Origin of the sequence: Methylobacillus gramineus (genome assembly GCF_020532675.1) — a bacterium.
Classification (GTDB): domain Bacteria; phylum Pseudomonadota; class Gammaproteobacteria; order Burkholderiales; family Methylophilaceae; genus Methylobacillus; species Methylobacillus gramineus.
The window spans coordinates 403,700-634,385 of record NZ_JAJAVE010000001.1 but is presented as its reverse complement, the minus strand read 5'-3'; the positions used below and the strand labels follow the sequence as shown (position 1 = coordinate 634,385).

The 230,686-nt window shown below is 49.6% G+C and carries 197 protein-coding genes, 5 tRNA genes, 1 other RNA gene and 1 riboswitch (2 of these 204 cut by a window edge); of the genes, 88 read left to right on the top strand and 115 right to left on the bottom strand.

Annotated features, from left to right (window positions below; translation table 11 throughout):
* From LG201_RS02975 to LG201_RS02955, 5 genes are all read left to right on the top strand, one after another.
* Nucleotides 1–214, top strand: partial view of a heme/hemin ABC transporter substrate-binding protein gene (locus LG201_RS02975; protein ID WP_226770688.1) — the end only. Its footprint begins 626 nt before the window's first position; 214 of the gene's 840 nt are visible here — the last part of the coding sequence; the start codon falls outside the window, past its left edge; the stop codon is at nucleotides 212–214.
* Nucleotides 211–1,311, top strand: coding sequence for a FecCD family ABC transporter permease (locus LG201_RS02970; protein WP_226770687.1), 1,101 nt, complete (start codon nucleotides 211–213; stop codon nucleotides 1,309–1,311). The genes LG201_RS02975 and LG201_RS02970 overlap by 4 nt, the downstream gene beginning before the upstream one ends.
* A gap of 6 nt (nucleotides 1,312–1,317) precedes the next feature.
* Nucleotides 1,318–2,109: a heme ABC transporter ATP-binding protein gene (locus LG201_RS02965; protein WP_449811357.1), complete on the top strand. Its 792-nt coding sequence runs from the start codon at nucleotides 1,318–1,320 to the stop codon at nucleotides 2,107–2,109.
* 16 nt (nucleotides 2,110–2,125) lie between these two features.
* Nucleotides 2,126–2,491, top strand: a complete 366-nt coding sequence (locus LG201_RS02960) for a VOC family protein (protein WP_226770685.1) — start codon at nucleotides 2,126–2,128, stop codon at nucleotides 2,489–2,491.
* A gap of 107 nt (nucleotides 2,492–2,598) precedes the next feature.
* Entirely contained in the window at nucleotides 2,599–2,994 is a 396-nt protein-coding gene (locus tag LG201_RS02955; protein ID WP_226770684.1) for a cupin domain-containing protein, read from the top strand.
* Nucleotides 2,995–3,005: 11 nt separating this feature from the next.
* Here LG201_RS02955 and pgeF read toward each other — a convergent pair whose 3' ends face one another.
* Together pgeF and rluD are read right to left on the bottom strand one after the other, a co-directional pair.
* Nucleotides 3,006–3,740 carry a peptidoglycan editing factor PgeF gene (pgeF, locus tag LG201_RS02950; protein WP_226770683.1) on the bottom strand — a complete coding sequence of 245 codons (735 nt, stop codon included), beginning with the start codon at nucleotides 3,738–3,740 and terminating at the stop codon, nucleotides 3,006–3,008.
* Nucleotides 3,730–4,788: a 23S rRNA pseudouridine(1911/1915/1917) synthase RluD gene (rluD, locus tag LG201_RS02945; protein WP_226770682.1), complete on the bottom strand. Its 1,059-nt coding sequence runs from the start codon at nucleotides 4,786–4,788 to the stop codon at nucleotides 3,730–3,732. Before rluD ends, pgeF begins: the two co-directional genes overlap by 11 nt.
* 100 nt (nucleotides 4,789–4,888) lie before the next feature.
* Here rluD and LG201_RS02940 point away from each other — a divergent pair, with 100 nt between their 5' ends.
* The gene (locus tag LG201_RS02940) at nucleotides 4,889–5,692 is read left to right on the top strand and encodes an outer membrane protein assembly factor BamD (protein ID WP_226770681.1); all 804 of its coding nucleotides are present in this window, start codon (nucleotides 4,889–4,891) and stop codon (nucleotides 5,690–5,692) included.
* A gap of 82 nt (nucleotides 5,693–5,774) precedes the next feature.
* Here the strand turns inward: LG201_RS02940 and der are convergent, their stop codons facing one another.
* The 13 genes from der to rnr form a co-directional block, all read right to left on the bottom strand.
* Nucleotides 5,775–7,277 (bottom strand): ribosome biogenesis GTPase Der, encoded by a 1,503-nt coding sequence (gene der / locus LG201_RS02935; protein ID WP_226770680.1) that lies wholly within the window; start codon nucleotides 7,275–7,277, stop codon nucleotides 5,775–5,777.
* Between the two features lie 4 nt (nucleotides 7,278–7,281).
* Nucleotides 7,282–8,448, bottom strand: coding sequence for an outer membrane protein assembly factor BamB (gene bamB / locus LG201_RS02930; RefSeq protein ID WP_226770679.1), 1,167 nt, complete (start codon nucleotides 8,446–8,448; stop codon nucleotides 7,282–7,284).
* Between the two features lies 1 nt (nucleotide 8,449).
* Complete coding sequence (locus LG201_RS02925; RefSeq protein ID WP_226770678.1) at nucleotides 8,450–9,076, bottom strand: YfgM family protein; 627 nt, start codon at nucleotides 9,074–9,076, stop codon at nucleotides 8,450–8,452.
* A gap of 15 nt (nucleotides 9,077–9,091) precedes the next feature.
* Complete coding sequence (locus LG201_RS02920) at nucleotides 9,092–9,907, bottom strand: ATP-binding cassette domain-containing protein (RefSeq protein ID WP_226770677.1); 816 nt, start codon at nucleotides 9,905–9,907, stop codon at nucleotides 9,092–9,094.
* Entirely contained in the window at nucleotides 9,904–10,740 is an 837-nt protein-coding gene (locus tag LG201_RS02915) for an ATP-binding cassette domain-containing protein (protein WP_226770676.1), read from the bottom strand. The genes LG201_RS02920 and LG201_RS02915 overlap by 4 nt, the downstream gene beginning before the upstream one ends.
* Entirely contained in the window at nucleotides 10,737–11,996 is a 1,260-nt protein-coding gene (gene hisS, locus LG201_RS02910) for a histidine--tRNA ligase (protein WP_226770675.1), read from the bottom strand. Before hisS ends, LG201_RS02915 begins: the two co-directional genes overlap by 4 nt.
* 27 nt (nucleotides 11,997–12,023) lie before the next feature.
* Entirely contained in the window at nucleotides 12,024–13,313 is a 1,290-nt protein-coding gene (gene ispG / locus LG201_RS02905; RefSeq protein ID WP_226770674.1) for a flavodoxin-dependent (E)-4-hydroxy-3-methylbut-2-enyl-diphosphate synthase, read from the bottom strand.
* Nucleotides 13,314–13,316: 3 nt separating this feature from the next.
* Complete coding sequence (locus LG201_RS02900) at nucleotides 13,317–14,240, bottom strand: helix-turn-helix domain-containing protein (protein ID WP_226770673.1); 924 nt, start codon at nucleotides 14,238–14,240, stop codon at nucleotides 13,317–13,319.
* A 2-nt stretch (nucleotides 14,241–14,242) separates the two neighbouring features.
* Nucleotides 14,243–14,986 carry a type IV pilus biogenesis/stability protein PilW gene (gene pilW / locus LG201_RS02895; protein WP_226770672.1) on the bottom strand — a complete coding sequence of 248 codons (744 nt, stop codon included), beginning with the start codon at nucleotides 14,984–14,986 and terminating at the stop codon, nucleotides 14,243–14,245.
* A complete protein-coding gene (gene rlmN, locus LG201_RS02890) occupies nucleotides 14,983–16,071 on the bottom strand; it encodes a 23S rRNA (adenine(2503)-C(2))-methyltransferase RlmN (protein WP_226770671.1) in 1,089 nt (362 codons plus the stop codon). The genes pilW and rlmN overlap by 4 nt, the downstream gene beginning before the upstream one ends.
* 12 nt (nucleotides 16,072–16,083) lie before the next feature.
* Entirely contained in the window at nucleotides 16,084–16,509 is a 426-nt protein-coding gene (gene ndk / locus LG201_RS02885; protein ID WP_226770670.1) for a nucleoside-diphosphate kinase, read from the bottom strand.
* A 264-nt stretch (nucleotides 16,510–16,773) separates the two neighbouring features.
* Nucleotides 16,774–17,529 (bottom strand): 23S rRNA (guanosine(2251)-2'-O)-methyltransferase RlmB, encoded by a 756-nt coding sequence (rlmB, locus tag LG201_RS02880; protein WP_226770669.1) that lies wholly within the window; start codon nucleotides 17,527–17,529, stop codon nucleotides 16,774–16,776.
* Nucleotides 17,530–17,533: 4 nt separating this feature from the next.
* Nucleotides 17,534–20,140 (bottom strand): ribonuclease R, encoded by a 2,607-nt coding sequence (gene rnr / locus LG201_RS02875; protein ID WP_264193257.1) that lies wholly within the window; start codon nucleotides 20,138–20,140, stop codon nucleotides 17,534–17,536.
* A gap of 43 nt (nucleotides 20,141–20,183) precedes the next feature.
* Here rnr and LG201_RS02870 point away from each other — a divergent pair.
* Both LG201_RS02870 and gdhA read left to right on the top strand, forming a co-directional pair.
* Nucleotides 20,184–20,270, top strand: a tRNA-Leu gene (locus LG201_RS02870).
* 404 nt (nucleotides 20,271–20,674) lie between these two features.
* Nucleotides 20,675–22,018 carry an NADP-specific glutamate dehydrogenase gene (gene gdhA, locus LG201_RS02865; protein ID WP_226770667.1) on the top strand — a complete coding sequence of 448 codons (1,344 nt, stop codon included), beginning with the start codon at nucleotides 20,675–20,677 and terminating at the stop codon, nucleotides 22,016–22,018.
* 71 nt (nucleotides 22,019–22,089) lie between these two features.
* Here gdhA and LG201_RS02860 read toward each other — a convergent pair whose 3' ends face one another.
* From LG201_RS02860 to LG201_RS02845, 4 genes are all read right to left on the bottom strand, one after another.
* Entirely contained in the window at nucleotides 22,090–23,793 is a 1,704-nt protein-coding gene (locus tag LG201_RS02860) for a ShlB/FhaC/HecB family hemolysin secretion/activation protein (protein ID WP_226770666.1), read from the bottom strand.
* A 95-nt stretch (nucleotides 23,794–23,888) separates the two neighbouring features.
* On the bottom strand, nucleotides 23,889–25,736 hold the full coding sequence (locus LG201_RS02855; protein ID WP_226770665.1) for a hypothetical protein: 1,848 nt from the start codon (nucleotides 25,734–25,736) through the stop codon (nucleotides 23,889–23,891).
* Nucleotides 25,737–26,109: 373 nt separating this feature from the next.
* On the bottom strand, nucleotides 26,110–28,050 hold the full coding sequence (locus LG201_RS02850; protein ID WP_226770664.1) for a PAS domain-containing protein: 1,941 nt from the start codon (nucleotides 28,048–28,050) through the stop codon (nucleotides 26,110–26,112).
* A complete protein-coding gene (locus LG201_RS02845; RefSeq protein WP_226770663.1) occupies nucleotides 28,025–28,663 on the bottom strand; it encodes a response regulator in 639 nt (212 codons plus the stop codon). The genes LG201_RS02850 and LG201_RS02845 overlap by 26 nt, the downstream gene beginning before the upstream one ends.
* A gap of 183 nt (nucleotides 28,664–28,846) precedes the next feature.
* Between LG201_RS02845 and LG201_RS02840 the strand changes: the two genes are divergently transcribed.
* A complete protein-coding gene (locus tag LG201_RS02840; RefSeq protein ID WP_226770662.1) occupies nucleotides 28,847–29,227 on the top strand; it encodes a response regulator transcription factor in 381 nt (126 codons plus the stop codon).
* 22 nt (nucleotides 29,228–29,249) lie between these two features.
* Here the strand turns inward: LG201_RS02840 and LG201_RS02835 are convergent, their stop codons facing one another.
* The 28 genes from LG201_RS02835 to LG201_RS02700 form a co-directional block, all read right to left on the bottom strand.
* On the bottom strand, nucleotides 29,250–29,807 hold the full coding sequence (locus tag LG201_RS02835; protein ID WP_226770661.1) for a hypoxanthine-guanine phosphoribosyltransferase: 558 nt from the start codon (nucleotides 29,805–29,807) through the stop codon (nucleotides 29,250–29,252).
* A 10-nt stretch (nucleotides 29,808–29,817) separates the two neighbouring features.
* Entirely contained in the window at nucleotides 29,818–30,690 is an 873-nt protein-coding gene (gene galU / locus LG201_RS02830) for a UTP--glucose-1-phosphate uridylyltransferase GalU (protein ID WP_226770660.1), read from the bottom strand.
* A gap of 21 nt (nucleotides 30,691–30,711) precedes the next feature.
* Nucleotides 30,712–32,526 (bottom strand): polysaccharide biosynthesis protein, encoded by a 1,815-nt coding sequence (locus LG201_RS02825; RefSeq protein ID WP_226771910.1) that lies wholly within the window; start codon nucleotides 32,524–32,526, stop codon nucleotides 30,712–30,714.
* 267 nt (nucleotides 32,527–32,793) lie between these two features.
* Nucleotides 32,794–33,345, bottom strand: coding sequence for a sugar transferase (locus LG201_RS02820; protein ID WP_226770659.1), 552 nt, complete (start codon nucleotides 33,343–33,345; stop codon nucleotides 32,794–32,796).
* Nucleotides 33,346–33,353: 8 nt separating this feature from the next.
* Nucleotides 33,354–34,292 carry a UDP-glucose 4-epimerase family protein gene (locus LG201_RS02815; RefSeq protein ID WP_226770658.1) on the bottom strand — a complete coding sequence of 313 codons (939 nt, stop codon included), beginning with the start codon at nucleotides 34,290–34,292 and terminating at the stop codon, nucleotides 33,354–33,356.
* A 4-nt stretch (nucleotides 34,293–34,296) separates the two neighbouring features.
* On the bottom strand, nucleotides 34,297–35,223 hold the full coding sequence (locus LG201_RS02810; protein ID WP_226770657.1) for a glycosyltransferase: 927 nt from the start codon (nucleotides 35,221–35,223) through the stop codon (nucleotides 34,297–34,299).
* The gene (locus LG201_RS02805; RefSeq protein WP_226770656.1) at nucleotides 35,220–36,089 is read right to left on the bottom strand and encodes a glycosyltransferase family 4 protein; all 870 of its coding nucleotides are present in this window, start codon (nucleotides 36,087–36,089) and stop codon (nucleotides 35,220–35,222) included. Before LG201_RS02805 ends, LG201_RS02810 begins: the two co-directional genes overlap by 4 nt.
* A 225-nt stretch (nucleotides 36,090–36,314) precedes the next feature.
* Nucleotides 36,315–37,067 carry a glycosyltransferase gene (locus LG201_RS02800; protein ID WP_226770655.1) on the bottom strand — a complete coding sequence of 251 codons (753 nt, stop codon included), beginning with the start codon at nucleotides 37,065–37,067 and terminating at the stop codon, nucleotides 36,315–36,317.
* Complete coding sequence (locus LG201_RS02795) at nucleotides 37,060–37,902, bottom strand: glycosyl transferase (protein WP_226770654.1); 843 nt, start codon at nucleotides 37,900–37,902, stop codon at nucleotides 37,060–37,062. The genes LG201_RS02800 and LG201_RS02795 overlap by 8 nt, the downstream gene beginning before the upstream one ends.
* A 109-nt stretch (nucleotides 37,903–38,011) precedes the next feature.
* Nucleotides 38,012–39,103 (bottom strand): DegT/DnrJ/EryC1/StrS family aminotransferase, encoded by a 1,092-nt coding sequence (locus LG201_RS02790; RefSeq protein WP_226770653.1) that lies wholly within the window; start codon nucleotides 39,101–39,103, stop codon nucleotides 38,012–38,014.
* Nucleotides 39,104–39,108: 5 nt separating this feature from the next.
* Nucleotides 39,109–40,107, bottom strand: coding sequence for an NAD-dependent epimerase/dehydratase family protein (locus LG201_RS02785; RefSeq protein WP_226770652.1), 999 nt, complete (start codon nucleotides 40,105–40,107; stop codon nucleotides 39,109–39,111).
* Between the two features lie 99 nt (nucleotides 40,108–40,206).
* Nucleotides 40,207–41,016 carry a methyltransferase, TIGR04325 family gene (locus tag LG201_RS02780; protein ID WP_226770651.1) on the bottom strand — a complete coding sequence of 270 codons (810 nt, stop codon included), beginning with the start codon at nucleotides 41,014–41,016 and terminating at the stop codon, nucleotides 40,207–40,209.
* A gap of 2 nt (nucleotides 41,017–41,018) precedes the next feature.
* Nucleotides 41,019–41,924: a glycosyltransferase family 2 protein gene (locus tag LG201_RS02775; RefSeq protein WP_226770650.1), complete on the bottom strand. Its 906-nt coding sequence runs from the start codon at nucleotides 41,922–41,924 to the stop codon at nucleotides 41,019–41,021.
* A gap of 6 nt (nucleotides 41,925–41,930) precedes the next feature.
* Nucleotides 41,931–42,629 (bottom strand): FkbM family methyltransferase, encoded by a 699-nt coding sequence (locus tag LG201_RS02770; protein ID WP_226770649.1) that lies wholly within the window; start codon nucleotides 42,627–42,629, stop codon nucleotides 41,931–41,933.
* A 4-nt stretch (nucleotides 42,630–42,633) separates the two neighbouring features.
* Entirely contained in the window at nucleotides 42,634–44,343 is a 1,710-nt protein-coding gene (locus tag LG201_RS02765; protein ID WP_226770648.1) for an ATP-binding cassette domain-containing protein, read from the bottom strand.
* A 61-nt stretch (nucleotides 44,344–44,404) separates the two neighbouring features.
* Complete coding sequence (locus LG201_RS02760; RefSeq protein ID WP_226770647.1) at nucleotides 44,405–46,084, bottom strand: hypothetical protein; 1,680 nt, start codon at nucleotides 46,082–46,084, stop codon at nucleotides 44,405–44,407.
* Nucleotides 46,081–47,178 carry an acyltransferase family protein gene (locus tag LG201_RS02755; RefSeq protein WP_226770646.1) on the bottom strand — a complete coding sequence of 366 codons (1,098 nt, stop codon included), beginning with the start codon at nucleotides 47,176–47,178 and terminating at the stop codon, nucleotides 46,081–46,083. The genes LG201_RS02760 and LG201_RS02755 overlap by 4 nt, the downstream gene beginning before the upstream one ends.
* Nucleotides 47,179–48,342 carry a polysaccharide pyruvyl transferase family protein gene (locus LG201_RS02750; protein WP_226770645.1) on the bottom strand — a complete coding sequence of 388 codons (1,164 nt, stop codon included), beginning with the start codon at nucleotides 48,340–48,342 and terminating at the stop codon, nucleotides 47,179–47,181.
* A 2-nt stretch (nucleotides 48,343–48,344) separates the two neighbouring features.
* A complete protein-coding gene (locus tag LG201_RS02745; RefSeq protein ID WP_226770644.1) occupies nucleotides 48,345–49,571 on the bottom strand; it encodes an N-acetyl sugar amidotransferase in 1,227 nt (408 codons plus the stop codon).
* Nucleotides 49,572–50,210: an imidazole glycerol phosphate synthase subunit HisH gene (gene hisH / locus LG201_RS02740; RefSeq protein ID WP_226770643.1), complete on the bottom strand. Its 639-nt coding sequence runs from the start codon at nucleotides 50,208–50,210 to the stop codon at nucleotides 49,572–49,574.
* Nucleotides 50,211–50,948 (bottom strand): imidazole glycerol phosphate synthase subunit HisF, encoded by a 738-nt coding sequence (gene hisF, locus LG201_RS02735; protein ID WP_226770642.1) that lies wholly within the window; start codon nucleotides 50,946–50,948, stop codon nucleotides 50,211–50,213.
* The gene (neuC, locus tag LG201_RS02730; RefSeq protein WP_226770641.1) at nucleotides 50,945–52,075 is read right to left on the bottom strand and encodes a UDP-N-acetylglucosamine 2-epimerase; all 1,131 of its coding nucleotides are present in this window, start codon (nucleotides 52,073–52,075) and stop codon (nucleotides 50,945–50,947) included. Before neuC ends, hisF begins: the two co-directional genes overlap by 4 nt.
* Nucleotides 52,072–53,112, bottom strand: coding sequence for an N-acetylneuraminate synthase family protein (locus tag LG201_RS02725; RefSeq protein WP_226770640.1), 1,041 nt, complete (start codon nucleotides 53,110–53,112; stop codon nucleotides 52,072–52,074). The genes neuC and LG201_RS02725 overlap by 4 nt, the downstream gene beginning before the upstream one ends.
* Nucleotides 53,099–53,803 carry an acylneuraminate cytidylyltransferase family protein gene (locus LG201_RS02720; RefSeq protein ID WP_226770639.1) on the bottom strand — a complete coding sequence of 235 codons (705 nt, stop codon included), beginning with the start codon at nucleotides 53,801–53,803 and terminating at the stop codon, nucleotides 53,099–53,101. Before LG201_RS02720 ends, LG201_RS02725 begins: the two co-directional genes overlap by 14 nt.
* Before the next feature lie 92 nt (nucleotides 53,804–53,895).
* Entirely contained in the window at nucleotides 53,896–54,876 is a 981-nt protein-coding gene (locus LG201_RS02715; protein WP_226770638.1) for a GDP-L-fucose synthase family protein, read from the bottom strand.
* Between the two features lie 12 nt (nucleotides 54,877–54,888).
* The gene (gmd, locus tag LG201_RS02710) at nucleotides 54,889–55,974 is read right to left on the bottom strand and encodes a GDP-mannose 4,6-dehydratase (protein ID WP_226770637.1); all 1,086 of its coding nucleotides are present in this window, start codon (nucleotides 55,972–55,974) and stop codon (nucleotides 54,889–54,891) included.
* Complete coding sequence (locus LG201_RS02705; RefSeq protein WP_226770636.1) at nucleotides 55,975–57,384, bottom strand: mannose-1-phosphate guanylyltransferase/mannose-6-phosphate isomerase; 1,410 nt, start codon at nucleotides 57,382–57,384, stop codon at nucleotides 55,975–55,977.
* A complete protein-coding gene (locus tag LG201_RS02700) occupies nucleotides 57,381–57,722 on the bottom strand; it encodes a MarR family EPS-associated transcriptional regulator (protein ID WP_226770635.1) in 342 nt (113 codons plus the stop codon). The genes LG201_RS02705 and LG201_RS02700 overlap by 4 nt, the downstream gene beginning before the upstream one ends.
* Nucleotides 57,723–57,851: 129 nt before the next feature.
* On the opposite strand from LG201_RS02700, the gene LG201_RS02695 reads away from it, so the two are divergent.
* Nucleotides 57,852–58,550, top strand: a complete 699-nt coding sequence (locus LG201_RS02695; protein ID WP_226770634.1) for an SDR family oxidoreductase — start codon at nucleotides 57,852–57,854, stop codon at nucleotides 58,548–58,550.
* A gap of 167 nt (nucleotides 58,551–58,717) precedes the next feature.
* On the opposite strand, the gene LG201_RS02690 is transcribed toward LG201_RS02695, so the two are convergent.
* From LG201_RS02690 to typA, 8 genes are all read right to left on the bottom strand, one after another.
* Nucleotides 58,718–59,113 (bottom strand): RNA-binding S4 domain-containing protein, encoded by a 396-nt coding sequence (locus LG201_RS02690; protein WP_226770633.1) that lies wholly within the window; start codon nucleotides 59,111–59,113, stop codon nucleotides 58,718–58,720.
* Nucleotides 59,110–61,260 carry a Lon protease family protein gene (locus LG201_RS02685; protein WP_226770632.1) on the bottom strand — a complete coding sequence of 717 codons (2,151 nt, stop codon included), beginning with the start codon at nucleotides 61,258–61,260 and terminating at the stop codon, nucleotides 59,110–59,112. Before LG201_RS02685 ends, LG201_RS02690 begins: the two co-directional genes overlap by 4 nt.
* A 66-nt stretch (nucleotides 61,261–61,326) precedes the next feature.
* The gene (moaE, locus tag LG201_RS02680; protein WP_226770631.1) at nucleotides 61,327–61,779 is read right to left on the bottom strand and encodes a molybdopterin synthase catalytic subunit MoaE; all 453 of its coding nucleotides are present in this window, start codon (nucleotides 61,777–61,779) and stop codon (nucleotides 61,327–61,329) included.
* 1 nt (nucleotide 61,780) lies between these two features.
* On the bottom strand, nucleotides 61,781–62,032 hold the full coding sequence (gene moaD, locus LG201_RS02675; RefSeq protein WP_226770630.1) for a molybdopterin converting factor subunit 1: 252 nt from the start codon (nucleotides 62,030–62,032) through the stop codon (nucleotides 61,781–61,783).
* The gene (locus LG201_RS02670; protein WP_226770629.1) at nucleotides 62,029–62,211 is read right to left on the bottom strand and encodes a hypothetical protein; all 183 of its coding nucleotides are present in this window, start codon (nucleotides 62,209–62,211) and stop codon (nucleotides 62,029–62,031) included. Before LG201_RS02670 ends, moaD begins: the two co-directional genes overlap by 4 nt.
* Nucleotides 62,208–63,536, bottom strand: coding sequence for a DNA recombination protein RmuC (locus tag LG201_RS02665; protein WP_226770628.1), 1,329 nt, complete (start codon nucleotides 63,534–63,536; stop codon nucleotides 62,208–62,210). Before LG201_RS02665 ends, LG201_RS02670 begins: the two co-directional genes overlap by 4 nt.
* 133 nt (nucleotides 63,537–63,669) lie before the next feature.
* Complete coding sequence (locus LG201_RS02660; protein WP_226770627.1) at nucleotides 63,670–65,391, bottom strand: tetratricopeptide repeat protein; 1,722 nt, start codon at nucleotides 65,389–65,391, stop codon at nucleotides 63,670–63,672.
* A gap of 278 nt (nucleotides 65,392–65,669) precedes the next feature.
* Nucleotides 65,670–67,475 carry a translational GTPase TypA gene (typA, locus tag LG201_RS02655; RefSeq protein WP_226770626.1) on the bottom strand — a complete coding sequence of 602 codons (1,806 nt, stop codon included), beginning with the start codon at nucleotides 67,473–67,475 and terminating at the stop codon, nucleotides 65,670–65,672.
* 352 nt (nucleotides 67,476–67,827) lie between these two features.
* Between typA and LG201_RS02650 the strand changes: the two genes are divergently transcribed.
* On the top strand, nucleotides 67,828–69,243 hold the full coding sequence (locus tag LG201_RS02650; protein ID WP_226770625.1) for a DEAD/DEAH box helicase: 1,416 nt from the start codon (nucleotides 67,828–67,830) through the stop codon (nucleotides 69,241–69,243).
* Between the two features lie 30 nt (nucleotides 69,244–69,273).
* Nucleotides 69,274–70,653, top strand: coding sequence for a DEAD/DEAH box helicase (locus tag LG201_RS02645; protein ID WP_226770624.1), 1,380 nt, complete (start codon nucleotides 69,274–69,276; stop codon nucleotides 70,651–70,653).
* Nucleotides 70,654–70,755: 102 nt separating this feature from the next.
* Here the strand turns inward: LG201_RS02645 and LG201_RS02640 are convergent, their stop codons facing one another.
* The 6 genes from LG201_RS02640 to LG201_RS02615 form a co-directional block, all read right to left on the bottom strand.
* Nucleotides 70,756–71,169 carry a group II truncated hemoglobin gene (locus LG201_RS02640; protein WP_226770623.1) on the bottom strand — a complete coding sequence of 138 codons (414 nt, stop codon included), beginning with the start codon at nucleotides 71,167–71,169 and terminating at the stop codon, nucleotides 70,756–70,758.
* A gap of 13 nt (nucleotides 71,170–71,182) precedes the next feature.
* On the bottom strand, nucleotides 71,183–72,379 hold the full coding sequence (gene purT, locus LG201_RS02635) for a formate-dependent phosphoribosylglycinamide formyltransferase (protein ID WP_226770622.1): 1,197 nt from the start codon (nucleotides 72,377–72,379) through the stop codon (nucleotides 71,183–71,185).
* 285 nt (nucleotides 72,380–72,664) lie between these two features.
* The gene (locus LG201_RS02630) at nucleotides 72,665–74,086 is read right to left on the bottom strand and encodes a sigma-54-dependent transcriptional regulator (protein WP_226770621.1); all 1,422 of its coding nucleotides are present in this window, start codon (nucleotides 74,084–74,086) and stop codon (nucleotides 72,665–72,667) included.
* A gap of 24 nt (nucleotides 74,087–74,110) precedes the next feature.
* Nucleotides 74,111–76,528: a TonB-dependent receptor gene (locus tag LG201_RS02625; protein ID WP_226770620.1), complete on the bottom strand. Its 2,418-nt coding sequence runs from the start codon at nucleotides 76,526–76,528 to the stop codon at nucleotides 74,111–74,113.
* 214 nt (nucleotides 76,529–76,742) lie between these two features.
* Nucleotides 76,743–79,250 carry an ABC transporter permease gene (locus tag LG201_RS02620; protein WP_226770619.1) on the bottom strand — a complete coding sequence of 836 codons (2,508 nt, stop codon included), beginning with the start codon at nucleotides 79,248–79,250 and terminating at the stop codon, nucleotides 76,743–76,745.
* Nucleotides 79,247–79,933 carry an ABC transporter ATP-binding protein gene (locus LG201_RS02615; RefSeq protein WP_226770618.1) on the bottom strand — a complete coding sequence of 229 codons (687 nt, stop codon included), beginning with the start codon at nucleotides 79,931–79,933 and terminating at the stop codon, nucleotides 79,247–79,249. Before LG201_RS02615 ends, LG201_RS02620 begins: the two co-directional genes overlap by 4 nt.
* 2 nt (nucleotides 79,934–79,935) lie before the next feature.
* Here LG201_RS02615 and LG201_RS02610 point away from each other — a divergent pair, with 2 nt between their 5' ends.
* Nucleotides 79,936–80,562 (top strand): arylesterase, encoded by a 627-nt coding sequence (locus LG201_RS02610; protein WP_319006034.1) that lies wholly within the window; start codon nucleotides 79,936–79,938, stop codon nucleotides 80,560–80,562.
* 10 nt (nucleotides 80,563–80,572) lie between these two features.
* Here the strand turns inward: LG201_RS02610 and tilS are convergent, their stop codons facing one another.
* The 8 genes from tilS to LG201_RS02570 all read right to left on the bottom strand — a co-directional run bounded on the left by tilS (nucleotide 80,573) and on the right by LG201_RS02570 (nucleotide 94,426).
* Nucleotides 80,573–81,886 (bottom strand): tRNA lysidine(34) synthetase TilS, encoded by a 1,314-nt coding sequence (tilS, locus tag LG201_RS02605; RefSeq protein WP_226770617.1) that lies wholly within the window; start codon nucleotides 81,884–81,886, stop codon nucleotides 80,573–80,575.
* Nucleotides 81,887–81,954: 68 nt separating this feature from the next.
* Nucleotides 81,955–82,944, bottom strand: a complete 990-nt coding sequence (locus tag LG201_RS02600; protein WP_226770616.1) for an acetyl-CoA carboxylase carboxyltransferase subunit alpha — start codon at nucleotides 82,942–82,944, stop codon at nucleotides 81,955–81,957.
* Nucleotides 82,945–82,949: 5 nt separating this feature from the next.
* Nucleotides 82,950–86,399 carry a DNA polymerase III subunit alpha gene (gene dnaE, locus LG201_RS02595; RefSeq protein ID WP_226770615.1) on the bottom strand — a complete coding sequence of 1,150 codons (3,450 nt, stop codon included), beginning with the start codon at nucleotides 86,397–86,399 and terminating at the stop codon, nucleotides 82,950–82,952.
* A gap of 97 nt (nucleotides 86,400–86,496) precedes the next feature.
* Nucleotides 86,497–91,425 carry a hybrid sensor histidine kinase/response regulator gene (locus LG201_RS02590; protein ID WP_226770614.1) on the bottom strand — a complete coding sequence of 1,643 codons (4,929 nt, stop codon included), beginning with the start codon at nucleotides 91,423–91,425 and terminating at the stop codon, nucleotides 86,497–86,499.
* An 11-nt stretch (nucleotides 91,426–91,436) separates the two neighbouring features.
* A complete protein-coding gene (locus LG201_RS02585) occupies nucleotides 91,437–93,071 on the bottom strand; it encodes a methyl-accepting chemotaxis protein (RefSeq protein WP_226770613.1) in 1,635 nt (544 codons plus the stop codon).
* Between the two features lie 38 nt (nucleotides 93,072–93,109).
* Entirely contained in the window at nucleotides 93,110–93,634 is a 525-nt protein-coding gene (locus LG201_RS02580; protein ID WP_226770612.1) for a chemotaxis protein CheW, read from the bottom strand.
* 1 nt (nucleotide 93,635) lies between these two features.
* Entirely contained in the window at nucleotides 93,636–94,001 is a 366-nt protein-coding gene (locus LG201_RS02575) for a response regulator (RefSeq protein WP_264193255.1), read from the bottom strand.
* Nucleotides 94,002–94,006: 5 nt separating this feature from the next.
* A complete protein-coding gene (locus LG201_RS02570; RefSeq protein ID WP_226770611.1) occupies nucleotides 94,007–94,426 on the bottom strand; it encodes a response regulator in 420 nt (139 codons plus the stop codon).
* 253 nt (nucleotides 94,427–94,679) lie between these two features.
* Between LG201_RS02570 and LG201_RS02565 the strand changes: the two genes are divergently transcribed.
* The 3 genes from LG201_RS02565 (at nucleotide 94,680) to LG201_RS02555 (ending at nucleotide 97,254) form a co-directional block, all read left to right on the top strand.
* Entirely contained in the window at nucleotides 94,680–95,834 is a 1,155-nt protein-coding gene (locus LG201_RS02565; protein WP_226770610.1) for an FIST signal transduction protein, read from the top strand.
* A gap of 62 nt (nucleotides 95,835–95,896) precedes the next feature.
* A complete protein-coding gene (gene tpx / locus LG201_RS02560) occupies nucleotides 95,897–96,397 on the top strand; it encodes a thiol peroxidase (RefSeq protein WP_226770609.1) in 501 nt (166 codons plus the stop codon).
* Nucleotides 96,398–96,492: 95 nt separating this feature from the next.
* A complete protein-coding gene (locus LG201_RS02555) occupies nucleotides 96,493–97,254 on the top strand; it encodes a phytanoyl-CoA dioxygenase family protein (protein WP_226770608.1) in 762 nt (253 codons plus the stop codon).
* A gap of 113 nt (nucleotides 97,255–97,367) precedes the next feature.
* Here the strand turns inward: LG201_RS02555 and LG201_RS02550 are convergent, their stop codons facing one another.
* Genes LG201_RS02550 through LG201_RS02535 form a run of 4 tightly spaced genes read right to left on the bottom strand, consistent with a single transcriptional unit; the run spans nucleotide 97,368 to nucleotide 101,596 of the window.
* Nucleotides 97,368–97,742, bottom strand: a complete 375-nt coding sequence (locus tag LG201_RS02550; protein ID WP_226770607.1) for a nucleotide pyrophosphohydrolase — start codon at nucleotides 97,740–97,742, stop codon at nucleotides 97,368–97,370.
* Complete coding sequence (locus LG201_RS02545) at nucleotides 97,735–98,892, bottom strand: THUMP domain-containing class I SAM-dependent RNA methyltransferase (RefSeq protein ID WP_226770606.1); 1,158 nt, start codon at nucleotides 98,890–98,892, stop codon at nucleotides 97,735–97,737. The genes LG201_RS02550 and LG201_RS02545 overlap by 8 nt, the downstream gene beginning before the upstream one ends.
* A 26-nt stretch (nucleotides 98,893–98,918) precedes the next feature.
* Nucleotides 98,919–99,722 (bottom strand): polyamine aminopropyltransferase, encoded by an 804-nt coding sequence (locus tag LG201_RS02540; RefSeq protein WP_226770605.1) that lies wholly within the window; start codon nucleotides 99,720–99,722, stop codon nucleotides 98,919–98,921.
* Nucleotides 99,722–101,596 (bottom strand): ribonuclease catalytic domain-containing protein, encoded by a 1,875-nt coding sequence (locus LG201_RS02535; protein WP_226770604.1) that lies wholly within the window; start codon nucleotides 101,594–101,596, stop codon nucleotides 99,722–99,724. The genes LG201_RS02540 and LG201_RS02535 overlap by 1 nt, the downstream gene beginning before the upstream one ends.
* 62 nt (nucleotides 101,597–101,658) lie before the next feature.
* Here LG201_RS02535 and LG201_RS02530 point away from each other — a divergent pair, with 62 nt between their 5' ends.
* The 4 genes from LG201_RS02530 to LG201_RS02515 all read left to right on the top strand — a co-directional run bounded on the left by LG201_RS02530 (nucleotide 101,659) and on the right by LG201_RS02515 (nucleotide 105,187).
* Nucleotides 101,659–102,078: a Fur family transcriptional regulator gene (locus LG201_RS02530; RefSeq protein WP_319006033.1), complete on the top strand. Its 420-nt coding sequence runs from the start codon at nucleotides 101,659–101,661 to the stop codon at nucleotides 102,076–102,078.
* A gap of 185 nt (nucleotides 102,079–102,263) precedes the next feature.
* Nucleotides 102,264–102,689: an RNA polymerase-binding protein DksA gene (gene dksA, locus LG201_RS02525; protein ID WP_226770602.1), complete on the top strand. Its 426-nt coding sequence runs from the start codon at nucleotides 102,264–102,266 to the stop codon at nucleotides 102,687–102,689.
* Between the two features lie 36 nt (nucleotides 102,690–102,725).
* The gene (gene zigA, locus LG201_RS02520; protein WP_226770601.1) at nucleotides 102,726–103,961 is read left to right on the top strand and encodes a zinc metallochaperone GTPase ZigA; all 1,236 of its coding nucleotides are present in this window, start codon (nucleotides 102,726–102,728) and stop codon (nucleotides 103,959–103,961) included.
* Between the two features lie 203 nt (nucleotides 103,962–104,164).
* Entirely contained in the window at nucleotides 104,165–105,187 is a 1,023-nt protein-coding gene (locus LG201_RS02515) for a CobW family GTP-binding protein (protein ID WP_226770600.1), read from the top strand.
* On the opposite strand, the gene LG201_RS02510 is transcribed toward LG201_RS02515, so the two are convergent.
* Entirely contained in the window at nucleotides 105,184–106,176 is a 993-nt protein-coding gene (locus tag LG201_RS02510; RefSeq protein WP_226770599.1) for a CobW family GTP-binding protein, read from the bottom strand. The genes LG201_RS02515 and LG201_RS02510 overlap by 4 nt on opposite strands.
* 179 nt (nucleotides 106,177–106,355) lie before the next feature.
* Here LG201_RS02510 and LG201_RS02505 point away from each other — a divergent pair, with 179 nt between their 5' ends.
* From LG201_RS02505 to LG201_RS02495, 3 genes are all read left to right on the top strand, one after another.
* Complete coding sequence (locus tag LG201_RS02505; RefSeq protein ID WP_226770598.1) at nucleotides 106,356–106,532, top strand: PLD nuclease N-terminal domain-containing protein; 177 nt, start codon at nucleotides 106,356–106,358, stop codon at nucleotides 106,530–106,532.
* Between the two features lie 99 nt (nucleotides 106,533–106,631).
* A complete protein-coding gene (locus tag LG201_RS02500) occupies nucleotides 106,632–106,928 on the top strand; it encodes a DUF1840 domain-containing protein (protein ID WP_226770597.1) in 297 nt (98 codons plus the stop codon).
* Nucleotides 106,929–106,971: 43 nt separating this feature from the next.
* Nucleotides 106,972–108,030: an AI-2E family transporter gene (locus tag LG201_RS02495; protein WP_226770596.1), complete on the top strand. Its 1,059-nt coding sequence runs from the start codon at nucleotides 106,972–106,974 to the stop codon at nucleotides 108,028–108,030.
* Nucleotides 108,031–108,059: 29 nt separating this feature from the next.
* On the opposite strand, the gene LG201_RS02490 is transcribed toward LG201_RS02495, so the two are convergent.
* The 8 genes from LG201_RS02490 to nrdA form a co-directional block, all read right to left on the bottom strand.
* Complete coding sequence (locus LG201_RS02490) at nucleotides 108,060–108,416, bottom strand: DUF3325 domain-containing protein (protein WP_226770595.1); 357 nt, start codon at nucleotides 108,414–108,416, stop codon at nucleotides 108,060–108,062.
* Nucleotides 108,417–108,465: 49 nt separating this feature from the next.
* Nucleotides 108,466–110,022, bottom strand: a complete 1,557-nt coding sequence (locus tag LG201_RS02485) for a PepSY-associated TM helix domain-containing protein (RefSeq protein WP_226770594.1) — start codon at nucleotides 110,020–110,022, stop codon at nucleotides 108,466–108,468.
* Nucleotides 110,019–110,291 carry a hypothetical protein gene (locus LG201_RS02480; RefSeq protein WP_226770593.1) on the bottom strand — a complete coding sequence of 91 codons (273 nt, stop codon included), beginning with the start codon at nucleotides 110,289–110,291 and terminating at the stop codon, nucleotides 110,019–110,021. Before LG201_RS02480 ends, LG201_RS02485 begins: the two co-directional genes overlap by 4 nt.
* Entirely contained in the window at nucleotides 110,288–111,214 is a 927-nt protein-coding gene (locus tag LG201_RS02475; protein WP_226770592.1) for an alpha/beta hydrolase, read from the bottom strand. The genes LG201_RS02480 and LG201_RS02475 overlap by 4 nt, the downstream gene beginning before the upstream one ends.
* Nucleotides 111,215–111,300: 86 nt before the next feature.
* Nucleotides 111,301–113,562, bottom strand: coding sequence for a TonB-dependent siderophore receptor (locus LG201_RS02470; RefSeq protein ID WP_226770591.1), 2,262 nt, complete (start codon nucleotides 113,560–113,562; stop codon nucleotides 111,301–111,303).
* A 126-nt stretch (nucleotides 113,563–113,688) separates the two neighbouring features.
* Nucleotides 113,689–114,105, bottom strand: coding sequence for a class I ribonucleotide reductase maintenance protein YfaE (gene yfaE, locus LG201_RS02465; protein ID WP_226770590.1), 417 nt, complete (start codon nucleotides 114,103–114,105; stop codon nucleotides 113,689–113,691).
* Entirely contained in the window at nucleotides 114,102–115,235 is a 1,134-nt protein-coding gene (gene nrdB / locus LG201_RS02460) for a class Ia ribonucleoside-diphosphate reductase subunit beta (protein ID WP_226770589.1), read from the bottom strand. The genes yfaE and nrdB overlap by 4 nt, the downstream gene beginning before the upstream one ends.
* 113 nt (nucleotides 115,236–115,348) lie before the next feature.
* Nucleotides 115,349–117,628, bottom strand: a complete 2,280-nt coding sequence (gene nrdA / locus LG201_RS02455; RefSeq protein ID WP_226770588.1) for a class 1a ribonucleoside-diphosphate reductase subunit alpha — start codon at nucleotides 117,626–117,628, stop codon at nucleotides 115,349–115,351.
* 178 nt (nucleotides 117,629–117,806) lie between these two features.
* A riboswitch (cobalamin riboswitch) is annotated at nucleotides 117,807–118,029 on the bottom strand.
* A gap of 175 nt (nucleotides 118,030–118,204) precedes the next feature.
* On the opposite strand from nrdA, the gene LG201_RS02450 reads away from it, so the two are divergent.
* Nucleotides 118,205–118,543: a thioredoxin family protein gene (locus LG201_RS02450; RefSeq protein WP_226770587.1), complete on the top strand. Its 339-nt coding sequence runs from the start codon at nucleotides 118,205–118,207 to the stop codon at nucleotides 118,541–118,543.
* A gap of 141 nt (nucleotides 118,544–118,684) precedes the next feature.
* Here the strand turns inward: LG201_RS02450 and metE are convergent, their stop codons facing one another.
* Nucleotides 118,685–120,952, bottom strand: coding sequence for a 5-methyltetrahydropteroyltriglutamate--homocysteine S-methyltransferase (metE, locus tag LG201_RS02445; RefSeq protein ID WP_226770586.1), 2,268 nt, complete (start codon nucleotides 120,950–120,952; stop codon nucleotides 118,685–118,687).
* Between the two features lie 122 nt (nucleotides 120,953–121,074).
* On the opposite strand from metE, the gene LG201_RS02440 reads away from it, so the two are divergent.
* Nucleotides 121,075–121,986 carry a LysR family transcriptional regulator gene (locus tag LG201_RS02440; RefSeq protein WP_226770585.1) on the top strand — a complete coding sequence of 304 codons (912 nt, stop codon included), beginning with the start codon at nucleotides 121,075–121,077 and terminating at the stop codon, nucleotides 121,984–121,986.
* Here LG201_RS02440 and LG201_RS02435 read toward each other — a convergent pair.
* Nucleotides 121,983–122,879, bottom strand: a complete 897-nt coding sequence (locus LG201_RS02435; protein ID WP_226770584.1) for a LysR family transcriptional regulator — start codon at nucleotides 122,877–122,879, stop codon at nucleotides 121,983–121,985. The genes LG201_RS02440 and LG201_RS02435 overlap by 4 nt on opposite strands.
* Before the next feature lie 98 nt (nucleotides 122,880–122,977).
* Between LG201_RS02435 and LG201_RS02430 the strand changes: the two genes are divergently transcribed.
* Together LG201_RS02430 and LG201_RS02425 are read left to right on the top strand one after the other, a co-directional pair.
* A complete protein-coding gene (locus LG201_RS02430) occupies nucleotides 122,978–123,865 on the top strand; it encodes an MBL fold metallo-hydrolase (protein ID WP_226770583.1) in 888 nt (295 codons plus the stop codon).
* 5 nt (nucleotides 123,866–123,870) lie between these two features.
* Nucleotides 123,871–124,563 (top strand): DsbA family protein, encoded by a 693-nt coding sequence (locus LG201_RS02425; protein ID WP_226770582.1) that lies wholly within the window; start codon nucleotides 123,871–123,873, stop codon nucleotides 124,561–124,563.
* A gap of 59 nt (nucleotides 124,564–124,622) precedes the next feature.
* Here the strand turns inward: LG201_RS02425 and LG201_RS02420 are convergent, their stop codons facing one another.
* From LG201_RS02420 to hrpA, 4 genes are all read right to left on the bottom strand, one after another.
* Nucleotides 124,623–125,636, bottom strand: coding sequence for a Gfo/Idh/MocA family protein (locus tag LG201_RS02420; RefSeq protein WP_226770581.1), 1,014 nt, complete (start codon nucleotides 125,634–125,636; stop codon nucleotides 124,623–124,625).
* A gap of 61 nt (nucleotides 125,637–125,697) precedes the next feature.
* The gene (locus tag LG201_RS02415; protein WP_226770580.1) at nucleotides 125,698–126,948 is read right to left on the bottom strand and encodes a lytic murein transglycosylase; all 1,251 of its coding nucleotides are present in this window, start codon (nucleotides 126,946–126,948) and stop codon (nucleotides 125,698–125,700) included.
* A gap of 348 nt (nucleotides 126,949–127,296) precedes the next feature.
* Nucleotides 127,297–129,564: an autotransporter family protein gene (locus LG201_RS02410; RefSeq protein ID WP_226770579.1), complete on the bottom strand. Its 2,268-nt coding sequence runs from the start codon at nucleotides 129,562–129,564 to the stop codon at nucleotides 127,297–127,299.
* A 126-nt stretch (nucleotides 129,565–129,690) separates the two neighbouring features.
* Nucleotides 129,691–133,824 (bottom strand): ATP-dependent RNA helicase HrpA, encoded by a 4,134-nt coding sequence (gene hrpA, locus LG201_RS02405; RefSeq protein WP_404809709.1) that lies wholly within the window; start codon nucleotides 133,822–133,824, stop codon nucleotides 129,691–129,693.
* A 182-nt stretch (nucleotides 133,825–134,006) separates the two neighbouring features.
* On the opposite strand from hrpA, the gene LG201_RS02400 reads away from it, so the two are divergent.
* Entirely contained in the window at nucleotides 134,007–135,140 is a 1,134-nt protein-coding gene (locus LG201_RS02400) for a PEP-CTERM sorting domain-containing protein (RefSeq protein ID WP_226770578.1), read from the top strand.
* A 355-nt stretch (nucleotides 135,141–135,495) separates the two neighbouring features.
* On the opposite strand, the gene LG201_RS02395 is transcribed toward LG201_RS02400, so the two are convergent.
* Both LG201_RS02395 and LG201_RS02390 read right to left on the bottom strand, forming a co-directional pair.
* Entirely contained in the window at nucleotides 135,496–136,092 is a 597-nt protein-coding gene (locus LG201_RS02395; protein ID WP_226770577.1) for a DUF5610 domain-containing protein, read from the bottom strand.
* 123 nt (nucleotides 136,093–136,215) lie between these two features.
* Nucleotides 136,216–136,566, bottom strand: coding sequence for a winged helix-turn-helix transcriptional regulator (locus tag LG201_RS02390; protein WP_226770576.1), 351 nt, complete (start codon nucleotides 136,564–136,566; stop codon nucleotides 136,216–136,218).
* Nucleotides 136,567–136,697: 131 nt separating this feature from the next.
* Here LG201_RS02390 and LG201_RS02385 point away from each other — a divergent pair, with 131 nt between their 5' ends.
* The 4 genes from LG201_RS02385 to LG201_RS02370 all read left to right on the top strand — a co-directional run bounded on the left by LG201_RS02385 (nucleotide 136,698) and on the right by LG201_RS02370 (nucleotide 139,697).
* The gene (locus tag LG201_RS02385; RefSeq protein ID WP_226770575.1) at nucleotides 136,698–137,717 is read left to right on the top strand and encodes a zinc-binding alcohol dehydrogenase family protein; all 1,020 of its coding nucleotides are present in this window, start codon (nucleotides 136,698–136,700) and stop codon (nucleotides 137,715–137,717) included.
* 53 nt (nucleotides 137,718–137,770) lie between these two features.
* On the top strand, nucleotides 137,771–138,184 hold the full coding sequence (locus LG201_RS02380) for a DUF2946 family protein (protein WP_226770574.1): 414 nt from the start codon (nucleotides 137,771–137,773) through the stop codon (nucleotides 138,182–138,184).
* A 52-nt stretch (nucleotides 138,185–138,236) separates the two neighbouring features.
* Nucleotides 138,237–138,686: a copper chaperone PCu(A)C gene (locus LG201_RS02375; protein WP_226770573.1), complete on the top strand. Its 450-nt coding sequence runs from the start codon at nucleotides 138,237–138,239 to the stop codon at nucleotides 138,684–138,686.
* Nucleotides 138,687–138,758: 72 nt separating this feature from the next.
* The gene (locus tag LG201_RS02370; protein WP_226770572.1) at nucleotides 138,759–139,697 is read left to right on the top strand and encodes a YihY/virulence factor BrkB family protein; all 939 of its coding nucleotides are present in this window, start codon (nucleotides 138,759–138,761) and stop codon (nucleotides 139,695–139,697) included.
* Nucleotides 139,698–139,710: 13 nt separating this feature from the next.
* Here the strand turns inward: LG201_RS02370 and LG201_RS02365 are convergent, their stop codons facing one another.
* Nucleotides 139,711–140,532: a class I SAM-dependent methyltransferase gene (locus tag LG201_RS02365; protein ID WP_226770571.1), complete on the bottom strand. Its 822-nt coding sequence runs from the start codon at nucleotides 140,530–140,532 to the stop codon at nucleotides 139,711–139,713.
* A gap of 141 nt (nucleotides 140,533–140,673) precedes the next feature.
* Between LG201_RS02365 and LG201_RS02360 the strand changes: the two genes are divergently transcribed.
* On the top strand, nucleotides 140,674–140,892 hold the full coding sequence (locus tag LG201_RS02360; RefSeq protein ID WP_226770570.1) for a hypothetical protein: 219 nt from the start codon (nucleotides 140,674–140,676) through the stop codon (nucleotides 140,890–140,892).
* A 45-nt stretch (nucleotides 140,893–140,937) separates the two neighbouring features.
* Here the strand turns inward: LG201_RS02360 and LG201_RS02355 are convergent, their stop codons facing one another.
* From LG201_RS02355 to LG201_RS02345, 3 genes are all read right to left on the bottom strand, one after another.
* A complete protein-coding gene (locus LG201_RS02355; RefSeq protein ID WP_226770569.1) occupies nucleotides 140,938–141,666 on the bottom strand; it encodes a hypothetical protein in 729 nt (242 codons plus the stop codon).
* Between the two features lie 101 nt (nucleotides 141,667–141,767).
* Nucleotides 141,768–143,285 carry an alkaline phosphatase gene (locus LG201_RS02350; RefSeq protein WP_226770568.1) on the bottom strand — a complete coding sequence of 506 codons (1,518 nt, stop codon included), beginning with the start codon at nucleotides 143,283–143,285 and terminating at the stop codon, nucleotides 141,768–141,770.
* Nucleotides 143,286–143,302: 17 nt separating this feature from the next.
* A complete protein-coding gene (locus tag LG201_RS02345; RefSeq protein WP_226770567.1) occupies nucleotides 143,303–144,073 on the bottom strand; it encodes a PEP-CTERM sorting domain-containing protein in 771 nt (256 codons plus the stop codon).
* Between the two features lie 273 nt (nucleotides 144,074–144,346).
* On the opposite strand from LG201_RS02345, the gene ylqF reads away from it, so the two are divergent.
* The 17 genes from ylqF (at nucleotide 144,347) to LG201_RS02255 (ending at nucleotide 163,192) form a co-directional block, all read left to right on the top strand.
* Nucleotides 144,347–145,267, top strand: coding sequence for a ribosome biogenesis GTPase YlqF (ylqF, locus tag LG201_RS02340; protein ID WP_226770566.1), 921 nt, complete (start codon nucleotides 144,347–144,349; stop codon nucleotides 145,265–145,267).
* A 202-nt stretch (nucleotides 145,268–145,469) separates the two neighbouring features.
* Complete coding sequence (locus tag LG201_RS02335; RefSeq protein WP_226770565.1) at nucleotides 145,470–146,195, top strand: PEP-CTERM sorting domain-containing protein; 726 nt, start codon at nucleotides 145,470–145,472, stop codon at nucleotides 146,193–146,195.
* Nucleotides 146,196–146,374: 179 nt separating this feature from the next.
* The gene (locus LG201_RS02330; protein WP_226770564.1) at nucleotides 146,375–148,369 is read left to right on the top strand and encodes a UvrD-helicase domain-containing protein; all 1,995 of its coding nucleotides are present in this window, start codon (nucleotides 146,375–146,377) and stop codon (nucleotides 148,367–148,369) included.
* Nucleotides 148,370–148,498: 129 nt separating this feature from the next.
* The gene (locus tag LG201_RS02325; protein WP_226770563.1) at nucleotides 148,499–149,101 is read left to right on the top strand and encodes a PEP-CTERM sorting domain-containing protein; all 603 of its coding nucleotides are present in this window, start codon (nucleotides 148,499–148,501) and stop codon (nucleotides 149,099–149,101) included.
* Between the two features lie 228 nt (nucleotides 149,102–149,329).
* Nucleotides 149,330–150,481: an MFS transporter gene (locus tag LG201_RS02320; protein ID WP_226770562.1), complete on the top strand. Its 1,152-nt coding sequence runs from the start codon at nucleotides 149,330–149,332 to the stop codon at nucleotides 150,479–150,481.
* 50 nt (nucleotides 150,482–150,531) lie between these two features.
* Nucleotides 150,532–152,577: an AsmA family protein gene (locus LG201_RS02315; protein WP_226770561.1), complete on the top strand. Its 2,046-nt coding sequence runs from the start codon at nucleotides 150,532–150,534 to the stop codon at nucleotides 152,575–152,577.
* 142 nt (nucleotides 152,578–152,719) lie between these two features.
* Entirely contained in the window at nucleotides 152,720–154,657 is a 1,938-nt protein-coding gene (locus tag LG201_RS02305) for an ATP-binding cassette domain-containing protein (RefSeq protein ID WP_404809707.1), read from the top strand.
* 67 nt (nucleotides 154,658–154,724) lie between these two features.
* The gene (locus LG201_RS02300) at nucleotides 154,725–155,936 is read left to right on the top strand and encodes a GGDEF domain-containing protein (RefSeq protein WP_226770560.1); all 1,212 of its coding nucleotides are present in this window, start codon (nucleotides 154,725–154,727) and stop codon (nucleotides 155,934–155,936) included.
* Nucleotides 155,937–156,014: 78 nt separating this feature from the next.
* Nucleotides 156,015–156,584, top strand: a complete 570-nt coding sequence (ahpC, locus tag LG201_RS02295) for an alkyl hydroperoxide reductase subunit C (protein ID WP_226770559.1) — start codon at nucleotides 156,015–156,017, stop codon at nucleotides 156,582–156,584.
* 80 nt (nucleotides 156,585–156,664) lie between these two features.
* On the top strand, nucleotides 156,665–158,221 hold the full coding sequence (gene ahpF / locus LG201_RS02290) for an alkyl hydroperoxide reductase subunit F (protein WP_226770558.1): 1,557 nt from the start codon (nucleotides 156,665–156,667) through the stop codon (nucleotides 158,219–158,221).
* An 86-nt stretch (nucleotides 158,222–158,307) separates the two neighbouring features.
* A tRNA-Arg gene (locus LG201_RS02285) sits at nucleotides 158,308–158,382 on the top strand.
* 169 nt (nucleotides 158,383–158,551) lie between these two features.
* On the top strand, nucleotides 158,552–158,815 hold the full coding sequence (locus LG201_RS02280) for a hypothetical protein (RefSeq protein ID WP_226770557.1): 264 nt from the start codon (nucleotides 158,552–158,554) through the stop codon (nucleotides 158,813–158,815).
* A gap of 240 nt (nucleotides 158,816–159,055) precedes the next feature.
* A complete protein-coding gene (locus LG201_RS02275; protein WP_226770556.1) occupies nucleotides 159,056–159,622 on the top strand; it encodes a DUF262 domain-containing protein in 567 nt (188 codons plus the stop codon).
* A 306-nt stretch (nucleotides 159,623–159,928) separates the two neighbouring features.
* On the top strand, nucleotides 159,929–160,369 hold the full coding sequence (locus LG201_RS02270; RefSeq protein ID WP_226770555.1) for a hypothetical protein: 441 nt from the start codon (nucleotides 159,929–159,931) through the stop codon (nucleotides 160,367–160,369).
* 163 nt (nucleotides 160,370–160,532) lie between these two features.
* The gene (locus LG201_RS02265) at nucleotides 160,533–161,060 is read left to right on the top strand and encodes a cupin domain-containing protein (RefSeq protein ID WP_226770554.1); all 528 of its coding nucleotides are present in this window, start codon (nucleotides 160,533–160,535) and stop codon (nucleotides 161,058–161,060) included.
* A gap of 259 nt (nucleotides 161,061–161,319) precedes the next feature.
* On the top strand, nucleotides 161,320–162,213 hold the full coding sequence (locus tag LG201_RS02260; protein WP_226770553.1) for a DUF4394 domain-containing protein: 894 nt from the start codon (nucleotides 161,320–161,322) through the stop codon (nucleotides 162,211–162,213).
* Between the two features lie 487 nt (nucleotides 162,214–162,700).
* The gene (locus LG201_RS02255; RefSeq protein WP_226770552.1) at nucleotides 162,701–163,192 is read left to right on the top strand and encodes a hypothetical protein; all 492 of its coding nucleotides are present in this window, start codon (nucleotides 162,701–162,703) and stop codon (nucleotides 163,190–163,192) included.
* Between the two features lie 2 nt (nucleotides 163,193–163,194).
* Here LG201_RS02255 and LG201_RS02250 read toward each other — a convergent pair whose 3' ends face one another.
* From LG201_RS02250 to LG201_RS02240, 3 genes are all read right to left on the bottom strand, one after another.
* Complete coding sequence (locus LG201_RS02250) at nucleotides 163,195–163,608, bottom strand: surface-adhesin E family protein (protein ID WP_226770551.1); 414 nt, start codon at nucleotides 163,606–163,608, stop codon at nucleotides 163,195–163,197.
* 122 nt (nucleotides 163,609–163,730) lie between these two features.
* A tRNA-Asp gene (locus LG201_RS02245) sits at nucleotides 163,731–163,807 on the bottom strand.
* A 51-nt stretch (nucleotides 163,808–163,858) separates the two neighbouring features.
* A tRNA-Val gene (locus tag LG201_RS02240) sits at nucleotides 163,859–163,934 on the bottom strand.
* Nucleotides 163,935–164,142: 208 nt separating this feature from the next.
* Here LG201_RS02240 and LG201_RS02235 point away from each other — a divergent pair.
* Nucleotides 164,143–164,673, top strand: coding sequence for a peroxiredoxin (locus LG201_RS02235; RefSeq protein WP_226770550.1), 531 nt, complete (start codon nucleotides 164,143–164,145; stop codon nucleotides 164,671–164,673).
* Nucleotides 164,674–164,740: 67 nt separating this feature from the next.
* On the opposite strand, the gene LG201_RS02230 is transcribed toward LG201_RS02235, so the two are convergent.
* The gene (locus LG201_RS02230; RefSeq protein ID WP_319006032.1) at nucleotides 164,741–165,109 is read right to left on the bottom strand and encodes a thioredoxin family protein; all 369 of its coding nucleotides are present in this window, start codon (nucleotides 165,107–165,109) and stop codon (nucleotides 164,741–164,743) included.
* Between the two features lie 434 nt (nucleotides 165,110–165,543).
* Here LG201_RS02230 and LG201_RS02225 point away from each other — a divergent pair, with 434 nt between their 5' ends.
* From LG201_RS02225 to LG201_RS02160, 14 genes are all read left to right on the top strand, one after another.
* Nucleotides 165,544–167,733, top strand: coding sequence for an HDOD domain-containing protein (locus LG201_RS02225; RefSeq protein WP_226770549.1), 2,190 nt, complete (start codon nucleotides 165,544–165,546; stop codon nucleotides 167,731–167,733).
* A gap of 12 nt (nucleotides 167,734–167,745) precedes the next feature.
* Complete coding sequence (locus tag LG201_RS02220; protein WP_226770548.1) at nucleotides 167,746–169,956, top strand: EAL domain-containing response regulator; 2,211 nt, start codon at nucleotides 167,746–167,748, stop codon at nucleotides 169,954–169,956.
* Nucleotides 169,957–170,137: 181 nt separating this feature from the next.
* Nucleotides 170,138–170,500: a transfer-messenger RNA gene (gene ssrA, locus LG201_RS02215) on the top strand.
* Between the two features lie 165 nt (nucleotides 170,501–170,665).
* On the top strand, nucleotides 170,666–171,883 hold the full coding sequence (locus tag LG201_RS02210; RefSeq protein WP_226770547.1) for a tyrosine-type recombinase/integrase: 1,218 nt from the start codon (nucleotides 170,666–170,668) through the stop codon (nucleotides 171,881–171,883).
* Nucleotides 171,884–171,997: 114 nt separating this feature from the next.
* Nucleotides 171,998–172,378, top strand: a complete 381-nt coding sequence (locus LG201_RS02205) for a hypothetical protein (RefSeq protein ID WP_226770546.1) — start codon at nucleotides 171,998–172,000, stop codon at nucleotides 172,376–172,378.
* A gap of 2 nt (nucleotides 172,379–172,380) precedes the next feature.
* Nucleotides 172,381–172,812 (top strand): S24/S26 family peptidase, encoded by a 432-nt coding sequence (locus LG201_RS02200; protein ID WP_226770545.1) that lies wholly within the window; start codon nucleotides 172,381–172,383, stop codon nucleotides 172,810–172,812.
* Nucleotides 172,813–173,012: 200 nt separating this feature from the next.
* Nucleotides 173,013–173,228, top strand: coding sequence for a helix-turn-helix transcriptional regulator (locus LG201_RS02195; RefSeq protein ID WP_226770544.1), 216 nt, complete (start codon nucleotides 173,013–173,015; stop codon nucleotides 173,226–173,228).
* Nucleotides 173,229–173,230: 2 nt separating this feature from the next.
* Nucleotides 173,231–173,455, top strand: a complete 225-nt coding sequence (locus tag LG201_RS02190) for a hypothetical protein (protein ID WP_226770543.1) — start codon at nucleotides 173,231–173,233, stop codon at nucleotides 173,453–173,455.
* A gap of 2 nt (nucleotides 173,456–173,457) precedes the next feature.
* Nucleotides 173,458–173,748, top strand: coding sequence for a helix-turn-helix domain-containing protein (locus LG201_RS02185; RefSeq protein ID WP_226770542.1), 291 nt, complete (start codon nucleotides 173,458–173,460; stop codon nucleotides 173,746–173,748).
* Complete coding sequence (locus tag LG201_RS02180) at nucleotides 173,745–174,368, top strand: Rha family transcriptional regulator (RefSeq protein WP_226770541.1); 624 nt, start codon at nucleotides 173,745–173,747, stop codon at nucleotides 174,366–174,368. The genes LG201_RS02185 and LG201_RS02180 overlap by 4 nt, the downstream gene beginning before the upstream one ends.
* 26 nt (nucleotides 174,369–174,394) lie before the next feature.
* Nucleotides 174,395–175,159 carry a plasmid recombination protein gene (locus LG201_RS02175; protein WP_226770540.1) on the top strand — a complete coding sequence of 255 codons (765 nt, stop codon included), beginning with the start codon at nucleotides 174,395–174,397 and terminating at the stop codon, nucleotides 175,157–175,159.
* Nucleotides 175,160–175,407: 248 nt separating this feature from the next.
* Entirely contained in the window at nucleotides 175,408–176,055 is a 648-nt protein-coding gene (locus tag LG201_RS02170; RefSeq protein ID WP_226770539.1) for a hypothetical protein, read from the top strand.
* 1,016 nt (nucleotides 176,056–177,071) lie between these two features.
* Complete coding sequence (locus LG201_RS02165; RefSeq protein ID WP_226770538.1) at nucleotides 177,072–177,602, top strand: ImmA/IrrE family metallo-endopeptidase; 531 nt, start codon at nucleotides 177,072–177,074, stop codon at nucleotides 177,600–177,602.
* A 38-nt stretch (nucleotides 177,603–177,640) separates the two neighbouring features.
* Complete coding sequence (locus LG201_RS02160) at nucleotides 177,641–178,717, top strand: hypothetical protein (RefSeq protein ID WP_226770537.1); 1,077 nt, start codon at nucleotides 177,641–177,643, stop codon at nucleotides 178,715–178,717.
* Nucleotides 178,718–179,568: 851 nt separating this feature from the next.
* Here the strand turns inward: LG201_RS02160 and LG201_RS02155 are convergent.
* From LG201_RS02155 to LG201_RS02145, 3 genes are all read right to left on the bottom strand, one after another.
* A complete protein-coding gene (locus tag LG201_RS02155) occupies nucleotides 179,569–180,462 on the bottom strand; it encodes an autotransporter outer membrane beta-barrel domain-containing protein (RefSeq protein WP_226771904.1) in 894 nt (297 codons plus the stop codon).
* Complete coding sequence (locus tag LG201_RS02150; protein WP_226770536.1) at nucleotides 180,450–181,601, bottom strand: hypothetical protein; 1,152 nt, start codon at nucleotides 181,599–181,601, stop codon at nucleotides 180,450–180,452. The genes LG201_RS02155 and LG201_RS02150 overlap by 13 nt, the downstream gene beginning before the upstream one ends.
* A 397-nt stretch (nucleotides 181,602–181,998) precedes the next feature.
* On the bottom strand, nucleotides 181,999–182,505 hold the full coding sequence (locus LG201_RS02145) for an FxDxF family PEP-CTERM protein (RefSeq protein WP_226770535.1): 507 nt from the start codon (nucleotides 182,503–182,505) through the stop codon (nucleotides 181,999–182,001).
* Between the two features lie 1,110 nt (nucleotides 182,506–183,615).
* Here LG201_RS02145 and LG201_RS14415 point away from each other — a divergent pair.
* A complete protein-coding gene (locus LG201_RS14415) occupies nucleotides 183,616–185,223 on the top strand; it encodes an EAL domain-containing protein (protein ID WP_226770534.1) in 1,608 nt (535 codons plus the stop codon).
* Between the two features lie 128 nt (nucleotides 185,224–185,351).
* Complete coding sequence (locus LG201_RS02135) at nucleotides 185,352–185,831, top strand: nuclear transport factor 2 family protein (protein WP_226770533.1); 480 nt, start codon at nucleotides 185,352–185,354, stop codon at nucleotides 185,829–185,831.
* An 89-nt stretch (nucleotides 185,832–185,920) separates the two neighbouring features.
* On the opposite strand, the gene smpB is transcribed toward LG201_RS02135, so the two are convergent.
* Nucleotides 185,921–186,379: an SsrA-binding protein SmpB gene (gene smpB, locus LG201_RS02130; protein WP_226770532.1), complete on the bottom strand. Its 459-nt coding sequence runs from the start codon at nucleotides 186,377–186,379 to the stop codon at nucleotides 185,921–185,923.
* Between the two features lie 130 nt (nucleotides 186,380–186,509).
* On the opposite strand from smpB, the gene LG201_RS02125 reads away from it, so the two are divergent.
* Complete coding sequence (locus LG201_RS02125; RefSeq protein ID WP_226770531.1) at nucleotides 186,510–186,950, top strand: type II toxin-antitoxin system RatA family toxin; 441 nt, start codon at nucleotides 186,510–186,512, stop codon at nucleotides 186,948–186,950.
* On the top strand, nucleotides 186,947–187,264 hold the full coding sequence (locus tag LG201_RS02120) for an RnfH family protein (protein WP_226770530.1): 318 nt from the start codon (nucleotides 186,947–186,949) through the stop codon (nucleotides 187,262–187,264). Before LG201_RS02125 ends, LG201_RS02120 begins: the two co-directional genes overlap by 4 nt.
* A gap of 14 nt (nucleotides 187,265–187,278) precedes the next feature.
* Here the strand turns inward: LG201_RS02120 and LG201_RS02115 are convergent, their stop codons facing one another.
* Nucleotides 187,279–187,746: a DUF4124 domain-containing protein gene (locus LG201_RS02115; RefSeq protein ID WP_226770529.1), complete on the bottom strand. Its 468-nt coding sequence runs from the start codon at nucleotides 187,744–187,746 to the stop codon at nucleotides 187,279–187,281.
* Between the two features lie 165 nt (nucleotides 187,747–187,911).
* On the opposite strand from LG201_RS02115, the gene guaB reads away from it, so the two are divergent.
* The 10 genes from guaB to LG201_RS02060 all read left to right on the top strand — a co-directional run bounded on the left by guaB (nucleotide 187,912) and on the right by LG201_RS02060 (nucleotide 200,051).
* Nucleotides 187,912–189,372, top strand: a complete 1,461-nt coding sequence (gene guaB, locus LG201_RS02110) for an IMP dehydrogenase (RefSeq protein WP_226770528.1) — start codon at nucleotides 187,912–187,914, stop codon at nucleotides 189,370–189,372.
* Nucleotides 189,373–189,389: 17 nt separating this feature from the next.
* A complete protein-coding gene (locus tag LG201_RS02105; protein ID WP_226770527.1) occupies nucleotides 189,390–190,115 on the top strand; it encodes an SIMPL domain-containing protein in 726 nt (241 codons plus the stop codon).
* A 59-nt stretch (nucleotides 190,116–190,174) separates the two neighbouring features.
* A complete protein-coding gene (guaA, locus tag LG201_RS02100) occupies nucleotides 190,175–191,737 on the top strand; it encodes a glutamine-hydrolyzing GMP synthase (RefSeq protein WP_226770526.1) in 1,563 nt (520 codons plus the stop codon).
* A gap of 51 nt (nucleotides 191,738–191,788) precedes the next feature.
* On the top strand, nucleotides 191,789–192,814 hold the full coding sequence (gene trpS / locus LG201_RS02095) for a tryptophan--tRNA ligase (RefSeq protein WP_226770525.1): 1,026 nt from the start codon (nucleotides 191,789–191,791) through the stop codon (nucleotides 192,812–192,814).
* Nucleotides 192,815–192,991: 177 nt separating this feature from the next.
* Complete coding sequence (locus LG201_RS02090; protein WP_226770524.1) at nucleotides 192,992–193,495, top strand: sigma-70 family RNA polymerase sigma factor; 504 nt, start codon at nucleotides 192,992–192,994, stop codon at nucleotides 193,493–193,495.
* 6 nt (nucleotides 193,496–193,501) lie between these two features.
* Nucleotides 193,502–194,461, top strand: coding sequence for a FecR domain-containing protein (locus LG201_RS02085; protein ID WP_226770523.1), 960 nt, complete (start codon nucleotides 193,502–193,504; stop codon nucleotides 194,459–194,461).
* 107 nt (nucleotides 194,462–194,568) lie between these two features.
* On the top strand, nucleotides 194,569–196,995 hold the full coding sequence (locus tag LG201_RS02080) for a TonB-dependent receptor (RefSeq protein WP_226770522.1): 2,427 nt from the start codon (nucleotides 194,569–194,571) through the stop codon (nucleotides 196,993–196,995).
* 294 nt (nucleotides 196,996–197,289) lie between these two features.
* Nucleotides 197,290–197,787: a GreA/GreB family elongation factor gene (locus LG201_RS02075; protein ID WP_226770521.1), complete on the top strand. Its 498-nt coding sequence runs from the start codon at nucleotides 197,290–197,292 to the stop codon at nucleotides 197,785–197,787.
* 14 nt (nucleotides 197,788–197,801) lie between these two features.
* Entirely contained in the window at nucleotides 197,802–198,407 is a 606-nt protein-coding gene (locus LG201_RS02065; RefSeq protein ID WP_264193253.1) for a nitroreductase family protein, read from the top strand.
* A gap of 48 nt (nucleotides 198,408–198,455) precedes the next feature.
* On the top strand, nucleotides 198,456–200,051 hold the full coding sequence (locus tag LG201_RS02060) for an ABC-F family ATPase (protein ID WP_226770520.1): 1,596 nt from the start codon (nucleotides 198,456–198,458) through the stop codon (nucleotides 200,049–200,051).
* Between the two features lie 68 nt (nucleotides 200,052–200,119).
* On the opposite strand, the gene LG201_RS02055 is transcribed toward LG201_RS02060, so the two are convergent.
* The 3 genes from LG201_RS02055 to yegD form a co-directional block, all read right to left on the bottom strand.
* Entirely contained in the window at nucleotides 200,120–201,211 is a 1,092-nt protein-coding gene (locus tag LG201_RS02055; protein WP_226770519.1) for a response regulator, read from the bottom strand.
* Nucleotides 201,212–201,229: 18 nt separating this feature from the next.
* Nucleotides 201,230–205,627: a PAS domain-containing hybrid sensor histidine kinase/response regulator gene (locus tag LG201_RS02050; protein WP_226770518.1), complete on the bottom strand. Its 4,398-nt coding sequence runs from the start codon at nucleotides 205,625–205,627 to the stop codon at nucleotides 201,230–201,232.
* 243 nt (nucleotides 205,628–205,870) lie between these two features.
* Entirely contained in the window at nucleotides 205,871–207,130 is a 1,260-nt protein-coding gene (gene yegD, locus LG201_RS02045) for a molecular chaperone (RefSeq protein ID WP_226770517.1), read from the bottom strand.
* A 190-nt stretch (nucleotides 207,131–207,320) separates the two neighbouring features.
* On the opposite strand from yegD, the gene LG201_RS02040 reads away from it, so the two are divergent.
* The gene (locus tag LG201_RS02040; protein ID WP_226770516.1) at nucleotides 207,321–208,217 is read left to right on the top strand and encodes a DMT family transporter; all 897 of its coding nucleotides are present in this window, start codon (nucleotides 207,321–207,323) and stop codon (nucleotides 208,215–208,217) included.
* Nucleotides 208,218–208,239: 22 nt separating this feature from the next.
* Here LG201_RS02040 and LG201_RS02035 read toward each other — a convergent pair.
* Nucleotides 208,240–208,330: transfer RNA gene (locus LG201_RS02035), tRNA-Ser, on the bottom strand.
* Nucleotides 208,331–208,455: 125 nt separating this feature from the next.
* Between LG201_RS02035 and mltF the strand changes: the two genes are divergently transcribed.
* Nucleotides 208,456–209,874 (top strand): membrane-bound lytic murein transglycosylase MltF, encoded by a 1,419-nt coding sequence (gene mltF, locus LG201_RS02030; protein WP_226770515.1) that lies wholly within the window; start codon nucleotides 208,456–208,458, stop codon nucleotides 209,872–209,874.
* 81 nt (nucleotides 209,875–209,955) lie between these two features.
* Nucleotides 209,956–211,713, top strand: a complete 1,758-nt coding sequence (locus LG201_RS02025) for a cation:proton antiporter (protein WP_226770514.1) — start codon at nucleotides 209,956–209,958, stop codon at nucleotides 211,711–211,713.
* 69 nt (nucleotides 211,714–211,782) lie between these two features.
* Here LG201_RS02025 and serS read toward each other — a convergent pair whose 3' ends face one another.
* The 8 genes from serS to LG201_RS01985 all read right to left on the bottom strand — a co-directional run bounded on the left by serS (nucleotide 211,783) and on the right by LG201_RS01985 (nucleotide 224,606).
* Nucleotides 211,783–213,075, bottom strand: a complete 1,293-nt coding sequence (gene serS / locus LG201_RS02020) for a serine--tRNA ligase (protein ID WP_226770513.1) — start codon at nucleotides 213,073–213,075, stop codon at nucleotides 211,783–211,785.
* A 273-nt stretch (nucleotides 213,076–213,348) separates the two neighbouring features.
* Entirely contained in the window at nucleotides 213,349–215,505 is a 2,157-nt protein-coding gene (locus LG201_RS02015; RefSeq protein ID WP_226770512.1) for an ATP-binding protein, read from the bottom strand.
* Nucleotides 215,506–215,571: 66 nt separating this feature from the next.
* On the bottom strand, nucleotides 215,572–218,289 hold the full coding sequence (locus LG201_RS02010) for a DEAD/DEAH box helicase (RefSeq protein ID WP_226770511.1): 2,718 nt from the start codon (nucleotides 218,287–218,289) through the stop codon (nucleotides 215,572–215,574).
* 11 nt (nucleotides 218,290–218,300) lie between these two features.
* Complete coding sequence (locus LG201_RS02005; RefSeq protein ID WP_226770510.1) at nucleotides 218,301–219,905, bottom strand: site-specific DNA-methyltransferase; 1,605 nt, start codon at nucleotides 219,903–219,905, stop codon at nucleotides 218,301–218,303.
* A gap of 61 nt (nucleotides 219,906–219,966) precedes the next feature.
* A complete protein-coding gene (locus LG201_RS02000; RefSeq protein WP_226770509.1) occupies nucleotides 219,967–221,277 on the bottom strand; it encodes a replication-associated recombination protein A in 1,311 nt (436 codons plus the stop codon).
* Nucleotides 221,278–221,327: 50 nt separating this feature from the next.
* Nucleotides 221,328–221,936: an outer membrane lipoprotein chaperone LolA gene (lolA, locus tag LG201_RS01995; RefSeq protein WP_226770508.1), complete on the bottom strand. Its 609-nt coding sequence runs from the start codon at nucleotides 221,934–221,936 to the stop codon at nucleotides 221,328–221,330.
* Nucleotides 221,937–221,961: 25 nt separating this feature from the next.
* A complete protein-coding gene (locus LG201_RS01990) occupies nucleotides 221,962–224,256 on the bottom strand; it encodes a DNA translocase FtsK (RefSeq protein ID WP_226770507.1) in 2,295 nt (764 codons plus the stop codon).
* Nucleotides 224,257–224,405: 149 nt separating this feature from the next.
* Complete coding sequence (locus tag LG201_RS01985) at nucleotides 224,406–224,606, bottom strand: hypothetical protein (protein ID WP_226770506.1); 201 nt, start codon at nucleotides 224,604–224,606, stop codon at nucleotides 224,406–224,408.
* A gap of 378 nt (nucleotides 224,607–224,984) precedes the next feature.
* Between LG201_RS01985 and LG201_RS01980 the strand changes: the two genes are divergently transcribed.
* The 6 genes from LG201_RS01980 to LG201_RS01955 all read left to right on the top strand — a co-directional run.
* Entirely contained in the window at nucleotides 224,985–225,455 is a 471-nt protein-coding gene (locus LG201_RS01980) for a Dps family protein (RefSeq protein WP_226770505.1), read from the top strand.
* A gap of 46 nt (nucleotides 225,456–225,501) precedes the next feature.
* Nucleotides 225,502–226,452, top strand: a complete 951-nt coding sequence (gene trxB, locus LG201_RS01975; RefSeq protein WP_226770504.1) for a thioredoxin-disulfide reductase — start codon at nucleotides 225,502–225,504, stop codon at nucleotides 226,450–226,452.
* 58 nt (nucleotides 226,453–226,510) lie between these two features.
* Complete coding sequence (locus LG201_RS01970) at nucleotides 226,511–227,050, top strand: Smr/MutS family protein (protein WP_226770503.1); 540 nt, start codon at nucleotides 226,511–226,513, stop codon at nucleotides 227,048–227,050.
* Between the two features lie 70 nt (nucleotides 227,051–227,120).
* Nucleotides 227,121–228,440: a TolC family protein gene (locus LG201_RS01965; protein ID WP_226770502.1), complete on the top strand. Its 1,320-nt coding sequence runs from the start codon at nucleotides 227,121–227,123 to the stop codon at nucleotides 228,438–228,440.
* Nucleotides 228,441–228,473: 33 nt separating this feature from the next.
* The gene (locus LG201_RS01960; protein ID WP_226770501.1) at nucleotides 228,474–229,580 is read left to right on the top strand and encodes an efflux RND transporter periplasmic adaptor subunit; all 1,107 of its coding nucleotides are present in this window, start codon (nucleotides 228,474–228,476) and stop codon (nucleotides 229,578–229,580) included.
* Nucleotides 229,581–229,591: 11 nt separating this feature from the next.
* A protein-coding gene (locus LG201_RS01955; protein ID WP_226770500.1) for an efflux RND transporter permease subunit crosses the window boundary here: on the top strand, nucleotides 229,592–230,686 show its beginning. 1,995 nt of this gene lie beyond the right edge of the window; the window shows 1,095 of its 3,090 coding nt (coding positions 1–1,095); the start codon lies at nucleotides 229,592–229,594; its stop codon lies off the right edge, out of view.

The window sequence follows — 230,686 nt, the reverse complement described above, 5'->3', positions numbered from 1 at the left end:
AGTGGCAGCAGCACCTGATGTGATTGTCACCACCAAGGAAGGCCTGGAAGCCAGCGGTGGCTTGCAAAATTTCCTCAAAACGCCAGGCATCAGCATGACCCCTGCAGGAAAATCTGGACGCATCATCAGCATGGATACGCAGTATCTACTGGGTTTCAATCCCCGACTGCCTGAAGCAGTGACGGAGTTGGCCCAGGCCATACGCAAGCCATGAGTAGTGTCAGCACCATCCCACTGCCCTTGAAGGCAAGACGCAGCATTCACGCCAGAAGCAAAATACTGCTGCTCCTGGGATTAGTACTCCTACTCATCATTGTGCTGGCTGCAGGTACAGGGGCAGTGCATATTCCTCCCCTGCAGGTGATCAAACTATTAGCAACCCCTCCATTTTCAGCGGGCTGGCAGGATATTCCTCAGGAATATAGACAGCAAGCCATGGTGTTATGGAATATCCGCTTGCCCAGACTGGGATTAGGTGTGCTGACAGGAGTGACGTTGGCAGTATCAGGCGCGGCCATGCAGGCATTGCTGCGCAACCCCCTTGCCGAACCAAGCCTGGTGGGCGTTTCCGGAGGGGCCGCTTTATTTGCTTCTCTTGCCATCGTATTAGGTGGAAGCTGGATGCTAGCGCTGCAAGAAAGCATAGGTGAATTCGCCCTGCCAATTTTTGCCTTTATCGGCAGCCTGCTGGTGACTATATTAATTTTCATCATATCCACCCGCCAGGGCCGCACCTCGATTGCCTTGATGCTGCTGGCGGGTATTGCGATAGGCTCGCTCTGCGGCGCATTGATCGGTCTGATGACCTTCATGGCATCAGACCTGCAAATGCGTTCCCTCAACTTCTGGTCACTAGGTAGCCTCGGTGCAGCCACCTGGCCCATGGTGGGCATGGTCGCCTGTCTGGGCGGCCTTGCAGTGATTGTTCTGTTGAAGCAGGCCAGTGCGCTGAACACCTTAGCATTGGGGGAGGTGCAGGCTAGCCTACTGGGAGTTTCAGTACGCAAGCTGAACCAGATTTGCATTGCCTGTATTGCACTTGCGGTTGGCGCTGTCGTGTCAGTGACTGGCATTATCGGTTTTATCGGTTTGGTAGCGCCGCATCTGGTGAGGCTTGCAGTGGGGCCAGATCAGCGAGTTGTGATGCCAGCTTGCGGCTTGGTCGGGGCTATCCTCGTATTATTATCTGACTTGCTGGCCCGCACGATTGCAGTGCCAACTGAAATTCCGGTCGGTATCATTACTGCCCTGCTTGGCGTCCCCTTCTTCCTGGCACTGCTTTTCCGCATGCGGCGCAAGATAGGGTTATAGGAACTCATCATGCTAGAAGTTATCAATACTGGGTTGGACATAAGCGGGAAAACCCTGCTCACCGATATCAGCTTCACGATTAGCCCAGGCGAGTTTGTTGCCATCTGTGGCCCCAATGGTGCAGGCAAAAGCTCACTGGTGCGCCTGCTATGCGGGGAATTATCTCCCACGCGAGGCCAGGTGCGCTGGGACGGTAAGGCACTCAGTGATTGGAACTTGCTACAGCTTGCTCGTCAGCGAGCCTTGATGCAGCAACGCGGCGAAGTCGGCTTTGACTATACTGCGCTAGAAATCATATTACTGGGCCGTCATCCTCACCATCAAGGTGCTGCCCGCGAAGTGGACAGCCTGATTGCAGAGGCAGCCCTGCTGGAAGTGGATGCGACACACTTGGCTCACCAAATATACTCCACCCTGTCTGGAGGGGAACAAGCACGGGTACAAATGGCACGCGTACTGGCTCAAATTTGGGAAACGACAATAAACCCCAGGCTACTGTTGCTTGATGAACCCACCGCCGCATTGGATCCCCGTCAACAACACCGTATTCTTGGCATCGCAAGAAAATGGGCTAACAAGGGCGATGTCGCCGTGGTCGCAATCGTGCATGACCTCAACCTTGCCGCACAATATGCTGACCGTATTGCACTGCTACGAGATGGCAAGCTGCAAGCGATGGACCGTGTGGAAGCGGTCATGACCCCAGCAGCGGTAGAAGCCTGTTTTGATCTACCCTGTGTGCTGCTCAAACATCCCGATGGCGGCACTCCGATGATAGCCGCCAGACGCAATCATTAAATTTTGAAGGTAACGCATGGCCAATTTAAACGCGGTAGAAATCAAGACATTTATCCCTGCTAAGGATTTTGCCATTTCACAGCAGTTCTATCTGGACATTGGTTTTGAGAAACGTTCAGAAGGCGGTGGCGTGGCTTACTTCTGTTTTCAGCACTGCGCCTTCTTGCTGCAGGATTTTTATGTCCAGCCCTATGCTGACAACTTCATGATGCACCTGTTGGTGGAGGATGTATCTGCCTGGTATGACGCCGTTCAACAATCGGGCATCGCCGAAAAATATGGCAGCAAGATATCAGAGCTGGTAGATCAGCCCTGGCGCATGCGCGACTTCGTGTTTTCAGACCCAAGCGGTGTATTGTGGCGTATAGGCCAGAATATCTGAATCACCTGATGGCTTGATCCTTGCTTTTCTCCTTGATGTATTCCCATGATTGCATGGCATCAACGTAAGGAGTAGGCATGATGAGAACTATATGGTCATTTTGGTGCATGGCTGCACTTTTTATGTGCAATAGCGTGATCGCAGCTGAAATTCAAACTGAGTTAAAAGTTGAGCCAGTATTAAGAAGTTTTAACGCCTGGGATGGCAGATCTTATGCCAAGTATCCGGGCGGAAAACCCGAGTTAAGCGTGATGCGCTTTGTCATTCCTGCCAACACAGCCCTCCCCTGGCACAGCAACCCCGTACCCAATGTGGCCTATATTCTGTCTGGCGAAATTACTGTAGAAAAACAGACCACAGGAGAAACCATGCACCTGAAGCAAGGCCAAGCCCTGCCAGAAATGGTGCATAGTGTGCATCGTGGATATACAGGAAACAGCCCTGCCGAGCTGATTGTGTTCTATGCAGGCGGTGAAGGTATTCCGTTAGTAGAGCAACAATAAAATTGTAGTTTTTATTCCAGCCAGATCAGGCTGGCCATACGGCCAGTCGCCTGATCACGGCGAAATGAGAAAAAACGCTCCGGCTCGCTATAGGTGCACAGACCTCCCCCATAGACGCTAGTCACGCCTACATTGGCAAGACGTTGCCGCCCCAGCCTAAAGATATCAGCCAGCCACTTGCCTTCCAACCTAGGCCTGAAGGCGTCCACTGCCGCCGCGTCTTTGGCAATAAACGCTAGCCTGACTTCATCGCCCACCTCAAACGCCTGCGGGCCAATAGCTGGGCCAAGCCAGGCCAACAGCTCTGCGCCGGGCGTGATCATGGCAGCTACCGTTTCTTCTATCACGCCATCCAGCAAGCTGCGCCAACCAGCATGTACAGCCGCCACCATAGTGCCTGCCTTATCGCAAAGTAGTACAGGCAAGCAATCTGCCGTCATCACGGCACACACAGTATTTCTGCTATTAGCAAAAGTAGCATCAGCATCAGGGACACAACTGGCAGTAGCCGCATCAACTACGTGTATGCCATGCACTTGATTAAGCCATACAGGCTCTGTTGGCACGTAGCGATTGAGCAACTGGCGATTGTTGGCTACGTCCAGCGGGTTATCCCCGACATGCATACCAAGATTCAGGCTGCGGTAGGGAGCCTTGCTGACTCCACCTGCACGCGAGGTCTGGATTGCCCTGACATTGGCAGGAGCAGGCCAATCTGGAATGATCAATCCATGCTCATTCAACATCCTCGTCCTCTTCCAGCCACTCTTCGCCCTCGTCCTCCTCCTCACTCTCGTCATACTCATAGACAAAGACTGGCTCAGCTTCTTCTTGTGGCAGATTTTCCTGGCGCATGGCTTCCAGCAGCATTTTCATATCAGCTGCAAGCTCAACCTGCCACTCCATGGCCTCACCTGTTGCTGGATGGATCAAACCAAGCCGAATGGCATGCAGGGCCTGGCGCTTGAAATTCAGTAGCACATCGCGCAGATTTGCAGACATTTGACGTAAAGGCAGGATGCCACGAATGCCGTACACCGGATCACCCACAATAGGCGCTTTCAGATACTGCATATGCACGCGGATCTGGTGTGTACGCCCAGTTTCCAGCATACATCGCATATAGGTATGCACGCTAAATCGATCCAGCACTTCATATTGGGTCACAGCAGGCTTGCCCATGCGATTGATCGCCATTTTGGTCCGAGCATGGGAATGGCGACCTATGGGCTGGTCAATCCTGCCATTACGCCATACTTGTCCCCAGACAATGGTGCGATACTCACGCTTGACTGTGCGCGCCTGCAACTGACGTACCAAATGAGTCTGCGCAGCGAGGGTCTTGGCAACGACCAATAAGCCGCTGGTATCCTTGTCCAGCCGATGCACGATACCCGCCCGCGGTATATCCTGCAGCTGAGGCGCGTGATAGAGCAAAGCATTAAGTAGCGTGCCTTCCCAGTTCCCTGCAGCTGGATGGACCACCAAGCCAGCAGGCTTGTTGAGCACCAGAATATGCTCATCCTCATATACCACATCAATGGCAATATTCTCGGCTTTGAAAGCCTTGGTCTCTGGTGCAGCCTGAGGAATAATCTCAATCCTCTCCCCACCCCAGACCTTTAACTTTGCCGTAGGCGTTTCATTGGCAATCGTCACCAGGCCATCCTTGATCCAGCCTTGTATACGAGAACGTGAATGCTCGGGCATCAGCTTTTGCAAAGCCTGATCCAGGCGCAGGCCGCCGAGCTCTTGAGTAATTGTGAGAGTAATAGGAGTAGTGGTCTGGCTCATCGGTTATAATCAAAAAATGTCGCTTTGGAACTCCTGGGCGAACAGTTGTCATGAAGCATCAAAAATGAAATCCACAAACCTTACACATGGACTTTGGTAAATGAAGCATAGTTTAGCGTTAATTGCAGTACTCTGGCTCACAGGTTGCGCCATTTTCGGCGCCCCTACAGAACTGGATGAAACCAAGGGTTGGCCAGTACAGCGGATTTACGCCGCGGCTGAAGAAAACATGAACACCCGCGATTACGAGAAAGCCATCAAGTATTTCCAAATTCTTGAGTCACGCTACCCGCACGGGCGTTATGCCACCCAATCCCAGCTTGAAGTGATTTATGCGCACTACAAGAAGAATGATCCTGCATCCACCATGGCTGCAGCAGACCGCTTCATCAAGCTGCATCCCAACCATCCCAATGTCGATTACGCTTACTACATGAAGGGCCTAGCCACCTTCAATGAACGCGGCATCGTAGAGAAACTGACCAAACAGCAGATCAGTGACCGCGATCCAAAATCGTTGCGTGAATCCTTCCTATCTCTCAAGGAACTGGTCAACCGCTACCCCAATAGCCGTTACCTCAAGGATGCCACCTTGCGTATGTCCTACTTGGTCAATGCCCTGGCAGATCATGAATTACATGTCGCGCGCTATTACATGAAACGCCAAGCTTACGTCGCTGCAGCCAATCGCTGCAAATATGTACTGGAATTCTACCCAGACAGCCCACACATCGAAGAAGCCCTGGTGATCCTGATCAGTGCATATGATCTGATGAGTATGAATGACCTACGCGACGACACACGACGTGTTCTTGCCCAAAATTACCCTAATAGCCCCATGCTTGGCAAGAATGTGCCTACAGATGAAAGAGTGTGGTGGAAGTTCTGGGAAAGTCTGTATTAAGAACTGGAGAGCGGCCAAGCCGCTCTTAATCTTTTGATGATGACTGCGCATACAAGCAGGCACAATAAGCCGGTATCCGGGATTACTTCTTTGGTGCCGGCTTTCTGTTTTTGGCCGGCAGATTACGCGCACTCGCCACCACGCCCGACTTTTTCTTTCCCTTGCCGGTTTCTTCGTTCTTGCGTGCATTCAATACTGCGCGCTCAGCAGTCTTGCGGCGCCGCATACTGACAATGCCCTCGCCTTGCTTACGTGCGTCAGGCTCGGCGAACGGATTAGCACCCTGATTAAACTGCACGCGTAACGGTGTGCCCGTAAGCTGGAATACTTTGCGGAATACACCTTCCAGGAAACGCTTGTAGCTGTCTTTGATTCCTTGCACATGATTACCATGAATCACCACGATAGGGGGATTGCTGCCGCCCTGGTGTGCATAACGCAGCTTGGGCCGTATTCCCTTGGTGATAGGCGGTTGATGCTGCATGGTGGCATCTTCCAGTACACGGGTAAGTTGTGGTGTAGAGAGCTTGGCCATCGCGGCCTTGTAAGCATCATCAACCGAGCCAAACAATTCGCCCAGGCCTTTTTTACGCAAAGCTGAAATATAATGGAACTGAGCAAAATCAAGGAATTGTAATTTTCGATCAATCTCGCGCTTGACCCACTCGCGTTTATCTTCTTCCAAACCATCCCATTTATTGACAGCCACAACCAAGGCCCGGCCACACTCAAGAATGTAGGCAGAAACGTGGGCATCCTGTTCAGTAATGCCTTCCTGGGCATCAACCACCAGAATGGCAACATTCGCCTCTTCAATCGCCTGCATGGTCTTGATCACGGAAAATTTCTCAACCGCTTCAAACACCTTGCCGCGCTTGCGCACACCGGCGGTATCAATAATGGTGTAATTCTTGCCGTTACGTTCCAAATCCAGGTAGATAGAATCGCGGGTAGTACCTGGCTCATCAAACGCAATCACACGCTCTTCACCAAGCAAGGCATTCACCAGTGTAGATTTCCCTACATTGGGACGACCAACAATGGCTACCTTGGGGATCCTGCCGTGAGCCTCAGTCTCTTCTTCATCAGGCTCAGGAAAATCCTCAAGCGCCAGCTCGACCAGGTCACGCACCCCTTCACCATGGGCTGATGAAATGGACAGTGGATCACCGAGGCCTAACTCATGGAATTCAGCACTGACAATTGCCCGCTGCATGCCTTCAGTTTTATTGACTGCCAGCAACACTGGTCTCTGGCTCTTGCGCAAACGGTCTGCAATTACCTTGTCCTGTGGGGCCAATCCATTGCGACCATCCACCATGAAAATGATGACATCAGCCTCATCAATCGCGAGCAAGGTCTGACGTGCCATTTCCTTCAAAATGCCGCTATCCACCAATGGTTCGAAACCACCAGTATCGACTACCAGATAAGGTTTGCTGCCGACCACGCCGCGGCCATAATGGCGATCGCGTGTCAGGCCGGGCAAGTCCGCGACCAAGGCATCACGTGTCTTGGTCAGGCGGTTGAATAATGTGGATTTCCCGACATTGGGTCGGCCCACGAGTACGATGGTTGGCAGCATGAAATTACTTTATAGATACGGCAAATAAGCCGCCCTTACGAGTTTGAACCAAGAAACCATTGGTTCCCAACGCAACGGGTTGTGCCATGATTGGGCTTTCCTCCGTACGGATGCGACCAACAAATGAGCCATCATCACGTTCCATGAAATGGATATAACCTTCAACGTCACCTACTGCAACCACACCACCCATTGGCAGTGGTGCACTCAACAGGCGATTCTTCAGATCTGCCTGACGCCAGAATGTACGGCCACTAGAATAGTCGAGCGCAAACACGGCACCTGTCGCATGTGAGACATAGACACGTGCATCTTCAGCCCCAATACCTGTATAACTTGAAATATCACGATTCCAGCTCACGCGGCCAGTAGTGCGCTCCACTGCCGCGACACGCCCTTGATAGGCGGCAGCGTATACCAGTGATCCATCCACCACCGGCAGGCTGGTGATATCGGCAATACGTTCAATTTCGGTAGTCCCTTTGGGCTGTGCAACGGATGCCTCCCAAACAATCTTGCCATCATCGGCACGCAAGGCAACCAATTTACCACCAGCAAAGCCTGCATAGACCGCACCATCGCTAATAACGACACCAGCACTGCTGCGCAGGCTCAGCGTCGGTGTTGCACGCTCATAGACCCATTTACGTGCGCCATCCTTGGCATTCAGGCCAAAAATCCGGCTATCGCCACAACGCACAACCACCACCCCATTGTCCACCTGGGGAGCGCTCAGCACTTCGCTACTCACCTTGGACTTCCACAATAACTTACCTGCCTGATCATAAGCCAGGACATAGCCTTTAGGCGTCCCCACCAATACCAGGTTGTTGCCCAAGCCAACACCACCAGAGAGCTTTTCACCGACATTAATACGCCAAACCTGTTTGCCTTTCATGGCATCCACTTTGGTAATCTCGCCCGTTCCGCTGGCTGCGTAAACAAAGCCCTCTTCGGTAGCTGGTGTGAAGTCAGCATCGCCAGCTTCCCCAACACGCGCAGACCAAACAATCTTGGGTTGCAGCGTTGCCTTGAAATCAACCAACTCCGCAGGCGGATCAGTAGCATCACGCCCAAACATGCGCTCTGAAATATCGGTTTTTAAATCAGTAAGTGAGGTACATCCACCGACAAGAAATGCGGAAGCGACCAACAATGAGATTAAACGCAACTTAGCTCCCCAGCGCTTCAAGCTTGTGTTCTGTGTACTTGTAGTAATCACCGCTCATATCCAGCTTTGCCAATGCATCCTTGTAAGCAGTCTTGGCATCATCTGGCTTGCCTTGAGCGACCAGCACATCACCCTTGAGATCAGCAAACAGGCCGTCAAAGCCTTCATCATGTTTTTCACCCAAGGTTTTCAAGGCCTCATCGTAAGCTTTTTCCTCAAACTGGATAGCGGCCAATTGCAGCAAGGCAACCGCACGCACGGCATCTTCCTTGGCATTTTTCGCTGCCCAATCGAGCTGTGCCTTGGCACTTGCCAAATCTTTTTCCTGATAATTGACTTTGGCCACCGCCACCGCAGCGCGACCAGCATAAGGAGTAGAGGAGTATTTATCCATCAACTCTGATGAAAGCGCTTTAATCGTCTTCACATCTTTGATGTCAGTACGTGCCATGGTCTGATATTGCGCAGAGGCAGCAGCAGACTGTTGGTGCTGGTAGTATTGCCAGCCTTCATAGCCGCCAAAACCAACCACAGCAATACCAGCGAGCGCGACGACCACATTGCCATTGCGTTTCCACCAGGTTTTGAATGCGTCTAACTGTTCCTGCTCTTCCAAATCGTATGCCATGCCATTTCCTAAAAATTACGCCGCAAGAGACTTGCGGCCCGGTATAGAATTCAATAAGTTACGTGTATAGTCTTGATTCGGCGCTGCATATACCTCAGCAACCTTCCCCTGCTCGACTATCCTGCCTTTATGCATCACCGCAATATCATCTGCTATATGCCTCACCACCCTTAAATCATGACTGATGAAGATATAACTAAGCGCCATTTCCTGCTGCAGACTTTTCAGCAATAATAAAATCTGCGCCTGTATCGATACATCCAGTGCAGACACTGGTTCATCGCATACTACCACCTTGGGTTCGAGCACTAATGCCCTTGCAATCCCGATCCGCTGTCGCTGACCACCAGAAAATTCGTGAGGATACTTATTCAGGTCACCGGCACTCAGGCCGACGCGTTCCAGTATCCTACTCACTTTTTCCAGCTGTTCCCTGGGATTGCCAATTTCATGAATCAGCAATCCTTCCCCTACAATATCGCGCACTTTCATACGGGGATTAAGGGAGGCAAAGGGATCCTGGAATATCATCTGCAAATGCCGACGTTCCTGGCGCAAAGCATGGCCTGAAAGACTGGCCAGATTATTGCCTTGGAACATGACCTCGCCACTATCCAAGGGCTGCAATTGTAACAGACAACGCGCCAAAGTGGATTTACCGCTACCGGACTCGCCAACCACTGCGAGCGTGGACCCAGCGCGTAGTGCAATGCTTACATCATCCAGTGCTTTGACTTTATTGGTGCCAAAACCAAACCGGCCGCTACGCTGGCTATAGGTTTTATTGAGTCCACGCGCAAGTAATATATGCTTATCAGGTGCCATGCTCATGCTGCTACTCCTGTTTTCAGCCAGGCATAATCAATCGGCTTTAAGGGCTTAAGACCTTCGGCATCAGGTACACAATCTAGGAGCGCTTTGGTATAAGGATGCTGGGGATGACTTAGCACCTGGTTCACAGGGCCGGATTCCACCACCTCGCCCCGAAACATCACCACTACGTTATCCGCAATATCTGCCACCACGCCAAAATCATGCGTAATGAACAACATGCCCATCTGCATGCGGCTCTTGAGCTCATCCAATAATTTGAGAATTTGCGCCTGAACCGTCACGTCCAATGCAGTGGTCGGCTCGTCAGCGATCAGCATGGCGGGCTCACAGGCAATGCTCATGGCTATCATGACGCGCTGACGCTGGCCACCGGATAACTCATCGGGATAACTATTCGCCCGCTCAGGCGGTATGCCGACTTGCTGCAGCAGGCTGGCCACCTTCGCCTTGAGCACAGCCCCCTTTAAGCCAAGGTGTTCAGTGAGGCTCTCGCCTATCTGATATCCCACCGTCAGCACCGGGTTAAGTGAGGTCATGGGCTCCTGGAAGATCATGCCAATCTGCTTGCCGCGTATCTTGCGTAGCTGCTGGTTATTCCAGCCAGCAATATCCTTGCCTTGAAAGATGATACTTCCGCTCTGTCGTTGCAACTGATCTGAGAGCAGGCCCATGACCGCCAACGCGGTCAGGCTTTTACCGCTACCGGACTCGCCAACAATACAAGTGGTTTTACCCGACTCCAGCGCAAACGAAACATGCTTGACCAGCAACTGCTCAGGCGCAGATACGGGAGCGATGGTTAAATTCTCGATGCGCAATAATTCGGTCATATTTGTAGGGTCTGGATGGCCTCGGAAAGAGACATTCTGCGTTGCTCGCCACTTTCACGCAATGGTTTGAGGGAAACCTCGTCAGCCGCGACCTCATCCTCCCCCAGGATCAACGCATAAGCTGCGCCACTTTGATCCGCTTTTTTCATTTGCGACTTAAAGCTACCGCCACCGGCATGCAGACTGACAGCCAGCCCCGCATGACGCAATGCCTCGGCAATACGCAGCGCTTGTGCCTGCGCAGCTTCACCAACATTGAGCAGATACACATCAGGCGCATGGGTCGCTGTGATGCCACACTCCTGCATCAACAGGAACACGCGCTCCAGGCCGATGCCAAAGCCACAGGCCACGGTTTCCTTTCCACCCAGCCGCTGCACAAGCGTGTCATAACGCCCACCGCCAGCAATGGTGCCCTGGCTGCCAAGCTTATTGGTTACCCATTCGAACACGGTGCGATTGTAATAATCCAGCCCACGCACCAAACGTGTATTGAGCTTCCAGGAAACGCCGACATCATCGAGCAGGCGACAAAGACCATCATAATGCGCACGGCTCTCCACCCCAAGAATATCAACCAGCTTGGGGGCTGATTCTATTACAGCCTGCATGCGTGGGTTCTTGCTATCCAGGATACGCAAAGGATTGGCATGTAGGCGGCGCTTGGCATCCTCATCCAGCACATCGGCATGCTGCTCAAAATAAGCAATCAATACCTGGCGATATTCAGCCCGCTCGTGAGCATCCCCTATGCTGTTGATTTGCAGCTCGACCTCATCTGCCACGCCCAACTCTTTCCACAGCCGTGACAGCATCGCAATCTGCTCTGCATCAACATCCGGCCCTGCATACCCAAAGGCTTCAGCGCCTATCTGGTGAAACTGGCGCTGGCGCCCCTTCTGCACGTTTTCATGACGGAACATTGGACCCATGTACCACAAGCGCTGCGGTCCATTGTAGGTCAGGCTATGCTCGATCACCGCACGCACGCAACCGGCTGTACCTTCAGGACGCAACGTCAGGCGATCACCGTTCAGCTTGTCTTCCCAGGAATACATTTCCTTTTCAACAATATCGGTATGCTCTCCCACACCACGAATAAACAAATCCGTAGGTTCAACAATAGGCAGACGGATATTGCGATACCCATACTGGGCCAACACGCGCCTAGCGGTATCTTCCAGCTTTTGCCACAGTGCAGTGTGCTCAGGCAGGATGTCGTAAAAACCCTTGATACTTTGAAACTTGTCAGACATAGATTTGGCTTGAATACTCTTGTTTAATCAGATCGCTTTAAGCGGGATGGTTTTCTGGATTTTGGGTGGATCAGACTGGCGCAGGCGACCGCCTTCAGCATAATTGAGACGCACATAGTCCTCGACAATCACCTTGAAGTCTTCGGCAATGTCTTCACCCTTGAGTGTCACTGTCTTCTCGCCGTCGACAAACACTGGCGCAACCGGGACTTCACCAGTCCCTGGCAAACTAATGCCAATATTCGCCAGTTTGGATTCCCCCGGACCATTGACCACGCAACCCATGACCGCCACGCTCATATTTTCCACACCGGGATACTGGTTACGCCACACTGGCATCTGGTCACGCAGATAATGCTGAATCTTCTGCGCCAGTTCCTGGAAAAACGTGGAAGTGGTGCGTCCACAACCGGGGCAGGCAGTGACGAGTGGTGTGAAAGAGCGGATACCCATTGTCTGCAGGATCTCCTGTGCCACGATCACTTCTTTAGTGCGTGATTCACCTGGTTCGGGAGTAAGTGATACACGTATGGTATCGCCTATGCCCTCCTGCATCAGCACGGATAACGCGGCCGTAGAGGCCACAATCCCTTTGGAACCCATGCCAGCCTCGGTCAATCCCAAATGCAATGGATAATCACAACGACCACCCAAATCGCGATAGACCTTGATCAAATCCTGTACCGAGCTGACCTTGCAGGAAATAATGATGCGCTCGCTGGGCAGGCCTATATCCTCGGCTTCTGCGGCATTCTCCAGTGCTGACTGAATCAGCATTTCACGCATCAGTGCTTCTGAAGTCAAAGGAGCAGCACGCTTGGAGTTTTCATCCATCATGCGTGCCATCTTGGCTTGATCCAGACTGCCCCAGTTGACACCGATACGTACCGGTTTGTTGTAATCAATCGCAGCGCGAATCATCGCAGAAAACTGCTCATCCCGTTTACTGCCTTTTCCTACATTACCGGGATTAATACGATACTTGGCAAGCGCTTCTGCACAATCCGGATACTGCGCCAGCAAGCGATGTCCATTAAAGTGAAAATCACCAACCAACGGCGCATTGCAGCCCATGTCATCCAGCTGGCGGCGAATATTGGCCACCTGTGCGGCTGACTCTGGAGAATTAACGGTAATGCGCACCACCTCAGACCCGGCACGCCACAATTCATACACCTGTTTGACTGTGGCTGCGGCATCCGCCGTGTCTGTATTGGTCATGGACTGCACCACAACCGGCGCACTGCTGCCAACAGGAACATGTCCGATCATGACCGTCTTGGTCTGACGGCGGCTAAGATTCGTTTGATAATCCAAAGACTACTCCAGCGTCAGGCGCGCTACATTGACTTTTGTGTAAGCAGCCAGATCAATACGGCTACTGTTATATTCCAGCGCGGTACCGCCAGCATTGCCTACAATAATCCGGAAAGGTGGGCGACCATCGATCACCTCTTCACTATTCGCCGCCAGGGTTTTATTGAGTATCTGCTTGCCACTGGCATCTGCAACACTCACCCAGGAAGCTTCATGCAAGACGAATTTTAACCTGGCATTTCCTGTAGCTGGAGTTGCAGCGACTGGAACAGGATTTGTAATGGCTGCAGCTGGCGCCACTTCAACGGCGGCAGGCGGAATACTCTCGGCAGGAACTACTGCCTGGCTGGCCTCTGCTGGCATTTCAGCCAGCTGTGCCGTTGTTGCTGGAGCCACTGACGTAGCAGGCAAAACAGGCTCTGGGGTAAGCGCCTGCTCTGGTGATGGCTCAGAACTTGATGACGCAAGCACAGGAGCGTGATCGGCACTGCTGCTATGTTTGGGAAAATAATCGACATAGATAATCCAGGCACACAACAACAGCACCAGGAGCCCACCAAACCAGACATAGGCCTTCCATGTGCTATGGGCGGCCCCGGCAATCACGATATTGACAGAAGGGATACTAATCGCCTGATGATCCTGCACAGGAACATACTGGCTATACACATGCAACAGTGGCGTGGCATCAATACCAACCAGGCGCGCATAATTACGAATAAATCCCCGCGTGATCACAGCCTCGGGCATAACAGCGAAATCATCGCTTTCCAATGCCTGGATCTGCCGCAGGCTGAACCGCAGTCGATTCGACACATCGTCCATGCTCAAGCCCAGACGTTCCCGCCCGGCAATCAGTTCAGGACCAATTCTTGTTATGTAGCTCACCGTTTCTACCGGCTGCAGATCAGGATGCTGCTCACTCATTATTACTGTCCTGACAATAATAGTTTCGTTTGTTCGGAGTTTGGATACTTGCGCCTCAATTGCAAAGCGTAACTTGCTTCCGCATCGCGGTTACCCAATTGTCGCTCAAGCTGAATCCCCAGCCAAAGCATTTCCGGAGTAGGTGAATTACTTTCCAGGCCTGCGCGGAGGTAATTCCGCGCCATGTCGTATTGCCCTCGCCCATACGCAATCACAGCAAGCTGATAGCCTGCCTGAAACAACTGGGGCTGAATCTGCAATGCATGCTGTAAATAGAGCTCTGCATTCTTGGTGTCACGTTTGCGTAGCAGACAAGTCCCGGCATTCATATACGCCACTCCCGGGGTGACATAGAGAGGATTCTTGACTGCTTCGGAAAACTGGATGATGGATTCATCGATACGATTACGCGAACAGAGAAAACTCCCGTAATTATTCCGCGTCTCTGAGCTATTCGGCTCAAGCTGCAGGGCTTTCTTGAAAGCCGTATCGGCTTTCACATCTTCCCGCAATGTGCCGTAGACAAGTCCCAGGCCATTTTGCGCGGGAGCATAAGTGGGATCAATCCGCGCAGCATCCTGAAACTCTTCCAGGGCGACGGCAATCTGGTTCTGGGCATAGTACCCGGCACCCAGTTCAGTATGTACACGGGCACGTTCGCGTGCAGCTTCTGTACTTTGGTTGGGTTCGTTGGCAGCACATGCAGTCATCACCAACCCGGCAAGCATCACCAGGATAACCTTCACGCAATCGCCTCTACTTTGATACGGCGCAGTGAGCGCTTGGTCTTGTCAAGCACCTTGCCAGCCAACTGACCACAAGCAGCATCGATATCTTCACCACGTGTTTTGCGCGTGGTAACGATATAGCCAGCCTGCATCAGGATATCGCGGAAACGACGAATATTGTCCGGCTTGGAAGTATCGTATCCACTGTTGGGGAAGGGATTGAAAGGAATGAGGTTGAACTTGCAAGGCACATCGCGCACCACATCCAGCAGCTGCCTGGCGTGCTCCAGCGTATCGTTTACACCGTCCAGCATTACATACTCGAAGGTAACAAAATCACGGGGTGCCTTTTCCAGATAACGCTGGCAGGCAGCCATCAACTGAGCTAATGGATACTTACGGTTGATCGGTACAATTTCATCGCGCAATTGATCATTGGGCGCATGAAGCGACACGGCAAGTGCCACCGGGCACTCATCACGCAGCCTATCCATCGCTGGCACCATGCCTGAAGTAGACAAGGTGACCCGCCTGCGGCTCAAGCCATAGGCTGAATCATCCAGCATAATGTTCATGGCAGCGACTACATTGTCAAAATTGGCCAGTGGCTCTCCCATGCCCATCATGACCACATTGCTGATAATACGCTCCCCCTTGGGATCACGGCCCAGTGCCTTATTTGCCACCCACAACTGCCCAATAATTTCGGACACACTGAGGTTACGGTTAAAACCCTGACGACCCGTCGAGCAGAATGTGCAATCGAGAGCACACCCTACCTGCGAAGATACACACAGCGTACCGCGCTCATTCTCAGGAATGAATACGCTTTCCACGCCATTGCCTGCGCCTACATCAATCAACCACTTGCGCGTTCCATCTTCTGAAATTTGCTCCAGATGGACTGATGGAGGCACAATCACTGCTTCCTTGGCGAGCTTTTCACGCAACGCCTTTGCAATGTCGGTCATCTGCTCAAACTCATTGACGCCAAAGTGATGCATCCATCGCATCAACTGCTTGGCACGAAAAGGCTTCTCGCCAATACCTTGAAAGTATTCAGCGAGTGCTGCCTGATTGAGATTGAGTAGATTGACCGTCATGCGTTTTAAACCTTAGCGGCTGTAAACATTGGACTGCGCAAAGAAGTAGGCAATCTCAATCGCAGCATTTTCAGCAGAATCACTGCCATGTACTGCATTAGCATCAATGCTGTCAGCAAAGTCAGCACGGATCGTGCCAGCATCAGCCTTTTTAGGGTCAGTAGCGCCCATCAGGTCACGATGCGTCAGCACTGCATTTTCGCCTTCAAGCACTTGCACAACCACTGGGCCAGAAATCATGAACTTGACCAGGTCAGCAAAGAAAGGACGCTCTTTGTGCACAGCATAAAAGTCCTCAGCATCAGCCTGAGACAGTTGTACTTGCTTGGAAGCGATAATCTTGAGGCCTGCATCTTCAAAACGAGTGTAGATCTTGCCGATCACGTTCTTAGCAACTGCATCTGGTTTGATAATGGAAAGGGTACGTTCAACAGCCATGATTACTCCAAAGAATGAATAGATAAAATTACTACGGAAAGACCGATAAAATACCATTTTAGCGGCTTAAAATAAAGCTGACTCGCAATTTAAGACCAATCACTACCATCTGTTACGACGCGCAAACCGCGTATGCAAAATTAAGCCATGATGATGACAGCCCCATGATCAAAGCATAAAACCACCAAGTCACTAGCTCTGGCAGCCTAAAACAAACCCTCGCCAGGCGAGGGTTTGTTCTATGGGCATATTAAACCCGGGCACTCAGCCCGGCAGCAAGCTGCGCTGCCTTCTGGCTTCATACAGGCAAATACCGCTTGCCACCGAGACATTCAGGCTTTCTACTGAGCCAAACATGGGAATATTGATTAATGCGTCACAGGTTTCCTCAGTCAGACGGCGCAAGCCCGACCCTTCAGCGCCCAGCACCAGCGCCAAAGGCCCAGACAAATCAGTGTGCAACAAGTCCGATGGCGCCTCTGCAGCAGTTCCCACGACAAACACACCAGCCTCTTGCAACTCGCGCAAGGTACGCGCTAGGTTGGTCACTGCAATAAACGGCACAGTTTCAGCCGCACCGCACGCCACCTTACGTACGGTGGCATTGAGGCCAGCAGCCCTATCTTTGGGCGCTATTACGGCATGTACGCCCATCGCATCCGCCACCCGCAGGCAGGCACCAAGATTATGGGGATCTTCAACCCCATCGAGCACCAGGAAAAAAGGCGGCTCCTTGAGGTCCGACTCCAGGATGTCATGGATATCCTTGTAAGGAATGGGTGTATCCACCACACGGGCAATCACTCCCTGATGACGGCCATTGATGCCAGCCATGCCATCAAGACGGGCACGTTCGACTTGCATGGTACGCACGCCAGCACTGTCTGCCATATTGAGCAGATCTTTCATGCGCGCATCGACACGATCGCGGTCTATCAATATTTCCTGGATGCTGGTGCCATGCTGGCGCAAACGGCTTAATACGGCATGAAAGCCAAATAAAATACGGGATTCACTCATTCAATCAACTAGCCTTTTTTACTCTTGTGGTTACTTTGGTATTGGTCTTGCCGCTAGATCTGGCAGGACGACTTGCTGGCTTTTTCCCTGGCGCCCGGGCTGCGGATCTTCTTGCCCTAGGCTTGATCGCTGACGTGGTTTCAGCAGCAAGCTGATCGCCCGCTAACTTTTCAGGGGCAGCTTTCTCTGCGGTTGGCTTTTTGATCACTGACCGCTTAGCCACTGCAGGCGCTTCAGCAACAACATGCTTAGCAGCGACAGGTTGAGCAAGCGCTCTTTTGCTGCCAGTTGCTTTGGCTGGGCTAGCTTTCGCATTGGCTGCGCGGCTCCCGCCCCTTGCGGGCCTGCTCGACGTCAGTGCTGGTTCAGAGGACTCTACCGAGCCATCCTCTTTATCTTTGGGCACCAGCATAAAGTCTATTTTACTGGTCTCCAGATCCACACGGCTCACTTTGACGCGCAGTCTATCACCTAAACGATAGCGTACTCCGGTTCGCTCACCCAGCATTTCATGCCGCGCCTTGTCATAGTTGAAATAATCATTACCCAGCTCGGTCACATGTAACAGGCCTTCAACGTAGACATTATCCAGCGCGATAAACAACCCAAAACTGGTGACGCCCGCGACGGTACCATCAAATACTTCACCTATCTTGTCCTGCATGTAATAACACTTCAACCAGGCTTCCACATCCCGTGTCGCATCATCTGCGCGGCGTTCAGTCATGGAACAATGTTTACCCAGCTCCAGCCAGTCCCCAGCCTTATAGCGATCACCAGTCAGTACGGCCTTGATGGCACGATGGATTAAGAGGTCAGGATAACGACGGATAGGCGAGGTAAAGTGAGTGTAGGACTCGTAAGCGAGGCCAAAATGGCCGATATTATCCGGGCTATAGACTGCCTGCTGCATAGATCGTAACAACACGGTCTGCAGCAAATGTTCATCCGGACGTCCCTTGATAAGGGCAAGCAGCTTGCCGTAATCCTTGGCATGCGGCGTATCGCCACCACTCACGCCAAAACCAAACTCACCCATAAAGGTACGCAAGGCTTCTAGCTTTTCTGGGGTAGGGCCATCGTGGATACGATACAAGGCAGGATGTTCATTGGTTTTAAGGAAATCAGAAGCACAGACATTGGCTGCCAGCATGCATTCTTCAATCAAACGATGTGCTTCATTACGTGAAGTCGCCTCAATCCGATCTATCTTGCCATTTTCGTTAAACACCATCAGCGTTTCACTACTCTCAAACTCAATCGCTCCACGCTGCTCACGTGCGGTCAGCATGATTTTGTAAAGCGAATACAGATGCTGAACATGCGGCACCAACCAGGCATATTCCCTGGCATTTTCGCCTGAGGGATTCGCGATCATGTCGAAGACTTTGGTATACGTCATTCGCGCCTTGGAGCGCATGACTGAAGGATAAAACTTATATTGCTTGACCTGGCCTGTATTGCTAATCTGCATATCGCAAATCATGCACAATCGCTCAACATCAGGATTCAGGGAACAGAGTCCATTAGATAACGCTTCTGGCAACATAGGGATAACGCGACGCGGAAAATAGACAGAATTTCCCCTGTCATAAGCGTCCTTATCCAAAGCGTCGCCGGGTTGCACATAAAAACTCACATCCGCAATCGCCACCACCAGACGCCAGCCTTTGCCCTGCGGCTCACAGAACACCGCATCATCAAAGTCACGTGCCGTTTCACCATCAATGGTCACCAGCGGCAATTCACGTAAGTCGATACGCCCTTTCCAGTCTTCCTCCTGCACCAGCTTGGGATATTTCTTCGCCTGTTTGACAGCGGCGGCAGAAAACTCATAGGGTAATTGATGCTTGCGCAGTGCAATCTCAATTTCCATCCCCGAGTCAGCGTAATTGCCAAGAATCTCAATCACCTTGCCCACAGGCTTGGCATGGGGAGATGGCTGCTCCGTCAGCTCTACGGTGACTACCTGGCCATCCTTTGCCCCCATGTCCAGGTGATAAGGAATCAGAATATCCTGATTCACACGCTTATCCTCTGCAGCCACAATCGTGACCCCATGGCTACTGATCACACGCCCAACCAGGGTTTTGGTCGACCGTTCCAGGACCTCAACAATCTTGCCTTCAGGCCGACCACGCCTATCCTGACCTGCGGGCCGCACCATGACACGATCCCCGTGCATGACCTGCGACATTTCGCGAGGAGAAAGAAACAAATCATCCCCATCACCATCTGGAATAAAAAAGCCAAAACCATCTGGATGGCCTTGCACCTTACCGGCAAGCAAGTTTATTTTTTCAGCGATGCACAACGCACCTTTACGATTCTGGATAATCTGCCCATCGCGCTCCATGGCGGACAAACGGCGCGAGAAAATTTCCTGCTCGGATTTCTTGATACCTACAAGCTTATAAAGCTGGTCAACATTGACCGGAACACCCTGCTCCGCCATCACTGAAAGAATCAGCTCACGACTAGGCAAGGGGTTGGCATAATTCTCTGCTTCGCGATTTGCAAAAGGGTCTGCTGCCCTTGCCCCTCTTGGCTTCTTCACTAGAGCGTCTTTTTTCACACTGGTTTTTTTAATCTGTTTTTTTTTCGTTGACAAAGTATAACTTTCCTATAAAATGCGCGGCTCATCGTTATTCGATGCCCAGATGGCGGAATTGGTAGACGCGCTAGGTTCAGGTCCTAGTGGTGGTAACACTGTGGAGGTTCGAGTCCTCTTCTGGGCACCAAATGATTCATCAAAAACCGCATTAATGCTTAACACTAAGCTGATGCGGTTTTTTGTTATTGGCTTACTTAACTGCAAAAACTGCTGTTTCTGAACATTCATGTGTTCATTGTCCCATTAATCCTGATGCAGGTCTAAAGTTTCATTCATCAGCTCTCCGCGCCATTCAGTTCATCACGCTTTTAAATTCACAGTCGTTGATCCTTTGAAATAAAAACAAACTGTCGACGTATGTTTATTGGTCGATTGTTATTGCTGTTCCTTTTTCAATTTTCTAGCTATCCCAAACCAAAAAGAATGCACCAAATTGGAACTTATGCATTTATTTTGGTGCACTTTTTCCACCGATAAGCGAAAATGCACTGTTTAAGAGCATTTTTTCAAAGATCAAATGGAGAATGGTAAATGAGGTATCAATCGGCACATGAGTTTCTTGCCGTCGTGGAAAAACAAAATCCTGGGCAACCCGAATTTCTGCAGGCAGTGACAGAGGTTATTGAAAGTCTCTGGCCATGGATCAGCAAGAATCCACGCTATGCTGAGCATGGTGTATTGGATAGGCTTGTTGAACCGGAACGCGCTATCCTGTTTCGTGTGTCATGGGTAGATGATCAGGGCGAGGTTCAGGTCAATCGCGGTTATCGCATTCAACATAACGCGGCTATTGGTCCTTACAAAGGCGGCCTGCGTTTTCACCCATCAGTCAATCTTTCCATTCTCAAGTTCCTGGCATTTGAACAAACATTCAAGAACGCGCTCACCACCCTGCCTATGGGCGGCGGTAAGGGCGGATCTGACTTTGATCCCAAAGGTAAAAGCAATGGCGAGATCATGCGTTTTTGCCAGGCTTTTGTCAGTGAGCTGTTCCGCCATATAGGCTCTGACACCGATGTTCCCGCTGGCGATATTGGCGTAGGTGCTAGGGAAATTGGTTTTATGACAGGCATGATCAAGAAGCTGACCAATCGCTCTGACTGTGTACTTACAGGTAAAGGACTCAGCTATGGCGGCTCATTGATTCGCCCAGAAGCCACAGGCTATGGCACCGTCTATTTTGCTGAGGAAATGCTGCGCCATACTGGCCGCACCCTGGCTGGTCAGCGGGTTTCTGTATCAGGCTCTGGCAATGTGGCACAATTTGCCATTGAAAAAGCCATGGCACTGGGTGCAAAAGTCATCACCGCCTCAGATTCCAGTGGTACTGTTATTGATGAAGAAGGCTTTACTCCGGAAAAACTGGCGATTCTGATGCAGGTGAAAAACCAGGAATACGGACGTGTCAGTGACTATGCAACCCGCATAGGAGTACGTTTTGAAGCGGGTGTTAAACCATGGCATGTCAAAGTGGATGTAGCTTTGCCATGTGCGACACAAAACGAGCTGGATAAAGCAGATGCTGAAACCTTGATTGCCAATGGGGTGATCTGCGTTGCCGAAGGTGCCAACATGCCCTGCACAGCTGAAGCAATGAAGCTATTTGACAAGCATCGTACCCTTTACGCCCCAGGCAAAGCTACCAATGCAGGTGGCGTAGCCACCTCCGGGCTGGAAATGAGTCAGAATGCCATGCGCCTTTCCTGGACACGCGAAGAAGTGGATGCACGCCTGTTCGACATCATGAAAGGCATACACAACGCCTGTACCCAATACGGTCAACGTGAAGATGGCACTGTTAACTATGTGGATGGTGCCAATATTGCAGGCTTCGTAAAAGTAGCGGATGCCATGCTGGCACAGGGCGTGATTTAACTAAGAGCCTTGGATATATAAAAAAGAGCACCCTCGGGTGCTCTTTTTTTGTCTAGGGCCGGAGAGATTAGCTAGAACGGGAAACCAAAGTTAAAACCAAACGCAATATCCTTGAAAGCATTACTACGCCCGCCTCCTGCAATGGCCTTGGAAAGCGAGAAGTCCAGGCTGGTGCGGTCCGGCTGGTCACTCAGCAGACGTATTCCTATGGATGCCGAGCTCAGGCGATCACGCTGGTTGGTAGCGGTATTATCATGGGATCTCGCGGTTTCCACCAAGGCATAAGGCTGCAATCCCGCCACCTGGTAGAACGGAAGCTTATAACTAAATGGATACAGACGATTGAGCTCCAGGGTAATGCCCCAACCTGAATCTCCGACCAACTGGCCTGGACGATAGGCTCGCCCGTGTTGATAGCCGCCAAATAATACTTTCTCAGTGATGGGCAGTGCATCAGGTGAGTATTGAGCCGTTGCCGATAAGCTGGTACCCCAGCGATCCGGGAAGTAATTACGCTGAATATAATTAAACACATATTTAGTGAATTTAAGGTCTATCGGATTGCGTAAGTCTTCATCGCTAAAATTACGCGTAATTTCTCTTGAGGCTCCTAGCGAATCCAGGCCTTTACTTAAGGTTAACTGCAGGCGCCTGGCCTGGGTGGCGGAGCTGTCACTATAGGCCAAGCCAGCCGACAGCGTCCGGACGTCCGAGGTCACCGTGGCTGAATTACCAGTAGCCTTGCTGGTAATCTGGTCTTCAAATTTATTGGCTGTAAGCGCGACCGTGCCTATCAGGCTTTTATCGCGTTTTAGCATAAAAGGGTAAGACAAGGAGGTACTGAGCCTAAGTGAGGTGACTTCCCGCTGCAAGCCATCGGCAAGTTCAGCCGTGGGGCGTCCATCATAACTGGATGCCTCTACCCGCAATATCATTCCTTCTTTGCCGACAGGCTGGGCATAAGTAGCGGCATAGTATTTCTCGTTTTCCTCTGACAATAAGGTAGAAACTGTAATCTCTTCCGCCAGACGCGTATTGCCACTTCCCTTCACAGTAAAAATACCCCGGGTAAATGGCTGTACGGTTTCCAGTCGGCCGATGGCATCAAACGCCTTGCGATCTACCTTGAGCAGTAACTCACTCCCTCCATCCATTTGCTGCGGCAAAGGCAAGGAAGCCTGGACTCTCAACCCGGGCAACAACCCCAGCATAGTGGTATAGCGCTCCATGGCGTCGCGCGTAAGGGGTTTTTCGGTGAGCAACGGTGCCACTATCTCGCGAATTTTTTCCTCGGCAGCGCCAGGGTTGCCCTCGACTTTCACCGAATTGACATGCCCCTCTATCACCACGACCTTAATGATGTTTTCATTGAAATTCTGCGCAGGAATATAACAAAACGATAATGGCAAACCCCGCTGTTGGTAGAACTCAGTCACCTTTCTGGATAACTCTATGATTTGGGCAATGGTGACCTTCTTGTTGGCATAAGGTGAAAAAAAGGCACTTACCTCCTCAAACGGTAACGCCTTCACTCCATAGATGCCGAAACTCTGGGGTTGTACCTCAGTATCCAGCACTTTCTGGACTTCCGGTGAAACCGTGATTTGCGTCTCTACATTGACTTCCGTTTGCGGCCTGATCTTAGGCATTTCTGCCTTGGGTAGTGTGTCAACCGGATTCTCTACCGCCAGGCTAGCGGTATTGCTTAACAAGGTGCTGACTGCCAACATCCAGGACAGACCACGCTCAAACTTATTGTTATTGTTGTTTTTCATGCGAGACAAAGCTCCAATTGATACGAAAAATCCCGGTGCAATCTATGCCACCGGGATTTTTATTTCAGGCGAGATTCACTTACTCAACTACACTGTTAACGTATACCCAGTAGGCCAGTGAGAGGAGCGAGCAAATTAGCATTATTATTCGCAGTATTTGTTGCGGAGACAGTACCACCTGCTGAAGCACTTGCCGAAACGCTACCTCCTGTCACAGTAGAAATCACATTAATCACTGGGGCAAGCAACCCTCCTCCAGTAACACCACTAGTACCGCCCAGCACATTACCGAGAGGTGCAATCAATCCACCTCCCGTAACCCCACCTAGCACATTGCCAGTGGGCAATGTTCCTCCACCGCCTGCCAGATTAGTTAATGGGGCCAATAATCCACCCGTAACAAGGCCTCCACCTAGCAAATTGGTCACTGGAGTCAGCAAACCACCCGTATTTCCACTAGCTAATACATTGGTCACAGGGGTCAGCACATTCCCCAAACCACCAAGATTGCCTGCAGACAGATTCAATACGGGGGCAAGAGCGCCGCCATTGCCATTGACCGCAACATCACTGGTCAATGGCAATACACCAGCCTGGCCTACTAATGGATCCAAAGTGGTTTGATTGCCTTGAGCACTAGTCAAAGGCAGCACACCACCTTCACCAATCACGGGATCAAGCAAGGCCACAGAGCCATTGCGTGCCTCACCACTAGTTAATGGCAACAGACCATTTTTCCCGACCAATGGGTCCGCTAGTGTCTGGTTACCAGATGCTGTGGTCAATGGTACCAATCCATTAGAACCTATTACGGGATCCAGTATGGTATTGGCACCAGCCAACACCCCTGTCACTGGCGCCAGAACACCTGTGCCTGTCACTCCCCCCAGGACGCCTTGGGCAAGGCCAGCTACCCCATCAACCGCCTGTTTACCAGTAGAGGCCACCTGCTCAACCAATCCACTGCCAATACCGGGCAATGCATTGCCACCACCCAATAAATCGGTCACAGGAGCCAATGCGCCCCCGGCTCCAGGCACAGCACCTGATAATGTAGTACCCACCTGGGCAACCACATTGCCAACCGTTGATGCAACAGGTGTCACAACCCCATCCAGCGTGCTGCCCACTGTGCCAGTTACCCCAGCAACAGGAGCAAGTGCATTCCCCGCTGTATCAAGCACAGGGTTCAGCACCCCACCGACAGTATTGACGACAGGTGCCAATGTATTGCTGACAGACACCAGTGCCCCACCAACAGGCGACAATGCGCCAGCAACTGGCTGTAATACAGGCTCAAGTACACCTGCAGCCGTATTAATGACTGGCGCTAAAGGCCCAGCCACAGGTTCAATCACCGCGCTGACGCCATTCAATACAGGAGTTACGATATTCCCTGTCGCAGTGGTAAGAGGCAGGCCCGCGTTTTCAACGCCATTGGCCACAGGGCCAAGCGCAGTTGCCAGTGGTGCCACTACGCCAGACAAGGAATTTGCAGTGGGTCCCAGCGCCGTAGCAAGCGGAGAAACCACTTCACCCAAAGCTCCTGTGACAGGTAACAATGTATTGGTCACAGGTGCCAAGCCCGCTGTTAAGGGTGCCAATGTCGCCACAGCAGGTGTCAGCAAGGGTGATAGCACAGAGAATACAGGTTCCAGTACAGGGTCAATCGCAACACCCAAAGGATCAATGACAGGCTGGAGTGCGGTAGTAACAGGCTGAAGAACCCCGTTAGTCAGATTATTCACAGTGTTAATCGTGTCGTTCAACGAGCTATTGCTCGTTTCACTTAATGCGCTGGTAGTAGTCGTTGTGCTATCGCTAGACGATGTTGGTCGCACATTACTGTTGCCGCCACCATCACACCCTATCAGTGCAATAGAAGAGCACAACACAGCCAGCTTGATTGCATGATGTACATGGACATTAGATTTAGTGGACATTTTAATTCCCCTCAAGGTTAAAGAACCATGTTGTTGATGGTTCCCGATCATTAACTCCAGACGAATCGCAGCGCCGGTTGTTGTACAGATTGATGCCCACCATATGCCGTGCTCGCTTGTTGTCGTGAGGCATTAACACACCTTACAACTATCATTTTTATCACTTTTATCAAAAGTGTCAATTATTTTGCGAAAAATAACCGTAAGATTGAAGATCTTGAGAATGATAGAAAAACGCTTTAAGGGCGTACTTAAAGGTCTAGAGAAGTGTTAAGGCAGAGTTAAAACAGGTGAGAATAAAACAACAGATAAGCAGATTTACTACGATGGGAACTTTAGAGAGGCTTAAATTATGAGTTTTTGAAGCTGCAAGTTAAATTTTATCTACTACAGCCTCTAGTTTTTTCATCCACAAAGTTACTTGCGTGCCCACGCCATAAATAGATGAGACGTCGATCCAACCATCATGAATTTCCATGATTTCTTTCACCAGGCACAAGCCCAAGCCCGTACCGGGAACATTACCTGAAGTATCTGCTCGATAAAATCGTTCGAACAAACGGCTTAAATGCTCCTGGCTCATGCCGATCCCATGATCCTGAACACTGATGCCCAGATATACTTTCTTGTGCTTCTGTTTCTCAAGGATTTCAAGCTTGATCATGCTGCCAGGTTGAGAATACTTATGCGCATTGGATAATACATTCATCAGTGCCTGAATGATTTTGTCGAAATCAACCGCCACCATTAATGTCTGCTCATTGAGCAGATAGTCAATCTCACGCCCTTCACCATTTACCACGAACTCCTTGAGCGCAGTATCCACAATATCAACCAGTTTGTAGGGCTTGATATCAAATGCCATGCCTTTTCTGGCTTCAATTTTTGCCAGATCAAGCAAGTCATTGATCAGCTTAGTCAGGCGGGTGGATTGCCGATGAACAGTGCTCAGCATGTCTTTTTGCTGCTCGGCATTGAACTCCCGCTTGAGTAACAGCTCGGTAAACCCATGAATACTTGACATAGGGGTTCTCAGCTCATGGGCGGCCATAGAAAGAAACTCGCCTTTCATACGATGCAGCTCTGACTCTTGAGTGATATCTCGGAAGTAATGAATTGTGCCAACAAAGCGGTTATTTTCATCATGGGCTTGACGCATAGAGCGCTTGATCACGGTTAATTTAGGCTTGGCAACCCGCATCACCACCGCATCATGTAGATCCAGATCAGAAACGGCATCACATTCAGGACATAAAGAAGCGATCAGGCGCTCAAACCCATCCTGAGTAATATTTTCCATCTGCTCCGATACTAGCCCCGTCATGCGCAGAAATGATGGGTTGACCCAGGTCAATTGGCCAAACTGATTAAATGTGACGAATCCATCAGGACTCAATTCGAAGGTACTTTTCAGTATCCCCAGCAAACGACTCGAGAATTCGAGGGCATTCTTTTTCTCTGTGATATCTCGGGCAATGGCAATGTAGTTACAAATATTGCCCTGAGAATCTAGCAACGGTTCGATATCCAGATCAACCCAATAAGCATCCCCACTCTTGGTTTTTCTAAGCAGCTCAGCCTGATAGCCTTGCTTAAGCTCAAGGCGCTCTTTAATCTGCTTCACCGCCCCCTCATCGGCATCCAGCAAATCTCCAAGATAACGTCCTAGCACTTCTTCTGCATGGTAGCCAGAACGTTTGACATAGGCTTCATTCACCCATTCGATATAACCCATCGAATTTGCAATCACCACTGAGTTATCGGACATGGAGACAATATGAGTCAATGTCCTTGATTCAGACTCCTTGATGGATAACAAAGCATGCGCCTGGAATAACTGTTTTTTCTGTACCGTGAGTTTGCGCTTGGTATTACGTGCACTTTCAAGCGCCTTGAATTTAGCGCGACTCAAGAGCTGCAAGTGTGGGGATGATCGATCGAACTGCGCTTGTGAGACCTCTTGTGTATCCGCAATCCATGGCGAAAGCAGAAAAGCCAAATTATTGCCCTGATGCGCTGCCACCTTACCCCCCAATAACATGCCGCTGGCTTTATGTCTGAGTAAGCAAAGCTCATCTCTGGTCGCTAACAAGGTGTTCAGACAAAATATCTCAATAGGAGAAACAATCTCAAAACACTCTGCAATACAGGTTTTATCTTCAAAGGAGGCATCAAGTAACTTAAAACTATGACCGTATTCCAAGATGTTCAGTTGGCTATCCACGATGATATGGAACGGGAACATCTGCAAAAGCTCAGCCCCTTGAACATCGAGAGAAACAACAGGATTAAGCTGGCGTATCGATTTTGCCATGATGTTGAATACTTATGCTGGCAATCAGACTCTCAATAATTGGCTCAAGATAACTGAGCGCCACAGGCTTGTGAAATACCTGAATCTCCTCAGGTAATCCACCGACATCTTTAATGTAGTCAGCATTTAATGCGGTCATCACAATGATGTTTAAGCGGTCAAAATCTTTAGAGCGCTTCAAATGGCGAATCATCTCAAAGCCATTCATGCCAGGCATGTTCAAATCTGTCACCAATAGATCAGGCTTTTCTCGCCCCAGGCTGATCAGGCCTTCAAACCCATCGGACGCCACATCTACCCTGATTGGAAACTTCCAGCTGGAGAAGAAATAATAAAATAAGTTTCTCAACGCACTATCATCCTCCACTAGCAGAATATGGAACAATCTTTTCCCATCCTTCCCTTCTGAAGGGTTGATTGCTTCCTTGCGTTGATTAAGAATAACATCTACAGAGGTACTGGAAATGCGTCTATGCCCTCCTGCTGTTTTCCAGGCTTTCAGCACACCTGACTCTACCCATAACTGAACGGTTCTAAGTGAAACCTCCAATATTTTGGAAGCTTCTCGGGTAGAAATGAAGTTTTCTTTCTTTGATGTTAACCGGTCAGGCATGATGAAATTCTAAAAGCGAAATATTTTTTCATATTATCGATACTCTTATACAAAATCAATTAGATAGAGAAGGAGCGAAATTAAGCGATTGACACAAACAGTAAAAATAATAAAAATGATAATTAGGTATTAACCATAACTTCTTCAAACATAATAACGTATTAATAATTAAGGGGAATAGGTTTGTACAAGATTTTGATTATTGAGGATCAGCAAGACGTTAGAAAACTCATCCGCATTAGTTTAGAGTTCAACAACTACGATATTCATGAAGCCAGCAACGGGGACATCGGGCTGGAAATGGCAAAAACGATCAAGCCAGACTTGATTTTGATGGACATTATGATGCCAGGGACAACAGATGGATATCAACTTTGTAGTCAGCTTAAATCACAAGATGAATTTAAAAACACCCCGATTATTTTCCTGACCGCAAGAGGACAAGAGCAAGACATTATTTCAGGCTATCAGGCTGGTTGCGACAGTTATCTCACTAAGCCTTTCAGCCCCATTAGACTGGCTGATACGGTAGAAACTTATCTAGTGAATAAAGATATTGTTTAAAGCGTTACTACCACAGTCCAACTTAAGAAACCTCGGACCTTAATGCATAGATAGCAGGCAAATTTCTCCACCAGCCATAAACATCCATGCCACAACCAAACACATATTGATTGGGTACGGTTAAGCCAATGAAATCAGCAGTAATCGGTTTTGATCGCCCCAAATCTTTTTCCACCAAGACAGCGAGCAGCACCTCTTTTGCCCCTAAATGCAGGCATTGCTGCTTGATTTCAATGAGGGTATAACCTTCATCCAGAATGTCATCCAGCACCAGCACCGTTCGCCCACGGACATTTTCACCAGGCTTCACCTTCCACTCAAGATGCATGCCCTCTGTACGATTGTGATAACGGCTCGCTTGTACATAATCAAACTCAAGCGGAAAACTCAAGCGAGGTAGTAACTGGCCGGCAAAAACAACCCCGCCCCCCATGACACACAACACCAAAGGGGCAGCGTCTGCAAGCACAGTACCAATCTCAGTGGCCAAACGATCTAGTGCTTGGTTGATGACACGCTCATCATGAATCAGGATAGCGGTATCCAGAATATCCTGAGGATTAACATTGACCTGATCCATGATGTTGAGCTTACTTGATCAAGTCTCTCAGGTATTGCGAGAACTCTTCGCCTATTTCATCATGTTTCATGGAGAACTCCACGTTCGCCTTCACGTAGCCCAGTTTGCTACCGCAGTCATAACGTTTGCCATCAAACCGATAAGCCAGAATTCTTTGTTTTTCCATTAAAGCAGCAATGCCATCTGTGAGCTGAATTTCACCACCTTTACCAGGCTTCACGTTTTCCAGACACTCAAAGATTTCGGGGGTCAGGATATACCGCCCCACCACAGCAAGATTTGACGGTGCTTCATCAGGCTGAGGTTTCTCCACAATGCCATGTAACTCAAGCACATTCGGACTCACTTCTTTGGCATCAACAATACCGTAGCTCGCTGTCTCGCTCGGATCCACATCTTCAACGCCCAGAATAGAAGCGCCTTGCAGCCCAAACAACTCCACCATTTGCTGCATGGCTGGCTTTTCCGCATCAATCAAGTCATCCGCAAGGATCACTGAGAATGGATCATCCCCTACCACAGACTTTGCCAACAATACCGCATGTCCCAACCCGAGAGCTTCTGCCTGACGGATATAAATGCAGGATACATTCTTTGGCAGAATATTCTGAATCTGCTTCAATACTTCGAATTTCTTACCTGCTTGCAGCGTGGCTTCCAACTCGAAAGACATGTCAAAGTGATCGGGGATGGAGCGCTTGTTGCGTCCAATAATAAAAATTAGCTCCGTTGCGCCAGCGGCTACGGCTTCCTCAACGGCATACTGAATCAATGGCTTGTCTACAATAGGCAACATTTCCTTGGGACTGGCTTTGGTGGCAGGCAAGAAACGTGTGCCTAGACCAGCAACGGGAAATACAGCCTTGGTAATCTTCTTTCTCATGTTCTCATCTTTCTTTTATCACTAATGTATTGTTGATGACCCCAATGCAGGTGCAATATCAATATCAGCATTGATATCACCTAGATACTCCTCCACCCACATGCGTAATTCCTGCTTAATGACAGTCTCATCTATGAGCGATGTCCTATCAACCCACTTCAATAAGGCTTGTACCCAAGCCTCATCCGCGGTTCTTGCCACAGCGATACGCAATTTATCGTGAGGTGTGGGCAAAGTGAGTTCATCATCTGCCAAAAGTTCCTCATATAACTTCTCACCAGGACGTAAACCGGAATATGTAATCTCGATTTCATCATCCGCCAGGCCAGAAAGTCTTATCATATCACGCGCCAAATCGACGATTTTGACCGGTTCACCCATATCGAGCACAAAAATCTCGCCCCCACGCCCCATCGCACCAGCCTGCATCACCAGTTGGGATGCCTCGGGGATGGACATGAAGTAACGTGTAATTTCCGGGTGAGTCACGGTAATCGGCCCGCCTTGTGCTATCTGCTCGCGAAACTTGGGAATCACGCTGCCGCTACTGCCCAAAACATTGCCAAACCGAACAATCACAAACCGAGTACCGGTCTCACTCTGTAGGCCTTGGCATACCATCTCAGCGAGGCGCTTGCTTGCCCCCATCACATTGGTAGGATTGACCGCCTTATCCGTGGACACCATGACAAACTTTGCAACCCCGGCATCTTTACACGACTTAGCCAGCGTGTAAGTACCATTGACATTATTTGACAATGATTCCGCTACATTGCGGCTTTCCATCATGGGAACATGCTTGTATGCGGCAGCGTGGAACACAATGGAAGGTTGATATTGGCCGATAATTTGCCGCACACGCCGGTCATTCCTGACATCGCCGACGATATATTCAATCTGGGTCGTGATATCCATCTGGCTAAACTCCTGCTCCAGGCGGTACAAGGCAAACTCAGACAAATCAAAACACACGAGACAGGATGGCTGAAATTTAAGTACCTGCCGACATAGTTCAGATCCTATGGAACCACCGGCACCGCTGACCATGGCAACTTTTCCATCAATCAAATGATGCAAGCCATCATCATCCAGACTAACCGGCTCTCGCCCCAACAAGTCCTCAACCTCTACCGGCCGAACCTGAGACATACTGACACGCCCGCTCATCAAGTCCTCAAAAGAAGGAACCGTCAGCACCTTCAAACCATTGGTTGTAGCAAGATCAATGACCTTGCGCCGCGATTGACGCTTGGCTGATGGCATCGCCACAATCACATGTGATACTGCCAAGGCAGATGCTATATCAGGCAATTGTTCAATATCTCCCAATACCTTGACACCAAGCAGCTCCCGACCCCGCATGGATTTTTTCTCGTCAAGCAAGCCCACCACGTACCACTCACTGCTTTTTGAAAGATCTTTAAGTAGCGTGATTGCGGCCTCCCCAGCACCAAGCACCAGTACAGGCTCTCCGGATAGCTGCCTTGAGCCGTAAAGCCGATGCTCTTTCCATGCCCGATAAGCAAAACGACTACCGCCCATCAACAACAAGAGCAAAATAGGGTCCATGATCAGTACTGAGCGCGGCACCACACCATGTGGCTGGAACATATAAAGAATAGCCACGACAAGGAATGCGCCTATGCCGATAGCTCGCAAAATACGCTTTAAATCCGGCAAACTGGCAAAGCGCCAGACCCCTCTATAGAGGCCCATCAAGACAAAAATTCCAGACTGTAAAGGGATTACCCAGATTGCATTTTGCAATAAACTATCAACAAAATTGGGAGGTATATCGAAATTGAATCGCAAAAGAAAAGCGCAGACCCATGCCATGCAGGCAGCAGCGATATCATGCAGCAATGCGCTGGCAGAACGGCCATTGCGCAAGTCTATGTATCGTGAAAACTGGAATCGGGGGGAATTGGTTATCACTAGTGTTAGCCGTACGTATTAACGGCTCCATTCTACTAAAAAATCAGACTTATAGTTGGCTTCGTCGCCAATACTTGTCTATCGAGTAATTAAAACAATGTAGAGCTTGACTCATATACAAAAGCCTAAAATATAGAATTCCTACTAATTGAGCACCCACTACTAAATTTAATGTACAACACGATCTCCCCGACCTTTACCCAATACCGTCTGGAACAAAAGCTTGAAATAAAGTGGCAATGTCAAATTGCGCAGCATCAAGGCATCGGTTTCAGCAAGAAGCCGGGGAGTCGACATATCAATATCATTTACCTGGGCAACTCCTGTTATACCTGGCCGTGCATTGTAAACACCCAACAACTGGCGCTCAGCAATCAACTCATCCTGATTAAACAAATTAGGCCTAGGCCCTACCAAACTCATCTCACCCTTCAATACATTCCATAGTTGAGGCAACTCATCCAGCTTAGTCTTCCGTAAAAAACTACCAAGCTTGGTAATTGAGGACGCAGAAGCCAAATGGCTTGCAACAGAAGTCGTGTCAACCTTCATTGTACGAAATTTCACCAGGGTAAAAGGCTGTTGGTAACGCCCCACCCGTATTTGGCGAAATAATGGGGCTCCCGTATCTAGGAGGCCGGCAATATAAATCAGCAATAAAAACGGCAAGCCAAGAACCAACCCCAGCAACGAAAATACAATATCAAAAAATCGAGTCACGATAAACCTTATATATCAAAACAACGCCTCAAGCCTTCATCCACAGAAAGCGGAGGACTCCATCCCAAGAGTGACCGCGTCTTGGATATATCCACCTGCAACGATCCCAAAAGACGCTGGGCAATCGTTTTTTTTCCTAGAATAGTTAAACTCGCACTTAACAATACTGCTGGGATGGGAAGTAGCCTTGAGGGAACATCTGCAGTCATCGCCAAGCGGGCTAGCAAATCTGTTGTAGATAAATCCTCGCCGTCACTTGCCAGAAAAACCTGATTCTTAGCCGCCGGGTGATCAATACAAGTCACAATCAAGTTCACCAAGTTATCAAGCGAGATTAACGAACGTTTATTATGAATAGCCCCTAAAGGCAACGGAACACCGGCCTTTACCCACCTAATCATGCTCGCAAAGTTACCTTTTACTCCCGGCCCATATACCAAAGGAGGGCGAATAATCACCACCTCCATTCCAGTCTCTGCAGAAAGCTGTATCAAGGCCTGCTCGGCCTGCCACTTTGAGATGCCGTAGGGGTCTTGCGGATGAGGTGGGGTATCCTCATCAAATGGTTGTTCATGCGTACACTCCCCATTGACCTTCACAGAGCTAACAAACACAAAGCGCTTGACACCTTGCTTGGCTGCATCCCTCGCAAGACGCACGCTACCGTGCAAATTAGTATCAAGATAGGCCCGCAAAGTATTCGCCCCTTGGTCGTCCATAACATGAACCCTTGCGGCCAAGTGGATAACCACATCCACGCCCTGCAGGATTTTTCCCCAGTCCGTACCCCTATGAATATCCCCCACCTCGATTGTAGGTAGCAAACTGTCAGATCTCGCAGTTCGCGATACGGCCTGTACTTGGCAACCACGCTCAAGTAATGCAGCACACAAGGCGCGCCCTACGAAACCATTTGCCCCAGTCACCAAAAAACTAAGTTGATTCATAGCATCAAAACAAGTTGAATATAATTACGGACATCAAATAAAACCGATCTGTTACAGATCTTCTGCCTTTCCAGACATAGACCAGCAATTGCAATTGACTCCCTATTCCAGGCTGCTCCAGCAGCAGCAATAGCCTACGCAAAACCTCTTGCCGGGAATATCCATACGCAATACGCGTCACCTTGATAACTTGTTGACGATACCATCCATCGCGCATTTTTTTCAAACGCAGCCATTTGCTTTTGAAACTGACATTAGCGCCGATCACATTGTTTGCATGTTGCCGATATTGGACTGAAGGGGTTTCATCAATAACCCATTTATATCCTAAAGCACGAGCGACCGCGTAGGTAAGCCAGTCGTGCAAGCTCACATCGCGGGCAGGGGAATCAAGATGATTAAGTAGTGTTCGCACCTCGCCGATCAATCGAGGAGTCATAAGGAAAGTACAACCTGGCCCAGCGGATTCGAATATATAATCAAATTCCCGTTGCGCTTGAGATTTCATGATAATTTCTGTCTTACCATCCGGCCAGAATGCCTTTACATTGGATGATACGCCATCCGCCTGATGGGCCTGCAGCAAGGTAATATGCCGACTCAATTTATCTACTTCCCATATGTCATCTTGATCAGAAAAAGCTACATAATCGAAGCCAACAGTATCTACGTCAACAATCAAACGATAAAAATTTCTGCCAGCGGAGCCAGTACGATGTTTCTGGGGCAGCAAAGTGATATTGGCCTGTGTGGTGACCTTTGAGCACAACCATTCCCAAGTGCCATCGGTTGAGAAATCATCCGAAATAAACACGTGGATGTTGACACCGGTTTGCGCCAACAGACTGGCAAGCTGATCAGCAATCCATTGCCGGCCGTTGAAGCTGGCCAAGAGCACCGCAATCCTGGGATATAGACACTCGGTATTCATCGCGCTCGACCCAACTGCGACTTGATGGCAGCAGCCAATTGATGATTTTTCACGGTAATCAGCTTGTCGCTATGAGGTATGCCCTCTGCACCTATTGGCGTCGATACCACGGTGGCGCCTGCCTCAAGCATTTGCAGGACCTTGATCTTGACACCAGCACCATAATAAACCGGAGCAATACAAAATGTTGCCTCTCTGAAAGCCTGATTTGGATCATCAACAGAACCTGTCACCCTTACGCCTGGTAGCAGGATGGCGATTAGGCGCAATAACCTTCTCGGTGCAAGACCGAGTATCCAGCATTGCACGTCACGATGCCGTAACCAGATCATGGGATAACTGGTTAACAAAAATCTTAGAATGGAATAGTGATTTTCAGCCCGCTGCATATTGCCAAAAAAAACCAAGTTTCTGCGGCCGGGAAATTGGTTCACGATCTCAATAATGGGGGTACCATCATTAACTCGCCCCATCTGTAGGTTATCAGGGACAATTACTTCTATACTCCCTGTATAGCCTATTTCTTGGCATTTCAGTGCATCTTTTCTCGAGAGGGTATAGCAGTGCAATATATGCGCCAGCAGAGAGCACTCAATTCGCAAGACAGATTGCCTCATAAATCCTAGCAAAGGGCGACGTTCAATTTTTTGCGATACCACATCATGCACGATGTAATGCAACGTCAAATGCTTGAGCACTGGGGAAAACCCCAGGCAGGATGGGAAATCCAGGTAAATATTTGATATCAAATACTTGCTAATAAGTTGGGCGATCAAATCCAGCGCTTGCGGTGATACACGAGTAAACAGCCACGGGCTCAAAAAACTTCCTTGGCGGCATGAATGCCACAATGCGGCCAGCGTCATCCATCGAGTATGGGTCAGGGTGTTATAAGAGGCACACAATGCAACAACTTCAGGATTGGCTGACTGGTAGTCCGGGGCCAGCACAAGCACATGAAGCTGCTTCCCTTGCGCGCAAAGCAATTGAAGGTGCTGGTGGCTGATCGCCTCCCCGGCCCCAATAAATCCTGTGCCTCCGGGATGGAAAGCGGTGATAAATAGAACGTCCTGATTACTCATGTCTACATGCTAAAAATTATTGTTTTTACGTTTTGCATACCGTATCAAGCTGGGCGCATAGCGGATCAGGCGCAGAAGGAACAATAGCACTTGTAATGCAGCATTGCGCTCCGTCTCCAGTTGCACGCGGAAGAACTCTGTCATGGAACCAGGCAGATCCACCCCGGAAACGCCAGTAGTCGGATAGTATCCGGCAACAAAATCGGCGCTATGGATCACCGTATCAGAGGCATCGCAGACACGCTTGATGAAGTAATGATCTGCCGCGATGGGAAAGCGCCGTGAGTAGTATCCAAAACGCTGATGCAGGCTTTTCTTGATTAAAGTTCCGACTGAATGCTGGGAAATATAAGCAAGTTGGCCGCGCAAGCAAGGCTTGGAGGTACCAGGTTTCAGCAAGCCGTACTCAGTCTCCACACTAGCGGTGACGATATCCGCGGCATACTGGCTCGCCGCCTCTTTGAATGCCTGGATTGCATGCGGGTACAAGCGGTCATCGGCTCCCAGCACAATATAGTATTCTCCCGAACACAACGCGATGGCTCTGTTGAGAGCATCATAAATGCCAAAATCCTTTTGCTCAGATAGCAGCAGATTAAGGCCGACCACCCCCTGGAGATAGGCCAGCGTCTCATCATTGGAGCCACCATCAGCTACCACCCACTCAAAATCGCTATCACTTTGCTTAAGTAGGCTTTCAACCAAGCGTGGCAAATGCTGCGCAGCATTATATGTTGCCGTGATAATACTGATTTTAGGCACTGGTATTAATCCTGACTCTTACAGACAATCCCTTTGCCGCCATCAACCACGACCTCAATCGCGACCTAACACTATGCCGCTCTGGCAATAAGGCCAGAGGGATATCATGCTGATGCAACACCTTGCACTGTAGCCGCAGGCTTGTCAGATATTCGTCGTAAAGATAGCGGGATGTGCTTGCGATACGATAACCTTCGAACAACTTGACGCAATCAGGGGCAATGATGCGAAAAGCGTGGAAATGGAAAAATACCGGCTTGAACCCCGGTTTTTGACCTTGCAATAGATAATCCACATTCCAGGGTGCCAGGGTCTGTTCCACACGCTTGAGGATATGTATCTCTTGTGCAAACATCTCAGGCCACACATCGAGATATTTCTGATCGCCAAACTTGCCATCTTCCAAGCGCGCATAGCACCACTCCAAGCATCGTGCCTGCCACCATTGCATGACCACGCGCGCTGAATCACTGCGATCAAACACCATGAACTGGACGCAGAATCTGCCGCTGGATTCCAAGTACTTGAAATACTCGGGTGCATAGGCATGTTCAGTGATCATGACATGCTTGCCACTTTGCTCAAACTCCTGAAACAGGATGCTGGGATCTTTGTAAAATAATAAATCCGCATCAAGATAAGTCACGCGCTCAACTTTAACATCCCGGGAAAACACCCATTCGGCAGTAAATGGCGTAATCGTCCAACAATATTCAGCCTTGGACCTACTGGACTTAACATCAAGCAATGCCTGGCTTTCAAAATCGGCCAGGCGCATCAGCGAAACATGGGGCAACTGTAATTTTTCCAGTTGCTCATGCACCTCCTGATCCATGCAGACTATCCATAAGTGAAATGGCTGAGCATGGCGCATCAGTGAATCATGCAAGCACAAACCCTGAGGCAGAAACTTACTGTCAAACAGCGTAACAAAATGCTCCATGTTAAGGAGCAAACCGATTGACTGCACCAATGACTGCCTGAACATCCTGTTCAGACATTTGGGGATGACATGGCAGAGAGAGGCATTGCAACGCATGGGCCTCACTAAACTGCAGCCCTGCTGGATCTCTCAATATGTCTTTGCACTTTTCCTGATGATGAATAGGCACAGGATAATGAATCAGCGCCTGGACGCCACTCGCCTGCAAGTGGGTCTGCAATGCTTCGCGGTGTTCCGTTAATACAACAAACAAATGATACACATGGGCTAATGGCTCTGTTGGAGCTTGCATGAGGCGCACGTATGGGTTATTTAACTGCTGCCTGTATTGAGCCGCAATTGATTGCCTATGGCTTGTATATTGTTCCAGCCAGCCTAGCCTGACCGTAAGCAAGGCTGCCTGTATTTCGTCAAGACGACTATTCAAGCCAAACTCGGGATGGTAATAACGCACACTTTGGCCATAATTTCTTAGCACTGCAGCCTTATCTGCCAAGGCAGGCTCTAATGTCACCAAAGCCCCGCCATCGCCAATGGCACCTAGGTTTTTAGTTGGATAAAAGCTGTAAGCGCCAAAACGACCAAAACTTCCTGCCACTTTGCCTTCCACTTGCGCCAAGTGTGCTTGAGCGCAATCTTCCAGCAAAGCAAGCTGATGCTGATCGCACAAGTCCACCCAGGATTGCATATTCCTGATCTGGCCATAAAGATGTACTAGCAAGACAGCCTTGGTGCGCTGATTGATGCATCGGCGGACACTTTCCTGGCTTAACAAGCCAGTATCAGGATTGATATCAGCCAATACCGGTGTCGCACCCGCTCGTATGATCGCCAGCACGGACGCAAAAGCCGTCATCGCAGTGGTAATCACCTCGTCCCCCGGCCCGATGTCCAGCGCGCGCAAACCTATCTCAATGGCATCCATGCCATTACCAACACCCACGGTATGAGAAGTGCCGCAATACTGGGACCACAATGACTCGAACTTGCGACCCTCCTCACCCAATACATACCAACCAGAGCGCAATACACGTTCGACGGCTTGCAGTTCTGCTGCAATCAAAGCTTCAGGCTCAGCCTTGAAATCATTCATTAAAATCATATGCTGTCCCAATATTTGTCATGATGCTGGCGATAGTAGCCCAAGCTGGCAGCAAGGCCTTGCTGTAAATTTACCTTGGGGCTCCAGCCCAGCGTGCTTTTAATTTTATTGAAGTCACTGTAGTAGTCGCCAATATCTATTGCCTTTCTTTCTGCGGGGAAAGGCACAATTTCATAACGGGAACCGGGTTGCAATTTTGTCATCATTTCTGCCACTTGCTGGAGGCTGACAACCTCCTCGCTACCCAGGTTGAATACCTGGCCCTCGGCATCTTGACTGGCCGCCGCCAGTAACAAAGCATCCACCACATCATCGACATAATTGAAGTCGCGTAGTTGCTGGCCATCCCCGAATACGGCAATCGGCTGACCTTCAATCACCCTGCGCAACCAGATACCCAGAAAAGTTTGCCTGGCATCCTTGACGCGCATACCCGGCCCATAAGTATTAGTCAGGCGGAGGGCGCAGGCTTTAATCCCATAAACATTGTTATAGAGGATGTGATACCACTCACCTGCCAACTTATTGATGCCATTAACATCCACAGGCTTAACCGGATGTGTTTCATCTACAGGCAGATATTCAGGTTTGCCGTAAAGCTGCCTGGTGCTGGCAAACACAATCTTCACCGCTGGATTATGCTGTCTACATGCCTCAAGAATGGAGAGCTGAGCTGCAGCATTGATGTCCAGATCCGTCATCGGATCAGTCATGGAATCTAGATGGCTAGTTTGCCCTGCTAGATTAAAAAGATAGTCTTTGCCCTTGATGAGGTAAGCCATAGCATGGCTATCACGCACGTCACTGATATTGATTTTGACTAGCGCTTCATAGCCACTGAGATTAAACGCATTACCACCGTAAAGGGGCAAAAGACTGTCAACGACAGTGACTTTGGCATTGTGGTCAATTAACCTTTTAACCAGACTAGATCCAATGAAACCTAGGCCACCGGTAACAAGGATCTCCTTACCCGAATAGAGTTCATAATTCATACAATTGCCTTAACAATCTTGATAATTAAGGATACTGGGCCATTCGTTTTAAGTATGAACCCAAAGTCCCACGCACATGCCCATGCCTACCCCCAGGTATTAATGTGTGCTTCTACGCTTGAAAAGCAATCCTTTGTAATAGCCTATTTCGGTAGGATCAGTGCCGGGAAACTCCATTATGATTTCATAGCCAGCCGAGCTCATAGTGTCCAGAAACTTAGACCAAGACAAGAACCAGGCAGGGTAACTTGCAGGATAAATCGAAGGTGGTACGGTCTGTACGCTTAGGCGATCATCACCATCATTGAATGATGTTCTGTCAAACAGGAAAAATTCAGCGTCCAATTGCAGCAACTCTTCGAGTAGCTGGTAAGGTTTTTCCATATATTGCAATACACTGGAAAGGAAAATAACATCTGGCGTACCCTCCAATGCAAATTCAGCAGGCGTATTGTAAAACTTTAAAACGCGCGTATTGAGATTTTCCTGCCCACAAACAACAAAATGCGCCTGCTCCACCACCCCCCAGCGCAGGTTTTGCACCGAAGACAATATAGCAGCATGCTGTGAATAAAAGCTGGCCAAAGACCCTCCAAAATCAAGGACACTCAACCTACTACCTGAGCTAAGGGCTGCATACAACAGGCCAGATAGTGCCGGGTACCTGTACTCGACATGATAAAAGCAAACTGAATCCCGCTCAAAAGTCGCCTCCCCCCTTTTGACCTTTAAGGCTGAGTTCTTGATGGTTTCAAGAATATTCGCGGCATCATAACCACTACTGTCCAGCTTAGCCTGATCCCATGAGGGATAGTTCCCCGCAAATGAAGAGCTTACCCGACGATGCCTGAGCCTACGTAGCACTTGAAACAATATAGGTGGGCACAACGCCTTGATGATGTTAGTCAACCTCATAAAAATTTCTTAAATGATACGTTTACTTTACGTAGCAATCTCCGCAATCTAGATACCTTATTTTTCTTGAAAAATTTTTCAAATTGCCTAAATGCTTGTTCGCTCTCACTAAGCGGAATAGCTCCAAGGATTAAAGGCTCATCCCTTAACTGAGAAGAGTAACTATCAGTTTGTCCGCAATGAACGCCAGAGCCATCATTGCCAATATTCCTTAGCAAGGACTTCCCCGGATAAAGCGTCAGTTTATTTAGCAGAAAGGTACTGGCGTGCCAACGTATTGCCCAGGAGTTATTGCTACCTGTTATCTGGGCTCGCAACATATCTGAAAAAGAATAATTTCCGTTGAAATCAAATTTCTTGAGCAAATCAAGCACGGTCAATTGCGCCAACAGTTTACTACCATCTGGCTCGAACCATGCCCAGCGATCTTCCCATGTAGCCCAACCCCAGCAATCAGCACCTCGCAAAAAGAAAGTTTCAGGCAAGCCTGAAATCGGATAAACATAGGCATGAATGCTTGCCACATCCTGATATTCTGCATACTTGGTCAAGCCATCATTCATGTATTGAAGAAAATATGGGCTAGTGACCATGTCATCTTCAAGAACAATTACCTTGCCGCGCGCGTTAATTACCGTAGTAACACCATCAATAATCGAGGCAGCCAGCCCAAGATTGGACTCACGCTCTATTATCGTCAGTGACTTAAAGCCTTTGATACTGTGAATAAACGCTCTCACAGCATCAACCATGTTTTGCTGTGTAGCATTTTTTGCAGCATCAGAAAAAATCAGCAAGTCCGTATCAGCAGACAAACGATTGCGTACAAGCGCCTCAATGGTCCTTTTTGTATGGTCAGGGCGGTTATACGTGAATAAGGCAACAGGAGCAAGATTTGACATACTTGTCTACAAGTTCGAACAGTCTTGATAAAACTCCGTATTGAAAGTACGTGCTATGATTTTGTAATTATTCTGAATCATGAAAGCACGTATACGCTCGCCAGCCTCATCATCAAGTGCCTCTGCGAGCACAATACGTGGCCTGTATTTTGACCAGTCATTGGACACAAGCACTTGGTAATCAAGCCCTTCCACATCTATCGTCATGAAGTCGATTTTAGTTCCTGGTTGCAGTATTTCATCTAAGATTTTATTCAATGGTCGTACTGGCACCTTACGGGTACCGATGCTTTTATATGTGGTGTTTTCTATGCGTTGATCGGCAAGGATTTTGCTGAAGGTATTGAGAGCTGGTTCATCAAACATATAATAAGTCAGCTCAGACTCTTGATCAGAAACTCCCATTTCCAAGGCAATATCTGCTGGGCGCCTTTGCTTGAACAGCGCAATAGCATCCTGTGATGGATCAACACAAACTCCGCGCCAACCACGCTTATAAAATAAATAGGTATTTGAAAACCTTACCGGGTGATGAGCACCAATATCAATATAGTATCCGCTAGAAGATCGGTCAAAAATTCTACCCAGAATTAAATCCTCTCCTTCTTGAGCATAAGATAGTTTATATAAGCCTCTGTCACGAAAGAGCGAGAAAAGTCCTTTCGCATACGTAAATATTTTGAGAGAAAAACTTGAGATAGACATAAATTTATACTTTATTGATTAAGGCTAAATCAACTGTATGATCAACTTGAGTCATTATATAAGGATCATGACTCACAAAAATAATGATCTTGTTTTTATATTCAGTCATAAGATTACGTATCACCACTTCTTGCGTAGCTTTATCTAATGCTGTTGTGCTTTCATCAAGTATCAGCACATCAGGTTTGCGTACTAATGCCCTTGCAATGGCAATACGCTGACGTTGCCCACCTGAAAGATTTTTTCCTTGATACTGCAAACGGGTTTCATAGCCTTGTGCAAGACTCTCCACATCTTTAGAGATACAAGCCAATTTGCAAGCCCATTTTACGTCTTCAAGAGTAAAAGCCTCGCCCATGCAAATATTGTTATAAACCGTATCATCAAAAATTGCAGACTCTTGATTGATCAGGACAATAGAGCGCCTGATACGTGCACCTGGGATATTTTCCGTTGAAACACCGTCTATAAAAATGCTGCCAGATGCTGGAGGATAAAACTTCAGCAGAACATCCAGCAAAGTAGATTTTCCTAAACCAGACTTTCCCACCAAGGCATAAGAGTTATTCTTTTCAAACGCGTAGTTAACAGAATTGAGAATAGCTGGCCTAGCACCTTGAGAGTCATGGTAAGAAAACGACAAATCATTCACCTTGATCTTTTCCACCTTGTTAATGTGATTGGCAAAACTAGCACTATCGACGCTTTCATCAGAGACTAATTCAGTCACATCTTTACCCGATTTTGCATCTGCAACAATACGAACAGCTAGAGTTATACTCTGGCCAACTACTGGAAAGAATCGCATAAGATAAGCTATCAATGACACAATGTAGGCCATGCCTAAGTTTTCGATTGAAACCCAACCACTCAATATTAAAATCAAAGATCCAAGCAGTAAAAATATTATTGGGACTAATTTCGTTGCCAGATTAATTGCGTCAAGATAAAAAAGAATATTTGCATACGTGAAAATCTTTCGCTTATACAAGCCGGCAACATATTTCTCGGAAGAAAGTGATCTGACTGCTTTAATATTATTCATCGCATCCATGAAAATGGAATTTGCTTTTCTTGATCCCTCTATTTGCCTAACGCCCATCTTATGAGATATCTTTAAAATCCAAATAAAGAATACGCCAGACACCAGCATCAAAATAAAAATCATTTCAGCGGCATATAATGAGTAAACTGCGATGGAAATAAAATACATTACACCTAGTAGAAATGTTGCAACAAACTGAGTTAGTGCAACAACCAAAGTACTTGCCCTGAAAGACTCATCGCCAGCGAGTCCCATAAAAAAACCAATACTTTTTTCAGAGATTTTATCAATTGACATTGAGGTGATGATTTTTTCGAAAGCCCTAGAGCCAAGCTGGGCCATCACACGTCTTCCAAGGTAGTGTGTCAAGCTTTGGCTCAATAGTTGAGTGATTACCCTCAAAGTGAACAATAAGAAAAAAACTTGCAAAAGGCTGGCAGCATCAACTTTAAGCCCTAACATACTCAGTGCTTTTGGAATCAAACCATGCTTATCTACTATTTCACCTGAAACAAGCTCAAATAAAGGCAATAGGCTAGCCATAGCCAACAATTCGATACCGATAGAAATAATAGAAATTAGAACACTCAAATACAACAAAGGGTTGTTATTGAAAGCAAACTTTAATAATTTAAAAATGTATTTTGCTTGAGGCAATTTATTCGACAACTTTCATTTTAAGTAGTAATGCACACTTAATATCAATTATAGTAACTATCAGAAAATTAATTCATATTGAATGCTCTTTGACCATAGCTTCAATTTCAGCATCAGAAACAGCATGGCCAGCATCAGCTAAAACACCTTCAAAAAGACTAGATTGATTATTAAGAACCAGACTTAAAAATCTTAAACGATCTGTGTCATTGGACCTTGCATTCCATAAGTCGTAACTTTTCCGCAAATTAACTGAAAACTTATTAGCCACCCTGCTTAATAATTTATACATAGGCTTGTCTGGCCAGCTCCGGCCGATATCCAGCGGCTGATTAATTCTGACAGTGCCGAGCGAAAAACTGACAGCGAGCCAGCGATAGGCATTAACTATATGTGAATTATCATATGATTTTACCAAAGAAAGCACTTTGATAAGATTGTCATAATACTCATGCTCAGACTCGCCGGTTAAATGTATATCCTCAGGATAAGAAGGCAAGTATTTATCGTAGGTAATGACAGGTATGCCATGCAGCAACGCTTCGACACCAGTAGCTGACCAACCTGTTACCAATGCATGTACATCATCCAAAAAATCGTATAGTGAGATATTCTGGTCTGGTGAATTCAATTTAACGTTATCAGGGAGAACTTTGAGCATTCCTTCCCAGATCAATGCTTGCTCAGACTGATTGGAATCTCGCTTATTAGGATAATCTCGCGGATGAACCCTTATTACAAGATAGTCATCAGGCCTAGATTTCATAAAATTGATTGTATGTTTAATCCATTCAAACTGGTCTGAGAAAACCAGACTTTTAACTTTACGTTCAGGAAAACCCTGGATTACAAAGGCCGCATATGCTTCATCAAAGCTACTTAATGATGCCAGGAGAATTTTAGCATTCTGAGGAATATTGAATTTTTCACGGATTGAAAAATTTCCTGTTTTTGGAGCTGAGAATACAGCAAAAGACTTACCTTTGAATAATTCAGAAACATGTGCTGAAACTCTATCAATATCTTCAAGGCTCACTAAATTTTTAACATCTTGCCAATGCCGCAGTGCAGGATTTACTAATTTATATTGACTCCACTCCCACACTCTCAAAGCACTGTATCTTTCAGCGTTGCTTGAGCTGCCTTCGAGAAAATATGCTTGCTTGCCTTGATTAACTGCATATTCCGCACATACACCATTCACACCATACTGCGGACTATAAAAGAAAATCTTATCCGGATACTCTTGTTTGAATATTTGAATGAAGCCTATTAATGACACAATGGCATTTCTTAAGTGAACTTGAAGATCCTGCCATTGCTCCTCACGGAACTCCAATGACATTTTTTTGTATTTCAGCAATGGTTCGTATGTAGCCAAGCGTCCGACAGGTATATTTTCATGATGAAAATCGAGAAAATTATCTACTGTGACATCCTTCAATAAAAATTCAACCAACTCCTTGGTTTCATTATCAATATAATCATGCAGCTTTAGATGTTTGCTTTTGAAGGATTGCGTTATTTTTTTTGCATTTTTTATACAGGAATCACAAATTTTATTTTTCTTAAGCACATCTTCGTTCAACGCAAGATTGAACGCACTCATACTGGTGCAGTAATGGGAAAAGCTTTTATTACAAGATACATATACCAATTCATGCCCAGCCTCACTTAAGTGTGATGCCAAACGACTTTCAGGCAATGCATGTAGCCAGATTGCTGCATGCAATGAATAAAACATAGCTTTCATACTTCTACTCTTCCCAGCAATCTAAGGTAGATCAAGCGTAAATCAGCAGGCCTTTCTACCCAGTGCCCAATAACAAGTGCCATCGTTAAAATCATTATACAAGATAGCAATGACATCCATTCTCTAGCCAAGCTGCCATAGGTATCAAAGTTATATGTGAAGATTGCGTACGATAGCAACAACATAGGGAAATGGACGATATATAAGGTGTAGGAAGAATTAGCCAGTGTATTCATCACTTTAATTTCTGGAACCTTGTATTTTATTGCTGCCAAAAACAAAGAATAAACAAAGAAAACCTGAAGCGGAAAAGAGAAAAAATTTTGTTCAATAAGTACCATTGCTAAAATCAGGGCAAGCATCACGACGGCCAAATTTCTGAAATTAATAAAATCTTTATGATATAAAAAGATCACACCTCCACTTATCCACCACAAACTGTAATAAACCTCTGTTTTAGTATTAAAGAATAAAAATATAGTTGCTGTAACTAGGCCAGTTACAGCAATCATGTTTAGTAATTTTCTTTGTTTATAACCAATATAAATCATTGCAAATAAACAAGCATAGAAATATAGCTTAGCTTCAATATATAAACTCCATAATGGCCCATTCATTTGCAATAACCCATTATTCATCAATAACGAATTTACAACGTCGCGCGCACTAATACTTAGGTACTCTCTTGCCTGATAAATATCTCCTGGCGCTTTTAAAGTACCCGCTGATCCGGGCAGTTCAAAGATCACAATAATATTATAGGCAATAATCGAAACTAAAATGGAAACAATAAGAGGGGGGTATATTCGCCACAACCTGCTAGAGGCGTAATCAAATACAGAGAGATGTCCTCCATTGCGCTGGATGTTTCGATGCAGACTATTAGAAATCACATAGCCACTTAACACAAAAAAGACCAAGACTGCGGTATCACTCAAATAATGATTTAGCTCATATTTCCAGGATATTAGACCAATGGTGGGCAACCAATAAACTTGAAAGGTGTGACTGAGAAAAACAGTTAGTGCTGCAATTGCCCTCAGATAATCAAGACTTTTAATCATAATAATTAATAATACACTTACAACAATCAATCATTTCAGCTTGTTCTCTTCCAACCACGCTACTACTCTGGGAGTAATCAAATCTCTTTTTTCCTTGACGTCACTAAGTATCTTGTAACTCTCACCATGAGCTTTTGATAAATCACCAAGAATAAATTTGTATTGTCTCAATAGTTCTTTTTTGAAGTTAATTTGCCTGACATCGACGATTTTTTCTTCTATTCCCAATTCACAAAATAATTCTTTAATTTGCTTGTATGAATATAAACCTATTACTGGAACATGATTTGCTATCGCTACAACATTGGCATGGAAACGCATACCAAGTATCAATGTACAGTTGCCATATTCAGAAAATAATGTATCTTCAAACTTAACATTAGTTTCATAACCCGCGACTTTCACATTTTCCCGCCTACATGCATCTGGCAACCGTGACAATATGTCTGCATATACCTTAAGGTCACTGTATATATGAGGGAAGAAAATAAACCTTAGTGATTTATTATCACTCCACATTTCAGCCAAAGTATCACTGAACTCGGATATGAACCCTGAGTAATCATGTTCACCAGACCCACCTGGATATCTTGTTTCCAACATATCTCCAGCTAGGTTAATACCAATCGTAACCGGATCTTTTATCTGGGCATTGGGAGCAATGTCTCTTAGAGTATCAATCGAATTTACAAAAAATCCACCATCTGGCAAGGGTAAAACTTTATCCACCATGATGTTATTTGAAATTCGTTTTTTCAGGGTGGCCATCGCCCCATCGTTGCGTACACTGACCAAATATTGCCTGGATGAAGTTAAGACCTCCAAGAAATTGGTGAATCTAGCAAGACTTTTATCACTACAGCCCAAGCCATCATCAACCCCTAATGCATTGAAAAATACGGGGACTTTAATTTTTTCAAACATCTCAATCTCAATCGAAATTGAGGTGCCAGTAGGAGAGGAATCTACCCACAACTCAAAGAAATTTCCACCTCCTACTACTACCAGGTCATATTGATTCACGGTAGCTACAAAATCGTTATCAAAAGCGACATTTTTCCGGTAAACATTGCGTATTTCGAATTCATCCCATTGGATCTTCCCAAGCAGCCCTTGAAACCAGTTGCGAAAACCATAGTGGTTGGCTATATCGCCAACATTTCCAGAAAAACTTCCTATTTGCAGTACTTTCATTCTTAGGTCACCTGGTGTTTGAGTATCCAATTGCTGTCTTGCTTATCCCACAAATGTGGAGATCTAAATTTATCCACAGTCTCCAAAAACTGAGCTTCAGTAATATCGATATAATCAAGAAATTCCTCAAAATATTTTTTAGGAAACTCTTGATCATATTTATGTACTAGAGCAACCCCTTCTTCCCGTGTGATTTTATCATTGCGAATTTCTTGTGCAGCATCATACGTTGCCCTACCAATACCGAATTTGATCAAGGTAGTGAAGTAGTGGAACATATCAATACGATCATCGATGCTGCTATATTTGGAATAAGTTCCTTCAGTGCGTTCAGTATTTGCCTGGAAACCAGTATGCTCGACTGCATAGTAATAACACTCTTGTGGATCCCATTTCAGGTAATAGCCCAGATAATGTACTTCGATCCCATCGCGCTCCAAATCTTCTGCTGCGGGCGGAATATATGGCGCGAAATCATTTAAACTGTATTCCCCTTCTTTAATGATATCTCCAACCTTCACACCACCTAACACCATGTCAGCAGGATCTGAAATAGAGAAAAAATTCTTATCCATTGTTGGCTTATAGTTTTCTTCTGTCTTGTTGCCATACTCAGCCTGATTTTCGCCATACATCACCAGTTTGATACCAAACTTTTTAGCCATCAAAGGCCCTATGATGCGCTGTCCAACAATGAAAGGTTGGAATGGATGTAATAAATTCAGAAAAGCCATTTTTGTTAAATAGCGGTGCAACTTGCCATTGGGTGTGAACAGAATATTGTCTAATCCACCTTTATGTATCCAGTTTTCAAAATTCTTCCAGCCAATTTCTGTGTACTTATGCGGCGCCCAGGTCACAGTTAAAGGATTCATCCCATATTTATATTTAAGGATATGTGAGGTATATGCACTGTCTTTACCACCGCTGCCCGGCACTATAATGTCATAGCCACCATCACTACGGCGATGTTGATCCAACAATCTGACCAAAGCATCCTCGCGCGCCTGCCAATCTATTTGAGCATCCTTGGTTTCTGCATAGCGGCAAGCATCACAAATACCATCAACACCAAATCCTATGGTTGCTTTTTTGTCCTTGTTGGTATGCTTGAATTCAACTGTAGAACTGGGTCTCTGGTTGGAAATTACGCACTTCTTACAAAACACTACTTCTTCCGGCAAACCAAAATATGCATTAACCACAAATTCCTCCACACTTCTTTTCAATTAGCTGTTTTTTACAAAGTTATTTAGAACTTGTAGACCACTTGGGCCACTTTTTTCTGGGTGAAATTGCGCACCCCAGATATTGTCTCTCTTCACTGACGCAACAAAAGTATATCCAGAATACGTCGCGCGACCTGTGATGAATTGATCAGGTACATCTTGAGCAGCATAACTATGCAGAAAATAGAACTTACGCTGCTTGTCTGGCAATCCATCAAACATGCCACCATCATTTTCATGCACGGGATTGGGATCAACTTTCGCCCATGAGATATGCGGCAACCTCACCTCTGATTGCTGTCTGGGCACAATTCTGGAGACTACGCCTGGCACTAGTCCAAGACCAGTGGTAACCCCGAACTCGTCACCCCTGTCAAAAAGTAATTGCATGCCCAAACAAATGCCCAGGACATGTTTTCCACTTTTTATATATTCGAGCAGGCTATCTTGTAATCCATCTTTACCCAATGCAGACATCCCTTGAGCAAATGCACCAACCCCTGGCACTATCAACGCGTGAGAATCTTTGAGTATTTCTGGTGTATTTGAAATTACAGGATGAGCACCAACATACTTGAGCGCATTGCTAACACTACGGACATTGCCTAGTCCATAATCAAGAATACATATTTTCTTCATTTATCTAGTACCATTGATGGATGTCAGCCGCTGTTTGAATTCATCTATCGTATTGATTTTGTAATGTAATACTGACGCCAGACAAACTCCACTTGGTCGTATTTCTTTCAAATCTTGCACATGATCAGTATTACCACAGCCACCACTGATCATGACTGGAATGTTCACTATCGTGTTAACTGCACGAAGCAATGGAAGGTCAAATCCTTTTTTTGTACCATCTTGGTCAATGGACGTTAGCAATATCTCGCCTGCACCAAGATCTTCCAACTCCTTGCTCCAAGCAACGACCTTTTTTCCTGTAGGCTCTCTCCCGGCCTCCATATAAGCCTCCCAGTCATGGCCTATGCGTTTGGCTTGAATAGACGCAACCACACATTGGCTACCATAGCGCTTGGCAATTTCCGTTATGAATCCCGGATTCAGAATTGCAGCTGTATTGACTGCCACCTTGTCTGCACCAGCACTCAAAGCCATCTCGATATCCGCTATGGAACGTAACCCGCCACCTACAGTGATGGGAACAAAAACTTCTTCCGAAGCCTTGGCGATCACAGACAGCAGGTTATTACGGTTATATAAGCTGGCCACGGCATCTATGAACACAATCTCATCAATGCCTTGGGCATAATAATTTTTAGCCATCTCGATTGGATTGCCAACTTTACGCAAGCCTTCAAAATGTATGCCTTTGATCACATGTTCATTTTTGACATCAAGCCTTGCGATCAACCTCACACTGCACTCCTATCGATAAAGTGCTTCTGTATTCCCTTATCCCAAAAAGCATCATTCAACAGAATCTGATGAAACTCACCGGCACTATTACCATTCCCAAAGTCAGAAACTGCCACGCGAGGAATATCTGCAACTTGCTGAACTGCGTGTCGAAGGGAATCCATATGTGCGCTGGTATTAATAATGGACACTGCTGTTGCTCTATTATGCTGCCTACTGCCGACATTGATAGCTGGTACGCCGAAATGGGGAGCCTCTCTGACTCCAGCGCTGGAGTTCCCCAAGATGAATGCTGCATTTTTGAGAAGCGTTAAGAAGTATTCGAATCTTATAGATGGGTAAACTTTAACGTGGCTCAAGTCTTTCAATCGCAAATATTCATTCAAAATAATGTCTGAACCATGATCATTATTTGGATATACGACAATGAATGGCAATGAGGTATCTGAAATGTAATCTACAATGGCTTTGGCTTGCCTTGGTAAATCATCCAACTCAGAAGTAACTGGGTGATACATCAAAATTGCGTAGTGCTCAAACGAAAAGCCATATCTCTCCCTCACAGCATCAATGCTTGGCAACGATGTTGAATTCATGACATCAATGTCTGGAGAGCCAATAACAAAGACAGAATCTTCACTCTCCCCAAGCTGAATGAGACGATTTTTGGCCTGTTCGTTGGAGACAAAATGCCCATGAGACAGTTTAGTGACTGCATGCCGAATCAACTCGTCGACAGTACCTGACACTTCTCCGCCCTCTATATGTGCAACTCGAATGTTATTCAATGCTCCGACAGCTGCCCCGGCCAGTGCTTCAACTCTATCGCCATGAATCACTATCAATTCAGGTGCGATCTCATTCACATAATCTGATAAACCAGTAATAGTTTTAGCCAAAATATGATCCATGCTATCGCTTTGATTTTGATTGATGAAACGAAATAGGTTTTTAAATCCGGCCTTTTCAACCTCCTCACAGGTATAACCATATTTTGACAACATATGCATGCCTGTAATGAATACATGGACATCAAAATCCATGTCATTTTGTAAGGCTCGCATTAGGGATTTAAGTTTGCCAAAATCGGCTCTGGTACCGGTAAGAAAAACAACTCTCCGACTCATGCCTCAACATCCTGCCTGTTCACTCTTTTGCCACTCAGTATTGTTTGCAATGCTTTACGACCAAGTAACTGATCATAGTCAGAGGCATTAAAATCACCTCCTCCAGGCCGGCGTAACCAAATATTATCTTCACTCAAGACATCCCCAACATTGATATCTTTAATCGCGACCACAGATGCAAAAGCAAAAGCGATGGTTTTTTCCTCTTCCAAGAGTGGACCTTTATATGCACCCTTGGCTGCAAAAATAACTTTTGATCCAGTAATCAAATCCTGCAATGCGGCAGGATCCATCGAACAAACAATATCGGGTCCCGGCCGTGACATGGTGTCAGTAAAATGACGTTCTAGGATGGAGCCTCCCAATGCCACAGCTCCCAAGCAAGCATAATTACCAACCGTATGATCTGAAAGTCCCACTACCGCATCGGGATAGGCATTTTTGATAACTTGGATAGCATCAAGCCTTACAAGCTCAGGAGGCGTGGGGTATATATTTGTACAGTGCAGTAGAGCAAAAGGTACTTTTGCTTGTCTTAATATATTGACGGTAGGTGCAATGGTTTCAATACTGTTCATACCAGTACTAACAATAATAGGTTTACCGAATGAGGCAATGTGCCGTACAAGAGGATAATTATTGCATTCACCCGATCCTATTTTATAGGCGGGAATATCAAATTTTTTTAGTCGATTTGCTGCCATTCTCGAGAATGGAGTACTGATAAAAATACTTCCTTGTTGTTGCACATATTGCATGAGCTTATACTCATCATCTTCAGACAATGAGCAACGTCGCATAATCTCATAGATTGAAACATCTGCATTTCCAGGAATAACGCCCTTAGCTTCATCGGACATTTCATCTTCAACCACATGAGTCTGATGTTTGATTATTTCTGCACCGGCTTCAATAGCAGCCCTGGCCATATCAATAGCAACATCTAATGACCCCTCATGGTTAATGCCAATTTCTGCAATGACAATGGGTTCATATCCGTCACCAATTTTTCGCCCAGCAATTTCAAAAGATGCCATATTTATTCCTTAATAACGCTTCTGTTTCTAAAAAATCTGCTTCGGTATCAATGTCAACACTCTCCTCTGCAGACATTACATAAGCAACACTACCATTGGATGGGAAACCGCCTCTTGCCTCAAACTCTGACTTTGAGAAGATATAAATGGCACCATTGGGCGCATAGCACAAAGGCAAATTTTGGCGACGCACATTAGAAAGTTTTTCATCAAACAATGAAATCAATTGTTCATTTTCATCCAGGCGAAATGACTTATAAGGCGATTTATGCAAAGCCTCCAAACTTACTAAGGAAGTAAATCCTGTTTTCTTCAAAATCCTTAGCGCATCATCAATATGATGTTCATCTCTCAAGGGAGAAGTAGGCTGTAGGTAAACGATTAGATCTTCATCATCTACATTTACAATCTTGATAAAATGTTTGACCACATCAGAAGCTGATGCTTCATCCGTAGCATATTCTGGAGGCCTTACTATACAAGTACAGCCTTGTGCCGTTGAATACTCCAATATATCTTCGCAATCAGAAGATACATACACAGCGTCAACATGTTTAGCTTGCATAGCGGCTTTAATCGTATAACTTATTAATGGAAAACCTGCGATAGATTTCAGGTTTTTTCTGGGCACACCTTTAGAACCGCCTCTAGCAGGAATCAATGCATAAATTTTATTTTCAGAATTGGACATTATCTATTCAAATCACGAACATTGTATAAATTATCTAATCACTATTTTTTGAAGATAATATCAACTCGATATTATAAATAAATTAATAAAACTCAGATTTCTTCTTTTATAAATTCCAAATATGCCTTTTTCAAGCCATCTTCAAGCACAACGGAGTAAGTCCACCCCAAACTGTTTAGCTTGCTAACATCCATGAGCTTGCGCATCGAGCCATCAGGTTTTGAACTATCAAACTCAATTTTTCCTTGGTAGCCAACCACCTGTTTTACCAACGAGGCTAATTCCTGGATTGAGATATCGGCACCCACGCCAATATTGACTAATGGTGGGTCAAAAACATCAGTACCATTCTCCTTGCTTCCCAGCAGAGAATTAAATTTTTCCTCGGGCAGATTCAGCAAGAATACACAGGCATCAGCCATATCATCGCTGTAGAGGAATTCTCTCTTGGGTGTACCTGTGCCCCAGACGGTGACGGTGGGTTGGTTATTCTGCTTGGCTTCGTGGAATTTACGCAGAAGGGCCGGGATGACGTGGCTATTCTCGGGGTGGTAGTTGTCACCGGGGCCGTAAAGGTTGGTGGGCATGGCTGCGAGGTATTGGGTATCGTACTGGCGGTTGTAACTCCAGCACATTTCGATGCCTGCGATTTTGGCCAATGCGTAAGGGCGGTTGGTTGGTTCCAACGGGCCGGTCAGCAGGTGTTCTTCTTTCATGGGCTGCGGTGCCAGCTTGGGGTAGATGCAGCTAGAGCCGAGAAACAGCAGGCGGGTAACCCCATGCTTCCAGGCGCTATGAATGACGCTGTTCTGAATCGCCAGATTGTCGCGGATAAACTCCGCCGGGTAGGTGTTGTTGGCCACGATTCCGCCAACCTTGGCTGCCGCCAGGAAGACGTATTCCGGCTTGTGTTCGGCAAAAAAAGCATCTGTTGCCTGCAGATCAGTGAGATCGAGTTCGGCATGCGTCCGCTTGATTAGGTGGGTGTAACCTGCGTTCTCAAGGTTCTTGACGATAGCTGAGCCTACGAGGCCTCTGTGCCCTGCCACGTAGATGCGTGCGGTTTTGTCCATTAGTGCACTCTGTTATTCGTTGTAGTCATAAGCAGCAAAGCCGTGCTTTTTAACAAGTTCGTCACGCTGAGCACTCTTCAGGTCTTCACGCACCATTTCAGAGACGAGCTCCTGGAAGGTGGTTTTCGGGGTCCAGCCGAGTTTTTGTTTGGCTTTGCTCGGGTCACCCAAGAGGGTTTCAACTTCGGTAGGACGGAAGTAGCGTGAGTCTACCTCGACGATGCATTTGCCGCTGGCATCATAACCTCTCTCATCCACGCCCTGACCTTTCCAGGTGATCGCAATATCAAGCTCTTTGGCGGCAGCATTGACGAAGTCACGGACACTGTATTGGACACCGGTCGCAATGACGAAGTCTTCTGGGTGATCTTGTTGCAGCATGAGCCATTGCATTTCAACGTAGTCTTTAGCATGGCCCCAGTCACGCAGTGAGTCCAGGTTGCCCAGGTAAAGGTTATCTTGCAGGCCCAATTTGATCCTTGCCAATGCCCGCGTAATCTTGCGGGTAACGAAGGTTTCGCCACGTAGCGGACTTTCATGGTTGAACAGGACGCCGTTGCATGCGTAGATGCCGTAGGCTTCCCGGTAGTTGACGGTGATCCAGTAGGCGTAAAGCTTGGCTACAGCGTAGGGACTGCGTGGATAGAATGGGGTGGTTTCTTTTTGTGGGATTTCTTGTACCAGGCCGTAGAGCTCTGAGGTGGAGGCCTGGTAGAAACGGGTCTTTTTTTCCAGGCCAAGGATGCGGATAGCTTCAAGAATACGCAAGGTGCCAATGCCGTCGGCGTTGGCAGTATATTCTGGCGTTTCAAAACTCACGGCCACATGGCTCATGGCGGCCAGGTTGTAGATCTCGTCTGGCTGGACTTGCTGGATAATGCGAATGAGGTTGGTGGAATCGGTCAGATCGCCGTAGTGCAGGATAAAGTTCTTGTTATCAATATGCGGGTCTTGATACAGGTGGTCGATCCGATCTGTGTTGAACAGGGAAGCACGGCGCTTGATGCCGTGTACGATATAGCCCTTGCTTAACAACAATTCAGATAGATAAGCCCCATCCTGCCCGGTCACGCCAGTAATCAAAGCCACCTTGCTCATTTAGTTCTCACACCTTCCATAAGTATCTGCAAAACGGACGATATCGTCCTCGCCAACGTAGTCCCCACATTGCACCTCAATGATTTGAAGTGGCTTATCCCCTAGGTTTTCCAATCGGTGTCGATGGGTTTTAGGGATGTATGTAGATTGATTTTCTTCTAATGTCATTTCCTGATCGCCATTGCTAATCTTCGCCACACCTGATACGACTACCCAATGCTCAGAACGATGATGATGCATTTGCATGGAAAGACTAGCCCCGGGATTGACAGAGATACGTTTAATCTTAAAGTTAATGCCCTCTTCCAACACCGTATATGTACCCCATGGCCGGTGAACAGTACGATGCAGCTCAGTCAGCTCGGGCTTGTGCTTTTGCACCAAGGTCACTAACTGTTTGATATCTTCTGTGCGGCTTCGATCACAAATCAACGTAGCATCCGCAGTCTGGATAATGGCGAGATTGCTGACACCCAATGTTGCCAATAAGCCATGGGTATTCCACAGCAGGCTATTTTGAGTATCAATACTGATGACATCCCCCTCACACACATTGTCATCAGCATTCTTATCATTTTTTTGATAAATAGAATCCCAGCTCCCCAGATCGCTCCAAGCCATATCAGCAGGCACTACAGCAACTTGCTCAGCCAATTCCACCAAGCCATAATCAATGGAAATATTTGGTAGCTTGGCATACTCTTCAGCTAGATTTTCTGTACCTAGCCTCTTGATGGAAAAGGCTATTTCCGGCTGATGTTTCGCCAGCATCTGCATAAACACACTGGCGCGAAAAACGAACATTCCGCTATTCCAAAGATAGCCTGAAGCAACAAAATCTTGCGCCCTTTCCAGATCAGGCTTTTCAACAAATTTGGCCACTTTGCGCACTGCCGATACATGGTGCTTAACAATGGCAACATCCGAAGGCTGAATATAACCATAGCCAGTCGCAGGGTGAGTGGGTGAAATGCCAAGCAGCGTCAGGTAATCCTCACTTGCACCCTGCTCTGCGGCTTCCCATGCTTGATAAAACGCGGCTTCATTATCAATGGCATGATCGGAAGGAAATACCCCAATGATCGCATTGGGCGATTGAGAATGAATGCGACTTACGGCCCACGCAATAGCGGGTAATGTATTGCGCGCGCAAGGCTCTGCCATCACCCCATTGACGGCGTCCGGCAGAATGTCGGCAAGCTGGCCTTTCACCTCAAATTTATGATCTTCATGAGTTACGGTGAATAGATTGCTGGCCGGGACGTGCTGGCAAAGACGCAACGCGGTTTGCTGAAGCAAGGTTTGCTTACCATTCAACGCCAGCAGTTGCTTGGGGCGCAAGGTACGTGACAACGGCCAGAGCCGGGTACCAGAACCACCACAAAGCAGTATGGCGAATCGATCACTCATTCAACTTCCTTTTCTACAGACTCTTCCGCCGCACGGCGCAGCTCTTCAATTTCTGCCTGCAGATTTTCGTATTCTTGCATCTTGTATTTAAGAAATCGCATGGTGATACCTGTTTTTTCCTCTATCCCTTTGGGGGTCAGCAAATACATATACGCCAGCTTGTTCTGGCTATTGCGGAAATTGGACACCTTGAGCAAGCCCACATCAACCAATCCTTTAAGACAGAAGTTGGTTTTACCCAGACTGATGCCCAAAGCCTTAGCGAGCTCTCGCTGACTGATCTCAGGTTTTTCCTGAACCAGTTTGAGTATCTTGTAGCGGTATTCGTCGGTGAGCATTAATGCGATTTAACCATCATGCGTTCAAATAGTGAACGCAGTTTACAAAAACTTTCGCCCTGCTTCAAGCCTGATAATTTCCCGAGCTAAGTGTTATCCTTGAAATTCATCTCATAAGGAATGTTGAATATGCCAATTGTACTGATCACTGGTGCCAATCGCGGCCTTGGTCTGGAGTTCACCAAACAATATGCGGAGGCTGGCTGGAACGTGCTGGCATGCTGTCGCAGCCCTGAGGATGCAGAGGAATTACTGCAACTGGCCACCCGCTTTAAGGACTTGGTCAGTGTACATAAATTGAATGTGGGAAATTTCTATCAGGTAGATGAGCTTGCTGCATCACTGGCTGATCAACCTATTGATGTATTAATCAATAATGCCGGGGTTTACCCTGACAGCAGCACCGAGGTATTCGGTGATGCTGATTATGATGCCTGGATGGAGGCATTCCGCATCAACAGTCTGGCCCCATTCAAGGTTGCACAAGCATTTACGCCTCATCTCGCCAAGGGCCAACTCAAGAAGCTGGCCAATATGACCAGCAAGATGGGCAGTATTACGGACAATACGAGTGGCGGCAGTTATATGTACCGCTCCACCAAAACCGCATTGAATATGATTACCAGGAGTTTGTCGGTGGATCTTGCCAAACAAGGCATTACCGCTATTGTGCTACACCCTGGCTGGGTGCTGACTGACATGGGCGGCCCCAATGCTTTGATTAATACGCAACAGAGTATTAGCGGTTTACGCAAGGTAATCGATCAAGTCACCCTGGCTGATGCAGGCAAATTTTACGCCTATGATGGACAGGAAATTCCCTGGTAATCATCAGCGAGTTATTTGCTGAAATAAGTCAGTAGCGCTTCAGGTTGATCCCGGAAATGGGACTCAACCAGCGCACCTTGAGTATGCAGACGATATTATTCTCAACTCAAAGCCTGGCAATAACGCTGACATTGTTTTAGCTGTCATACACACAAAACAACGAGCTGCTACCAGTCTATCCCGGTAAACTTTTTGATATCGCGCTGTTGCCGTTTGGTAGGCCTGCCCAAGCCACGGTCTCGGCGAGCATGATCAGCTTCCCTTGTGACAGCAAGGTTTTCACGCTTCGCCAGGCTTTCTGGCGTTTCTTCAAATAGCAAGGCGGCCTCTGGCGCGCCACGGCGCTGAATGGACAGGCCGCGTACCACCACATGCATTTCCAGCTCCTTGCGCCTGATATGAATCACTTGACCAAGGCGTACTTCCTTGGCTGGCTTTACCCGATCACCATCCACATGGATTTTGCCACTCTCAATCGCATCTGTTGCCAGGCTACGCGTCTTGAAGAAACGCGCAGCCCATAGCCATTTATCCAGTCGACATTTGCCTTCGGCATCACTCATTGCGATTCCTGACGCAAGCTGCGATTGGCCTTATAGATAGTGCGGTAGCTTTCCAGCGTACGTTGTACACGACCAAGCACCGTGTCAGGACGGTAATCTCCCAGCTCATCCAGACTACCGACTGGCATGCCAGTGAGGTATTCAATGCCTTCCAGCACATAATCAATCGCATGGATATGAAAAAGTTTTTGCTCAACCGCGTTGATCACATCATCACTGAGTAGCAGATGTCTCAAATTTCGAGCGGGTACCAACACCCCCTGCTTGCCATCCAAGCCAAATTTTTCGCACAGGCGGAAATGGCCTTCAATTTTTTCATTGATACCGCCGATGGGGAGTACCTCACCATGCTGGTTAAGCGCGCCAGTCACCGCCACCCCTTGTGGCAAGGGCAGGCCAGACAAGGTGGAAAGCAAGGCATAAAGTTCGGCACACGAGGCTGAGTCGCCTTCCACGCCATGATATTCCTGCTCAAACACAATCGAAGCATTGAGTGAAAGTGGGGCCAGGTTGGCAAAATTGGCCGCCAGCCAGCTTTGCATGATGAAAAGGCCTTTATCATGCTGCGGGCCTGTCATCTCGACTTCACGGTCAATATTGATAATGCCATCCCGCCCAGGATAACAACGTGCAGAGATGCGGACTGGTGAGCCAAATGCCACATCACCCATATCAATATGGGTCAAGCCATTGATCTGCCCCACTTCGCGGCCCTGCACTTGTATCATCAGCTCACCATCTAGGATGGACTCGCGGATTTGCTGTTCAGCATAATCATGACGGCTGCGCGCGGTATTGATGGCAGTATCCACTTCAGCAAGTCCAACCAACTGGTTAGGTGATGCAAAGGCAGCGCTTTCCAGTATCAATGGATGCAATGCGCCTATATTCAAGCTGAGACGCATCTGATCTTCTGCCCAGCCATGCATGGTTTGTAACAGGCGGGCCACTGCCGCTGCCGTGAAATGGGGCAAGCGGTTTTCATCGCTTACCTGGGCAATATGGCATGCCAGTTGCCGATAGATTGCTGGCGTAGCGGTTACACTCTCGGCAAAATCAATTTTAATGCGGAAATGTTCAAGAAATTCGGGATGCTCTTCATGCAGATGGTAATAGTCTTCTCGACTGGCAATCAGGATCAGCTTGAAATCTACAGGCAGTGCATCAGGTAGCAAAGAGCTTAATGTGCCTTGTCCAGCACCACTACCAGAATCCTCAATTTGCACTTTGCGGTTGCGCAGCACGCGGCCAAGTTTATCGAGTAATGGATGCGAGCCTTGCTGGTCCTGGAGAATATCCTCCAGGTGCAACACCAGGCAGCCGCCATCAGCACGCAGGATATTACCGGCTTTAAGGCGCATAAAGTCTGGCACATGCCCCTGCTCACCCGCACTCTCAATTCCACCAAACAGGGTTTGATAACCCGGATCATCGTCATAAATCACTGGGGCGCCCTGCACATCGCCATTATTCACCAGCAGATTGGCACGAAACCGGCTCAGAAAGGCTTCCTGCATACCCTCTGCATCACTATTGGCCGTCGTAATGAACACATCCATGTTCTCAACCACCTCCTGCACCAACTGCTGGATCCAATGATCAAACACTTGAGGCTGCAATAGGTCTGCCGCTACCTGTTGCCTGATGGTGGCCAGCTCCTCTTCAAGATAGGTCTTGAGCCGGCTGTCTGGGTGAACCAATGGATCTGCATGTGGCGTCTTGGGCAAGCGCTCTGAATGCACCAGCCCTGGAATTGCCCGGATTTGCCTGCGGACAAACTGCTCCAGCAACAAGCGTAGCTCAGCCCCCTTGCCTGCAACCAAACGAAGCAGCAAAGGCTTTTCAGGCGTAGTGAAATTCAACAGGCAAACAAGATCCGTCGGTGCGGCATGACTTGCTGATGCCTGCCTCAGCAATCGCAGCAACAATGAAGTCCGGCCCGAGCCTGGCTCACCAATCACAAGCATGTGATATCCCGGCTGTGCCATGCGCAGACCGAACTGCGCAGCCTCAGCGGCCCGTTGCTGGCCTATCCACTGCCCAGCTGAATCACGGGCTTCAGCCACTAATTCAGAGGTATCGCTAAAACCAAGGGTTGGCGGAGCAATCTCGCGGGTAAGTTGTTGAGGGCTAAGTGTATGATGCATCAGGCTGGCAGTTTAAAAGTAAGTAATGTAAGGCTGGATAGGTCAAGCACAATGGCTTGTCGTCTGTTATTCATGCCAGCGCTGTTTGGCTGACTGGTCGCTATCTCTCGCTGCCAGCCAGTGCTCGCCGCTGGATGTCGTTTCTTTTTTCCAGAACGGTGCTTCGGTCTTGAGGTAATCCATGATGAACTCGCAGGCGTTAAAAGCTTCACCTCGGTGAGCACTACTAACGGCAACGAGTACGATCTGGTCCATGGGCTGCAAGGTGCCAATTCGATGAATCACGGTCACATCCAGTATGGCCCAGCGTTGTTGGGCCTGGGTAATGATCGCCGTCAATGACTTTTCCGTCATGCCGGGATAGTGTTCCAGAGTAAGGCTGGCCACCTCTTCGCCCTGATTCAGGTCACGCACCTGCCCCACGAAGGAAACAACGGCACCCGCTTCAGGATTTTCCAATCGCAAGCGACGGATTTCTTCGCCTGCATCAAAATCTGCCTGCTGCACGCTTACTGTCATGTCAGCCGCCAGTCACCGGAGGGAAAAAGGCGACTTCATCACCAGCTTGCACCAGTGCACTATTGGCAACCAGTGCTTGGTTGATAGCGGCCCGCAGCGGGCGCGTACCTGCAAACTGTTCTTGCCAGGCGCCACCTCGCGCTGCCAGCAATGCCATCAGCGCCGAAATATTGAGTACTTCAGGTAAAGGTAATGCCTCACCCTCAATACCCAAAGCCTCACGCAAGCTGGCAAAATACAGCAGTTGTATCATGCGCTAGTGACATCCTCATCAGTCACCGGGCCACGCTTACCGCTGATCGCCTCTGCCATCAACATCAATAATCTGGCTTTGTGCTGCTCATTGTCCATCAGGCTGGAACTGAAGGTAATACCGAATTTGGATGCATATTGCTGCACCAACATTATCAAGCCTTGTTCTTCACTCATCATTCATCCTCTATATCGTTATCTGGTATTGCCAGGCTGGCTTCCGCCTCGCCCTCAAGCTCCACGCGTTCAATCTGCGCAAAACGGCGCGAAATCTTCTGGCTAGTCGTATGTACATCCAGGGCATCCTCATGCGCCTGCCGTATATGATCCGCCAGCTTCTTCATGCGAACATCAAAACGCGAGAACTCTTTGCCGAGCTTGCCCAGCTCATCTTTGATGATATGCACCTGCTTACGTGTTTCCACATCCTTGAGCACGGCTCGTGCAGTATTCAACACAGCCATCAGCGTGGTGGGCGATACCACCCACACCCTGCGACTCATGGCGTAATCCACAATATCCGGGTGATAGGCATGAATCTCGGCAAATACAGCCTCGGCCGGGATAAACATCACTGCACCGTCTGAAGTGACATTGGGAATGATGTACTTGCTGGCGATATCATCTACGTGCTTTTTGACATCGGCCTTGAACTGGCGTTGCGCGCTGAGACGCTCTACTTCACTGACTTCACGCTCCAGCATGCGATGGTAGTTTTCCAACGGAAACTTGGAGTCCACCGCAACCGTGCCAGTCGGATCAGGCAAGAACAAAGCACAGTCTACCCGCGTACCGTTACTCAACACATGCTGCATGGCATAGGAAGTCACCGGCATCACATTGCGCACCAAGGCCTCTAACTGCACCTCACCAAAAGCTCCACGTGAACGCTTGTCTCCCAGCAGCTCCTGCAAACTCACTACATTCATGGTGAGTCCATCTATCTTCTTTTGCGCCTCATCAATGGTCGCCAGGCGCTCCATGACACGAACAAAGGTATCGTTCGTTTTCTTGAAACCTTCATCCAGGCGTTCGGACACTTTGCCGCCGATCTGCTCCAGACGGCCATCCACGGTCTTGGTCAAGGTTTCTATGCTGGTCGTCAATTGAGTGGTGGCCTTGAGCATGGTGTCCTGAATCAACGATTGCTCAGCCTTGCCTTGTTCCGCAAGGGTGGTATGCAACCGCTCAAGTACAGTTTCGCGCGTCTGTGCCAGGCTTTCAGTTTGGGAAAGCTGCAGGGTTTTCATTGCATCCCGTGTCTGTTGCAGCTCTTGGCCAACGGCCGCACGCAGGCGTTCTGCTTGATCACTGGAAGCATTATTCAGGCGATCGCCCAACTTATTGAGGCCATCATGCAGATCTCGCAGCATCTCGCGATGTTTTTCTTCCAACTGCTGCAGCAATTGCTGACTGGCGTCCTTGGAGTTGCCTTGCTTGTAAGCCAGCCAGAGCAAAACCAGCAAGGAAGCTATCGAGAAAAGGAGGATAAGGGTGTCTGTCATAAGGATGAAATTATAACGCATCCTTCAGTCACAGCCGCTCAATCGAGCAAGAGAAATCCGGCCTTAAGCGCTAAAAACGGCAACCCTGGACCAGATCAGGGAAAACAAGGTCCAGGGCAACCAAAGCAAACCATCAAACCATACCGCGTAATGACCAGGCAGCCACCTCGGCAAACTCGGTAACTAGCACATTAACGCAGCCCAACAACATGATCTTCATGCTATTAAAACTCAGCATATCTTTAGCAAACTTGACTGCAGGCTTGATATCAAAAGCAATGCAGATGCGCTCTTCATCCGAGTGAAATGGAATGGTGCGGTGAAACAATGATGAGGGAAACAACACGATATCCCCAACCGCAGGGGCAATAGCCCTCGCCGGAAAATGATCGTGCATTTTGGGGTACTCATCCCCATGCGTGCTGAACTCTATGCTGCCATCATTGCTACCCACCGCCTGTTTGGGCAGTGCTAAGTACACGCAGCCACTGAGCCAGCCTATCTCATGAATATGCGAAGTCAAATGTCCACCCTGGCGCATCCTCACATACCACGAACTGGTAAACTCAACCTCTTGGGGGAAATGTCGCATCAGATCGCAGTCTTTATCGGCAAAATGTTGCTGATACTCCTGAACCTGCTGGCGTATCAATGCAGACAAGGTCTTGAATGATTGTTCCTGACGCTTAAACAGATTACCCGCAGATTGCATGCCATGATAGAGCCGCCCCTGCTTGCGCTCAGCAATTTCAGTGAGATTGATGTCATGCAGCAAGGCCGTTAACAAGGCACTGTTATGCTCAGCCAAGGGTGCGATGCTGCGGTGAAAAACAAACTCCATGGGGGTTTTACAAAACCGATAAGGATCTGCCACATTGAAATTGGTCGCATAGTGCGCTGACAGCGTTGCCAGAAATGGCGACACATGCTCACCTTGCGCCACAAGCACCTGTAAACGCTGCTGAAATTGTGGATACTGCCCTGATTTATAAAGACAATAGAGTATGCGTTCCTGCCAATCCTCTTGACGCGACTGCTCAAAATAGGGGATCGCCTCTTCGAAGCGATGGGCATCATAAAGAAACTGGGCCATGTTAAACGCAGCAGCTTGATGACCAGGCGTTATCAACAGGGCCTGCTGGTAACAAGTCACTGCCTGCTGCATATCGCCCTGATCTCGGAACACTTCCCCCATGTTGTTATAAGCATCCGCATAGCGGGGCTGCAAAACAATCGCCTGACGGTAATGTGCGATGGCCTGCTCCAGCCCGCCATGATCACGCAATGCCGTCGCCAGGTTGAAATGCCCTAATGCATGATCGGAGATTGCCAGCGCCTGCCGATAACAGGCAATGGCGTCATCCAGATGGCCTTGCTGTTGCAAAGCCGTTCCCAGGCTGCCATAGGCCTCATAAAACCCAGGCTCTATTCCTACCGCTTGACGGTAATGCTGGATTGCCTCATCCAACAATAGCCGTGTTTGCAGCAATGTCGCCAAATTGAAATGCGCGACCGCCAACCCCGGGCTAATGGCAATGGCACGCTGATAAGACGTGATCGCCTCATCATCGCGCCCCAGCTGTGACAGCACCGCTCCCAGGTTGAAATGCATTTCAGAAATAGAAGGATTGATAGCCAAAGCCTTGCGATAAGCCTGTACAGCATCTTCAAATTTCTTTTGCCCTTCCAGCGAGACACCCAGCACGTTATACACCACCAATGCACTTGGATACTGCTTGAGCAAATCACGTGCCTTAACCTCGGCCTGATATAACTGACCAGTATTGTATAGATTGAATAGCGCGTGTATATCACTTTGACCAGGCTGCCTGGTCGTTTGCACACCTTGCTTCATACCACATCCCCATAGTCCATTATATGCAATGCAACTCTATCGGCTGCTATTGCAAAACCGTTCCCTTTGGAGGGTGCGGGCTATATACCACACTGTATATTAATAGCCATTCTGCATAAGGATTACGCTATTGGCAAGCATGGATAAGAAAAAGATGTGACTAGCAAGGAATGGCTCAAGACTTGAGAAGTAATGGACAAGAACGAATAGACCAGCCTGAAAAGACAAAACCCCGGCAGGCCGGGGTTTTGTTCAATGCATACTACTCAATGGCAAAATTACTTGGAAGATCTCTTGCGCTCATGCTCTAGCAGGTAACGCTTGCGGATACGGATGTTTTTGGGCGTAATTTCCACAATCTCATCATCGTCAATAAACTCAACCGCAGACTCCAGCGTGATCTGAACTGGTGGAATCAAACGCACGGCTTCATCAGTACCGGATGCACGCACGTTGGTCAGCTGCTTGCCCTTGATTGGGTTAACTACCAAGTCATTATCACGGCTATGAATACCGATAATCATGCCTTCGTACAACTTGTCACCAGGGACTGCGAACATACGACCACGGTCTTGCAGCTTCCACAACGCATAGGCCACAGCCTCACCCTGTTCTGAGGAAATCAGCACGCCGTTACGACGACCAGGCATATCTGCCTTCACGGGAGCATACTCATCAAAAATATGAGCCATCAGACCTGTACCGCGGGTCATGGTCAGAAACTCGCTCTGGAAACCAATCAGGCCACGTGCCGGGATCTTGTACTCAAGGCGGGTACGTCCGTTACCATCAGACTCCATATTCTGCAGCTCGCCACGACGACGACCCAACTCCTCCATCACGCTGCCCTGGCAGTCATCCTCCAGATCCACTGTGAGGATTTCATAAGGCTCGCACTTCTGGCCATCGACATCCTTGTAAACCACGCGCGGCTTACCAACGGCAATCTCATAGCCTTCACGACGCATGTTTTCCAGCAGGATGGTCAGGTGCAACTCACCACGGCCAGAAACACGGAACACATCAGCATCCACCGTATCTTCAACACGCAGCGCCACGTTGATCAGCAGCTCCTTGGTCAAGCGGTCACGAATCTGGCGGCTGGTTACAAACTTGCCCTCAGTGCCTGCCAGCGGTGAAGTATTCACCATAAAGTCCATGGTCAGGGTAGGTTCATCCACACCCAGAATAGGCAAACCAATCGGGTTTTCACGATCAGCCACCGTCACACCGATACCGATTTCCTCGATACCTGAAATAATCACGATATCGCCAGCCTCAGCCTCCTCAACCGCCACACGCTCAAGGCCCTGGAAGCCCAGCACCTGGTTGATACGGCCCTGACCTAATTGCTCATCACCTTTTAATACAGCCACTACCTGGCCTGGCTTGATACGACCATTACGCACACGGCCAATACCCAGACGACCTGTATAAGTAGAGTAATCCAACGCGGAAATCTGCAATTGCAACGGCGCATTGCTATCACCTTCTGGCGATGCAACATGGCTCAGCACGGTATCAAACAGTGGCCGCATATTGTCGGAAGCCTGGTTGATATCCAATGTGGCATAACCATTCAGCGCAGAAGCATACACAACCGGGAAATCCAGCTGTTCATCGGTCGCACCCAGATTGGCAAACAAATCAAACGTCTGGTTAATTACCCAGTCAATACGGGCACCTGGACGGTCGACCTTGTTGATCACCACGATAGGACGCAGACCAAGCGCAAGTGCCTTCTTGGTGACGAAACGGGTTTGTGGCATCGGGCCTTCAACCGCATCTACCAGCAACACCACGCCATCTACCATACCTAATACGCGCTCTACCTCACCACCGAAGTCGGCGTGTCCTGGTGTATCCACGATATTAATATGTGTACCTTCATAATTGACGGCAGTGTTTTTTGCCAAGATCGTGATACCACGTTCTTTTTCAATATCACCAGAGTCCATGACACGTTCCGTCACCTGTTGGTGAGCGGCAAAAGTACCAGCCTGCTGAAGAAGTTTATCCACCATGGTGGTTTTGCCATGATCGACGTGAGCGATAATGGCGATATTACGGAGGGCGCGCGACATGTGTGATTCTCTAGTAATTGCGAAAAAGTGCGCGATTTTAACACAGTCTTTGTTAAACCCTTGCATAAAACCTTTGACAAATTAAGGACAACCTATATACTGCGCGGCTGATTCAATTCATTTACGGATTGATGATTCATCGCCCTAGCCTCTCGAAGCCCGATGTAATTTTTGCGGCTCTCTTGCTTTTGTTACCGGTTAGTGGCTATGCCCGTGCGCCGGTAAGAATGCTAATTTACTCTTAGTATATTGCGCCTGATATTTGCCTGATAAAGGCACTATCGTTGCGTCTGCTTGCGCCCTTTTGGGGTCTTGATCAGGACTCCTTTGTTTTTCCTTGAAAGGGAATTTTGTGTCTTTTGAAAGCTTGAATTTAAATCCTGCCATCATGCGTGCTTTAGCTGAGGCAGGTTATAACACCCCAACTCCTATCCAGGCTCAGGCGATTCCTGAAGTACTGGCTGGCCATGACTTGATGGCCTCCGCTCAAACCGGTACCGGCAAAACTGCCGCATTTATCCTGCCAGCCCTGGACCTGCTGGCCACTCCACATCCAGCCAAGAGTCGTGGACCACGTATTCTGGTATTGACACCAACCCGTGAACTTGCTGCACAGGTGAACGAAGCCGCCCGCAAGTACGGTAAATTCCTGCGCGCACGCACTGTCAGTATCGTAGGCGGTATGCCTTACCCACTGCAAAACAAGTTGCTGTCCCAGCCTTTGGACATCCTGGTAGCCACTCCAGGTCGCTTGCTGGATCACATGGAACGCGGTCGTATTGATATGTCCCGCCTGCAAATGCTGATTCTGGATGAAGCCGACCGTATGCTGGACATGGGTTTCATGCCGGATATCGAGCGCATTTCAGCTGCCTTGCCAAGCGAGCGCCAAACATTGATGTTCTCAGCCACGTTTGAAGGTCAGATCGCCAGTATCGCCAAGACGCTGCTGAAGAATCCAAAGAGCATCCAGATTGCAGCGCAAAAAGAAAAACATGCCAACATCGAACAGAAATTGTTGTTTGTAGATGACATGGCACACAAGAACAAGCTGCTGGAGCACTTGCTAATTGCTCCTGAAGTGAATCAGGCGATTGTATTTACATCAACCAAGCGTCACGCTGACTTGCTGGCTGAAGACTTGTACGCAGCCGGCCACAAATCTGCTGCCCTGCATGGCGACATGACTCAAGGTGCACGTAACCGCACCCTGACCAAGCTGCGTCACGGTGATGTGCGTATCCTGGTGGCTACTGACGTGGCTGCGCGTGGTATCGACGTGCATGGCATCACTCACGTCATCAACTACGATCTGCCGAAGTTTGCTGAGGATTATGTGCACCGCATCGGCCGTACAGGCCGTGCTGGCAACACAGGCGTTGCCTTGTCATTTGCTTCCCACATTGATCGCCATCAACTGCGCAAGATCGAGCAGTACACAGGCCAGCGTCTTGAAATCTCCGTGATTGAAGGCCTCGAGCCTAAGCGTCCTGCACCACGTACTGATCGCGCTGACAAGCCACGCAGCAGCCGTCCAGGCCAACGTCCTGGTGGCAATGCAGGCGGCTTCAAGCCTCGTGGTCAAGGCTATGCCGGTAATCGCGACAACAACAGTGCACGTCCAGAAGGCCGTACTTTCGGTGACCGTGCTGCTAGTGGTCGTGGCGATGCTCCTCGCGGTGAAGCCAATCGTGGTGGTGACAAATTTGGCGCCCCCAAGCGCCATGATGGTGACCGCCCAGCACGCCGCCCACGCAGCTTTGCTTAATTAATCTTGTATAACACTACCGAAGAAAACGTGAACACAGAGACTATCAGCTTTGCATCACTCAATCTGGCGCCTGAGCTTCTCAAGGCGCTGGATGAGTCGGGTTACACTACTCCTACTCCTATTCAGGCTCAGGCTATTCCTGTGGTGCTGAACGGTGGCGACCTGATGGCAGGCGCGCAGACCGGTACCGGCAAAACAGCCGCGTTTACCCTGCCCCTGCTACAGCAGCTACTGCCACAAGCCAGCTCCAGCGCCTCACCGGCGCGACATCCGGTAAGGGCGCTGATCCTGACGCCAACCCGTGAGCTGGCAATCCAGGTGGAAGAAAGTGTTAAAACCTATGCCAAGCATACGCCGCTGCGTTCATTAGTAGTTTTCGGTGGTGTTGATATCAAGTCCCAGACTCCAACCCTGATGAAAGGGGTGGAGATACTGGTGGCAACACCCGGACGCCTGCTCGACCATGTAGAACAACGCACAGTACAACTGGGACAAGTACAGATACTGATACTTGATGAAGCAGATCGCATGCTCGACATGGGATTTATGCCAGATCTCAAACGCATCCTGGCACTATTGCCAAAGAAGCGGCAGAACCTGATGTTCTCAGCCACGTTCTCCAATGAAATCAAAAAACTTTCAGAAGAGTTCCTGACTAATCCGACCTTGATCGAAGTTGCACGCAGTAATGCAACCTCTGAAAACGTCACACAAAAAATCCTGCTGGTCAGCTCTGCTGACAAGCAAAATGCCCTGGCTGACTTACTACGCAAGCAGGCAACACAGGCCATCATATTTACCAAGACCAAGCTCACAGCCAGCCGTCTGGCGCGCCATCTTGAAAAAGAAGGCATCGCCGCTGGCGCTATCCATGGCGACAAAAGCCAGCTTGAGCGTATACAGGCACTGGATGCTTTCAAGCAAAACAAAATCACCGCATTGGTGGCAACGGATGTTGCCGCACGTGGACTGGACATTGACCAGCTACCTATGGTCATCAATTACGAGCTGCCAAGTGCTGCAGAGGATTATGTTCACCGCATAGGCCGTACTGGCCGTGCAGGGGCTTCTGGTATTGCCATCTCACTGGTAGCGCCAGAAGAGGAAAAATTCCTCAAGGAAATCGAGAAGCTGATCAAGCGCGAAATTCCCAAGGAAAAAGCAGAAGTCTCAGCCAGTGCCAGTCTAGAGCCCACACCACGCGCAAGTGCACGCAGACAGCCCTCTAACCCAACCAGCTCCCCTTCTGCTTCACGACCAAGCTCGCGTAAGAAAGAAGACGATTGGTTTTTCAAGCCTTACGAGCCATCTGTCGATGCACCCGCACCTAAGCCTATCAGCGTGAGGGACAGCAACAAACCCAAAAAAGAACTAGCAGCGCTACTGGGTGGCTTACGCAAGCAGTAAGTTTACAGATTAGATGCTGGCTAATAAAAAAGGCGCTTTCAGCGCCTTTTTTATTTCAGATCATTGCATCCATACGTCACACATCAAGCACAGTGAAAGTCTTTATCCTTCACGATTACGCATGAAATCAGCCACACCCCACAATGCCTCGCTCAACTTAGTCATCACGGCATCATCCACACCGATATCATTCATCGCCTTGATCATGCAATACATCCACTGATCACGGGCAGACTCATCAATGGCAAACGGCATATGCCGCATGCGTAAACGAGGATGACCATAACGTTCAATATAGAGTTGCGGCCCACCGGTCCAGCCAGTCAAGAACATAAAGAGTTTTTCACGCGCAGAGGTCAAGTCTTCGGGATGGAGTGCTCGCAAGGCGGCAGCGCGAGTATCCGTATCCATCACATCATAAAAGCGTTCAACCAACTCCCGGATTCTCTCTACACCACCCAGCAAGTCAAAAAATGTCGCCTTGCTGCTGCCAGGCTCTCCTATCTTATCCAGCATACTGAAGCCTCATTCAAGCAGACGTCTTGACCAGGCTTGCTGCTTCGCGCGCTCTGGTACGTGCTTCTTCCACATTGTCACCAGTCGCCAGGGCAACCCCCATACGACGACGCACAAAGGATTCCGGTTTGCCGAACAAACGAATATCAGACTCCGGCACTGCCAATGCTTGTTCCACATGCTCAAACACCAGTTGCTCGCTTTCAACACCACCATAAATCACCGCACTGGCGCCAGGACGACTCTGGCTGACGTTAACCGGCAGGCCAAGAATCGCGCGTGCATGCAAGTCGAACTCGCTGAAACGCTGGCTAGCCATGGTCACCATGCCAGTATCATGCGGACGGGGGCTTACCTCAGAGAACCAGACATCATTACCTTTAACGAATAATTCCACGCCAAACAAACCCAACCCTCCAAGGCTATCCGTCACAGCCTTCGCAATCTGTTGCGCACGCTCCAACGCCAATGGCGTCATGGCTTGTGGCTGCCAGCTTTCAATGTAGTCACCCTTTTCCTGCAAATGGCCGATGGGCGCACAAAAACTGGTTTCCACTTCACCCTGTGCGTTATTGGCCCGCACAGTCAGCAAAGTGATTTCATAATCAAAATCAATCTGGCCTTCCACAATGACCACGCCCTGATTCACACGTCCAGCAGTGGCCGCATATTCCCAGGCTTCCGCAATCTGTTCAGGTCCAGTAATGCGTGATTGTCCCTTGCCGGAAGATGACATGGTCGGCTTGATAAAACAGGGATAGCCAATGCCTCCCTCAATTGATTGCTGCAAGGACTGCAGACTATTGGCAAAAGCGTAGGGAGAAGTGGGCAGCTTTAACTCTTCAGCAGCGAGTCGGCGTATGCCCTCGCGGTTCATGGTCAGTTGCACCGCCTTCACCGTGGGAATCACACGAGTATTGCCAGAAGCTTCAATCTCCGCCAGCAGATCGGTATTCAAAGCCTCGATTTCCGGCACAATCAGGTGTGGCTGCTCGGCAGCAATCAGGGCGCGCAAGGCATCCGCATCTGTCATGTCAATGACATGCGCACGATGAGCCACCTGATGTCCAGGGGCATTGGCATAGCGATCAACCGCAATCACTTCAACCCCAAGTCTTTGCAGGGCGATAATCACCTCTTTGCCCAACTCACCGCTACCTAACAACATTACGCGTGTAGCAACTGGGCTTAAAGGGGTACCGATTCTCATGAAAACTCCGGGATTAAATAGCGATGAATTGCCGCAAATGATACCACGAGCAGCGTACCTCCGGCTTTAGTGCATATCGTCACACTCAGCTTAAAGGCGATACAGAAGGTAGTCATTGGCAATGATTGGAGCATAGTTGGATTATGCAGAAAACGGCCTATCTCCATGGTTGGGATAATGCCAGTATTCAATATGATGATAGTCAGCCCAACTGAATGCGGGCTAGAGATGAACATGCAAGATTACCGCAGGACAATTATCCAAATAATGCGATTCATTACAACACTAAGACTTAATGCCGTGTCGCTCCATCCTGTAGCGCATTGCCATACGGGTAATACCCAGCTGACGGGCTGCCTCAGAGACATTTCGGTTAGATTGGCGCAGGGCATTTTCGATTAGCATTTTCTCTGCCGAATCGAGTGTAACGCCAGACTCATGTGCCGTGACCATGTCTGCTATTGGCAAACCCACACCTGGCAAGGCCAGGTCCTGGGGCATGATTTGGCTTTCGCGGCCAAGTAGCACAGCGCGACTTATCTGATGCTTGAGCTCGCGCACATTGCCAGGCCAGCCATAGTGACGAATCATATTGGCCGCATCCACGGAAAAGGGGCGCGTTTCCAGACCATAGCGACGCTCAGTCTGTGCTGCAAAGTTTCTTGCAAGTAAGAGGATGTCATCCCCCCGCTCACGCAAAGGCGGCATATTCATGGTCAATACATTGAGACGATAAAACAGATCCGAGCGGAAGCGGCCTTCCAGCACCATCTGATGCAGATCTCGATTGGTGGCGGCAACAAACCGGGCCAGTACCGGATGCTCCTTGGTCGCCCCTAAACGCCGTACCATGCGACGTTCAAGCACATTCAACAGCTTGGCCTGCAATGCCAATGGTAATTCGCCAATTTCATCCAGGAACAAGGTGCCATCTTCCGCGGCTTCAATCAGTCCGCAACGCGAACCTTGAGCACTGGTGAAAGCGCCTTTTTCATGGCCAAATAGTTCACTCTCAATCAACTCCGCTGGCAGTGAGGCACAATCCACATGCACAAAAGGACGGTTGCTATTCGCACAGGATAGGTGCAGCAAACGTGCGGCCACATCCTTGCCAGTACCGGTTTCCCCCTGGATCAGTACAGTGGGAGGAATGGAGTCAGAAAATGTCGTCAGCTGGGCAAATCGCTCAACTTGCGCGCGCACGCTGTTCATGGCGGGGCTATCGCCCAGCAGCTCGACACGCTCAGTGGCATGCGCGTTACGTTGACGGGAATAGTCCAGGTGATGTTTGAGTTTGGCAGAAGCCTCTGCCTTCTCTATCGTCAGTAGCAACTCTTCGAGATCTACTGGTTTTTTTAAATAATCCGTCGCACCAAGCTTCATGGCATTCACCGCATCACTTACCTCGCCATGCGCGGTCATGGAGATGACGGAAATACCCTTGGCAATAAATTCAGGCAAAAGATCATGGCCATTGCCATCAGGCAGGCGCATGTCCAGCAATGCAAGGTCAGGCATAAACTGGCGGGCAAGCTCGCGCCCATCCGCCAGTGTTTCTGCATGCTCACAATCATAACCCGCTTGCTGCAACCGCTTGGCAACAGCACGGGCAAAAATCACTTCATCTTCCACCAGCAATACACGCACCTTTTGCCCAAGCTTTTCAACATGGGGTTTAACTGCGTTATCAGGTACGTGTACTTGCATAGTGTGTTCCGTTACAGATTAATATTAATTGGCAGCTACATTCTTGGGACCACCGAACTCCCAACGCACGCCAATCCAGCCTGCACGTGGAGCACCCGGCATGGCATACGCCGACGTTCTTTCATTGCCTGTGAACTGGCCGCCATCATTCAGGAAAGTTTCTCCCAACATGCCACCTGTAGCGTACTCTTTGTCAAAAATGTTGATCGCTTTGGCAAACACGCTCCAGCCATGGCTAAACCGGTAACTAGTATCCACGTTAACCACGGTATATCCACCTAGCTTGCCGCTGCCTTGGTAATGGTCGTCGTCGCCATCATTGGCACGATGACGATTGTTTTCATTACCTCGCACATAGACATCAGAGAACATGGTGAGATTGGTGCCTATGCTCCAGTGTGGTGTCACCTCATATTGCACTCGCAGTTTGAATTGATGCTCAGGAATATTGGCTAAACGATCACCTTTCCTGACCTGGATTTGATCATTACTAGCAGTCGAGTTGACTTCATTCAGCAAATTCAAATCGCTTTCATAAGTCGCTCTCACATAGCTATACCCGGCAGACCAGCTGAAATCTCCCTGCGTACCAATCAAGCTGGTATCAATCCCAACACGTCTTGTCTTGCCTACGTTATCAAAATAGCCCAGGCCAGCTACGTTGTTGGAAATAAACTGGATGTCATCATGGTTTTCAGCACGGTAAACGGCAGCAGACCATTTGATTGCCTGAGTCAGATTACCCCGTACCCCGGCCTCAAAGGTCTTGGCCACCACCTGCTTGAGAGGAGGATCACCTGCCATCGCGTTAGGCAACTTACATGGCACCAGCGGATTTGCACAGCCAAGCTCCATTGAAGTTGGTGCACGTGTACCTTCGTTATAAGACCCATACACGGTCAAATCCTTGCTTGGCGTAAACGTCAGGCCGATGGCAGGATTAAACCGGTTGAAATGATGCTTGCCAGTCAATGTTTGATCAGAATTTGGATCGAGTGGATCCAACAATGAACCAGGCGCATTAATCTTATCCGTGTTATCTACCGTGGTACGGTTATAACGACCGGACAGTGTCAGATGCCAGAACTCATTCAGCGACAAGGTATCAGTAGCAAAAAGACTCCATGTATCTGTCTTGCCGTGCAGGTTAACGACGTTTTCGTCACCCATAAAGCCCAGGCCATTGATACCACGGGAAGCATTGAGCAAACCATACTCTGAAGATTGCGTGAACTTGATTTTGGAGTGATCGTAACCAGCACCGACGATCAACTGGTTCTTCTTTTCCAAGAAGGGTTGGTTAAATGCCAATTGCGCATTAAATCCGTAACCTTTCTGTCTGGTATTGCTACGATTGATCGCACCAGTACAGAATTCATCTGCATCATTATTCGCCTGGCAATCTGCAATGGCTGCATCTAACTCTGCTGAATCAATAATCCCGTTATTATCCGCATCATCTGCCTCGAAATCATCGTTGATATCCCCATTCAAAGTCTTGCGATTGGACTGGCGATAATAGGTATTGGCAGTAAGCAATACATCATCATTAAACCAATGGCTACCAGAGAGATTCAGAAAGTTCATGGTGTTGCGAGTTTGATCCGGACGGGTGTGGATTGCATCACGGCCGAGGCTACGCATCAGCTCACGCTGAATAAGGCCATTACCTATCATGTCGTTATCAGCACCGGTATAGCTCAAATCAAGCTTACTGGTCTCATTCTGCCAACCTACCTTGCCAAATATCTGGCGTACATCAGTAGGAGAGTGATCACGCCATCCATCTTCACGGAAAGATGTCGCGGATACAAAGTAATCAACAGAACCATCTTGTGACACACCACCGTACTCAGCAGATCCAACTTTACGGCCCCATGAGCCAGTATAGGCCTCAAGTGCGCCACCTTGATTGGTGCGGCCGCTCTTGGTTTGCACAGAAATCGCGCCACCCAAGGTATTCAAGCCAAATACTGGATTGGATCCGGGGATCAGGGACATTCCTTGAATCGCATTGACTGGAATCAGATCCCAGTTCACTGCATCACCGAACGGCTCATTGACACGTACGCCGTCAACAAAGACTGACAGGCCCTGAGGCGTTCCTAGCAAAGGTGAAGCGGTATAGCCGCGAAATAAAATGTCAGGCTGAAACGGATTATTCTGCGTTTCATTGACGCTCACACCTTGCAGATTCTGGTTCATGTAATCCGCAATCGTCACGCTGCGTTGCTTCTGTAATTGCGGCCCTGTCACCAGCTGGATAGAAGCTGGGACATATTCAAGCGGCAGCCCCAATGATGGCAAAGGAGTGGTACTGACCACATTGACCTTATCTGTTGTAATAGTCTCATCGGCAGCTTGTGCTGAAAATGAGCCTCCACAGACATGAGCAACGAGTATTGCTATCGTGCTCAGCCTGAATTGATCTCTTGTTAACATACATACCCTTCCATAATGTGTTATCTAATCCGGCTTGCATTTGTTATTTCCGGCTCATAAGCTATATCAAGTTTCGTGCCGGATTTGATCAACATTACAACGCTTTGTATTTATGACCATTTTTAAACGCTGAGAAGATGAGCCTGGAGGATATGGTTGTATATAACCACATAATATTGGCTACATACAACCAATTGGTTGTATGTAGCCGGATTTAAATACTCTGCAAGAGCACGCGGGGAGGCTGGTTGAGGAAGTGGTGCATGCCGAGCCAGGCAGCAGCTGGAACCAGAATGGCTGAACCCGCCATGACGAGTAAAGTAGCCCAGAGATTAAACTGATAAGGAATATTGAACACCTGGCTACTGATGTAATAGGCCAACACCGAGGCGGCAATACTTGCCACCAAGGCAGCGAGGCCACCAATGGTAAAGAACTCGGCAAGCAGTGCAATGATCACCTGTCTTCGGGAAGCACCCAATACCCTCAACAAGGTCGCCTCGCGCACCCGCTCCTCACGGGTTGCCACCAGAGCCGCGTACAATACGGCCAATCCTGTCAGCAAGCTGAACACAAACACATATTCCAGGGCATGGCTCATTTTATTCATGATCTCACGCACCTGGTCGAGCAATGCCGCCACATCAATGATAGTCAGATTGGGAAATTCTCTTACCAGCTGGTTGAGCAAGTTTTCCTGCCCGCGCGGCAAATGGAAGCTGGTGATGTAACTGGCAGGAAAATCATTCAGTACACCGGGGGGCGTCACCGCAAAGAAATTAGCCCGCATGGTATCCCATTCCACCTTGCGTAAGCTGCTCACTTCCAGCTCAAGTCGATTCCCGGCCACATCGTAAGTAAGCTTGTCTCCGAGCTTGATATTTAATGACTCGGCAATCCCCTGCTCCAGCGACAACAAGGGCTTGCCCTGGTCATTGGCCTGCCACCAAGCCCCTTCAAGCAATTGATTATCCTGCTGCATATCCTGCGCCCAGGAAAGATTGAACTCACGCTCAGCCAGGCGGCGCGCCCTATCATCCTTGTAATCATTCAAATTGATCGACTTGGCATTCACTTCCAGCAATCGCGCCCTGATCATAGGAAAGATATCGACTTGCGCCAGGCCTTCCTGATTGAAAAACTGCTTGATGCCGTCAATCTGATCCGGCTGGATATTGATGATAAAGCGATTGGGAGCATCTTCAGGCAAGGACTGCTGCCAGCTATGCAACAGATCTCCCCGCACTATAGAAAGCAGGATCAACGCCATCAAGCCCAGGCTAAACCCCAATACCTGGGCAATCGCCAATCCTGGTCTGCGCTTGAGGGCTGCAATACCCAGCTTCCATGAACCGGTTGTATTGTGTGGCAAGCCAGACAACAGCTTGGTGCCCATCCACGCCAGCACAACCACTGCCAGCACTAAACCAGCCAGTGCCAGCAACACAATCCCGGCCAGTTTGACATGACCGGCTTGCCAGAAAATCAACCCAGCCAATACCAACAAAGCTGGCAGAAAACCAAGCCAGCGCGTTTTATCCTGCTCACCCAGGTCGCGACGCAAAATACGCAGCGCTGGCACATCCTGTAACCTGGACAAATGCGGCCATACCACAGCCAGCATGGTGGCAAACCCTGATACCAAACCACCAAGGGCGGGCATCACGCCGGGCGCAGGCAAGGTGTCAACCAGCAAACTACCTGCCAGTGTCGCCAATCCGGCCTGCGCAACAAAACCAGCCAGCACACCGGCACCACTACCCAGTGTGGCAATCAGCAGGGTCTGGCTAATCAGGATGCGGAAAATGAACTGGCGCGAGGCACCAAAGCAGCGCATGAGGGCATAAGTATCCAGGCTCTTTTGCACATAAGGCTGACTGGCAAGAAACATGGCGACCATGGCTAAAATAACACTGACCATGGCAGCAAGACCAAGGAACTGCTGCGCTTTTTCAAGCGCACTGCGCATTTCAGGGCGTGCATCGGCCACGGTCTGCACTTGCTCTCCCCGCCCCAGCAGAGGCTTGGCCCAAGTGGCATACTCTTCTACCGCATTGTCTTCCGCAGCAAGCAGGAGCTGATGTTTGACCCGGCTGCCAAACTGCACCAGACCCGTGGATTGAATGTCTGCAATATTCATGAGCAATCGCGGGGCAATACTGAACATGTCACCACCACGTGAAGGTTCACGCTGCAGGATGGCGGTCACGCGCATGCTACGCTCGCCGACATCGAGCGAATCTCCAACATTCACGCCCAACTGATTGGCCAATCGGGGCTCGATCCAGATCGTGCCAAGCGCAGGCACCGTGCTTGTCTCGGTACCACCGGTCAGCATCTGTGCAGTCTCGACCTTGTGCTGAAGAATGGTCAGGCTCCCACGCAAAGGAAAATCAGCGCCAACCGCTTTAATTTCTGCCAGGTGACTCACATCCCCATGCAGCACCATGCTGGGGAATTCCATGGTCAGTACGGTTTGTAGATGGCGCTTTTCAGCCTCTTCAATATATTGCGCCGAAATGGCTTTATCCGAGGCGATGACCAGGTCACCACCAAGCAGCATACTGCCCTGCTTTATCAACGCAGACTCAATACGGTCAGTGAAGAATCCAACTGAGGTTGTTGCCGCGACCGCGAGCATAAGCGCAAAAAGCAATACCCTGACCTCGCCTGACGCCCATTGGCTACGTAACTGTCTCCACGCTATAGTAAGCGCCATCATATGGCTGACTCATCATGCAAACGGCCATCCTGTAAGCGGACAATGCGCTGGCAACGTCGCGCAAGCGTCAGGTCATGAGTCACCAGCACCAGTGTCGTCCCCGTTTCTGCATTCAGGCCAAATAACAACTCAACAATACGTTCACCGGTTTGTGCATCAAGATTGCCGGTGGGCTCGTCTGCAAACAGGATGGCCGGCTTGGGCGCAAATGCCCTGGCGATGGCCACTCGCTGCTGTTCGCCGCCTGACATTTGCCGCGGATAATGCATGAGGCGTTGCGCCAGCCCGACTCGTTCCAGCGCATTCAAGGCTTGCTCCTTGGCATCCGCCCGTCCAGCCAGCTGCAGCGGTAACATCACATTTTCCAGGGCAGTCAGGGAAGGGATCAATTGAAACGACTGAAAGACAAAACCCATGCTGCGCCCACGAACTGCTGCACGGCCGTCTTCATCCAGACTGCTGATTTCCGTGCCTTCAATCAGCACTTTTCCGCTACTGGGGCTGTCCAATCCTGCAAGCAGGCCTAGCAAGGTGGATTTTCCTGAGCCGGAACTGCCAATAATGGCAAGTTTCTCACCGAAGGGGATTTTCAATTGCAAGCTATTTAGAATATCGAGCTTGCCCGCACTATTTTCGATATATTTATCCAGATCAACTGCTTCAACTGCCAAAGGTGTTTGCATCAATGATGTTCCGTTTCGTGTTTTTATTGATAGTAGCCTGCTTTAGTGCTGCCACAGCGGCCCATGCGGCTACCATTCTTGTCTATGGTGACAGTCTGTCTGCTTCCTATGGTATTCCCCGAGAACAAGGCTGGGTCACGCTACTGCAAACTCGCCTAAAGGAACAGAAACTGGATTACACCGTGGTCAACGCCAGTATCAGCGGCGAAACCACGACCGGTGGCCTCAGTCGTATATCAGGTGCGCTCAAGCAGCATACACCTGACTGGGTCATCATTGAGCTCGGCGCCAATGACGGCTTACGCGGCTTGCCCGTGAACGACTTGCGCCACAACCTCAGTGCCATGATCAAAGCCAGCCAGCAGGCCAATGCCAAGGTGTTGCTGGTCGGCATGATGATTCCGCCTAACTATGGCCCCAAATACACGCGGGAGTTCACTGCAAGCTATGCTGAATTGGCAAAGGAATTTAAAGTGCCTCTGGTCAGTTTTCTGCTGGAAGGCGTTGCCGGGCAAGCCGAGTTGACACAGGATGACGGCCTGCACCCCAAAGCTAATGCACAGCCTAGAATTCTGCAGAACGTGTGGAAAGTGTTAGAACCAGAGCTCAAGCCCAGCAAAAAACCTTAACCGCCAACCGCTAGGACTGGGAAACCGGGACCCACTCAACAACCAGGCCCAGCTCGTCAGCTGCAGCGTGCAGGCTATGCGTGACCCCTATGCCGGGCACGATAACCAACTGATCCTTGCTGTAGATTAATGGCTGGCATTCCCGCTGCCATGGCGGAACGTTGTGTTCCTGATATAAATAACGCAGGGTTCTAGTGGGGCGACGTGCATCAGGTTTAAACCGTTCCCGGCCTTCTCGATGACGTATCGTCAGCACCTTGTTCGCCAAGCGATCAAACGCCAAGCCTTGACCTGCTTGCCATGAAAACAAGAGTCGGCCATTGTTGGGCAATAACAGTTCTGCTTCGCCTTGCCATTGCAGTGCCAAATTCTCGGTCACTTCACCGGCCAACTCAATACAAGCATAGCCCTGATAGCGACGCAGCCACACATTACCGCCGACCAGGACTTTGAGCTGGGAGCCTTGTTTTGCAATCAATAACTGTTGCAGCATTTCCTGTAATCGGCTCGAGTTTGGCAAGGGAAGCTGATTGACATTTAACCACCAGCGCAACAGATTCCGGCCGCGTGCTGCAGATAGCTGCGCCAATGGTTTAAGATCCAGGCGATTTTCCACCATGACCTGGGCCGCATCCAGTTGCGCAAGGTCGTCCAGCAAATCTGCGGCTTCGGCCAAGTGACTGGCTGAGCGCGCCAAGGTACGCCTGACGGCGGGAAATCGCTGCTCCATGTAAGGCAGCAGCTGTTGACGGCAATAGTTGCGGTCATACGTGATGTCGAGGTTGCTCTCGTCATCTATCCATTGCAATCCACCTTCTTGCGCAAATAACAGCAGCTCAGCGCGCGATACATCGAGTAAAGGACGGAGTAATCGACGCTCAGCATCACGTACCGCCATGGCAGCCAGGCCTTTGCTGCCTGCTCCACGCAGCAATTGCAGCAACAGTGTTTCCGCCTGGTCATCCTGATGATGCGCCAGCAAAATATGATCAGACTGGCTTGCAAGCAATGCTTGGTAACGGACTTCACGTGCGGCAGCTTCCAGTCCCTTGCCACTTTGCGTATCCACCTGCACCCGCTGGCAGCTGAAAGGTACATCCAGCGCATCACAAACCTGCTGACAGAAGTCACCCCAGGCATCCGCATTCGGGCTTAATCCATGATGGATATACATGGCTTGTAGCTGGAATACATGTTGCTCTCTAGCCTCTGCCAATAGTTGCAGCAACACCCGGGAGTCAAGGCCGCCGCTAAATGCGACAAGGAGTATCTGGCCGGGCTGGATATGAGAGGAGAGAAAGCTGGATAAATGACTTTTTAACACGGTATTTGGCGAACGCCCTGGGAAATTAAGCAGCCGAGACTATTCATAGCCCCGGCTGATATGGTGAATTATTTAACGGGGACTTCCTTGAACTTGCCATAGCTCATGAGCCTGTCATAACGGGTTGCCAGCAAGTTATCGGCAGACTTCACCTGCAAGTGGCTCAACTCATCCGCCAAGGCACGACGTAGGCTCTGCATCATATCTTCAGGAGCGCGATGCGCGCCACCCATAGGCTCAGGCACAATGCGATCCACCAGGCCAAAAGCCTTGAGGCGAGTCGCGGTAATGCCCAGCGTTTCCGCGGCTTCTGAAGCTTTGTCTGCACTCTTCCACAAAATCGAAGCACAGCCCTCGGGGGAAATGACAGAATATGTTGAATATTGCAGCATCATTAGGTGATCCACTACGCCCAAAGCCAGGGCACCGCCAGAACCACCTTCACCAATGATGACACCGATGATGGGCACTTTAAGTCCAGCCATCACATAGAGATTGCGCGCAATCGCCTCTGACTGCCCACGTTCTTCTGCGCCGATACCGGGATAAGCACCAGGGGTATCAATGAGAGTAATAATGGGCATGCCAAATTTTTCCGCCAGATGGTACAGACGCAAAGCCTTGCGGTATCCTTCAGGGCGCGGCATACCAAAGTTGCGGTATTGACGCTCCTTGACGTCGCGACCTTTCTGATGCCCGATCACCATGACGGACTGGCCTTCAAAGCGCGCAATGCCACCGACAATCGCAGGATCATCAGAAAAAGCACGATCCCCGTGCAGTTCTTCAAAATCCGTAAAGATGCCACGGATGTAATCTAGGGTATAAGGGCGTTGCGGATGACGTGCCACCTGGGAAATCTGCCAAGCGGTCAGCTTGGCGTAGATATCCTTAGTCAGCGTTTTGTTCTTCTGCTGCAAACGCTCGATCTCTTCGGAGATATCCAGCGCGGAATCATCCTGCACATAGCGCAGCTCTTCAATTTTGGCTTCCAGCTCAGCAATTGGCTGTTCAAATTCGAGAAAGCTGGTTTTTACATTGTTGGTTTTGACGTTCATATGTATCAATTATAAAGGATTTTTACGTTTTCATCGCTAAGCCAACTACGAAGGCCATGCAATAGTTCATCATGCAGCTCCACACGCCAGGCGTCACTCAGCATCAGTTCGACTTTCGCCTGCTGGTTATGGTATTCCACCTTGATCGCACAGCCGCGCCCTGACTCAGGTGTACCGGCTTTGCAATACGGCTTCAACAGGTCACGCAACTTGAGCGCATCGGCCTGGCCGTTGCAGGAAATCTTTAACATATTGGCATAGGCACTACGCGCGCTGGCAATATTGCTGAGTCGACGGGCATTGACGCGCAAGCCGCCAGAAAAATCATCGTGACTGACGCGCCCTTCAACAATCAGCAGCTGATCTTCTTTCAACAAGGCTGCATTCTGGTTCAACAATTCATTACCTACCACAATATCAACGCGCCCAGCCATGTCATCTAGGGTCACAATCGCCATCTTGCCGCGCCCGGTCATGCGCACACGTACACCCATCACCACACCGGCCAGCAACTGTGATTGATCACTGGGCTTGAGGTTGGCCAGATTATTGCGCACAAACGTTGACACTTCTTTTTGGTAAGCGGAATAAGGATGTCCACTAAAATAAAAACCAAGCGCGACTTTCTCTTCCTGCAAGCGCTGATTCTCCGGCCAGTCCGCAATGTCGGGCAATACATGAACAGCGCTGTCGATCACCGCGCCAAACAGGCTGTCCTGGCCAGTAGCCGCACCACTTTGCTCTGCCGCACTAATGGCCAGACTCACCGCCGCCAGCAGCGCGGCACGCCTGGGTTCCAGCTTATCGAAAGCACCAGCGCGGATCAGTGACTCAATCACGCGGCGATTCACCTTGCGCAGATCCAGGCGACCACAAAAATCGAATAGATCCTTGAAAGGACCACCCTCTTTGCGTGCGGCCAATATCAGCTCGATCGCCGCCCAGCCTGTACCCTTGATGGCACCCAGGCCATAGAACATCTGCTTGGCAGAAGTCGGCTTGAAGCGGAATTCACTCTGATTAATATCGGGCGGCAACACTTCAATCGCATTGGCCAGACAGTCGTCATAAAACAAATGCACGTTGTCCGTATTATTCATGTCTGCCGACATGGTGGCCGCCAGGAAGGCTGCGGGATAATGCGCCTTGAGATAGGCGGTTTGATACGCTACCAGGGCATAGGCCGCCGCGTGTGATTTATTAAAGCCGTAGCTGGCAAACTTCTCCATCAGATCAAACAGGTCGGCGGCCTGCTTTTCAGGCGTCCCATTGTTGACCGCGCCCTCGACGAAGACGGCACGCTGCGCGTCCATCTCCTCCTTCTTTTTCTTACCCATGGCACGACGCAGCAAGTCAGCGCCACCGAGGCTGTAGCCTGCCACCACCTGGGCGATCTGCATCACCTGCTCCTGGTAAACCATGATGCCGTAGGTTTCCTTAAGGATGGACTCAGTCGCAGGGTGTGGATATTCCACGCGTTGCAAGCCATGCTTGCGGCGGCAGAAGTCCGGGATCAGGTCCATTGGGCCCGGACGATACAGCGCCACCAGAGCGATAATATCCTCAAAGCAGTCCGGCTTGGCCTGCTTCAACATATCCTTCATGCCGCGTGATTCCAGCTGGAACACGGCAGTGGTATTGGCGGACTTGAGCAACTGATAGGACGGCTTGTCGTCTATCGGCAATGTCTCCAAATTCAGCGGTGGCAAACCCTGCTCGGCTCGCTGCGCATTGGCATTTTCCAGCGCCATGTCCAGGATGGTCAGTGTACGCAGACCCAAAAAGTCAAATTTGACTAGGCCTACCGCCTCGACATCATCCTTATCGTACTGGCTTACCACGCTTTCGCCGCTGGCCTGACAATACACCGGAGAGAAGTCGGATATTTTTCCGGGCGATATCAACACACCACCAGCGTGCATGCCGATGTTACGCGTCAAGCCTTCCAGCCTGAGCGCGAGCTCAAGCAGTTCACTCACTTCCTCTTCCTGCTCGCGGCGCTCCTTGAGCTGGGGTTCTTTTTCCAGCGCGTCGCTCAGAGTAATGCCCAGCTCATTGGGAATCAGCTTGGCGACGCTATCAACAAAGTTGAACGGCAAATCCAGCACCCGCCCAACGTCACGAATCACGGCCTTGGCAGCCATGGTGCCGAAGGTGGCAATTTGCGATACCGCATCCAGCCCATATTTCTGCTTGACGTAGTCAATGACGCGGTCACGCCCTTCCTGGCAGAAATCGATATCGAAATCGGGCATGGAAACCCGCTCAGGATTGAGGAAACGCTCAAACAGCAAGGCATAGCGTAAAGGATCAAGATCCGTAATCCCGAGACTGTAAGCCACGACAGAGCCCGCACCAGAGCCCCGGCCCGGCCCTACGGGCACGCCATTGTTCTTGGCCCAGTTGATAAAGTCAGCCACGATCAGGAAATAACCGGGGAAGCCCATCTGGATAATGATACTGGTTTCAAACTCAAGGCGCGCCAGATACTCTGGACGCTTGGCATCCCGCCTGGCCTCATCCGGATACAAGACCAGCAAGCGCGTTTCCAGTCCTTGCTTGGCTTGTGCCAGCAGATACTCATCCAGGCTTTCCCCGTTGGGCGTAGGAAATTGGGGTAGATAATTCTTGCCCAGTGTCAGGGTAAGATTGCAGCGCTTGGCAATCTCTATCGTATTCGCCAGTGCCTCAGGAATATCTGCAAACAATTCCGCCATCTGCGCCTGGGTCTTGAAATATTGTGCTTCTGTAAAGTGCTTGGGACGACGCTTGTCTGCCAGCACATAACCTTCGGCAATACAGACTCGTGCTTCATGTGCCTTGAAATCGTCAGGCGTTGTGAATTGAATCGGATGCGTCGCCACCACGGGAATGCCAGCCTCGCTTGCCAGCACGAGTGCCTGCGAGATATAGGCTTCCTGCTGGGGATGTCCTGCACGTTGCAGCTCGATATAAAAACGCTGGGGGAATAACTCAGCCCAGCCTGTCGCCAATTGCTGCGCCTGCACCATATTGCCCTGCAGCAAGGCCTGGCCAATATCGCCCTGGAGGGCGCCAGACAACATCAGCAGTCCTTCGGTACCACGCTCCACCAACCATTCACGTTTGATTTCAGCCCGCCCACGATACTGGTTCTGCATGAACGCACGCGTGAGCAGTTCGCAAAGATGCAGGTAGCCTACATGCGTCTGGCACAGCAACAGCAATCGATAAGGCTGGTCACGTTTGGTTTCGTTCTCCAGCCAGATATCACAGCCAAGCAAAGGCTTAATGCCTTTACCGCGTGCGGACTTATAGAATTTAACGGCACCGAACAGATTGCTGAGATCGGTCATGGCAAGCGCGGGCATCTGGTCAGCCACCGCATGCTTGACGTAATCGCCAATGCGTACGGTGCCATCAACCACGGAGTACTCGCTATGACAGCGCAGATGGATGAATGAGGGATTAGACATACAGCCCGAATTTTACCTGATTCAGATGGCCTTGATGGCATCATCTGTGGCGAAAATTGCTAGCCGCTTCATAGCAAAGGACTTTTTCTGCGCTAAATTACGCCAGTAACTCTCGCAATTTCAAGATCAAGTCATCTTCCTGCACCGGCTTGCCAAAGAAGGCATTGACGCCAAGGCTGCGTGCCATTGCCTGATGTTTCTCCGCAGTGCGCGAGCTGACTATCACCAGCGGGATATGGCGGCTGCGCTCATCATGACGGACATTGCGTGCCAGCTCAAATCCATCCATGCGCGGCATCTCGATATCGGTGAGAATAATGTCAGGCAAGGTTTCCTGCATGGCCTGGATTGCCTCCATGCCATCCTTGGCTATCGCCACTTCATACCCTTCACGTTCCAGCAAACGGCTCAATACCTTGCGCATGGTTAATGAATCATCCACCAGCAATGCCAGCGGCTTGATGGCTACAGGTTCAGGAGCCGATACCAAGCTAGCACTCACGGCACCGGCAGCCAAACTTTCCCGATTCGCAAGCTGTACCGGGTTGATCAGCAGCACAATACCGCCATCGCCCATCACGGTGGCACCTATCATGCCTGGGACACGCGCCAGTTGTGGCCCTATCGTTTTCATCACCACTTCCTGATTACCAACAATATCATCCACATGCAGGGCAATCCGGTACTGACCACTACGTAACAGAATAATCGGGCTATATCGTTGCTTTTCAGGAACAGCAGCATCCCCAGTCAAACGACCAAGAAAGTAAAGGGGATAATGACGATCAGACCACAGCACAGAACCTGTGGCATAAGCGCCCTCAAGTGACTCGGGCTTAAGCTTCAGCACCTGCTCAACCATCACGGCTGGCAGAGCAAACTGGCGGGTAGCGTACCGCACCAATACGGCTTGCGACACTGACAAGGTCACAGGCAGGAAGATACTGAAAATCGCCCCAGTTCCGGTACTGCTGCTCACATCAATACGCCCACCCAACGCGGTAATATCAGTGCGCACCGCATCTAGGCCCACACCACGACCAGCAATCTGGGATAGCACACGTGCAGTAGTAAAGCCTGGCTCAAAAATCAGTGCCAACAGGGCTTGCTCACTGACTTCCTGATCTGGAGGAAGTAAATGCTGATCCAGTGCTCGCTTGCGTACATCGTCCAAAGCAATGCCTTTGCCGTCATCACTGACCACCAGGACGATTTCATCACTCTCCTGTCGCACTTTCAACGTGATATTGCCTCGTTCGGCCTTGCCGAGACGGCGTCTATCTGGAGGACTTTCTATGCCATGTGCCACCGAGTTACGCAAGATATGTTCAATGGATGCACTAATTCTATCCAGCACGCTTCGATCGATTTCGATATCCGCTCCATCGATCACCAGCTCTACGCGTTTATCCAGCTCCCGTGCCGTTTGCCGCACAATCCGGTGCAAACGCTCGGTAATCAACGAAAACGGCACTCGCCGCGCATTCATCAAGCCATACTGCAACTCACGGTTCATGCGGTTCTGCTGCTGTAGTGCCGCCTCGGTTTCATCCAGGTTGCGAAGCAGGCCATGCTGAATGGTGGAAACGTCATTCACGCTTTCCGCCATCATGCGGGTCAGCTCCTGCAAGCGGGTAAAACGGTCAAACTCCAGCGGATCAAACGTTTCGTTGGTTTCCTGCAGCAAAGTCATACGTGACTGCAGCTGACTTTCTGCTTCAATCTCCAGCTCTCTCAAATAACCGCGCAAACGTTGCACGCTTTCAGTCAGGTCCAGCGAAGACTGTTTGAATGACTGCATTTCCCTGTCCATGCGTGAACGGGCAATACTGACCTCGCCTGCCTCATTGATCAGACGATCAAGAATATCGGCACGGAGTCGCAGGTACTGGGCTCGGCGCTCGCGGCCACGACTGTCTGGAGCAGCCTGGCGGCCCACCATCAAGTCGCTACTACCACCCATCGCATCTTCGAGCAGGCTGCCTATGCGATCAAGATCGACAAACATGTCCTCAAAATCATTGGCCTGTGGGCGGTTTTTAAGTGCCCGCATGACATGATCTTCCATGCCATGCACGGCATCACCCAGCAAGCCCTGGCCAGCCATGCGAGCGCTGCCCTTTAATGTATGCAAGGCACGCTGCAGAATATCAGGATGATCGGCCTCCTGTGGATGCGCATACCAGGCACGTAACTGATTGCCTATCATCGGCACCAGGTCACTCGCCTCTTCCACAAACAGGGCAAACAGTTCCTGGTCCACCAACTGCGGTTGCACAGCTTGCAGCGTCTCTGCAGGCGGGCTCTCAGTCACCGCTGGCACTATTGGCGCATTCGGCACTGGCTGGTCATGCAAAGCCGTGACTTTTGCCTCCGCCTCAAGCACGCTGGCAACCGCATCTGCCGTCTTGGCAAGCCGCGCGCCGAAATCGACCACATTACTACCGGTGGCAGTATCTATTACCGGAACACCGGCTTCCTCTGTCGCTTTCTTCAATGCACGTAAAAGTGCAGTGGCAGCACGCGACTGTTTAAGCTCAGCCGCCTTACGCCGCATGTTTTCCAGCGCAGTCACTGTATTTTGTAACAGTTTTACAGATTGGGCTGACCAATTACCCTGGTGTACATCCAGCCAATGTTCAAGGGCGCGTGCAAGGTCTGACAATGGCTTGAAACCGGTTGCCCCGGCATTGCTGGCGAGAGTGTGGGCCGCACGGCAGACATCTGTGTCAGGCAATAACAGTGGCTCCGTGTTGTTGTGCACACGCTCAACCCAGTGCTGCAGTTGCATCAGGTGTTGGCTTGCTTCCTGCAGAAAAACGTCGAACAAGCCACGGCTGATTCTGCGTGTACCGCCAATCAACACTTCCTCGGCTTGCTCACTCTGTTCAACATGCGCCAGAGTATCTTCCAGTAAGGCGGCCTGCTGTTGCCAGAATGCCACATCCACCACCACACGCTGCTGTTCCCTCAAGCGACCTGCCCAGTCAGCAAATGCTGCCGCCACCTGCTCGGCAAAACCAGTCACCGCTGTATCAAGGCTTAATTTGCGCTCGATCACGAGATTCAGCAGCTTTTCGGCAATGCCACCAACCTCGCCTATATCCAGCAGGCCCACTGTTCTGCCACTGCCTTTGAGAGTGTGAAAGCCTCGACGGACCTCTGTCAATGCACGATGGTCAGTCGCATTGACGCGCAAATATTGCAGGTTCTGCGCCATCAGGGCCAGGACTTCTTCAACCTCGACCAGGTAGATATCCAACAACTCGGCATCTAAGGCCAATAGTGGATTGCCAGAAAGTTCAACAGGCGTTTCAAACCCATACTCAATACCATGCTGCGGCAAGCTGTTGGCTGACTCTGTGTGTTGCAGCAATCCCTGCAAGGAGCTCAGTGCATCGTCCATGGCAAGCGAGCTAGTAGGAGAGTATGGATATTGCTGCAGATGCATATCCACTAGGCTAAGGCTATCTGCCAGCAGCTCGAAGACATACTGTCCGGCAAACAGCTCACCCTCTTGCAATCGTTCAAGCACGGATACCGCGGTATTCGTCAGCTGTTGCAACAATGGCAATTCCAGCATATCCAGCGCTGAAACCGCCTGCCTCAAAGGCAATGCGGCCTGAGCCAGTGCGCTGGCATCATCCGGCTGGCGGAAATAGGCGTCAAGATATTGCTCTGCTGCCTTGAGTGATTCTCCGATCTCGCGGGCCAAGGCCACCTGTGCGGTTTTCTGCAAATCCGCAGTGGGGGCCGCCGCCAGGTTCTGAGCATGATCGATGGCTTGCAGTTGCTGTAAACGTTCAGCCTGTGATTGCAAGGTCTGCAATGACACGGCATCCTGCTGGCCATAATGTTGTAGCGCGCTATCCAGCAAGGTAAGTGCCGAGGCAACTTCAACCAGTGCAATATCCAGCGATACAATCTGCTTCACCTGCAAGGAGCGCGCCGTACTTTCAACGGCACTCCACAAATGGACTAGCGGTGCGATTGACAGCAAGGGATAGGTGTCGGCAATACCAGTAAAACGCGTGATGAATTCACTGAATACATCATCCTCCGCACCTGCTCGCGCCCAAATTTCCTTCAGATTTTCCAGGGCGATCAGGCACTGGCTGACATATGCCTGCTCTTCAACACCGGTCACCACCATCGTTGAGGCAGGAAGCAGACCATCAAGCTCAAACACTTGCCGCACCTTGCTCAACCGTTCACTGCGTACCGTGCTGATGGCAATGTAGTAAAGCAAATCCCGCAGCAAGGCGCTGGCAGCGCGCGTAGCGCCATCGCCAGCAGAGCGGAGTTGCTGATCCAGACGCCGACATAGGCGCTTGACGCCTGAGTCACTGGCATGCGGCTGTTGCGCCATGGTCTCGATGAATGCGGTCGCCACCCACCATATGGTTTTTTGCGCGGACTGGGTTTGCACTTGTTGTACGCGATCCAGTGCAGTCACCATCTCATCAATGCCCTGCTGGCCCGACCCTTTCAGCCAGCCGAGCAAGGATTTCTGGAAAATGGCCCGCTGCTCAGCCAACACGGAAAGTAGCGTGGCAGGCTCCAGCACCTCCGACCCAATATCGCGCGGCAAGCGCAGACTGGTATCAGGGAAGAACAGCTCTGACTCCTCCAAAGCCTCGCCACTCAGAGCAGCCAGCTTTTGTAGCTGACCGGACAATCTCAGGGCATGATCAGGCTGACCATTGAGCAGATCCTGCAGATACTGCTGCAAATGCCGAATCGACTGGTTCAGCGTTTCCATGACTTCCGGCGCCGGCGACAATAATGCTTTTTCCAGCTTGCCAACTACGGTTTCAATTTCACTGCAATATCGTTTACACCCTTCAAGTCCCACCATATCAAGCGCACCACTGACCTGATAGAGATGTGGCTGTGAAAAACGCAATGGCGACAAGTCAGCAGGATGAGTCGCCACAGCCGCCAAATGGGTTTGCACCTGGCTCAGCGCCTGGTCTATTTCACCCTTTACCCAGCTCAATGGGCCAATATCAAAATCTTCCACCACGGAGGGTCGCCTTAGTTCAGTTTGAAGCCAGCAACGGAAGCGCTGAGCTCTTCAGCCAAGCCGGTCAACTGCCCGATGGAGCTGGCGGTCTGCTTGGTACCATCGGTAGTCTGTGAAGTAATATTCTGAATCTGCTGCATATTCAGGCTCACGGTCGCAGCCGCCTTGGTTTGTGCTTCAGTTACCGTGGAAATTTCCTCAATCAGGCGTGCCAGGTTATTGGTCACACTTTCAATTTCACTCAGCGCACGACCCGCAGCGTCTGACAATCTGGCACCTTCCACCACCCCTTCGGTACTTTTCTCCATCGCTACCACCGCACTATTGGTATCAGATTGAATGGTTTTTACAATGGCACTGATCTGCTTGGTCGCCTCGGAGGAGCGCTCGGCCAGACGTTGCACCTCTTCGGCTACCACGGTAAACCCGCGGCCTGCCTCCCCAGCGGACGCCGCCTGAATGGCGGCATTCAAAGCCAGAATATTAGTCTGCTCAGTAATATCTGAAATCAGCTCAACAATTTCACTAATCTCTTGAGAACTCTCGCCCAGACGCTTGATTCTCTTGGAGGTTTCCTGAATCTGCGTACGGATTTCATTCATACCTGAAATGGTGTTCTGCACGGCCTTGGTGCCTTGTGTGGTCGCCTCAAGTGAGCGTTGCGCAACGGAAGAAGCCTCTTCCGCATTGCTGGACACCTGCAAGATCGAACGTGTCATGTGATTCACCGCATCGCCGGTTTCTGCAATCTGCTGGGATTGTAATTCTGCCGCACTCAAGAGGGAGGCTGACGTATCCTGCGCCTGTGCAGTAGCCTGGTTCACCTGTTCACTAGCACGGTTAATTTCCGCCACCAGGTCACGCAAGCTATCAATGGTGTAATTGATGGAATCGGCAATCGCCCCGGTAATATTCTCCGCCACCTCCGCCTTGACCGTCAGGTCTCCGTCCGCCAGATCGCCCATTTCATCCAGCAAGTGCAAAATCGCTTCCTGATTATTGAGGTTGGTTTGCTCAATTTCCTCAAAGCGCTGTCGCGCCTGAACCACTTGCCGATAACCCATCCAGACCAGTAACACCAGTGCTAGCAGACCAGAGATCACCGATAAGGCCAACCACCAAGCAGCCTTGCCCTGCTGTAAATATTGCACTGTCGCTTGCTTGGCTGTTGTGACCAGTACATCACTGTGGGATGCCAGTGTGCGTAGTCCATCTGCAGAAGCTGAGTTCACTACTACCTGTAGCGCAGCCCACTCAGTATTCAATTGTTCCAGCGTCGCATCGACCTCACTACCACGTAACAGGGTTTCAGCCTGCAGCTTGCGTAATGCTTCAAGCTGGGAAATGGACTGATTGAGCGCGCTCTGCAAGCGCGAAGCAGCGGTGGCATCCCCCGCCACTTCCAGTGCGGCATCACGTGCGGCCTGTTGCACCAAGACCTGCAAATTGCCTGTGGCCTCAATAAACTGGTTATCCTTGGCCACTTGCAACTGGCTAAACAACAACCCGAGCAATGCCACGACAAATGCCAACAACAAAATGCCCAGTGTGGCTCGTGTACTTTTATTCACTGGCGTCTCGCCAGCATTCCGCGCCGTAGTCTTTCTATTGAATAAAGTCTTGAGTCCTGTAAAGCTGAAAGCCATTTCCGTTCCCCTTAGATCATGCCGCTGTCGCGTTTTGATTACGCTGCCACTTGCATGAATTCCTTTTTATTTAATAGCAAGCCAATATCCAGCGCTTCCCACTTGTGGTTGTTATCATCCTCATAACTGGCAATCGTCCAGCCTGGCACGTCGGCAACCAGTTCCAGCGCTTTCAATTCACTGATATTGCGCAAACCCGCGAGGCCATCCACCAGAAAACCTGCATTGATTTCAAAATCGCCATGAATCAGCAATATACGGCTTTCTGCCGTGATTTGGGCAGCATGCCGGGTGATGCCGACCAGCCTTGCCAGATCACTGATGGCATAGAGATTACCGCGCACATTGGTCATCCCAAGAAACCACGGCTGGGTCAGCGGCACCGAGAGAATATCAGGCACGGGCAACACCTCACTGATATCGCGCAGTGAAATGAGATAACGCTCGCCTCCGGCATAGACCCCAAGACGGGAAACAGTCGCTTCCTGGTCGGTGGCAACACTCTTCAGGCGATCAAGAATATTCTGCTGATAGGCCTGCAGGTTGAGCCGGGGATTAGCCATATCAAGCCAACTCTGCAATCTTGGCCAACAGCTCCTCAGCCACTACCGGCTTGATTACACAGTCCTTGGCACCTTGACGTAATGCCCACATGCGATCAGCTGCCTGCTCCTTGCCCGTACACATGATCACGGGAATATGGGCAGTATCCGCATTTTTGGACAAGGCGCGTGTCGCCTGGAATCCATTAAGGTTAGGCATTACGACATCCATGACCACCAGGTCAGGCATCAGTGTTTTTACTTTATCCAGACAGTCCTTGCCGTCTTCTGCGGTACTGACTTTGTATCCGGCTTTTTCCAGGATCTCTGTTAAATAGAAACGATCTGTAGCTGAATCATCAACCACAAGAATATGTTGGATTGCCATCGCGATTACTCCATTCCCGACAAGTCAGATGATAAATGCGGATGATGGTGACGCACCGCATCCAGGAGCGAATTCTGGGTGAAAGGTTTGGTCAGGTATTGATCTGAACCCGCCATGCGGCCACGTGCGCGGTCAAACAAGCCATCCTTGCTGGATAACATGATGACGGGAGTAGATTTGAAACGGGTATTACGCTTGATCAGGGAACAGGTTTGATAGCCATCAAGCCGGGGCATCATAATGTCGACAAAGATGACATCCGGCATATGGCTGGCAATCTTGGACAGGGCGTCAAAGCCGTCCTCGGCAAGAAAGACTTCACAGCCTGATTGCCTGAGGAAAATTTCTGCGCTCCTGCGGATGGTATTGCTATCATCAATCACCATCACCTTGACACCGGATAGATCCAATTCCCCCACCCTCATCCCCTGTTTTTGAGTTGCTTAGCGAGCAACCTTATTGGAATTCCAGGCGACAGGCGCCTGCATTTTGCACCATTCTATCTACAGATTTGAAAACGGTGCAATACTGGTGAAACAAAAAGCGGGTTGTCAATCCGCACACAAAAAGGTTAAATAAGCCGATTATCTCGCTTACAGATTTTATAGTCGCACAAAACAACAAGAATCAGAAGCGCCGCCACCGACAAACCCAGGCGGCCAACAGGGAACGGAGACCATGCTAGTCAGACAAGAAGCCCTCACGGCAAAGATGAGCATCAAAGACTTGCCATCATCCTCGCCGCTATCTAATGCTAACCTGGTATTGGTGTTTGGTTCAGTCAGGCGCTTTAGTGATGCCAAACTTCCAGCACAACTCAAGGAGCGCTATCCATCGGCGCAAGTTGTCGGCTGCACCACATCAGGTGAAATAGGCCCTGCCGGTGTCAGTGATGACAGCCTGCAAATCACGGCCATTGTCTGGGAAAAAACCCTGCAGCGCGTTGCCCATGTCCGTGCCAATAATATGCAGAGCTCAGCTGAAACTGCCACCAACCTGGCCCGCCAGCTCAAGTCGGATAGCCTGAAGATGGTTCTGCTATTTTCCGACGGCCTGCATATCAACGGCTCTGAATTGCTGCAAGGCTTCCAGAGTGTATTGGGCGATATCCCGATTGTAGGCGGCATGGCCGGTGACAGCGCAGAGTTCGTCAAGACACTGCAACTGCTCAACGACACGATAGAAGAAGGCCTGGTAATTGCTATCGGCCTTTATGGCGATCACCTCATCACCGCCAGCGGCGCGTTGGGTGGCTGGAAACCTTATGGTCCACCACGCAAGATTACACGTTCAGAAAAAAACGTCGTCTATGAAATGGATGGCAAACCTGCCCTACCGCTTTACCGCATGTACATCGGCGAACAAAACGCCAAAAACCTGCCCGGCTCAGGCTTGCGCTTCCCGTTTGCCATCATTGAAGAGGGCAAGCGGGAGGTTGAAAAAGTTAGGACCCTATTGGCGATTGATGCCAGCAATAACAGCCTGACCTTTGCCGGCAATGTAGAAGAAGGTGAAACAGTACGGCTGTGCCAGACCACACACGACAGACTGGTAGATGGTGCTGGTGGTGCAGCCCACCTCGTCACAGGCAATCTGGAAAATGCCAGTATCACCCAACCCGGGCTAGCCTTGTGCGTCAGCTGCGTTGGGCGCAAACTGGTCATGGCCGACCAGATTGCGGATGAAATCCATGCGGTACAACAGATACTGGGGAACCAGACTACACTGACTGGTTTCTATTCATACGGTGAGTTCTGTCCACGCCCAAATACCACGGATAGCGTGCTGCACAACCAGACCATGACCATAGGCTATCTCAGTGAACGTCTATGAATCACGATACATTTTAGTTTCAATCCATTACACCCGTTTAATCACAGAAAAAGGACATATTCATGGCTACAGTCACACTTAAAGGCAATCCAGTTAACATCGGTGGCAATCTACCAAAAACAGGCGAAACTGCTCCTGATTTCCAGCTAGCAGATGCCAAGCGCAACCTGGTGTCACTCGCCGAATTTGCAGGTAAGCGCAAAGTATTGAATATTTTTCCCAGTGTGGACACTCCTACCTGCGCCACCTCTGTGCGCACTTTCAACAAGCAAGCCAGCGGCCTGGAAAATACGGTAGTACTCTGCATCTCTGCTGACCTGCCTTTTGCACAAAGCCGCTTCTGCGGTGCCGAAGGTCTGGAAAATGTGGTAACCCTATCCACCTTCCGCGACACTGCCAAATTCTCCAAGGATTATGGCGTGCAAATCACCGACAGCAGCCTGGCTGGCCTGACTGCTCGCGCAGTCGTAGTACTGGATGAAAACAACAAAGTAATTCACAGCGAGCTGGTCAGTGAAATCGCTGAAGAGCCTAATTACGACGCGGCATTGGCAGCACTGTAAATACCAAGGCTACAGGTGCATGCAATACTGCACCTGTAGCATCATCATTCAATATCGAGAGTTAACCCCTCGGCCAAACATTCACCACACTGGAAATGAATAGCCCTGCGTCTCAGGCTTCGTATATCCAGGATGGATATCAGACCTTCCCCGGTATCCTCAGCCAACCATGGTTAGCCCTAGCAACCAGCACCTGCAATAGTGTCATCACGCGTCACAGACATGCTGAACCCCCAGTCATCAAGAACAGCGTAAATATAGGCGAAATAACCCTGTCCCGCCCTCAGCGGAACCCCGGCATTGAGGCCAGCGCTTTACACAATGAACCGTTTATCATCGGGAATTTGCTGAGTCTGGATGATCGCTTTAAATCACTACTGGCTGAACAGGTATTGTGGTCGATTGCGGCCAAATTACTCAAGGCAGAACTGAACCAGATAGTATTCCATTACGCCAATCTGACTCGCAAGCCTGCAGGCACAGGGCCTGCCATCGCATGGCACCGAGATAATGAAAACACGTATTTCTGTCCTGAGGATGATCGTTTTTTGCGGCTACTAATTCCGTTACAAGGGATGTCGAAAATCAATGGAGGCACAGGCATAGTAGCTTCAAGCCATGTGAATGTATGCCATATAACCGCAACTGATGAAAACCAGGTGATCTATCCAACCGTCAGCGCGGGCAGTATGCTTGCGATTCACCCCAGCCTGCTACATGGTGGACAACCCAACCGTAGCCATCTGGAACGTGACGTCATCATTATGCAGTTTGGCGTTCAGGGTTCATCACTGCGCCATCAGGACACTCTGGAGCTTGGTGCCCTACAAACCTGGCAGGACTTTAGCAAGCTTTAGGCAACAGCAAGGTCAGCAGGCAGTTCACCCGGCTTTCGATACATCATCATGGGTAGACAAGATTCCGGCTCAATGCCTTCATTACAATATTAATAAAGACGCGCTGAAGAAACTTACTGATCCTGATAGGCGGTATATTTTGCGTTGCTGCCTTTGGCTTTTTCCACCGGGTATTTCTTGGCGTTCAGTACTATTTTGGCGTTGGCAGCGGCAATCAGGTCGATGCCGCAGACTTCCGCAATCCGCAGCAGATAGACCAGGGTATCCGCGAGTTCGTGGCCGATCTCGGTCTTGCGCTCTTCACTCAGGGTAATGCTTTCCTGCGGACTGTCCCACTGGAAATGCTCCACCACTTCCGCCGCCTCCACGATCATCGCCATTGCTAGGTTTTTGGGCGTGTGGAACTGCTCCCAGTCACGCTCCTGTACAAAGTGATTGATACGCGCGCGTAATTGATCTAGCGAATCCGGTTGAGGCACATCAGGCATCAGGCTTTTCCTTGCGATTGGAGCCAGCTACCATTTTCACTTCGAACAAGCGGCACTCCAGCGGCCCATTGAACAACGGGGTGCGCTTGCTCGGTGCCAGCCGCATGAGCTTGGGCATGCGCAAGTCGTTGGTAAGGAAATAAGTATTCCAGCCAGCAAATTTCTTCTTCAATGCTTCACCGATCTTGGGATAAAGCGCTGCCAGATCTTCATCTTCACCTATGCGTACACCATAAGGCGGATTAGCCACCAGAGTGCCTTCAGGCGCTGGTGGTACCACGGCTGTAAACTCGGTGTGCGCCAGTTGCACGGCGTCCAGCAAGCCTGCCTGTTGCAGGTTCTGACGGCTGACACGGACAGCACGCAGGTCAGAATCACTGCCGTATATTTTCTGGAAACTCACTGGCTTGGCGCGGCTCTTGGCCTGTTTCAACAGCGATTGCCAGCCACCAGCGTTGTAGTTTTTCAACCGTTCAAAACCGAAATTGCGGCCACTGCCAGGTGCAATGTCCAGCGCCATCATGGCTGCTTCAAGCAAAAAGGTACCACTTCCGCACATCGGGTCCAACAACGGAGTGCCCGGTTGCCATCCGCTCAGACGCAGAATCGCAGCTGCCAAATTCTCGCGCAATGGTGCTTCAATGCTGGCACGGCGCAAGCCACGCTGGTAAAGCGGATCGCCGGAGGTGTCCAGATACAGCAGGTAATCCTCGGCAGCAAGATAGGCATGCAGCCTGACATCTGGCTCACGGGTGTCTATGGAGGGACGACTGCCCACTTCCTTGCGGAAGCGATCACACACGGCATCCTTGATGCGCAGGGTGGCAAACTCCAGGCTTTTCAGCGGACACTTGACGCCGGTGACTTTCACCATGAAATTCTGGCGTACATTAAACCACTGGTTCCAGTCGATATTGAACGCAGCCTGATACAGGTCATCCTCATTGGCGTAACGGCCCTTGCCAACCTGCAGCAGGATACGCGTTGCAATGCGGCTCTCAAGATTGGCGCGATACACCAGCAGCATATCGCCAGCAAAGCCAACCCCTCCATCAGTAGGAGTGATCTGCCGTGCATTGATGCTGGTAAGTTCTTCCACCAGCATAGTTTCAAGGCCGCGTGGGCAAGTGGCAAAAAATTGATAATGCATGTTGTCTTTCAGTATGCTGTTGATTGCTAGGATTCAAGCAATAAGCGGTTGCTGGTGCTAGGGTTATGTTCGCGCAGGCGTTCGACAAATTCGAGGAACTCCACTTTGTGTATTGCTTCTAGTGCCTTGGCGCGGACACGCAAGGTACTCCAGCGTAAATCATTCGGTGCACGCTTAAACCCAAAGATCACCACATTGCCTGGCCGCCCTGTCGGCATGACCAGTATACGTCCATGGAAACTGGTTTCTATGCGCTGCAGGTAAACATCGTAATTCTTGTCGCTACCCCAAAGGTTGATCGCACACATGCCATCCAGCGTAATCGCATCCGCACAGGAATCAAAGAAGTCCTGCGAACACAGGTCTGGCGGCAAGCCACTGCTACCAAAGGCATCCATCATCAGCATGGAGGTGGTTGCCGGGTTATCGCGCAGATAGGCAGCAGCATCACCTTCAATGATGTCGAAACGCGCATCGTTATCGGGCACCATGAAATGACTGCGCGCCACCTCAATGATACGCGCATTGATTTCCACCACCCGGATTTTCATGGCGGGCAGGTGGTGATACACATATTTAGGGATGGAACCACCGCCGAGGCCGAGCACGACCAGGTCTGTGGGCTGTTTATGAAACAGCAGGAATACCATCATGCCGCGCGAATACCTGAGCTCCAATGCATAGGGGTCTTTCACCCGCATGGAGCTTTGGATGGTGTCCGACCCCAGATGCAATGAACGTACGCCATCCAGCTCACTGACGTCTACACTGTCCTCGCTGGTGATGGCTTTATGGATGCTGCGTGCGATTTTGCGGCCCACCCTGAACATCAGGCCGCCTCGCTTTCGTCCGCTGCACTTTCATCTTGCCGTTGCTCAAGCGCCTTGAAGCGGCTTTCCAGCTCAATCAGCAAGGTATCCACCTTCTGTATTTCGATGATCACCCGTGTGCCGGTTGCCAGCTCTGGCATGCCATGTACCTTGGTCATAAGCGGGATGTTATCCAGTCGCACCAGATTTTCACGCCAGACGGTAGCAGCAATTTCACGAATATCTTCCTGCACCAGGTACTGCAAGCACCAGTAACGCTCCATGCGTGTCTGGAACTCATTGTAGGCGTTATAAGTCTGGTCAAAGTTGCGCATGATGACGGCAAGATCATCGCTATTTACCGGATATACCGGCTCTGTGTTTTGTACGACAGAAATAATCTGGCGCTGATTCACCAGATCAACCCCACGACGCAAGGGAGAAGTGCTCCAGCTATATTGGGCCACACCCAGGCCCTGATGCGGCTCAGCCTTGACTGTCATATAAACCTTGCCGCCATTTTGCGCACGATAGATGCCAGGCACCTGGTGTTCCGCCAGCAGGCCACCCCAATGGCTATTGGCTTCTATCATGAGCTCAGCTACCAGCTTGTCTATAGGGGCACCACGGCGGCGGCCCAGAATACTCACCTTGCCAGCGTTGACGTAGAAGTTGTAATCAATCTGGATAGGACGCGTGGGATCATACTTGCCACGGCCTTTTTCGAGAGACTCTGCCAGGTTGAACAGGAACAGCAGTCTCTGCCAGTAAGGATGCCCGCTATCCTGCTCCAACGTATGTTCATTGAAATATGGCTCCAGAGTATCGTGTCGCAAGTTGGCCACTACGTGGATCAGCTCTACCCGGCTCTCACGTTTAAGTATGCTCAAATCAGGTGCCACATCCAGATACAGCGACAATGACGGGCGCCATTCCCCTTCATTCAGGCTATAAGGCGTAATAGCCTGTTCCGGCAGCATGGTAATTTTATGGCCTGGCATATACACCGTGGAAAGCCTATGCATGGCTACCTGGTCCAGCACATCATCCTTGGCAATCCCCAACGCAGGTGCAGCAATATGGATGCCGACACGGATCACGCCATCAGCTAGGGGCTGCAGCGAGAAGGCATCATCAATTTCCGTTGTCGTGCTGTCATCGATACTAAAGGCCTCAATGGCTGCACGCGGCAGATCATCGGGTACCGTCAGCGCATCAACCTCTGGAAAACCTTCTCCCTCGGCAAAATACTCGCGCAGGAAAGCACCAAAGTGATAATCATGAACTGAATTAATCGCCCCGCTGTTTGCCAGTACACGTACGATGTGCTGGTTAGACTCAATGGAAGCCTGTTCCAGCGCTTTCCACTCCAGGCCGTTTTTGTCTGGCTGATATAGCAGCGCGTCAATTTTGCCGTTGAACTCTTCAGGCAACTGGCCTGCTTTCAGCTGCTCGACATACTGAGCCACTTTTTCTGCCTGCAATCGCTTCTTTTCCAGCCCGGCCAGTGCGGCTTGCAAGGTTTCTTCAGAAGCCGCCTTGTAACGGCCCTTGCCTTTGCGGTAGAAGTACACAGGCGCGCTATGCAGGCGGATGGCAATCGCTGCAGCCTCGCCTGGCGTTGGCTTCTTGCCATAATATTCCTGTGCCAGCTCTTCAAAACCAAACTCGGGCTCGCCACAGCATTCCCACAAGAAAGGAATGTCCAGGCCCTCAGCCTCAGTATTTGCATGTTCAAGGAAACTAGCCAGTGGCGCCTCAAAGCGCAACAATACATTGGCGGTCTTGATCTTGGAGCGTTTACCGGAAATGGCTTCTACCTGAAGGGAGCCGGGGTTTTCCGTCATGATGGAGGCAACCTTGAAACTGCCATCTTCTTCAAAAAATACGTTCATAATCCTGCTTTTTTGCCGTGCCCAGTTGACGGCACGGGTTGATTGTCTGTAATTTACGGCCTATGCATAATGCCGAACGAATGATACATGAGATTGGGCAACGCCCGACCTCCTCACGTGTTGCGGTGCTGAATGTTCTGCTTGATGGAGAACATCCACTCACTCACCAAGAACTCCTGCACACACTTACCCAGGAAGCCCCGTTTGACCGCGTAACGCTGTATCGAGTGCTGGACTGGCTGGTAGAGTGCAATCTTGTACACCCGATCATGGGTGAAGACCGCGCAAGGCGTTTCCAGTTGACCCAGCGCAATGCCAAGCATCACCACGCGCACTTTCAATGCACCTCATGCGGCAAGATGTTTTGCCTCGATGATGTCAAACCCAGGATTCCCAGCAGCGTCCCTTCACATTTTACCGTTGAGTCGGTTGAACTCAACATAAAAGGTCAATGTGATCACTGTAATACTGAAAAAAATTAGCTTGCATCCTTAACAAACGTTGTCAGCTACAACGCTATAGCCTGTAAAAACAGGCTATAGCTAACCCTTCCGGCATTTTCCCCGCTATATCCCGCTTAAACCATCCCCTCCTCAACGTGCAACAAAGTTGCAAATAAAACCAACAGCCCTTATTATGCAACTTTGTTGCATAACTGTCTTTTATCATGTCCCCAAAATGTCCATCCAACATTTCTCCAGAATCCCTGCTCGGCATGCCTGCGGAGCAATACATGAATGCAGATCAACTGCTATTTTTCAAAACCCTGTTAGAAAAACAGCGTGAGCAGATTGCCGACAATGCACGCGATACCAGCAATCATCTGCGCGAACACGAAGAGTTTTCTGACCCTGCAGACCGTGCCACGCAAGAAGAACTGCATACGCTGGAACTGCGGACACGTGATCGTGAACGCAAGCTGCAAAAGAAAATCGATGCGGCACTAAGGCGAATCGCCAACAGTGAATATGGCTTTTGCGAAGAATCCGGAGAGCCCATCGGCCTGCCTCGCTTACTCGCAAGACCGACCACGACACTATCACTGGAAGCACAAGAACGACATGAACAACGCGAACGCCAGTTCCGCGCTTGAACACACTGAATATCCCATTACGCAAGGACCATCCACATGAGTGAATTTAAAAAACTGCCCGTCACCGTACTTTCTGGATTTCTCGGTACGGGCAAAACCACCCTGCTCAACCACATTCTCAATAACCGCGAAGGAAAACGCGTGGCGGTTATTGTCAACGATATGTCAGAGGTCAATATCGATGCCCAATTGATACGTGAAGGCGGGGCAGATCTGTCACGATCAGAAGAAAAACTGGTGGAAATGAGCAACGGCTGCATCTGCTGCACGCTACGCGAGGATCTGCTGATTGAAATCAAACGCCTGGCGGAAGCCGGTAAATTTGATTATCTATTAATAGAATCCACTGGCATTTCAGAACCTCTCCCTGTGGCAGAAACCTTTACCTTCCGCGATGAGAATGGGGTAAGTCTGTCAGACATCGCCCAGCTAGATACCATGGTCACGGTGGTAGATGCCTATCATTTCCTCAAGGATTATGGCTCACGCGACCAATTGTCTGCGCGTGGTGAATCCATGGGAGAAGACGACGAACGTACCGTTGTGGACTTGTTGATTGAACAGGTTGAGTTCTGCGATGTTATCGTACTGAACAAAACAGACCTTGTAACGGCAGAGGAAATCCGTCGTCTGCATGGCATCCTCAACAGCCTCAACCCTCGTGCCCGCATCGCTCACAGCAGTTTTGGCAAGGTTCCACTGCACACCATCATGAATACTGGGCTCTTCAATTTTGAAGCAGCACAGGAGGCACCGGGGTGGCTCAAGGAGTTGCGTGGCGAGCATGTGCCTGAAACAGAAGAGTACGGTATCCGTAGCTTTGTGTATCGTGCCCAGCGCCCATTTCACCCTCAACGCCTGTGGGACTGGATGAACAGCGAGTGGCCCGGTGTTGTGCGATCAAAAGGACATTTCTGGATCGCTTCACGCCCAGCCTATTGCGTCAGTTGGTCCCAGGCTGGTGTCGTATCCAGACATGAGCTGGCGGGTTACTGGTGGGCGGCCACGCCAAAAAGTAACTGGCCCCAGGATAGTGAATCTTTAGCCCAGATCAATCGCCGATTTTCTGGCGAATTTGGTGACCGACAGCAGGAAATCGTCCTCATCGGCATCAATATGGACAAGACAGCATTAACGACGTCGTTCGACCAATGCCTGCTCACTGAGAGAGAAATGGATCTAGGAATGCCCGCCTGGCAGACTTTCCCCGATCCATTCCCGGGATGGGGGGCGGAACGTGAGAACCTGCCTGAAGAAGAAGCCACATGGTAAACCAGTTACCGCTAACATCCTGATTACCATCACAGCACCCTATGCCCCATTATTGAAACAGGCATGCGCAGCCATCAGCCGATTTAATGATTGTGCAACGGTTGCGCACCGTCTTCAGGCTGTTCTCGGTTAAAATAAGCCTGGTTATCGCCCGCGCCAGTAGCGATGCATACACTTCGTAAAGATTCAAGGAATTACACACCATGACGCTGGACCACCGCATCCCGCTTACTTTGTTGACCGGGTTTCTCGGTAGTGGAAAAACCACTCTGCTTAACAAGTTGCTGAATCATCCAGGCATGAAGGATACGGCCGTCATCATCAATGAAATCGGCGCTGCCGGACTCGACCACATTCTGGCCCGTAATGTGGAAAGCGAGCATATCACTGACAATACCGTATTGCTGGAATCTGGCTGTCTGTGCTGTACCCTGAGCAACGAGCTGGCTGAAACCATGCGCGACCTCTTTTTCAAGCGCCAGCTGGAAGCCATCCCGAAGTTCAATCGTCTGGTTATAGAAACTACCGGTATGGCCGACCCGGGGCCTATCCTTGCCAATCTGCTGAATGAGCCAGTCATCGTATCGACTTATCGGCTTGATGCCGTGGTCGTGACCATAGACAGCATATATGGCACCCAACAGATTGAGCAGCATGCTGAGGCACGCAAGCAGGCAGCCGTTGCCGATGTATTGTTACTGACCAAGACCGACCTTGCGACTGAAGCGCAACTACAAGCCCTCTCAGCAACACTGGAATCACTGAACCCGGGCGCTACCCAATATCGCATCCAGCATGGCGAGATAGAACCGGCAGCCATTATTGATGCTGGATTATTCGATCCCAGTGGCAAGCAGGCACAACCCCAACGATGGCTGCGTGCTCCCGCCCGGTCAAAAGCCGGGCGAGGCATGCTGCCACAAGCCGTGCATGATGATGAAATCAGCAGTTTTACCGTGACCATGCCTAAACCGCTTACCTGGCATCAGTTGGAGCCAGCCCTGCAATGGTTATGTGCAACATTTGGCGAAAATCTGCTGCGCATGAAGGGCATCGTTCACGCTGAAGACCAACCTGCTCCCTTGGCGATTCATGCCGTACAACACACGCTATATCCACCTAACCTGCTTGAAGGCTGGGATGAAGAGGAACCTATCACGCGTGTGGTATTGATTGGCAAAGGGCTGGACGAGATGAAAATCCGTGATGCCCTGATGCAGATCTAGTGGAGCTTTTGCAGCAAGGCAAAAATATCTTGCTCAGCAATATCCTGCGTAATAAATACCAGGCGACTTTGCGGAGCCATCGACTCAGGCCATGAGTTAAGTAGCACAGGCGCATGCATGACATGTTGTACTGCATGCAGCGCCACGGGTTGTGACTGACCCACCAGGTGAAACAAGCCCTTGAAACGTAGCAAGCCAGGGCCAGCAAAGCCGCGTAGTGCATCCTGCCATGCCGCAAACACATCGGAATCTATAGGCAGATCCAGCTGCTCACTAATAGTGCTAATACTCTGCTGTTGATGCTCAGACATCGGCGCTTGTGCCTGTGCTGGTAACCAATGCGGGAATCGCCCGTCAGCATCTTGGCCGCTGAATATCCAGTCCATGCTCGTTGAACTGCCTTGCACTTGATGCAAGCGGGCTGATGGATTCAAGCCCCGCAGCCTGCTTTCCACCGCATGTTGCACACCTGCATTTACCAGGTCTACCTTGGTCAGCAAGAGCACATCTGCAACGGCCACCTGTTTTAGCGCTTGAGGAAACTGCTCCAGCGTTTCCAGGACATGTACGCTATCCACCACCGTCACTATGCTGTCCAGACGGTAATAAGCTGACACATAGGCATCGCTCATGATGGTATGCAAAATAGGAGCCGGATCGGCCAGGCCGCTGGTCTCGATGACCACGCGCTTGAATTGACGCTGCCCATGGCGGGAAAATCGCCAGCTGATGTCCTTGAGTGTTTGCTTGAGATCAGTGCGCAAGTTACAACACAGACACCCATTATTTAACTCCACCACTGTCGTGCTATCAGGCTGATGGGCAACCAGCAGATGATCCAAACCCACTTGTCCGAACTCATTGATAATCACCAAGGTATCCGCCATCTCAGGCTGTTGCAGCCATCGGTTCAGCAAGGTGGTTTTACCACTACCCAGGAATCCCGTCAGCAATGTCACCGGAATAAAATGAGAATCAGCCTTCTGCATATGTGGCCATGCCCTTCAACAAACAGATAGCCAAGCCAGGAAGGAGTCGGTAGATTCCTACATGTAATTCAGTGTAGTCTGATATTACGGATTGCATGTGCGGCGTATATTTCTCACGGTTGCAGCAGGGAGCCTGCCGTACTCTTATAAAGATAGAAACCCAGAAAAAGGAAAAAACCATGCAAAGCATTATTGCCTTACTGATCCTCGTTGCAGACATTTATGCCATCATCAAGATTATCCAGAGTTCGGCAGATACGATAAAGAAAATCCTATGGATACTAGGCGTGCTGATATTCCCGGTACTAGGCCTGATTGTATGGTATTTGGCTGGCCCAGGTAGCAAGAACAACTAGGCTTGACAGCCACTCGCCATCAGCCAGCAGACCATCATCTCAGGGCTGATGGTGCAACAAGCACCTTCATTCCTCATCATTATCCTCAGGACTTCCATCATGCTTGTTACCTTCTCCACCGCACGTTATAGCGACATTACCATGTTTGGCGACGTTGTCAGCCAGCTCCTCAAACTCATGGGACACAGTGGCACGGTGCCCGGCGCTATTCTTGCCGCAGATGTACCACAAGCCTTGGCCCAACTGAAACAAGGCCTGAGCACAATTCCAGCCTCAGCCGTCAATCACGACAATGAAAGTCAGGAGCCCAATATCGGCCTGCCTAGCAGAGCATTACCCCTGATCAAGCTGCTTGAGTCTGCGATTAGTAATCAAAGCGATGTCATGTGGAAATAAATAGCTCAGCAATTCGCCACATTTCTGATTACACTGCATCCTCATGAACAATACCGACTTTCATAACAAATCCTTTATTTTCCTGCTCATTGCAGTCTCAGCCGCGCTGGTCGTGATTCTGCTGCCATTCTATGGTGCAGTATTCTGGGGCGCGATACTGGCGATGCTGTTTACACCGCTTTACCGCCGCCTGCTGGGGCTGACTAACAAGCGCAAGAATCTCGCCGCCTTTGGCACATTGATGACGTGTATTGTGATTGTCATTTTCCCAGTGATCTTGATTGCAAGTTCCTTGGTACACGAGGGTGCAGCCTTATTCCAGAAACTTAAATCCGGCCAGATCAATCCGGCCCTGTATTTTCAGCAGATCATTGATGCGCTGCCTACTTTTGTCACCAACATTCTGGCACGCTCTGGCTTGACCGACATTTCATCCTTCCAGGATAAACTCAGTCATGTTTCCATGCAGGCCAGCCAGTTGTTGGCCACCAAGGCCTTGAGCATAGGCCAGAATACCCTGGAGTTTGTCGTCGGCTTTGGTGTCATGATGTACCTGATGTTTTTCCTGCTTAGAGATGGTGCCGCCCTCTCCATGAAAATCAAGCAGGCCATCCCGTTAAGCGCTGAGCATAAGCGTCACCTGTTCAACAAATTCACCACCGTGATCAGGGCCACAGTTAAAGGTAACATTCTGGTAGCCATCACCCAGGGGGCGTTGGGCGGCCTGATTTTCTGGATACTGGATATCCAGGCGCCATTGCTCTGGGCTGTGATTATGGCGTTTCTCTCGCTCTTGCCTGCGGTGGGCGCCAGCCTGATCTGGGGGCCGGTGGCAATTTACTTTCTGGCAACGGGGGCAGTATGGCAAGGTGCGACACTGATCGCATTTGGCGTATTTGTCATCGGACTGGTCGACAATGTCCTGCGCCCCATCCTGGTCGGCAAGGACACCAAGCTGCCTGACTATGTGGTACTCATCTCAACACTGGGTGGGATGGCAGTGTTTGGCTTGAACGGCTTTGTGATTGGCCCATTGATTGCCGCTTTATTCGTGACCTTATGGGATATCTTTTCCAGCTCGCGCCCAACAGACAGAAACTAACAGGATGCTTGCCCTGCACAAGACGGCAGCTAGAGCATGGCAAGCAGCAATACGGAAAGAGCAATGCCTGCAACACCCCCTCCGAGCCAGATAAGTCGCTTGGGGAAATACGACAGCACCAGCACCACGCTAATCGCTGCCAATGAGACAAACCCAGTCCAAAAGACAATGCCTATCGTCAGTCCCCAGCCATAAATGGCTGGCAACACTGCCAAAATCAGGAAGCTCCAGCCTGTTGCCTTGAACAGTTTTTTCCTGCTTGCAGTTAAATCACTTACCCTGGCCTGAACATAATGCTTTTCCATACCTAAGCTAAATGAAGCCATGCCGGCATATGCCAGTCCATAGGCCAGAAGACAAGTCAGCACTACAGAAATATCATTCACTCCATTTCCTCGCTCATTTTCATCATGCCCCAGCCATATCACCTGGTCACTAATAGGCCACTTTATGCGAACCGGCTGTCCTTTTTGAGGGCACACCGTGAATTGCCTTGGATACCTTGGGAATAGCTGTCGCAAGCAGGAGGCCCATTAGCAAGATAGTGGCTTCCACACCGAAAGCGATACCATCACCATGTCGCCAGAACTCTAGCAGCGAGGGCAGGCCATTCAGCCGTGCACACAGTGGCAGCAACCAGCATAAAAGGACTGCAAACACGAGCTGCTCACGCCATGCATACAGAGGCTTGCGCAACAGCGCATGCAGCAAGCTGACTAGCCAGGTAAGAAGAAATGCGCGCACCTCCCAGCTGGAACGCTCAGGTATCTCCATGGGCAACACACGATTGGCCCAGAAATAAATCAAGATGGCGTTAATGCTGCCCATCACAGCGGTAATATTGATTGCCTCAATCAAGCTGTAAATGCGTGTGCTCATTGCACCAAACTCATGCTCGGGTCGCTTGCGGCGCTTGATGGTAAATAGGATCAAGCCAGTGGCGATCAGCCCGCAGCTCACCAAACCAGCAAGGAAGTAAAGCCAGGACATCACCCAGCCGCCAAACATGGCCATATGGATACCAACAAAACCGCGGTAAACATAGGCTGAATCGCGCCACTCAGTTTGAACACCCAGCATCCTGCCAGTAACCGCACTAAATGCCGCATGATCGGCCACGGCCGAGATACGACGATCAAGATTCTGGAAAAATTCCACCACAGCACCAGCATCCCCGCCATTCTGTATCATCAGCCAGCCTACGCTTTGTATCGCAGCCTGAGCCTGTGGTAACAGGCTTGAAACCTTGATCATCTTTGCCGTTTCCGCTTGATAAGGCTGTTCAAACGACTGCACGGCATCCCCGCGCAGCGCACGCGGGTTCTCATACACGGCCTTGATGCCCAAAGGCAGGAAGGTATTGGGTTGCATGACGAGCCCGGTGTAGGTAATCATGAACAGGAATGGCAAAATCAGCACCCCCGCAACATTATGCGCATCCAGCCAGGATCGTTGCGCAGAGGAGCGCCTGCGGAAAGTAAAAAAATCCTTGAAGAAACGCTTATGGATCACTATCCCGCTAATCAGGCCTACCAGCATGACCACGGCAGCCATGCCGACAATCAAGGTACCCGTCAGGCCGGCCAGCAAGGTGTAGTGAAAATGCGTCAGCATTGCGCCCCCTTCTGTCTCGCGCGTACTCACGACTTCCCCGTTCAAGGGATTCAATAACACCTCGTGCGCCTCTCCTTTGACTCGCCACCTCACCTCCAAGCTGGGATGGTTGTCAGAGATCGGCGCGATCATCCAGTTGCTGCCTTTTTCCCGGTTAGCATGCTGTTCAAGGTAAGCTTGGGCGATATCCAGTTGACGTGCCAAGATCACCTCTGCATGCGCAGGTTTGACCAACGCCTCTGGCTGCATCCAGTGCGTGATGCTGTGCTCGAACACCGCCATGGTTCCCGTCAGAAAGACCGCGAATAACAACCAGCCCAGATAAAGCCCAAGCCAGGTATGCAACCAGGCCATGGAAAGAGAAAACGTCTTTTTCATTTAAAAAACCTGAGCAAGGCCAGCAATACCAATAACAATGCAGACAAACCCAATACCCAGGCCCAGGCACGCCAGGCACTGCGCAGAGCAAAGGCCAGCAGCAAGATAATCACGAATACAACATAAGGAAAGAAAGTACCCCAATACACCGCGTCTGCCCTGTGTCCAGGCCAGGTCAGCACCCAGAGCAGATTCACCAGCACAGTGAGGCCGTAGCCCCCGACAAACCCGGCCAGCACTCTGAGCAATATATCCACACCCGGCTTCATGGCTTGCTGGAATCCTCTTTGCCAAAGCTGCGCTGGCCTACAAAAAATTCAACTGCACGTACTGTACCCGTCAACATGGCAGAGCCATGGTTCTCGCCCGGCTGTATGTAAAAGTGCGTGTCCAGTATGGATGGCTTCAAGCCCTGTAAGTCAGCAGTCAGCTCACGCGCAGCATCCACCATGCGGCGGCGCTGGGCATGTGCCAACCGTTGCCCAGTATTCTCGACATTGGCAGGCGCCTGTTGCTCCAGGCTACCCACCATCAACAGCAGGCGCTTGCCTGCATCATCCTGCGGTGCAAAGTGCTGGCGCTCTTGCAGAATGTATTGCTGGTTCCACCAAATGGAGGGGCTGGAGGCGATATAAGTCTGGAAAGCCTGGGGCTTGGTAAACAGTACATGCAAGGTGAACAGCCCGCCATACGAATGTCCGAACAAGGCCTGCTTGCTGGGGTTGATTGGCAGTTCACCCTTTAGTTGTGGCTTGAGTTCAGTCTCGATGAACTCAAGGAATTTATCTGCGCCGCCCTGCCGTGTGGCGCGCGTATCACCCGTATTGCTGAGGTCAGGAGCTGGTGGCGTGTAATCCTCTGCCCTGGCCACTTCATCCAGCAGGCCCTTCGTCGGGTAGCCTATGCCTATGACAATGGCCGGGATAATACCCGTGGCATCGCGTCGTTGCGACTGCCCGTGCACCAGCATGGCAACCGGAGAAAACATGGTATTGCCGTCGAGCACATAGATGACTGGATAGCCTTCAGCTGGCGGAGTTCCCGCAGGCTGGTAAAGAAAAATTCTGTAGGTCTTTCCCGTGACTGCAGACACCATATCGCGTTGCTGGGCAATGGGCAGCGTTGCCTCATGCCATGGCTGGGTACTATCCTGAGCTTGTGTTAATGGCGTGGACATGACTAAGGCTGCCATTACAGCAGCCACAAAGAATAATCTTGATTTCAATATCGTGCTCCAAAAATGGTTACCCACCACCAAGTGGGTAACCAGGTTTCAAATTACCAGTTGTATTTCAGGGTAGCAGTAACATTACGGCCCATGCCATAGAAACAGGCCGTCATACCAGTACATGACGTGACATATAGCCTGTCAGTCAGATTATTGGCGTTGATACTGAATTCAGCACCGGAATATCCGAGTGACTTGAGGTTATAGCGAACTGCCGCGTCATACGTGGTATAGCCGTCGGTATACAGCAATGGATTATCTGCAGGTGCACCAGCAGCTGGAGAAACCGAGCCATAAGAGCCCCCAGTGTAACGAATGCCAGCGCCTACATTTAATCCATCCAGATAGCCACTGGTAAATACATAACTTGCCCACAGCGAGCTCATATGCTTGGGTACCTGGGTCAAGGCATTGCCACGTTCCGCTGCAAGCTCGGTCTTGGTGATTTCACTATCCATGTAGGTATAGCTACCCAACAGATTCCAGTGCTCCCCCAGTTTGGTCTTACCCTCGATTTCCACACCACGAATCTTGGCTTCACCCACCTGGCGTGAACAACCAGTAGCACTACCAGTCAAGGTCGTACAGCCCGCCGCATTGGGCTCGGTGACAAAACGGTTTTCCTGAGTGATTTCGTACACAGAGGCAGTCAGCAAGGTATTACCATTTTCAGGGGCCCACTTCACACCAACTTCGTACTGGTCACCCTTGACCGGTTTGCGGCTATCCGAGAGCGTGATGGCTGTCATGCTGCCTGGCTCGAAAGAAGTGGAGTAGCTGAAATATGGTGCAATACCATTCTGGAACTGGTAGAGCAAACCTGTGCGCCAAGTGAACGAATGATCATCGAAATCAAAATGTGCCGCCACTGGGCGGCTAGCTGCAGCATTAGTGAGATGATTATCAAAGCGGTCATAACGCCCACCCAGGCTCAGGTGCCAGTTGTTCCAACTCAGTTGCTCTTGAGCGTAGAAGCCTGTCTGGCGTTGAGTGGAGTCGTAGGGTGTTGAGGTCGCCGCTGATCCAAAGTTACCATTAAACCCGGTATATACCGGGTTAAACATGCTGACGCCCGGCAGGTTGTTCTGGTTAACCCGAGTGTTGTTCCAATCAGCCTTCTGTGCATCCAGCCCCAGCAATACTGTATGCCCTACATCCCCAGTCTTGAAGTTAGCTTGTAATTGATTATCGACAGTGACACTTTCAGACTTGCCAGTGCCGCGCGTCCCGGTGCGGGGATTCGCAATACCATTCAATCCATTGGCGCGGCTCACCATACCTTCATAGATATAATCCAGGCTGGTGTAGCGCAGACTCTGGCGGAACTGCCAAGTGTCATTGAAACGATGTTCAAATGCCCAGCCTATCGCAGACTGCTCCCTGTCCCAAGTATTAAAGTCAGGTTCACCGATAAAGGTGTCCACCTTCATGCGTTGCCTATTGGAAGATGGCTTGTAAGTGCCGTAGTAAGGTAGGAACTGGAAAGTCGAGCCGCCCTTGTCACGCTGGTATTGCGCCAACAAGGTCAAGCTAGTGTTGTCTGATATCTGCCACAGCAGGCTAGGCGCAAAAAATGTGCGTTCAAGCTCAGTATGTTTTAGCTGTGAATTACCATCGCTGAAGGAACCGACAAGCCTGAACAGTACAGACTGATCATCCGCGAGGCTGCCACCCAAGTCGAATGCTGCCTTGTATTGATCAAAACTGCCACCCTGGACACGTAACTCATTGACATGGTTGGCATTTGGGCGCTTGCTGACTAGGTTGATAATGCCACCGGGGGCAATCTGACCATATATGGCAGCAGATGGGCCCTTCATGACTTCAACACGCTCAAGGCCAAACACATCAAAGGAAGGACGATTCCATTGCCCACCAGCCTGCACTTTCAGCCCATCCAGGAATAAGGTAGAAGCCCCATCATCTGTGGTATTAAGGCCGCCAGCGAACCCCCGGATACTATAGGACTCTGCACGACTATCCATGCCCAGCATTTCCATACGCACGCCTGCGGTATAGCCGAGTGCATCATTAAGATTTTGGGCATTACGATCATCCAGTTCCTTACGGTCTACCACTGAAACGGATTGTGCAATTTGACCAATCGGGGTATCTGTCTTTGTTGCACTTCTGGTTTTTTTGGCAACATAGCTTTTAGATTCACTGCCATCTTTTGCGCTAACAACAGCGACTTCTGGCAATACGGAAGATTGCTTGTCTTCTGCAGCAATAGTAGGCATTGCAAACAATGCACTCACCAAGACGCAAACAAGCTTTGGCTTCTGAATTGCCAATATTGAAGATTGCTTCATTACTTTCCCTGACATGAAGAAAAGCAGGGATTTTATTAAAAATAATTCTCAACATCATTATCAAATGAGAATTTTTACATTCTATTTACATTCAATGTTGCTAGATTCAGCAAAAAAACAACACATTTAAAACAGGGATAGATTATTTGCCTGAACTTTGGGCTTGCTGGATTTTCTTCGGCGCATCTTTTTTGCAGGAATAAGCTGGTCTGGATGCAGTAACTCTTCGGCAAAAAGTGACTGCTGCACAGGAAACATATCTTCTTGCTGATGCCAATCCCGCAGCTCGGGCCTGAGCTCACAATCCACCCGGATATCCGCCTTAGGCACGCAACAACACGGTAGAATCTCATCTGAGGCAATAAATGCCAATGGCTGTTCCAGATAACGAATTTCACCATCAAGCAATCGCACCCGGCATATGCCGCAATACCCTCCCCGGCATTGGTACTCTACTTCGTGGCCAGTACGTTCAAGGCCATCCAGCAGAGTCTCATGCGGGGTTAGGCTAAAACTGATGTGCTGGCTGCGAACAACACTCACAGTTCAAAGTCGTTGAGATCGTCAGCTGAGACCTCCGAGTCGATCTGACCAATGAGGTATGAGCTCAACTCAACTTCCTGAGGTGCTACCTGAACCGTATCCGAGGCCAGCCAGGTATTGATCCATGGGATAGGATTGCTCTTGGCATTTTCAAATGCCGGTGGCAAGCCAACAGCGGCCATGCGGTTATTGGTGATGTGTTCGACGTATTGGCAGAGAATATCCTTGTTCAGGCCTATCATAGAACCATCCTTGAACAGGTATTCTGCCCACTTCTTCTCCTGGTTGGCAGCATCACGGAACATCTCAAAGCACTCTTGTTGCAGCTCAACGGCAATCTCCGCAAACTCGGCATCATCCTGGCCGGAGCGCATGATGTTGAGCATATGCTGCGTGCCGGTCAGGTGCAGGGCTTCGTCGCGGGCGATCAGGCGAATGATCTTGGCATTACCTTCCATCAGCTTGCGCTCGGCAAAAGCAAATGAACAGGCAAAACTCACATAGAAGCGGATAGCTTCCAGGATATTGACGTTCATCAGGCACAAATACAGCTGTTTCTTGAGCTGGCGCAGATTGACTGACTTGAGCTCGCCATTAATGATGTGCTCACCTTCGCCCAACTGTGAATACAGCATGGTCTGGTGAATAAGGTCATCATAATAGCCAGAAATATCCAGCGCGCGTGCCGTGATGTTCTCGTTGCGCACAATGTCATCAAAGATCACCGAGGGATCATTGACGATATTACGGATGATATGGGTATAAGAACGCGAGTGTATAGTTTCGGAAAACGCCCAGGTCTCAATCCAGGTTTCCAGCTCAGGCAGGGAAACCAGCGGCAGCAAGGCGACATTCGGGCTACGGCCCTGTATCGAGTCCAGCAGCGTCTGGTATTTCAGGTTGCTGATGAAAATGTGTTTCTCATGCTCAGGCAAGTTCTGGTAATCAGACCTATCCTGTGACACATCGACTTCCTCAGGGCGCCAGAAGAAGGAAAGCTGCTTTTCAATCAGTTTTTCAAAGACGGGGTATTTCTGCTGATCATACCGCGCAACATTGACTGGCTGACCGAAGAACATCGGCTCTTTTAACTGTTCGTTGTCGTTCTTGGAAAAAATGCTATACGCCATGGATTTTTTCTCTATCGTTCATTAAATGCATTACACAATGTCGTCCAGGACAGATGGCAGGCTTCCACCAGTCTCATACAACTGGCGGAAACGTGCACCTTGTCTTGTAGCGCTTAAATCTTGCACGCACCACCTGCGCAGTCATCTTCTGCCTCTGCATTTGAGCCATCGCTCGCCCCATCGCGGGTGTTGTGGTAGTAAAGCGTCTTGATACCCAGCTTGTACACCTGCAACAAGTCTTTCAGCAGTTGCTTCATCGGCACACGCCCACCTTCAAAGCGGGTTGGATCATAGTTGGTATTGGCCGAGATAGACTGGTCAACAAACTTCTGCATAACCCCAACCAATTTCAGATAACCTTCATTGTTAGGCATTTTCCACAACAGTTGATACTGGTCACGCAAGCGATCAATTTCTGGCACCACTTGACGCAAAATACCATCCTTGGATTGTTTGACTGAGACCAGACCACGTGGCGGTTCAATCCCATTGGTCGCATTGGCAATCTGACTGGAAGTCTCTGAGGGCATTAAGGCTGTCAGGGTCGAGTTTCTCAGGCCATGCGCCTGGATATCCTTGCGCAGGCTTTCCCAATCAAGTTGTAGCGGCTCACTGCACACCGCATCCAGATCCTTTTTGTAGGTATCGATTGGCAATATACCCTTGGCATAAGTGGTTTCCTGGAAAGCCTGGCATGGGCCAAACTCACGGGATAACTGCACTGATGCTTTCAACAGGTAATACTGGATGGCTTCAAAGGTGCGATGAGTCAACCCAAGTGCATCATTACTGGTGTAGTTGGTACCATTTTTTGCCAGGTAATAAGCATAGTTGATCACGCCAACACCCAGGGAGCGGCGTTTATCCGTGGCATTCAGCGCTGCTTTCACTGGATAATCCTGATACTCAAGCAAGGCATCCAGGGCGCGAACCACCAGGTCAGACAAGCCTTCCAGCTCATCCAGAGTCTCCAGGGCACCAAGATTGAATGCGGACAAGGTGCACAGGGCAATTTCACCCTCTGCATCATTGATGTCATTCAATGCCTTGGTCGGCAATGCAATTTCCATACACAGGTTGGACTGGCGTACAGGGGCCACCGCAGGGTCAAATGGGCTGTGCGTATTGCAATGATCGACGTTCTGAATATAGATACGACCAGTACCCGCACGTTCCTGCATCACCAGCGAGAACAGATCGACAGCAGGCAGGCTGCGCTTGCGGATGCTGTCATCCAGCTCATATTGCAAATAGAGACGCTCAAACTCGTCCTGGTCAGCAAAGAAGGCGTCATACAAGCCAGGGACATCATGCGGTGAGAACAAGGTAATGTTCTTGCCATTAATCAGGCGCTGATACATCAGGCGATTGATCTGCACACCATAATCCAGGTGACGCACACGGTTTTCTTCCACGCCGCGATTGTTCTTGAGCACCAGCAATGACTCCACTTCCAGGTGCCAGATTGGATAGAACAAGGTAGCCGCCCCGCCACGTACACCGCCCTGCGAGCAAGACTTCACTGCAGACTGGAACAGCTTGTAGAAAGGCAGGCAACCCGTATGCTGGGCCTCACCATTGCGAATTTCACTACCCAGGGCGCGGATACGTCCTGCATTCACGCCTATCCCTGCACGTTGGGATACATATTTCACAATCGCACTGGTAGTCGCATTGATACTATCCAGGCTGTCATCACACTCAATCAGTACGCATGAGCTGAACTGCCTAGTAGGTGTACGCACGCCAGACATGATGGGCGTTGGCAGGGAAATCTTGAAGGTAGAAACCGCATCATAAAAACGCTTGATGTAATCCAGGCGTGCCTTGCCTGTGTACTTGGCAAACAAGCACATAGCAACCAAGATGTACAAAAACTGTGGGCTCTCGTAAATTTTCTTCGATACCCGATTTTGCACGAGGTATTTACCCTCAAGCTGCTTGACCGCGGCGTAAGAAAAATTCATATCGCGCCAGTGATCAATATAGCCATTCAGCTCATCAAACTCTTCCTGAGTGTAATCCTTCAGGAGATGCTGGTCGTATTTACCCATCTCGGTGAGATGCGTCACATGGGCAAACAGGTGCGGCGGCTCAAACTGGCCATAAGCGATCTTGCGCAAGTGAAAAATAGACAGGCGCGCTGCCAGGTACTGATAGTCTGGTGTTTCTTCAGAAATCAGATCGGCGGCAGACTTTATAATCGTTTCGTGGATAGCATCGGTACGAATGCCATCATAAAACTGGATGTGGGAACGTAACTCCACCTGGGAAACCGACACATTATTCAGGCCCTGTGCTGCCCAATCAATCACGCGGTGAATTTTGTCGAGATTGATAGGCTCCAAGCGACCATCACGCTTGGTGGCTTTCATAGATTCGTACTTTGTCATTTATGGCTCCCAGTTCAGGAAGCAGGGTGCCTCAACACAGCGCATCAAGCCCAGGCCAAGCCTGGATCAAGCATCAATCTGACGAATATGCACCGGCTCAAGGCCAGCATTGCAAACAGCATGAAAGCGATACGCGCCAACACACCGTGCATCTGCCGAGAACACCCCGCCTCAAACGTTATGAAATTTATCTACAGCAGGTTTCCTGGCTTCCGGGTCATCGCAGATTGTCGGCCTTCCCAAGCCAATCAAGACAGACTCAGTGACCATCAGAGTTGGCAATCTGCTATCCGGTTACAGTTGCGGGGGCAGCTGCGGATTACAGCTTATCCCCTTGCACCGCATTCCCTTATTGTCGGCTTTTTGAATGAAAGTCGAACACCGTAGTGGCCTGAACTATACCCCAAGGAAATGGGGTTGTGTGAATTTAAAACCACTACATATTGATATATTGCAGGGTAAATTTCATATATATCGGATTTATAAGCATAAATTTTTTCATGATGAATAGGCAGATGAGGAACCATCAAATGCGCTTTGCCGTCCACCTGAACAGGCGATAAAATTGGTACTCAAATGAGCATAGATCCTCCTACCCCCATCACCCCTGATCCCGGCCGCGCAGAAGTTGATGCAATGCAAGGTGCGGTCGTACTGGAATTTGGTACTGGCTGGTGTGGTTATTGCCAGGCGGCGCAGCCTCTGATCAGGCAGGCACTGCCCTCTAACTCCAGCTTGCTGCATATCAGGATTGAAGATGGCAAAGGTAAACGCCTGGGCCGCAGTTTCAGCGTCAAACTCTGGCCTACCCTGATTTTCATGCGGGATGGCCTGGAGGTCTCCAGAGTCGTACGTCCTACGGATGCACTGACGATCAAACAGGCCCTGGCCACCATCCTGCCGCACAGTGAATAAAGCCGTGCAGTGAATGAATAAGACGGATAGAAAAATACCAGGACTAGCTGGTGAGTACTGGATTCACTTGTTATTAACAGTGAATCCAGCAAACCTTCAGGCAAATCCTGGCATTTGCAGACGCTATCAAGCGAACAATAGCTATATAGACTGATATTTCTGGCGCAAGGCTTTAGCCACAGTCACCATATTCTGTAATGCGGCACGCGTTTCTTCCCATGCACGGGTTTTCAGCCCGCAATCCGGGTTGATCCAGAGTTGTTCAACTGGCACTACCTCAACGGCACGCTGCATGAGCTTCTCGATTTCCTGCTCGGAAGGTACGCGTGGAGAGTGAATATCGTAAACACCCGGTCCAATCTCGTTCGGGTACTTGAACTCACCAAAACCATCCAGCAGCTCCATGTGTGATCGTGAAGTTTCTATCGTGATCACATCAGCATCCATGGCCGCAATGGCAGGCAGGATGTCGTTAAACTCTGAATAGCACATATGGGTGTGAATCTGCGTACTATCCTCTGCCACGCTTGCCGATAGTTTGAAGGCACGCACCGCCCAATCCAGATACTGCTTCCACTCAGCGCCTTGCAAGGGCAATCCCTCGCGGAAAGCAGGTTCATCAATCTGGATCACGGCAATCCCGGCCTGCTGCAAATCATCCACTTCATCGCGAATCGCCAATGCCAGTTGTAATGCCGTGATTTGACGCGGCTGGTCATCGCGTACAAATGACCATTGCAGCATAGTTACCGGGCCTGTCAGCATGCCCTTGACCGGGCGTGTTGTCAGCGATTGTGCATAACGTGCGGTTTCCACCGTCATGGCGACCGGGCGATACACATCCCCATAAATCACTGGTGGCTTCACGCAACGTGAACCATAACTCTGTACCCAGCCATGCTGGCTAAAGGCATATCCGGCCAATTGCTCACCAAAATACTCCACCATGTCGTTACGCTCTGCTTCGCCATGGACCAGCACATCAATATCCAATGCCTCCTGCTCCCGGATGGCATAGCTAATATGGTTTTCCATATCAGTTGCATACTGCGCTGCCGGAATCTCGCCCTTCTTGAACGCAGCACGACTGGCACGAATCTCAGCTGTTTGCGGGAAAGAGCCTATCGTTGTGGTGGGCAGCAAGGGCAGTTTTAGCCTTGCATGCTGGGCATGTTTACGCTCGGCAAACGGGTTCTGGCGCTCCTCATTGATCTCGCTCAACGCGGCCAATCTTGCATTTACAGCCGCAGAATGCACCCGTGGCGAGGCCTGGCGTGCGGCAATCGCAGTGCGGGATATGGCCAGCGCTTCCGCCACCACGCCCTCTCCCTCATTGATGGCCTTTACCAGCAGGTCAAGCTCTTCCAGTTTCTCATCGGCAAACGCCAACCAGGACTTCACCTCTGCATCCAGCTTCTCTTCATGCGCCAGGGTCACCGGGGTATGCAACAGGGAGCAACTGGAAGCCACCCACAAGCGATCCCCCAGTTTCTGTGCCAGCGGCTTGAGAATTTGCAGACTTTGATCCAGATCATTGCGCCAGATATTGCGGCCATCGACCACGCCCGCTGAGAGTACCCAGTGGCCAGGCAAAGCATTGAGCCAGGGAGCAAGCTGCTCAGGCGCACGTACCAGGTCGATATGCACCCCATCCACCGGCAGATTGGTGATGTAGCCCTGATAGCGCGCTACATTGGCAAAATATGTCGTCAACAACAGCTTGGGCCTGGAGGTGCGGAACCAGGCATACGCACGCTCAAATGCTTTCAACCATTCATCGCTCAAGTCCAGTGCAAAAATGGGCTCGTCAATCTGCACCCATTCAATCTTGCGATGATGCAGCTCTTTCAGTAAATGCGCATACTGCTCAGCAAGCTTGTCCAGTAGATCCAGTCGATTAATCCCCCTGGCCTTGCTCAGGTAGATAAAACTGACTGGACCAAGAATCACCGGCTTTACTGCCTTACTCAGCTTTTGCGCTTCATCCAGACGTGAGAGAAAGTCGTGCGCGTTGATGGAAAACTCAGTATCGGCATTCAATTCAGGGACAATATAGTGGTAATTGGTATCAAACCACTTGGTCATTTCCATGGCAGGTTGGGAGGCATTGCCGCGCGCCAATGCAAAGTAATCCTGCTCATTCAGTATCCCTGAGAAGCCAAAGCGAGATGGCGTGGCCCCAAACAGGATGGCATGATCCAGCACATGGTCGTAAAAGGTAAAATCAGCTGCGGTAACCAACCCCAGCCCCGCCTTTTGCTGTTTCTTCCAGTGTTGTTCGCGCAAGTCCTGCCCCACCTCCTGCAAGCCGGAGGCGCTCAGTGAGCCTTTCCAGAAAGATTCCTGGGCAAACTTCAGTGCGCGTTTTTCGCCAATGCGCGGATAGCCAAGGATGTGTGCAATTGCCATGATATGGTTCCTGATCAAAATAACGATGACGCATTGTCATGGATGCAAAAACTTTAAAAAAGCGAAAGTTTTTTTGATAGACTTGAATTAAATTCATATCACTCTTGCAGGGCAATGCCATCATGCTGGAAATCCGTCACCTGAAATCCCTGGTTGCCATTGCTGACACTGGTAAGCTCGCCCATGCGGCTGAGCGTGTGTTTCTCACGCAATCTGCACTCTCGCACCAGATCCGCGTGCTGGAAACCCATTACGCAATCACCCTGTTCCAGCGCACCGCCCACGGCATACGATTCACCCCTGCAGGTGACCGGCTATTACAGCTGGCGCGCGAAGTGCTTGAGGCACTGGATAAAACCGAGCGTGACCTGATACGCCTGAAAAGCGACCAGTCTGGTGAATTAAGGCTGGTGCTGGAATGCCACACCTGTTTTGACTGGCTCACCCCCGTAATGGATGCTTTCCGCCGTGCCTGGCCAGAAGTGGAGATTGATTTGGTCGCAGGCTTTCATAGCGATCCCTGGCACTTGTTGCATGAGGGCAAAGCCGACCTGGTGATTGGCAGCCTGCCAGAAAAACAGCGTGATCTGAGCCATATCCCGTTATTCAAGTTCGAGATCATGGCGGTTCTCCCGCCTGAACATGCCTTGCGCAACAAGCAGCGACTGCTGGCGGAAGACTTTTCCGGTGAAACGTTGATCACCTACCCGGTGCCGGAAGATCGTATAGACGTGATCAGGCAGGTGCTGAAACCTGAGAATATCCAGTTCACGCGCCGTACCAGCGAGCTGACAATTGCCATTATGCAACTGGTGGCCAGCCGTCGTGGGCTGGCGGCCCTGCCTAACTGGGGCATACAAAGCTACATCGAGCATGATTATGTGATTGCCAAGCCCATAGGCAAAAAAGGCCTGTGGTCCGAGCTGCATGCCATCGGTATGCCAGACACCATGGCCAAGCCTTATACCCGTGAACTGGCAAGAATTATCCGGGAAACCTGTGCCGAGAATCTGGCAGATATCAAGCTGCTTTAAATGTTGTTAGGCATGCTTGCTGACCAGTTTTCCACCATGAAATCGAGCATGGAACGCAAGGTCAATGGCATATGCTGGCGCGATTGATAGACCCCATATACGCCGAGCGAGCGTGGCTGGTAATCGGGCAGCAGCACCTGCAGCTCGCCACTCCTGATCAACGGGAATACCGCATGTACTGGTTGTAAAGTCACCCCGGCGCCGGCCACCGCAGCAGCCAGCAACACGGTGGAGTCATTGGCACTCAGGTTGCCGCTGACCGGCACCGTGTACTCTTGTGTCTGCCTGGTGAACGTCCACAGGCTTTTACCAAAATACGAATAGGTCAGGCAATTATGCAAAGCCAGGTCCTCTACCCCTTGAGGCTTGCCATGCCTGGCAATATAAGCAGGGGCTGCGCACACTACTGAGCTGCATGTACCAAGTGGCCGCGCAATCAGGCCCGGCGCAAGATTATTGGTAATACGGATGGCCAGATCAATACGCTCCTCCACCAGATTGACGGTATGGTTGCTGATGTGGAACTCGACCGCAGTGAAGGGATATTGTTGCAAGTAGCGGCTGACCATAGCCGCCAGGCCATACTGAGCGAGTGATTGTGCACAACTGATACGTAAGAGGCCGGTCGGGTCATGACCACTCTCCTCGAGCACATTCATGCCGGATGCAATGGCCAACATCTCGCGGCAGCGTGCTAGCGTTGCTGTGCCGGCCTCAGTCAATGTCAGCCTGCGTGTAGTGCGATGCAGCAAACGCACACCTGCCCATGTTTCCATCTGGGTCAAATATCGCGTCACCATGGCACGCGACATATCCATGACATGCGCGGCAGCCGTCATGCTGCCATGCTCGGCAATACACACAAACACCTCTGCCGCAATGACTCTATCCATGACTTGCTCGATTTATGCAACAAATAATTGCATTTTAGGTGATTTTTATATGCAAATAAACACTTTATGATGCAGCTCATTCCCCTCAAGAGACTCATATGCAATTCAAATACCCCATGTTGTTGGCCGGCATATTCATGACCAGCCTGATCAGCTTAAATGCCACAGCTGCGCCGCCATTGAAGCTGGAAGTATTTAACCCCGGTGAGCACAGCGTGTTTCCTGTCTCGTCCGAATTGATCAGTGGCAAACGCGACATCGTGCTGATAGATGCTCAGTTTCAACGCAATGACGCGAAAACCCTGGTCGAGAAAATCCGCCGGTCGGGCAAACACCTGACCACCATTTACATCAGCCATAGCGACCCGGATTATTACTTCGGCCTGGATGTGTTACATGCCGCTTTCCCCCAGGCAAAAATTCTAGCGACCACTCAAACCGTCGCTGCCATCAAGGCCAGCAGTCCAGGAAAACTGGCTTACTGGGGACCGCAACTAGGAAAAAATGCTCCGCAATCACTGGTGATCCCGGAGGCACTGCATGATGACCACCTCACGCTGGAGGGGCAGTCCTTGCAGATCAAGGGGCTGGATGGCCCTGCGCCAGATCGCAGCTATGTGTGGATTCCATCACTGAAAGCAATTGTAGGTGGAGTGGTGATTTCCAGTGGCATCCACGTCTGGATTGCAGACACTCAAACCACTACTTCGCGCCAATACTGGCTAGCGGCATTGGATGAGATTGCTGCCTTAAAGCCAGCCACTATCATCCCTGGACATTACCTAGGCAAAGCGCCACCAGGATTGGACGCCTTGCACTTCACCCAGCAATACCTGCACACCTTTGAACTGGCGGTCAGTAACAGTGCAAACTCAGCGGAACTGATCCAGACAATGCAACAACAATACCCTGGCCTTGAAGAACCTTCAGCACTGGAGCTGGGCGCGAAAGTGGTCAAGGGCGAAATGAAGTGGCCAGCGGAATAAACCACATGAACCGCGCTACCTTGCATTACATTTTTGATCCATTCTGCGGATGGTGTTATGCCGCTGCACCTTTAATCGAAGCGGCAAGCACTATCCCGGAACTCAGTATCAGCCTGCATGGTGGCGGTATGCTGAGTGGCAGCAATCGCCGCCTTGTTAGTCCGTCCTGGCGTAACCATGTCATACCGCACGACCGACGCATTGCCGCACTCAGTGGTCAGATATTCGGGGATGCTTATTTTAACCAGTTACTCAACGACTACACCATTGTGCTGGACTCCAGCCCGCCAATCACGGCCATTCTATGCGCCCAGGCAATGCAAGGTCTTGGGCTGGAAATGCTGCACAAGATACAAAGCGCGTATTACCAGCATGGTCAGAAAATTGCCGAGCCTTTTGTCCTGCTCGCGTTGGCAGGCAAACTAGGTTTGGATCAGGTTCACTTTGGGCAGCTGTTTGAGCAAGCCTCATTATCAACCACCAGCCAGCATATTGCCGAAAGCCAAGCATTGCTCGCACAATCAGGAGGAAGTGGATTTCCCTGTTTTATATTGGCAATACCAGGACACCCCTGGCAACAGCTGGATGTCAGTCCGTATCTGGGTAAAGTACAGGCATGGCGGGATTTTGTGCAGGATCAGCTCGCCATTGTCCATAGGACTAACAAAACCACACTATCCGGAAACCTGGCATCTTAGATAGTCTGATCCAGCGTAATGGGCGCCAATCTCCCACCCATTAGGCTGCATGACCTGCCTTAGGACAAATCGATTTTCCGGCCTTCCGCCGCAGACTGCATGGCCGCCACAATGGCCTTGCAGTTATGACGTGCGTCTTCCAGGCTGAGGAAAGGAGCTTTGCCATTGAGGACACAATCGCTGAAATGTTCGATTTCAAGGATGAAATGATTGCTGGCTGGCAAACGCTCTTCCCAGAAACGGCCATCCTCGGTCCACCAGCTGATCACCGGCACATCCCCCGCCTGCTGCCAGACGGTATGGCACTTGAGACCACCCTTGCTACCCGTTACCTGGTATTCAGAACGGCGCGAACATTCAAAACTGATATCAAAATGGCCATGCTTGCCATCGCCAAAATCAAATACGCCACTGGTGGCAATATCCGCGCCACTTTCGGTATATTTGGCAAGAGCTGTCACACTGACTGGCTCGTTATCAAAACAGCTGCGCAGGGAATGAATGGCATATGGACCGATATCCCACATGGCACCACCACCATTGTCCACATCTTTTTCCAGGCGATACATGCGAGCAGGTTTCATGATGAAGGAGTAGCTGGCGCGTACAAACTTCACATCCCCAATCACCCCTGAACGTATCAATTCCTGCGCGCGGGCATACTGTGGATGGAAGGTATACATAAAGCCTTCCATCACCGTAACCTTGTGCTCCTTGGCCGCGGCAGTGATGGCATCCACATCCTCGACCCTCAATGCCAGCGGTTTCTCGATCAGTACATGCTTGCCCTGGCGGATAGCCTTGAGCGCCCATTCCGCATGCTCATGATTGGCCATGGGCAAATAGACCGCCTCAACCTGGCTATCAGCCAGCAGGGCGTCCATCTCGTCATAACAATGAACACCTGTGATCCCTGGCGCATGTTTTTGCAAAGTGGCCGCTGCCGCACCTGGCCGGCGGCTGGCTATTGCCACCAGCTCGGCATTAGCGGCATCCACAATGGCGGGTAACAAACGTTCATTGACACGGGCAGCGCCCAGTATGCCCCAGCGCAGTTTCTTTTCCTGACTCATGTGGCTATGCCTCCTATCCAAGTTAAATGACAATCTCTATTCAATGCTAACCGCCTTATTGCTAAGGTTGGGTTCCTGGGAATCCAGGAATCAGCTCGGTATCCTCCACCTGCGGCGCTTTTGTCAGCACCACATGGCTCAACAAACTGGGCGATGCAAACCCATCCGCGGGCAAACCATGGGCCAATTGGTAATCCCGAATAGCTGTCTGTGTCTTGGGACCAGGCAAGCCATCGGCGGTACCGGCATCAAAACCCAGCCCTGTAAGCTGCTCTTGCAACTGCTTGATCTGCGCGATGCTGACAGGCGATTGCTCGGCCTCCTGCCCTCCTGCGATCGGCTTGCCGCCTACCAGGCGATTCGCCAGGCCACCAACTGCCAGCGCATAGTTGGTGGATCGGTTCCATTTCATCACGACATAAAAATTATCAAATACCATAAAGGCAGGCCCACGCCAGCCTTGCGGCAATACGATGGAGGCATGGTTACTCCCTGGCGGCATGGTTTCGGCATTCATGGTGCGCACGCCGCGCTCCATCCACTCCGTCACCGTTAACTGATGCCCCGCCTGTGCGTCCTCCCAGGCAAAGCCGGGGGGCAACTGCACCTCCACCATGACCGGTTCACCCGGTTTCCACCCGATGGACTGCAGATAATGACCCGCAGAATACATGGCGTCCGGGATCGACTGCCATACATTGATCCTGCCATCGCCATCGCCGTCCACCGCATAAGCACGGAAAGTCGAAGGCATGAATTGCATATGCCCAACAGCACCAGCCCACGAACCCAGCATATCCCGTGCGGCAACATGCCCACCATCCAGAATACGCAACGCATCCAGCAACTGGCTGCGGAAGAACTCGCGGCGGCGACCTTCATAAGCCAGCGTTGCCAGCGCAATCGGTGTTTCAAAACTGCCCAGGGTCTGGCCATAATTGGTTTCAAGTCCCCAGAACGACACCAGCACCTCTGGAGGCACACCATATTGCTTCTCTACTGCCAGCAATAATTCGCGATGTTCTTGCAGCAACTGCTGACCGCGATTGACCTGACGTGTCGTAATACGACGGTTGATATAAGCGGCGAACGTCTGCACAAACTCCGGCTGTGACTGATCCAGCTCCACGACACGCTCAATAAGTTGAGCACCGGCCAATGCAGCCTGCAAGCTAGCCTCAGAAATGCCTTTTGTAAGGGCATCACGGCTGAAATCCTGCACCCATTCGGTAAAACTTTGTTCGGCAGCCTGACTAAATGGGCTGACCACCAGGCTGGCAACAAACAACCATGCCATTGAACGGCGAACCATCACCAACATCTCCTCCATGGTTTGGCCTTCTCGAGGCCTGAGCCAATAATTAAATGATGCAACATGTTTTTTTCAGTGCAGATAAATACAACAAACCAGATCAACACACCTAGGGAAATTCTAACAAACATTGCCCCAAGTCACTGTAGGTCAATGCCACTGAGGCTGAAAATGAACCAATACAAACATAAAAAGGGTTGTGCCATTACGGATAACAACCCTTTTCACAAGCATATTTAGAGAGGCTCACAAAATTCAGTGAAGCGATCCTGACCAGACGTTTTGCCAGAGGGAATCAAAGTTACGGCAAGGCAAAGCAACAATGCCAGGAGAGTTTTGTAGCCGTGCCTAGAACCCCCATCTCAGCTTGAGCGATGCAGTCTGCATGAGGAAGTCTGATCGATATTCGGCATCATAACGCGCCTGGAGTTCTACACTTTCAGTGAGACTGCGTGATAATCCTAACCCACCCCGCAGAAGCCAGGGACTCTGATTAAGGCCGGGCGTGGTAAATGCTGTCGCAGACGCTCCCACATAAACTGCTGAAACGCCTGAATGATCATGAATCACGTCATAGCCTGCACCTGCATTGGCCGTCAATTGATAGCCTTGCTGAGTGGTATGTATAAACTTGCCATCCATACTCAGGATCAATGCTTCGCTGGTATTGCGCTGTACCTTGAGATTGAGCACATCGGCTCCTCTCTCCGTATAGCCTTCGTCAAAAATCCTGAGGTAGTCTGCCCGTACCGAAGGAATAAAACTGGAATGTTCAGTCAGTCCAATCTGGTGATTCAGCCCGATGCCCACATTCGCCGTCTGACTGTCATAACTTGATTTGGCAACACTGTTGGCAAACAGGATGTCGCGCTTGCCTTTGTTACGGTTCTGTCCAATACCTAACTGAAAGTCCAGCCAGGTATCGTCAGCAACATCATAACTCCCATATCCTGTGAGCTGATACACCTGGATATTAGCTTGATTGGTTTCAGCACTGCCATTGCCATCGACACTGGCACGCGCATAGGCGAATGCAACACCCAGGCGCGTATTTGCCTTGGGTTCAGCATCTGCACCAATCGCAATCCCATAAGTTTCTGCGTCATAGCCTGCATTACCTTTACGCTGATCCTGATCTGCATTGCTGCCAAAACTTTTCAGCCAGAAATGGCGATCTCCCAGAAAGTCATCACCTGAAGCCGCACCGCGCAAATTACTCGTGCGTGCCTGGATCAGTCGACCAATCTGATTCTGCGTACTAAAGCTGGTTTGCTGCATGCTCCCCTGCATATTGGGCAAGGTCTGGCTTACTGCATCGGCCACTGCCTGGGTACCATTCACTGGTACAAACAAGCTCGCAATGGTGCTGCCTGGGTTTTCTGCAATCAGGCGGTCAAGCACACGGGCCGCATTGGTGCCTGCGCGAGAGCCTGATGATTGCACGGCATCATAAACCCCACTTGTGCCTGCTGCCGCCATCACCAAATCAAACCCGATGTTGGTGTATTGCGGGGTGAAATTAAACAAGGTTGAGTTGTCACTGACGCTGGTGAACTCGCCAGTGCGAGATTGCCCCGCCACCACATTCGCCAGCAAACCATTGCTATAGCTATTCGCACTGGTCACGCTGGCAGCATCAACCAACAAACTCCCTCCCAGAGTCACTGTGCCAGTCACACTGAGCTTGCCATACGTTGTATCGGTCACTCTGGTCACCAAGGTATTCGTCGTCTCGAAGTTACCATTGACGATAGCGGTATCCAGGCTATTCTCGGCAAGCTTTAATGTGCCATTGTTCACCAAGCTAGTCACGGTAAAACGCTCATCCCCCACCAGGCTATAGCTAGCCCCGGACATGACACGCATGGTATAGCCAGATGCCAACACAGCCCCATCAAAACGCGCAGTATCATTACCCTCAACCTGGATTTCACCAGTGAGGGTTGGTTTGTCTATGTTGATGCTATTAACACCACCAGAAATAATGCCACTATTGACGATATTGCCTACCTGGCTGTCAGACGCGATGTAAATACCATCATTATTGTTGCCTGTGATCGTGCCACTATTGGAAATGTCGCCTATCGTACTGCCGGAAGAAGCATAAATGCCGTAGTTGCCACCAGCGATTGTGTCGCTGTTGGTAATGTGGCCAATTCCACCACCAAAGTCGGCAGCGATTGCATAATCTCCACCTTCTATAGTGCCACTATTGTGAATATCGCCAATACTATTAGAGAAGACGGCAATGCCCTTTCCAGCGCCATTGATATGGCCGCTGTTGATAATACTCCCGACCATATTTCCATTGACTTCAATGGCATCGCCCCCTGCCGTCACAACGCCTGTCACTGTCAGGTCATAAGTGCCCGCCCCTAGAGTGCAGGGACCAGTTTCTGCGGTACTAATGATGGTGGCTGAATTGATGGTGCCGCAACTGGCTTGAGCCGTCACTGCCCCAAAAATCCCTAATGTCGCCATGACGGCAACCACAATCTGGCGAGGCGGATTACCTAATTGACGGTGCCTCTTACTTTTAAACGTTATCGCAGGCATTACCTGATTGGCATGCGTGCCAGCGAGCGGCAAACCCTGATGAAGTGAAGCGCGTCCCATAATTTCCCTTAATATTCTTTAAATAATTTTTAATAGAGCCACTTCAGATGAATCAGTACTCAGAAAATCCATCGCTGGTACAAAGATTTAAATACCATGCCAGCGACTAGCTTGATGATCACTGCTTCAGTTTAAATCCTGCCAGATTTTATCAAGGCGCTTGGCTGACACCGGAAACGGCGTTTTCAGCTCCTGGGCAAACAGCGAGACACGCAACTCCTCAATCAGCCAGCGATACTCTGCCAAAGCAGGTGGTACGTCATGACTTGCCTTGCGCAGGGCCAGCACGTGTGACTCCCAGCGCTCCCATATCTGTTGCACGGACTGTGCACTGCGCGCATCACGTTCCGCACTACCCTGATATTTATCCAGGCGCAGGCGCAGGGCCTTGAGGTAACGTGGTACATGCTGCAATGTCTCCCAAGGCGTCACACTGAAAAATCGCTTGGGCAACAACAGGCCGAGCTGGGTTTCCACTTCCTTCTTCACCCTAGCCAGGCTGCCTGGCACCCCGTTCAACTTTTGCATCAACTGGGTATATTCCACCGCAATAGCTGTCGCCAGGCGACCTGCACCCTCCACCACAGCAGGCAGGCGCGTTCTGGCACGTGTTTTCAGTGCCATGAAGGCCTGGTTGTTGCGCGGCAGCTCATCCTCGCCAATAAAAGCACGGTCGGTAATGGCGACCAGCATATCCTCACGCAATTCATCGGGATTCATGATGTTTCTCAATTGCAGGGCGTATTGATTAAACCCTGGCAGGCCTTTTTCCAGCTGCTTGATTTGCTCTTTCAATTCAAAACGCATTAATCGCCTTACCCCGGCCCTATGCGAAACCAAGGCTGTATTCTCTGTATCAAACAGCTTGATTGAAACGCTGTCACTGTTGTCTTCCAGCGCCGGGTAACCGGTCAGCTGGCGACCATCGCGACTAAAGCTCAGGGTTTGTGGCAGATCGCCAAAATCCCACTGCTTGATCCCTGCTTTTTCAATGCTGGGAGAAGTGCTGCGGAACGTCAGTTGCGCGGCCTGGCCAAGTTGTGTCTTGAGAGCATGCCAATCCCGGCCCATTCCCAGCTCACGATTTTTTTCATCGACGATACGGAAATTCATGTAGAGATGAGCATCCAGTGTATCTGCCGCCCAGTCGCTGAGGCTAAGCTTGAGCCCAGTGCGTTGCTGGACATAGGCCGCCAATACAGGCAACAAGGCATCCGACTTATTGCTCGCCTGCTGAAGAAAACCCGTGACAAAATCCGGCACCGGCACACAGACCCGACGCAGTGTTTTGGGCAACGCCTTGATCAAGGCAGTGACTTTCTCGCGGATCATGCCTGGCACCAGCCATTCAGCTTGTTCAGGACTTAATTGATTCAGTAGCGCCAGCGGCACTGTCGCCGTGACGCCGTCGAGCAGATGCCCTGGCTCAAAACGATATTTGAGCGGCAACTTGACGCCATCCACCTCAATACTCTCGGGAAACTGTACTTCGGTAATGCCAGCTGCACCATGCCGCATCAAGTGCTCACGCGTCAAATAGAGCAAACGTGGGTTTTCTTGCTCAGCGGCTTCACGCCACTTTTCGAAGCCTGCTCCATTGATGGTGTCTTGCGGCAGAATTCCATCATAAAAAGCAAACAGGGTGTGTTCATCCACCAGCACATCCTGCCTTCTGGCTTTATGTTCCAATTCCTCAATTTCCGCGATCAAGCGTTGATTGGCACCGAAGAATGCGGCCCTGGTATCAAACTCCATATTGGCCAGCGCTTCGCGGATAAAAATCTCGCGCGACTCCTGCGCATTCACCGGGCCGTAATGCACACGCCGCCGTGGAATGACTGTCAGCCCATACAAACTGACACGCTCCCAGGCCACCACCTGCGCGGGCTTTCTATCCCAGCGCGGGTCACTGTAATGGCTTTGGGTCAGCCCGCGCGCCAGTGGCTCTATCCAGTCAGGCTCTATGCGTGCCACGCAACGGGCATAGAGCTTGGTGGTTTCCATCAGTTCCGCTGCCATCACCCACTTTGGCCTGGCCTTCTTCAAGGTGGATCCTGGTGCAACGTGGAAGCGAATGCCGCGCGCACCCTGATAACTATCAGCGTCGCCATCCTTGAAGCCGATATTGCCCAACAAGCCTGACAACAGGGCACGATGGACCTGCTCATAACTGGCAGGCTCATCATTAAATTGCAGTTCAAGGTCTTCCGCAATTTCCTTTAATTGCATATGCAGCTCGCGCCACTCCTTGAGCCTGAGGAAAGACAGATAATTGGCATGGCATTTGTTGAGCAGGTCTTTATTGGATTTCTTGGCCTTGAGCGCCTCCTCGTAGAATTCCCATAACTTGAGGAAGCCCATGAAGTCCGAATGCTCAATCGCAAATTTGGCATGTGCCTGGTCAGCCGCTTCGCGCTTATCCATGGGACGCTCACGCGGATCCTGTATTGCCAGCGCGCTGGCAATAATAAGGATTTCACGTGTACAGCCTTGTTTCTTAGCCTCCAGTATCATGCGGCTCACACGCGGATCTAATGGCAGCCGGGCCAGCTGCCGCCCGATCTCGGTGATATTGCGATCACTGTCTACCGCCCCCAGTTCCTGCAACAGCAGATAGCCATCAGCAATGTATCGAGAGCTTGGCGCTTCAATAAAAGGAAAATCCTGCACATCACCCAGCTTGAGCGCCGCCATGCGCAGGATGACAGCAGCCAGCGATGATCTCAGGATTTCAGGGTCAGTAAACGCCGGACGGTGATTGAAGTCCTGCTCGTCATACAGGCGTACACAGATACCACTGGAAACCCGGCCACAACGACCTGCGCGCTGACGAGCCGCGGCCTGGGATATTTTCTCGATTTGTAACTGCTCAACCTTGGCACGGGCGCTATAGCGGCTAACTCGCGCCAATCCGGTATCAATCACATATTTAATGCCTGGCACCGTTAATGAGGTCTCGGCCACATTGGTCGCCAGCACAATACGCCGACCGCCGTTGGTACGGAATATCTTCTGCTGGTCTTCAATCGACAAGCGGGCAAACAATGGCAACACCTCAACATGTCTCAATCTGGGTGATCTTGCCTGGTGCTTGCGCAAATGGTCTGCCGTGTCACGAATTTCACGCTCACCTGGCAGGAAAACCAGGATATCGCCTTCACCTTCGCGCAACAGGTCTTCTGCCACATCAAGTATGGCATCTTCCATTGCCTCTTCAACGTCATCCTCTTCCAGCCAGCGTGACGCTTCCCTTGGCTTGCGCTGTACCCCCATCACATCCTGGCCCAGCAGCTCCACATCACCATCATCCAGCCATTTACGTATGGAGGGATCGACATTGCCTGCCTTGCGCCGGAACTCCTGTTCCTGCGCCGTCATGACAGGCATTTCCGCTGCAGGCTTGGTGGCTACAGATGCAGGCACAGCCTTGGCTGGCATGGAAGAACGCTTGGCTCCCAGGGCCCGATAGCGCACTTCTACCGGGTAAGTGCGCCCGGAAACTTCAATCACTGGCGCACCATTAAAATGACGCGAGAAGCGTTCAGCATCTATCGTAGCCGAGGTGACGATCACCTTCAGGTCTGGGCGCCGAGGCAATAACTGCTTGAGATATCCAAGCAAAAAATCAATGTTCAGGCTGCGCTCATGCGCTTCGTCAATAATGATCGTGTCATAGACATTGAGAAACCGATCCCCCTGCGTCTCAGCAAGCAGGATGCCATCGGTCATCAGCTTGATATAACTGGTTTCAGAAAGCTTGTCATTGAACCTGACCTTGTAACCCACCGCCTGGCCCAAAGGAGAAGCAAGCTCCTGAGCAATGCGCGAAGCTACTGAGCGTGCTGCAATACGCCGTGGCTGGGTATGTCCAATCAGTCCATTCACGCCACGCCCCAGTGTCAGGCATATCTTGGGCAACTGCGTGGTCTTGCCAGAACCGGTTTCACCACAGACGATCACCACCTGATGCTTGGCAATCGCAGCCGCAATCTCGTCGCGACGGCCACTCACCGGCAAATCGTCAGGGAAATCAGGCTTGGGAAGATGGTCACGACGCGCCTGCAGCCTGCGCGCAGAATCCTGTATCTTGCCAGCGATTTCTGCCAGGGATTTTTCTACAGACTTGCCTTGCCCCAGCATGGCGGAGGTCTGCTGCAACCGGCGTTTGAGAAAGAAGCGATCAACCAGCAAACATTCAGGAAGTTGCGCCTCTAAACGTGAAATCATTTGGCGCGGGGAAATAGGATTAGATGTACTCATAGATTGGCGGGAATTTTAGCATGGCTACTATGCTTTCCTCTCTATTCCAATAGTCATAAAGCACTATCGAAATCGCACTCTCAATTTCAGTAACCATGGATATACTTTGCTAACACATGCAAATAAATATCAATAACAATTTAGAACATCGATTACCTATCAGATTTAGGGGAGAAATATTAATGAAACTTGCACAGCTATTGGTTATTACAGGACTTTTTTCCACAACCACCTTGCTCCAAGCAGCACCACAATACTCACTCACCACGCTCGGGCCACTTAACGGATACTCTGAAAGCTTTGCCGCCAGCATCAATAACCATGGGCAAGTGACAGGCCATAGTGATCTTGGAGACTATAGCGTCAGGAACCTTGCCACCTTATGGAGTAATGGAACGACATCTGCCATTACAGGTGGCCTAGGCAAATACAGCACAGCAATATCTCTCAATGATCATGGACAGGTAGTTGGAACGAGTTACACTCAATCAAGATTTTATCAAACAGCACCCACTCCATCATATTACGATGGGCATGCAACACTATGGCAAAACGGCAAAGCTACCACATTGCCTGCGCTATCAGGGCAATATGCTCATGCCAATGACATTAACAATAATGGTCAAGTCATCGGCTGGAGCCTTGATACACAAAACCAGACCATTGCCACGGTATGGAACAACAACACGCCCACGGCGCTGACCAGTCAGGATGGCTACCGCAGCGAAGCTAATGCCATCAACGATAACGACAATATTGTGGGCACACTCTATCAAGGCTTCGCTAGTAACGCCGTGTTCTGGAATAGCAGCAATCAGCTTTTGATTCTAGGTAGCATCGGAGGCAATGGTGGTAGTGAAGCTTTCGCCATCAATAATCACGACATTATTGTTGGCTGGAGCTCTTCCTTAGATGGCAGACAACACGCAACACTCTGGGATAATGGACAGGCGATTGACTTGGGCAGGCTCAATGGCTATGCCAGCTATGCTTATGGCGTCAATAATCTAGGCAATGTCGTAGGTAGTTTTATTGGCGATCACGAGGGTATCTGGGACGAATATGCCATCCTGTGGAAAAATGGCAGTGCCATTAATCTCAACTCATTAATTGACCGTGCATCCGGTATCACCCTAGTTTCAGCTTACGACATTAATGACCAAGGTTGGATCATTGCTCAGGGAAAAGATGCCAACGACAATTACAGCGCCTACCTACTCGCCCCTGTGCCCGAGCCTGAAACCTATGCCTTGCTACTTGTTGGCCTAGGTCTTATTAACATATTGAGCCGTAACGCCCGGGCTACCAATGCCTGAGTAGCAATGTGCTCTTAAAAGCCCTGCTCTGGTGAGAAGGGCTTTTCTTTAGTCATATACCTTCACTAACTACAAATTAAACATCTGTTTTACTAGCACTATAAACCTTCACAATTCCAAAATCACCCATCTATTTCTTGTATTCTCTGGCCTAGACCTGACTAGCAACTTGGCAAAATTAGAAATCCGCATCGGCACCTCCTTGATCATTGCTCAAGATATTAAGAAGGTATAAATTGGTTGCAAGGTACCGGATAGCAATCAGCGTATTTACAGGCTGGCACACAGCAAGATACTCGCACCGTGACCGCTCAATACCACTTGCCGATTTGATCTACAGCCCGGTCGAGAAAAGTTACGCTGCAGAGTTTGTGTCAACTTCCCCACGAAGGGCTGAAAGTTTTCCTGCGAGAAAATCATCATATCCTTTTTGCACCAGGTCATAGGTCTTGGCTATTCCAGAGGCAATCGTGCTGTTTTCTCCCAGCACATTTAAACCTGTCAGAATATCCTTGGCTTCACCATATCCCTTTTCAAAACCACCTCGAATCAGGGCTACAAACTCTTTAGCCACGGCCTCGGGATCTTTATCTGGATAGCGTGCAGCATAGGCATCGAAGAAGCCGGTTGACAAGGACAGGATGCGCGATGCTGTGGCTTCTGCACTGTTATCTTGCCCCATTGCATTCTGAATGGCATTTGGCCCTAATTCCGGAGCCAACGCAGTATTCAACTGCTCAATAGCTGAACGGTAAAGCAAGGCCAGGCCATCATTACCGGACTGGATGGACACCTGCAATGAAGCCTGAAGAATCTGTCCGTTGAGTGCAGCTTTCTGCTGTTCAGGACGAAGCTCGGCCTTTTTCTTTGCTTCACTCAAAGCCTCACTGGCTGGAGCATTCACAGCTGGCGTGGTTGTCACTGCCGTCAAGCCGTTATTAGTTGCCACCATCACATTCTCCTTTAACTACAAAAAGTTGATATGAGATATATCGACAAATAAACATAAATATTCAGTATTTTGCAGTTAGCACAGTAAATTAGACTCCAAAATACTGAGCTCTTCTAACCGCGCTCAACTGACATCGCGGCTTGCAAGAGCCTTGATATAAGCCTCGCCCCAATCCCGCAAGGCATGCAGCACCGGGGCCAAACTCCTGCCCTGCTCTGTCAGGCTGTATTCCACCCTCGGTGGTACTTCGGCATACACCTGCCTATGCACCAGTCCTGCAGCTTCCAGCTCACGTAACTGGTTGGTAAGCATGCGTTGCGTGATATTCGGCAGCATGCGTTTCAAGGCATTGAAGCGCTGAGTGCCATCCAGCAAATGGTAAAGCAGTAAGCCTTTCCATTTGCCGCCAATCAGCTCAAGTGTAGCTTCCACTGGACAGCCTGCAACGCAGTCAAATGATGGATGTTTTGCCATGGTGGTATTCCAACCTTCTTAATCCATTAGTATCAATTTATGCACTATAAACATAAATTGTGCGTACTTGCCAGATGGGCATGCATGAATAGAATATGTCACATCCATCATACATTTCTAAGGACTTGCTCATGAAAGCAGTTGCCCTGACGCATTATCTTCCGATTGATCACCCTGAATCATTGCTGGATGTGGAGCTCCCCACACCCACACCAGGGCCACATGATCTGCTGGTTAAGGTAGAGGCCATTGCCGTTAATCCTGTTGATACCAAGGTAAGATCCCCCAAGGACAAGGTAGAAAACGAACCCAAGATACTGGGCTGGGATGCGGTGGGAACAGTCGTTGGCATTGGCACCGATGTCAGCCTGTTCCAGGTTGGCGATGCGGTGTTTTACGCTGGGGATATCACACGCCAGGGATGCAATAGTGAATACCAGGTGGTGGACGAGCGTATTGTCGGACACAAGCCCAAGACATTAAGTGTAAGTGAGGCTGCCGCCCTACCCCTGACGGCGATTACAGCCTGGGAATCTCTGTTTGAGCGTTTGGGCGTGGAAACACCGCCAATGATCAAGCAGCGCAAAACGATCTTGATCATTGGCGGTGCAGGTGGTGTGGGGTCGATTGCGATCCAGCTTGCTGCCAAGGTGGCAGGTTTGCACGTCATTGCCACGGCATCCCGCACGGAATCCGCCGCATGGTGCCGTGAGCTGGGTGCGCATGATATCGTGAATCACCATCAGGATCTGGCCAGCCAGGTTCAAGCCTTGGGATATGTCTTTATTGATTATGTGCTGATCCTCAACAACACCGATCAGCACACCCCTGCCGCAGTAAAGCTGGTTGCACCTCAGGGCGCCATTTGCAGCATTGTGGAGAATGACGGGTTGTTGGATATTGCGCCACTGAAAAACAAGAGTGCCCGTTTCTGCTGGGAAATGATGTTCACGCGGGCCATGTACCAGACTGATGACATGATTCAGCAGCATTATTTACTCAATGAAATTGCACGGCTGGTTGATCAAGGCATATTGCGTACCACCTTGAATGAAACACTTAGCCCCATCAATGCCACTAACCTGAAACAAGCGCACGCAGCACTGGAAGCTGGCAGCACTATCGGCAAGATCGTACTGCAGGGGTTCTAAAGCAGTGTGTCTGGCCACCTGAGTATGAGTGCCATCATGTTAAGATGGCACTCATGTTGACCAGCCATCGCAACAGAAGATTGATCGCCTGCCTGGCAGGTATAGCATTGCTGATGGCAGCATTAGCACCCGCCTTATCCCATCTGTTGGTTGCCAAGACAGATCATGCAGTGTTCATGAGTGACATCTGCTCCACTGCGGGCAATACCGCAAACACACCTGAATCCCCTGACAAGCCATTCAACCATCACGATAAGGGCGATTGTCCATATTGCCAGGCCCACACTGACAGCTTGCTGACACAAAATCAACCATCGCCGGCTCATTATTCAGGCACTGCAACGGTGATGCCGCTCTTTATTGAATCGCCGCAGTTAGGCATATCCTGGCCACTGTTCCACCCTCGTGGTCCGCCAGAACTTTCACCTCAAGCGTATCGCAGTATCAAACACCAATACACCCAATGATCGATCATTCGGCATCTATCACTCGCGAGTGATACTGCCAGAGGAGCAAGTAATGCAAGCACTGATAGGTTTTCTCATTCTATTATTTTCAATGACCGCTTACGCAGAAGTAAAGGTTGTCGAGCCTTGGGCCAGAACCACTGCACCCGGCCAGAAAGTTGCAGCCGTTTATCTGCGTATGATATCCACAAAGGATGTCAGCCTGGTTGAAATGAACTCACCGCTGGCTGACAAAGTCGAACTGCATGAAATGAACATGGATAATGGCATCATGAAAATGCGCCCAGTAAGCAAGCTGCAGATGGAAGCCGCGCAAGCAATTGAACTCAAGCCAGGCAGTTATCACCTGATGCTGAGCGGTATCAAGCAGGCAGTCAAAGCAGGAGACAGCATTCCACTCACCCTGATTTTTGAGGACAAACACAACCTCCGCGAAAGCATTCAGATTACAGCGATTGGACGGACTCCAAGCAGCAATCTTGGCATCCCGCATGCTCACTAAGTGTGCCATCATGCCAGCCAGCACTACCGACTAACTGACTCACACCAATCAAAATAACAACAGGAGTTAATATTGATTTCCAAGCTACTCAATGTGCTTATTTATCAAGCCAGCCACCGGGTGAAATGCCTACGGCAGTTGTTGGTGCAATCCGTACTCTCGTGGTTCTCGCATCGAGCCACCAGCAAAGGCGCAGCACTGGCGTTTTACACCATGTTTTCACTGACGCCTATCCTGATACTGGTGATTGCGATTGCTGGTTATTTCTTGGGAGAACGTGCTGCACATGGTGAAATAGTGGCACAAATATCAGACTTGGTCGGTGAAAGCGGTGCCCAGGTCATACAAAACATGCTGGCAAAATCCAGCAACCCAAAATCCGGCATTATTGCAACGCTAATTGCCAGCTCACTGTTATTCATTGGTGCCACCACGGTGTTCGCCGAGCTAAAAGCCAGCCTGGATGAAATCTGGGAAACCACAAAACTCAAGGCACAAGGCAGCAAGCAGGCCATAGGCGCATTGCTGAAAACGCGCCTGCTCGCCTTCAGTATCATCATTTCACTCGCGTTCCTGTTGCTGACTTCGCTATTGGTCAATGCTGGCTTAGCATTGGTGGAAGAATACGCCACGCAATTCGCAGGGCGCTTCATCACCGCCATCGGCATTTTCAAGCATATTTCCGCGCTGGTGAGCTTTGGTGTCATCACCTCGATGTTTGCGGTGATCTACAAAATGTTGCCTGATGTGAAATTGCCATGGTCGGATGTATGGGCCGGTGCAGCATTTACCGCCATCCTGTTCAGCCTGGGCAAATACATCATCGGTATTTACCTGGGTAACAGTGCGGTAGCATCAAGCTTTGGGGCCGCGGGTTCTCTGATCGCCCTGCTACTCTGGGTTTATTACTCTGCGCAGATTTTCTTTTTCGGGGCAGAAATCACGCGCCAATATGCACTGACATTTGGCAGCTTGCGTGACATACCGACAGACCAGATTCCGAGGAAATAACGCTGCAACCTTATCAATAAATAAAGCGGCTATGTAAATCCTGCAAGTTAAGTTCTTCCAGGATTTTCTCCAAACGACTCTGGGCGTTACGTCTGGGACTATTTTTATAGCGAGCGATAATCAGCTCATTCTTCATTGAGTGTTCCCAGCCCACCAATTCGGTCACCGTGACTTGATAGCCATGCGCTTCCAGTTGCAGGCAACGCAACACATTGGTGATCTGGCTACCAAACTCGCGTGTGTGAATCGGGTGGCGCCAGATCTCGGATAAAGGCGTTTTACCAAATGATGCACTCTTGTGGCGGCGCAGGACTTCAGCAACCTCAGCCTGGCAACAAGGCACCAGCACCATGAACTGGGCTCGTTTTTCCAGACCAAACCTGATGGCATCATCAGTAGCGGTATTGCAGGCATGCAATGCCGTCACAATATCCACTTGCTCGGGTAACGCACTCGATGCAATCGACTCTTCCACACTCAGATGCAGAAAATCCATGCGGCCAAACCCCAGACTATCCGCCAACTCCTGCGATTTCTGCACCAGCTCGCCGCGTGTCTCAATTCCCACAATACGGCCTGCATGCTGCTGCTTCATGAAAAGATCATAGAGGATGAAGCCCAGATAGGATTTACCGGCACCGTGGTCCACCAGTACCGGGTTTTCGTTTTCCTGTATCACTTCATTGAGCAAGGGCTCAATGAAGTGATACAGGTGATAGACCTGCTTGAGTTTACGACGTGTATCCTGGTTCAGCTTGCCATCCCTGGTCAGGATATGCAGTGCTTTCAGTAGTTCGATGGATTGATGGGGTTTAATTTCTGGGATCAGCGTCATGCCGCTATTTTAGCATTCCTCCGCCAGGATAGCAGTTCGCTGGCCTGCTCAAGTTTTGAAAAGCTACTCAAGCAAGGCCAACACGCCAGCATGTGAATTGGTAACGCTATGCCTTAACCGAATGAATTCTTCATCAGAAACATGCTGATCGGGATAAAGGTGAGCGTCCTGGAACTCCCATGGGAACATCCGTTTCACTTTATGCTGATAGCACGTGGCACCATCATCCATAGCGGCAGAATCATACGGCTGGAACGACAGGCGAAAACTGGCTGGATACTTTACCTCAACGGGTTAGGTGAACCCGTTGCCATCGGGCGTGCCTTCAGACACGCGCTCAGGCATACGCTAGGTTTTTAGTAACATCACGTGGGTCATGCCAGGGACGGCATGGTTTCCACTCTACTATTCATGATGATCATGCTCATGTGATACATGATGATGCACATGAACGCCCGGTGCACTCTTGGCCAGGGCCAGCCAGGCGGTAGCATTCTGGTCATGCTCCATATCGCCAATATCAGTAAAATCCACATGCTGATATTGCTGCAATAGGGCTTCTGTGGTTTTTTCCACAGGCAGTTTCTGCTCAAAACGCTGCACCAGCTTGACTGTCACTATTCGCTCAGGAGAGCGATACTGCACCTGCAGGGGAATGCGCAGTTCAGGTAACCAGATCACCTCGGTATTCACCTGGCTGACCTTGCCACGATAAATCTCGGTCGGCATGTTTTTGTATAGCTTTCCAGGAGTTTTCTGCAGGGCAGCCAACTCGTCTTGTGTCACTAACTGAGTCAGGGTTTGCCACTTTTTCTCTTCAGCAGCGATGCCGAGCAATCGCAAATCCACTGTGCTGTAATCAATGGCGCGTTTCTCTGGGTGCATCAGGTAGACATAATCCAGGCTGCCGTCAGCTTGCACTTGCCACAAGTCACTATGATTAGCCCCGATGTCACGCAGCTCAACCTGCTGCTGGTCACGCATCATGACCCACTCTCGCTTCACGGGTTTTTTGCAGGGAATCGCGCATTGCGACGTTTCAAACTTGGCATTCAGCATGGGCAAATCTTCGGCAGAAGCGATATTCACGCCCAGCAACAGCAACCATAAGCTGGATTTCAGGTATGTTGGCATATTGATCTCTTTCAAAACGAGTAACTCTCCACAAAACACAATGGACGGAGTGACTGTCGCCACCCCGTCCTGCATTCATATTGCCTGAATCAAATTGGGCCTTAGAAGCCGAATGCGTCCTTCATGACATGGAAAATGTAGTGCTGTTCCTGGATACCCTGGAACAGGTAGGCCTTTGGACCACCAGCAAAAATTTCCACTTCTTCAGCCGCATGTGTTTCAGAGTCCAGCGGTACCGTTACTTCCTGATGGAAATCAGGATGGCTGGTATCCACATTGCTCATATCTTCGATACGGCCACTACGTGCTGGGAAGTTGTACACATTCTCACCTGGCACGTTAGGGTAGTAACCCTTGCCGTTAGCGTAGGAAATAGTGGTGTATGGATTGCCGTCAGTCGCCTTGGTCAGCTTGCCATCCACAGTCACTTTGCCCAGGATAGGATTACCACGCTCTGGATAGCCACCGATGGTCATGGTATGGCTGTGGTCAGCGGTCACGATGATCAGGGTGTCATTGAGGTCTACTTTTTCCAGTGCCTTTTTCACAGCGTCAGACAAGGCAATGGTGTCTGTAAGGGCACGATAGGCATTGTTGGCATGGTGACCATGGTCAATACGGCCAGCTTCCACCATCAGGAAGAAACCCTGAGGGTTCTTCTTGAGGATATCCACGGCTTTGCCTGTCATTTCAGCCAGGGATGGCTCCTTGCCCGTATCGGTTGGACGGTCATGCTCATACTCCATGTGAGAGCGCTCGAACAAGCCCAACAGGCGGTCTGTATTGGCTGGGTTGATCGCATCAAACTGTGCCTGGTTCCAGACATATTTGCCACCGAACTTGGTCACGTATTCCTGAGCCAGGTTACGACCATCGCGACGATCTCCCTTGCGACCAGCATCTTCAGGATCATTAAAGGTATTGGGCAGGAATTTGCTGCGACCACCACCCAGTACCACTTCAATCCCGTTACCAATACCACCTGCACCAAAATTGTCGATCAGTTGGGAAGCAATATCCTTGACTTCAGAATCGGCAGGCACATTATTATCCGCCTCCCAATCACGCGCGGATGTATGGGCATAGGTCGCTGCAGGCGTTGCATGTGTAATGCGTGCAGTGGATACCACGCCGGTAGAACGACCGTTTTTCTCTGCCAGCTCCAGGATAGTAGCCAACTTGGCGGCTTGTACCTTGGTATTATCTTTTTCACCATTGTGAATCGTCTGGTCAACAGACAGTACGCCATCATTTGTCTTCACGCCGGTCACCATGGCAGTCATGGTAGGAGCGGAGTCAGAGGTTTGCTGATTGGCTGAATAGGTCTTGGACAGAGACAGGTAAGGCAGTGTTTCAAAAGACAGCTTGTTACGTTCACCATCACGCCCCTTAAGCTGGCCTTCCAGGATACGTGCAGCAGTCACGGTGGAAACACCCATGCCGTCACCCACAAACAGGATCACATTCTTGGCCTTGCGGGTATTGGGGTACAGCTTTTTGGCAGCGGCCAGGGCGGTTTGACCATCCTGGTACCAGGTGCTGGCATCTTCTGCCATGACCTGGCCACCAATCGTCATCATCACGGCCAGAGCCGATACCTTCATTATCGCTTTTTTCATGTTATGTATTCCCTGTGTTAGATAGTGTTACGACGACGCAGTGCAAAACCCAATATGCCCAACCCCGCCAGGAACATGGCATAAGTATCAGCCTCTGGTACCGGGGTGACATTCAAGCTGATGTTATCCAGGCCCACTTGCAATGCTCCCTGGTTGCTCACTGAAGCAAAACGCAAGGTGTAATCGCCACCTGCGGCTAGTAGCGCTGTCAGGTCAAAACTGTAATCAACGTATTGATTGGAGTTATCAGCACCATCAAAACGGCGGCCATTGGCACCACCCAGATAATAAGTGCCAATAATGTCATTAGCATTAACAGAGAACGGATCAGCACTGGCTAACAGCAAATCCACACGCACATGCTGGTTGGGTGCATAAGTGCCATTGGTCGTCGCATCCAGGCCAGCCTGGTTGATGTAGACAATGCCATTATTGCTTTGGTCGTTGACGAACATCTGGAATGAAAGTACGGCAGATGTCACGGCACCTACCGAGAAATTCTGATACAGCACCTGGCTGCTTGGATAAGCAGAATCCAGCAGTCCGTAATAATGGCCGCTGGCTGCGCCTATTGTGTTGTAACCACTGACAGAGGATTGATGGGCATCAGTCGCAATCACGGAACCAAAAATCCCGCTCTCCTGAACTTGCCATCCTTGTGGATTGTAAGTTTCAGAAGCATCTACTTCAAATCCACCATTCACGATCACTTCCTGCGCAAACGCAGGCACTGTACACAGCACGGAACCAGCAATCGCCAGTGCAATACCGCTATTCTTGAGTTTCATGGTTATCCCCTGAGAGTTATAAAAACTGTTTCGGGGGCCATACTAGAAAGGCCGGATGTTAACTCTATGGAGGGTCTATAGGCCGAAAGAACTATAGCCAGACACCAATGTGTCCTAAGTTCTGCAACAAAGCTGCAAACTAAAGCCGGAATAGCGAGCGAGTGGTAAAATGACAGATTATTCCAGCGTTTTATCGGTTTTTTTAATTAACCTTGTCTTGAGACAGCCGCTGGGCTTACCTTTCACCTCACCACAATAGAGTACCTCCTGAATATGGCTATCCAATGGTTTCCCGGACACATGACCTCTGCCCGAAAAAAGGCAGAAGAAACAATGGAGTTTACTGACATCGTCATTGAAGTCCTCGATGCCCGCATACCAGAGGCCAGCCATAACCCGATGATTGAAGATCTACGCCTGTTCCGTCAACGCCCCAGCCTGAAGATATTGAACAAGGCAGACCTCGCTGATCCAGCTGCCACGCAGGATTGGCTCAACCACTTCAATCGTCAGGAGGGTATCAAGGCGGTGGCACTCTCCTGTAAGAAACCCGGGGATGCCAACAAGATTCCAGGCCTATGTCGCGCTCTGACGCCACATAGAGGCACTCACCTCAAGCCACTGCGCATGCTGATCATGGGAATTCCCAACGTCGGTAAATCCACCTTGATGAATGCCCTGCTCAACCGCCGTATAGCCAAAGTAGGAGATGAGCCTGCCGTCACCAAGAGCCAGCAGCGCTTTGAGCTGAGCCCACAACTATCCATTACCGATACACCGGGCTTGATGTGGCCCAAGATTAAATATGAATCTGACGGCTATATGCTCGCAGCCAGCCATGCCATTGGCCGCAATGCTGTGATTGATGAGGAAGTTGCTGAATTCCTCGCCGCCATCCTGCTGGAACGCTACCCCGCACTGCTCAATGCGCGATACAAAACCGATGTCAGCAATATGGACGCAGTGGATCTGCTGGAAGCTGTGGCGAAACGTCGCGGCTATCTACTCAAGGGCGGTGAATTCGATATGGAAAAAACCGCCATGGCGTTCCTGGTGGATTATCGCTCAGGCACCCTGGGGCGCATCAGCCTGGAAACGCCAGCATCTCGTGCTGACATGATAGAACGTATTGCCATTGCAATGGCTGAACCTGTCACAAACGACAATGAAAACCCAGAACAAGCGGTTAAATAACTCCCGCCCTACTTAAAGCACATCATTAAAAATCATACAGATCAGTATTGTTTTTAATGTTACATATCAAATGATTAGTCCAAACGTATCAGCCCTAACGGACTATTGAGCCCTCCTCATGGCAGAGCTAGCATGCTAGTGCTGTCAATTAATAATAAAAACAATCAATTAAAACCACTTAATTGTTTATGAGGAGACCCAAATGATCATTTCCAAGATGTTAACCACCGCTGCGACCAGCGTACTATTGGCCGCATCCTTTAGTGCTGTTGCCGCTACCGATACAGTCTATGGTACAGAGTTTGGTAACGGTGATTCCAGCTACACCACCAACATTCTTGATACCAGTGTGACCTTCTACGCCAAGACAGGTGAAAGCAAAAAACATCTGAAAGATGCTGTATTCAGCTTCAAGCCTGCCCAAGATGGCTATCAAGGTGTAGGCGTATCCCCTAAAAGAGGTAACGATGTCACAGTAGGTGAAATCGACAAGCATGAATGGATTGTTGCTAATTTCGACCAATCCCTGGTTATCAGCAACTTGACGCTAGGCCTGCTGTTTAACGGCCCTGAATATGGTGACAACAAGGAACAGGCTTCCATTTCCGTCACCTATTTTGATAACACCACACAAACCTTCAAGCTGATCGCAACAAGCGACACGACTGCATCATGGTCAGGTCTTTTTGGCACCGTCACCAACCTGAGCCCGGCGATCCAGAACCTGGGCGGTGTATGGAGCCTGGATAATCCGTTTGGTGATACTGCAATCAAGTCATTCTCCCTGACATCACTCAAGGATAAATCAGACTTCACCCTCTACAGCGTCACTGCCGTACCCGAACCAGAGTCGTATGCCATGCTCACATTGGGCTTGGGACTGTTAGGGTTTGCCACTCGTCGCAAGAGTAGACAGCTCTACGCCTAATACAGTAGTCACAAACTCTCTCGGCCCCGCTCTAATTATTTGGCGGGGCTTTTTTTCTGCCTGTCATGACCGCTATGCGCTAGCTTCAAAAGCGCGCTCAAGATAAAATCAGGGTCGATGTTGTTACTCGCTTGTAGCAGCTTTTTCCTGAATCATCTCCAGCCTGCAGGCAAATCAACATGTTAAGCACAATGAACCCCCAACAGCGCGAAGCTGTGAAATACCTGGATGGCCCTTTGCTGGTGCTGGCTGGTGCTGGTAGCGGAAAAACGCGCGTTATCACACAAAAAATTGCCTATCTGGTTGAAAAATGCGGTTACTCACCCAAGGAAATTGCCGCGATTACCTTTACCAATAAGGCCGCACGCGAAATGCAGGAACGTGTCGGCCATTTGTTACCAGGCAAGAACGCCAAAGGCCTGACGATTGCCACCTTCCATTCGCTGGGCTTGCAGATGCTACGTCAGGAAGCCGAGTTACTGGGCTACAAGCCGCAGTTTTCTATCCTGGATTCATCAGACAGCTTCAAGATTCTGTCTGATATCCTCGCCACCACTGACAAGCAATTATTGCGCAAGACGCAATCGCAAATCTCCAGCTGGAAGAATGCCTTCGTCAATCCTGACCAGGCTGCCGCGACTGCTGATGAAGAACTGACCCATGCTGCTGCCAAGGTTTACCAGATTTACCAGCAAACACTCAAAGCCTATCAGGCTGTCGACTTTGATGACTTGATCAAGCTACCGGTGGAACTGTTTGAAACGCATACCGAAGCCCTGCGTAAATGGCAGCACAAGCTCAAATACCTGCTGATTGATGAATACCAGGACACCAACGCCTGCCAGTACAAACTGGTGAAATTGCTGACTGGCGTGGAAGGCCGCTTTACTGCCGTGGGCGACGATGACCAGGCGATTTACGGCTGGCGTGGAGCTGATGTGGAAAACCTGCGCCAGCTCACCGAGGATTTCACTCGCCTGAAGGTGATCAAGCTAGAGCAAAACTACCGTTCCACTGTGCGTATCCTGCGCGCAGCCAATCAGGTGATTGCCAACAACCCCAAGCTGTTTGAGAAAAAGCTCTGGAGTGAGCTGGGGACTGGCGACCTGATTCAAGTCAGTGCCGCCAAGGACGAAGATCACGAAGCCGAGTCGGTGGTGATGAAGCTGTTGGCACACAAGTTTGAGCACAGAACCAAGTTCCTGGATTACGCCATCCTTTATCGTGGCAATCACCAGGCGCGTATTTTTGAGCAGCAACTGCGCCAGCAGAAAATTCCTTATACCATCTCGGGCGGCCAGTCCTTTTTTGACAAAGCCGAGATCAAGGACCTGGTGAGCTATTTGCGCCTGATTGCCAATGAAGATGACGATCCAGCTTTTATCCGCGCAGCCACCACGCCGAAGAAAGGCATAGGCAACACAACGCTTGAGCGCCTGGGCGAATATGCCAGCGTACACAAAATGTCCTTGTTCGAGGCAGCGTTTGAAGGCGAGTTTCAACGCTCCATGGCCAACCGCCAGTTGGAGGATTTGTTAACTTTTTGCCAGTTCATCAACCGCGTACAAGAGCGCGCTGAAAAAGACCCGGCTGGCGAAGTCCTAAGTGACATCCTGTCTGCTATCAATTACGAGGCTTTTCTCTACGACTCAGAAGAACCACGCGCAGCCGAGAACAAATGGAAAAGCGTGATGGACTTTGTCGGCTGGCTCACGCGCAAGGGTGATGAAGACGAGAAAAACCTGCTGGCACTGACACAAATGATCTCCCTCATGAGCATGCTGGAAGGCCGCGAAGACAGCGAGCCAGATGCCGTCAAGCTATCCACCCTGCACGCATCAAAAGGGCTGGAGTACGGTCATGTATTTCTGATCGGCTGCGAAGAAGGCATTCTGCCGCATAGGGAAAGCGTGGATAACGGCAAGATAGAAGAAGAACGTCGCTTGATGTATGTAGGCATCACCCGGGCGCAGAAGTCGCTGAATATCTCCTGGTGCCGTAGACGTAAACGCGCGGGAGAAAATGAATCCTGCGAACCCAGCCGTTTTATCGCCGAGCTACCCGCCGATGACGTCCGCCATTCCGGTGGCCCACAGGCCGACCCAGCCACCAGCAAGGAAGAAGGCCGCCAGCGCATGGCGCAAATTCGTGCCATGTTGAATGGTCAGAACTGAATACATGCTTGTAACTATTAGTCTTAACAGACTATTGACCTGCATCAAGCTCCAGTCAAAATATATCGAATATACAAACGCTGTCTATGCATTCGTTCAGCATTCAACTACTTAAAAAAAGGGAATTTCATGAAACTTCACTTGATCGCAGCCACAGTTTGTATGCTATTGGCTAGCAATGTTCACGCTACATCATTAAGCGGCAACCTGACAGCAGACAATGAATTCAAGCTCTACATCAGCACAGATGCTGATGTACTTGGCACGTTGATAGCAATAGGTAATAACTGGAGTAGCACATTCTCTTTCAGCAATGCGCCACTGGTTGCTGGTCAAGATTATTTTCTGCAAGTAGTAGCGACCGACTGGGGGCGTCCTGAAGCATTTATCGGCGAATTCAGCCTCAGCGATAGTGGTTTCATTTTCGCCAATGGTACTCAGCACTTGCTGACCAATGTCAACGACTGGGCTGCTGGCAATGGCCCTGCTTCATCCTGGGAAGCACCTACTGGTACACCGGTGGATCATGGTAATAACGGTAGCAGCCCTTGGGGTAGTGTTTCTAATATCTCCAGCGAAGCACGGTGGATCTGGGCGCCTGAATACGGCGAAGGTACTGCCTACTTCTCTACTCAACTGATTGCCGCTATACCGGAACCCAGCAGTTATGCACTCATGCTCGCTGGCCTTGCTTTGGTTGGCTTCGCAGGCCGTAAGTCCAACAAGAACTAAATCTTTAGCGGCTTCGGTGTCGCATATCATGAACAACCCACCCTCTGCATTCCCTCGGGTGGGTTTTCTATTGGTGGTATGAGAAGCAAAGTGCCTGTCCCCTACTGTGTTAAAGTAGCGTCCTTGAAACAGGCTGTGCTTTCTGGGGCCCGTTCATACGGAAGCACCATCGCCATTTCAACTCTTTTTAGCCTTTTCAAATAACCCCCCTTAAAAGAATGAGTATTTATGGGCAGTTGGATGATTGCACTGGCCGCCGGTGCATTTTGTATTGGTATGACCGAATTTTTGCCTATGGGCTTGTTGCCGGATATTGCGCACAGCCTTGACGTTTCCATTCCTGCCACTGGCAACCTGGTCACCGTCTATGCATTAGGCGTAGTGGTAGGCGGCCCACTGATGGTGGCTTTCACCATCAACCGCCCCCGCAAAGCTACTTTATTGGCCCTCATGGGCATATTCACGCTGGGTAATATCCTCTGCGCTCTCGCTCCCAATTACATCACGCTGGCAGCAGCACGTATCTTTACCGCGCTCAGCCATGGCTCGTTTTTCGGCATAGGGGCAGTAGTGGCGATTTACCTGGCGCCGCCTGGGCAGAGTGGTCGCGCATTAGCCCTCATGTTCACTGGTCTGACATTGGCTAACGTATTAGGGGTGCCACTCGGCACGTTGCTCGGACAGGAAACCAGCTGGCGCATTCCATTCTGGACAGTGGCCGCATGCGGTGGGTTGGCAATGTACGCCATCTGGCGCTTTATCCCTGACCTGAGTGCCATGCCCAAGCCTGACCTCCGCAAAGAAATGCATGCCGTCATGCAGCCCAATGTATTGCTGGCTATGGCCATTACCGCCATTGGTTTTGCTGGGGTATTCACCATTTTCACTTATATCACGCCGATTCTTGAAGACATGTCGGGACTCATGCCCCATGACGTCAGCTTCATGCTGATTGCCATGGGTATTGCTGCCACCATCGGCTTGAATATCGGAGGAAAGATGGCAGACTGGAAACTATTACCCACAATCGCCCTCTCACTAGCAGGCATGGCGTTAATGAGCATTGTATTTGCCTGGTCCATGCAGTACATGCTGGCAGCGATTATCACGGCTTTTATCTGGGGCTTGATCAGTTTTGCAGTCGGGCCTGGGCTGCAAACGAATGCCATGGCACAGGCGGGTGATTCACCGTTGATGGCATCCACGGTCAACCAGAGTGCGTTCAATCTGGGTAACGCGGGGGGTGCCTTTCTCGGCGGTGCTGTGATCCATTTTGGCCTGGGCTTGCCAGCGGTAGCGCTAGCCAGCGCAGCCGTTGCAATTTGCGGCGTGTTGCTCACGATTTACAGCATTAGACACTACGGAAAACAAAATACTTAACCATCAGCTCAACATGCTTCTGAGCTGATTGAATCAATAAAAGGCGACAGATGGCTGAGCAAACGGTTAAAGCATCCTCCAGAACATGGTTAACCCCGATCAAGGGTGTGCTATGGCTATTGCTGGGCTTGATCATTGCGATTGTTGTGTGTGAGGTGCTGGGCTGGCCTTTCTTGCGCGAGCCTGCCGAGAAATTCCTCAATGACAAACTGGAGCGTACGGTCAAACTTGAACAGCCATTCCAGTTACATTTGTGGGCAGGGGTTCAACTCGATGTAGGGCACTTATTCATCGCGGCCCCATCTGATTTTAAAGTTCCGCATTTGGTGGATGCGCACAATATCAGCCTCAAACTGCGTTACCGCGATCTATGGCAATACACCAAAGACAAGCAGCTGCGGATACGTGAAATCAAGGTGGATCAGATCGATGCACAATTGCTGCGTCGCACAGACGGCTCCTCCACCTGGCAATTCCCCAAGGATGAAAGCCAGCCCGACAGCCCCTTCCCTATCATAGAAACCCTGATCGTCAAGAATGGCAGCAGCAAGATCGACGATGCCCAAACTCAGGCCGTGGTGGATGCCAAATTCAAGACTGAAGAAGGCAGCAACAGCCAGGAGGCGATGCATTCCGAACTGAGTATCACCGGGAAATTTCAACATAAACCGATCAAGGCCTTTTTGGAAACTGCAGGCTTTCTACCGATTGCCACTCAAGACAAAAACTCAGCACCGATCAAGTCAAAAGGCTGGCTGGAATATGCCAAACTCCGAGTGGATTTCGACGGGCAGATATCCGACCTGTTCGGGCAGAAAAACATTCAGGGTAAAGCCATTGCGACTGGCAGCTCGCTCGGTGTGTTAGGTGACCTGGTCGGAACGCCTTTACCCACGACCGATCCATTCAGGTTGAGTGCCACCCTGGATAAAAGCGCTGATATCTGGAATATCGACATAGACTCTGCCAAGGTAGGCAGAAGCAGCTTATCTGCACAGTTCAAATATGATCCACGCACCGCTGATGCAGTCCCCTTGCTGCAAGGTCATATTGATGGAAGCCGGTTCTATCTGGCTGATCTTGCGCCGGCATTTGGCACGGCCAAAATTGACGGCAGCAAAGCATTGCCAGCCGATGGTCGGGCCATTCCCAACCGTCCTTTGGATTTGCCATCGCTCAACCGGATGGATATGGAGATTTCCCTCAAGCTGGATTACGTGGAGCTGGGACAGGCCTTTGCGCTACCAATCGCGCCATTAAAAGGCAACCTCACAGTATTAAAAGGCAGGTTCACCGTGGGAGATATCCTGGCCAAGACTGCCGATGGCACTCTTTCGGGAACACTGTCAGTCGATGCAGGTGAGCCTGAAAAAGACAAGAATAAACAGCAATATGCGCCCCAATGGCAGATCAAGCTGGCATGGAAAGACATCGTGCTGGAAAAATGGCTGCAAGTCTCGAAAACCCGGCAGGAAGAAGCAAAGAAAAAAGGCAAGGAAGTCCCTCCGCCTTATGTCACTGGCACCCTGAATGGCAAGACAGACCTCACAGGCAAAGGCAGCTCCACGGCAGAACTGTTAGGCTCACTGAATGGCAAAACCACCGTATTTATCGAACGTGGGCAGATTTCACGCCTGATTGTAGAGTTGATGGGCCTGGACGTGGCACAAAGCGTCAGCGCGTGGCTGGGTGGAGACAAGTCCCTCAATATGCAATGCGCACTCATGGACCTCAAGGCCACCAATGGCATTGTGAAACCTGAAGTTGCCCTGATTGATACCCCTGTTACCTTGCTGCTGATTAACGGCAATATCGATATGGGAGAAGAGAAACTCGACTTGCTGTTGGCAGCCAAGCCAAAAAACTTTTCACCATTGACAGTACGCTCTCCAATCAAGGTGCAAGGTACCTTCCTGCAACCCAAGGTCAGTCCAGAAACTGTGCCCATTGCGGCTCGCTTGCTGGGTAGCGTAGCCCTGGCCTTCATCAATCCATTGGCGGCCATCCTGCCTTACCTTGATACTGGCTCAACCAGCAACTCTTACTCTTGCAGCCAGGCGCTTTCTCACTTTAACCAGCAACAGAACAAACCATAACACTTGGCCTTAAATTGCGTATTCGGGCATTTTTGGATGGCATGGGAGAACATCTGAGGGAAAAGCTTTAAATTTGCCTAATTAATGCATGCTCATGCATTGCCGGCTCAGTTCCAGCGCCCTCTCCTGCTACAATAGCGTTATGCCTTATATCACATTAGATCAAGCCAGCCTGGCTTACGGACACCATCCCTTACTAGACCATGCCGACTTCCAACTGGATGCCGGTGAACGCGTCGGCCTGATTGGCCGTAATGGCGCTGGAAAATCCAGCCTGCTCAAAGTCATCGCCAGTGAAAGCAAGCTTGATGACGGGACTTTCTGGCGGGCGCCCAATGCCCGCATTGCCTATGTACCGCAAGAACCTCAGCTTGAGCCCGAACATACCGTATTTGAAGCCGTCGCCGAAGGCCTGGGCGATTTGCGGCAGATACTGGTCGATTACCATAGTGTCTCGCACCAGATGGGAGAGCCTGACGCAGACATCGAAGCCCTCATGGACCGCATGCAGGAACTGCAACACCAACTTGATGTACGTGATGGCTGGCAATCCCAGGCCAAGGTCGATGCTGCACTCAGTCGCCTGGAATTGAACGCCGATGCCTTGATCAGCACACTGTCTGGTGGCTGGCGCAAACGCGTAGCATTGGCGCGTGCGCTGGTGGCAGAGCCGGAAGTACTGTTGCTGGATGAACCTACCAACCACCTGGACTTTGCTGCTATCGAATGGCTGGAAAACCTGCTACTGGATTTCAAAGGCAGCGTGCTGTTTATCACGCATGACCGACGCTTCCTCGACCGGCTGGCAACACGCATCGTCGAACTGGATCGCGGTCACCTCACCGACTTTATCGGTAACTACGTCAACTATGTGGTGAAGAAGGAAGAACTACTGGCAGTGGAAGCCACCCATGCCGCCAAGTTTGACAAGGTGCTGGCGCAGGAAGAAGCCTGGATACGTCAAGGCATCAAGGCACGCCGTACACGTAACGAAGGCCGGGTACGCCAGCTGGAGAAATTGCGACTGGAACGTGCCGCCCGGCGCGAGCGTCAGGGCAATGTCAAACTCACGCTGGATAGCGGCGAGCGCTCAGGCAAGCTGGTTGCCGAACTGGAAAACGTAAAGAAAGCCTATGGCGAACGCGTACTCATCAATGGTTTCAGCACGCGCATCTTGCGTGGTGATCGCATTGGCCTGCTTGGCCCCAATGGCATAGGCAAGACTACCCTGCTCAAATTGGTACTGGGTGAGCTGGAAGCCGACACTGGCACCATACAACGTGGCACCAATCTCAACGTGGCCTATTTTGACCAGATGCGCGAGCAACTGGATGAAGAAGCATCCCTGGCAGACACTATCAGCCCCGGCTCCGAGTTTGTGCAGATTGGCAATGAGCGCAAACATGTGATCAGCTACCTGGAAGACTTCCTGTTTCCGCCTCAACGCTCACGATCCCCGGTCAAATCGCTTTCAGGCGGCGAGCGCAATCGCTTGCTGCTGGCACGCCTGTTTGCCCGCCCTTCGAATGTGCTGGTGCTGGATGAACCTACCAACGATCTGGACATCGATACACTGGAGCTGCTGGAAAGCCTGTTGCAGGAGTTTGAAGGCACCCTGTTCCTGGTCAGCCATGATAGAGCATTCCTGGAAAACACCGTGACGCAGGTCATTGCTTTTGAAGGCAACGGTGTCCTGAGTGAGTTCAGCGGCGGCTATGATGACTGGTATCGATTCACGCAGGCACAGGCAGGCGCTAAGAATCTGGAGAGGCAGGATAAAGGTAAACAGGATAAATCAGCAAAATCAGGCACTGCTTCAACACAAGCTGCCAATACCGCCCCTGCGAAAAAAGTAGCCAGCAAGCTCAACTTCAAGGAAACTCGAGAGTTGGAAGGCCTGCCAGCGCACATTGAAACCTTGGAGGCGGAACAAGCCTCCATCAGCATTGCGCTGGCCAGCCCTGATATATATAAAGAAAATCCGGACCAGGCACGTACCCTGCAGCAACGACTCAACGACATTGAGCAGGAGCTCAATGCTACATTGTCTCGCTGGGAAGAGCTGGCCAGCCGCGATTAACCTACAGTAGCAATGGTGCAGCCCTTGCCATGACATTTGGCAAACAGATATTGAAAGGAGGGTTATATTGGATTCGTTGTGGAATTCATACACGGCCAATATCAGTTATGCCATCAGTCAGCTTTGTATTGCCATCATCATGGGTGGGCTGTACTTTCTGGCACCATCTGAACGCAGCACCCGTTATTGGGCAATTGCAGGCTTACTCAGCATCCTCGGCTCATCACTGACTGCGCTGAGAGTCTCTCAATTTGGCTATTTACCCCTGATCACCGGCTCCACGATCATGATTGCTGCCATGACAGCAAAATGGTGGGGCACCCAGGCTTTTTTTGGCAAAGCACCCAACCGTATCGGCTGGTATCTGATTCTGGGATTCTTTATAGTCTTCAGCATGCTCATTATGAGCAGCAACTCCCAAGCCTATAGAACCCTGCTGTTCTCCGTCTTGCTCGCCGTCCTGATGTTGCTCAACGTCTATGAAGTACTGATTGCCCGCAAGCTCAAACTTTCTTTTGCCAATAGCCTGGTAGTGATTGCCTTTACCCTGGGCAGTGCAGATTTCATCATGCGTGGCTTCATGGCCCTGGAAGGGAAAATAGACTTAAGCCCGCAAAGTCATGATCCCATCAACGTATTTGGTCTTTACCTAATTCCTATGTGGTGCAATCTGCTGGGCTCGCTCGGCTTGTTACTGATGTATTTTGAATCGATTATCCGGGCCAAAGAGCACCTGGCAACCCATGATGAGTTAACCAAACTCTACAACCGTCGCGCCCTGGTGACGCTCGGTCAGCGCGAAGTGGATATCGCGCATCGATATCAGAAAGCCATCAGCGTATTTATGCTGGATATTGACCACTTCAAGCAAATTAACGATACCTATGGGCATGAAGCTGGTGATGTCGTCCTGCGCAATATCGCGCAAGTCATCAGCGCCGCCTGCCGCAATACCGATATTGTAGGTCGTTATGGCGGTGAAGAGTTCTGCATTATCTGTCCCAATACAGGCTTGGCTGAAGCCAGTGCATTGGGAGAGCGTCTGCTGGAAGCCACCCGTGCACTGCATCATGCTGAATGTGACCAGAGACAGATTACCAGTAGTCTCGGTCTATATTCATGGGACCCGCAGACAGACCTGGGCACTGGCTGGGAGACTATGCTAAGAAGGGCAGACACTGCACTCTATGCAGCAAAAGCCAACGGGCGCAATCGCATGTTGAAATATCAAACTGAAGACGACAATCCTCAAGTCAATAAAATTAGCTTATCAAATTAATTTAAACAATCAATTTTATTTATTCACCTCACCCCATTACACTGCAATCTCACTATTTAACCACCCAAGGAGATTGCAATGTCCACCCCGATTGTCAACAGCGAAGTTAAGCCATTCAAAGCCACAGCATTCCACAACGGTGAGTTCGTCACCGTGACCGAAGCAGACCTGAAAGGCAAATGGTCCGCGGTTGTGTTCTACCCTGCCGATTTCACTTTCGTGTGCCCTACGGAACTAGGTGATGTCGCTGATCACTATGAAGAGCTGCAAAAACTCGGCGTTGAAGTGTATTCAGTATCTACCGATACGCACTTCACCCATAAAGCCTGGCATGACACTTCAGACACCATCAAGAAGATCAAGTATCCAATGATTGGTGACCCAACTGGCGTCATTTCCCGCAACTTCAATGTGTACATTGAAGAAGAAGGCCTGGCACTGCGCGGCACATTCATCATTGATCCAGAAGGCAAGATCAAGGCTGCAGAAGTGAATGATCTTGGTATTGGCCGCTCAGCCAAGGATCTGTTGCGCAAGGTGCAAGCTGCCCAGTATGTAGCGACCCATGACGGCGAAGTTTGCCCTGCTTCATGGCAGCCTGGTGAGGCTACCTTGGCACCATCACTGGACTTGATCGGCAAGATCTAAAGCCAGCTAGCCCGGGCAACTCAATCTCCCTGCCTTGCCCGGGCCATTTTTACTCAGCGTTAAAGAAAAGAGAACACATCATGTTGGATGCCAATATCAAAACCCAATTAAAAGCATATCTGGATAAGGTGACACAGCCGATCGAGATCGTGGCTTCAGTAGACAGCGGCGACAAATCGCGAGAAGTGCTGTCACTGCTGGACGATCTCAAGGGCCTGTCTCCCCTCATCTCTGTGCAACAACGTGATGATGACGACCAACGCAAGCCTTCGTTTGCTCTCAACAGCCCTGGCAAAAACATCGGCATACGATTTGCTGGCATCCCCATGGGTCACGAGTTCACTTCACTAGTGCTTGCCTTATTGCAAGTTGGCGGCCATCCGCCCAAGGCCGAGGCTGAAGTGATCGAACAGATTCGTGGCATAGAGGGTGAATTCAATTTTGAAACGTACATCTCATTAAGCTGCCATAACTGCCCCGAGGTAGTTCAGGCTTTGAATCTGATGTCCGCCATCAACCCTAACATTCGTCATACCATGATAGACGGCTCCCTGTTCCAGGATGAAGTCAACGAGCGGCGTATCATGGCAGTGCCCACCATTTTCCTCAATGGCCAGGAATTCGGTCATGGCCGCATGGGTGTGAAAGAAATCCTCAACAAGATTGATACTGGTGCCATCGCCAAAGAAGCACAAAAACTATCAGAAAAAGCCCCCTACGATGTACTTATCGTGGGTGGTGGGCCCGCTGGCGCTTCAGCTGCCATTTACTCTGCGCGTAAAGGCATACGCACCGGCTTGGTCGCAGATCGATTTGGCGGACAGGTCATGGACACCATGGCGATAGAAAACTTCATCTCAGTCAAGGAAACTGATGGCCCCAAGCTGGCAGCCTCACTGGAAGAGCACGTCAAGAGCTACGATGTTGACATCATGAACCTGCAACGTGCTGCATCCCTGATGCCTGCAGCCAGTCATGACGGGCTCATGGAAGTCCGTCTGGAAAGTGGGGCTGTGCTCAGATCCAAGTCTGTCATCGTCTCTACAGGAGCACGCTGGAGGAAAATCAATGTGCCAGGCGAACAGGAATATCGTGGACGGGGCGTGGCTTACTGCCCTCACTGCGATGGGCCATTGTTCAAGGGCAAGAGTGTAGCCGTCATAGGCGGTGGGAACTCTGGCGTGGAAGCAGCCATTGATCTGGCAGGTATTGTGAAGGACGTCACCTTACTTGAGTTTAATGGTGAATTGCGTGCTGATGCCGTCTTGCAGAAAAAACTGTTCAGCCTGCCTAACGTGACCGTGATCACTGGCGCACAAACCAGTGAAATCAATGGTGATGGGGAAAAGGTCAACGGTATCACCTATACCAATCGCCAGACGGGTGAATCTCACCGGGTAGATCTGGCTGCGGTATTCATCCAGATCGGTCTGGTACCCAACACCGACTGGATCAAGGATACCGTTGCCTTGAGCAAGTTCGGCGAAATAGAAGTCGATGCCAAGGGACAAACCTCGGTACCCGGCGTATTTGCGGCAGGCGATGTGACCACCGTACCATTCAAGCAAATCATCATCGCCATGGGCGAAGGTTCAAAGGCAGCCTTGGGCGCATTTGAACACCTGATTCGCTCCTGAGCCAATAACGGTGCTGTTTAACATGGCCAAAAACCGTTCGAAACAGTACCGTTAAGTCTGCTTAAAAGGTAGAATAGCGGCTGGCTGTCCTCGTGGTGAAACGGATATCACCGGCCCCTCCTAAGGGTCAGTTTCAGGTTCGAGTCCTGACGGGGACACCACAATCTAAAGCAGCGCCTCCAACCCCGTGATATCTTAACGACTACGGGGTTTGTTGTTTCTACTCATCAATTCCCGCCAAACGACATTCAAACTTGAGCGACTATGGCTATGGTCGCCATACGATTGTTGTTAAGACCGCAGATATCTATCTTACAGTGGGAAAAGCCAATGAAACATTCGTTTATATTCATACTTCTCACAATATCCAGCCTGGCTCATGCTGAAAGTTCCAATGAATCCAAGCAACAAACCCGAGAACGGCAGCAGGTTGAAAGCATCCGCCAATATGACCGTAGCGGTCACCGTGAACCCTTGAATACTTATCAGGATCGCCCCATGGACTTAGCTCCACGCCCTATCAATAATGACAGGGATGAAAACCTAAACCAGTCCAAGCCTTATGACAAAAAATACGATTGGCAACAACGCTAATACGTCATAACGACAAAAATCTGAATACTAATATCCCAATACCCAAGGTAAGTAACAGAAAAAACACACTTGGCAGGATAATGAGCGAGCAATCCTTACTCTGCCAGTGGGTAAGTATCCACTGAGATATCGCCACTCTGCTTAATGCAACTCCAAGGAACTATTCCTGGCAAGGAGTATCGGAATTATAGATAACCTTAATGTAGACATTGAGCACTTCATCATAAAAGGATTGTATCTATGACCGATGTACCACATCAAAAATCTCCATTACTGCCTGATCGTTTGCTATACGGTGTTCCACATGAATATCCCATAGGGCATATTTTTGCCATTTCGCCTCAACTGCCTTCGCTGAAAAGTGAAAAAACATTGGTGAACTTTGTGCTTCCCCCCTGGAGCCAGAAATCAGACTGGAACAAGGAAAGGCAAGCTCGATTCGTGGAGAATATTTTCCTTGGGATCCCTATCGGCTACTACGTCCTGCATGCTCTGCAGTGGCGAACCAGTGGGGTGAAACCGATGTCAGGCTGGTTACTGGATGGAATGAACCGAATTACGGCAATTCGCGATTTTACAGAAAATAAATTCACTATCTTTAATGGGGTGCATCACGATGATTTGGATGAGCTCACGAGGGAGCGACGCTTTTACAATCAGCGTTTCCCGTGTTTTGAGCTTCAGTATACAAATGACCTGCAGCAGCTACGTTCGATTCACGATCACTTGAATTATGGAAAACTTGAGCAGGACTCAACAAAGCGTATTAAAAAAGAGACTGAGCTGGTGAAGGCAAAGGTGCAGTAGCCGACAGAAAATTATGACACAAGGTGGGATAGCTGATTAGCCAAACGACTTATTGTCCGAGTATAAGCGGGCCAGGGGGAAAGGGTTGAAGCCCTGTTTGAACTAATCAGCGGAGAGATATTAGCTTTGTTTCTCAAGCCCCACTATAGGGAAATGTCTGACATTGCAAACCTATTCAATTGTACCTGAACCACTCCCCTGGCTGTTAGCAGCCTCATTAATGGTGCTATGAACATTACCCTTAATATCTTTAGGATCATCCTTTGAGACATCTTTTGAGATAGTGTTAATAAAGAAAATATACTGATGGTAACTAAGATGATTTGCTTGGTAATCGCCCGAATTCCAGGAGGTGGGCTTAATGATTTGGGTAAAATGATATTAACCACCATGCCTTTTGATGCGCCTGTGCATTTGGCGATCGTACATAAGCACCTTACACATATCTTTCCTGAAAACGACTTTCGAATAATCTGTGCTCCTGCCAATAATAAGGATCTAATTGCAGGTCGGACATTAGTTCAATACAGTATTTGGAAGAAACTCTCCGTTGAAGATGTTTACCCAAAATTAGTATTTCATACCCAGCCGGCTCAGCCTACACATGGTGATCATGCGCATGAATTGGAGTCTCGCCTACAGCAATATTTTAGTGCAGACCAATATATGATCATTAAGTCTATTGACGGTATCAATACTGATATTGCTCGGCAGCCAGAATCGGGTAACCATCACAATCTGGATTAACAGCATATTGGAGTCATTGCCTATAGCAACACCCTGTAATAATCATGAGGGGTGAACCATTATTTTCATGAGGTACTTCTCAGTTTTTTTCCTGTTGTTCTATCACCCCCCCACCATTCATTATCCAAGTCTTACATTACGTAAACTGATGTAAAGAAACCCTTTGATTAAAGAGGGAAATAAATATTTATTTTTGGAGAAGAAAGCGATGAGGAAAATTTTCGTCACCACATGTTTATTGATGGCAGCCATGAATGCCAATGCAGCTGACCTGATTGACCGCATGACTGCAGATAAAATGCAGTCATTTCGTGCGGAACAACTGAAATGGAAAGATGAACCTATACTGCCCAAGGGGGCTAAAAGCGCATTATTGCTTGGTGATCCCTCAAAACCCGGTGTATTTATAGTCTGGCTCAAATTCCCACCCAACTACCCTATCCCTGCGCATACACACCCCTTTACTGAAGTCATTACAGTGTTGAAGGGTAAATTGGGCAATGGTATGGGGAAAACGCTGGATAAGAATAATGGTGAAATACTGAAGGTAGGAGAAAGTTTTGTTTTGCCCGCAGGCCACTCACATTATGTGTGGACGAATGAAGAAGAAACCATTGTTGAGCTGATAGCGACTGGCCCATGGGACATTAGCTATACCAATCCGGCTGATGATCCGCGTAAAAAGAAATAAACAATATATACAGATCAACGCACTGTTTTGAAATACAGTACCGCGTATAAGAATGGCCTGCAAAACTGCAGGCCATTCCTCATTATGCTTATATATATTACATAGAGAAATCGCCAACACTACGTAATTCAGATTATTCCTACAAAAAAATCAGATAGCACTGACTCTTAACAATCATTTACAAATATAGAGTTCTCGTACCGAGAAAGCACACCTCGGCCTATATGCAGTTTCCTCCAACTATCTGCTAGGAATCTTTATGAATAACGCTAAAAGTATTTTTACGGCCTCAGCCCTTACATTGTCTCTCGGTTTCATTGCTCTGCCTGCCCATGCGGTCAGCCTGGTAGCGCTCAACAGCAACAATCAGATCGGCATTTTCGATAGCGCAAGTGCGTTGATCGACACTTCAGCTTTCAATACCATTTCTGGCGCGGCGGCTGGGGAGTCTTTTATTGGCATTGATCTGCGTCCTTCGGATAATCAGATATATGGCATTACAGCCACCAATAAGATTTTCACGATTGATGCCGTCACAGGTTCAAGCACGTTCGTAGCCAATCTATCGAGCAATATCGTATCCACGTCTAAGGGATATGGCATCGATTTCAACCCTGTTGCTGATAGAACCCCCAATGCATCCTTGCGTTTAGTCAGCAGTACAGGCGATAACTACGCTATTAATGTCACCACAGGGGCTGTTACCACCGCCACCTCCATTTCAGCAGGCTTCTCTGCTGTTGCCTATACCAACTCAGATCCAAGCGTGAGTGACGCGCCAGCAAGTACCGGCCTTTACTATCTGAACAGTGCTGACAATACGCTATCCTTTGCTGCCACAGGGTTCAATAACCCCACGCTCACCAACATTGGCTCCCTTGGTGTAGATGCGTTAAGTGCTAACGGTTTTGAATTGTTAAACAGCGGTTCTGCCTATGCAGCGATCAATTACGATGATGGTCTCTTGAAGACTGGCCTGTTCTCCATTGACTTGAACACGGGTCTTGCCACCGAATCAGCCCGATTCATCGGCACCATCAATGGCCTCACCCTGGCAGCAGTGGCGGCAGTACCAGAACCAGGCACCTATGCCATGATTCTGGCTGGCCTGGGACTGATTGGGTTTCAAGCGCGTCGCAAGCGTAAGGCGTAATATCTAGTTGCCTGAAGAGAACCCGCTCCAGCGGGTTTTTTATCGCCTGAATAAATATTCTCGCTTTGTAATATTGTCCTATTGTTTTGCCATATCCAATGCCATTAAATAATGTCTGATGTTCTCCAAGTGGCTCCCTTGATGTTGCATTTTTGTTCTCTCTTGAGAACCAAAGCGCCCTCTCCCTCCCCGGTATGGCGCTTTTTTTTGCCTTTATTCAGCAAGTATCTAGGGACTAGTTTCGGCCTATGCCGATGCAAGCACGCCAGTCACATGGCACCATTATGATGCGGCTGATTACATCACGACCACACACATCATGCGTCACATATTGCTTCTACTTGGCCTTGTATTTCCACTGGCGTCCTATGCAAACTCATCATTCAATATTCAAGAGATAGCCTGTTCCGGGAATCTGTCTTCTTCAAATGATGATGGAGTGTCTTTTTTATGCGCGGGCAATTTATCCCTGAATGACGGCAGCATCTTGTCTAGCAAAAACGTGACCATACAAGCTGACGGGGATTTACATCTTGATGACCTGGATATTCATGCTTTCGCTATCACCCTGACGGCGAACAGTATCTTCATGGGCGCGAACTTTAGTGCTCGTGTATCAGAGATTTGGACGGGAGTTAACAACGTATTCCCGGATGCACGTAGCGTATTACTAACTCCAGGCGGTATTTCATTATCGACGGGCGGAGAATTGGGTGTAAATACACCTATATATACCCTTAACTCATACACACAGACCTCTCAGCCCTACCCATATAGCGGCGCTGGCGGCTCTCTACTACTTTATAGCGAGGATATTGTCCTGACCAATGCGGGGGGCTCTCTGGGGGCATCCAACTTCACTCTAGAGTCGTCAATCTCGCCTGTTCCAGAGCCCAACAGTGCTGCGATAATTCTTTGTGGCCTTATTGCACTAGGCTTCACTGGCATGAGGCGCAAGCCCAACGTGGTCATGAACTAAGCTCACGCTTGAGGATTTACCATCCTCCTGACCTGACATACCAACGTGGCAATAGTTTGAGCCGTGCTGTCGTGACTTAGTGGCTGAAATTGTTTACTACCTGTCTTCTTACTCAATAACTTGCCACTAGCGTCATACCAAGAAGTTCTCACGGTACGATAAGTCTGTTCTCTGCAATCAAACTCCAGTGCCGTCTGGCTGACAGTTGCCTGCTTAATTTCAGCTTTTATCTTGCTGTTGCTTACTGGATATGTCACTACCTTCGAAAGTATGGATGAATATGCATCCCGCTCGTCATAGGAATCAAGATCAACCAGCAATTCTGATTCATGGGTTTTCACCAGCGACTCCCATTCAACAGCATGGGCAGACAGCGAAAAGATAAAACAAACAAAAGACAGAATGACCGACTTCATGAGCACTTCCCTGATGGTTTCGATCATTGTGTCGTAAAGTCGTTATGCAGGATATTCGGCAAATGACGCATATCTGCGATATAGAAAATAAAAAAGCGAGCACAAGGCTCGCTTTTTTATTTTGGCGGAGTGGACGGGACTCGAACCCGCGACCCCCGGCGTGACAGGCCGGTATTCTAACCAACTGAACTACCACTCCTAAACTATGCGCATGTGATGCAACACCTGCGACTTTTTCCACTCAGGCGGATGGTGGGTGCTGACGGGGTCGAACCGCCGACATTCGCCTTGTAAGGGCGACGCTCTACCAACTGAGCTAAGCACCCTGCCTGACTGAGGAGCGGGATTCTACAGTAATTTTTAGTTTTGAAAAGAGGGTAATCAGCAATTTTTTCATAAAGATGAAATTGTCTGCGAGGGAGCAAATACAAGCGTGGCAGGCAAGGTATACTTATGGCATTACATTTCAATCACTTGCTGTAGTGCTTGTACAAAACAGGGTAATTTTTCCTGTTAATAATTCCTGGAGAAATCATGATCAAAATTATTGCAGCGCTCATCATTATGGGACTGGCTTTGGTAGCTTTCCGCTTTGCCAATGCCGCTTCTACCCCCAAAGCAGGCTCCGCAGCCCCAACATTTACACTGCCTGATGCAAAAAAACAGAATCACAGCCTGTCAGATTATTCAGGCCAGTGGCTGGTATTGTATTTCTACCCCAAAGATGACACCCCTGGCTGCACCAAAGAAGCATGCAGCTTCCGGGACGATTTATTCCAATTGGAAAAACTGGGCGCCAAAGTCGTGGGCATCAGTGTTGATGACTCTGACTCGCATGCCAAATTCGCCGAAAAGTACAGCCTGCCCTTCCCTCTTCTCTCAGATGCTGACGGTAAAGTGGCTGACAGCTATGGCGCCCTCACCAACCTGGGCATTATCAAGATCGCCAAACGTTATACATTCCTGGTTGACCCAAAGGGTAATATCGCCAAAACCTATCTCAGCGTAGATACCTCGCGGCACTCACAGGAAATCATTGACGACCTGAAGAAGCTGAAACAATAAACAGATCAGGCTAATAAAAAAAGCCGGGCATCCCGGCTTTTTTTATTCCAACGATAAATACTGCGCTTTAAACTGCAGCCTTCTCGTCAAAATGGCGATTAACCTCGCTCAGATCAAAATCACCCCACACCTTGATTGTTTTCTCAAATTCAGGTGCCGTCATGTCGCCCACTTGAGCATCCACCACTACTTGATCGCGTATAGCGAGCACGGCCGGAATCTGCTTCACATTAAAGTAATTGCTGATTTCTGGGTCTTCATCAATATTGACCAGGCCAAATACAATATTGGCATGCTGCTCCGACACAGACTGGAATGTCTCGCCAAACGACATACATGGCTCACACCATGGTGCCCAGAAATCCACGATGACAAATGGATTGTTCTCAATCGTCTGCTTAAAATTGTTTTTATCAAGCTGTAAAACCGCCATCATTGCTCCTCATTAAATAGTATTTGCAACTTCAGTCTAACGGCTGCGCCAACACACAACAATGTCAAAGTCTCCCGAAATCGTCAGGGTGTCTCTACCGACCAAGGCTTTATAATCCTTCGTCATATGGATGAAGCAAACGGTAAAGATGATGTAAAACTCTGCCTTCACCCTAAAAATCCTGAATTAAAACCCGTTATTACTATGATTTATTGGTGCTAGCTGCAAAAAACTATTAACTAACTTACAATCCAGTGTTAAAGTCTTTCTTTAAGTAACTCGAAGAAGTATTCGAATCAACACCATACAGCAGTCCATAACGACTCTAAAATAATTAAATAAGCTTGTAAGATCAGGCCGGCAAAACCATAAGAAAATTGGCCAATCATGATGACTGTAATTAGCAATGATGAAATTTCTATGGGGAATGCTTGATAATGCGTAGTGCAGGTGCTCAGATTGTTTTAAATAATGCCACGATCAGTGCATTACCTTCTGTTCCACAGATTCTGACCAAACTTCTTGAAACCCTACAAGATGAAAACTCTGGCCTAGAACAACTCGCACATTTAATTGAGATGGACGCTGTCATCAGCGCACGGGTGCTGGAAGTAGCTAACTCTGCAGCCTATCGCAGAGAACAGAAATCTATTTTATCCATCCGCACTGGCATCATGATTCTAGGGTGGGACATGGTGAAGATGCTGACACTCAGCATCATTTGCCAGCGCATGTTCAATGACTATCACGAACAGAGCAATCACGACCTTGAGCATTACTGGTATCACTCCCTACGCTGTGCGGTAATTGCCAAAGCCCTAGCCAATCGAATCAACTTCGCCGCAGTAGACGAAGTCTACATCGCAGGTTTGTTACACAATATTGGTCGCCTAGGCTTGCTCAGCGGCTTTAAAAATAAATACCCCGCTTTTTTTGCGATTGATGACTCCCTACCTGGCTATATCGAAAGTGAGACCTCTCACTTCGGGATTGACCATTGCGAGCTAGGTGCATGGATTATCCGGAACTGGAATATCAAGTCGTTTCTTGAGGATGCGGTTTCTTACCACCACTTGCCAGCCGCGCAAATCGAGCACACCCCGCCACTGGTCAAAATTGTTTACCTAGCCAACCTCTTATTGACAGAGCGTACCAAGGAAAGACAATCAGCTTTAATTCTGGCAAAGAAATGGTTTGACCTGGACACCACTGTCATCAATGAAATCATGAGTATTGGCCTGGCACAGGTACACATTCTTGCCAACTCGCTCGGCATTGAGGTCGGCACGGCTCACACCACCACTCAGGATTTGGACAATATCGCCCCGGACATCGAGGCATTGGTACAAGCGTTAAGTAAAAATTTTAGTCCGATTACAGCAAAACCTGATTCTGGCAAGAACAAGCTGGTGCAAGGCGCCCTCAATACCGCGCTAGTCAACCACATGGAAGCCACTTGTAATCAGAAAACTGACTTGGATGATTTGTTTGAGTTATTACCCAAGCTGTCCAAGTTGGTGTGTAATGCCAGACAAGTCATGCTGTTTTTGCCCGATGACAATCAGGAAGCATTGTTAGGATCCCCCATGTCAGCCGAACAGGAATGGATGAAAGATTTCCGTTTCCCGCTCAAACCGGCCATCAGCATTATCACGGCCTCCTGGCTCAAAAAACTGCCATGCCACAGCTTTCAGGCATTTGATGGCTTCAAGGCATCACTGCCTGACCAGCAATTAATTCGCTTGAGTGGTAGCGAAGGCATCTTGTGTATTCCAATGTCCCACCAGGGCACATTGAATGGCGTCATGGTATTTGCATTGAATCAATCCGAATTCCTGCTCACCCATCAACAGCTGGCCATTCCATCCGCCTTGGCCCGTATTGCTGCCATGAGGCTTGCAGCCAATACGGAGCCTTCAAATGCAGCACTTGAAAATGCGGCACACCAGGAACGCCTTAAGCGCTTTGTGCATGAAACCAGTAGCCCGCTGACCACCATCAAGAACTATCTGGCGATTCTGGAGCAGAAAATGTTGTTGAATGGCCTGCCTAACCGCGACATCAGTATCGTCAATGAAGAAATTGATCGCGTTGGCACAATGATTGGCGATCTCTACTCAAAAAACCAGGATCATGCGGCATCCAGTGTGGATATTAACCAGTTAATCAGTGATCTGATTACCCTGCACAAGCAAACCTACCTGCAACCTGCCGGTATCAAAATTCAGCAAAACCTGGCACCCAACCTGCCCCTCATCACCACCATTCCGTATCAAGTCCGGCAAGTCCTGGTAAACCTGATACGCAATGCTGCAGAAGCTATGAGTGAGGGTGGCACATTGACGTTTGCCACCTACCTGGAGAATCAAGCAGGAGCGCCACCCGTCATACTGATTCAAATCAGCGATACCGGGTCTGGTATCCCAGAAGATGTATTGAGCCAATTATTCAGCCCCATCGCTACCACCAAAGGTGGCGATCACAGCGGCGTTGGACTGACCATTAGCTATGACATCATTCAAGGTCTTTGCGGCAGTATCGCCTGTCGCACCTCCAGCGCTGGCACCAGCTTTGATGTAAGACTACCGCTACAAGCCAGCACACAAGCAACATCATCCATTCACTAAGGCAACTCGCCCATGGCTCAACAAACGTCTACATCCCTTTCGCATAGCACGGATAAGGTCATGTCCAAGCCAAGCTTGCTGATTGTTGATGACAATGCACGGTTGGCAGAAAGCCTGCAGTATCTGCTGGAACTAAATGGATACACCGCTGAGGTCTGTAGTTCAGGCAAAGATGCGCTGCAATTGATCACCGATATCAGGTTTGACCTGATGTTGCTGGATCTTTCGATGCCTGGCATGAATGGGTTTGACGTACTGACAGAACTGGCAACACATAATCGCCGCATTCCGGTCATTGTCATCAGTGGCACCAAGACCCTGAATGCTGCCATCGAAGCCATGCGATTAGGTGCTTATGACTTTGTACGCAAGCCTTACCAGCCTGAAGAGCTGCTGCGTACCATTGAAAATGCCATTGAAAAATCCAGTCTGGAAACACAAAACCGCAGTATCAATGCGCGGCTGGAAGAGTCGGAAAACCTCTATCGTTACCTGGTCAACAGCTCACCGGACATTATCTACACCCTGGATGACAATGGCTGCTTTACCTTTATCAATACGCGTATTGAAACCCTGCTTGGCTACAAGCGAGAAGCACTCATCGGTAAACACTATACCGAGCTTATCTACACCGATGATTTTGACCGTGCGCGCTATGCCTTCAACGAGCGCCGGACGGGCAATCGAGCCGCCAGCAATATCGAGCTACGCTTGAAGTGTAAAGACCGGGATACTGAAGTTCGTCATTTTGAAATCAATTTCATCACAGTGGTGCTGAATGCCACCGGCATCTACAGTGATAACCCTGAGTTTGGTACGCCATTCAGTGGAACCTACGGTGTCGCTCGCGATATCAGTGACCGCAAGAAAGTGGAAGAAGCCATCACCCACCAGGCTTACCACGATACCCTGACTGGCCTGCCCAACCGCGCATTGTTCAAGGACAGACTGAACGTAGCGCTACATCATGCCAAGCGTAACAAACAAAACCTGGGCATTATGTTTCTTGATCTGGACCGCTTCAAATGGGTCAATGACACGCTGGGGCATTTATATGGCGACGAACTGCTCAAGCATGTTGCTCACCGTTTGGCAGGCTGCCTGCGCGCGCAGGACACCCTGGCGCGCATGGGGGGCGATGAATTCACATTGCTGCTGCATGACCTGCCACAAGCCGATGATGCCAGCCGGGTGGCGGCAAAAATCGTGGAGGAATTGAAACGCCCGTTCCTACTGGATGATAGAGAAATATTTATCTCATCCAGTATTGGGATTGCCATTTATCCAGATCATGGCGACTCCATGGAAACCCTAATCAAAAGTGCAGATATCGCCATGTACCATGTGAAGTGGCGTGGCAAGAATGGCTTCCAATACTACGAAGCCAGCATGAATGCGATGTTCCATAAGAAACTATCCATGGAAAACGAACTCAGGCGAGCTATTGAGAAAAAACAAATCATTCTTCACTATCAGCCACAAATCAATATAGAAACCCACCGAATCGTGGGCCTGGAAGCATTAGCCCGCTGGCACCATCCTGAACTAGGCGTGATCTCGCCCACAGAATTTATCCCTCTGGCTGAAGAAACCGGACTGATTTCCCCGCTAAGCGAGATGTTACTGGAGGAAGCCTGCAAGCAAATGTATGAGTGGAAACAAAATGGCCTGATAGGATTTAGCCTTGCCATCAATATTTCCCCCCAGCTGGTTGAAGAAGAACATTTCGTCACCAACACCATTGCACGGATTGAAGCCCATCAACTCAGCCCGGATAATTTCGAGATCGAAATCACCGAAAACCTGCTGGTACGCGATATTGAAAATGCCATTACCAAGCTCAAGACCCTAGGCAATCACGGCATTAAAATTGCCCTGGATGACTTTGGCACCTGCTACTCATCGCTTTCCTACCTCAGACAATTCCCTATCCACAACATTAAAATCGATAAATCCTTTGTCGGCGATATCAACACCATCAACGAAAGCGTTCCCATCATTACCGCCATTGCCGGCATTGCAAAAGGATTCGGCCTGGACATGATCGCAGAAGGTGTTGAAACGATTCAACAAATGAAAACCCTGCAAAATATGGGATGCCACAAAATGCAAGGTTACCTCTTCAGCAAGCCTCTCCCCGCTGAAGAGATCACCAAAATACTCAGAGACCAAAAACTACTGTTCAAACACACCAAGCATTTGAACGAATTATTACCCTTATGATGAACTGGTGCTGTTTTTCTGCAATGGCATACTGATCAAACTTACTACCAGCGCTAGTCCGACTGCGACAAACCTCAGCGTAACCACACAGGAAAAGGTATAATTCTCAGCTCGACGTGAAAATTGCGGATTAAGAAACCAAATCCACAATGACAAGTCGTAGTAATAGCTTTACACCTCAGGGGCCGACTAGGTTTCGACGTGGGTTGCAAAGCAGCGCAGGGCATACCGAGGCCTAGTCACCTCGTAAATAAACTAGAAAAAGTATAGTCGCAAACGACGAAACTTACGCTCTAGCCGCTTAATCCCGGCTGGACGCTGCACCGAAGGGCCTCTCGGTCGGGTGGGGAAACCCACAGCAGCGTCATTAAGAGAGGATCGTGTTGTATTGGGTTACTTAGTACGACATTAAATCCAAGGTAACTCGCCTGCTGTTTGCTTGCTCGTTGGTGAGCATCAGGTTAAATTAAACAACACAGCTAAGTATGTAGAACTGTCTGTAGAGTGCTTGCGGACGGGGGTTCGATTCCCCCCGGCTCCACCAAATACCTGTTCAACGCAATTCAGAGCAGTACAACAAACCCCGGTAAATCCCAGTGATCCCGGGGTTTTTTGTTTATTGCTGTCCAATCCCATCTATTGACACACAGCGTTTATCAGGGGTAACTTTAGGGGTAACAGCACTTACCCCACTTACCGGTTACCCCAAATGGCTCTCACAGACGTATCAATCCGCAATGCTAAGCCTAGAGATAATGCCTATAAGCTTTACGATGAGGGCGGGTTGTTCATTCAAGTTACCCCATCTGGGGGTAAGTGGTGGCGATTCAAATACCGCTTCGATGCCAAAGAAAAGCTACTTTCACTTGGCACTTATCCCGAAGTCTCACTATCTGATGCCCGCGGCCGCCGTGATGATGCTAGGAAGCTATTAGCACAAGATCCAGCAATAGACCCCAGCGCAAACCGTAAAGCCCAAAAGAGCTCAAGGTCTGAGAGTTCAGCCAATAGCTTTGAAGTTATCACGCGCGAATGGTTGGGCACTCATATGAGCGATAAGTCTACCTCTCACCAGGACCGCACGTTAAGGCGCCTGGAGGTGCATCTATTCCCATGGATTGGTAAGCAGCCAATCTCAGATATAACTGCGCCCGCAATCCTTGAATGCCTGAAACGCGTTCAAAACCAGAACAAACTCGAGACTGCTCACAGAACCCTTCAGGCTGCCGGCCAAGTATTCAGGTTTGCAGTTCAGACTGGCAGAGCTGTGAGAGACGTAACCGCAGACTTGCGGGGTGCTCTTCCCTCCCCTCAAATCAAGCACATGGCTTCGATAACCGATCCTAAAGAAGTATCTGAGCTATTACGTGCTGTTGATGGCTTTACAGGCACATTAACTGTCCAGACAGCCCTTCGCCTGGCTCCGCTTCTTTTCGTGCGTCCTGGTGAGCTGCGTACAGCACGTTGGGCAGATATTGATCTAGAAGCTGGTGAATGGCGTTACCGGGTAAGCAAAACTAAGACAGATCATCTTGTGCCACTCTCTCACCAGGCCATTGCTCTGCTGAAAGATATTCAGCCGCTATCAGGCCATGGTGAGTTTGTGTTCATGGGTGGACATGATCCCAAGAAGCCAATGAGCGAGGCTGCAATTAATGCCGCATTGAAGCGCATGGGCTATGACACTCAAACACAGATTACAGGGCATGGCTTCCGTGCCATGGCGCGCACTCTATTACATGAACGCCTGAATATCGACCCGCATATCATTGAACACCAGCTAGCGCATAAGGTGCCGGATGCTTTGGGGAATGCATATAACCGCACCCGTTTCATTGAGCAGCGGAAGCAGATGATGCAGGAATGGGCAGATTATCTGGATGAACTGAAAGCTGGAGCGAAGGTGATACCTTTGAAAACAGCTTAAGAAGTAAGACCGTCACTCATGCGGATCATGAGTAAAGCGGGAAGACTGGTTACTCTTGGCGGGGCTACCAGCATTCCCTAACCACAATGCAATACTTTAGAGGAGTATCACGCCATGGCTGATGCCAATTTTACATCATCTCAACTTTCCCACATTGGCAATAACGTTAATATTAAATTGGGGCGAGCTTTATTTAGTAACCCGCAACGCGATAAGCATAGTGCTGTAATGACTTCAAATGTTCAAGATGTCTTCGCTGGAATAAAAGTCCAGGATCTTGTGAGAGTCGACTTTACTGTAAATAAAATTTATGGCGACGGCCTATATGTTATTACGCTTGATGACAATTGGATTGGGTATAGGCGCTTTCAATATTCCCCAAAACTTAAAATCGTAAGTGATGGCACTAGCTATCTAGTAACAGATGAGTTGATGAAGTCTATCAAGATAGTAGGCCTTGTATTAGATATTTACAGGTCAACTAGAGAGGAATAGATATGACTAAAATGAACTCTAAATTATTACCGGAAATTAATGTCACTCTTGGCCAAGATGGGCAAATTGCTACGATGGCACTACCGGATAACTTCACTTTGGGACCGAATGTGTACGCATTGGGATTTGAATCAAAGAAAGATGTGTCGGAAATCAAGTCAGGTGACTTAATTTTTATTGACCCAGACCAGACTCCAATCAAAGATGACTATGTTGTGATTTATGCGAAAGGCATGATAACTCCTGCTGTAGAGCAATTGGCATTAGCCTTTATGCAAGGGAGTGTTGGGGAAAACACACATCCTAAAAGTAATGTAACAGCAGTCGTATCTTTGAAGCGTCCGAATGGAATGGTACATGCGGTGGACTGCCATAAATTAGATAAGATTCATAAGATTATTGCTCGATCGCACCTAACCACCAGAAAAATCTAGTTCAAACCAACCGCCTTCGGGCGGTTTTTTTTATTTCCCATAACTCTTAACCTTGCTTAGGCTGATCGCAAGGAAAAACTAACTCGGTGAGAGTTTTCATAATGACACACCGCATGGAAAAATTTTCCATGCTAAATAATTCATACCCATCTAGCGCCGCATAGGGCAGTGCTAATAAATCCAATCACAAGGATTCGAATATGGGAATGAATCAAGCCGTGCAACAGTTCTACCGTCTGCCACAACTAAAAGTCTTGTTAGGTGTTTCTGGCTCAACCATCTGGAGTTGGACTAAACAAGGCCTTTTCCCCAAGCCTATAAAGCTTTCAACCAACGTGACCGCATGGAAAGCCTCTGATGTTGATGCATGGGCACAAGCCCGGATTGAAGCTAGCCAAAGCCAGGAGGTAGCCTAATTATGAACGGTGAACCAACGCAGCATCTTCATAACCTGTTTCAGCTAGAAACCATAATGGGACTTCAAGGCTCGGTAATTTTGAGTTTGTGCAACCGCGGCCTCCTCCCCAAACCAATCCGGCTACCAGATGGTGATATTGCATGGAAAGTCTCAGATATGAACTCCTCCGCCGAGGCATGGGCGGACATTGTTGCAAAAATCAACAAAAGCAACGGAGAGGACTAACCGTGAACGTGAATAAGAAAAAAGGCCACCCGAAAGTAGCCCAAAACCATACTTACCAGCATACCAATAACTCAGCTATTTCACAACGCGCTAGACTGGTTGAAGCGCTACAAGAACATGGCTCAATCACGACAATAGAAGCCCGTCGTGACTTGGATATCATGATGCCGGCCACAAGGATATTTGAACTGCGTGAGCAAGGCTTTAAGATTGATACAGTCTGGACTAACGGCGCCACAGACCAAGGCAAGCAGCACCGCGTAGCCCGTTATGTATGGAGGGCTGCAACATGAACCCACAGTCCTCAATCCAGATCCAGTCTAAATCCGAGCCACGCATTGATAGCCGTTTGATTGCAGATATCCTCGGTTCACAGCATGAAAGCCTGGCAAAGCTTATCAAGGCATATAAGCCAGACTTTGAGCAGCTAGGAATAATCCGATTTCAAATCGGAGAAATCAAAGGGCGTGGACAACCAGAACGCTATGCCATGCTTAACGAAGATCAAACCTATCTGTTACTCTCCTACAGCCGCAATACCGCCAAGGTGCGCGCACTAAAGGTGAAGCTGGTGCAGGCATTCCGCGACGCCCGTAAAGCCTTGGAAAATCACCAGACCGAGTATCTGCCTGGGTATCACGCGATGCACGACGAACTGACCAACCTGGATGCCCACGGCCGCCATATCCACATGAATTTCAATAAGCTGGTGAACAAGGCTGTAGGAATTGGCGCGGGTGAACGCCACTCCTTGCCGTTCCCACACAAAAGCATGCTGGTGGCAGCACAATTCATCGCGGCTAGTGCGGCTCATGGCGCCAGCAATAGCAAGGAAGCATATCAAAGGGCCAAGGACGCATTGCAGGCATTAATTCCACCAGCAATCGAGCTTGCCCAGGAGAGCCTGTCATGACAGTAGCGAATTGGATGGACTGATCAATGGCCTCCAGTCACATATTCCGGCTGGGACGTATCAAGGGCAAGAATGGCATAGAGGAAGCACTTAAGCATAATCGCAGAGAGATTCAACATGACCGTGGCGCTGGTGGACATATCGCTCCAGAAAGAATCAAGCTCAATTACTCTTTGCATGGCGCTGGAAATGCACGGGAAATCGCTGTACGGGCAAAAGTGGCAATGCTTGAGGCAGGGATTGAAACTCCGCGTAAAAATGGCGTGATGGGCGTGGAAATCCTCTTTAGCCTCCCTATTGATCGCCACCAGCAGGACTCTAGACCATTCTTCGAGGATTGCTTGTCCTGGGTGCAGCGCAATATGCAGGGTGAGCTGCTAGCTTTCGATATCCACTTGGATGAGGCTGCCCCACATGCTCATGCCGTTATCTTGCCGCTGGTGGGTGGGCGTATGCAGGGGCGTGACTTGATCGGCAATACAGGCAACATGAACCGCTTGAGAAATCTGTTTTATAGCGAAGTGGCCAAGCGATATGGCTTAAGCCAGGGAAGCGCCAAGCTGGGCGAGAAAGACAAAGCTGTGCTAGCCAGGCAAGTAATAGAGGCACTTAGCAATGATCCAATGAGGTATTCAGCCTTATGGTCATTTGTCCGAGATGCAATACACGCTGACCCTACACCCTATGCTCAGCACTTAGGATTAACCCACCAGCCCAGCAAGCGTCAGAGAAAATCTTTCGTGCAAATTATGACCTCTGTAGGGCATGGGAAAACACAAAACGCTATATAGCGAATTAAGGACAAAAAACACAATTCGCTATCCTGTGTATAGCGTTTCCAATGTCGTATGTTGGTAAATAAGTGATTTCAGCAGTAATACAAGCATTAATGAATTAGCAAAATTACCACTATGTTTTGGTTTACCCATCGTTTACAAAGAGAAACTTTAGAAGTGAGTGAAGTCTTGCAACAGCATGGACTTAACCCATATTGCATACGCTACCAGTAACGGTAAAACTAACAAGGAAGGAAACTATTATGTGTGAACCAGCAACCATGGGATATATCGCTACAGCCTTAGCTGCTGGTGGCACTTACATGAATATGCAGGCCACCGAAGATGCCGCAGACCGTCAGCAGAAAATCATCAACAATGCGGCCGCCGAGACTGCTGACAAAAACAATCAGAAGGCCAACAAGGTTGAGACCTTTGCTGAGGACATCTACAACCCAGCAACGCGTGATCAGAGCTATGAGCAGGCCGCTACAGAAAACGAAAGCAGCCTGGTTGACGCCTTACTTCGTGCCAATGGTGGGAGTGACGGTGCTATTCGTAAGTCAGCAGAGGGCAATCTCTCCTCAGATTACACAAGGGCCAAGGCAGCATCAACGGCGCTGGCCACAGATGACATTCTCAAGCGTGCAAAGCTGATGGGTCGCCAAAATGCCGGAGGGCTGATGTATAACAATGAGCTTTTGAAGCGCGGGCAGTTGAATAGTGAGGTTGCTGGCATCCAATCCAGCATCAACCGAACCAACAACTCTGCAGGGGCTGCTTTATCTGGTGTGCGAAATAATGGATCCCTTGCCGGCGGGCTTCTGGCAGGTCTTGGCAGTTACGGGTCCAGCATGATGGGCACCAAGCAAGAAGAATGGGACTCCGCCATGAATGCAATGAATAAATGACAATTCTAGTTTAATCTAGCAAACGGTTAACATTTTGGGGGAGGGAAATGAGATTAGTTCTAATAGCGGTTATTCCCATGGCCCTAGCCCTTTCTGGATGTGCTATGCACTATCATGAAGGCGCTTTTATATCACCGTACGGATTTTTCTCTGGGATTTGGCATGGGGTTATTGCGCCGATTAGCATAGCCATCAATATATGCTCATGGCTATTATCGATAATTGGAATCAACCTTTTAAACGATATTCAAATCATGGGTAGGCCTAATACAGGCTTTGGCTACTATGTGGGGTTTATTATCGGGTTGTACTTATTCGGAAGTGCTGGATCTTATCAACGCCAATAAAAACCAACATGATCGAACCACAAGATTGCCGCAAGGGTAGCGTGTAAGAATAAGCTAGAGGCAAACCATCCCCGACTAAAATATGAAGTACGAGCGGGAGCAGGATGTAGAGGATCTATCTATGCCCAGGCTGAGTATCTAGCACAGAGAGACAAGCTAGGCCTGTGGGCTGATAAGGCTCCGGCGGCCTTTGGGGAGTTTCGGAAAAGGAAATAATGTCTTAGGGGAAGGTTTTATGCAAAGCACGGAACTTATAACAACCTCACCAATCAGAATTTTAGAAATGTGCGATCACAGGGTCGAGCCGGAGGATTTGCCACGGAACTAATGAGAGCGTTGTTTGTTTTTCAGAAGTAGCGTACGCATCCGCAAGAGAATCCTCTATGCTAGAGCGATCCATTCATTCAGAACACTCCTTTCGTCCTACCTCTCCTACTAGTCAATTCTTAGCCTACCTTCTCTACCATTAATACGATGTTTTTAGATAAAACAATTTAATGAATACTTTGACATGTCCGATGACGCTAGATTCCTGCTGCAAAAACTTCTGCAAATTGCCACAAACTTGACAGAGCACTGAGAAATACAGGGAAAGCTTTCTCAGACTCGAAAATATCAACAATACTCTGTATAATTTTGCATTGACGAATCAGCCTGAAGGAGCGTGGTATGAATTTTATCAAGCCCAGCCCCCTTGGGGCCAGTAAAGCGGCAGTTTATCGCTTTGCCGAAGAGGTCTCCAAACATGTGAAATATGAAATCGGCGAGGATATGCGAGCCTTTGTATCTCGCTTAGGTGGCTGGATTTCTTTTCATGATGAAGTACGTCCAGATGACGATTTCCCAGAGTCGATTGTCGTGCAACCGAGCGGCGAGTTTCAAATTTTCCTTCCCACCGTTACAACTTCTGAACGTGATCGATTCACCATTGCCCACGAACTAGGTCATTTTTTCCTGCATTACCCCCAAATCAAACGAGAACATCCAGATCGCCCCATGGCGGCAACACGTCAAGTCCAGCCAGGAGATCTCAATCAGCAGCGAGCCGAATGGGAAGCCAACTGGTTCGCAGCAGCCTTTTTGATGCCTGAACAGGATTTCCGTGAATCCTATCCAATAATGGGCCCAATTGATACGGCTGCTAAATTTGGTGTGAGTCAGAGCGCGGCCGAAGTTCGCGCAAACACCTTAGGTCTCTGAATTTGATACATTATCCCAATTACCGGATGCGGCTATTTATGTCGGTTGATCTTGTCGGATCCACCGCATTTAAGGCAAATAAAAAGCACTCAGATCATCAAAATGGCAGTCCATCTCCAGCGTGGGTTGATGAGTTTCGCACTTTTTATAAAGACTTCCCTATCAAGGTAGGGGAGGCTTATCGGCGGATAATTGATGTATCTGGTGAGGAAGTTGGCGATACTCACGATAATCACCCGCGCGTCTGGAAGACTATTGGTGACGAAATTATTTTCTGTAGCCGTGTTCAAAGTGTCGAACACACAGCAGCATCCGTTTCATCGTTTCTCAAGGCACTGGAGCAATACTCTAAGCGTTTGGAAGATGATGAAAAGCCTCTTCGATTGAAGGGCGCTGGTTGGCTAGCAGCCTTCCCAGCTCCGAATATAAGCATCGCTGTCACGGTGGATCCCATTCAGGCACCAGCCCAAGCCGGAACAATGAGCGAGAACACCGAAGAGTTTGAAAAAGAAGCAGATATTGCACCCAATAGGTTCGATTTTCTGGGTAAAGGAATTGATACCGGTTTTCGTATAGCAAAGAATGCCTCCGATGATCGCTTCGTCACCTCAGTTCAATTGGGATTTATACTCGCTCGCGCTGCTACCATAAGGAAATTCCCGCATACTTTTGGCTATCATGGTCGCGAACCCCTGAAAGGTGTTATCGATGGCGCACCTTATCCGGTAATTTCGGTAAATACGGAACGAAGCGAGATAAAGTCAAAACTCAAGAGCCGTGAAGCAGCGCTAACAGGTGAAACTAACATACAGCCGCACGCCCTTTGTGACTTTTTGGAAACGTTCATGACTGTAGCCAATATAGACAGACCGTGCCTTGGCGAAGAACAAGATGCCTGGAGCGATGGTTGGCCGGAGAGTTACCTGCGCTATCAGGCAGCCTTCGCAAAGCAACTTGAAATTGACGATAAAAACGTGAAGCAGGTTGCAGAGGCAAGAGATCCCGAAGAACCGAATGATGGCTCTCTGGATAACTCTAAATCGTTTTTGGAAACATTCCCTCTCCCTGAGGAAAATAGCAGTGATAGCACACACCCACCTGAAATGGGTAAGTAGCTACATTCAAATCTCTACCTCTGCTCTTCCCACCGAGATAGCCAACTACTCTACAAAACCATGATAAATTCCCAGCTCTAAAACACAATCCACAAATCTTTTAGCAGTAACTCGATCCATAATCACGGTCTTGCCATCCACGATTATATAAATACTATCCCCCTCGTAATATGAAGATCGACCGATCTCTACCGTCAAAGAGTCTGTCCCGCCTTGATCTTTAATCACTTCGTCAAATACACTGTAGTTGCCATATTCTAATAACCTCATCACTTAGTAGTAATGTTTATCCTACATGAACTAACCAGTTGCATAAATGAGACATTCAGACTCTGGTGTCAATAAATTTCTAATTGGAAAAAAAGCATATCGAGATGCTAGCTACAAAAACTAGAGAGACAGTTGAATTTTTGGGGTAACTTTGGGGGTAACTTAAATTTTCAAATTACTCAAACCTTTGCAGCACAATTCTTTCAATGGATTGTTTAGTTGACCCCGGCACCAATTACCTATCCATTAACATCCCAAGATGTCTTGAAACCCGCGTCAATGCGGGTTTTTTCTTGTCTTTTTATCAAGCAATGTCTAAGCTAATCCAATGAAATCCGTTGGTAAGTGTTGGCAATCTTGTTGGTAACTGTCCCTACCAAAAACTTAGTTACCAACAGCAGCATAAAGGCACATTGAATATGGCTCTCACTGATATCGCTATCGCACTATCAGCCCCATAGACAAGGATCAAAAGCTCAGCTATGTAGCTTCATCCCCTTGCTTTATGGTTGACAGTTTTCGACTAGAAGTACGGTACTACTCATCTAGATTTACAGAATTTTTCTATGTCGATATCGAGTCTAGAATGTCAAACGATAGGTGGCGTTCAACCAATAAGTGGGAGTCTCACCACGTGTCGTGACGTTCAGCATTAGGGATGCCACACCATCAAAAATATTACTTTGGACGCCTCCACCAACACGTAACCAGCTCTGTTTAATAGACTGACCATTAATCGTAAAAGCATTTAGCCCTAGTAGTTCTCCATGAGCATCGCTTCCTTGACTCTCGAATCGATGAGCTGCTTCAACACGTCCCAATAAATTAGTTTTTGCATTCAAGGGATGAACTACATCTACACCAGCGTGTAAGGTAGTTGCATCTTCATTTCGCCTTGACCAGGCAGCAGGAAAACCGCCGCCAGTCTCAGTGTAATTAGACAAGCGAGTTTTTAGATAGCTCAAGCTGAAATAGGGCGTTAAATTAGTGGAATCAATCTTAAGTGCATTCTGCCAATCGAAACGAATTCGCGCACCTGCTGTATGAGTTGAAGTATTTCCTTGTGATTGCACCATATTGCCTGCATTGATATAGCCGCGATCAATATCTGCATCCCCAAAGGAATAAAGCCCTGTCAAAGTAGTATGTAGCGATGAACTGCCCCACTGATATATCACCTCTGGCCTCAAATATGTACTCTGCAGCAATGTTTTTCCGTTGAAGCCAGTTTCTGCCTTGCTGTAGATACGACCTACTGCAAGGTTGAGCTGAATTCCGTTGCAAAAACGTGTGCCAAGGCCAACCTCCCCTATACCTAAATTACTATCATATTGATTAGAATCGTAGCGACCAATATCACCAGAAGCCCAAACAGACTGTTTACAATTTGGTAGCAAACTCAACATGGGGTTACCATCCATAATCAAATCACCATTGTTTAATGCTAATGTGGGTGCATTGGCTACACGAGCAATACTTTGGCCGAGGTCAAATGGATAACTATGCCTGAACCAAATACTGATACTCGAGCCAGAAAAGCGTGATTATTTGTTAGTGTACCGACCACTATACTGCCATCTGCATTTGTGGCCTCTGCAACACTAGTACTAAGACCAATTACAGAAACCCCTGCGGCAGAGAGCCACTCTTCAATGGATTGCATGCCTGTAGCAGAAGTCCAGCGAAAAGCGCGGTCTGCTCCTTGGCTTCCATCGAAGCTTCTGCCAACAACAACGTCACCTGTCCCGTCAACGCCTAGGGCCTCGGAATAAAAACCGCCGTGAAGTGTGCCTAAACTGACTAGGCCCGTCGGCTGTGTCCACCGAAAAGCCCTATCAAAACCACCTACACTTCCATCTTCACTTTTCCCGACAACAACATCTCCCACCATATTCGTTGCGAACGCGAATGATGAATCTCCACCATTGAGTGTTTCTAAACTGACTAAGCCAGTAGTTTGTGTCCACCGAAAAGCTCGGGATGCATTTCCCAAACTGCCATCTGCGCTATAGCCGATGACAACATCCCCCGCGGCATTTGTGCCTTGAGCAGACGAAAAAGCACCATTATTAAAGGTTCCAAGATTTACCATACCGGTAACCTGAGTCCAACGATATGCACGCGCTGCATTATTGTCGGCACCATCGTAAGACATACCGACCACAACATCTCCCGCGGCATTCACACCATTGGCATCAGATAGGAATCCATTATTAAGCGTCCCCAGGCTGACCATACCTGTGGCTTGAGTCCAGCGATAAGCGCGACTCACATTACCTGCTGCTCCATCATTGGCAGTACCTACGACTACATCCCCTGCAGCATTTACAGCCCCAGCAATAGCCTCATCCCCATTGTTAAGCCTGCCTAAGCTAATCATGCCTCCTGCGGCTGTCCAACGAAAGGCACTGACTGCATCACCCAAAAGTCCGTCACCTCCCTGACCAACGACTACCGAGCCATTGGCGCTTATTCCCCATGCACTAGAGGATGTACCATTATTGAGGGTGCCAAGATCAAGCCACTCATCAGCTGCGTTGGCCTCAGCATCAGCCAGCAACATAGTGAGAAACCAGACGAACAATTTAAAATTGTTATTATTAAAATGAGTCATCCTGTTTTCTCCCAATGATTTTTTTAGCGTACTTTTTTATTAACCAACTCATTGATTGTTTCAAGACTGCGGCTTAGCTCTGGTACCTCACATTATCAGAGTAGCAAGATTAAAACTATCACTTTTATCATTTCATCAAAGGCAGTAATATTTAACCCTCTCACATATTACTTTCCAGGAACATTCTCCCTTAGCTCGCCCCCAACCGGCTTCAATACTGATTTCTAGAATATCTAGATATAAATCTATATGTACTTTGTAGGAAAAATCAAACAACGAAGTAGGAATTCACAACAGAAATTTAAGACTCGGTTAATGGATAGCGAGTCTCAAGCCAAATACCCGGCATTAGGACATCAAAAAGCCACCCAAAGGTGGCTTTTATCATACTTCATGACTAGCTAAGGTTCTTACGCCTGCGCGTAGCCACTACCCCTATAACAGCTAGACCAATACCAAGAAGTGCGTATGAGCCAGGCTCAGGCACGGCCTGGATATTAATTGCACCGCTATAGACCCCACCAGCTACTCCATTGGTAGTACCCTCTACATTGATGTAATAGTTTCCGGCCTCCAGATTAGCAAAAGTGAACTCACCTGCAGCCACTGATCCTGCAAGCCATGTATCAGAGCTGTTGTAGAGGCTGAAACTGAGGTCACTAAAACCTAATACATTTACATCGCCATTGGTAAGTGACAAATCATTGAGTGAAAAAGTACCTGTCGAAACATCAGCCAAGCTGAAGGTAAAGGTATTTGTGAATGTACTATCAGCACCTACAGTTTGGGTATACGTATTAATACCCGTATGCAGCTCGCCAAGATCCACCAGATCGGTAGCATATGCACTAGATGAAGCGACGATGAGCGTTGCGGTACCAAGCGCTGTTTTGAGAATGTTCATACTGACTCCTTAAAAGTTGTTGTCGATGAAATTCCCCCCACAGAAATTATAAACAGACTTACCCTGCCACAAAGAACTTGTAGTTATTCCCATATAACTTTAAATAACCTCATCCTTAGTAAAATAAAATAAATAATAATATGCAGTCCCTTGCTGTCATTGGCTTCGCAGCTACATAACATAGACAATAATAATCATGTCCTAATTGCTGTGTCTCAGGTCCTAATGGACTATAGATCGTTGAGCTTGTATCAGAACGAATGGAAACAATTCGGCGGATAGGCTGGAATTTCAAACATCCAGATTACAAGACAAATTGGAATGTGCTACTTTTAGTAAGATAGTCCTAAGCATAATGTTCATTTGTCTGATTGGGATATTGTCAATGAAGGCGCATGATCGTTCCACTGACCTTTTGAATAGGGTTGGTGATATCTCTTTGCTCAACATAGAGACTCTTTCGCGCCTCAGTCCTCCCCGATTAGGCGCGTTTTTTTGCCTAGCGCATGGGCTACCCAATGGCGCTTTTTCTTCATAATCACCCTAACCCCACCTCATGTAGCTCCCATTGACCAATAGCATTACCACCACAACAACTATGATTACCCAGGCTACTGTATCAAACCGCTTCATGGCTCCCTCGACCCTAGTGATTAATGGAAATGAGTAATACAACTGAGGCGAACAATAAACGTGCGTTCAGCTCCATTTCATCCGATACGATCTGAAAAATTTGTCAGAATTGGTTGACAGGAAAATACAGAAATTTTGATGAATGAATGCAAGATGCGAAAAGGAATGGAGAAAGTTTCAATAATGCAAAAAATGTAAACTGAATGGATGGTAGCCTCCTAGCCATCTTCTCCAGTCAACTTACCAGATAAATGGTGATAACACATGATCTTGTAGCATCATTTAAAGAGGTCTGACTGGAACAATAACGCTTTATCAAGCATGGCTAGAAACCGCCTCCCTATTGGAGTTATCAATCATTTCAATATTGCACAACATACAATGAGTAGCTATTATCCGGCAGTGGCTGTACTGACTGACCGGTTGAGGAAAGAGGCAACTTTTGGAGCACATGAATTTTGAAATGCATGCCTTAGTGTGAATACCTTATTTAAAAAAGGCTGGCGAAATAACCAGGCGTTTACCGCTATAACTACCTTCTTTGCTATTCTCGTTGTATCCCTCTCTATATTTTTATCCCTAGTGATTGCCAAAAACCAGGCGATCTCACAAGAAACCAAACGTCTACAAAATATCACCACTGATGTCTTGGCTCGCATGAGCACGACGCGCGCGCAGTTTTCGAATGTTGTGCATCATTTCTCTGCTGTAAGTGATGCAGATGCATGCTCTCCTGAACATATTCGAAAAATGCAGGAGTTCAATGTTAATGGCTTTTTTCTGCAAGCAATAGCCCACATGAAAGGAACCTCTATTGAATGCTCTTCTATGCCTGGAGTTTTAGACGGCATGGATCTGGGTCAGCCTAATAAGATTGAACCGGGTGGCACCAAAGTTTGGGCAGGGGTGAAGATACCGAACTGGCAAGACCGGAATTTAGTGATATTTGAACAATCTGGCTGGGCGGTGATGATTGTACCCAGTCATGCAATCGAAGCACTGGGGAGCCCTACAGTGTCTGTAGGTATCTTCGGAATTGACTCACACAAGCTATACACTTCCCGTGGCGAAATTTCCCCCTCCTGGCTAAGAACATATCAGGGTAAGCGGCCCCTGACCTTCGTCGACTCCGAGCGCGAGATGCTCGTCTACATTACGCCCAATGCGCTCAATCTATCTGCGGTCATAGCCGCCATGCCTCTGGGAGAGATCAAGGACGATACTCTGGCATTCGCCCAAGTGTTGATACCCCTTGGCATTATTGTTGGATTGGCCCTGGGAGGACTGTTTATTTACATGGCGAAAAGCCGATATTCGCCCAAGACTGCAATCCTACGGGCGCTAGCAAACGATGAGTTCTATCTTGAATACCAGCCGATCATGGATATCACGGAGAACACCTGCGTTGGAGCTGAGGCATTGATTCGCTGGGAAACGTCTGATGGCAATCTTGTACGCCCGGATATCTTTATTCCAGCCGCAGAGGCAGCTGGTGTGATATGTCAGATTACAGATCGTGTCTTTGAGCTGGTCGCAGTCGATATGCAGGAGCTGTTTAAAAAGCATACCGATTTTCATATTGGTATCAATATATCCTCTCACGACTTAAAGTCTGGCAATCTGCTCAAGTTGATTGAAAAACTTGAAAAGGTGAGTGGGGCAAAAAGCAACCAGATCGTTATTGAAGCCACCGAGCGAGGATTTCTCAATGATGATGCATCCCTACAACTGATGAGAGATATCCGAAGGCATGGGGTCAAGATAGCCATCGATGATTTTGGCACAGGATATTCGAGCCTATCCTATCTCACCAAATTTGAGCTAGATTACCTTAAGATTGATAAGGCTTTTATCGATGCCGTCGGAACCGATGCAGTGACGGGGCATGTGGCGTTTCATATTATTGAAATGGCTAAATCCTTGAAACTAGAAATGGTGGCTGAAGGAGTGGAAACAGAAGATCAAGCAAGGATTTTACTGGAGCGCGGCGTTAAATACGTGCAAGGTTGGCTGTTCTCCAAATCGTTAAAACCTGCTGAGTTTTATATTTATGTAGAACGCCATACCAAATTTTTTAATAATTAACTGGCGTGGGCTTTAATCAGCGGATACAAGCACTCATCCACTGATAGCACCCTCTCCTAGGGCACTGGTTTACCCATCCCACTCATGCCAATGAAATAATGACTGAATATTTAGACGAGGAGCAGACCATGACATCATCCCATGAGGCAAAGCCACCTTTTCCCCCATTTACAAGGGAAACCGCTATCGCAAAAGTAAGAATGGCAGAGGATGGCTGGAATAGCCGTGATCCACAGCGGGTATCCCTAGCTTATACTCAGGATAGTCAATGGCGTAACAGAGCAGAGTTCGTCACAGGTCGCCTACAAATCGTTGAGTTTCTTGAGCGTAAATGGAAAAGAGAGCTGGACTATCGATTGATCAAAGAGTTATGGGCATTTGATGGCAACCGGATTGCCGTTCGGTTTGCCTATGAATGGCATGATGACTCGGACAACTGGTTTAGGTCGTATGGAAATGAAAACTGGGAGTTTACTGCTGAAGGATTAATGCAATACCGGCATGCCTCTATCAATGATCTGGCTATTAGATCGGAAGATAGAAAATTTCATTGGCCTCTGGGAAGACGCCCCGATGATCATCCGGGGCTGTCTGATTTGGGATTATGAGACTAGCCTCGATCACAGCATAAATATCCAGAGTCCTGTGGATATGTATGCCAACTAGTGGATTGTAGTAAAAATGGGTAAAGCAATACCTAGACTGAAGTTTTAACGTACTTCTTCATCAAGGAGCTTTGTTCGCGTTTCCAGTCTTTTTCTTTCTCGGTCGCGCGTTTGTCGTATTGCTTCTTACCCTTGGCAAGGCCGATCTGTATTTTGATACGGCCGCGGGTATAGTGCATATCCAGCGGCACCAGGGTGTAGCCTGCGCGCTCAACCTTACCGATCAACTTGGCGATCTGCTCCGAATGCAATAGCAGTTTACGGGTACGGATTGAATCAGGGTGCACATGGGTAGACGCCGACCCCAGCGGGGTGACATGGCAGCCTATCAGGTAGATCTCGCCACGCTGGATGATGACATAAGCCTCCTTGAGCTGGATGCGATTCTCGCGGATAGCCTTCACCTCCCAGCCTTCGAGCACGATGCCAGCTTCGTACTGTTCCTCAATGAAATAGTCGTGAAACGCTTTTTTGTTCTGGGCAATACTCATAATAGTGGCTTGTAAATATTGTCAATCGGGGAAGATTAAAGACGGCGGAATCTCAGCAATGTTCCGTTTTTTTGATTGAAGCTAAGAGTTATGACTTAAAATTGATATTTTACTCTAGATCACGCGACTAATGGCACAGGTTGAGAAAACAGTTCTGGTGGGCCATTCGGCAGAGTGTATGTTCACGCTAGTAGACAGTGTGGAGGATTACACCAAGTTTTTGCCCTGGTGTGGTGGTGTGGACCTGCATCGGCGCGATAATCACGTGACCGAAGCCACACTGCACATTGATTACCATGGCATCAAACAGAAGTTCACCACGGAAAATCACAAGCAATTTCATACCCAGATGGAAATCCGGCTCAAGGACGGGCCATTCAAGCACCTGGAAGGGGTGTGGCGCTTCACCCCATTGGCTGATGATGCATGCAAGGTAGAGTTCAAGCTGCAATACGAGTTTTCCAGCTTTTTACTGGAAAAACTAATTGCCCCTGTATTCAGCCATATTGCCAATACCTTTGTGGAGGCATTCGTCACGCGCGCAGACCAGCTCGCACACAAGCAAACATGAGCACCAGCATCACCATAGAAGTGGCGTATGCCCTGCCCCAACAGCAATATATCCTGCCCATCATGGTCGAGATCGGCACTACTGCAGCGCAGGCAGTCCAGCTTTCCGGCATTCTGCAGATGTGTCCTGAACTCAATTCATCCAGCCTTAAGTTGGGTATCTATGGAGCATTGGTCAAGGCAGATACCATCCTGAAGCAACATGACCGAGTTGAAATTTACCGACCCTTACTGGCAGACCCCAAGGAAGCCAGGCGCAGACGTGCACAGATGGACACGACCCATAAAAAAAAGGCGGCCTTAGCCGCCCTTTAGTACTACCCAACCCATTAATCGGTACAAAACTCCTGCAATTCCTTGGTCGCGGCTTCCAGGCCTTTCTGGAGATCCTCATCTCCGAGGTAGTGCCTTTCGCCCTCTGGCGTCATCTTGTAGATACGGCCACCCTGCTTGAAATTCTGATAATTGGCCTTGGCATTCTGGCACTGCTCCTGCTTTTGCTGCTGTTCATTGCGCTTACGCTCATCACTTCGTTTTTCCTGCTCGGCATCACTCTGCCGCCTAAGCGCCGCAGCATTGCGCACCGCTTGTGAATCGCCACCTTTAGCAGTTTCAGGAGTCGCAGATTTAGGGGTCACCTTAATCTTATCAACCGCTTCGTAGGGGATATTATTAGGCGGAGGAAGATCGGAATACTGTACCGCCCCATCCTTGTCTTTCCATTTATAGACCTGAGCATGTGCCAACAACGGCAGCATTGCCATCAGTAATATTGCCAGCCAATGAACCCTGTTCATGCACTCCCCCGAATAAATGAAAATTTCGCTACACACATTAAGCGGCTTCAATATTGCCGTCAATGACATGTAGACAAGTCTTTCACTATTTAACGGCAGATTACACTGGAGATTTACCGCTGAGGCACTAATCGGTATAATTAGCTTTTGCCGGAAAGATATCCTATGCGTCTGTTGCAACAAGCGCTTACTTTCGACGATGTTTTACTGGTTCCTGCACACTCCAACGTGCTGCCTCGCGAAGTAAGTCTCGCCACCAAACTCACCCGCTCCATCAGTCTTAATATCCCCCTGATTTCTGCTGCCATGGATACTGTCACCGAAGCACCACTGGCGATCGCATTGGCTCAGGAAGGCGGCATGGGGATTATCCACAAGAATATGACCATTGCAGCCCAGGCTGCCCATGTATCGCGCGTCAAACGCTTTGAAGCAGGCGTGGTTCATGATCCTGTCACCATCCAGCCACATCTGACTGTCCGCGACGTACTGGCATTGACCCGCCAGCACAAGATTTCTGGCCTGCCAGTGGTAGATGGCAACAAAGTTGTCGGCATTGTCACCAACCGTGACTTGCGCTTTGAAAACAACCTTGATCAATCCATCTCTAACATCATGACACCGCGTGACCGCCTGGTAACCGTGCGCGAAGGCGCCAGCCTGGAAGAGGCTACAGCACTTCTGCACAAGCACCGTCTTGAGCGTGTCTTGGTGGTCAATGACGCATTCGAGCTCAAGGGCTTGATCACCGTCAAGGATATCCAGAAATCCAGTGACCACCCACTGGCCTGTAAAGACGACATGGGTCGTCTACGTGTAGGTGCTGCCGTTGGTGTGGGTGATGGCACTGAAGACCGCGTAGCGGCGCTGGCTGAAGCTGGCGTGGATGTGATCGTGGTAGACACTGCCCACGGCCACTCCCAAGGCGTGCTGGATCGCGTCAACTGGGTCAAGAAAAACTTTCCAAACGTGCAAGTCATTGGCGGCAATATTGCCACTGCCAGTGCAGCTAAAGCCCTGGTGGATGCAGGCGCTGATGGTGTCAAGGTTGGTATTGGCCCTGGCTCTATCTGTACTACCCGCATTGTGGCGGGTGTTGGCGTGCCGCAAATCAGCGCGGTCAGCAATGTAGAAGAGGCCTTGCGTGGTACGGGCGTCCCATTTATTGCTGACGGTGGCATCCGCTTCTCTGGTGACATTTCCAAGGCCATTGCAGCAGGCGCCTACTCCGTGATGCTCGGTGGCATGTTTGCCGGCACCGAAGAAGCACCTGGTGAAATTGAATTATTCCAGGGCCGTTCTTATAAGTCCTATCGTGGCATGGGTTCTATCGGTGCCATGGAAAAAGGCTCTAGTGATCGTTACTTCCAGGATAACAATGGCAATGCGGACAAGCTGGTACCTGAGGGTATTGAAGGCCGCGTACCATACAAAGGTAGCGTACTTGCCGTGATCCATCAGTTGATGGGTGGTTTGCGTGCCTCCATGGGGTATGTCGGTTGCAGCACCATCGAGGAAATGCGCACCCGTGCTGAGTTTGTACAGATCACTTCCGCCGGTATGCGTGAGTCACATGTGCATGACGTGCAGATCACCAAAGAAGCACCTAACTATCGTATTGATTGATCAAGGGACAGGCCACAATGGCAACTGATAACCATCGTTTAATCCCCGCTTCTGCAATTCTCGGCATTTTGTTGTTTGCCGGGCTTTGCGGCTTGGGATATCAGGTGTCCAAAAGTGCGCTGGATATCAAGAAGCTGGAACGCTCGGTGGAGGTCAAAGGCCTTTCCGAGCGTGAAGTGGCAGCTGATATCGCAATCTGGCCTATTACGTTTAGTGTGGCCGACAACGATCTGGGTGCTCTGTACCAAAACATTCAGCAAAAAAATGCCAGTGTGGTCAGTTTTCTCAAGGGCAATGGATTTGCTGATGGCGAAGTCACAATCTCGGCACCTTCTGTCGTCGATAAACAGGCGCGTGAATATGGTGATGCGGGTGCCAGCTCCAAGTATCGCTACACTGCCAGCTCCAGCATTACGGTTTACTCTGGCAAGGTAGACAAGGTGCGCGACACCATGATCAAGATCGCAGACCTTGGCAAAGAAGGCATCCCGATTGCGGGTGACAGCTATAACACGCAGTTCATTTACAGCAAGCTGAATGACATCAAGCCTGCCATGATTGAAGAAGCCACCAAGAGCGCTCGTGAATCTGCCAATAAGTTTGCCAAAGACTCTGATAGCACGCTGGGCAAGATCAAGCGTGCCAACCAGGGTACCTTTAGCATAGAAAACCGCGATGCCGGTACGGCGCATATCAAGAAGGTACGCGTCGTCTCCACTGTAGAGTACTATCTTTCAGACTAAGGCTGCCGTTCTTAACTTTAGTCTGCTTTTCCAACACTTATTCAAGCGCTTGACCTCCCATGCAACAGAAAATACTGATTCTTGATTTTGGCTCTCAATATACCCAACTGATCGCACGTCGCGTGCGTGAAGCCAATGTTTACTGTGAGTTGCACTCATGGGATGTCAGCGATGACTTTATCCGTGAATATAATCCAGCTGGCGTCATTCTTTCCGGAGGCCCTAATTCGGTCTACGAAGATGAAACTCCACGCGCGCCGCAAAGCGTGTTTGAGCTTGGTGTGCCTGTACTGGGCATCTGCTATGGCATGCAAACCATGGCAGCGCAGTTAGGCGGCTCAGTAGAAAATGCCGCCAAGCGTGAGTTTGGTTATGCTGAAATTCGCGCCCAGGGCCACTCTGCCCTGCTGAAAGATATTCAGGACAAGAATAATGCAGAAGGCCACGGCCTGCTGGATGTCTGGATGAGCCATGGCGACAAGGTGACTGCATTACCTGCAGGCTTCAAGATTATCGCCAGCAACAGCTCCACCCCGATTGCCGGTATGGCAGATGAAGCACGCCGCTTCTATGCTGTCCAGTTCCACCCGGAAGTCACCCACACCAAGCAGGGCAAGGCGCTGCTCAGCCGTTTTGTGCATGACATCTGTAGCTGTGACCAAAGCTGGAACATGCCGGACTATGTTGAAACTGCCGTGCAACGCATCCGTGAAGAAGTGGGTAGCGACCAGGTCATCCTCGGCTTGTCAGGCGGCGTGGACTCGTCCGTGGCGGCCGCATTGATCCATCGAGCAATTGGCGACCAGCTCACCTGCGTATTTGTGGACAACGGCCTGTTACGCCTCAATGAAGCCGAACAAGTCATGGAAACCTTTGCCAAGAACCTCGGTGTGAAAGTGATTCACGTCGATGCCAGCGCAAAATTCCTGGGTGATCTGGCAGGCGAAACTGACCCTGAAGCCAAGCGTAAAATCATAGGTCGTGAGTTTGTTGAAGTATTCCAGCAGGAATCTGCCAAGCTGCCACAAGCCAAATGGCTGGCACAAGGCACCATTTATCCTGACGTGATTGAATCTGCTGGTGCCAAGACCAAGAAAGCGCACACCATCAAGAGTCATCATAATGTGGGAGGCCTGCCGGACACCCTCAAATTGCAATTGCTCGAACCATTGCGTGAACTGTTCAAGGATGAAGTCCGTGAACTGGGTGTAGCACTTGGCTTGCCGCATGACATGGTCTATCGCCACCCATTCCCTGGCCCTGGCCTTGGCGTGCGTATCCTCGGTGAAGTCAAGCATGAATACGCAGAGCTGCTGCGCCGCGCTGACCATATTTTCGTTGAAGAACTGCGCGCTTCCGGCTGGTATGAAAAGACGTCTCAGGCGTTTGCCGTATTCCTGCCAGTGAAATCCGTGGGCGTGATGGGCGATGGCCGTACTTATGACTACGTCGTTGCGCTACGGGCAGTTGTTACCAGTGATTTCATGACTGCACACTGGGCAGAACTGCCTTATGATTTGCTGGGCAAGGTATCCAATCGCATCATCAATGAAGTCCGTGGTATCAACCGCGTGGTATACGACATTTCCGGCAAGCCACCTGCAACCATTGAGTGGGAATAAACTCCGCTGCTTAATGCATCGCGATGTTTGCTGAATAAAGAGAACAAGATTATGAGCACTCCACCAAAACCTATTATCCTCACTGGCGATCGCCCTACCGGCCCACTGCACTTGGGCCACTTTGTCGGCAGCCTGCGCAATCGTGTCAGCTATCAGCATGAATACAAGCAATATGTAATGCTGGCCGATGCCCAGGCCCTGACCGACAACATGGATGACATCGACAAGGTGCACCGCAACGTGATTGAGGTTGCCCTGGATTACCTGGCAGTCGGTATTGACCCCAAGCTCTCCACCATATTTATCCAGTCACAGGTTCCTGAACTTACCGAGCTGGCATTCTATTATCTCAACCTGGTGACAGTTGCCCGACTAGAGCGCAATCCCACAGTCAAGGAAGAAATCCGCCTGCGCGATTTTGAGCGCGACATTCCGGCTGGCTTCCTGACTTACCCTGTAAGCCAAGCAGCAGACATTACCGCATTCAAGGCTTCACTTGTGCCGGTGGGTGAAGACCAGATCCCGATGATAGAGCAGACCAACGAGATAGTGCGCCGCTTCAACCGCCTGTACAAAAATGCCACAACAAAAAGCGAGATATTGGTTGAGGCAAAAGCATTGGTGCCCGAACTGGGCCGCCTGCCTGGTATTGATGGCAAGGCCAAGATGAGCAAATCACTGGGCAACGTTATCAATCTTGGTGCCACAGCTGACGAAGTTACCAAGGCTGTAAAGAAAGTCTATACCGATCCCTTACACCTGAAAGTTGAAGACCCCGGCCACATTGCAGGCAACATAGCCTTCACTTACCTGGATGCTTTTGATACCGATAAAGCTGCCATTGCAGAACTGAAAGCCCACTATACCCGCGGCGGCCTCGCGGACAGTATTGTGAAAAAGCGTCTGGAGGCTGTGCTGCAGGAATTGCTGGAGCCAATCCGCACTCGCCGTGCAGAACTGGCAGAAGATAAAGGTTACATATTGCAGCTGTTACGCTCAGGCACTGAACAGGCACGAGAAGTCGCGGCCAAGACCACAGATGAGGTCAAGGCAGCATTAGGGCTTAACTATTTCTGATCTGCATTAACACTGTTCAACTGAATGACATCAGCGGCCTTTTCAGGCCGCTTTTTTATTATGTGCAACTCCAATGCTCCACCGAGCACGGTGACACGAAGTCATTCCTATACATCTACCCAAACAGAATATAAAATGATAATTATTTGCAAATAAACATCTAGCACTATCATTTTCATGCCAGCCCCTCAATTCTCTCGAGATGTATTCCACCATCTTTACAGCAGCCATCATTCCTGGTTGCTTAGCTGGTTACGACGCAAGGTCAAGGAAACAGAACAAGCGGCAGATTTGGCACAAGATACTTTCTTGAGCATCCTCAATGCCGATAACATGCAGGATATACGGGAACCGCGACCATTTCTTGCCACAATTGCCCGACGTCTGGTGGCAAACTACCACAGGCGACAAATCATTGAAGAAGCTTATCTGGATGCACTGGCCTCTCTGCCTGAAGCACAAGCCCACTCCCCTGAAGAACGTGCGCTGGCACTGGAATTGTTGCAGCAGATAGATCAAGCATTGAACAGCCTGCCTCATCGAGCCAAGCAGGCTTTCTTGCTCGCACATCTTGAAGGATTATCCTATGCAGAAATTGCCGAGGTGCTGCAGGTGTCCACCAGCTCGGTCAAGCAATACCTCAGCCGTGCTAACCAGCATTGCTTTTTCTCTATGCTGTAATCCGCCATGCCTCCGCCCAGCTTTTCACCAGAAGTTTCCAAGGCAGCAGCAGAATGGCTCACCCTCAGCATGGATCAAGGGCTCAGCTCGCAAGATGCAGAACGATTACGCCAATGGCGGCATGCAGATCCGGAACATGAACGTGCCTGGCAGCATATTGAACACATGAGCACCAACCTGCATCGTCTGAATGGCAACGCCGCTTACCAGACTTTATCCAAATTACACTCCACCTCAAGGCGCTCCACCCTCAAATCCTTGGCCTGGTTAGGCTTGTTAACCAGCGGTGGCATGCTCTCCAGCAAAACTGAATCATGGCAGCTTCATATGGCCGATTACAGCACTGGCACAGGAGAGCTGAAAGAACTCCAGCTGGAAGATGGCACCCGGATCGTGCTGAATACGCGCAGTGCAATTGATGTTCACTTGACCAGCACCCAGCGCACGGTCACTTTGCGTAGCGGTGAAGTCATGGTAACAACAGGCCACCTGCATGGAGATATACGCCCATTTAAGCTCGCTACCATCCACGGCAATATCCAGCCGCTGGGAACGCAGTTCACCGTCAGGCTCAACAACCATAATACGCAGGTGACTGTACTTGAGGGGGCAGTCAACATCGCGCCCAAACAAGGAGCGGGCACCATCATCCAGGCAGATCAACACACTTGGTTTTCAGCCAATCAAGTCCACGCCGTGACTAAAGCACCCGCCCAGACAGCAGCGTGGAGCAAAGGCCAGTTGTTCGCCACCAATATGCGCCTGGGCGATTTGGCACAAGAACTTGAACGCTATCGTCCCGGTTTCATCCTGTGTGATGAGCAGGTAGCAGACCTGAAAATTTCAGGAGTATTCGCCCTCAATGACACCTCACAAGCCCTCGAAGCCATCACCAACTCACTCCCCGTCAATATCGTCTATCGCACCCGTTACTGGGTGCGTATCACAGCCAGCGACCCTAGTTAAATTAGTCATTGAAGACATCCTAAAAAAATTCTTGAAAAACTCTGCCCGATTCTCATTCTCAAGTGACCTCCCTGATGTAGTGCATTAATCAACAATCAGGGAATAACATGAAACGAGTTCATTACAAACAGAGCACACTGCAGCTTGCATTGCTCATCGCATTGCAGACAGGTTTACATCAAGCTGCCATTGCGGAAGAGTCTTCAGGTGCCGCACAGGTAGCCACCAAACAATATGCCATCCCGGCTGGTGAGCTAACAACGTCGCTACAAACCCTTGCCAGTGAATCAGGCGTAATCCTTACCTTCACACCAGAACAAACTGCGGGTAAACAATCCAAAAGCCTCAATGGCCGTTACACTGTAGAACAGGCATTCGACACCCTGCTGACAGGCACCGGACTTGCGGCAAAAAAGAACCCGAATAACCAGTATTCCCTGATCAAAAGCCCAAGTCTTTCCCCCTCACCCCAGACAAGTGCTACCACCCAGCTACCTGAGGTTGCAGTCACCACGCATGCAGAATCTGCAACCAAGCTACCACCTGATTACGCAGGCGGGCAGACAGCGCGCGGTGGGCGGCTAGGCTTACTGGGCAACAAGGATATCCTGGATACGCCTTTCAGCGTCACTCAATACACCGCCAAGCTGATCGAAGATCAGCAGGCACAAAGCATAGGCGATGTGCTTGTGAACGATCCATCGGTTCGTAATACTTACTCACGTAGTTCGGGGCGCGATGAATTCAACATTCGAGGCTTCACGCTTTTTAACTATGATGTGCTCTACAACGGTCTCTATGGCGTTACTCCGCGCAACACCAGCTCACTGATTGGTATTGAACGTGTGGAAGTACTGCGAGGCCCCAATGCTCTACTGAATGGCATGGCGCCTGCCGGCTCGGTTGGTGGTTCGATTAACTTGGTGCCTAAACGCGCGGGTACTACGCCCCTCAATCGCCTGACACTATCCTATATTGATGATAACCAGTTGGGGAGCCATATTGACGTTGCCCGCCGCTTTGGCGGAGAGCAACAGCTAGGTGTTCGTGTCAACGCGATGACCAGCTCCGGCGATACCCCCGTTGATAACGCAAATGAAAGCCTGGATGCAATTGCCATCGGAGTGGACTTCCAGGGTGAGCGTGTGCGTATCGAAGGTGATTTTAACTATCAACACCGTAATACCCAAGGCCGCGGTGGCCTGCTATTTGCTCCTTCAACAGGCAAGATTTCTTCTGCACCAGATGCCGATAAAAACTTCATCCAACAATGGACCTATTGGAAAACCAATGAAGTATCAGGTGCTGTACGTGCTGAGTTCGATATAACCCCTGCGTGGACTATTTATGGTGCACTTGGTGGCAAAGAATATGACTTCAAAAGCCTGCAAACGCAGATGCAGTTACGGGATACACATGGTCTGCTAGCTTTCAGGCCTTATCGCCTTGATGAAGCCATCAAGAATCTTTCGGCGGAAGCAGGAGTTAAAGGCAAGTTCACCACCGGGCCAGTTGAACATGAATTGGTTTTCAGCATCAACAGCTTTTCTCAAGAAAACAGATTGTTACGCTCTCCCAACGTCGCCTTTTCATTTTCCAATATCTACTCTCCAATAAGTTTTAGCGAACCGATCCTGGCGCTGAATGGCAATCTGCCGAAGACAAGTGAATCTCGGCTTCGTAGCCTGGCCATTGCAGACACCATTTCCCTGGCAGACCGCAAGGTGCAACTCACTCTTGGTGCCCGGCTTCAGCAAGTCGAAGCTTCAAACTTCAATGGCACTACCGGTATCAGGACTGATCATTACGACAAATCTGACTTAACACCTGCTATTGCGCTCGTGATCAGACCCACAGACCAACTGTCTTTCTACGGCAATTACATTGAGGCACTGAACCAGGGGTCGACAGCCCCTAATGGCACGACTAATGCTGGCCAAATGTTTGCCCCTGCAGTATCCAAACAGCACGAGGCTGGCGTTAAATATGATTTCGGAAGATTTGCTACCACTCTGAGCGTATTTCAGATTGAACGTCCAGCCGGATTTACCAACCCTGTCACGCAACGGTTTGATATGGACGGAGAACAGCGCAATCGTGGCATTGAGCTGATTACCCAAGGCGAAGCTATTGATCATCTGCGTTTGCTAGGTGGCCTATCCTGGACCCAGGGCAAGCTCACCCAAACAGAAAGCGGCACTAACGATGGTAATACAGCCCCCGCGGTGCCCAAGCTGCAATTCAATATTGCCGGTGAATGGGATATCCCTTCCATTCCAGGATTGACATTGACCGCCCGTATGTTGCACACCAGCCCACAATATGTAAATGCTGCAAATACACAAAAGATCCCAACCTGGACGCGTTATGACCTCGGAGCACGATATGCATTTGTTGCCGGAAAAACACCCATCACCGTCAGGGGTACAATCGAGAACCTGTTCGATAAGAATTATTGGCTATCTGCAGCGCGAGAAGGTTTGACGGTAGGTGCGCCACGCACTGTCTTGCTCTCTGTCACTGCGGATTTTTAAGTGTAAGCATCGCGGCTGGCATGCAGCGGAACACCAATCGCATGCTTATCAATTCAGCCTTAACTCACAATGCCCTGCTGAGCAGGGCATTGTGGATTCAAGATTGTCTAAATCAACTTAGATTAATGAGGTGTGTGGCATGAATGCTCCTCTCATGCCTCAATTCAACGAAATTGCCCAATCAGAGCTCTCTGCTTAATCAAAATAAGTCATACGCCCTCATATCCCAACAAGCTTCCAAACCCCAGCCACTGCGAGTTGGGTTATAATTCAAGGTTTTATGGATCATGAGCCATGAGCCGTGGATTTGTAAAAGAGGATGATCTGGAGCACGCAGGCACGGATCTGCCTGAACGCCCCATTAGCGGACAAGCCAATTATGTAACGCCTGTTGGGCTAAAGCAGTTGGCAGATGCGGCTGGCAAACTTGAAGCAGAACGCTCTCCCTTGGTCTCCCGCAAGGATGATCCTGTGGCCCAGCAAAGGCTGGCGATGATAGACCGTGATCTTCGTTATCTGCATGCACGACTGGAATCCGCTGTACTGGTTGACCCACATCAGCAACACTCAGATACGGTGTTATTTGGGGCCACGGTAAAAGTGGAAGATGAAGTCGGGGATACGCACACTTTTATGATCGTAGGCGAAGATGAAGCCGATATCGCCACCAACAGTGTGAGTTGGGTGTCTCCCCTGGCCCGAGCCCTGCTTAACCAGAAAATTGGGGACAGCGTGACATGGCAACGCCCGCTTGGTGATCTTGAACTAGAAATTATTGATATCCGTTATTGAAAGAATTCAACAAGATGAATGTAATCAATGCAATCGAGACTCGCCGCTCGGTTAAGGCATATGATGCCAGCCATACGATGTCTGAGGCAGAGATTGAACAACTAATGTCGCTGGCAGTGCTCTCCCCGACTGCGTTCAATATCCAGAACTGGCGTTTTGTCCTGGTCCAGGATCCTGAGTTGCGCCAGCAAGTGCGCGCGGTGAGCTGGGGACAAGCCCAGGTCACTGAAGCTTCCTTACTGGTGGTATTAACTGCGGACTTGAATGCCTGGGATAAGGAACCACGCCGATACTGGCGCCATGCAGAGCAGCCGGTGCAGGATTACCTGGTCAATGCCATCGGCAACTATTACCGCGATAAACCCCAGGTGCAACGTGATGAAGCCATGCGTTCTTGTGGCATGGCAGCCACGACGCTGATGCTGGCAGCCAAGGCTATGGGCTATGACTCTTGCCCCATGGATGGTTTTGATTTTGATGCCGTAGCCAAATTATTGAACCTGCCAAGCGACCATACGCCTGTCATGTATGTGGTGATCGGTAAAGGAATCAAGGAAGCCAACCCTCGCGGTGGGCAACTGGCACTGGACGAAGTCGTTATTCGCAACAAATTCAAATAAACACAGATCATTACACCCAGAACATTTTAGGCTTTTTAGGAAAACACCGTGTTAATCAGTAATAACATCACCATGCAGTTTGGCGCGAAGCCATTATTCGAAAACGTCTCCGTCAAGTTCGGCGATGGCAACCGTTACGGCCTGATTGGGGCCAACGGCTGTGGTAAATCAACCTATATGAAAATTCTGGCCGGTGTGCTGGAGCCAACATCGGGCAATATCGCGCTGGATAGCAATGAGCGTATGGCCTTTTTGCGCCAGGACCAGTTTGCCTATGAAGATCAGCGTGTGATTGACGTGGTGATGATGGGCCATGAGCAGATGTGGAAAGCCAATGTAGAAAAGAACGAAATCTACATGAACCCGGAAGCCACCGAAGACGACTATATGCGTGCCGCCGAGCTGGAGGGCGTTTATGCAGAATATGACGGCTATACCGCAGAAGCTCGCGCAGGGGAATTACTGCTAGGTGTGGGCATCCCCATTGAACAGCATACTGGCCCCATGAGCGCTGTTGCTCCAGGCTGGAAACTACGCGTATTGCTGGTACAGGCCCTGTTTGCCAACCCGGACATCCTGCTGCTGGATGAGCCCACAAACAACCTGGACATCAACACGATACGCTGGCTGGAAGACGTGCTGAACAACCGTGATTGCACCATGATCATCATCTCGCATGATCGTCACTTCCTGAACCAGGTATGTACCCATACCGCGGATATGGACTACAGCAAGCTGACGGTCTATCCAGGCAACTATGATGACTACATGGAAGCCTCGACCCAGGCACGTGCACAACAGGCCAAGGACAATGCCAAGGCCAAGCAACAGATTGCCGACTTGCAAGAATTCGTGCGCCGCTTCTCTGCCAACGCCTCCAAAGCCAAGCAGGCCACCAGCCGTGCCAAGCAGATCGACAAGATCAAGATTGAGGAATTCAAGCCTTCCAGCCGTCAATATCCATTCATCCGCTTTGAATATGATGAGCGTGAAAAACTGCACCGTAATGCCGTGGAGCTGAAAAAAGTCAGCCATGGCTTTGATCGCCCATTGTTCAACGATGTGGAACTCATCTTTGAAGCCGGTGAAAAAGTGGCCATTATTGGTGAGAACGGTATTGGTAAAACCACATTCCTGCGTTGCCTGGCAGGGGATTTAACACCGCAGCATGGTGAGATCAAATGGACTGACAAAGCCAAGCTGGGCTATTTTGCACAGGATCACGAATACGCATTTGAAGAAGACCTCAATCTGTTCGACTGGATGTCACAATTTACTCAGCAAGGCGACGATGATCAGTCAGTGCGCAGCATGCTGGGGCGTTTGTTGTTCTCCGGTGAAGATACCAAGAAGTTTGTCAAAGTCCTGTCCGGTGGTGAAAAAGGCCGCATGCTGTATGGCCAGTTGATGCTGGCACGCACCAATGTGCTGCTGATGGATGAACCCACCAACCACATGGACATGGAATCCATTGAGGCGCTCAATACTGCATTGGACAAGTACAAGGGCACGCTATTCTTTGTCAGTCATGACCGTGAATTCGTCAGCTCACTAGCCACGCGCATTATTGAAATCAAGGCCGATGGCATTACAGACTTCAGTGGAAATTATGAAGACTATCTTGCAAGTCAGGGTGTTGAGTAATGAAGATGTAGTACGCGCATGATAAAAAAAGGATTGCTACGCAATCCTTTTTTTATGTCTACCCCTTCTCATCCAGTAATCCTATCTGCAAACTCTTCTGCCACCTGTCTGAGCTGATCCTGAATCGCCACCAAAGCATCAATCATTTCAGGATCGAAATGGGTTCCGCGCTCTTCCACCATCATCTGGATGGCAACCTCATGGGGGATAGGCCCCTTGTACACACGTTCGCTGATCAAGGCATCATAGACATCCGCAATCGCCATCAAGCGTGCGGACAGGGGAATATTCTCACCACTCAAGCCATCTGGATACCCGGAACCATCCCAGTGCTCATGATGCCACATGGCAATTTCACGCGCACATTGCAGAAAGTTGTTTTTACGCCCTATCAGTTTCTCTGCATCAATCAAGGCATTTGCGCCCAACTTGGAATGCGTTTTCATGACCTCATACTCTTCCTCGCTTAATGGGCCAGGCTTGAGCAGAATTCGATCAGGAATACCGACCTTGCCAATATCGTGCAAGGGAGCGGACTTATAGTACATATCAATCACCGCTGGTGTCAGCATGGCGGCATATTTAGGTTGCTCACATAGCTTTTCAGCAATCAACTTCACGTAGGTCTGGGTCCGGCGTATGTGATTACCTGTTTCGTTATCCCGGGTTTCTGCCAGAGAAGCCAAAGCAAAGATGGTGACATCCTGAGTCAAGGCAATCTCGCGGGTACGTTGTTCTACTTGATACTCCAGAAAACGCCGCTGATCATTGAGGAACAAATGCGTTTGTATCCGTGCCAGCACAATGGGGGGGCTGATCGGCTTCACAATATAATCGACAGCGCCTACGTCAAATCCGCGCTGCTCATCTTCCATGTGAATTTTGGCTGTGAGGAAAATAACCGGGATATGTTCTGTCAGGGGATTGGCCTTGAGCTGACGACAGACTTCATAACCATCCACATCAGGCATCATGATATCCAGCAATATCAATGATGGCTGCGGCTGTGACTGAGCTACCCTCAGGCCGTCAGCCCCTTTTGTCGTGACCTTGACATAATAAAACTCCCTCAGTAAGGCATTGATAACAGAAAGATTCTCAGGCGCATCATCAATGACCAGAATTGTTTGTTTGTTGATGTTATCCGGAATTTCATTCATTGCGTTTATCCTGATCGTCTAATGAGGAGTTGTCGCCAATAGAGGTTTTAATAATAACAGAGCAGCATCAAAGTCATAAAAACTGATAAGTTCAGTTAATTTCTGGTGTTGTTGATGCGGCAGAATCGCTTTCAAGGTTGCACGCTCTGCCTCAATATAATCCTGCACAGAGGCATCCCGTGCTTCCAGGTATTGGTTGATCTGCTGCAAGACTGCATTCCCATGCTGCTTACTGACTGTTTGTAGCGGTATTACATGTTGCTGATGTTGCCCCAATACCGGTGCCAAGGCCTCAATGGCATCTGCCAGGGTTGATTCAAGCAAATCCACTGCCAGCTCAACTCCCACTGTTTCTCTTAATGAACGCTCCAATTCTGCAGCGGCCTCGGCTAATGCCATGGCCCCCAGATTACTGGCAACGCCTTTTAAATTGTGGGCTAAGCGTACGCCATCTTCCGTTCTGCCCTCCTCCAGTGCCTGGCGTATTTCAACGGCTACATTCGCCTGGGTAGCGGCAAACTGCTTCAATAGCCGGATATACAACTCCTGGTTGCCTGCGACTCGGCGCAGGGCATCGGACACATTAAATCCTTGAATTTCAAGCAAAGAATATCCTCCTGTTTCTGAAACCATCAATGATGTATCTCCCTGCTTGTGGGGATGCAGGTAAGACAAGGTCTGATAGAGTAAATCGGGGTCTATCGGCTTGGTGATATGCCCTGCCATGCCAAGATCAATGCAACGCTGACGTTCTTCAAGTGTGGCGTGAGCCGTCATGGCAATCACCGGCAGATGATCAAACCGCGCATCCGAACGAATCGCCGTAGTGGCCGCATAGCCATCCATCACTGGCATTTGCAGATCCATCAGCACCACATCATAGCCAGCGGGTGTTGCGATCAGCTTATCCAGTGCCACCTGACCATTGTCAGCAATATCAACCACCGCCCCTACCGACTGTAAGAGCTCACTGGCAATCTGCTGGTTAATGTCGTTATCCTCGACCACCAACAAACGCATGCCGCTCAGATCATAGATTGAATTAGGCAAGGCATATGACTGCTCAGACACCACCGAGCTGTATAAGCCCACTAGCGTATCAATCAGGGAAGACTGGCTTACCGGTTTGACCAGGAAAGCATCCAGATTCAAATCTTCAGATTCACGCCTGATCTCTTCACGCCCATAGGCCGTGACCATGATGATGGCCGGTATTTTGGACAGGCTATTATCGTGCTTGATCAGCCGCGCAGCTTCCATGCCGGATAAGCCGGGCATTTTCCAGTCCATCAATACCAAGTCTATCGGCTGCTGATGCTGCAACTCCCTGACCAGCGCCACCGCTTCACTACCGGAGCTGGCATAACTCAGTCTAAACGGCAGAAAACTCAGCTGTCCCGCCAATATGCCGCGTGCCACCGAGTTGTCATCCACAATCAAGACATGCAGGTCATTCAGCTCATTAATGAGGATATAAGGCTTCGCTGGAGCACCATTGCCAAACCAGGAGGTGAAGGTAAAGGTAGAACCCTGCCCTGGAACGCTAGTCACCCAGATATCGCCGCCCATCATGCCAACCAGACGTTTACATATGGTTAGACCCAGTCCGGTGCCACCATATTTACGCGTGGTCGATCCATCAGCTTGAGTGAAAGGCTGGAATAAACGATTGCAGGCATCGTTATCCATGCCGATACCAGAATCAATCACAAAAAACTGCAGCTTGATTTGCTGATCATTGGAGTCCAGCAACTGACATCGAATGATGACTTCCCCTTCGTGCGTAAACTTGATCGCATTGCTGACCAGGTTCAGCAATATCTGCCCCAGGCGCAAGGGATCGCCTATCAGGTTGCGCGGCACATCGTCAGCCACATCGAAAAGTAGCTCCAGCCCGCCATCACTCGCGGCATGAGCCAGAGTATTGGTCACACTGTTGAGCACCTGATCAAGCGAAAACTCGATCTGCTCAAGATCCATACGCCCGGACTCAATCTTGCTGAAATCCAGAATATCGTTGATCACTGAGAGTAATGACATCCCGGCACTATGGATCTTGCCGAGATAATCACGCTGCTTGGGCGTCAGCTCTGTTTTTAAGGCGAGATGCGCCAGGCCAATGACAGCATTCATTGGGGTACGGATTTCATGGCTCATATTGGCAAGGAACATGGACTTCGCCAGGGTAGCCTCCTCTGCAGCATCTCGAGCCTGCCTCAGTTGCTCCTCAACCTTGCGCTTTTCTGTAATGTCCTCGAACTGCCAGACACTATGATGTTCTGGATCATTCGCATCGACCGCATGCCCGAATATACGGCACCAGAATTGGCTACCATCCTTGCGTATGAACTGATGCTCATCGGTATAGGTTTCTCCCCGACGCAACACCTCATAGCCTAGCGCACCCACTTGCTGGTATCCCTGGTCAGTGGAAAACCAATCCCGGGTAGAGCGACCCATCAACTCGCCTTTCGCATACCCCAGCATGCGTTCAAAATTGCGGTTGCACTGGATAACCTTACGGTTTTTCAGCTCAATAATGCCAAGTGGAGCGGAGTCCAGAATCGCCTTCTGTTGATCAATCGCCACACTCAGGGCATTTTGCGCCTCACGCTGTGCGGTAATATCCACAATTGAGCCTACCATGCCCCCCGGCGATCCGTCTGGCAAATGAAAGCCACTCACCCAATACAGGACTTGATGTATCTGGCCATCGGCCAGTTCCAGGGAAAGCGCTTTGTGAATGGTGGCCCCCGTCTTGATTACATGCTCATCTTCCTTCTGATAAGCCACTCTATCCTCGTAAGGCAGGAACTCCAGCTCCAGTACGGTTTTACCTACCATGTAATCACGGGTGACACCAAACTCATGCTCATAAGCACGATTACAGCCAAGGAAACGACTGTCTGTACCCTTGAAGAATAAAGGACTGGGAATGTTATCAATCAGTTGTTGCAGGAACATACTTTGGGATTTGGTTTCAAGATCAGTACGCTTACGCTCGGTAATATCCTCAACATACCCACTGTAAAAAAGCACCCCACCCAAGCCACGCTTGGGGATTGCTCGTACATGCAGCCAATGAATTCCATCATCCAGATGAACACGAAACTCGCCTTCCCACAGTCGCTGCCTGCGCTTCGCCTGGCGCAACTCTTCCACCAGCTTGGGCTTATCTTCATGTATCACATGGATAAATGCGTTTTCCCACTTCTCCGTCATGCTGTCGGCTGAGACACCCAACATCTGGCTGGCGCTTCGATTCACAAAGCTGAAACGCAAAGTACGTCCATGCGTGGAAAATGTCTGGAATACCCCGATAGGGAGGCTACCCGTCAGGTTTTCCAACAGCTCCTGGGACGCTTTCACCGCCCGCTGCTCACGCAGCATGCGATACACCAACAATCCCAATAACAAGGATATGGCAAAACCTACCGCCATGATGAACAGCACCAGCCCGGCATGATTAAGCAATAACGCAGGCCGTGGATGCACAATCAATTGCCAATCAAACCCGGCCAGTTTAAAAGGCAGGGCAATATCGAAATTATCATGTTGATAAGGACGGCTAAAATCGAATGACTTCAGATCACTGTCCCGCCCGATCACATGGAATATGGGCTGCTGAAAGTTATTACTATCCAGCAGGAAAACATCCACACCAAGCAATTCCGCTTTTTGTTCCACCTCCTGGAACAGCTTATCCAGCGATAAGCGACCTAACACATAGCCTTTAAGATTCTGGTTGGTTTTGGTTAAGATGGACTCATTGTCAAACACGGGCACATGCACCAACAAAACCGAAGCATGCTGATTGCCAGCACTTGCCTCTATCACAGAAGCCGTCACCTCAACCCCATCATCAATCGCACTCCTGACGGCATCCAGATCGGTAGTGGATACTGCCGTATCTATCCCCACTAGTGATGGGGCAGCGGCTTTCAGGCCTATCATTTCAGTGTAAAAAATCGGGAAATATTCAGAGCGTGTAGTGGCTGGCACATAGCGGCCACTCGCTGGATCCAGCTGCAGGAAATTAAATTCGGTCAAGCCATCCTTGCGCGCGGCATCAATATATTGTTGCCGCTGCGCAGCCGTCACCCTGGGTCGCCATTGCAGTTCATCAAGCAAGGGACTATTGGCAATGGCACGAAGAGAAAATTCGCGGAACTCACGACGACTGACCGATTGACTCGCATTGAACAGCCAGGCCGTCGTCTGTACGAAATCAACAGCATGCTGTAATTCGGAATGTATGGTGTGATGAAGCTCTTGCCCGGCGGTTTGCACCAACTCAAGCTGGCGTGAATGCAAGGCAGAGTTGTAATACTGGGCGCGCGCGAGAAGCGCAGTAATGACCACGCCAAAGATAAACACGCTGAATGCCAATATCCGGTCATGCTGTATCTTAACCATAAGCACTTTCGTAGATTCCGTCTCTTATTATTCAGCGGCTTAAGCCACCATTTTGTCGACTATGCTTGTTACTGGTATTTACAATCCATCCATGCCAAGGCGCATGGCTGACTGACGAGTACTGTTTATTATTTGATGACCTTTAGAGCCAGGCAGCCATTCCTCATGCAGAAAAGCAGACTACCAGTTTATTATTACCGGCAAAACCTGCCAGAACTTTAATTTTATTACCATCCAGCGCGATCACCGGGCAAAATGCCGCTCGGCAAAAGTTGCCAAACCACATGCCACACTCCCATGCATATTGCCGGAAACAAACGGAATGGCATCGCCCATGACGTTGCGTATGACTTGCTGAATCACCGGTGACACAGCAGATCCACCGGTCAGATAAATTTTGTCGATGACAGTGTCACTGGCCTGACATGCATCCTCAATCACTTTGCGGATTTTCTCGGTAGATCGATCTATCGCCTGGCGAAAATCCTCACGTGACACACTGATGGTCAGGTCGTCTTCGATATAGTCCAGACTAAAATCATGACTTACGGTATCGGATAATGCAATCTTGGCCATTTCTGCACTTCTCACCAGGTGATTGCTCAGCTTGTGTAGCCAGACCTGATGCAAACGCTGACGGGCTGCATCTGCCTTGCCGTGCACTGGCATCTCAAAGCGTGAATAAAACGCCTGCTGGCTGGGAATGCTATTGACGGAGATCGCATCATAGGCTTTGTTGTGCAGCTCATCCGTATCTTTGCCAAACCAGGGCATGATGCTGTGCCAGCCAAGATTGATATCAAGATCCACCCCCCCAATCCGGTTGCCGGTATACGCCAGCAAATCGTCATCGCGGTTTTTCTTCATATTGAATGAAGGCCCCACCTTAACCACGGAGCAATCCGTCGTCCCTCCACCCACATCGACCACCAGCAACACCTCATCCGCATCCAGGGTCTGCTCATAATCCAGCGCCGCGGCCAGTGGCTCATACATAAATATGATGTCATCCAGTCCAGCCTGCCCCGCAGCCTGTTCCATGATGCCTAATGCCTGACGATCGCCCTTCTCGCCATGAATCCCATGATAACGGATAGGCCGGCCTATCACTGCCTGCCTGATCTCTTCCTGATAATAAGCACGCCCCTGCTCCAGGATATGCGTCATCATCTTGGCAATAATGATCTGGAAAAAATCCAGTTGATCCTTATTCAGGTCACTGCCGAGAAATACCTTGGGCGACTTCATGAATAGTCCATCCCCAGGATTACGGATATAAGCATCTATCGCCTCGGTTCCATACAACAGCCCCTGGGCATTGCCCAACTGCTGACGAATGGTCAGTGATTCATAGTCTTCCTGCAACTCATGTTCGGGAATCGCACGGTAAATCGCTGAAGGCAGATAATGACTGCTCCCCTCAAGAATGGCCTGCACCACTTGACCACCCCTGATAATACCAATGGAAGAATTAGACGTACCGTAATCGATGCCACAATGCATTATTCACAACCCATGACTGCCTGACCCAGGCTTTAATTCAAAGCGCAGTATTATACGCCTAGGTGCAACAGACTTGAGATTCCGCACTAAGCATCATCATGGGCGTGCTACACTCAATACTCGGTTTTAGCGACATCATTCACCCCACTTAACCTTCAGCATCCGTATTAATCCTGCCCCATCTTTATACATGAACCCGCATTCCAAAGCGCAACTACTTCAGGGCATACTCTGCATGTGTGGCGCCATTTTCCTGTTTGCAGGCAGTGACGCACTTTCCAAATACCTGGTTGGATTTTATGCTGTGGTGATGGTGATCTGGGTACGCTATGTGATCCATAGCAGCCTCATGCTGGCAGTGCTCTTGCCGCGCAAGGGCGTATCCATCTTCAAGACGCAGCGCCCGGGCCTGCAATTAATGCGTGGGCTATGCATGGTGGGCACCAATATGCTGTTCATTTCAGCATTACGCTATATCCCGCTGGCTGAAGGCACAGCTATTATTTACCTGACCCCACTGATTGTGACAGCGCTCTCAGGCCCATTGCTCGGTGAACGTGTCACGCCACTACAATGGATTGCCGTTTCGCTGGGGTTTATCGGCGTGCTGGTGATATTGAGACCAGGTGGAGCGCTTTTCACCCCCATCAGCATATTGGCGATAGGGGCAGCATGCACCTTTAGCCTGTATCAATTAATCACGCGCAAGCTCAACGCCACCGATAGCTCTGCCACCACCAACCTCATCAGCGGCCTCATTGGCAGCGCAATGCTCGGCTGTATCGCCCCCTTCTTCTGGCAGACACCTAACGCCTACCATGCGCTATTATTATTGGGATTAGGCATTTCAGCCTTAGCCAGCCACCTGCTGATGACAGAAGCATACCGCCATACCAACCCATCAACTCTGGCGCCATTTACCTATGGTCAGTTGATATTTGCAGGACTGATCGGCTACCTGGCATTTGGCCACGTGCCAGATATTTACGGACTGATCGGCATCGCGATTATCTGTGCCAGTGGCATGCTGGTGTTCTGGCATAAACCTGAAAGCGCGGCTATTGAGGCAGTGAAGGATCCACTGTAAGTGGCCTAACGTAGTTCATTATTGGCGGAGAGGAAGGGATTCGAACCCTTGATACGCTTTCACGTATGCCTGATTTCGAGTCAGGTACATTCAACCAGCTCTGCCACCTCTCCGGGAGGCGGATTATAGCTTAGCAGGCATATCAAGTAAATTTCAGACGTCAAAATCCAGCGCATGAATAAGAACTAAAATGAGCTCAGACTGGACAAATAGTCCAATCTTTAGGAAACTTGATCGGATGCGCTCACTGGTCCTTATTTTTTTGATGCTGTTGCTCATGGGCTGTAAAGAGTCGCCAAAGCCTCTTTCAGACCCCAGGCAAAGCAAGGAAATCATTGTGGTGACACACAATGGTCCCAGCACTTATTACTACAGTGGCAGCAATCAATATGCAGGGCTGGAGTACGATCTTGTCAGGAATTTTGTCAAGGAACTGGGGCCGGAATACAGCGTCAAGTTCCTGGTGGTGGGCAATATTTCACAGGTCATCCCCGCCCTTGTAAAACAAAAAGCGCACTTCGCCGCAGCCGATCTCAGTGTCACCCGCATGCGTGAACACATGGTGCAGTTCACCCAGCCCTACCATACCGTACAACAACAAATTGTCTTTAACAGCGAGCAGACTAAAGCCCCTGCATCGGTCAAGGATCTTATCGGCAAGCAGATTCTGATTCCTGCAGGGACCAGCTACGCTGAACGACTCCAACAGTTGAAGGAAAAAGAACCCAGGCTGCATTGGTCCGAAACGCCAAAAGCGAACTCCGATGAACTCTTGGCGCGGGTCGCTGAAGGAGAGCTGGACTATACGGTTGCAGATGGTCACTTGATTGCACTGGTGCAGAACTATTATCCCAACCTTGGTGCGCGCATGCCTCTAGGCAAGCCTGAACAAGTGGCATGGGCGTTTGCCAAAACCAGTGACAAGTGGCTGTATGATAAGGCCAATGCCTATTTTGACCGTATCAAGAAAGACGGTACCCTGCGCAACCTGATAGACCGTTACTACGGTCATGCAGATCGATTGAAACCAGTGGATGTCACCAGTTTCATGCAACGCTCAGAGTCGCTGCTGCCACAATACAGACCGATCTTCCATGAAGCGCAGGAATTGACTGGACTGGATTGGCGCTTGATTGCTGCGATTGGCTACCAGGAATCCCACTGGGACAGGTTCAATACCTCGCCTACCAATGTTCGGGGCATCATGATGCTTACTGAAGATACGGCTGACCGGCTGGGTGTCACTGACCGGCTGGATGCACGGCAGAGCATTATTGCCGGGGCACGCTATGTGCTTATGTTGAAGGACTTGATCCCGGATTCAGTTCATGAGCCTGACCGTACCTGGATGGCGCTGGCAGCTTATAACATAGGTTATGCCCACCTGCAGGATGCCCGTATTTTGGCCACACGGCTAAAATTGAACCCGGATCGCTGGGTGGATATTAAAAAAACCCTGCCCATGCTAAACAAGGAAGAATATTACTCAACGCTCAAATATGGCTATGCCCGTGGTGGGGCACCAGTAGTATTTGTTGAGTCAGTGCGTACCTATCATAAGATACTGGTGAAGCGCGAGCCGCGACATTCTCCCATTTTCCCCAGCTTTGAAGTGGCAGGGCTCAGTGGCTATGGCAACAATATAAGCCAGGAATGAGTCGTTTACTGCGCAATGAATATGCCGGTATCGTTATAAAATAAGGGCTGAGAAGCCTTATAAGAAAGTACATTCGATTCTATGCACGCCGTAGCCTTCATACAGGATCTGGCTGTCATCATGCTGGTGGCAGGCATGGTCACCATTCTATTCCACCGCATGAAGCAGCCGGTGGTGCTGGGCTACATATTAGCCGGGTTGATCATTGGCCCGCACACTCCGCCCTTCCCTCTGATCCATGACAACCACACCATAGAAATTCTGGCAGAACTGGGGATTGTGTTTCTCATGTTCTCGCTTGGACTGGAGTTCAGCCTGCGCAAATTACGCGCTGTTGGTGCCACAGCCGTCGTCGCAGCACTGGTCGAGATTGTTGTTATGGTCTGGCTCGGTTACGAGATTGGTAGCTACTTCGGCTGGAAAGCCATGGATTCGATTTTCCTCGGCGCCATGATTGCGATTTCCTCGACCACCATCATCGTCAAGGCGCTGGATGAACTCAACATGAAGCATGAGCGCTTTGCCCAGCTGATTTTTGGTGTGCTGATTGTGGAGGATATTCTTGGCATTGGCATTATTGCCTTGCTTTCCGGCATTGCAGCGACTGGTCACGTATCTACCCTGGATGCAGCAGCCACTATCTCAAAGCTGACCTTATTTATGGTGGTAGCCCTGGTGTTGGGCATTATCCTGGTGCCCAAGCTGCTGGAGTATGTAGCCAGCTTCAAGCGTGATGAAATGCTCTTGATCACGATTCTCGGCCTGTGCTTCGGCTTCTGCCTGCTTGTGATACAACTGGACTACAGCGTAGCGCTGGGCGCCTTCATGATAGGTGCGATCATGGCTGAATCGCGGCGCATCAGGGCCATTGAGCGACTGATTGCACCCATACGCGATATGTTCAGCGCCATTTTCTTTGTTGCCATCGGGCTGATGCTGGATCCGAATATCATCATCGAATACGCAAAGCCTATCCTGGTCGTCATTCTGGTGATCATTTTTGGCAAAATATTGTCGTGTAGCCTGGGTGCCATGGCGGCAGGTAATGATGGTCGTACGTCTTTACGCGTCGGTATGGGCTTATCCCAAATTGGCGAGTTCTCATTCATCATCGCCTCACTCGGGCTGACACTGGGCGTGACCAGCCCATTTCTCTACCCGATTGCCGTTGCGGCTTCCGTGATTACCACACTGACCACGCCTTATTTGATCAAGGCGGCAGATCCGCTGTCCATGTCCATTTCTCGCAAAATGCCCGAGAAGATATCGCAATTTTTCAGGCTCTATAGCAACTGGCTATCCACCAGCCATGCACCCGATAGTGACAGTGCTATCCTGGCCAATATATATCGCAAACTCCTGCTGCAAGTGTTTGTGAATTTATGCATGGTTAGCGCTTTGCTGCTTGGCGCGGTATGGCTGGTGAATGCGCATTTGATCAAGCTACCTTCCGCCCTGCATGATCAGCTCTGGCAACAGGCACTAGCCTGGGGGATCACGTTATTGCTGTCCGCACCGTTCCTGATCGCGGCATTCAGGAAACTGCAATCCCTGGGCTTGTTATTGGCAGACCACAGCACGCAAGGCATGAGTGGAAATGATAGTCCACGTGTACAGCGCTTCATTGCCAAGACAGTGAATGTAGTTGCCGTCATCGGCATGACGATACTGATCCTCACCCTCAGTCACAGCATCATGCCGCCAATCAAGGTACTCCTCTTAGTGCTGGTGATCGTGGCAGGCCTGGTGGCATTGTTGTGGCGCTGGTTTGTCATGCTGCATTACCGTATGCAGATTGCCTTGATAGAAACGTTGAACCAGGAAAAAGAAGACCATTAAAAAGCCTCGTGATGCGACATGCATGACGAGGCTTTTGATGAGCTAGGCAGGTTGTGCCTCGGATGTGATTTACAGCGGGCGTATCACGTCCAGGCCACCCATATAAGGCCGCAAGACCTCAGGTACTGTCACGCTGCCATCCGCCTGCTGGTTATTCTCAAGCACGGCCACCAGGGTGCGGCCTACCGCCAGCCCGGAACCATTGAGGGTATGTAACAACTCCGTCTTGCCACTTTCATTGCGAAAGCGGGCTTGCAGGCGACGTGCCTGGAAAGCTTCGCAATTGGAGACAGAAGAAATCTCGCGGTAAGTATCCTGTGCAGGCAACCAAACTTCAAGATCGTAGGTCTTGCTGGCACCAAAGCCCATATCGCCGGTGCACAGGGACACCACCCGATAAGGTAACTCCAGCGAGTTCAAGATGTATTCAGCATGCCCGACCATAGTTTCCAGCGCTTCATAACTCTGATCAGGATGGGTGATCTGCACCATTTCCACTTTGTCGAACTGATGCTGACGGATCATGCCACGCGTATCACGGCCATAAGAACCGGCCTCTGAACGGAAACATGGCGTATGCGCGGTCAGCTTGATTGGCAACGTGTTCAGCGCCACAATCTCATCCCGTACGGTATTGGTCAGCGTGACTTCCGAGGTGGGAATCAGGTAAAGCGTCTCGCCCTCCCCTTCCTGGCCACCCTTTTGCGTCGCAAACAAATCAGCTTCAAACTTGGGTAACTGGCCAGTGCCACGCAAACTTTCAGCATTAACCATATAAGGGGTATAGCATTCGGTGTAGCCATGCTTTTCAGTCTGTGTATCCAGCATGAACTGGGCAAGCGCACGATGCAAACGCGCAATCGGGCCACGCATCAGGGTAAAGCGTGCACCAGCCAGTTTGGCGCCGGTATCAAAGTCCAACCCTAGCGGTGTACCAATATCAGTGTGATCCTTGATCTCGAAATCAAAGCTGCGTGGTGTGCCTATCCTGCGGACTTCTACGTTGTCGGCCTCTGACTTCCCCACAGGTACGCTCTCATGCGGAAGATTAGGCACGCTCAGCAACAGGTTCTGCAACTCATTCTGTATGGTGGCAAGCCGCTCTTCATCAGCTTTCAGCTGAGCGCCCAAACCAGCGACTTCCGCCAGAATCGATGCCACATCCTCACCCTTGGATTTGGCAATACCCACCTGTTTGGAACTAGTATTCCGTTTGGCTTGCAAATCCTGGGTGCGGGTTTGTACAGTCTTACGCTCATTTTCCAGTGCAGCAAAAGCAGCGGTATCAAACGCGTATCCACGGCTGGCAAGACGTGCCACCACCGTATCGAGGTCATTACGAAGTTGCTGGATATCTAACATGAATTTTCCTGATGTTAATGACTAAGGTATGCCACCAGTCCAAGGTGCATGAAAGCACGATGGTAATTGGCATGACCATCTGTTTTATTTTTTGCGGTTTCTTGCCAGGGCTTGCTCATCAAGCTCACGCAAATGCGCCATTTTTCACTAACTTTACCTTCGAGCCCGCGTGAGGGGGGCATATAAAATGCCATGGGTGCCAAATCGTCGGAAAAACAATCCTCAGTCGTAGTAGCAAAATTCCGGCAACAATGGAGCCCAAAGGTGATTCTATCAATAAAGTTGTTTTACATCTGAATACAGATTCTTTAGATGTGCTATTCCCAAATCTAAGATTGGCTCATACATGAACGAATTTAGATGGATGTTCTCTGGCGTCATTAGGTTAACCTGTTCCAGAGTCAAAACATCCTGCGCATCACCCAAACCTAATCTCTTGTACTCTTGAAGCAGCTTGATTGTTTGGTTTTCATTAATTGAATTAACAAAGGTTGGATTATTGATAACTTTAATCATGTGCTTTTCAGCTATTAGCCTGATTACTATTGAGAGAACAACTTTCCCTTCAAGCTCTACACTTTCTTCTTGTGCATTAAAAACAGACTCTGCTTCTTCGTTAATAACATCAATCACAGGCTTTCCTGGCGGGTTCAATGTCAACTGTTGTTTATCTGCCAGGATTTTCCTGTAAATCACACATAGATTATCAAGTGTTAGCGTATCAGTTTCAGCTTTAATATGAAGCAAAGAGGTTAGTTTAATAAATTCGGCATTCAAGCCGCAGTATTCTGCTAGGTTCCTGACAAATGGTATGGCTGAAATACAGAAAGCAGGAGTTGTAAGGTTTTCTTTCCAATGATTAAATGGATTCTTTTGGTACTTTTCTTTAGTTAGCTTTAGCTTTCTACCTGACTTCGTTGCATGTAGCTTACACTCCCGTTTTAAACCAAGTCTTCCGCTAATACTTCTGTAGAAGTCGAAATTATGGGATAGGAATAGACAAAAGAATTTACCTGACGCTGAAATATCCTTTAGATACTCAATTATCGCGTACTTGTTTTTATAATCAAACGAATCTGCAATGTCATCAATCACCAATATTGTGATGGCTCCTTGCTTAATTCTTGTCTGAATCTCAAACAAGATATTTAATATATAAAGTGCTCTACGCTCACCTTGACTCAGAACCTTCAGCAACGACTCTCTAGCAACATCACCTTCGCCATCAACATCAGAAAACTTAAAAGAAATTGTGGGTTGAGTACCTTTAAGAATCACGTCATCTTGGTTTGATACGCTCATTTTAAATGGCACAGAGAATCGCTTGTTGAATGCTTCAACGACTCCTTCCCATTCTGTTCTTTCATTGTTAGCTTGCTGGACAGCCTCTTCGATAGTAACTTTGCTTGCCCTATAGGCTTCTAGAAATTGGCCGTAGAACTCCTTCTGATCAACCAAGTATGAAATCCACAATTCTTTTTGAAGCTGCTTATAGTCCTTTAGATACGGAAGAATATGCTGATTATCAAAGAGATAATCCCTGAATTTCCTCAATTCAGCGTTTTGAATCTTCTTGTCTATCGCATCAAACTTTGAAGCAAGCTCTTTGTCAGTCAGAATCTTATTTCTTTCCTCTTCAATTTTTCCAGCAAGCTCATCAGCAGTAGTAATCTCCTTCATCCCATCTTTGGTTCGGAGATTAACTGTATGCTTAGCTTCAAAAAATCCGTTGTCCTTAAGCTGTTTATTGACAGTCGTGGCACTATAGTGATTGAACTGTTTACTGAGAACATCAGACTTAGAAACCAGTTCATTGTATTTCTGGATGTATTCTTCTAACTGGTCTGTAATTTCGCCAGAATCTAAAAGTCCGAGAGTCTTTTCATTAAAAACTTCTGCATAGACCACTGTAGAAAGCTGTGTAAGAGTACTATCCTTTATCTTCTCGTCCAACGATTCCATCAGTTCAGCAAGTGTCCTCTTACCAAAGCATTTCAGAATCTCGGTTTCAGGAGTAACTGTTCTACCTGTTAAACCTGATAACTGCTTAAGCTTCCCCAATAATGCTGATTGCTTATCTGCAATATCATTGAGAGCCTCATCATACTTTTTCTTGACATCATTATTTACAAGAAGGAGTGATGTTTTATCAGATGAGAAATCTGCATTGTATGGCTCAACAACAAATACAGAATCAGGAGCGATATCATTGCCCGTATCATTTTTAATAAACCTACTTGGTTCTCTGTCTGGAAAAATCAAATCCTTCGTTTCTCTTCTCTTAGCTAGATCATCAAATGTCTTGGAAAATGAAGTTTTCATGAAGCCGTTTGGCGCATAGATGGCATAGCTATTAGTAACATTAAAATCAAACTCATGCACTAACTCACTGATCCCATAGCAGTTCTTAAGGTCTACAGTCAGCTTCATCGTTATCCCCTTTTTAAGATTGTAAAAAAACACCGGCAGGTGCTTTTCAACTCTTGCTCATTACGGTTATAAAGCCTCGATCAGCTTCAGCACATCACCAGTTGTGTATGCCCCATCAATCGGGTTGCTCTCAAATACCATCATGTAGTGATAGCGGTAGCCTGTTTCATGTGCAATCTGGTTAGCCTGAGACTCCCAAATTTTGCCAAGCTTCAGCTTGCTCTTTGAGTCTGAGTTATCTCTGTCATCACCCTTTGTTTCCACCACAATAATGTTCTTGCTCTCTGTGAGAACAATGAAATCAGGGTAGTGATTCAGAAATCCATTGATGACGAAACCTTTGCCTCGTTCAAGATTCTTGTGCCACCAGACAATATTTTCCAGTTCTGCAACACCACGGATAACCTTGCTCTCAAGGTTGTTCACAGTGCCTTCAGTGACATAGAGACTGTGGCTGATCGCTGGTGCGTTGTCACTGGGTGTAATCGTTGCTGGCAGTAAAAAGGACGGACGAAGCTTGATTTTTTGAGTGGTCAGCCAGTTACCAAATTCCTTTGCAGCATACTCATTGGCAAGGCTCTGAACCTTGTCTTTGATGAGCTTCGCATAAGCATAGTCACGTTCAAGACAATCAGCACGTTGGTCAGCATTCAAGGCCTCAACAATCCGCTTGAGGTAGTGCTTAACATCGTTATCTTCAATCGGGTAAAAGGTATTCTTTCCAATGAGACTGAACAACCGACCAATGATAGATGTGATTTGGCCTGATGTGGGCTGACTCTTTATGATGCTGTTCAGCTTTTCCTTCTCAGCCTTCTTCACTACGGTGAAAGATGGAGCACTTTCACCATTACCAATCTCTTCTGCATCTACTTTATACACATCAGATTCAATGGCAGTGAAGTTGATAGTGGCATCGAGGTTTGCCAAAACGAAGTTGGACAACAGGTTTTCCTTGGCGAGCTTATGCCACTCGTCACCACTATCAAAGAACCCTCCATCTGAAGGCAGCTTAATGAAAAACTGAGGTAACTGAATTGCTTTTGCCAACTCTTCAAAGATTGGCTTCATCTTGTGCTCATTCATATGCGCCTTCAGTTCTTCAGGGCAAGCCTCACCATTCGTAGCACTTGCCTGCTCTTCAAATTGTTGAGCTTGTGCGACAGCTTGAGCCTTGATCGCTTCAATACCAGTAGAGTCATTTACGGTTGCAGCCGGTTGCTGATTTTCACTGCCATACGCAGTGGCAGCTTGTTCTACAGCGCTTTGCTCCCAGTCAGGATTGAGCTTGCTCTTTTCAATCTCAATATCCTGTCTGTCACCAGTTTCAGCAGGCTTGTCTTCACCAGTTAGAGTAGTCAGGTTCAGTTGTTCTTGAGTTGGTGACGGTGTAGAACCCCACTCTTGCTCAATTCCAGACAGGTCAAACTCTCGATAATCCCGCTTGGAGAAGCCCGCCTTATTCAACCCCTCAACTACTTGGGTCAAGGTGTTCTGGAAATGGCTGGAAGAGGTAAACACATAGCTCAGGTTCAGCAATTCAATGCTGTGCTTTCTGGTATATGGCATGCGAAGGACACGTCCCAGAATCTGAGTCACATCCACCACAGAGGATTTGTTTGCCAGGGTTGCCAGCACATAAGCAAAAGGGCAATCCCATCCTTCTTTTAGCGCATTGACCGTAATGATGTATCGTACTTGGCAATCACGGCTCATCAAATCAACGTTCTTCAGTTCGTTGATATTGGCAGTCTTGATGGCAATGTGTTCCTTTGGAATGTTCAGTTCCAACAGAATTTCCCGCACCTTCTCAAAAGTAGTGGTGTCATCCTTGTTCTTCGGTTCAGCCTGGAACAACACGATAGGCCGAATGTAGCCACCACCTTTTTCTTCAGACTTCTTGGCGAATTCTTCCAACTGGCGCCGCATATTTAGCGCAGCCATGATCACATCTTCTTGGCTTCTCTGATTCGCAACAATCACAGGAAGCTTAACCATGTTCTGCTTCTTGAGCCTCAAGGCATCAACATAGCTGATAATGTTGCTGTTATCCCTTGGGGTAGCAGTCAGGTCAAAAATGAAGCTTGGATTGAGGTCGCGAAGCATGTCCACAGACAGAGTACTTTCAGCGTTGTGGCTTTCATCAACAACTACAACAGGCCTGAGAGTCCGCATGATATTAATAAGTGCTGAAGGGTCAGTTCCTTCCAGCGGCTCAACAATTTCGCTATCATCGTTCAGGAATGAAGCAAGGTAGCCATTCTCCTGAAAGGCTTTGCGGTTTTCTTTGTTAGTGGCCTTAAGTGAGTCAAAAGACATCACCACTACTGAAAGCTGTTCCTTCACGGTGTCCGCATTGAACCCCGCACCCTGAAGAACATCAGCCTTCTCATAGATTTGAACACGACCATTGAAAAGGTCATTCAACCGCTGACGGTATGGATGATCAATGTTGCATAGGTTCTTAACTGTCTGTTCAAGGATGGTCAAAGAAGGAACCAACCACACCACAAACTTAGGACGAGTCGGATTGTATTCAGCAAAGGCAGAAAAAATTCTGTCCAACGCATTCACTGCAATGAAGGTCTTCCCACCCGCAGTGGGGACCTTCACACACACATGAGGCACTTCCTTGATGTTGTTCTTGTAAGCTTGATTGAGAACACCACGATCCTTCCAATACTTGGTGAAAGCATTGGGAAGATGGCCCTTGCACTCAAGCAGGGTTCCCAAGTATTCGCTGAGGTCACTTAGTACATCAGCCTGATAGTCTTTGAGTTCCATTTTTCTTTTTCTTAGAATCGGGTGATGTCACGTGGAATACGCTTGAAGGTAATTCCATGCTTATAAAGGAAATCCTTATCCAATGCACACTTATCAGCGTAAATCACAAACTGTTCAGGTCTGGATGACAGATTCTTGATTCTCAGTTGCCCAAGAAAATCAATATCCAGTGTCGTCACCCGATCTTTTTCATAGTAAAAGACACACAGGGCTGTATTTGTTAAACCCAAGACATAGGGACTAATAGAGTTTTCAGCATCCAACCGCTTTTCAGTGGGGATGTTCTCAGTGTAGGCTACGTAACCCCGAATAGCTTCTGCGCCAACTTCTTCATTAAGGTTCTTATCTTCTTTGAAGAGAGCAGTTCCAACGGTGTAGAAGTCAAAACCACCACCCAAGCCTGCTACACCCTTACTTCCTTCACCATAACCATTGATGACACGGCGAACCCTCTCAGCCGTGATGGTTTCGGCATAATCCATCATTTCACACAAGATGAAACGACGATTGCCACCATCTTCTGCATTCTGCTTAAGAACGGCATGAGCTGTAGTCCCTGAACCTGCGAAAGAATCCATAACTATGGAATTCGGGGGGGCACAATAGCTAATGATTCTTTGAACTAATGAAATTGGTTTTGGAAAAGCAAAGACCCGCTCGTCAAGAATCTCATCCAACTCACGTGCCCCCGATTGCGTTTTGAACTCAGACCAGAAAGTTGAAGCTGGCATGCGCTCTTGCACCTCAGACAAAAACCTCTTCTTCCGCGGCCATCCGGTTTCTGGATTAGGTGGCCACCAAATCCTATCTTCTTCAAGTAACTTTTCATAACCGGTAAAGTCCGTTATCCAACCTTTTGCAGGATCAGGCCTCCAAACATTGTTTGTGTTTGGTTGTTCCATGTTATAGCTATGAAGATTCGGCCTTTCAGAAGCTGTAGCCTTGCCTTTCAGGGGGTCAGTAACATAGGGGCCGCGTGGATCATTGTCTGGATTTTTAAAATCAGAACGATTAATTACACGCCCCTCAATTCTCGTAGAGGCTGATTTACCGTAGACAAAAATGTTTTCATGATCTTGCGACAAATAAGACTTTATTCTGTTATCAGTATTTCTGGTATTCCAGACAATTGTGGCAACCCTATTTCCATAACCAAAAACTTCATCCATCAAAAGACGGAAATTTCCAGCCTCTACATCATCTAGTGATACAAGTATCACTCCTTCATCAGCTAACAAACGATGAAGCAACTTGAGGCGCGGATACATCATGCATAGCCACTTATCGTGCCTACTTAAGTCTTCACCTTCTTTACCTACTACCTGACCAAGCCACTTCTTGATTTTGGGGTCATTCACGTTATCGTTGTACACCCAACCTTCATTGCCAGTGTTGTACGGTGGGTCAATGTAGATGCAATTCACCTTGCCTTCAAACTCAGGAAGAAGGCTCTTCAATGCTTCTAGATTGTCGCCATGAATGATTCGATTATTCGTGGAGTTAGCAGGAGCGCCTTCATTCGCTTTAAAGCTGTATTGCTTATCCAGCAAACGGAATGGCACATCATGGTGGTGATTGACCACCTTATTTTTTCCGCCCCAGTGAAGTGTTGCCATAAGTAATTTTTTCTAATGTATCGGCATTTGTGCCGTTAATATTTCAATTGAATTAACGTTTCTATTTCTTCTTGGCTTCTTCATCCAATTTGCGAAGCATGTTAAGTTTTTCTGTAATCTTTGACTCTAACCCTCTTGGTACTGGCTGGTACCAAGAGGGTTCATGCATACCATCAGGAAAATAATTTTCACCCGCTGCATAAGCATTCGGCTCATTGTGAGCATATCTATATTCATGCCCATAGCCCAAATTTTTCATTAATTTTGTTGGTGCATTGCGTAGGTGAATTGGCACTTCACGACTTTTATCTTGCGCAACAAACGCTTTCGCCTGATTGTAGGCCATGTAGCCCGCATTGCTCTTGGCTGCCACGGCCAGATAAATCACAGCTTGCGCCAGCGCCAACTCACCCTCTGGACTACCCAGGCGCTCAAAAGTGAGTGCCGCATCATTGGCAATCTGCATCGCCCGTGGGTCGGCCAAACCGATATCTTCCCATGCCATACGGATGATACGGCGCGCCAAGTATAGTGGCTCGGCGCCGCCATCGAGCATACGCATCAACCAATAAAGCGCCGCATCAGGATTAGACCCGCGCACAGACTTGTGCAAGGCAGAAATCTGGTCATAAAACGCTTCCCCACCCTTATCAAACCGGCGCAACTTGCTGGCCATGGTCGATTGCAGAAACGCCTCATCAATCACGCTGATTTCAGCCGCCATCGCGGCATTAAACAGTCCCTCTGCAAAGTTGAGCAAGCGTCGTGCATCGCCATCCGCATACCCCAGCACCTGCTCCACCACTTCCGGGGCAAGCGTGATGGCAGGTGCCATCTCTTCTTGCGCCCGGTCCAGCAACTGCTTGAGTTCGGCTTCGGACAAGGCATTCAGCACAAACACCTGCGCCCGGCTCAACAAGGCGCTATTCACCTCAAACGACGGGTTCTCTGTGGTGGCGCCAATAAAGGTGATCAAGCCGCTTTCAACAAAAGGCAGGAAAGCATCCTGCTGGCCTTTGTTAAACCGATGTACCTCATCCACAAACAGAATGGTGCGCCGTCCCGATTGTTGCAAGATATGTTCGGCCCGCTCCACAGCTTCCCTGATGTCCTTGATGCCCGCCAGTACGGCAGAGAGCGGGATGAACTCGGCATCAGCGGTATTGGCAATCAGCCGGGCCAGGGTAGTTTTGCCTACCCCTGGAGGACCCCATAGAATCATGGACGGCAACTTGCCGGATGTAAATGCCAGGCGCAACGGCTTACCCTCACCCAACAAATGAGATTGCCCCACCACATCCTGCAAGACTTTGGGGCGTAGCCTCTCTGCCAAAGGGGCTTGAGGCGCTACCGGTTCAAATAGCCCAGCCACTCTTGATCTCTATGTGTTGATTACCAGGCAGGCGCTGCCTTACCATCGCACTACTCCCCCACGACATCTGCACCAGCTGGTGCGACAAACTTGAAGGTATTGCTATTGATGGCAGGATTGCGCTCCATTTTGCTGAACTGGATGGCAGTGACGTGACCAAAGCTATCGTGTAATTCCATTTTTTGCAGTGCATCGCCCTTGAAGCCCAGCAGGACTTTCTCAAAACCACTGTCCTCGGCCTTGGGAATTGCCTGAGCCCAGTCCAGTCCATCCTTACGTTCAGTGACCGAGGTCACAGTGAAATTCCGCTCTACATCTTGTGCGCCGGCCAGTAATGCAGCCGGGCTGGAGCCGATGGCTTTGCCCAGTGCGCGCACGGTCACCTGATTCAATTCAGGGTCATATAGCCAGACTTTTTCACCATCACCCACAATCTGTTGCACATACGGCTTCTCATAATCCCAGCGAAACTTGCCCGGGCGCTGCAACTGCATGCTGCCATCGACTTCCTGCACCTTGCCACCCTGCGCGTCCGTCACCACCTGATGAAAACGTGCACGCATGGAAGCCGTGGACTTGAAGAAATCCTTCAATGACTCCGTACCAGCCGCCTCCGCAAGCAGAGGCATTGCCATCAACAATATTGCCAGAAACTTCATAACATCCTTTGCACGGGTTTCACCGTTAATCATTATTGGGAGCGAGAACTTCACGATTACCATTACTTTGCATGGCAGACACCAGACCCGCGCGCTCCATCTCCTCAATCAACCTGGCAGCGCGGTTGTAACCTATGCGTAACTGACGTTGCACAGAGGAAATAGAGGCACGGCGGGATTTCAACACAATGCCGACCGCCTCATCATAGAGCGGATCCGCCTCGCCACCACTTTCTCCCAGCTCGCCACCTTCTGCATTTTCATCGGTACCGCCAGTCAAAATGGCATCTATATAATTAGGTTCACCCTGCGCTTTCAGGTATTCCACTACGCGGTGGACTTCCTGGTCAGACACAAACGCGCCGTGCACACGCTGAGGATCACTGGTGCCTGGTGGCTGGTATAGCATATCGCCCTGCCCAAGCAAGGCTTCTGCGCCCATCTGATCCAGAATGGTGCGGGAATCTATCTTGCTGGATACCTGGAAAGCTACCCGGGTTGGGATGTTGGCCTTGATCAGACCAGTAATCACATCCACCGATGGACGCTGGGTCGCGACAACCAAATGGATGCCACAAGCACGCGCTTTTTGTGCCAGACGGGCAATCGGCTCTTCCACCTTCTTGCCCACCACCATCATCAGGTCGGCCAGCTCATCAATCACCACCACGATCAATGGCAACTCTTCCAGTGGCTCCGGGGCATCCGGCGTCAGGCTGAAAGGATGCGGGATAGACGTGCCTTCTTTTTCTGCATCACGGATTTTCTGGTTATACCCCGCCAGGTTACGTACCCCCAGCGATGACATGAGCTTATAGCGACGCTCCATCTCGGCCACGCTCCAGTTCAGGGCGTTGCCCGCATTGCGCATATCGGTGATTACCGGTGTCAGCAAATGCGGAATCGCATCGTACACCGAGAGCTCGAGCATTTTGGGGTCAATCAGGATCAGGCGCACTTTGCTCGGTTCAGCTTTGTAAACCAGGCTCAGTATCATGGCATTGATAGCCACGGATTTACCAGAGCCGGTCGTACCCGCCACCAGCACATGTGGCATCTTGGCCAGATCAGCCACCACTGGCTTGCCAGAGATATCCTTGCCCATGGCAATGGCCAGCGGCGAGGTTACGTCGGCATAGACCTGAGAACCGAGGATTTCAGAGAGATAGACAATCTGGCGCTTGGGATTGGGTATTTCCAGCCCCATGTAAGTCTTGCCGGGGATTGTCTCCACCACTCGCACGCTGATCACAGACAAGGCGCGCGCCAAATCCCTGGATAAATTAGCTACCTGGCTGCCCTTGACGCCAGCCGCAGGAGCGATTTCATAGCGTGTAATAACCGGGCCCGGCAATGCTGTCACCACCTTGACCTCGATACCAAAGTCCATGAGCTTGCGTTCAATCAGGCGGGAGGTGAATTCCAGGGTTTCAGCCGACTGTACCTCAACCACACCACTAGGCTCATCAAGCAAATGTAGCGGTGGCAAGGGAGAGTCCGGCAATGCTTCGAATAATGGTGTTTGCTTTTCTTTCTGCACCCGCTCGCTTTTTACAACCTCGAATGTCGCTGGCACCTCAATCTGCACAGGCTGGCGATCTTCTGTCCGCTTGCGCTCGCTATGCACAAACTCATTGCGTTGTTGCTCAGCCACCTTGCCGACTTTGCGATCCTGGTAGTCCTGCCATTTTTTGAGGATGTAGTGATAGCTGAACTCCAGTGCGGAGCCGAGTTTTTCCGTCATGCTGATCCACGACCAGCCAGTAAAAAGGCTGAAACCGACCGCCAGCGCCAACAACAAGACCAGGGTTGATCCAGCAAAACCCAGCAAGGCCTGCAAGCCGCTATCAATCACCGAGCCCAGCATGCCTCCGGCAGCCAGTGGCAGTTCGACTGCCAAATGATGAACATGGCCTGCCTCAAGCGCGGCAGAGGAAAGCAGCAACATCAGGAAACCACTGAGATTCACGACGATCAGGGGTTTGTGCTCAGAACTCACCGCTTCCAGACGCAGATATACCAGCCACATGGCATAGAACGACAACACTACCCACCACCAGGCTGAAAAACCAAACAGATAAAGCAGTATGTCAGACAGCCAGGCGCCTATAGTGCCGCCTGCATTTTGTGTAACGTCGCTATCGCTTGCGCTGTGCGACCATGACGGATCATCCTGCCGGTAAGTCAGCAAGATCAGGGTGAGATAAATCCCGACCACGACCAGGCCTAACCACCAGGCTTCCTTGACGATGCCTGGCGTTTCAATTGGGGCAGCTTCGCGACGGCTGTTGAGTGGCGCGCTTTTTTTCTGGAAAAACAAGATGATCTATGACCCGACACGAGAATATAAGCTGCCCTGATTATAACAGCATCAACCCGCTTGGGCATTGGCTGGCAAGCCTATAAGACACAACACTGCAAAATGATGGCTGGAAGCAGGCCTCCAGCCATCATCATGGGTTTATGCCGTCAAACACAATCGCAAAATGCTGCAATATTTTTCACCAACGCACGGGCATTGCCAGCGCGGCTGACACGATCAAATGCTGCTTCTTTTTCAGCAACATTTTCAGCAACAATGTATTGCGAATGCGTCAATTGGGAGGGATGAAGATCAGAACGCTGAACCTTCACAGCGGAAACGGGCACAACATGGACTTCAGCTTGCATGAGACTTCCTTCTACTTTCCTTTTGGGAGATGGCAACTAAACAATGACCGGGATTTTGTCCCCGTCATGTTTTCTGACTCAGCATATGCGGAATAATTCCCCAAACCACCAGGCTATTTCTACGTTGCATATTGGGGGTAACAATATTCAAAGGCCTGCTCAAGCTGAATATGATGCATGTATCCATCCACACCTATATTCAACGTGATTAAATTTAGCTATCACTCAAATAAGAACAATCAATTTGCACGAAAGACATCTGCCCCTCTACACTATTGAAAGTCTAGTCGCACAGAAACTAAGATTGGCTACAATGGTCTGGTATAGAACAATTCATGGCTGGAATTAAGCCCATCTATTTAAATAATGGAGAATAAAATGGTAGACATTGGCATTAGTGAAAAAGACCGTAAAAAAATTGCAGAAGGCCTATCGCGCTTTTTGGCAGATACTTATACCTTGTACCTGAAAACCCATTACTTTCACTGGAATGTTACAGGGCCACAATTCCGCACCCTACATCTGATGTTTGAAGAACAATACAACGAACTTTGGACGGCCGTTGACCAGATTGCTGAACGTATCCGCTCGCTGGATTTTCATGCGCCCGGTACTTACAAGGAGTTCAGCAAGCTGACTTCCATCGCTGAAAGCGATGGCGTTCCACATGCGCCAGAGATGATCAAGGAACTGGTTGCAGGCCACGAAGCTGTTGTACGTACAGCCCGCTCAATATTTCCAGCGGCAGAAAAAGCATCCGATGAAGCGACAGCCGACCTGTTGACGCAACGCCTGCAAATTCATGAAAAAACTGCATGGATGTTGCGTAGCCTGCTTGAAAAACCATAAGATTCGCCTCATTTAAACGACACTGCATTTTAGGAGTATTCACCGTATGGCAACAACACATGCTCGCCTGCTGATCCTGGGTTCTGGCCCAGCAGGTTATTCTGCCGCTGTTTACGCGGCGCGCGCCAACCTCAAGCCAGTGCTGATCACCGGTATTGCGCAAGGCGGCCAGCTCATGACTACCACTGAGGTGGACAACTGGCCTGCAGATGCAGATGGTGTACAAGGACCGGAGTTGATGGCGCGCTTCCAGAAGCATGCTGAACGCTTCAATACGGAAATGATCTTTGATCATATCCATACGACCAAGCTGGATGAAAAGCCTATTCGCCTGATCGGTGACTCTGGTGAATACACCTGTGATGCACTGATTATCGCCACTGGCGCGTCAGCGAAGTATCTGGGCCTGCCATCTGAAGAGGCATTTGCCGGCAAGGGCGTATCTGCCTGTGCCACCTGCGATGGTTTCTTCTACCGTAACCAGGAAGTCGCCGTTATCGGCGGCGGTAATACCGCTGTTGAAGAAGCGCTGTATCTTGCCAACATTGCCAGCAAGGTGACGCTGGTGCACAGGCGTGACAAGTTCAAGGCTGAGGCGATCCTGGTGGACAAGCTCATGGAGCGCGTCAAGGAAGGTCGTATCGTGCTGGAGACTTTCCAGACGCTGGACGAAGTATTGGGTGATGCCTCTGGTGTGACCGGCATGCGTATCAAGGACGTGAACTCTGGTACGGCCAAGGATATTCCGCTCAAGGGTGTATTCATTGCCATCGGCCACAAGCCGAATACCGATATCTTTGAAGGCCAGCTGGAAATGGAAGGCGGTTACATTGTGACGCAGGCAGGTCGCCAGGGTAACTTCACAGCCACCAGCGTACCCGGTGTATTCGCAGCCGGTGATGTGCAGGACCATATCTATCGCCAGGCTGTGACCAGTGCTGGTACCGGTTGTATGGCTGCGCTGGATGCAGAGCGCTATCTGGATCAGCTGGCATAAGTCATCAGCGGCAGGCACTTGCCTGCCGCTGATTTTTCAGTAGCAACAGGTTGACATCATGGTGGACGAGGACGACAAGGACGATGCAATTGAACTGTTCCTTGAAGCAGTCAAAGGCGCTCGCCCGTTAAAACCGTCCCGCTTGCATCATCCCATTCCCAGCCCCAAGCCGATTCCGCGGCAATTCATTCGCGATGAGCGCCAGGCACTGGCAGATTCGCTCAGTGACCACTACATTCCTTCTCATGAACTTGAAAGCGGAGAGGAACTGCTTTACCTGCGTGAAGGCCACGCCCCTGACATCTTGAGCAAGCTGAGGCGAGGTCATTGGGTGGTTCAGGCCGCCATCGATCTTCATGGCATGGTCAGTGATGAAGCCAGGTTGTATGTTGCAGAGTTTTTGCATCACTGTAAAAAACGTGGCATACGCTGTGTCCGCATCATTCATGGTAAAGGCCTGAGCTCACGCAATCGCGAACCCATACTCAAGCACAAACTACGCAATTGGCTCATGCAAAAAGACGAGGTGATCGCCTATGCCCAGGCGCGCCGGCAGGACGGTGGCAGCGGAGCAGTGATCGTCTTGCTCAAGGCATGAAAATATAGTCTCCCGCTCTGTAAACTAAAGAATCTCTCTCGCGTTTACTATTCATCGCACGCTGGTGTGCATGAAAAAAAGAGAGAACAACATGCAGTGGCGTCTATTGACGTATACAACTCTGGTGGCGCTGCTATGTCATAGCCCATCCGTTCTTCAAGCTGCAGAAATTGATGATCTTGCCCAGTTGACCCTGTCGAAGGCCAATGATCTATTTACCGTAAACAACCGCGAACTCCTGCTTTCCGAACGCTATCTGGAAGGTGCAAAAGCAGATACCCTCACGGCGGCACAACGCCCCAATCCCACATTTTCCCTCAATACCAACAACTTCAATCTGCAAGGCAGTAATGGTAACGGCGGCCTCAGCAACCGGACTGTCGATACCATTGCCCGGATTGAGCAGCCGATTGAACGTGGCAACAAGCGTGCTTTGCGCATGGCCCTGGCACAGAATGCAGTACAGGCTAGCGAGCTGGATTTACGTGACGCATTTCGCCTGCAAAAACAAACGCTTTATATCGCTTATTACGATTTGCTGCTTGCCCAGCAAAGTGAAGAGATATTGCAGAGCAACCAGGCGCTTTACCAGAATATGTTAAACGCAGCAGAACTGAGACTAAAGGCTGGCGACATTTCAAGCACTGATGCGGCACGGATTCGGATAGACGTGCTGCGCGCCCAGAACGATCTGCGCCAAGCCCAGGCCGAACGGCAGAAAGCCCAGGCGGACCTTGCCTACCTCATCGGCAAGGAACAACAAGCCAATGTCATCCGCATCAATGACAGCTGGCCAGAGACCACTACTGCGATTATCCCCGCGAGTGAAGACCAGCTCGACCAGCGCCCCGATATCCAGGCGGCCATGGCGCGCATCCAGGTGGCCAACGAGAACCGAAAACTTGCGCAGGCATTCACTACGCGGGACATCACCATCGGCATGCAATATGAACACTACCCGAGTGCTGGCGGAGGGGGAGGCGGCAATAATAATGGCCGTAATACCATAGGCGCTGGTTTCAGTATTCCTTTGTTTACCGGCTATCAGTATCAGGGAGAGATCGCCCGTGCCGAGGTGGACTACACCACGGCCATGGAGGCTGAAGATCGCATTCGAGCCAATGCAGTAGGTGAAGTCAGCCGCGCCCGCGCTGATCTGGATGCCGCCATTGAGAAGGTCAATCGCTATGACCAGAACATGCTGCTGGAAGCAGAAAAAACGGCCCACGCCGCTGAGTTTGCTTATCAGCATGGCGCAATGGGTGTCACTGACCTGCTGGATGCACGCCGTGTATTGCGCGCATTGCAAATTGATGCCGCCACCGCCCATGCAGACTTTGCCAAATCCCTTGCCAGCTGGCGCGCTGCCATCAATCCTGGTGACAATTAATACGCTTAAACCTGAAGGTTAAGAAAGCCCATAATGAACAAGAAATTACTGATACTGCTGTTATCAAGCCTGTATAGCACGACCCCGCTGTTGGCCGCGGAAGTCGCCAAGCCAAAAGCTGCCGATGAGGTGGTATTGGCAGCAGACTCCCCGCAGCTCGCCAACCTGAAAATCGAAGCAGTGACTCAGATTCCAGCCCCTGCCAGCTCGCCCTTCAATGGCAAGATTGTATTCAACGAAAACTTTACGGCCCGCATCAGCTCACCGGTTGTGGGCCGCGCACTCAGGATCAATGCGGAAATCGGGGATACCGTCAAATCCGGTCAAGTGTTGATGACCATGGACTCCCCCGACTTGGGCAGCGCCATTGCCGACGCTCGCAAAGCCCAGGCTGAACTGCAATTGAAGAAGCAGGCTTATGAGCGTAGCCGCATGTTGCTGGATGGCGGCGTGATACCACACAAGGAGCTTGAAGCCAGCAAGGCAGACCTGGATGAAGCCGCGGCTGAATCATCCCGCGCCAGTGCCCGCCTCAACAATCTGGGGGCAAGTCGCAATACCAACGAAAGCTATAGTGTGCGTGCGCCGCTAGCTGGCATCATCGTTGATCGCCAGGTCAATCCCGGCAGCGAGGTCAGGCCGGATGCCGCCACCCCGATCTTCATCATCACCGACCCACTTCATCTCTGGGCCAGTATCGACCTGCCAGAGCGTGACCTGGGCAAGGTCAATCCCGGGCAAAGCGTTTCAGTGGAGGTGGATGCCTATCCAGGTGAAGCATTCAGCGGCAAGATTCTTTCCATCGGTGCCATGATAGATCCTGTCACGCGCCGTATTCCCATTCGCTGCTCGGTAGATAGCAAGGGCGGCCGCCTCAAACCGGAAATGTATGCCCGCATCACCCCATTAAGCCCAGGCAACCGCCAGGTCATCCGCATTCCCAACAGTGCACTGATCACAGAAGGCCTGTATAGCTATGTCTTCGTCGAGACCAGCCCCGGGCATATCAAGAAGCGCCGAGTGACCCTGGATGTGCAGGGCAAGGACTTTGCGACCGTAAAACAAGGCCTGAGCAATAATGAAAAACTGGTGACGTCAGGAGCAATCCTGCTCAATTCCGAACTTGCCGCAGGTAAATAAGGCCACCCACCATGTTGAATAAACTGATTACCTTCTCGCTGCAACAGCGGGTGTTTGTCTTGCTGGGTACGCTGGCCCTGATCATCGCGGGCTATTTTGCGGTGGACAATATGCCGATTGAGGCATTCCCAGACGTAGAGGATGTACACGTCGGCATTGTGACGCAGGTGCCAGGCCTGGCACCGGAAGAGGTCGAGCGTGTGGTCACCCTTCCCATCGAGCACGAAATGAGCGGCGTTCCTCACCTCACGCAAATGCGCTCTGTCTCCATTACCGGGCTTTCAGTCATCACGCTGACCTTCTCGGAAAAAACCGATGATTACTTTGCCCGCCAACAAGTGCTGGAGCACTTGCAGGATGCAGAACTGCCAGCAGAATACCAGCCAACACTGGCTCCCCTTTCCACTGCCGTGGGCGAGATATTCCGCTACCTGGTAGAAGCACCCAAGGATATGCCGCAACGTGAAATCCGTGCGATCCAGGACTGGCAGATCCGTCCCATGTTACGCACGGTTTCTGGTGTTGCTGACATCACCAGCTTTGGTGGCAGCATCAAGGAATATCAGGTCAAGCTTGATCCCTATCTGTTGAAGAAATTCGATATCACCATAGACCAGGTCAACCACGCTCTCAGCGGCAACAGCAGCAATATTGGCGGTGGCCTCATGCACCGCGGCGATGAAGACCTAGTAGTGCGCGGTATTGGTCTTTACAAGAGTCTGGAAGATATTGCCAATACCGTGATTGATTCACGCGGCGGCAAACCCATACTGGTCAGTGATATCGGTGCTGTGGAAATTGGTGACCGTACCCGTTCTGGCATTGTCGCCTTTAATGATAAAGATGACGTGGTAGAAGGTATTGTCATCATGAATAAGGGCCAGAACCCGGCCAGGGTCATTGATGCATTACGCAGCAAGGTCAACGAGATCAATGCCAAGCTGCCGCCTGGCGTCAAGATTGCACCTTTCTACGACCGCACAACCCTGATTGAGCATACGGTACATACCGTCACTGAAAACCTGATTGTCGGTGCACTGCTGGTCGTCACCATACTCATTGTTTTCCTGCGCAATTGGCGGGCTGCCCTGATTGTGGCATCGGTG

Bases quoted from the DNA above. Each gene is read 5' to 3' on its own strand.
- LG201_RS02970 (WP_226770687.1), top strand. From the start codon at position 211: ATGAGTAGTGTCAGCACCATCCCACTGCCCTTGAAGGCAAGACGCAGC.
- LG201_RS02960 (WP_226770685.1), top strand. From the start codon at position 2,126: ATGGCCAATTTAAACGCGGTAGAAATCAAGACATTTATCCCTGCTAAG.
- LG201_RS02955 (WP_226770684.1), top strand. From the start codon at position 2,599: ATGGCTGCACTTTTTATGTGCAATAGCGTGATCGCAGCTGAAATTCAA.
- pgeF (WP_226770683.1), bottom strand. From the start codon at position 3,740: ATGTTGAATGAGCATGGATTGATCATTCCAGATTGGCCTGCTCCTGCC.
- rluD (WP_226770682.1), bottom strand. From the start codon at position 4,788: ATGAGCCAGACCACTACTCCTATTACTCTCACAATTACTCAAGAGCTC.
- LG201_RS02940 (WP_226770681.1), top strand. From the start codon at position 4,889: ATGAAGCATAGTTTAGCGTTAATTGCAGTACTCTGGCTCACAGGTTGC.
- der (WP_226770680.1), bottom strand. From the start codon at position 7,277: ATGCTGCCAACCATCGTACTCGTGGGCCGACCCAATGTCGGGAAATCC.
- LG201_RS02925 (WP_226770678.1), bottom strand. From the start codon at position 9,076: ATGGCATACGATTTGGAAGAGCAGGAACAGTTAGACGCATTCAAAACC.
- LG201_RS02920 (WP_226770677.1), bottom strand. From the start codon at position 9,907: ATGAGCATGGCACCTGATAAGCATATATTACTTGCGCGTGGACTCAAT.
- LG201_RS02915 (WP_226770676.1), bottom strand. From the start codon at position 10,740: ATGACCGAATTATTGCGCATCGAGAATTTAACCATCGCTCCCGTATCT.
- hisS (WP_226770675.1), bottom strand. From the start codon at position 11,996: ATGTCTGACAAGTTTCAAAGTATCAAGGGTTTTTACGACATCCTGCCT.
- LG201_RS02900 (WP_226770673.1), bottom strand. From the start codon at position 14,240: ATGAGTGAGCAGCATCCTGATCTGCAGCCGGTAGAAACGGTGAGCTAC.
- rlmN (WP_226770671.1), bottom strand. From the start codon at position 16,071: ATGACGGTCAATCTACTCAATCTCAATCAGGCAGCACTCGCTGAATAC.
- ndk (WP_226770670.1), bottom strand. From the start codon at position 16,509: ATGGCTGTTGAACGTACCCTTTCCATTATCAAACCAGATGCAGTTGCT.
- rlmB (WP_226770669.1), bottom strand. From the start codon at position 17,529: ATGAGTGAATCCCGTATTTTATTTGGCTTTCATGCCGTATTAAGCCGT.
- gdhA (WP_226770667.1), top strand. From the start codon at position 20,675: ATGAGGTATCAATCGGCACATGAGTTTCTTGCCGTCGTGGAAAAACAA.
- LG201_RS02860 (WP_226770666.1), bottom strand. From the start codon at position 23,793: ATGAAAAACAACAATAACAATAAGTTTGAGCGTGGTCTGTCCTGGATG.
- LG201_RS02855 (WP_226770665.1), bottom strand. From the start codon at position 25,736: ATGTCCACTAAATCTAATGTCCATGTACATCATGCAATCAAGCTGGCT.
- LG201_RS02850 (WP_226770664.1), bottom strand. From the start codon at position 28,050: ATGGCAAAATCGATACGCCAGCTTAATCCTGTTGTTTCTCTCGATGTT.
- LG201_RS02845 (WP_226770663.1), bottom strand. From the start codon at position 28,663: ATGCCTGACCGGTTAACATCAAAGAAAGAAAACTTCATTTCTACCCGA.
- LG201_RS02835 (WP_226770661.1), bottom strand. From the start codon at position 29,807: ATGGATCAGGTCAATGTTAATCCTCAGGATATTCTGGATACCGCTATC.
- galU (WP_226770660.1), bottom strand. From the start codon at position 30,690: ATGAGAAAGAAGATTACCAAGGCTGTATTTCCCGTTGCTGGTCTAGGC.
- LG201_RS02825 (WP_226771910.1), bottom strand. From the start codon at position 32,526: ATGGCATGGGTCTGCGCTTTTCTTTTGCGATTCAATTTCGATATACCT.
- LG201_RS02815 (WP_226770658.1), bottom strand. From the start codon at position 34,292: ATGAATCAACTTAGTTTTTTGGTGACTGGGGCAAATGGTTTCGTAGGG.
- LG201_RS02810 (WP_226770657.1), bottom strand. From the start codon at position 35,223: ATGAATACCGAGTGTCTATATCCCAGGATTGCGGTGCTCTTGGCCAGC.
- LG201_RS02805 (WP_226770656.1), bottom strand. From the start codon at position 36,089: ATGACGCTGGCCGCATTGTGGCATTCATGCCGCCAAGGAAGTTTTTTG.
- LG201_RS02795 (WP_226770654.1), bottom strand. From the start codon at position 37,902: ATGGATCAGGAGGTGCATGAGCAACTGGAAAAATTACAGTTGCCCCAT.
- LG201_RS02790 (WP_226770653.1), bottom strand. From the start codon at position 39,103: ATGAATGATTTCAAGGCTGAGCCTGAAGCTTTGATTGCAGCAGAACTG.
- LG201_RS02785 (WP_226770652.1), bottom strand. From the start codon at position 40,107: ATGAATTATGAACTCTATTCGGGTAAGGAGATCCTTGTTACCGGTGGC.
- LG201_RS02775 (WP_226770650.1), bottom strand. From the start codon at position 41,924: ATGTCAAATCTTGCTCCTGTTGCCTTATTCACGTATAACCGCCCTGAC.
- LG201_RS02770 (WP_226770649.1), bottom strand. From the start codon at position 42,629: ATGTCTATCTCAAGTTTTTCTCTCAAAATATTTACGTATGCGAAAGGA.
- LG201_RS02760 (WP_226770647.1), bottom strand. From the start codon at position 46,084: ATGAAAGCTATGTTTTATTCATTGCATGCAGCAATCTGGCTACATGCA.
- LG201_RS02750 (WP_226770645.1), bottom strand. From the start codon at position 48,342: ATGAAAGTACTGCAAATAGGAAGTTTTTCTGGAAATGTTGGCGATATA.
- hisH (WP_226770643.1), bottom strand. From the start codon at position 50,210: ATGAAGAAAATATGTATTCTTGATTATGGACTAGGCAATGTCCGTAGT.
- neuC (WP_226770641.1), bottom strand. From the start codon at position 52,075: ATGAGTCGGAGAGTTGTTTTTCTTACCGGTACCAGAGCCGATTTTGGC.
- LG201_RS02725 (WP_226770640.1), bottom strand. From the start codon at position 53,112: ATGGCATCTTTTGAAATTGCTGGGCGAAAAATTGGTGACGGATATGAA.
- LG201_RS02720 (WP_226770639.1), bottom strand. From the start codon at position 53,803: ATGTCCAATTCTGAAAATAAAATTTATGCATTGATTCCTGCTAGAGGC.
- LG201_RS02715 (WP_226770638.1), bottom strand. From the start codon at position 54,876: ATGGACAAAACCGCACGCATCTACGTGGCAGGGCACAGAGGCCTCGTA.
- gmd (WP_226770637.1), bottom strand. From the start codon at position 55,974: ATGAGCAAGGTGGCTTTGATTACTGGCGTGACCGGGCAGGATGGGGCT.
- LG201_RS02705 (WP_226770636.1), bottom strand. From the start codon at position 57,384: ATGAGTGATCGATTCGCCATACTGCTTTGTGGTGGTTCTGGTACCCGG.
- LG201_RS02700 (WP_226770635.1), bottom strand. From the start codon at position 57,722: ATGCTCACCGACGAATACCGCTACAAGATACTCAAACTGGTTCAGGAA.
- LG201_RS02695 (WP_226770634.1), top strand. From the start codon at position 57,852: ATGCCAATTGTACTGATCACTGGTGCCAATCGCGGCCTTGGTCTGGAG.
- LG201_RS02690 (WP_226770633.1), bottom strand. From the start codon at position 59,113: ATGAGTGATGCCGAAGGCAAATGTCGACTGGATAAATGGCTATGGGCT.
- LG201_RS02685 (WP_226770632.1), bottom strand. From the start codon at position 61,260: ATGCATCATACACTTAGCCCTCAACAACTTACCCGCGAGATTGCTCCG.
- moaE (WP_226770631.1), bottom strand. From the start codon at position 61,779: ATGACAGTAAGCGTGCAGCAGGCAGATTTTGATGCAGGCGAAGAAATC.
- moaD (WP_226770630.1), bottom strand. From the start codon at position 62,032: ATGATACAACTGCTGTATTTTGCCAGCTTGCGTGAGGCTTTGGGTATT.
- LG201_RS02670 (WP_226770629.1), bottom strand. From the start codon at position 62,211: ATGATGAGTGAAGAACAAGGCTTGATAATGTTGGTGCAGCAATATGCA.
- LG201_RS02665 (WP_226770628.1), bottom strand. From the start codon at position 63,536: ATGACAGACACCCTTATCCTCCTTTTCTCGATAGCTTCCTTGCTGGTT.
- LG201_RS02660 (WP_226770627.1), bottom strand. From the start codon at position 65,391: ATGAAGCAAGGTGTGCAAACGACCAGGCAGCCTGGTCAAAGTGATATA.
- typA (WP_226770626.1), bottom strand. From the start codon at position 67,475: ATGTCGCGCGCCCTCCGTAATATCGCCATTATCGCTCACGTCGATCAT.
- LG201_RS02640 (WP_226770623.1), bottom strand. From the start codon at position 71,169: ATGCTGGATAAGATAGGAGAGCCTGGCAGCAGCAAGGCGACATTTTTT.
- purT (WP_226770622.1), bottom strand. From the start codon at position 72,379: ATGAGAATCGGTACCCCTTTAAGCCCAGTTGCTACACGCGTAATGTTG.
- LG201_RS02630 (WP_226770621.1), bottom strand. From the start codon at position 74,086: ATGCAAGTACACGTACCTGATAACGCAGTTAAACCCCATGTTGAAAAG.
- LG201_RS02625 (WP_226770620.1), bottom strand. From the start codon at position 76,528: ATGTTAACAAGAGATCAATTCAGGCTGAGCACGATAGCAATACTCGTT.
- LG201_RS02620 (WP_226770619.1), bottom strand. From the start codon at position 79,250: ATGATGGCGCTTACTATAGCGTGGAGACAGTTACGTAGCCAATGGGCG.
- LG201_RS02615 (WP_226770618.1), bottom strand. From the start codon at position 79,933: ATGCAAACACCTTTGGCAGTTGAAGCAGTTGATCTGGATAAATATATC.
- LG201_RS02610 (WP_319006034.1), top strand. From the start codon at position 79,936: ATGATGTTCCGTTTCGTGTTTTTATTGATAGTAGCCTGCTTTAGTGCT.
- LG201_RS02600 (WP_226770616.1), bottom strand. From the start codon at position 82,944: ATGAACGTCAAAACCAACAATGTAAAAACCAGCTTTCTCGAATTTGAA.
- dnaE (WP_226770615.1), bottom strand. From the start codon at position 86,399: ATGTCTAATCCCTCATTCATCCATCTGCGCTGTCATAGCGAGTACTCC.
- LG201_RS02585 (WP_226770613.1), bottom strand. From the start codon at position 93,071: ATGGCTTTCAGCTTTACAGGACTCAAGACTTTATTCAATAGAAAGACT.
- LG201_RS02580 (WP_226770612.1), bottom strand. From the start codon at position 93,634: ATGGCTAATCCCCGGCTCAACCTGCAGGCCTATCAGCAGAATATTCTT.
- LG201_RS02575 (WP_264193255.1), bottom strand. From the start codon at position 94,001: ATGGCAATCCAACATATTCTTGTGGTTGATGATTCAGCTACAGATCGT.
- LG201_RS02570 (WP_226770611.1), bottom strand. From the start codon at position 94,426: ATGAGGGTGGGGGAATTGGATCTATCCGGTGTCAAGGTGATGGTGATT.
- LG201_RS02565 (WP_226770610.1), top strand. From the start codon at position 94,680: ATGCTAGTCAGACAAGAAGCCCTCACGGCAAAGATGAGCATCAAAGAC.
- tpx (WP_226770609.1), top strand. From the start codon at position 95,897: ATGGCTACAGTCACACTTAAAGGCAATCCAGTTAACATCGGTGGCAAT.
- LG201_RS02555 (WP_226770608.1), top strand. From the start codon at position 96,493: ATGAATAGCCCTGCGTCTCAGGCTTCGTATATCCAGGATGGATATCAG.
- LG201_RS02550 (WP_226770607.1), bottom strand. From the start codon at position 97,742: ATGCCTGATGTGCCTCAACCGGATTCGCTAGATCAATTACGCGCGCGT.
- LG201_RS02545 (WP_226770606.1), bottom strand. From the start codon at position 98,892: ATGCATTATCAATTTTTTGCCACTTGCCCACGCGGCCTTGAAACTATG.
- LG201_RS02540 (WP_226770605.1), bottom strand. From the start codon at position 99,722: ATGTTCAGGGTGGGCCGCAAAATCGCACGCAGCATCCATAAAGCCATC.
- LG201_RS02535 (WP_226770604.1), bottom strand. From the start codon at position 101,596: ATGAACGTATTTTTTGAAGAAGATGGCAGTTTCAAGGTTGCCTCCATC.
- LG201_RS02530 (WP_319006033.1), top strand. From the start codon at position 101,659: ATGCATAATGCCGAACGAATGATACATGAGATTGGGCAACGCCCGACC.
- dksA (WP_226770602.1), top strand. From the start codon at position 102,264: ATGTCCCCAAAATGTCCATCCAACATTTCTCCAGAATCCCTGCTCGGC.
- zigA (WP_226770601.1), top strand. From the start codon at position 102,726: ATGAGTGAATTTAAAAAACTGCCCGTCACCGTACTTTCTGGATTTCTC.
- LG201_RS02515 (WP_226770600.1), top strand. From the start codon at position 104,165: ATGACGCTGGACCACCGCATCCCGCTTACTTTGTTGACCGGGTTTCTC.
- LG201_RS02510 (WP_226770599.1), bottom strand. From the start codon at position 106,176: ATGCAGAAGGCTGATTCTCATTTTATTCCGGTGACATTGCTGACGGGA.
- LG201_RS02505 (WP_226770598.1), top strand. From the start codon at position 106,356: ATGCAAAGCATTATTGCCTTACTGATCCTCGTTGCAGACATTTATGCC.
- LG201_RS02500 (WP_226770597.1), top strand. From the start codon at position 106,632: ATGCTTGTTACCTTCTCCACCGCACGTTATAGCGACATTACCATGTTT.
- LG201_RS02495 (WP_226770596.1), top strand. From the start codon at position 106,972: ATGAACAATACCGACTTTCATAACAAATCCTTTATTTTCCTGCTCATT.
- LG201_RS02485 (WP_226770594.1), bottom strand. From the start codon at position 110,022: ATGAAAAAGACGTTTTCTCTTTCCATGGCCTGGTTGCATACCTGGCTT.
- LG201_RS02480 (WP_226770593.1), bottom strand. From the start codon at position 110,291: ATGAAGCCGGGTGTGGATATATTGCTCAGAGTGCTGGCCGGGTTTGTC.
- LG201_RS02475 (WP_226770592.1), bottom strand. From the start codon at position 111,214: ATGGCAGCCTTAGTCATGTCCACGCCATTAACACAAGCTCAGGATAGT.
- LG201_RS02470 (WP_226770591.1), bottom strand. From the start codon at position 113,562: ATGAAGCAATCTTCAATATTGGCAATTCAGAAGCCAAAGCTTGTTTGC.
- nrdB (WP_226770589.1), bottom strand. From the start codon at position 115,235: ATGGCGTATAGCATTTTTTCCAAGAACGACAACGAACAGTTAAAAGAG.
- nrdA (WP_226770588.1), bottom strand. From the start codon at position 117,628: ATGACAAAGTACGAATCTATGAAAGCCACCAAGCGTGATGGTCGCTTG.
- LG201_RS02450 (WP_226770587.1), top strand. From the start codon at position 118,205: ATGAGCATAGATCCTCCTACCCCCATCACCCCTGATCCCGGCCGCGCA.
- metE (WP_226770586.1), bottom strand. From the start codon at position 120,952: ATGGCAATTGCACACATCCTTGGCTATCCGCGCATTGGCGAAAAACGC.
- LG201_RS02440 (WP_226770585.1), top strand. From the start codon at position 121,075: ATGCTGGAAATCCGTCACCTGAAATCCCTGGTTGCCATTGCTGACACT.
- LG201_RS02435 (WP_226770584.1), bottom strand. From the start codon at position 122,879: ATGGATAGAGTCATTGCGGCAGAGGTGTTTGTGTGTATTGCCGAGCAT.
- LG201_RS02430 (WP_226770583.1), top strand. From the start codon at position 122,978: ATGCAATTCAAATACCCCATGTTGTTGGCCGGCATATTCATGACCAGC.
- LG201_RS02425 (WP_226770582.1), top strand. From the start codon at position 123,871: ATGAACCGCGCTACCTTGCATTACATTTTTGATCCATTCTGCGGATGG.
- LG201_RS02420 (WP_226770581.1), bottom strand. From the start codon at position 125,636: ATGAGTCAGGAAAAGAAACTGCGCTGGGGCATACTGGGCGCTGCCCGT.
- LG201_RS02415 (WP_226770580.1), bottom strand. From the start codon at position 126,948: ATGGTTCGCCGTTCAATGGCATGGTTGTTTGTTGCCAGCCTGGTGGTC.
- LG201_RS02410 (WP_226770579.1), bottom strand. From the start codon at position 129,564: ATGGGACGCGCTTCACTTCATCAGGGTTTGCCGCTCGCTGGCACGCAT.
- hrpA (WP_404809709.1), bottom strand. From the start codon at position 133,824: ATGAGTACATCTAATCCTATTTCCCCGCGCCAAATGATTTCACGTTTA.
- LG201_RS02400 (WP_226770578.1), top strand. From the start codon at position 134,007: ATGAAACTTGCACAGCTATTGGTTATTACAGGACTTTTTTCCACAACC.
- LG201_RS02395 (WP_226770577.1), bottom strand. From the start codon at position 136,092: ATGGTGGCAACTAATAACGGCTTGACGGCAGTGACAACCACGCCAGCT.
- LG201_RS02390 (WP_226770576.1), bottom strand. From the start codon at position 136,566: ATGGCAAAACATCCATCATTTGACTGCGTTGCAGGCTGTCCAGTGGAA.
- LG201_RS02385 (WP_226770575.1), top strand. From the start codon at position 136,698: ATGAAAGCAGTTGCCCTGACGCATTATCTTCCGATTGATCACCCTGAA.
- LG201_RS02380 (WP_226770574.1), top strand. From the start codon at position 137,771: ATGTTGACCAGCCATCGCAACAGAAGATTGATCGCCTGCCTGGCAGGT.
- LG201_RS02375 (WP_226770573.1), top strand. From the start codon at position 138,237: ATGCAAGCACTGATAGGTTTTCTCATTCTATTATTTTCAATGACCGCT.
- LG201_RS02365 (WP_226770571.1), bottom strand. From the start codon at position 140,532: ATGACGCTGATCCCAGAAATTAAACCCCATCAATCCATCGAACTACTG.
- LG201_RS02360 (WP_226770570.1), top strand. From the start codon at position 140,674: ATGCTGATCGGGATAAAGGTGAGCGTCCTGGAACTCCCATGGGAACAT.
- LG201_RS02355 (WP_226770569.1), bottom strand. From the start codon at position 141,666: ATGCCAACATACCTGAAATCCAGCTTATGGTTGCTGTTGCTGGGCGTG.
- LG201_RS02350 (WP_226770568.1), bottom strand. From the start codon at position 143,285: ATGAAAAAAGCGATAATGAAGGTATCGGCTCTGGCCGTGATGATGACG.
- LG201_RS02345 (WP_226770567.1), bottom strand. From the start codon at position 144,073: ATGAAACTCAAGAATAGCGGTATTGCACTGGCGATTGCTGGTTCCGTG.
- ylqF (WP_226770566.1), top strand. From the start codon at position 144,347: ATGGCTATCCAATGGTTTCCCGGACACATGACCTCTGCCCGAAAAAAG.
- LG201_RS02335 (WP_226770565.1), top strand. From the start codon at position 145,470: ATGATCATTTCCAAGATGTTAACCACCGCTGCGACCAGCGTACTATTG.
- LG201_RS02330 (WP_226770564.1), top strand. From the start codon at position 146,375: ATGTTAAGCACAATGAACCCCCAACAGCGCGAAGCTGTGAAATACCTG.
- LG201_RS02325 (WP_226770563.1), top strand. From the start codon at position 148,499: ATGAAACTTCACTTGATCGCAGCCACAGTTTGTATGCTATTGGCTAGC.
- LG201_RS02320 (WP_226770562.1), top strand. From the start codon at position 149,330: ATGGGCAGTTGGATGATTGCACTGGCCGCCGGTGCATTTTGTATTGGT.
- LG201_RS02315 (WP_226770561.1), top strand. From the start codon at position 150,532: ATGGCTGAGCAAACGGTTAAAGCATCCTCCAGAACATGGTTAACCCCG.
- LG201_RS02305 (WP_404809707.1), top strand. From the start codon at position 152,720: ATGCCTTATATCACATTAGATCAAGCCAGCCTGGCTTACGGACACCAT.
- ahpC (WP_226770559.1), top strand. From the start codon at position 156,015: ATGTCCACCCCGATTGTCAACAGCGAAGTTAAGCCATTCAAAGCCACA.
- ahpF (WP_226770558.1), top strand. From the start codon at position 156,665: ATGTTGGATGCCAATATCAAAACCCAATTAAAAGCATATCTGGATAAG.
- LG201_RS02280 (WP_226770557.1), top strand. From the start codon at position 158,552: ATGAAACATTCGTTTATATTCATACTTCTCACAATATCCAGCCTGGCT.
- LG201_RS02275 (WP_226770556.1), top strand. From the start codon at position 159,056: ATGACCGATGTACCACATCAAAAATCTCCATTACTGCCTGATCGTTTG.
- LG201_RS02270 (WP_226770555.1), top strand. From the start codon at position 159,929: ATGGTAACTAAGATGATTTGCTTGGTAATCGCCCGAATTCCAGGAGGT.
- LG201_RS02260 (WP_226770553.1), top strand. From the start codon at position 161,320: ATGAATAACGCTAAAAGTATTTTTACGGCCTCAGCCCTTACATTGTCT.
- LG201_RS02250 (WP_226770551.1), bottom strand. From the start codon at position 163,608: ATGAAGTCGGTCATTCTGTCTTTTGTTTGTTTTATCTTTTCGCTGTCT.
- LG201_RS02235 (WP_226770550.1), top strand. From the start codon at position 164,143: ATGATCAAAATTATTGCAGCGCTCATCATTATGGGACTGGCTTTGGTA.
- LG201_RS02230 (WP_319006032.1), bottom strand. From the start codon at position 165,109: ATGATGGCGGTTTTACAGCTTGATAAAAACAATTTTAAGCAGACGATT.
- LG201_RS02225 (WP_226770549.1), top strand. From the start codon at position 165,544: ATGCGTAGTGCAGGTGCTCAGATTGTTTTAAATAATGCCACGATCAGT.
- LG201_RS02220 (WP_226770548.1), top strand. From the start codon at position 167,746: ATGGCTCAACAAACGTCTACATCCCTTTCGCATAGCACGGATAAGGTC.
- LG201_RS02210 (WP_226770547.1), top strand. From the start codon at position 170,666: ATGGCTCTCACAGACGTATCAATCCGCAATGCTAAGCCTAGAGATAAT.
- LG201_RS02205 (WP_226770546.1), top strand. From the start codon at position 171,998: ATGGCTGATGCCAATTTTACATCATCTCAACTTTCCCACATTGGCAAT.
- LG201_RS02200 (WP_226770545.1), top strand. From the start codon at position 172,381: ATGACTAAAATGAACTCTAAATTATTACCGGAAATTAATGTCACTCTT.
- LG201_RS02195 (WP_226770544.1), top strand. From the start codon at position 173,013: ATGGGAATGAATCAAGCCGTGCAACAGTTCTACCGTCTGCCACAACTA.
- LG201_RS02190 (WP_226770543.1), top strand. From the start codon at position 173,231: ATGAACGGTGAACCAACGCAGCATCTTCATAACCTGTTTCAGCTAGAA.
- LG201_RS02180 (WP_226770541.1), top strand. From the start codon at position 173,745: ATGAACCCACAGTCCTCAATCCAGATCCAGTCTAAATCCGAGCCACGC.
- LG201_RS02175 (WP_226770540.1), top strand. From the start codon at position 174,395: ATGGCCTCCAGTCACATATTCCGGCTGGGACGTATCAAGGGCAAGAAT.
- LG201_RS02170 (WP_226770539.1), top strand. From the start codon at position 175,408: ATGTGTGAACCAGCAACCATGGGATATATCGCTACAGCCTTAGCTGCT.
- LG201_RS02165 (WP_226770538.1), top strand. From the start codon at position 177,072: ATGAATTTTATCAAGCCCAGCCCCCTTGGGGCCAGTAAAGCGGCAGTT.
- LG201_RS02160 (WP_226770537.1), top strand. From the start codon at position 177,641: ATGTCGGTTGATCTTGTCGGATCCACCGCATTTAAGGCAAATAAAAAG.
- LG201_RS02150 (WP_226770536.1), bottom strand. From the start codon at position 181,601: ATGACTCATTTTAATAATAACAATTTTAAATTGTTCGTCTGGTTTCTC.
- LG201_RS02145 (WP_226770535.1), bottom strand. From the start codon at position 182,505: ATGAACATTCTCAAAACAGCGCTTGGTACCGCAACGCTCATCGTCGCT.
- LG201_RS02135 (WP_226770533.1), top strand. From the start codon at position 185,352: ATGACATCATCCCATGAGGCAAAGCCACCTTTTCCCCCATTTACAAGG.
- smpB (WP_226770532.1), bottom strand. From the start codon at position 186,379: ATGAGTATTGCCCAGAACAAAAAAGCGTTTCACGACTATTTCATTGAG.
- LG201_RS02125 (WP_226770531.1), top strand. From the start codon at position 186,510: ATGGCACAGGTTGAGAAAACAGTTCTGGTGGGCCATTCGGCAGAGTGT.
- LG201_RS02120 (WP_226770530.1), top strand. From the start codon at position 186,947: ATGAGCACCAGCATCACCATAGAAGTGGCGTATGCCCTGCCCCAACAG.
- LG201_RS02115 (WP_226770529.1), bottom strand. From the start codon at position 187,746: ATGAACAGGGTTCATTGGCTGGCAATATTACTGATGGCAATGCTGCCG.
- guaB (WP_226770528.1), top strand. From the start codon at position 187,912: ATGCGTCTGTTGCAACAAGCGCTTACTTTCGACGATGTTTTACTGGTT.
- LG201_RS02105 (WP_226770527.1), top strand. From the start codon at position 189,390: ATGGCAACTGATAACCATCGTTTAATCCCCGCTTCTGCAATTCTCGGC.
- guaA (WP_226770526.1), top strand. From the start codon at position 190,175: ATGCAACAGAAAATACTGATTCTTGATTTTGGCTCTCAATATACCCAA.
- trpS (WP_226770525.1), top strand. From the start codon at position 191,789: ATGAGCACTCCACCAAAACCTATTATCCTCACTGGCGATCGCCCTACC.
- LG201_RS02090 (WP_226770524.1), top strand. From the start codon at position 192,992: ATGCCAGCCCCTCAATTCTCTCGAGATGTATTCCACCATCTTTACAGC.
- LG201_RS02085 (WP_226770523.1), top strand. From the start codon at position 193,502: ATGCCTCCGCCCAGCTTTTCACCAGAAGTTTCCAAGGCAGCAGCAGAA.
- LG201_RS02080 (WP_226770522.1), top strand. From the start codon at position 194,569: ATGAAACGAGTTCATTACAAACAGAGCACACTGCAGCTTGCATTGCTC.
- LG201_RS02075 (WP_226770521.1), top strand. From the start codon at position 197,290: ATGAGCCGTGGATTTGTAAAAGAGGATGATCTGGAGCACGCAGGCACG.
- LG201_RS02065 (WP_264193253.1), top strand. From the start codon at position 197,802: ATGAATGTAATCAATGCAATCGAGACTCGCCGCTCGGTTAAGGCATAT.
- LG201_RS02055 (WP_226770519.1), bottom strand. From the start codon at position 201,211: ATGAATGAAATTCCGGATAACATCAACAAACAAACAATTCTGGTCATT.
- LG201_RS02050 (WP_226770518.1), bottom strand. From the start codon at position 205,627: ATGGTTAAGATACAGCATGACCGGATATTGGCATTCAGCGTGTTTATC.
- yegD (WP_226770517.1), bottom strand. From the start codon at position 207,130: ATGCATTGTGGCATCGATTACGGTACGTCTAATTCTTCCATTGGTATT.
- LG201_RS02040 (WP_226770516.1), top strand. From the start codon at position 207,321: ATGAACCCGCATTCCAAAGCGCAACTACTTCAGGGCATACTCTGCATG.
- mltF (WP_226770515.1), top strand. From the start codon at position 208,456: ATGCGCTCACTGGTCCTTATTTTTTTGATGCTGTTGCTCATGGGCTGT.
- LG201_RS02025 (WP_226770514.1), top strand. From the start codon at position 209,956: ATGCACGCCGTAGCCTTCATACAGGATCTGGCTGTCATCATGCTGGTG.
- serS (WP_226770513.1), bottom strand. From the start codon at position 213,075: ATGTTAGATATCCAGCAACTTCGTAATGACCTCGATACGGTGGTGGCA.
- LG201_RS02015 (WP_226770512.1), bottom strand. From the start codon at position 215,505: ATGAAGCTGACTGTAGACCTTAAGAACTGCTATGGGATCAGTGAGTTA.
- LG201_RS02010 (WP_226770511.1), bottom strand. From the start codon at position 218,289: ATGGAACTCAAAGACTATCAGGCTGATGTACTAAGTGACCTCAGCGAA.
- LG201_RS02005 (WP_226770510.1), bottom strand. From the start codon at position 219,905: ATGGCAACACTTCACTGGGGCGGAAAAAATAAGGTGGTCAATCACCAC.
- lolA (WP_226770508.1), bottom strand. From the start codon at position 221,936: ATGAAGTTTCTGGCAATATTGTTGATGGCAATGCCTCTGCTTGCGGAG.
- LG201_RS01985 (WP_226770506.1), bottom strand. From the start codon at position 224,606: ATGCAAGCTGAAGTCCATGTTGTGCCCGTTTCCGCTGTGAAGGTTCAG.
- LG201_RS01980 (WP_226770505.1), top strand. From the start codon at position 224,985: ATGGTAGACATTGGCATTAGTGAAAAAGACCGTAAAAAAATTGCAGAA.
- trxB (WP_226770504.1), top strand. From the start codon at position 225,502: ATGGCAACAACACATGCTCGCCTGCTGATCCTGGGTTCTGGCCCAGCA.
- LG201_RS01970 (WP_226770503.1), top strand. From the start codon at position 226,511: ATGGTGGACGAGGACGACAAGGACGATGCAATTGAACTGTTCCTTGAA.
- LG201_RS01965 (WP_226770502.1), top strand. From the start codon at position 227,121: ATGAAAAAAAGAGAGAACAACATGCAGTGGCGTCTATTGACGTATACA.
- LG201_RS01960 (WP_226770501.1), top strand. From the start codon at position 228,474: ATGAACAAGAAATTACTGATACTGCTGTTATCAAGCCTGTATAGCACG.